At 69.2% G+C, this 228768-nt stretch carries 210 protein-coding genes, 3 tRNA genes and 2 pseudogenes (1 of these 215 only partly in view); 151 read left to right on the plus strand and 64 right to left on the minus strand.

Annotation, left to right across the window (positions count from 1 at the left end; all coding sequences use genetic code 11):
• Positions 1-35 precede the first annotated feature (35 nt).
• The 3 genes and pseudogenes from ACW9TB_RS16870 to ACW9TB_RS16880 all read left to right on the plus strand — a co-directional run.
• Positions 36-224: pseudogene (locus tag ACW9TB_RS16870) on the plus strand (DUF7507 domain-containing protein); the annotation flags it as partial.
• A gap of 108 nt (positions 225-332) precedes the next feature.
• Complete coding sequence (locus ACW9TB_RS16875) at positions 333-3917, plus strand: beta strand repeat-containing protein (RefSeq protein ID WP_472749149.1); 3585 nt, start codon at positions 333-335, stop codon at positions 3915-3917.
• 600 nt (positions 3918-4517) lie between these two features.
• A complete protein-coding gene (locus ACW9TB_RS16880) occupies positions 4518-4934 on the plus strand; it encodes a hypothetical protein (RefSeq protein WP_472748973.1) in 417 nt (138 codons plus the stop codon).
• A 112-nt stretch (positions 4935-5046) separates the two neighbouring features.
• On the opposite strand, the gene ACW9TB_RS16885 is transcribed toward ACW9TB_RS16880, so the two are convergent.
• Entirely contained in the window at positions 5047-6549 is a 1503-nt protein-coding gene (locus ACW9TB_RS16885) for a CehA/McbA family metallohydrolase domain-containing protein (RefSeq protein WP_472748974.1), read from the minus strand.
• 176 nt (positions 6550-6725) lie between these two features.
• On the opposite strand from ACW9TB_RS16885, the gene ACW9TB_RS16890 reads away from it, so the two are divergent.
• The 4 genes from ACW9TB_RS16890 (at position 6726) to ACW9TB_RS16905 (ending at position 9538) form a co-directional block, all read left to right on the plus strand.
• Complete coding sequence (locus ACW9TB_RS16890; RefSeq protein ID WP_472748975.1) at positions 6726-7700, plus strand: GlxA family transcriptional regulator; 975 nt, start codon at positions 6726-6728, stop codon at positions 7698-7700.
• Between the two features lie 163 nt (positions 7701-7863).
• Positions 7864-8277 carry a ribonuclease domain-containing protein gene (locus tag ACW9TB_RS16895; RefSeq protein ID WP_472748976.1) on the plus strand — a complete coding sequence of 138 codons (414 nt, stop codon included), beginning with the start codon at positions 7864-7866 and terminating at the stop codon, positions 8275-8277.
• 8 nt (positions 8278-8285) lie between these two features.
• Positions 8286-8666, plus strand: a complete 381-nt coding sequence (locus ACW9TB_RS16900; protein WP_472748977.1) for a barstar family protein — start codon at positions 8286-8288, stop codon at positions 8664-8666.
• 266 nt (positions 8667-8932) lie between these two features.
• Positions 8933-9538, plus strand: a complete 606-nt coding sequence (locus tag ACW9TB_RS16905) for a phospholipase (protein WP_472748978.1) — start codon at positions 8933-8935, stop codon at positions 9536-9538.
• Between the two features lie 224 nt (positions 9539-9762).
• Here the strand turns inward: ACW9TB_RS16905 and ACW9TB_RS16910 are convergent, their stop codons facing one another.
• The 3 genes from ACW9TB_RS16910 to ACW9TB_RS16920 all read right to left on the minus strand — a co-directional run bounded on the left by ACW9TB_RS16910 (position 9763) and on the right by ACW9TB_RS16920 (position 12629).
• Entirely contained in the window at positions 9763-10332 is a 570-nt protein-coding gene (locus ACW9TB_RS16910) for a hypothetical protein (RefSeq protein ID WP_472748979.1), read from the minus strand.
• Positions 10333-10497: 165 nt separating this feature from the next.
• Complete coding sequence (locus ACW9TB_RS16915) at positions 10498-11178, minus strand: NADPH-dependent F420 reductase (RefSeq protein WP_472748980.1); 681 nt, start codon at positions 11176-11178, stop codon at positions 10498-10500.
• A gap of 221 nt (positions 11179-11399) precedes the next feature.
• Positions 11400-12629, minus strand: a complete 1230-nt coding sequence (locus tag ACW9TB_RS16920; protein WP_472748981.1) for an ROK family transcriptional regulator — start codon at positions 12627-12629, stop codon at positions 11400-11402.
• Positions 12630-12725: 96 nt separating this feature from the next.
• Here ACW9TB_RS16920 and ACW9TB_RS16925 point away from each other — a divergent pair, with 96 nt between their 5' ends.
• The 6 genes from ACW9TB_RS16925 (at position 12726) to ACW9TB_RS16950 (ending at position 26279) form a co-directional block, all read left to right on the plus strand.
• Positions 12726-13598: a LacI family DNA-binding transcriptional regulator gene (locus ACW9TB_RS16925; protein ID WP_472748982.1), complete on the plus strand. Its 873-nt coding sequence runs from the start codon at positions 12726-12728 to the stop codon at positions 13596-13598.
• A 149-nt stretch (positions 13599-13747) separates the two neighbouring features.
• Complete coding sequence (locus ACW9TB_RS16930; protein ID WP_472748983.1) at positions 13748-15073, plus strand: ABC transporter substrate-binding protein; 1326 nt, start codon at positions 13748-13750, stop codon at positions 15071-15073.
• A 223-nt stretch (positions 15074-15296) separates the two neighbouring features.
• A complete protein-coding gene (locus ACW9TB_RS16935; protein WP_472748984.1) occupies positions 15297-16190 on the plus strand; it encodes a carbohydrate ABC transporter permease in 894 nt (297 codons plus the stop codon).
• Positions 16187-17017, plus strand: a complete 831-nt coding sequence (locus tag ACW9TB_RS16940; RefSeq protein ID WP_472748985.1) for a carbohydrate ABC transporter permease — start codon at positions 16187-16189, stop codon at positions 17015-17017. Before ACW9TB_RS16935 ends, ACW9TB_RS16940 begins: the two co-directional genes overlap by 4 nt.
• On the plus strand, positions 17014-19626 hold the full coding sequence (locus ACW9TB_RS16945) for a glycoside hydrolase family 2 protein (RefSeq protein ID WP_472748986.1): 2613 nt from the start codon (positions 17014-17016) through the stop codon (positions 19624-19626). Before ACW9TB_RS16940 ends, ACW9TB_RS16945 begins: the two co-directional genes overlap by 4 nt.
• Positions 19623-26279: a discoidin domain-containing protein gene (locus tag ACW9TB_RS16950; protein WP_472748987.1), complete on the plus strand. Its 6657-nt coding sequence runs from the start codon at positions 19623-19625 to the stop codon at positions 26277-26279. Before ACW9TB_RS16945 ends, ACW9TB_RS16950 begins: the two co-directional genes overlap by 4 nt.
• A gap of 272 nt (positions 26280-26551) precedes the next feature.
• Here the strand turns inward: ACW9TB_RS16950 and ACW9TB_RS16955 are convergent, their stop codons facing one another.
• Positions 26552-27130 (minus strand): DUF4386 family protein, encoded by a 579-nt coding sequence (locus ACW9TB_RS16955; RefSeq protein WP_472748988.1) that lies wholly within the window; start codon positions 27128-27130, stop codon positions 26552-26554.
• A gap of 216 nt (positions 27131-27346) precedes the next feature.
• Between ACW9TB_RS16955 and ACW9TB_RS16960 the strand changes: the two genes are divergently transcribed.
• The 6 genes from ACW9TB_RS16960 (at position 27347) to ACW9TB_RS16985 (ending at position 34977) form a co-directional block, all read left to right on the plus strand.
• Complete coding sequence (locus ACW9TB_RS16960; protein WP_472748989.1) at positions 27347-30151, plus strand: AfsR/SARP family transcriptional regulator; 2805 nt, start codon at positions 27347-27349, stop codon at positions 30149-30151.
• Between the two features lie 210 nt (positions 30152-30361).
• On the plus strand, positions 30362-30958 hold the full coding sequence (locus ACW9TB_RS16965; RefSeq protein WP_472748990.1) for a DUF6461 domain-containing protein: 597 nt from the start codon (positions 30362-30364) through the stop codon (positions 30956-30958).
• Positions 30959-31057: 99 nt separating this feature from the next.
• Positions 31058-31894, plus strand: a complete 837-nt coding sequence (locus ACW9TB_RS16970) for a hypothetical protein (protein ID WP_472748991.1) — start codon at positions 31058-31060, stop codon at positions 31892-31894.
• 854 nt (positions 31895-32748) lie between these two features.
• Positions 32749-32886 (plus strand): hypothetical protein, encoded by a 138-nt coding sequence (locus ACW9TB_RS16975; protein ID WP_472748992.1) that lies wholly within the window; start codon positions 32749-32751, stop codon positions 32884-32886.
• Positions 32887-33394: 508 nt separating this feature from the next.
• Positions 33395-33889 carry a SigE family RNA polymerase sigma factor gene (locus tag ACW9TB_RS16980; RefSeq protein ID WP_472748993.1) on the plus strand — a complete coding sequence of 165 codons (495 nt, stop codon included), beginning with the start codon at positions 33395-33397 and terminating at the stop codon, positions 33887-33889.
• On the plus strand, positions 33886-34977 hold the full coding sequence (locus tag ACW9TB_RS16985; RefSeq protein WP_472748994.1) for a WD40 repeat domain-containing protein: 1092 nt from the start codon (positions 33886-33888) through the stop codon (positions 34975-34977). The genes ACW9TB_RS16980 and ACW9TB_RS16985 overlap by 4 nt, the downstream gene beginning before the upstream one ends.
• A 311-nt stretch (positions 34978-35288) precedes the next feature.
• On the opposite strand, the gene ACW9TB_RS16990 is transcribed toward ACW9TB_RS16985, so the two are convergent.
• The 4 genes from ACW9TB_RS16990 to ACW9TB_RS17005 all read right to left on the minus strand — a co-directional run bounded on the left by ACW9TB_RS16990 (position 35289) and on the right by ACW9TB_RS17005 (position 38432).
• The gene (locus ACW9TB_RS16990; protein WP_472748995.1) at positions 35289-35951 is read right to left on the minus strand and encodes a DUF6000 family protein; all 663 of its coding nucleotides are present in this window, start codon (positions 35949-35951) and stop codon (positions 35289-35291) included.
• 198 nt (positions 35952-36149) lie between these two features.
• Complete coding sequence (locus ACW9TB_RS16995) at positions 36150-36374, minus strand: hypothetical protein (RefSeq protein WP_472748996.1); 225 nt, start codon at positions 36372-36374, stop codon at positions 36150-36152.
• 1027 nt (positions 36375-37401) lie between these two features.
• Complete coding sequence (locus ACW9TB_RS17000) at positions 37402-38151, minus strand: Imm10 family immunity protein (protein ID WP_472748997.1); 750 nt, start codon at positions 38149-38151, stop codon at positions 37402-37404.
• A 2-nt stretch (positions 38152-38153) separates the two neighbouring features.
• Positions 38154-38432, minus strand: a complete 279-nt coding sequence (locus tag ACW9TB_RS17005; protein ID WP_472748998.1) for a hypothetical protein — start codon at positions 38430-38432, stop codon at positions 38154-38156.
• A 605-nt stretch (positions 38433-39037) separates the two neighbouring features.
• Between ACW9TB_RS17005 and ACW9TB_RS17010 the strand changes: the two genes are divergently transcribed.
• The 6 genes from ACW9TB_RS17010 (at position 39038) to ACW9TB_RS17035 (ending at position 44077) form a co-directional block, all read left to right on the plus strand.
• Positions 39038-39697: an RNA polymerase sigma factor gene (locus tag ACW9TB_RS17010; protein WP_472748999.1), complete on the plus strand. Its 660-nt coding sequence runs from the start codon at positions 39038-39040 to the stop codon at positions 39695-39697.
• Positions 39698-39706: 9 nt separating this feature from the next.
• The gene (locus tag ACW9TB_RS17015) at positions 39707-40705 is read left to right on the plus strand and encodes a CU044_5270 family protein (protein ID WP_472749000.1); all 999 of its coding nucleotides are present in this window, start codon (positions 39707-39709) and stop codon (positions 40703-40705) included.
• A gap of 184 nt (positions 40706-40889) precedes the next feature.
• The gene (locus tag ACW9TB_RS17020) at positions 40890-41384 is read left to right on the plus strand and encodes a SigE family RNA polymerase sigma factor (RefSeq protein ID WP_472749001.1); all 495 of its coding nucleotides are present in this window, start codon (positions 40890-40892) and stop codon (positions 41382-41384) included.
• 2 nt (positions 41385-41386) lie between these two features.
• Complete coding sequence (locus ACW9TB_RS17025; protein WP_472749002.1) at positions 41387-42238, plus strand: hypothetical protein; 852 nt, start codon at positions 41387-41389, stop codon at positions 42236-42238.
• Positions 42239-42296: 58 nt separating this feature from the next.
• The gene (locus ACW9TB_RS17030; protein WP_472749003.1) at positions 42297-42488 is read left to right on the plus strand and encodes a hypothetical protein; all 192 of its coding nucleotides are present in this window, start codon (positions 42297-42299) and stop codon (positions 42486-42488) included.
• A gap of 449 nt (positions 42489-42937) precedes the next feature.
• Entirely contained in the window at positions 42938-44077 is a 1140-nt protein-coding gene (locus ACW9TB_RS17035; RefSeq protein ID WP_472749004.1) for an AlbA family DNA-binding domain-containing protein, read from the plus strand.
• Between the two features lie 656 nt (positions 44078-44733).
• Here ACW9TB_RS17035 and ACW9TB_RS17040 read toward each other — a convergent pair.
• The gene (locus tag ACW9TB_RS17040; RefSeq protein WP_472749005.1) at positions 44734-46050 is read right to left on the minus strand and encodes a hypothetical protein; all 1317 of its coding nucleotides are present in this window, start codon (positions 46048-46050) and stop codon (positions 44734-44736) included.
• Between the two features lie 182 nt (positions 46051-46232).
• Complete coding sequence (locus ACW9TB_RS17045; protein WP_472749006.1) at positions 46233-47534, minus strand: hypothetical protein; 1302 nt, start codon at positions 47532-47534, stop codon at positions 46233-46235.
• Between the two features lie 347 nt (positions 47535-47881).
• Between ACW9TB_RS17045 and ACW9TB_RS17050 the strand changes: the two genes are divergently transcribed.
• The 9 genes from ACW9TB_RS17050 (at position 47882) to ACW9TB_RS17090 (ending at position 54838) form a co-directional block, all read left to right on the plus strand.
• Complete coding sequence (locus ACW9TB_RS17050; protein WP_472749007.1) at positions 47882-48172, plus strand: hypothetical protein; 291 nt, start codon at positions 47882-47884, stop codon at positions 48170-48172.
• Positions 48173-48453: 281 nt separating this feature from the next.
• The gene (locus ACW9TB_RS17055) at positions 48454-49170 is read left to right on the plus strand and encodes a GntR family transcriptional regulator (RefSeq protein WP_472749008.1); all 717 of its coding nucleotides are present in this window, start codon (positions 48454-48456) and stop codon (positions 49168-49170) included.
• Positions 49171-49536: 366 nt separating this feature from the next.
• The gene (locus ACW9TB_RS17060) at positions 49537-49716 is read left to right on the plus strand and encodes a hypothetical protein (protein WP_472749009.1); all 180 of its coding nucleotides are present in this window, start codon (positions 49537-49539) and stop codon (positions 49714-49716) included.
• A complete protein-coding gene (locus tag ACW9TB_RS17065) occupies positions 49716-49994 on the plus strand; it encodes a hypothetical protein (RefSeq protein WP_472749010.1) in 279 nt (92 codons plus the stop codon). The genes ACW9TB_RS17060 and ACW9TB_RS17065 overlap by 1 nt, the downstream gene beginning before the upstream one ends.
• A gap of 147 nt (positions 49995-50141) precedes the next feature.
• Positions 50142-51515 carry an FtsK/SpoIIIE domain-containing protein gene (locus tag ACW9TB_RS17070; protein WP_472749011.1) on the plus strand — a complete coding sequence of 458 codons (1374 nt, stop codon included), beginning with the start codon at positions 50142-50144 and terminating at the stop codon, positions 51513-51515.
• A complete protein-coding gene (locus ACW9TB_RS17075; RefSeq protein WP_472749012.1) occupies positions 51515-51709 on the plus strand; it encodes a hypothetical protein in 195 nt (64 codons plus the stop codon). Before ACW9TB_RS17070 ends, ACW9TB_RS17075 begins: the two co-directional genes overlap by 1 nt.
• A complete protein-coding gene (locus tag ACW9TB_RS17080; protein WP_472749013.1) occupies positions 51706-53424 on the plus strand; it encodes a replication initiator in 1719 nt (572 codons plus the stop codon). The genes ACW9TB_RS17075 and ACW9TB_RS17080 overlap by 4 nt, the downstream gene beginning before the upstream one ends.
• Entirely contained in the window at positions 53421-53672 is a 252-nt protein-coding gene (locus ACW9TB_RS17085; RefSeq protein ID WP_472749014.1) for an excisionase family DNA-binding protein, read from the plus strand. The genes ACW9TB_RS17080 and ACW9TB_RS17085 overlap by 4 nt, the downstream gene beginning before the upstream one ends.
• A complete protein-coding gene (locus ACW9TB_RS17090; protein ID WP_472749015.1) occupies positions 53672-54838 on the plus strand; it encodes a tyrosine-type recombinase/integrase in 1167 nt (388 codons plus the stop codon). The genes ACW9TB_RS17085 and ACW9TB_RS17090 overlap by 1 nt, the downstream gene beginning before the upstream one ends.
• Positions 54839-54930: 92 nt before the next feature.
• Here ACW9TB_RS17090 and ACW9TB_RS17095 read toward each other — a convergent pair.
• A tRNA-Gly gene (locus ACW9TB_RS17095) sits at positions 54931-55004 on the minus strand.
• Between the two features lie 251 nt (positions 55005-55255).
• Between ACW9TB_RS17095 and dcd the strand changes: the two genes are divergently transcribed.
• The 3 genes from dcd to ACW9TB_RS17110 all read left to right on the plus strand — a co-directional run bounded on the left by dcd (position 55256) and on the right by ACW9TB_RS17110 (position 57937).
• Positions 55256-55831 (plus strand): dCTP deaminase, encoded by a 576-nt coding sequence (dcd, locus tag ACW9TB_RS17100; RefSeq protein ID WP_472749016.1) that lies wholly within the window; start codon positions 55256-55258, stop codon positions 55829-55831.
• A gap of 483 nt (positions 55832-56314) precedes the next feature.
• Positions 56315-56932 (plus strand): DUF47 domain-containing protein, encoded by a 618-nt coding sequence (locus tag ACW9TB_RS17105; RefSeq protein ID WP_030924556.1) that lies wholly within the window; start codon positions 56315-56317, stop codon positions 56930-56932.
• Positions 56933-57937: an inorganic phosphate transporter gene (locus ACW9TB_RS17110; RefSeq protein ID WP_472749017.1), complete on the plus strand. Its 1005-nt coding sequence runs from the start codon at positions 56933-56935 to the stop codon at positions 57935-57937.
• A 138-nt stretch (positions 57938-58075) separates the two neighbouring features.
• Here ACW9TB_RS17110 and mshD read toward each other — a convergent pair whose 3' ends face one another.
• A complete protein-coding gene (mshD, locus tag ACW9TB_RS17115) occupies positions 58076-59065 on the minus strand; it encodes a mycothiol synthase (RefSeq protein ID WP_472749018.1) in 990 nt (329 codons plus the stop codon).
• A 132-nt stretch (positions 59066-59197) separates the two neighbouring features.
• On the opposite strand from mshD, the gene ACW9TB_RS17120 reads away from it, so the two are divergent.
• The 3 genes from ACW9TB_RS17120 (at position 59198) to ACW9TB_RS17130 (ending at position 63328) form a co-directional block, all read left to right on the plus strand.
• Entirely contained in the window at positions 59198-61009 is a 1812-nt protein-coding gene (locus tag ACW9TB_RS17120) for a bifunctional metallophosphatase/5'-nucleotidase (RefSeq protein WP_472749019.1), read from the plus strand.
• A gap of 368 nt (positions 61010-61377) precedes the next feature.
• Positions 61378-62511, plus strand: a complete 1134-nt coding sequence (locus ACW9TB_RS17125) for a sensor histidine kinase (RefSeq protein ID WP_472749020.1) — start codon at positions 61378-61380, stop codon at positions 62509-62511.
• Between the two features lie 127 nt (positions 62512-62638).
• A complete protein-coding gene (locus ACW9TB_RS17130; protein WP_472749021.1) occupies positions 62639-63328 on the plus strand; it encodes a response regulator in 690 nt (229 codons plus the stop codon).
• 371 nt (positions 63329-63699) lie between these two features.
• Here the strand turns inward: ACW9TB_RS17130 and ACW9TB_RS17135 are convergent, their stop codons facing one another.
• Positions 63700-64413: a response regulator transcription factor gene (locus ACW9TB_RS17135; protein WP_435292216.1), complete on the minus strand. Its 714-nt coding sequence runs from the start codon at positions 64411-64413 to the stop codon at positions 63700-63702.
• A gap of 206 nt (positions 64414-64619) precedes the next feature.
• Between ACW9TB_RS17135 and ACW9TB_RS17140 the strand changes: the two genes are divergently transcribed.
• The 10 genes from ACW9TB_RS17140 (at position 64620) to ACW9TB_RS17185 (ending at position 70967) form a co-directional block, all read left to right on the plus strand.
• Entirely contained in the window at positions 64620-64871 is a 252-nt protein-coding gene (locus tag ACW9TB_RS17140) for a MoaD/ThiS family protein (RefSeq protein WP_472749022.1), read from the plus strand.
• A gap of 102 nt (positions 64872-64973) precedes the next feature.
• Positions 64974-65654: an LmeA family phospholipid-binding protein gene (locus ACW9TB_RS17145; RefSeq protein ID WP_472749023.1), complete on the plus strand. Its 681-nt coding sequence runs from the start codon at positions 64974-64976 to the stop codon at positions 65652-65654.
• A 57-nt stretch (positions 65655-65711) separates the two neighbouring features.
• Complete coding sequence (locus ACW9TB_RS17150; protein ID WP_472749024.1) at positions 65712-66224, plus strand: sigma-70 family RNA polymerase sigma factor; 513 nt, start codon at positions 65712-65714, stop codon at positions 66222-66224.
• Complete coding sequence (locus ACW9TB_RS17155) at positions 66221-67051, plus strand: anti-sigma factor family protein (protein ID WP_472749025.1); 831 nt, start codon at positions 66221-66223, stop codon at positions 67049-67051. Before ACW9TB_RS17150 ends, ACW9TB_RS17155 begins: the two co-directional genes overlap by 4 nt.
• A gap of 239 nt (positions 67052-67290) precedes the next feature.
• On the plus strand, positions 67291-67647 hold the full coding sequence (locus ACW9TB_RS17160; protein ID WP_472749150.1) for a TlpA family protein disulfide reductase: 357 nt from the start codon (positions 67291-67293) through the stop codon (positions 67645-67647).
• A 91-nt stretch (positions 67648-67738) separates the two neighbouring features.
• Complete coding sequence (locus ACW9TB_RS17165; RefSeq protein WP_350943563.1) at positions 67739-67822, plus strand: putative leader peptide; 84 nt, start codon at positions 67739-67741, stop codon at positions 67820-67822.
• A 62-nt stretch (positions 67823-67884) separates the two neighbouring features.
• Positions 67885-68283, plus strand: coding sequence for a DUF4395 domain-containing protein (locus ACW9TB_RS17170; RefSeq protein WP_472749026.1), 399 nt, complete (start codon positions 67885-67887; stop codon positions 68281-68283).
• A 15-nt stretch (positions 68284-68298) separates the two neighbouring features.
• Complete coding sequence (locus ACW9TB_RS17175) at positions 68299-69138, plus strand: sulfurtransferase (RefSeq protein WP_472749027.1); 840 nt, start codon at positions 68299-68301, stop codon at positions 69136-69138.
• The gene (locus ACW9TB_RS17180; protein WP_329089613.1) at positions 69138-69434 is read left to right on the plus strand and encodes a DUF1416 domain-containing protein; all 297 of its coding nucleotides are present in this window, start codon (positions 69138-69140) and stop codon (positions 69432-69434) included. Before ACW9TB_RS17175 ends, ACW9TB_RS17180 begins: the two co-directional genes overlap by 1 nt.
• Before the next feature lie 255 nt (positions 69435-69689).
• Positions 69690-70967 carry a hypothetical protein gene (locus tag ACW9TB_RS17185; RefSeq protein ID WP_472749028.1) on the plus strand — a complete coding sequence of 426 codons (1278 nt, stop codon included), beginning with the start codon at positions 69690-69692 and terminating at the stop codon, positions 70965-70967.
• Here the strand turns inward: ACW9TB_RS17185 and ACW9TB_RS17190 are convergent.
• From ACW9TB_RS17190 to ACW9TB_RS17200, 3 genes are all read right to left on the minus strand, one after another.
• Positions 70957-71769, minus strand: coding sequence for a hypothetical protein (locus ACW9TB_RS17190; RefSeq protein WP_472749029.1), 813 nt, complete (start codon positions 71767-71769; stop codon positions 70957-70959). The two genes, ACW9TB_RS17185 and ACW9TB_RS17190, sit on opposite strands and share 11 nt — an antisense overlap.
• A gap of 1016 nt (positions 71770-72785) precedes the next feature.
• The gene (locus tag ACW9TB_RS17195) at positions 72786-73355 is read right to left on the minus strand and encodes a hypothetical protein (RefSeq protein WP_472749030.1); all 570 of its coding nucleotides are present in this window, start codon (positions 73353-73355) and stop codon (positions 72786-72788) included.
• 341 nt (positions 73356-73696) lie between these two features.
• On the minus strand, positions 73697-74347 hold the full coding sequence (locus ACW9TB_RS17200; RefSeq protein ID WP_472749031.1) for a hypothetical protein: 651 nt from the start codon (positions 74345-74347) through the stop codon (positions 73697-73699).
• Positions 74348-74523: 176 nt separating this feature from the next.
• Here ACW9TB_RS17200 and ACW9TB_RS17205 point away from each other — a divergent pair, with 176 nt between their 5' ends.
• From ACW9TB_RS17205 to ACW9TB_RS17220, 4 genes are all read left to right on the plus strand, one after another.
• A complete protein-coding gene (locus ACW9TB_RS17205; RefSeq protein ID WP_472749032.1) occupies positions 74524-76461 on the plus strand; it encodes a hypothetical protein in 1938 nt (645 codons plus the stop codon).
• A gap of 352 nt (positions 76462-76813) precedes the next feature.
• Positions 76814-79786: an ATP-binding protein gene (locus tag ACW9TB_RS17210; protein WP_472749033.1), complete on the plus strand. Its 2973-nt coding sequence runs from the start codon at positions 76814-76816 to the stop codon at positions 79784-79786.
• A gap of 253 nt (positions 79787-80039) precedes the next feature.
• Positions 80040-81326: a DUF1727 domain-containing protein gene (locus ACW9TB_RS17215; protein WP_472749034.1), complete on the plus strand. Its 1287-nt coding sequence runs from the start codon at positions 80040-80042 to the stop codon at positions 81324-81326.
• On the plus strand, positions 81316-82032 hold the full coding sequence (locus ACW9TB_RS17220) for a type 1 glutamine amidotransferase (RefSeq protein WP_472749035.1): 717 nt from the start codon (positions 81316-81318) through the stop codon (positions 82030-82032). Before ACW9TB_RS17215 ends, ACW9TB_RS17220 begins: the two co-directional genes overlap by 11 nt.
• Before the next feature lie 166 nt (positions 82033-82198).
• Here ACW9TB_RS17220 and ACW9TB_RS17225 read toward each other — a convergent pair whose 3' ends face one another.
• Complete coding sequence (locus ACW9TB_RS17225) at positions 82199-82561, minus strand: DsrE family protein (RefSeq protein ID WP_472749036.1); 363 nt, start codon at positions 82559-82561, stop codon at positions 82199-82201.
• A 67-nt stretch (positions 82562-82628) separates the two neighbouring features.
• Between ACW9TB_RS17225 and ACW9TB_RS17230 the strand changes: the two genes are divergently transcribed.
• Positions 82629-83138, plus strand: a complete 510-nt coding sequence (locus ACW9TB_RS17230) for a heme-binding beta-barrel domain-containing protein (RefSeq protein WP_472749037.1) — start codon at positions 82629-82631, stop codon at positions 83136-83138.
• A gap of 147 nt (positions 83139-83285) precedes the next feature.
• The gene (locus ACW9TB_RS17235) at positions 83286-83591 is read left to right on the plus strand and encodes a DUF2470 domain-containing protein (RefSeq protein WP_472749038.1); all 306 of its coding nucleotides are present in this window, start codon (positions 83286-83288) and stop codon (positions 83589-83591) included.
• Between the two features lie 127 nt (positions 83592-83718).
• On the opposite strand, the gene ACW9TB_RS17240 is transcribed toward ACW9TB_RS17235, so the two are convergent.
• Complete coding sequence (locus ACW9TB_RS17240) at positions 83719-84375, minus strand: TetR/AcrR family transcriptional regulator (protein WP_472749039.1); 657 nt, start codon at positions 84373-84375, stop codon at positions 83719-83721.
• Positions 84376-84724: 349 nt separating this feature from the next.
• Between ACW9TB_RS17240 and ACW9TB_RS17245 the strand changes: the two genes are divergently transcribed.
• From ACW9TB_RS17245 to ACW9TB_RS17260, 4 genes are all read left to right on the plus strand, one after another.
• Complete coding sequence (locus ACW9TB_RS17245) at positions 84725-85549, plus strand: ABC transporter ATP-binding protein (protein WP_472749040.1); 825 nt, start codon at positions 84725-84727, stop codon at positions 85547-85549.
• Positions 85546-86883: an ABC transporter permease gene (locus ACW9TB_RS17250; RefSeq protein ID WP_472749041.1), complete on the plus strand. Its 1338-nt coding sequence runs from the start codon at positions 85546-85548 to the stop codon at positions 86881-86883. Before ACW9TB_RS17245 ends, ACW9TB_RS17250 begins: the two co-directional genes overlap by 4 nt.
• A gap of 141 nt (positions 86884-87024) precedes the next feature.
• The gene (locus ACW9TB_RS17255; RefSeq protein ID WP_472749042.1) at positions 87025-87960 is read left to right on the plus strand and encodes an NAD(P)-dependent oxidoreductase; all 936 of its coding nucleotides are present in this window, start codon (positions 87025-87027) and stop codon (positions 87958-87960) included.
• Between the two features lie 810 nt (positions 87961-88770).
• A complete protein-coding gene (locus ACW9TB_RS17260) occupies positions 88771-89187 on the plus strand; it encodes a Fur family transcriptional regulator (RefSeq protein WP_472749043.1) in 417 nt (138 codons plus the stop codon).
• A 292-nt stretch (positions 89188-89479) separates the two neighbouring features.
• On the opposite strand, the gene ACW9TB_RS17265 is transcribed toward ACW9TB_RS17260, so the two are convergent.
• Both ACW9TB_RS17265 and ACW9TB_RS17270 read right to left on the minus strand, forming a co-directional pair.
• Complete coding sequence (locus ACW9TB_RS17265; RefSeq protein ID WP_472749044.1) at positions 89480-92806, minus strand: poly(A) polymerase; 3327 nt, start codon at positions 92804-92806, stop codon at positions 89480-89482.
• A gap of 2 nt (positions 92807-92808) precedes the next feature.
• On the minus strand, positions 92809-94740 hold the full coding sequence (locus ACW9TB_RS17270) for an RNA ligase family protein (RefSeq protein ID WP_472749045.1): 1932 nt from the start codon (positions 94738-94740) through the stop codon (positions 92809-92811).
• Between the two features lie 418 nt (positions 94741-95158).
• On the opposite strand from ACW9TB_RS17270, the gene ygfZ reads away from it, so the two are divergent.
• The gene (ygfZ, locus tag ACW9TB_RS17275) at positions 95159-96142 is read left to right on the plus strand and encodes a CAF17-like 4Fe-4S cluster assembly/insertion protein YgfZ (RefSeq protein WP_472749046.1); all 984 of its coding nucleotides are present in this window, start codon (positions 95159-95161) and stop codon (positions 96140-96142) included.
• Positions 96143-96281: 139 nt separating this feature from the next.
• Here ygfZ and dtd read toward each other — a convergent pair whose 3' ends face one another.
• Positions 96282-96707, minus strand: coding sequence for a D-aminoacyl-tRNA deacylase (dtd, locus tag ACW9TB_RS17280; protein WP_344746920.1), 426 nt, complete (start codon positions 96705-96707; stop codon positions 96282-96284).
• 57 nt (positions 96708-96764) lie between these two features.
• Between dtd and ACW9TB_RS17285 the strand changes: the two genes are divergently transcribed.
• Positions 96765-97715 (plus strand): asparaginase, encoded by a 951-nt coding sequence (locus tag ACW9TB_RS17285; protein WP_472749047.1) that lies wholly within the window; start codon positions 96765-96767, stop codon positions 97713-97715.
• Positions 97716-97808: 93 nt separating this feature from the next.
• Here ACW9TB_RS17285 and ACW9TB_RS17290 read toward each other — a convergent pair whose 3' ends face one another.
• Positions 97809-99536, minus strand: coding sequence for a DUF2207 domain-containing protein (locus ACW9TB_RS17290; RefSeq protein ID WP_472749048.1), 1728 nt, complete (start codon positions 99534-99536; stop codon positions 97809-97811).
• Between the two features lie 311 nt (positions 99537-99847).
• Here ACW9TB_RS17290 and ACW9TB_RS17295 point away from each other — a divergent pair, with 311 nt between their 5' ends.
• The 3 genes from ACW9TB_RS17295 to ACW9TB_RS17305 all read left to right on the plus strand — a co-directional run bounded on the left by ACW9TB_RS17295 (position 99848) and on the right by ACW9TB_RS17305 (position 102273).
• Positions 99848-100876 carry a neutral zinc metallopeptidase gene (locus tag ACW9TB_RS17295; protein ID WP_472749049.1) on the plus strand — a complete coding sequence of 343 codons (1029 nt, stop codon included), beginning with the start codon at positions 99848-99850 and terminating at the stop codon, positions 100874-100876.
• 262 nt (positions 100877-101138) lie between these two features.
• A complete protein-coding gene (locus ACW9TB_RS17300) occupies positions 101139-101711 on the plus strand; it encodes an SGNH/GDSL hydrolase family protein (RefSeq protein WP_472749050.1) in 573 nt (190 codons plus the stop codon).
• 253 nt (positions 101712-101964) lie between these two features.
• Positions 101965-102273 (plus strand): hypothetical protein, encoded by a 309-nt coding sequence (locus ACW9TB_RS17305; protein ID WP_472749051.1) that lies wholly within the window; start codon positions 101965-101967, stop codon positions 102271-102273.
• 148 nt (positions 102274-102421) lie between these two features.
• On the opposite strand, the gene ACW9TB_RS17310 is transcribed toward ACW9TB_RS17305, so the two are convergent.
• From ACW9TB_RS17310 to ACW9TB_RS17340, 7 genes are all read right to left on the minus strand, one after another.
• Complete coding sequence (locus ACW9TB_RS17310; protein WP_472749052.1) at positions 102422-103981, minus strand: cellulase family glycosylhydrolase; 1560 nt, start codon at positions 103979-103981, stop codon at positions 102422-102424.
• 188 nt (positions 103982-104169) lie between these two features.
• Complete coding sequence (locus tag ACW9TB_RS17315; RefSeq protein ID WP_472749053.1) at positions 104170-106698, minus strand: glycoside hydrolase family 9 protein; 2529 nt, start codon at positions 106696-106698, stop codon at positions 104170-104172.
• A 122-nt stretch (positions 106699-106820) separates the two neighbouring features.
• Complete coding sequence (locus tag ACW9TB_RS17320) at positions 106821-109772, minus strand: glycoside hydrolase family 48 protein (RefSeq protein ID WP_472749054.1); 2952 nt, start codon at positions 109770-109772, stop codon at positions 106821-106823.
• Between the two features lie 316 nt (positions 109773-110088).
• On the minus strand, positions 110089-111465 hold the full coding sequence (locus ACW9TB_RS17325) for an ice-binding family protein (RefSeq protein WP_472749055.1): 1377 nt from the start codon (positions 111463-111465) through the stop codon (positions 110089-110091).
• Between the two features lie 322 nt (positions 111466-111787).
• On the minus strand, positions 111788-112990 hold the full coding sequence (locus tag ACW9TB_RS17330) for an ice-binding family protein (protein ID WP_472749056.1): 1203 nt from the start codon (positions 112988-112990) through the stop codon (positions 111788-111790).
• A gap of 197 nt (positions 112991-113187) precedes the next feature.
• Positions 113188-113445, minus strand: a complete 258-nt coding sequence (locus ACW9TB_RS17335; RefSeq protein ID WP_472749057.1) for a hypothetical protein — start codon at positions 113443-113445, stop codon at positions 113188-113190.
• A 5-nt stretch (positions 113446-113450) separates the two neighbouring features.
• Positions 113451-113921 carry an ATP-binding protein gene (locus ACW9TB_RS17340; protein ID WP_472749058.1) on the minus strand — a complete coding sequence of 157 codons (471 nt, stop codon included), beginning with the start codon at positions 113919-113921 and terminating at the stop codon, positions 113451-113453.
• A 220-nt stretch (positions 113922-114141) separates the two neighbouring features.
• Here ACW9TB_RS17340 and ACW9TB_RS17345 point away from each other — a divergent pair, with 220 nt between their 5' ends.
• The 3 genes from ACW9TB_RS17345 to ACW9TB_RS17355 are packed head-to-tail and all read left to right on the plus strand — an operon-like array spanning position 114142 to position 115418.
• On the plus strand, positions 114142-114975 hold the full coding sequence (locus tag ACW9TB_RS17345; protein ID WP_472749059.1) for a helix-turn-helix domain-containing protein: 834 nt from the start codon (positions 114142-114144) through the stop codon (positions 114973-114975).
• Positions 114966-115175 (plus strand): DUF397 domain-containing protein, encoded by a 210-nt coding sequence (locus tag ACW9TB_RS17350; protein ID WP_472749060.1) that lies wholly within the window; start codon positions 114966-114968, stop codon positions 115173-115175. The genes ACW9TB_RS17345 and ACW9TB_RS17350 overlap by 10 nt, the downstream gene beginning before the upstream one ends.
• Positions 115176-115208: 33 nt before the next feature.
• On the plus strand, positions 115209-115418 hold the full coding sequence (locus ACW9TB_RS17355) for a DUF397 domain-containing protein (protein ID WP_472749061.1): 210 nt from the start codon (positions 115209-115211) through the stop codon (positions 115416-115418).
• Positions 115419-115494: 76 nt separating this feature from the next.
• Here ACW9TB_RS17355 and ACW9TB_RS17360 read toward each other — a convergent pair.
• Together ACW9TB_RS17360 and sigJ are read right to left on the minus strand one after the other, a co-directional pair.
• Positions 115495-115620 (minus strand): annotated as a pseudogene (locus ACW9TB_RS17360) (IS5/IS1182 family transposase); the annotation flags it as partial.
• Positions 115621-115645: 25 nt separating this feature from the next.
• Positions 115646-116581 (minus strand): RNA polymerase sigma factor SigJ, encoded by a 936-nt coding sequence (gene sigJ / locus ACW9TB_RS17365; protein WP_472749062.1) that lies wholly within the window; start codon positions 116579-116581, stop codon positions 115646-115648.
• Between the two features lie 145 nt (positions 116582-116726).
• Here sigJ and wrbA point away from each other — a divergent pair, with 145 nt between their 5' ends.
• Complete coding sequence (gene wrbA, locus ACW9TB_RS17370) at positions 116727-117335, plus strand: NAD(P)H:quinone oxidoreductase (RefSeq protein ID WP_472749063.1); 609 nt, start codon at positions 116727-116729, stop codon at positions 117333-117335.
• A 76-nt stretch (positions 117336-117411) separates the two neighbouring features.
• Here wrbA and ACW9TB_RS17375 read toward each other — a convergent pair whose 3' ends face one another.
• From ACW9TB_RS17375 to ACW9TB_RS17425, 11 genes are all read right to left on the minus strand, one after another.
• The gene (locus tag ACW9TB_RS17375) at positions 117412-118794 is read right to left on the minus strand and encodes a serine/threonine-protein kinase (protein ID WP_472749064.1); all 1383 of its coding nucleotides are present in this window, start codon (positions 118792-118794) and stop codon (positions 117412-117414) included.
• Positions 118781-119842, minus strand: a complete 1062-nt coding sequence (locus ACW9TB_RS17380) for a LacI family DNA-binding transcriptional regulator (RefSeq protein WP_472749065.1) — start codon at positions 119840-119842, stop codon at positions 118781-118783. Before ACW9TB_RS17380 ends, ACW9TB_RS17375 begins: the two co-directional genes overlap by 14 nt.
• Positions 119843-119890: 48 nt before the next feature.
• Positions 119891-120445, minus strand: a complete 555-nt coding sequence (locus ACW9TB_RS17385; RefSeq protein ID WP_472749066.1) for a GNAT family N-acetyltransferase — start codon at positions 120443-120445, stop codon at positions 119891-119893.
• Positions 120446-120693: 248 nt separating this feature from the next.
• Positions 120694-121023, minus strand: coding sequence for a DUF2516 family protein (locus ACW9TB_RS17390; protein WP_329089733.1), 330 nt, complete (start codon positions 121021-121023; stop codon positions 120694-120696).
• A 168-nt stretch (positions 121024-121191) separates the two neighbouring features.
• Positions 121192-121668 carry a hypothetical protein gene (locus tag ACW9TB_RS17395; RefSeq protein ID WP_472749067.1) on the minus strand — a complete coding sequence of 159 codons (477 nt, stop codon included), beginning with the start codon at positions 121666-121668 and terminating at the stop codon, positions 121192-121194.
• A gap of 3 nt (positions 121669-121671) precedes the next feature.
• Positions 121672-122202 (minus strand): helix-turn-helix domain-containing protein, encoded by a 531-nt coding sequence (locus tag ACW9TB_RS17400; protein WP_472749068.1) that lies wholly within the window; start codon positions 122200-122202, stop codon positions 121672-121674.
• A gap of 148 nt (positions 122203-122350) precedes the next feature.
• Positions 122351-123274, minus strand: a complete 924-nt coding sequence (locus ACW9TB_RS17405) for a M56 family metallopeptidase (protein ID WP_472749069.1) — start codon at positions 123272-123274, stop codon at positions 122351-122353.
• The gene (locus tag ACW9TB_RS17410) at positions 123275-123643 is read right to left on the minus strand and encodes a BlaI/MecI/CopY family transcriptional regulator (RefSeq protein ID WP_472749070.1); all 369 of its coding nucleotides are present in this window, start codon (positions 123641-123643) and stop codon (positions 123275-123277) included.
• Positions 123644-123704: 61 nt separating this feature from the next.
• Complete coding sequence (locus ACW9TB_RS17415; RefSeq protein WP_472749071.1) at positions 123705-124235, minus strand: GNAT family N-acetyltransferase; 531 nt, start codon at positions 124233-124235, stop codon at positions 123705-123707.
• Positions 124236-124319: 84 nt separating this feature from the next.
• A complete protein-coding gene (locus ACW9TB_RS17420) occupies positions 124320-125195 on the minus strand; it encodes a class I SAM-dependent methyltransferase (RefSeq protein ID WP_472749072.1) in 876 nt (291 codons plus the stop codon).
• Between the two features lie 2 nt (positions 125196-125197).
• Complete coding sequence (locus ACW9TB_RS17425; RefSeq protein WP_472749073.1) at positions 125198-125935, minus strand: SDR family oxidoreductase; 738 nt, start codon at positions 125933-125935, stop codon at positions 125198-125200.
• Positions 125936-126043: 108 nt separating this feature from the next.
• Here ACW9TB_RS17425 and mshA point away from each other — a divergent pair, with 108 nt between their 5' ends.
• The 3 genes from mshA (at position 126044) to ACW9TB_RS17440 (ending at position 129098) form a co-directional block, all read left to right on the plus strand.
• Positions 126044-127327, plus strand: a complete 1284-nt coding sequence (gene mshA / locus ACW9TB_RS17430; RefSeq protein WP_472749074.1) for a D-inositol-3-phosphate glycosyltransferase — start codon at positions 126044-126046, stop codon at positions 127325-127327.
• A 363-nt stretch (positions 127328-127690) separates the two neighbouring features.
• A complete protein-coding gene (locus tag ACW9TB_RS17435; protein WP_472749075.1) occupies positions 127691-128170 on the plus strand; it encodes a type III secretion system chaperone family protein in 480 nt (159 codons plus the stop codon).
• 184 nt (positions 128171-128354) lie between these two features.
• Positions 128355-129098 (plus strand): phosphoglyceromutase, encoded by a 744-nt coding sequence (locus ACW9TB_RS17440; RefSeq protein ID WP_472749076.1) that lies wholly within the window; start codon positions 128355-128357, stop codon positions 129096-129098.
• 93 nt (positions 129099-129191) lie between these two features.
• On the opposite strand, the gene phoU is transcribed toward ACW9TB_RS17440, so the two are convergent.
• Positions 129192-129851 (minus strand): phosphate signaling complex protein PhoU, encoded by a 660-nt coding sequence (gene phoU / locus ACW9TB_RS17445; RefSeq protein ID WP_472749077.1) that lies wholly within the window; start codon positions 129849-129851, stop codon positions 129192-129194.
• A gap of 158 nt (positions 129852-130009) precedes the next feature.
• Here phoU and ACW9TB_RS17450 point away from each other — a divergent pair, with 158 nt between their 5' ends.
• Positions 130010-131191, plus strand: coding sequence for a sensor histidine kinase (locus ACW9TB_RS17450; RefSeq protein WP_472749151.1), 1182 nt, complete (start codon positions 130010-130012; stop codon positions 131189-131191).
• Positions 131188-131877 carry a response regulator transcription factor gene (locus ACW9TB_RS17455; RefSeq protein WP_344913998.1) on the plus strand — a complete coding sequence of 230 codons (690 nt, stop codon included), beginning with the start codon at positions 131188-131190 and terminating at the stop codon, positions 131875-131877. Before ACW9TB_RS17450 ends, ACW9TB_RS17455 begins: the two co-directional genes overlap by 4 nt.
• A gap of 257 nt (positions 131878-132134) precedes the next feature.
• Here the strand turns inward: ACW9TB_RS17455 and ACW9TB_RS17460 are convergent, their stop codons facing one another.
• Positions 132135-132719: a copper chaperone PCu(A)C gene (locus ACW9TB_RS17460; protein WP_472749078.1), complete on the minus strand. Its 585-nt coding sequence runs from the start codon at positions 132717-132719 to the stop codon at positions 132135-132137.
• A 284-nt stretch (positions 132720-133003) separates the two neighbouring features.
• Here ACW9TB_RS17460 and ACW9TB_RS17465 point away from each other — a divergent pair, with 284 nt between their 5' ends.
• From ACW9TB_RS17465 to ACW9TB_RS17480, 4 genes are all read left to right on the plus strand, one after another.
• Positions 133004-133486 (plus strand): CarD family transcriptional regulator, encoded by a 483-nt coding sequence (locus ACW9TB_RS17465; RefSeq protein ID WP_030924410.1) that lies wholly within the window; start codon positions 133004-133006, stop codon positions 133484-133486.
• 17 nt (positions 133487-133503) lie between these two features.
• Positions 133504-133962, plus strand: coding sequence for a 2-C-methyl-D-erythritol 2,4-cyclodiphosphate synthase (ispF, locus tag ACW9TB_RS17470; protein WP_472749079.1), 459 nt, complete (start codon positions 133504-133506; stop codon positions 133960-133962).
• A 246-nt stretch (positions 133963-134208) separates the two neighbouring features.
• Positions 134209-134475, plus strand: coding sequence for a GlsB/YeaQ/YmgE family stress response membrane protein (locus tag ACW9TB_RS17475; protein WP_472749080.1), 267 nt, complete (start codon positions 134209-134211; stop codon positions 134473-134475).
• A gap of 92 nt (positions 134476-134567) precedes the next feature.
• Positions 134568-134834, plus strand: coding sequence for a GlsB/YeaQ/YmgE family stress response membrane protein (locus ACW9TB_RS17480; RefSeq protein ID WP_329089768.1), 267 nt, complete (start codon positions 134568-134570; stop codon positions 134832-134834).
• 900 nt (positions 134835-135734) lie between these two features.
• Here ACW9TB_RS17480 and ACW9TB_RS17485 read toward each other — a convergent pair.
• Positions 135735-137285, minus strand: a complete 1551-nt coding sequence (locus ACW9TB_RS17485) for a DUF2637 domain-containing protein (protein WP_472749081.1) — start codon at positions 137283-137285, stop codon at positions 135735-135737.
• Positions 137286-137368: 83 nt separating this feature from the next.
• Between ACW9TB_RS17485 and ACW9TB_RS17490 the strand changes: the two genes are divergently transcribed.
• From ACW9TB_RS17490 to ACW9TB_RS17560, 15 genes are all read left to right on the plus strand, one after another.
• Positions 137369-137773, plus strand: coding sequence for a PPOX class F420-dependent oxidoreductase (locus tag ACW9TB_RS17490; protein ID WP_472749082.1), 405 nt, complete (start codon positions 137369-137371; stop codon positions 137771-137773).
• 103 nt (positions 137774-137876) lie between these two features.
• Entirely contained in the window at positions 137877-139274 is a 1398-nt protein-coding gene (cysS, locus tag ACW9TB_RS17495; protein ID WP_472749083.1) for a cysteine--tRNA ligase, read from the plus strand.
• A 23-nt stretch (positions 139275-139297) separates the two neighbouring features.
• On the plus strand, positions 139298-140266 hold the full coding sequence (gene rlmB / locus ACW9TB_RS17500) for a 23S rRNA (guanosine(2251)-2'-O)-methyltransferase RlmB (RefSeq protein ID WP_472749084.1): 969 nt from the start codon (positions 139298-139300) through the stop codon (positions 140264-140266).
• A 72-nt stretch (positions 140267-140338) separates the two neighbouring features.
• Positions 140339-140411 (plus strand) — tRNA-Thr (locus tag ACW9TB_RS17505).
• Positions 140412-140500: 89 nt separating this feature from the next.
• Positions 140501-141316 (plus strand): inositol monophosphatase family protein, encoded by an 816-nt coding sequence (locus ACW9TB_RS17510; protein ID WP_472749085.1) that lies wholly within the window; start codon positions 140501-140503, stop codon positions 141314-141316.
• A 1321-nt stretch (positions 141317-142637) separates the two neighbouring features.
• A complete protein-coding gene (locus ACW9TB_RS17515) occupies positions 142638-143009 on the plus strand; it encodes an SCO4225 family membrane protein (protein WP_472749086.1) in 372 nt (123 codons plus the stop codon).
• Positions 143010-143337: 328 nt separating this feature from the next.
• Complete coding sequence (locus ACW9TB_RS17520; RefSeq protein ID WP_472749087.1) at positions 143338-145290, plus strand: glycosyltransferase family 2 protein; 1953 nt, start codon at positions 143338-143340, stop codon at positions 145288-145290.
• A 69-nt stretch (positions 145291-145359) separates the two neighbouring features.
• Positions 145360-146412, plus strand: coding sequence for an energy-coupling factor ABC transporter permease (locus tag ACW9TB_RS17525; RefSeq protein WP_472749088.1), 1053 nt, complete (start codon positions 145360-145362; stop codon positions 146410-146412).
• Positions 146412-147176 (plus strand): cobalt ECF transporter T component CbiQ, encoded by a 765-nt coding sequence (gene cbiQ, locus ACW9TB_RS17530; protein WP_472749089.1) that lies wholly within the window; start codon positions 146412-146414, stop codon positions 147174-147176. Before ACW9TB_RS17525 ends, cbiQ begins: the two co-directional genes overlap by 1 nt.
• Before the next feature lie 62 nt (positions 147177-147238).
• Positions 147239-147952, plus strand: coding sequence for an energy-coupling factor ABC transporter ATP-binding protein (locus tag ACW9TB_RS17535; protein WP_472749090.1), 714 nt, complete (start codon positions 147239-147241; stop codon positions 147950-147952).
• Between the two features lie 140 nt (positions 147953-148092).
• Entirely contained in the window at positions 148093-148431 is a 339-nt protein-coding gene (locus tag ACW9TB_RS17540; protein ID WP_344750334.1) for an STAS domain-containing protein, read from the plus strand.
• Positions 148432-148496: 65 nt separating this feature from the next.
• Positions 148497-149270, plus strand: a complete 774-nt coding sequence (locus tag ACW9TB_RS17545) for an SDR family NAD(P)-dependent oxidoreductase (RefSeq protein WP_472749091.1) — start codon at positions 148497-148499, stop codon at positions 149268-149270.
• A gap of 11 nt (positions 149271-149281) precedes the next feature.
• Positions 149282-150046, plus strand: a complete 765-nt coding sequence (locus tag ACW9TB_RS17550) for a crotonase/enoyl-CoA hydratase family protein (RefSeq protein ID WP_472749092.1) — start codon at positions 149282-149284, stop codon at positions 150044-150046.
• 151 nt (positions 150047-150197) lie between these two features.
• Positions 150198-150848 (plus strand): rhomboid family intramembrane serine protease, encoded by a 651-nt coding sequence (locus ACW9TB_RS17555; protein WP_472749093.1) that lies wholly within the window; start codon positions 150198-150200, stop codon positions 150846-150848.
• A 516-nt stretch (positions 150849-151364) separates the two neighbouring features.
• Positions 151365-151772, plus strand: coding sequence for a BlaI/MecI/CopY family transcriptional regulator (locus tag ACW9TB_RS17560; RefSeq protein ID WP_472749094.1), 408 nt, complete (start codon positions 151365-151367; stop codon positions 151770-151772).
• Positions 151773-151888: 116 nt separating this feature from the next.
• Here ACW9TB_RS17560 and serC read toward each other — a convergent pair whose 3' ends face one another.
• Together serC and ACW9TB_RS17570 are read right to left on the minus strand one after the other, a co-directional pair.
• Positions 151889-152998, minus strand: a complete 1110-nt coding sequence (gene serC, locus ACW9TB_RS17565) for a phosphoserine transaminase (protein WP_472749095.1) — start codon at positions 152996-152998, stop codon at positions 151889-151891.
• Positions 152999-153232: 234 nt separating this feature from the next.
• On the minus strand, positions 153233-154339 hold the full coding sequence (locus tag ACW9TB_RS17570) for a citrate synthase 2 (RefSeq protein ID WP_472749096.1): 1107 nt from the start codon (positions 154337-154339) through the stop codon (positions 153233-153235).
• Positions 154340-154535: 196 nt separating this feature from the next.
• Here ACW9TB_RS17570 and pdxH point away from each other — a divergent pair, with 196 nt between their 5' ends.
• From pdxH to ACW9TB_RS17595, 5 genes are all read left to right on the plus strand, one after another.
• Positions 154536-155162 (plus strand): pyridoxamine 5'-phosphate oxidase, encoded by a 627-nt coding sequence (pdxH, locus tag ACW9TB_RS17575; protein WP_472749097.1) that lies wholly within the window; start codon positions 154536-154538, stop codon positions 155160-155162.
• 56 nt (positions 155163-155218) lie between these two features.
• Complete coding sequence (locus tag ACW9TB_RS17580; protein ID WP_472749098.1) at positions 155219-156466, plus strand: MFS transporter; 1248 nt, start codon at positions 155219-155221, stop codon at positions 156464-156466.
• 159 nt (positions 156467-156625) lie between these two features.
• A complete protein-coding gene (locus tag ACW9TB_RS17585) occupies positions 156626-157330 on the plus strand; it encodes a metal-dependent transcriptional regulator (RefSeq protein ID WP_472749099.1) in 705 nt (234 codons plus the stop codon).
• Between the two features lie 117 nt (positions 157331-157447).
• Positions 157448-159670, plus strand: coding sequence for an ATP-binding SpoIIE family protein phosphatase (locus ACW9TB_RS17590; RefSeq protein ID WP_472749100.1), 2223 nt, complete (start codon positions 157448-157450; stop codon positions 159668-159670).
• A gap of 53 nt (positions 159671-159723) precedes the next feature.
• Complete coding sequence (locus ACW9TB_RS17595; RefSeq protein WP_472749101.1) at positions 159724-160497, plus strand: alpha/beta fold hydrolase; 774 nt, start codon at positions 159724-159726, stop codon at positions 160495-160497.
• A gap of 60 nt (positions 160498-160557) precedes the next feature.
• Here ACW9TB_RS17595 and ACW9TB_RS17600 read toward each other — a convergent pair whose 3' ends face one another.
• Positions 160558-160719 carry a hypothetical protein gene (locus ACW9TB_RS17600; RefSeq protein WP_329089849.1) on the minus strand — a complete coding sequence of 54 codons (162 nt, stop codon included), beginning with the start codon at positions 160717-160719 and terminating at the stop codon, positions 160558-160560.
• Between the two features lie 350 nt (positions 160720-161069).
• On the opposite strand from ACW9TB_RS17600, the gene ACW9TB_RS17605 reads away from it, so the two are divergent.
• The gene (locus tag ACW9TB_RS17605; protein WP_472749102.1) at positions 161070-161363 is read left to right on the plus strand and encodes a hypothetical protein; all 294 of its coding nucleotides are present in this window, start codon (positions 161070-161072) and stop codon (positions 161361-161363) included.
• Positions 161364-161546: 183 nt separating this feature from the next.
• Here the strand turns inward: ACW9TB_RS17605 and ACW9TB_RS17610 are convergent, their stop codons facing one another.
• The gene (locus tag ACW9TB_RS17610; RefSeq protein WP_472749103.1) at positions 161547-162692 is read right to left on the minus strand and encodes an acyl-CoA dehydrogenase family protein; all 1146 of its coding nucleotides are present in this window, start codon (positions 162690-162692) and stop codon (positions 161547-161549) included.
• 444 nt (positions 162693-163136) lie between these two features.
• Between ACW9TB_RS17610 and ACW9TB_RS17615 the strand changes: the two genes are divergently transcribed.
• The 4 genes from ACW9TB_RS17615 to ACW9TB_RS17630 all read left to right on the plus strand — a co-directional run bounded on the left by ACW9TB_RS17615 (position 163137) and on the right by ACW9TB_RS17630 (position 168927).
• On the plus strand, positions 163137-164396 hold the full coding sequence (locus ACW9TB_RS17615) for a hypothetical protein (protein ID WP_472749104.1): 1260 nt from the start codon (positions 163137-163139) through the stop codon (positions 164394-164396).
• A 12-nt stretch (positions 164397-164408) separates the two neighbouring features.
• A complete protein-coding gene (locus tag ACW9TB_RS17620) occupies positions 164409-165245 on the plus strand; it encodes a class F sortase (protein ID WP_472749105.1) in 837 nt (278 codons plus the stop codon).
• Between the two features lie 1742 nt (positions 165246-166987).
• Entirely contained in the window at positions 166988-168049 is a 1062-nt protein-coding gene (locus ACW9TB_RS17625; protein WP_472749106.1) for a glycerophosphodiester phosphodiesterase family protein, read from the plus strand.
• Between the two features lie 92 nt (positions 168050-168141).
• On the plus strand, positions 168142-168927 hold the full coding sequence (locus ACW9TB_RS17630) for a class I SAM-dependent methyltransferase (protein ID WP_472749107.1): 786 nt from the start codon (positions 168142-168144) through the stop codon (positions 168925-168927).
• Positions 168928-169063: 136 nt separating this feature from the next.
• Here the strand turns inward: ACW9TB_RS17630 and ACW9TB_RS17635 are convergent, their stop codons facing one another.
• The 7 genes from ACW9TB_RS17635 to ACW9TB_RS17665 form a co-directional block, all read right to left on the minus strand.
• Entirely contained in the window at positions 169064-171181 is a 2118-nt protein-coding gene (locus ACW9TB_RS17635; RefSeq protein WP_472749108.1) for a xanthine dehydrogenase family protein molybdopterin-binding subunit, read from the minus strand.
• Positions 171178-172242 carry an FAD binding domain-containing protein gene (locus ACW9TB_RS17640; protein WP_472749109.1) on the minus strand — a complete coding sequence of 355 codons (1065 nt, stop codon included), beginning with the start codon at positions 172240-172242 and terminating at the stop codon, positions 171178-171180. The genes ACW9TB_RS17635 and ACW9TB_RS17640 overlap by 4 nt, the downstream gene beginning before the upstream one ends.
• A complete protein-coding gene (locus ACW9TB_RS17645; RefSeq protein ID WP_472749110.1) occupies positions 172239-172817 on the minus strand; it encodes a 2Fe-2S iron-sulfur cluster-binding protein in 579 nt (192 codons plus the stop codon). The genes ACW9TB_RS17640 and ACW9TB_RS17645 overlap by 4 nt, the downstream gene beginning before the upstream one ends.
• Before the next feature lie 133 nt (positions 172818-172950).
• Positions 172951-173925 carry a sugar-binding transcriptional regulator gene (locus ACW9TB_RS17650; RefSeq protein WP_472749111.1) on the minus strand — a complete coding sequence of 325 codons (975 nt, stop codon included), beginning with the start codon at positions 173923-173925 and terminating at the stop codon, positions 172951-172953.
• A 130-nt stretch (positions 173926-174055) separates the two neighbouring features.
• Positions 174056-175168, minus strand: a complete 1113-nt coding sequence (locus tag ACW9TB_RS17655; protein WP_472749112.1) for an ABC transporter permease — start codon at positions 175166-175168, stop codon at positions 174056-174058.
• Positions 175165-176730, minus strand: coding sequence for a sugar ABC transporter ATP-binding protein (locus tag ACW9TB_RS17660; RefSeq protein ID WP_472749113.1), 1566 nt, complete (start codon positions 176728-176730; stop codon positions 175165-175167). The genes ACW9TB_RS17655 and ACW9TB_RS17660 overlap by 4 nt, the downstream gene beginning before the upstream one ends.
• Positions 176727-177401 (minus strand): DUF2291 family protein, encoded by a 675-nt coding sequence (locus ACW9TB_RS17665; protein ID WP_472749114.1) that lies wholly within the window; start codon positions 177399-177401, stop codon positions 176727-176729. Before ACW9TB_RS17665 ends, ACW9TB_RS17660 begins: the two co-directional genes overlap by 4 nt.
• Positions 177402-177981: 580 nt before the next feature.
• Here ACW9TB_RS17665 and ACW9TB_RS17670 point away from each other — a divergent pair.
• The 3 genes from ACW9TB_RS17670 to ACW9TB_RS17680 all read left to right on the plus strand — a co-directional run bounded on the left by ACW9TB_RS17670 (position 177982) and on the right by ACW9TB_RS17680 (position 181102).
• Entirely contained in the window at positions 177982-178905 is a 924-nt protein-coding gene (locus tag ACW9TB_RS17670; protein WP_472749115.1) for a hypothetical protein, read from the plus strand.
• Positions 178906-178918: 13 nt separating this feature from the next.
• On the plus strand, positions 178919-179785 hold the full coding sequence (locus ACW9TB_RS17675) for a class F sortase (RefSeq protein ID WP_472749116.1): 867 nt from the start codon (positions 178919-178921) through the stop codon (positions 179783-179785).
• A 171-nt stretch (positions 179786-179956) separates the two neighbouring features.
• Positions 179957-181102, plus strand: a complete 1146-nt coding sequence (locus ACW9TB_RS17680; RefSeq protein ID WP_472749117.1) for an acetyl-CoA C-acetyltransferase — start codon at positions 179957-179959, stop codon at positions 181100-181102.
• A gap of 93 nt (positions 181103-181195) precedes the next feature.
• Here ACW9TB_RS17680 and ACW9TB_RS17685 read toward each other — a convergent pair whose 3' ends face one another.
• From ACW9TB_RS17685 to ACW9TB_RS17705, 5 genes are all read right to left on the minus strand, one after another.
• Positions 181196-181387 (minus strand): hypothetical protein, encoded by a 192-nt coding sequence (locus tag ACW9TB_RS17685; RefSeq protein WP_472749118.1) that lies wholly within the window; start codon positions 181385-181387, stop codon positions 181196-181198.
• Positions 181388-181736: 349 nt separating this feature from the next.
• Positions 181737-183146, minus strand: coding sequence for a sensor histidine kinase (locus ACW9TB_RS17690; protein WP_472749119.1), 1410 nt, complete (start codon positions 183144-183146; stop codon positions 181737-181739).
• Positions 183146-183832, minus strand: a complete 687-nt coding sequence (locus ACW9TB_RS17695) for a response regulator transcription factor (RefSeq protein ID WP_472749120.1) — start codon at positions 183830-183832, stop codon at positions 183146-183148. The genes ACW9TB_RS17690 and ACW9TB_RS17695 overlap by 1 nt, the downstream gene beginning before the upstream one ends.
• Before the next feature lie 153 nt (positions 183833-183985).
• Positions 183986-184492, minus strand: coding sequence for a hypothetical protein (locus tag ACW9TB_RS17700; RefSeq protein ID WP_472749121.1), 507 nt, complete (start codon positions 184490-184492; stop codon positions 183986-183988).
• 196 nt (positions 184493-184688) lie between these two features.
• Positions 184689-185399: a class I SAM-dependent methyltransferase gene (locus ACW9TB_RS17705; RefSeq protein ID WP_472749122.1), complete on the minus strand. Its 711-nt coding sequence runs from the start codon at positions 185397-185399 to the stop codon at positions 184689-184691.
• Positions 185400-185775: 376 nt separating this feature from the next.
• On the opposite strand from ACW9TB_RS17705, the gene ACW9TB_RS17710 reads away from it, so the two are divergent.
• The 3 genes from ACW9TB_RS17710 to ACW9TB_RS17720 all read left to right on the plus strand — a co-directional run bounded on the left by ACW9TB_RS17710 (position 185776) and on the right by ACW9TB_RS17720 (position 189478).
• Positions 185776-187806 (plus strand): ATP-binding protein, encoded by a 2031-nt coding sequence (locus ACW9TB_RS17710; RefSeq protein ID WP_472749123.1) that lies wholly within the window; start codon positions 185776-185778, stop codon positions 187804-187806.
• A gap of 306 nt (positions 187807-188112) precedes the next feature.
• Positions 188113-188685, plus strand: coding sequence for an RNA polymerase sigma factor (locus tag ACW9TB_RS17715; RefSeq protein ID WP_472749124.1), 573 nt, complete (start codon positions 188113-188115; stop codon positions 188683-188685).
• Positions 188672-189478: a hypothetical protein gene (locus ACW9TB_RS17720; protein ID WP_472749125.1), complete on the plus strand. Its 807-nt coding sequence runs from the start codon at positions 188672-188674 to the stop codon at positions 189476-189478. Before ACW9TB_RS17715 ends, ACW9TB_RS17720 begins: the two co-directional genes overlap by 14 nt.
• A gap of 82 nt (positions 189479-189560) precedes the next feature.
• Here the strand turns inward: ACW9TB_RS17720 and ACW9TB_RS17725 are convergent, their stop codons facing one another.
• Positions 189561-190580, minus strand: a complete 1020-nt coding sequence (locus ACW9TB_RS17725; protein WP_472749126.1) for an adenosine deaminase — start codon at positions 190578-190580, stop codon at positions 189561-189563.
• 109 nt (positions 190581-190689) lie between these two features.
• On the opposite strand from ACW9TB_RS17725, the gene ACW9TB_RS17730 reads away from it, so the two are divergent.
• The 4 genes from ACW9TB_RS17730 to ACW9TB_RS17745 all read left to right on the plus strand — a co-directional run bounded on the left by ACW9TB_RS17730 (position 190690) and on the right by ACW9TB_RS17745 (position 196719).
• Positions 190690-191190: a SigE family RNA polymerase sigma factor gene (locus tag ACW9TB_RS17730; protein WP_472749127.1), complete on the plus strand. Its 501-nt coding sequence runs from the start codon at positions 190690-190692 to the stop codon at positions 191188-191190.
• Complete coding sequence (locus ACW9TB_RS17735) at positions 191187-192131, plus strand: PASTA domain-containing protein (protein ID WP_472749128.1); 945 nt, start codon at positions 191187-191189, stop codon at positions 192129-192131. The genes ACW9TB_RS17730 and ACW9TB_RS17735 overlap by 4 nt, the downstream gene beginning before the upstream one ends.
• A gap of 434 nt (positions 192132-192565) precedes the next feature.
• Positions 192566-194683 carry an ATP-binding protein gene (locus ACW9TB_RS17740; protein WP_472749129.1) on the plus strand — a complete coding sequence of 706 codons (2118 nt, stop codon included), beginning with the start codon at positions 192566-192568 and terminating at the stop codon, positions 194681-194683.
• Between the two features lie 26 nt (positions 194684-194709).
• Positions 194710-196719 (plus strand): ATP-binding protein, encoded by a 2010-nt coding sequence (locus ACW9TB_RS17745; protein ID WP_472749130.1) that lies wholly within the window; start codon positions 194710-194712, stop codon positions 196717-196719.
• Positions 196720-196817: 98 nt separating this feature from the next.
• Here the strand turns inward: ACW9TB_RS17745 and ACW9TB_RS17750 are convergent, their stop codons facing one another.
• Positions 196818-198023, minus strand: coding sequence for a pyridoxal phosphate-dependent aminotransferase (locus ACW9TB_RS17750; protein WP_472749131.1), 1206 nt, complete (start codon positions 198021-198023; stop codon positions 196818-196820).
• A gap of 245 nt (positions 198024-198268) precedes the next feature.
• Here ACW9TB_RS17750 and ACW9TB_RS17755 point away from each other — a divergent pair.
• From ACW9TB_RS17755 to secY, 38 genes are all read left to right on the plus strand, one after another.
• Positions 198269-198341 (plus strand) — tRNA-Trp (locus ACW9TB_RS17755).
• A 75-nt stretch (positions 198342-198416) separates the two neighbouring features.
• Positions 198417-198665 (plus strand): preprotein translocase subunit SecE, encoded by a 249-nt coding sequence (gene secE, locus ACW9TB_RS17760; RefSeq protein WP_329089906.1) that lies wholly within the window; start codon positions 198417-198419, stop codon positions 198663-198665.
• A 76-nt stretch (positions 198666-198741) separates the two neighbouring features.
• Positions 198742-199530 carry a transcription termination/antitermination protein NusG gene (nusG, locus tag ACW9TB_RS17765; protein ID WP_472749132.1) on the plus strand — a complete coding sequence of 263 codons (789 nt, stop codon included), beginning with the start codon at positions 198742-198744 and terminating at the stop codon, positions 199528-199530.
• 146 nt (positions 199531-199676) lie between these two features.
• Positions 199677-200108 carry a 50S ribosomal protein L11 gene (rplK, locus tag ACW9TB_RS17770; protein WP_329089910.1) on the plus strand — a complete coding sequence of 144 codons (432 nt, stop codon included), beginning with the start codon at positions 199677-199679 and terminating at the stop codon, positions 200106-200108.
• A 171-nt stretch (positions 200109-200279) separates the two neighbouring features.
• On the plus strand, positions 200280-200993 hold the full coding sequence (gene rplA, locus ACW9TB_RS17775; protein WP_436761219.1) for a 50S ribosomal protein L1: 714 nt from the start codon (positions 200280-200282) through the stop codon (positions 200991-200993).
• A gap of 143 nt (positions 200994-201136) precedes the next feature.
• The gene (locus tag ACW9TB_RS17780; protein ID WP_472749133.1) at positions 201137-201967 is read left to right on the plus strand and encodes an SCO4651 family lipoprotein; all 831 of its coding nucleotides are present in this window, start codon (positions 201137-201139) and stop codon (positions 201965-201967) included.
• 424 nt (positions 201968-202391) lie between these two features.
• Positions 202392-202916 (plus strand): 50S ribosomal protein L10, encoded by a 525-nt coding sequence (gene rplJ / locus ACW9TB_RS17785; RefSeq protein WP_472749134.1) that lies wholly within the window; start codon positions 202392-202394, stop codon positions 202914-202916.
• 84 nt (positions 202917-203000) lie between these two features.
• A complete protein-coding gene (gene rplL / locus ACW9TB_RS17790) occupies positions 203001-203387 on the plus strand; it encodes a 50S ribosomal protein L7/L12 (RefSeq protein WP_350970963.1) in 387 nt (128 codons plus the stop codon).
• 438 nt (positions 203388-203825) lie between these two features.
• Entirely contained in the window at positions 203826-204353 is a 528-nt protein-coding gene (locus tag ACW9TB_RS17795; RefSeq protein WP_472749135.1) for a hypothetical protein, read from the plus strand.
• Positions 204350-204874, plus strand: a complete 525-nt coding sequence (locus tag ACW9TB_RS17800; RefSeq protein WP_472749136.1) for a hypothetical protein — start codon at positions 204350-204352, stop codon at positions 204872-204874. The genes ACW9TB_RS17795 and ACW9TB_RS17800 overlap by 4 nt, the downstream gene beginning before the upstream one ends.
• Positions 204875-205317: 443 nt before the next feature.
• A complete protein-coding gene (gene rpoB / locus ACW9TB_RS17805) occupies positions 205318-208785 on the plus strand; it encodes a DNA-directed RNA polymerase subunit beta (protein WP_472749137.1) in 3468 nt (1155 codons plus the stop codon).
• A gap of 27 nt (positions 208786-208812) precedes the next feature.
• Entirely contained in the window at positions 208813-212700 is a 3888-nt protein-coding gene (locus ACW9TB_RS17810; RefSeq protein ID WP_472749138.1) for a DNA-directed RNA polymerase subunit beta', read from the plus strand.
• 565 nt (positions 212701-213265) lie between these two features.
• The gene (gene rpsL / locus ACW9TB_RS17815; protein WP_012887826.1) at positions 213266-213637 is read left to right on the plus strand and encodes a 30S ribosomal protein S12; all 372 of its coding nucleotides are present in this window, start codon (positions 213266-213268) and stop codon (positions 213635-213637) included.
• Between the two features lie 2 nt (positions 213638-213639).
• Positions 213640-214110 (plus strand): 30S ribosomal protein S7, encoded by a 471-nt coding sequence (gene rpsG / locus ACW9TB_RS17820; protein ID WP_012887827.1) that lies wholly within the window; start codon positions 213640-213642, stop codon positions 214108-214110.
• A gap of 87 nt (positions 214111-214197) precedes the next feature.
• The gene (gene fusA / locus ACW9TB_RS17825) at positions 214198-216246 is read left to right on the plus strand and encodes an elongation factor G (RefSeq protein ID WP_472749152.1); all 2049 of its coding nucleotides are present in this window, start codon (positions 214198-214200) and stop codon (positions 216244-216246) included.
• Positions 216247-216618: 372 nt separating this feature from the next.
• Positions 216619-217812: an elongation factor Tu gene (tuf, locus tag ACW9TB_RS17830; protein WP_350970957.1), complete on the plus strand. Its 1194-nt coding sequence runs from the start codon at positions 216619-216621 to the stop codon at positions 217810-217812.
• Positions 217813-218143: 331 nt separating this feature from the next.
• Positions 218144-218452, plus strand: a complete 309-nt coding sequence (gene rpsJ, locus ACW9TB_RS17835) for a 30S ribosomal protein S10 (RefSeq protein WP_030912931.1) — start codon at positions 218144-218146, stop codon at positions 218450-218452.
• A 14-nt stretch (positions 218453-218466) separates the two neighbouring features.
• Positions 218467-219120: a 50S ribosomal protein L3 gene (gene rplC / locus ACW9TB_RS17840; RefSeq protein ID WP_329089937.1), complete on the plus strand. Its 654-nt coding sequence runs from the start codon at positions 218467-218469 to the stop codon at positions 219118-219120.
• A complete protein-coding gene (gene rplD, locus ACW9TB_RS17845) occupies positions 219117-219764 on the plus strand; it encodes a 50S ribosomal protein L4 (RefSeq protein ID WP_472749139.1) in 648 nt (215 codons plus the stop codon). Before rplC ends, rplD begins: the two co-directional genes overlap by 4 nt.
• A complete protein-coding gene (gene rplW / locus ACW9TB_RS17850; RefSeq protein WP_030912923.1) occupies positions 219764-220066 on the plus strand; it encodes a 50S ribosomal protein L23 in 303 nt (100 codons plus the stop codon). The genes rplD and rplW overlap by 1 nt, the downstream gene beginning before the upstream one ends.
• Before the next feature lie 91 nt (positions 220067-220157).
• Positions 220158-220994: a 50S ribosomal protein L2 gene (rplB, locus tag ACW9TB_RS17855; RefSeq protein ID WP_329089941.1), complete on the plus strand. Its 837-nt coding sequence runs from the start codon at positions 220158-220160 to the stop codon at positions 220992-220994.
• Positions 220995-221005: 11 nt separating this feature from the next.
• On the plus strand, positions 221006-221284 hold the full coding sequence (rpsS, locus tag ACW9TB_RS17860) for a 30S ribosomal protein S19 (protein WP_012887835.1): 279 nt from the start codon (positions 221006-221008) through the stop codon (positions 221282-221284).
• A gap of 76 nt (positions 221285-221360) precedes the next feature.
• On the plus strand, positions 221361-221714 hold the full coding sequence (rplV, locus tag ACW9TB_RS17865; protein WP_030912916.1) for a 50S ribosomal protein L22: 354 nt from the start codon (positions 221361-221363) through the stop codon (positions 221712-221714).
• On the plus strand, positions 221714-222595 hold the full coding sequence (gene rpsC, locus ACW9TB_RS17870) for a 30S ribosomal protein S3 (RefSeq protein ID WP_472749140.1): 882 nt from the start codon (positions 221714-221716) through the stop codon (positions 222593-222595). Before rplV ends, rpsC begins: the two co-directional genes overlap by 1 nt.
• Positions 222596-222597: 2 nt before the next feature.
• On the plus strand, positions 222598-223017 hold the full coding sequence (gene rplP / locus ACW9TB_RS17875) for a 50S ribosomal protein L16 (protein WP_030912912.1): 420 nt from the start codon (positions 222598-222600) through the stop codon (positions 223015-223017).
• Positions 223017-223253 (plus strand): 50S ribosomal protein L29, encoded by a 237-nt coding sequence (rpmC, locus tag ACW9TB_RS17880; RefSeq protein ID WP_030912909.1) that lies wholly within the window; start codon positions 223017-223019, stop codon positions 223251-223253. Before rplP ends, rpmC begins: the two co-directional genes overlap by 1 nt.
• Positions 223246-223527 (plus strand): 30S ribosomal protein S17, encoded by a 282-nt coding sequence (rpsQ, locus tag ACW9TB_RS17885; RefSeq protein ID WP_030912907.1) that lies wholly within the window; start codon positions 223246-223248, stop codon positions 223525-223527. The genes rpmC and rpsQ overlap by 8 nt, the downstream gene beginning before the upstream one ends.
• A gap of 180 nt (positions 223528-223707) precedes the next feature.
• On the plus strand, positions 223708-224076 hold the full coding sequence (gene rplN, locus ACW9TB_RS17890) for a 50S ribosomal protein L14 (RefSeq protein ID WP_012887841.1): 369 nt from the start codon (positions 223708-223710) through the stop codon (positions 224074-224076).
• Positions 224076-224396: a 50S ribosomal protein L24 gene (rplX, locus tag ACW9TB_RS17895; RefSeq protein ID WP_472749141.1), complete on the plus strand. Its 321-nt coding sequence runs from the start codon at positions 224076-224078 to the stop codon at positions 224394-224396. Before rplN ends, rplX begins: the two co-directional genes overlap by 1 nt.
• Positions 224396-224974 carry a 50S ribosomal protein L5 gene (rplE, locus tag ACW9TB_RS17900; RefSeq protein ID WP_329089947.1) on the plus strand — a complete coding sequence of 193 codons (579 nt, stop codon included), beginning with the start codon at positions 224396-224398 and terminating at the stop codon, positions 224972-224974. Before rplX ends, rplE begins: the two co-directional genes overlap by 1 nt.
• 2 nt (positions 224975-224976) lie before the next feature.
• Positions 224977-225162, plus strand: a complete 186-nt coding sequence (locus tag ACW9TB_RS17905) for a type Z 30S ribosomal protein S14 (protein ID WP_012887844.1) — start codon at positions 224977-224979, stop codon at positions 225160-225162.
• Between the two features lie 147 nt (positions 225163-225309).
• On the plus strand, positions 225310-225708 hold the full coding sequence (rpsH, locus tag ACW9TB_RS17910) for a 30S ribosomal protein S8 (RefSeq protein WP_329089949.1): 399 nt from the start codon (positions 225310-225312) through the stop codon (positions 225706-225708).
• 17 nt (positions 225709-225725) lie between these two features.
• On the plus strand, positions 225726-226268 hold the full coding sequence (rplF, locus tag ACW9TB_RS17915) for a 50S ribosomal protein L6 (protein WP_472749142.1): 543 nt from the start codon (positions 225726-225728) through the stop codon (positions 226266-226268).
• A 2-nt stretch (positions 226269-226270) separates the two neighbouring features.
• Positions 226271-226654, plus strand: coding sequence for a 50S ribosomal protein L18 (rplR, locus tag ACW9TB_RS17920; RefSeq protein WP_329089953.1), 384 nt, complete (start codon positions 226271-226273; stop codon positions 226652-226654).
• A 73-nt stretch (positions 226655-226727) separates the two neighbouring features.
• Complete coding sequence (gene rpsE / locus ACW9TB_RS17925; protein ID WP_329089955.1) at positions 226728-227360, plus strand: 30S ribosomal protein S5; 633 nt, start codon at positions 226728-226730, stop codon at positions 227358-227360.
• A 3-nt stretch (positions 227361-227363) separates the two neighbouring features.
• Positions 227364-227546 (plus strand): 50S ribosomal protein L30, encoded by a 183-nt coding sequence (gene rpmD / locus ACW9TB_RS17930; RefSeq protein WP_012887849.1) that lies wholly within the window; start codon positions 227364-227366, stop codon positions 227544-227546.
• 2 nt (positions 227547-227548) lie between these two features.
• The gene (rplO, locus tag ACW9TB_RS17935; protein WP_472749143.1) at positions 227549-228004 is read left to right on the plus strand and encodes a 50S ribosomal protein L15; all 456 of its coding nucleotides are present in this window, start codon (positions 227549-227551) and stop codon (positions 228002-228004) included.
• A gap of 179 nt (positions 228005-228183) precedes the next feature.
• On the plus strand, positions 228184-228768 hold the 5' end (the start) of the coding sequence (gene secY, locus ACW9TB_RS17940; RefSeq protein WP_435288890.1) for a preprotein translocase subunit SecY. It continues 735 nt past the right edge of the window; the window shows 585 of its 1320 coding nt (coding positions 1-585); it begins with the start codon at positions 228184-228186; its stop codon lies beyond the right edge, outside the window.

The following is a 228768-nucleotide window of genomic DNA, read 5'->3' on the forward strand; positions in this document are numbered from 1 at the left end:
CGTCGCCGACCACGGAGGCCGCGGCCGGTCAGACGATCACGTACTCGTACGCGGTCACCAACACCGGCAACACGACGCTGAACGCGCTGAGCGTGGTGGACACCGCGTTCTCCGGTTCGGGGACGCCTCCGGTGATCACCTGCCCGGTGACGACATTGGAGCCCCAGGACACCACGACCTGCACCAGCACGTACGTGACGACGCAGGCCGACGTGGACGCGGGTTCGATCGTGAACACCGCGACGGCGACGGGCACTCCGCCGACGGGTCCGGCGGTCACGTCGGCTCCGTCGACCGCGACGGTGACCATCGCGGACGCTCCCAGCCTGTCGTTGCTGAAGACCGTTTCTCCGTCGGTCATCACGACCGCCGGGCAGACGATCACCTACTCGTACGCGGTGGTCAACAACGGCAACGCGACGCTGACCGCGCTGAGCGTGACGGACACCGCGTTCTCGGGCACCGGGACACCTCCGGTGGTCACCTGCCCGGTGACGACGTTGGAGCCGCAGGACACCACGACCTGCACGGGGACGTACACGGTCACCCAGGCCGACATCGACGCGGGCTCGATCGTGAACACCGCGACCGGTTCGGCCACTCCGCCGACGGGGCCGCCGATCACGTCCCCGCCGTCGACGTCGACGGCGACCGTGACGGACGCGCCCAGCCTGTCGTTGCTGAAGACGGCGTCGCCGACCACGGAGGTGGCGGCCGGTCAGACGGTGACGTACTCCTACCTGGTCACCAACACCGGCAACACGACGTTGACCGCGCTGAGTGTGGTGGACACCGCGTTCTCCGGTTCGGGGACGCCTCCGGTGGTCACCTGCCCGGTGACGTCGCTGGAGCCCCAGGACAGCACGACCTGCACGGGCACCTACGTGACCATGCAGGCCGATGTGGACGCGGGCTCGGTGGTGAACACGGCGACGGCGACGGGCACTCCGCCGGAGGGCGCGGCGGTCACGTCGGCCGCGTCGACGGCGACGGTGACCATTACGGACGCGCCCAGTCTGGCGCTGCTGAAGACGGCGTCGCCGACCACGGAGGCCGCGGCCGGTCAGACGGTGACCTACTCCTACCTGGTCACCAACACCGGCAACACAACGCTGACCGCGCTGAGCGTGGTGGACACCGCATTCTCCGGCACCGGGACGCCTCCGGTGATCACCTGCCCGGTGACGACGCTGGAACCGCAGGGCACCACGACCTGCACGGGCACGTATGTGACCACGCAGGCGGATGTGGACGCGGGTTCGATCGTGAACACGGCGACGGCGACGGGTACTCCGCCGGAGGGTCCGGCGGTGACGTCGGTTCCGTCGACGGTGACGGTGACCATCGCGGACGCTCCCAGTCTGTCGGTGCTGAAGACGGCCTCGCCGTCCACCACGACGGCGGCCGGCCGGACGATCACCTACTCCTACCTGGTCACCAACACCGGTAACACGACGCTGAACGCGCTGAGTGTGGTGGACACCGCGTTCTCCGGCTCGGGGACGCCTCCGGTGGTCACCTGCCCGGTGACGACGCTGGAGCCCCAGGGCACCACGACCTGCACGGGCACGTATGTGACCACGCAGGCGGATGTGGACGCGGGTTCGATCGTGAACACGGCGACGGCGACGGGTACTCCGCCGGAGGGTCCGGCGGTGACGTCGGTTCCGTCGACGGTGACGATCACCATCGCGGACGCACCCAGCCTGACGCTGCTGAAGACGGCGTCGCCGACGACGTTGACGGCGGCCGGGCAGACGGTGACGTACTCGTACGCGATCGTCAACACCGGTAACGCGACGTTGACCGCGCTGAGTGTGGTGGACACCGCGTTCTCGGGTACCGGTACGCCTCCGGTGGTCACCTGTCCGGTGACGTCGCTGGAGCCGCAGGACACCACGACCTGCACCGGCACGTACGTAGTCACCCAGGCCGACATCAACGCCGGTTCGATCGTGAACACCGGGACGGGTTCGGCCACCCCGCCGACGGGGGAGCCGATCACGTCTCCGCCGTCGACGGCGACAACCACCGTCGCGGAGGCTCCCGGCCTGTCGCTGATGAAGACGGCGTCGCCGGTCACCGCGACGGCGGCGGGCCGGACGATCACCTACTCCTACCTGGTCGTCAACAACGGCAACGTCACGTTGACCGGTGTGGGCGTGGTGGACACGTCCTTCTCGGGCACCGGGGCACCTCCGGTGGTCACCTGCCCGGTGACGACCCTGGCGCCGCAGGCCACCACGACCTGCACGGGCACCTACGTGACCACGCAGGCCGATGTGGACGCCGGTTCTGTGGTGAACACGGCGACGGCGTCGGGCACTCCGCCGGAGGGTCCGGCGGTCACCTCGGCCCCGTCGACGGCGACGATCACCATCGCGGACGCACCCAGCCTGGCACTGCTGAAGACGGCGTCGCCGACGACGCTGACGGCGGCCGGGCAGACGGTGACGTACTCGTACGCGATCGTCAACACCGGTAACACGACGCTGAACGCGCTGAGTGTGGTGGACACCGCGTTCTCCGGCACCGGGACGCCTCCGGTAGTCACCTGCCCGGTGACGACGCTGGAGCCGCAGGGTACGACGACCTGCACCGGTACGTACACGGTCACCCAGGCCGACATCGACGCGGGTTCGGTCGTGAACACCGCGACGGCGTCGGGCATTCCGCCGGAGGGTCCGGCGGTCACGTCGGCCCCGTCGACGGCGACGGTGACCGCCGCACCGGCCTTCGCCCTGACGCTCGCCAAGACGGCGTCGCCGAGTTCGGTGACGGCGGCGGGCCAGACGGTGACCTACTCCTACCTGGTCACCAACACCGGCAACGTGACGCTGACCGGTGTGGGCGCGACGGACGTGACGTTCTCGGGCTCGGGGGTACCTCCGGAGGTCATCTGCCCGGTGACGACGCTGGCGCCGAGGGCCTCGACGACCTGCACGGGCACGTACGTGATCACGCAGGCCGACATCAACGCCGGTTCGGTCGTGAACACCGCGACGGCGACGGGCACTCCGCCGGAGGGTCCGGCGGCGACCTCCGCTCCGTCGACCGCGACGGTCACGGCCGCGGACGTCTCGTCGCTGACGCTCGCCAAGACGGCGTCGCCGACCACGGTGACGACGGCCGGTCAGACGGTGACCTACTCGTACCTGGTCACCAACAGCGGCAACGTCACGTTGACGGGGATCAGCGTGACGGACACCGCTCCTCCGGGGGTGGGGATTCCCGCGGTGGTCGCCTGCCCGGTGACGACGCTGGCGCCGCAGGCCACCACGACCTGCACGGGGACGTACACGGTCACCCAGGCGGGCATCGACGCGGGTTCGATCGTGAACACGGCGACGGCGTCGGGTACGCCGCCGACGGGTCCGGCGGTCACGTCTCCGCCGGCGACGGCGACGGTGACCGTTACGGCGGATCCCACCCTGACACTGTCGAAGACGGCGGCTCCCGGCAGGGTGTCGGCGGCGGGCCAGACGATCACCTACTCGTACCTGGTCACCAACGCCGGCGCCGTCACGTTGCGGGGGATCAGTGTGGCGGAAACGTCCTTCTCGGGTACCGGGACGCCTCCGGTGGTCACCTGCCCGGTGACGTCGCTGGCGCCGCAGGCCTCGACGATCTGCACGGGGACGTACACGGTCACGCGGGCCGACATCAACGCCGGTTCGATCGTGAACACGGCGACGGCGTCGGGCACTCCGCCGACGGGTCCGGTCGTCACCTCCGGCGGGTCGAGCGTGACGGTCACGGTCGCGGGAGGCACGGGGACCAGGCCGCAGGCCGTCGGTGTGGACCGCCAGGAGAACAAGATCCGCAACAACTCGTCGGACTCCACCAAGGTCAAGATCACCGACCGTAAGAACCGCCACCACCGGCACCACGGAGGTCACCACAAGAGGCGCCGCTGAGCGGGCCGGAACCCGCCCCGTCCGGGCGGGTGAAGGTCATCTGAACAACGGGAAGTGATCGGCCCGGCGCCCGTGACGGCGCCGCCCGATCACGGCGACCGGCGGGCCGGGAGAGGACTCACCCGGCCCGCCGACCGGACGGGATTCCGCGGTGGGTGCGACAGCACCCACCGCGGAACGCGTTTCTGGCGCGTGCTCATCGGCGCGGGACGAACCCGCCACGGCACCGAAATGGCCTTATCTGTCATACGAGACAGGAGAGGAGAATTCGCTCCCGATGAGCGTGAATATTACCTCAAAACGGGGTCAGCTTGGACAACGAAGAATGCCGGTCGCCGGGAGTGGTTGTATTCTCGTGGGTGATATGGCGTCCACCGCTCCATGGCAATCGTGAAGAAACGGCTTCGACGGTCGTTCCGCGCATTGAACACGCGGGCTCCGTGAGAATCCGGCGCATCCGGTGGATGCCCTTGGCCCGACGCTACGATTCCGTATCGGCCGAGGATCCGAATATCAGTATAAATCAACTGATGCTGCGGGAGTCATTCAGTGAATATACGATGTGCGTCACCTTCGGTGGTAAAAGCCCCGGTGCTGGTGATGCTGGCCTCAGTGCTGGCGGCCGGATGTTCTTCGAACGTGGACACCATGCGCAACGCCGCGGTGGTGTCGGAGAAGTCACCGGTCGTGGAGCCGACCGAGGCGGCCGCCGAGGCGAACCCGCTGCCGACGAAGATGGCCAATGACCCCGATATCCGCAAGAACATCGTCCAGACCAAGTGCGAGGCCATACCCGGCGGCTGGGGTGCCCAGGGAACGGCGAACAACCCCGGGAAGAAGCCCGTCACCTACAAACTCGTCGTTTACTTCACCACCACCAAGGCGACGACACTCGACTTCGCCCAGACCCTCGTGAAGGTGCCCCCCGGCGAGACGGTCACCTGGAGCGCGAAGAAGCAGTTCCCCGCGAAGAAGGAGATGCTCTGCCCCATGCCCGGGATCAGCGTCGTGTCCTGACGGCACCCACGGCTGCGACAGACGGCCCGGCCCCGGATATTTCGGATGTCAAAGACATGAGGACGCCCCGCCGGTTTTCGGGCCGGTGGGGCGTCCTCACGCGTTCGAGGTGCTAGCGGTACTGGACGAAGACCGGGTTCGAGTAGAACCACAGGTCGTCCCAGGGGCTCTCCTTGCCGTCGGCGAGCGGCTCGGCCTCGTCGGTGCTCGTGCCACGTACGCGGGCGTAGAAGTCGCCTTCCACGTTGCGCAGGGTGTGGCGGATGACGTACTCGCGTCCCGACCTGCGCCAGTCGCGCGGGCCGAAGCGCGCGACGACCTTCGTGGTGGGGTTGGTGTCGGCGTCGAGGTTGCTGCTCGGGCCGGTGACCCGGCCGGTGATCAGGTCGACGCGCCGGACCTCGGGGTGGTCGCCGTTGGCGTTTTTGCCCTCCAGCGGCCGGAACCTGATCTCGATGTCGACGTCGGTACGGTTGCGGCGGCTCACGGTGAGCGTCTCACCCGTGGTGGCCTCGCGGCCCTGGGTGCTCGCCGTGACGTCGAGGCTGGTGATCAGGTCGCCGGTGCCGACCCAGATCCGCCCGTTGCGCAGGCCGTCCATGATGTCGGCGTAGTCCTGCCTGGCCAGCACGTGGGTCTTGCTGTACTCGCCCGGCCAGAAGTCGGCGCCGCCGCGCGTCCAGTGCACGTGCGAGTCCGAGGTCGCCGTGATCCACCAGCGCCGGCCCTCGCCGAGCAGCGAGTCCCAGAGGCCGCCGACGCGGGCGGTCATCTGGTCGAAGCCGCCGTAGGTCGGGTGGTTGCCGTACCCTCCGCGCGCGCCACCGTTGAGCGGGCCCGCCTGGTGGCCGGGAGCGCCCTCGAAGCCGACGTAGATCTCCGGCGCGGCGTTGTTGCCGTTGCGGAACTCCCGGGGGGTGTCCTGCCCGTAGACGCCGAGGCCGGTCGCCGACCGCGCGGCGTGGTGGGCGATGACCAGCGGCTTCTGCCGCATGTCCTTCGCGGCCTTCAGGAACTCCACCATCTTGGCCTCGGTGTCGCGGCTGGGATCGGCGGGGAACGCGTCGTGCTTGGCGAAGCGGCTCTCCAGCTCGAACAGCTGCTGCGCCTCACCGGAGTGGTGGGGAATCATCAGCGTGTGGTGGTCCAGCGCCGGGGCGTCGAACTCCATCCCCCAGAACTGGAGGACCTCGGGGACGAGGACGCGCGAGCGCAGGAGGTCGGGGTACGCCTGCTCAAGGTTCACCTTCGAGTGCGTCGGCCCACCGTGGTCGGTGCACATCGCCCAGCTGAGGCCGAAGTACTTCGCCATGATCGCGTTGGTGACGATCGGGTAGACGGCGTCCGCGCCCTTGCTGAACTTGGGCGGGTTCGTCGACGTGTCGAACTCGCCGCTGTACTCCGAGTGCACGTGGTGGTCACCGGCGCGCCACACCCGGTTGCGGGAGTCACCGCGGCTCTCGCTCCAGCGCTCGGGGTCTCCCTCCGCCCACGCCGCGTTGCCGGTCGCCAGCGGGCTCGCGGCGACCAGCGTCGCCCCGAGGCCGGCGTACTTGACCAACCGGCGTCGCGAGATCGACGACTGCTCGGGGTCTTCGATGTTCTGGTCCTTCACAATAAAACCTTTCGGTCATCTGCAGCTTGGTCCCAATCTGCGAGTCTCGAAGGCCGCCCTGAACGCAGTGTGAACAGGGAACGGTACGGCCGAGAACAACGAGCTCAGGAGGCTGGGAATCACCTGTGTGGCACTCGCGTGCTCGCGCGGACGGGTCCGTCGGCCTACGTTGAACCATGGACGGACGCCAGATCGCCGTAGTCGGCTACGAGGACGCGGAACTGCTCGACATCGCCTGTGTCACCACCAGCCTGGCACTGGCGAACATGATCGGAAGGGTGCGCACCCCGTACCGGACGAGGGTCGTCAGCCCCGGAGGGCATCCGATCACCTGCGCGACGGGACTGACGCTGCAGAGCCAGCAGTCGCTCGAACGGCTCACCGGCCCGCTCGACACGCTGGTCGTCTCCGGCGGGTGGGGGCACGCGCGGGCCGCCGCCAACCCGCTGATCGTCCGACACGTCCGGCGGCTGGCACGGGAGAGCCGGAGGGTCGCGTCGGTGTGCACCGGGGCGAGTGTGCTGGCCGCCGCGGGCCTGCTCGACGGCAGGCGTGCCACCACCCACTGGCGGTTCGCGGGCGAGCTCGCCGCCCGCCATCCCGGCGTCACCGTGGACCCCGCCCCCATCTACATCCGTGACGGCGAGGTGGCCACGTCGGCGGGCGTCACCAGCGCCCTGGACCTGACGCTGGCCTTCGTCGAGGAGGACCACGGCGCCGAGCTCGCCCGGCTGGTCGCACGCGACCTGGTGACCTACCTCCAGCGGCCGGGCAACCAGGCGCAGATGAGCATGTTCATCGCCGCCCCACCCCCCGAGCACGACCTGGTCCGCCGGGTGGTCGACCACATCAGCGCGAACCCCGGCGGCGACCTCACCGCGGCCGCCCTGGCGGACGTGGCGGGCGTGAGCGTACGGCACCTCACCCGGCTGTTCCTCGAGCATCTGGGACAGGCGCCGGGCCACTTCGTCCGGCACGCCCGCACCGAGGCCGCCGCCCACCTGGTGGTCACCACGTCACTGCCGATGCCGGGCGTGGCGGCACGCTGCGGCTTCGGATCCGCCGAGACACTCCGCACCGCCTTCGTGAGCCGGTACGGGGTCCCGCCCTCCCGCTACCGGGCGATCCACACCCGCCGCCTGACCGGCTGACGAACGGCTCGCTCCAGCTCTGCCGGAGACGCCCCCGGGCGTCGGTTCGGATCCGCTAAGAGTTCACCGCACCTTTGGCGATCTTTGCCTTTACCTGACAGCCGCCGAGCGGCGATCCTGACGGATGTCGGTCACCACCGCACCCCCCTTGCAAGGAGACTTCGTGCACACCTCCCAGCGCCCCCGGCCCACCCGGCTGGCACAGCTCACCGTCATCCTCGCCGCCATCGTGTCCCTGACCGGCGTGGTCGGCATCACCCCCGCCAGCGCGTCGGTCTTCAACTCCTGCACCATCTCCCGGTGCTCCGACGCGCGCTCGGCCAACGCGACCTGGGCCTCCAAGGGCTACCCCACCACCAGCGGCTGGTACACCTGGTCGGGTGGCAAGTACAACTACACCGGCGGACGCCACTACAACCGGGAGGGCCAGCTCCCCGCCGGTGCCACCTACTACGAGTACGACGTCTACTCCCGTGCGCGGGGCGCCGCCCGTGACGCCTACCGGATCGTCGTCAACCGCAGCACCGGCGCGACCTGGTTCTCGCCGAACCACTACACCGACTTCTACCGCCTCTAGGACCTTCCATGACATTCGCCGCACGTCCGCTGCCGCCATGGCTGACGGTGTCCACCGGCCCGGCACCCGCGGTCGTTGACGGGCGCGCATGTCAGAACCGCGCCGCCTTCTTCGAGGAGGTGGCGCGGGTCCTACGGCTCCCCGGTTACTTCGGCCGCAACTGGGACGCGCTCACCGACTCCCTGCGCGACACGACCGGTACCGGGAACGTCACCCTGATCGTGGAGCACGCCGAGGAACTCCTCGCCGCCGAGCCCCCCGAACAGTTCGCCACCCTGCTCTCCGTCCTGGCCGATGCCGCCGGTGCCGGGCTGACCGTGACGTTGCACACCGATCCCGACCACGAAACCCCGCTCCGCCGGCGAATCGCCGACGCCCTGACCCGATAGGCCGTACGCGGGGGAGCGGGGAATCGCCGGAAGGTGTGTTCGTTCCGGCTACCCGGAGGCGCCGCGAGCGGAGCGCCCGTCCCCGTGTCCCAACCCGCGAAACACGTCTTACCCGACGTTGTAAATGCTGTAAAGAGCTGTCGTCGACGAATATCCGGGCCGATCTTCACGAAGATATGTTCCGGTGTCACAGGATGTTTCGTTTCATTGTTAGGCCGTGGCAGATTCCTGCCACGAGAGATGCCCCCCAGCCAAAGGCAGAGTCCATGGTGAAGCGCGCCCTCGCAACTGTCGCCCTCTCTCTCGTCGCATTGCTCGGATTAACGCTGCCCGCCTACGCGGTCACACTGCAGCAAAAGCTCGCCGCACTTTCCAGTTTCAGCCAGCCCACCGCGGCCAGCGCCTCCAGCTGGACCTCCGCCTGGCAGAACCAGGGCAGCTGGGCGGACTACGCCTTCGACTGGTCGACCGACCTGTGTTCGGCCAGCCCCGACCAGCCCCTCGGCTTCGACTTCAGAATGCCGTGCCGACGTCACGACTTCGGCTACCGCAACTACAAGGCGGTAAGCCAGTTCCCGGCGAACAAGCCGCGCATCGATGACGCGTTCTACTTCGACATGAAGCAGGTCTGCGCGGGATACTCCACCATCCCCAGGGGCACCTGCAACGGCCTCGCCTGGACCTACTACCAGGCGGTCAAGGAGTTCGGCACCCTCAACGTCACCAAGGCGCAGATCGAGCGGATCCGCCAGGCCGCCGAGCAGTCCGCCCTGACCGAGGAGCAGTCCAACCCGACGGCGGAGCAGCCCGTCCCGACCGCCGAGCAGGCCAACCCGACGGCGGAGCAGACCGCCCCGGCCGCCGGAATGTGACCCATCCCGCTTCCCGCAGGTGCGGGATCGCTCCCACCGCCTGACCCGTGGCGGGCCGGTTTCACACCGGCCCGCCACTCCGCGGTGATCGCGACAACGACCGGGTATGGCAGGTGCGGTGCGACCGTACCCCCGGAGCCGTTCCATGAGCGGACGGGCTGTTCACCGGGGCTGATCCGATCGCAGGGCGGTCCTCGGGAAGCAGGCGTTCGTGAATCGCGAGGTCAGTCGAAGTCGGTGCAGACGGTGTACCAGTGGCCGGTCATGTGGTCGATCGTGGACGCGTGGAAATTTTCCGTGCGCCCATCGCGAGTGTGGGCGAAACCGCATTTTTCGAGCATCCCGCCACTGCCCGAGATGGAGAGTTGGGTGACCCCTCTCCACCGTCGCGCGTCGTCGACCACGAACAGGCCGACGCGCCGCTCCGTCTGTGTCCACTTCTCTCCCTCGGGCAAGGAGTTCGCGTACTCGACGAGCGCGGGTTCCGAGATCAAGAAGGCTGCCCGCATCGGAATTCCCGAACCGGCGAGCAAAAGAGTAAGAGTGCCTACGAGAGGAGGAGTGAGAACCAGTATCACGTCACGCCTGAGTTCGGTGACGGAGACAACCGCCGCCCAGCAGCACAAAGTCAACAGCCATAAGAAGGCGACGGCCAGGGTCATCATGAAATCGCCGCCCGGGGAAATCGCGGCGAGAGTCGTCGTGACGGAGGTCAGAATTATCGGGCCCTGCCACCACCACCTTCTCCTGACCAGGTCTCTCCGCTGCGAGCTCGGTGCTGAGGGCGATGCCATACGAGGATCATATTTACGGTGAATGCGATGACGTGGTCATTCACCTGATCACGGATCGAGAGAGTCGCGGCGGTGTGCGGCAAGGGCATGGCGAGCCGTCATACGCCGCCCATGAGATTCCCGGGCGACGGCCTCGACGGGGGTGGAATCGGGCCGCCCGGGGTGTCAGCGCTGGGCGGCGGCCAGTTTCGCGCGGAGGGCCTCGGCGTCGGCGGGCACTCCCGGCGACTCCCAGAAGTTCTCGATGTTCCCCGCGTAGAGGAGGCCGTACGCGGGGGTTCCCGGCTGGAAGCGCCACCCGTCCGCGAGGGTTCCCACGTCGACGGTGTCGTAGCCGATCCGGTCGAGGAACGCGGTCGCCTCTCCCCGCGCGCCGGCGTCGTCGCCCGCGATCGCCAGGGCGCTGCGGTCCGCCGCGCCGGAGGGCCTGGCCAGTGCCCGCAGATGTTCGAAGTAGATGTTGTTGAAGACCTTGACGACCTTGGCCGTCGCCAGGTGTCGCTGCAGCAGCTCGCTGGACGTGGTGGATCCGGCGTCGAGCTCCGGGAAGGCCCCGTCCCGCTGGGTGTAGTAGTTGTTGGTGTCGAGGACGGTCTTGCCGGCGAGCGGCTCCACCGGGACGTCGCGATAGGCCCGGAGCGGAACGCTCACGACCACCAGGTCGCCGGTCGCGGCGGCCTCGGCGGAGGTCGCGGCGGTGGCCCTCGGCCCGAGCTGGTCGACCAGGTCCTTCAACGTCTGGGGGCCGCGCGAGTTGCTCAGCACCACGTCGTAGCCGGCCGCGATGGCGAGCCGGGCGACGGTGCCCCCGATGTTTCCGCTGCCGATGAATCCAACAGTTGTCATGACAACCATCAACCTCCGCGCCACACCCGGCATTCCCCGCCGTTTTTATGGGACGAGGGCGACGCGGTCGACAGGGCGCGAGAATCGGCCGGTACAGGGCTCCCGCGGGCACCGTACGACGTGTTCGACAGGGCGCGGTAACCCGCCGGTATCGGCCTCACGCCACCGGGCTCCCGCGGGCACCATAAACGATCATGATGTTCTGATCCCGTACGGCCGCGTCACGCCTGCGGTGCGGCGACCTGGGGTCCGTGGCCGGGGGCGACGGATCCCTGCAGCACGAGGGCCGCCCCGCCGATGGCCGCGGAGTCGCGGGGATTGCTCGACAGGTCGACCTGCACCGCGTGGACCTCGCGCGAGAACGCCCGCTCCGCGAGGCGGCGGCGGATCCCGCTGACGTAGAGCGAACCGGCGACGGCGAAGCCGGGCCCCGCGAGCACGAGCGTGTCGAGGTCCCAGAGGTTGGCGAGCGTCATGGCGCCGTCGGCGAGGAGCGAGGCCGACTCGTCGACCAGCGCGCGGGCCTGCCGGTCGCCGTAGATCGCCGCGCGGGCGAGGACGTCGAACGCCCGCGCGTCCAGGTCGCCGGGACGGATCCCCAGGCGGTCCGCCAGATTCGGGGTGGACCGGGCGCGGTGGACGAGCGCGGAGGGCGCGGCGTACAGCTCAAGGCAGCCCCGGTTGCCGCAGCGGCACCGCGCGCCGTCGCGGACCACCGAGACGTGACCGATCTCCCCCGCGTTGGAGCTGGCGCCGCGGTGGAGCGCGCCGTCGAGGACGACCCCGGAGCCGATTCCCGAGTTCATGTAGAGGCAGCCGAAGGTCCGCTCCCGCGAGACCTGCCGCCCCCAGAACTCGCCCACGGCCGCGGCGGCGGCGTCGCTGTCGACGAGCACCGGCACGCCCAGCCTGGCGGTCAGGGACCGGCCGAGGTCGAGGTCGACCCATCGCTCCAGGCCCGGGGGCGCGAGGAACCTGCCCCGCGCGACGTCGACGGGACCCGGGCCGACGACGGCCAGCCCCGCCACGCTCTGCGGTGTCAGGCCGAGGCCCTGCGTGACGTCGAGGTAGAGCGCGGCCAGCTGGGCCACGACGTCCTCAGGCTTCCCGGCGGGGGGCGCGGAGACGAGCTCGCGCCCGATCGTGCCGCCGCGCGTGTCCGTCACCACGCACGTGAGAGTGTCGGCGCCGACGCGGATCCCGACGCCGTATGCTGATCGGGAGTTGATCACGAGCAGGGTCCGTGGCTTGCCGCCGGTCGCGACCGTGGCACCGGTCTTGCGCACGACGCCGTCGTCGATCAGGCGGCGGACGATGTTGGAGATCGTCGGCTGGGTGAGCCCGGTCGCCTTGACGAGCTCCACCCGGCTGATCGGCCCCGAGGACCGGATGAGGTCGACGACGAGCGCACGGCTACCGGGCCCCGTGGCCGTGGACTCCCGTCGTGCCACGTTCGACCGCCTCTCGCCCCCGCCGTGTCCACGGCACGACTACGTTACGGGGAACGAGGTTAGTTCATGAAGTCAGGGCACGAGGGAGGGGCGCCGATGGGCGCGGCATCGACGGGTACGGCGGGCACGGAGACACGCCCGCGGGCGGGCACGCCGGTGGGTCTCGCCCTCGTACGCGACGCCGAGGTCCTCGGTGCCGAGCCGTTCTTCCACGAGTTCATCGCGGGCATGGAGCGGGTCCTCGTCCCGCTGGGGGTGCCCGTGCTCCTCCAGGTGGTCGCCACGATCCAGCAGGCGAGCGACCGGATGCGCGCGTGGGCGGCCCACGGGCAGGTGCAGGGGATGATCCTGATCGACCTGCTTCCCGGTGACGAGCGGGTCGCGCTCGTCGGCGAGCTGGGTGTGCCGGCCGTGGTCATCGGCGACCCGGTCACCGCCGGGGGGCTGCCGACGGTGTGGACGCAGGACGAGGTGGCCATGCGCGACGTCGTCGCCGCGCTGGTCGCGGGCGGGCACACGCATCTCGGCCATGTCGCGGGCCCGGCGGAGATGGCGCACACGATCATCCGCCGCCGTACGTTCGACGCCGTCGCGCTGGAGCACGGCGTGCGTACGACGACCTTCGACGGCGACTACTCCGAGGCGGCCGGGGTGCGCGCCGTCACCACCCTCATGGGGATCGACGACCGGCCGACGGCGCTGATCTTCGACAACGACGTCATGGCGCTCGGCGCACTCCACGAGGCGAGCCGCCTCGGCCTGGCGGTCCCGGCCGACCTCTCGCTCGTGGCCTGGGACGACTCGGCTCTGTGCCAGCTCGCGGAGCCCTCGCTCAGCGCCGTGAGCCACGACGTCCAGGCACTGGGCGAGCTGGTCGGGGACACCCTGGCCGGGGTCCTGTCGGGGGCTCCGCCGCGTGTGATCACGGCCGCGCCGGCGACGTTGGTCGTTCGCGGCTCCAGCATTTAATAAATTACTAATCTTTCTTATTGACTCCGGGGTGTCCCTTCCTGCACGCTGTGGTTCGTACGCCTCAGCAACGTCCTTGCAACTCCTGAGTAACCTCCGGGACACATGGATCCCGGCCACCCCCCGGAATGCGAAACAAAGGAAGCCCAATGCACCGCACCACGCCACGGGCCGTACGAGCCGTGGCCGCGTTCGCCGCCGGAGCCCTCGCCCTCTCCCTCACCACCGCCTGCGGCTCCGATGATCCGGCCGCGCCGGGCGGGGCGGCCGGAACGGAGAAGGGCGGCTCCATCGACGTCGTCACCCGCTGGACGTCGGGCAACTCGGCGGCTCCGGCCCAGAAGCGAGTCTTCGACGCGTTCACCGCGGAGACCGGCATAAAGATCAACTCCACCGAGGGCCTTGAGGCCATCGACGACCAGGTGGAGACCGCCGTGGCGGCGGGCAAGTCCCCCGACCTGGTGATCGTCAATCTGTTCGACAAGACGGTGGGCTGGCTGGACGCGGGCGTCACCGTCCCCGTCGACCAGTACGTCAAGGACTGGGGCCTCGCCGACAAGATGAAGCCGGAGGCCCTCGACGAGTGGCGGGTCGGCGGCGTGGCCGGTGGCGAGCTTCAGGGCCTGCCGTTCTCCGGGTTCAGCTGGCCGCTCTGGTACAACACCGACCTGCTGACCAAGGCCGGTGTCACGGCGGTGCCGAAGACGACCGACGAGCTCGTCGCCGCCGCCAAGAAGCTGCGCGCCGCGGGCGTCGGGCCCCTCACCGTCGGCGGCAACGACTGGAGCGGCCAGAAGCTCTTCTACCAGATCGCGCAGTCGTTCACCGACGCCGAGACGATGAAGAAGGTCATGAAGGGCGGCGGCTACTGCGCGACGCCGTCGGTCCTCAACGGGATCAAGCTCTTCACCGACCTGCGCGACGCCAAGGTCTTCGTCGACAACGTCGCCGGTCTCAGCTCCGACGACATGTACGCCTCCTTCTACTCCGGCAAGGCCGCGATCATGTCCGCGGGCTCGTGGGCGTACACGGAGTCGAAGGCCTCGGGCACCGGGATCGAGACGCGCACCACCCTCGGCGGCTTCCCCGCCCCGAGCGGCGCGGCCTACTCGAAGCCGACGGCCTACCAGGGCTTCACCGGCGTCGGATTCATGATCACGAAGCAGGGCGCCCAGCCCGACAGGATCGACAAGGTCCGTCAGCTGGTGACGAAGTTCTACGCGGAGGCGACCCTCGGCGACTTCGTCAAGGACGGCGGCATCCTGCCCCCGACCACCGGTGACTTCGCCTCGTACGCCACCGACCCGCTGCTCGCCAAGTCGCTCGGCCTCGACGCCGCCGTCGACTACGCGGTCCTGCCCGACGTCTGGATCGGCGCCGCGTCCGACCCGATCACCCAGGTCCTGACCGGGGCGTACGGCGAGTCGACCCCGCAGGAGATCTGCGGAGCCCTCGACACCGCCACCAAGGGCTGAGACCCGCCCGCCGAGGTGGGGCCGCCGCGTCCGGCGGACCTGCGTCGCCGCGCCCGGTGCGCCCGCGTCGCCGCGTACGGTGACCTGCGTCGCCGCGTGCGGTGGCCCCGAACCGCTACGCCCGGTGGCCCCACGCCGCCAGGCCCGGCAGCTCTCCGCCGCCGCTCCGACGGTCCCAAGCCGCCGCGTCCGGCGGCCCCACCCTGCCCGAAGGAAACCCACGATGTCATCGACCGGCACCCGGGTGCAGTCGCCCCGGGTCCTCTGGCTGACCGTCCCGTCTCTCGTGTGGTTCGCCGTCTTCTCGGTCGGGCCCCTCGCCGCCATGTTCGTCATCGCGACCCTGCGGTGGAAGGGGCTGCTGTACGAGCCGACGTACATCGGCCTGGAGAACGTCGGGCGCGTCCTCGCCGACCCGACGTTCCACGCCGCGGTGCTCAACAGCGCGATCCAGGTCGCCGTCGCGATCCCGGTGATGATCCCGCTGGCGTTCATGCTCGGCTACCACCTCAGCACCAAGCCCCGCGGCTACCGCGTCCTGTCGGTGCTCTACTTCTCGCCGGGCCTCATCTCGATCTCCATGACAGGGATGATCTTCTACGGGGTGCTGTCCCCCAACGGCGGGGTCAACGGCCTGCTGCGCTCCGTCGGCCTCGACTCCTGGGCCACCGCGTGGCTCGCCGACCCGGACACCGCGCTGGCGACCCTCATCGCCATCGACCTCTGGCGCGGCATCGGCTGGACCGCGGTGCTGTTCGCCGCCCGCCTGTCGAGCCTGCCGGCCGAGGTGATCGAGGCGGCCCAGATCGACGGCGCCGGGCGGCTGCGCACCATGTGGCGGATCGCCTTCCCGATGGTCAAGGACTACGTCCGCACGATGGCGATGCTGCAGTTCCTGTGGACGCTGTTCACGTCGGCGGCCCTGATCCTCCTGCTCACCAAGGGCGGCCCCGGCACCTCGTCGACCACGCTGTCCTACCTGGTCTACGCGAAGGCCTTCTCCCAGCGGGACCTCGGCTACAGCCAGGTGGTCGGCGTCGTGCTCCTCCTCCTCGGCATCGCCGGGATGCTCCTCATCCGCGCGCTGCTGCGCAGCCCCGCCGAGGACGCCCGATGAGCGCGCCGCGCCGCACCGGCGGCCTCCTGGCGAAGGTCCTCTCCTGGTCGTACGCGCTGGTGCTGGCGGTGCCGCTGTACTACCTCGCGGTCAGCGCGCTGAAGTCCAACATCGAGATCTTCACCCGGCCGTTCGCGCTGCCGGCGAAGTGGCTGTGGGACAACTTCGGCACCGCCTGGCGGACCGCCGACCTGGGCGGCGCCCTGCTCAACTCCGTTCTCGTCTCGGTCGTGGCCATCGTGCTGACGCTGTGCCTCGCCGTACCGGCGGCGTACGCGCTGGCACGGACGGACAGCCGCGCCGCCCGCGTGATCACCGGGATGTTCTCCGCGGGTTTCCTCATCCCGCCGTTCGCCGCGCTGATCCCCACGGTCGTCCTGGCGATCGAGATGGGGCTCTTCGGCACGCGCGAGTTCCAGATGCTCTTCCTGCCCGCGAGCGCGCTCCCGCTCTCCGTACTCCTCCTCACGCAGTTCATGCGTACCGTGCCACCGGCGCTGGTGGAGTCGGCCGCGCTCGACGGGGCCGGGCACTGGCGCCTGCTGGTCAGCGTCTTCGTGCCCATCGCGATGCCCGGCATCGTCAGCGTGACGATCCTCCAGTTGCTCACGTTCTGGAACGAGTACCTGTTCTCGCTGACCATCACGGGCACCGGGCCGGACGTGCGGACGGTCCAGGTCGCGCTGCCGACACTCGTCTCCGACGCGACCAACCTCGGCGTTCTCGCCGCGGGCACCGTGCTCACCGTCCTGCCGGTGTACGTCGCGTACTCGCTCATCAACCGTCGTATGCAGGAAGCACTCACCGCAGGGGCGATCAAGGGATGACACAGATCACCACACAGGTAACCACCTCCGCCGCCACCCGGCTCGACCTCGGTGGTGAGTGGGAGCTGACCTGGTCGGCGGGCCCGGACGACGTCCCGGAGGCCGTCCGCGCGGCGGCGATCCCCGCGCAGGTGCCCGGCGAGGTGCACACGGCCCTCCTCGCGGCCGGTCTCATCGCCGACCCCGACGTCGGGTGGGGCGAGCTGGCGCAGCGGTGGGTCGGCCACTCCCACTGGGTCTACCGGCGCCACCTCCGGTGGTCGCCGACGCCCGGGGCACGCACCGACCTCGTGGCCGACGGCCTCGACACGATCGCCGACGTGTACGTCAACGGCCACCGGGTCGGGGTCGCGCGCGACCAGCACCTGGCGTACCGGTGGCGGGTGGACGACGCGCTGGTACCGGGCGACAACCTCGTCGAGGTGCGCTTCGCCTCGGTCTGGGAGGCCGCCCGCGAGCACGAACGCGCGCACGGCCCCCTGCCGAGCCCGTACGACGAGCCCTACGCGCACGTGCGCAAGGCCGCGGCCAACTTCGGCTGGGACTGGGGGCCGCACTACGTCACCGCCGGTATCTGGCGCGACATCCGGCTGGAGACCTACACCGGCCGGATCGACCACGTCCGGCCGCTCGTCCACCTCGACCCCGGTCACACCGTCGCCCACGTGACGGCGCACGTGCGTGTGGACGCGCCCGAGGGTTCCGAGGTGCGCGTCGAGCTGACCGACCCGGCCGGTCGGCGGGCCGGGTCGGTCATCGGCACGGTCGGTGCAAACAGTACGGACGTCGGTGACGAGGTGGCGGTCGTCCTGCGCGTCGAGGACCCCGACCTCTGGTGGCCGATCGGCCTCGGCGCGCAGCCGATGTACCGCCTCCACGTGGAGCTCGGGCACGACGGCGTGGTGCTCGACTCCACCGCCGTCCGGGTGGGCCTGCGCAGCGTCGCGGTCGACGAGGCCCCGGACCCGCTCGGGACGCGCTGGGCGCTCGTCGTCAACGGCCGGGCCGTGCGGGTACGCGGCTACAACTGGATCCCCGACGACACCCTCGCGGGCCGCGTCACGCCGGAGCGGGTGGCGCGCCGGATCGACCAGGCCGTCGCGGGGAACGCCAACCTCCTGCGCGTCTGGGGCGGCGGCCACTTCGCGACCGAGGAGTTCCTCGACGCCTGTGATGAGCGCGGTGTCCTGGTATGGCACGATTTCCTCTTCGCGTGTGCCGCCTACAGCGAGGACGACGAGATGGTCGAGCTGGTGACCGCCGAGGCGGAACAGGCCGTCGCGCGGATGTCGGCCCACCCCAGCCTGGTGCTCTGGTGCGGCGGCAACGAGACCGTCCTCGGCTGGCACCACTGGGGATGGGCCGACCAGGTCGGCGTACGGGGGTGGGGCGCCCGCTACTACCTCGACGTGCTGCCCGGCGTGCTGGCCCGCCTCGACCCGACGCGGCCCTACGTGCCGAACTCGCCCTGGTCGGGTGCCCTCGACGTGGACCCGGCCGTCGACACGCACGGCCTGAGCCACCTGTGGGACGCCTGGAACGAGCGGGACTACGCCCACTACCGCTACCACGACCCGGCGTTCGTCGCGGAGATGGGCTGGTGCGGCCCTCCCGCGTGGACCACGCTCAAGGGCGTCGTCGAGGGTGAGACACCCGGGCCGGACTCGCCGCAGACGCGCCACCACCTGCGGGCGATCGACGGCATGCACAAGCTGACCCGGGGCCTCCAGCCGCACGTGCCCATGCCCCGCGACGAGGCCGACTGGCACTTCGCGACCCAGGTGGTCCAGGCCCGCGCCGTCTCGACCGGCGTCGAGTGGCTGCGCTCCCGCGAGCGCTGCGGCGGGGTCGTCGTCTGGCAGCTCAACGACTGCTGGCCGGTGATCAGCTGGTCGGCCGTCGACGGCGCGGGCGTCGAGAAGCCCCTCTGGCACGCCCTTCGCCACTCGTTCGCCCCCCGGCTGGTCACGATCCAGCCGGTGAGCCCCGGCCCGACCCACGACCCCACCGGCGACGAGGGTCTCGTGCTCGTGCTCGTGAACGACGCGGACGCCGACTGGCGTCCCGACGTCCTCGTACGGCGGGTCGGCCTGGACGGCCACGAGCACGCGCGAACGCGGGTGAAGGCCGTCTGCCCATCCGGCGGCCTCGTCCGGCTCGCCGTCGGCCCCGAGATCGGGACGCCCGCCGACCCGCGGGCCGAGATGCTCGTCGTCGACGCCGACGGGGTGCGGACCACCTGGGCCTACCGCCCGGAGCGGGAGCTGGCGGCCCCGTACCCCGAACAGGCCGTCGGCGTCACGGTCGTCGACGGCGCGCTGCACGTCACGGTCACCGCGACGACCCTGCTGCGCGACGTGTGCGTGTCCGCCGACCGGCTCGCGGAGCCGCTCGGCCTGGAGCCGCCCTCGCTCTCCGTGGACGACGCCCTCGTCACGCTCCTGCCCGGCGAGAGCCACGTGTTCAGAATCACCCGTCGAGACGGTGGCGCGATCCCCCCGGACCGCGCCGCCGCTCTCCCCAGTGCCCTGCTCGATCTGTCGGTCCGGTCCTTCGGCGAGGTCACCGGCCCCATTGGGAAGTCGATCCGCAACAGAGGAACCTCATGAGACACCGAAGGACCCTGAGAATCGCGCTCGGCGCGATACTGAGCGCCGTCATGGTCACGTCGGCGCTGCCGTCGATCGCGGCGGCGCAGTCGGCCCAGGCCGGGCGCGTCATCCACGTGGCCAAGGCCGGAAACGACACGAACGCCGGTACGGAGGCCGCGCCGTACAAGACGATCAACCGCGCGGCGCAGGAGGCGCAGCCGGGTGACAAGGTGGTCGTCCACGCCGGGTTGTACCGCGAGACGGTCAAACCGGCGCGCGGCGGCGACGCCGAGGCCAACCGCATCACCTACACCAACGCCGGTGACGGCGAGGTGGTCGTCAAGGGCTCGGAGGAGATCGACACCTGGGCCCGGCACAGCGGCGACGTGTGGAAGGTCACGCTGCCGGACAGCTTCTTCGGCGGCTACAACCCGTACGCCACCGGGCAGCCCCAGGGCGGCGAGGGCGGCTCCTTCCCGGGCTACACCGCCGGTGACGTCTACCTGAACGAGCAGGCCTACTACGAGAAGGCGTCGCTGGCCAGCGTGCAGTCCGCGGCAGGCACCTGGTTCACCCAGGTGTCCGGCGGTACCACCACCATCTACGCCAACTTCGACGGCGCCGACCCGAACGCCAAACTGGCGGAGATCAACGTGCGCCGCCAGGTGTTCGCGCCCGACGCGTGGGGCCTGGGCTACATCACCGTCAACGGGTTCACCGTCAAGCACGCGGCCGGTACCTACTCCGACTTCCCGAGCAGCCCCTCCCGGCGGCAGGCGGGCGCCATCAGCGTCAACGGCGGCCTGAAGTGGATCATCGAGAACAACACCGTCGTCAACGCGCGCACGATCGCCATCGACATCGGCCTCGGCTGTGACGAGTGGGCCGGAAACCGGCCGGGACAGACCCGGACGCACTTCCGCGACACCGCCAAGTACGGCTCGCACATCGTCCGCAACAACTACATCGGGAAGTCCGGCCAGTCCGGCATCGCGGGCGTCTTCTCCTGGAACTCCGAGATCCTGTACAACCTCATCGAGGACACGAACTACCGCGGCGAGTTCAGCGGCGCGGAGACGGCCCCGATCAAGGTTCACTACATGAACGAGGGGCTCATCAAGGGCAACTACCTCAAGAACTCCAAGGGCGGCAACTCCGCCGGTATCTGGACCGACTGGGGCAACCAGAACGTCCGCGTCACCGGCAACATCGTCCTGAACAGCCCGTGGGGCTACTACGCGGAGGCCGTCCACGGCCCGATCCTCGTGGACAACAACGTCTTCATCGGCAACAGCGACATCCGGATGCTGGACGCCACCGGCGTCGTGTACGCCAACAACATGTTCATCGACAACGGCCGCATCGCGGTGGACGGCGGCGGCCGGGACAACTACTACTTCCAGCCCGGCACGATGAACGAGACGAGCGCGCCCAACCCGGTCCAGAAGTTCTTCTGGTACAACAACCTGGTCCAGGGCTCGACGCTGCCGAACGACGCGGCGGGCAAGACGCACGTCAAGGAGGGCAACTCCACCGGGGTCCTGTCCGGCGTCCAGGTCACCGCGACCAACCGGGAGATGAAGCTCGGCTTCACCCTCGACGCCTCCGGCATCAACGGCCTGAAGCCCGCGACGAAGGCCAGGGTCGGGATCATCCCGCTCGCGGGCGAGAGCATCGCCGCCGACGTGACCACCGACTTCTTCGGCCAGCCGGTGAACGCCGCGAACGTCATGGCCGGGCCGTTCGCCGCCGCGAAGAACGGCGCCAACTCCTTCACGCTGTGGCCCCCGGCGGGCCAGACCGTGCCGGAGCCGCCCGCGCCGCCGACCGACACCCCGGTCAACCTGTCGCTCAACCCCGGCGCGAAGGCCGTCGCCTCCTACGAGGACGCCAACCTGCTCGCCGCGAACGCGATCGACGGCAACGGCTCCTCGCGCTGGTCGAGCGACCACAGCAACGACCCCAACGCCTGGATCCACGTCGACCTCGGCGACGAGTACGACGTGTCCAGGGCCGTCCTGTCATGGGAGGCCGCCTACGCGAAGTCGTACAAGATCCAGATCTCGGACGACGGTGAGCGGTGGTCCGACGCGTTCTCGACCACGACCGGCGCCGGTGGCGTCGAGACCGTGCAGATCCGCAAGAAGGCACGCTACGTCCGCATGCAGGGCGTCCTGCCGCAGACGCAGTACGGGTACTCCCTGTACGAGTTCGAGATCTACGGCACGCCCGTCACGCCGGAGGTCCCGGTCAACGTCGCGCTGAACCGGGCACCGTCGGCGTACACGGCGTCGTCGCAGTCCAACGACGGCAGCGGCGAGACCAACAGCCAGCCGCAGAACGACCGCTCCGCGTTCCGCGCGTTCGACGGCAACACCGCCACGCGCTGGGGCTCCAACCCCGGGGACACCACCTGGATCCAGGTCGACCTGGGCAAGACGTACGTCCTGGACAAGGTCGTGCTCAAGTGGGAGGCCGCCTACTCCTCGGCGTACAAGGTCCAGACGTCGCAGGACGGCGGCACCTGGAAGGACGTCCACGCCCACGACGACTCCACGCCCACCGGCGACCACGTCGACGAGATCACGCCCGGCACACCGGCGGAGGGACGTTACGTCCGCGTGCAGAGCACCAGGGCGGCGACCCAGTGGGGCCTGTCGCTCTGGGAGTTCGAGGTGTACGGCAAGGAGAAGGCGGCCGACACCGCCCCGGACTGGCCGATGACGGCGCAGCTCCAGCTGAGCGACGTGGCGGCCACCGGGGCGAAGGTCACCTGGCCCGCCGCGGCCGACAACCAGGCCGTCACCGGCTACAAGGTCTACCTCGGCCAGACGCTGAAGGCCACGCTCGCGGCGGACGCGCGCACCTACGCCGTGACGGGACTGGCCGCGGGCCGGACCTACAGCGTGAAGGTGACGGCGCTCGACGCCAACGGCAACGAGAGCCAGGGCCTGACGCGGACCCTCACGACGCCCGGCAACCCGGCGACGAAGGCGCTGTCCACCACCTACCCGGCCACCTACAACGACTGGGAGGAGGGCCTGCTCGCCGGTGACGGGAAGCAGGGCGTCATCGTCTTCGGCAACCCGCGTGACGAGACGGTCGTCTTCAACGACCGTGACTTCTTCATGGCGCGGTCGGAGAACCGCCCGCACCGCACGTTCAACACCGTCAGCCCGGCGAACATCAAGCGGATCAGGGACCTGCTGATCGCGGGCAGGTACCAGGAGGCCAACCAGCTCGCGGCCGACGTGCAGGGCTACCAGGGCGGCGGCGAGGGCAGCAAGCACCCGGGCTTCAAGATGACCCTCCAGAGCCCGGCCACGGGCGAGGTCGCCAACTACGTCCGGTCGACCGACTACTCGGCCGGTGTCGTCTCGGTGAACTGGACCGACGACAAGGGCGACTGGAAGCGCGACACCTTCGTGTCGCAGACCGACGGCGTCACCGTCCAGCACCTTCCGGCCCCGGCCGGGCAGAAGCTCGACGTCAAACTCGGCCTGTCCATCGACCCCGGGATGAACCTTCTCAACAAGGGCATGACGGCCGTCAACAACTCCACCGTCGACTACCTCAACCTGCGGGTGAAGTACCCGAACGGCAGCTACAACGCCGGGTACGAGGGCGTCACGCGGATCGTGACGGACGGCGTCAAGACGATGGCCGGCACCGACGTGCAGGTCACCGGCGCCACCTACGTGACGCTGCTGTCGCTGACCCAGCGCTACGACGGCACCTACGAGGGCGGCGTGCCCGCCGAGCAGGACTGGAACAAGCGGCTCCTGCAGACGAAGCTGGCGGCGCTCCCCGGCGACTACCCGACGCTCCTGGGCCGCCACGTGGCCAAGCACAGCGAGATCTTCGACCGGGTCTCCGTCGACTTCGGGGCCACCCCCGAGGACCGCTCGAAGTCCAACGAGGAACTCCTCGCCCAGCAGAAGACCGCGAACACCCCGAACCTGGCGCTGTTCGAGCGCCTGTTCGCCTCCGGCCGCTACCACCTGCTCGGTTCGAGCAGCGCGACGGCCCCGCCCGACCTGCTCGGCAACTGGACCGGTGACAGCAACGTCGGCTGGGACGGCTACTACCACCTGGACGCCAACCTCAACCTGCAGATCTCCGGCGGCAACATCGGCAACATGCCGGAGGTGATGGCGGGCTACTGGTGGATCAACAAGGCGTGGCAGAAGGACTTCAGGACCAACGCCCAGAAGCTGCTCGGCACGCGAGGCATGCTGACGGGCGGCAACACGCCCAACGGCGAGGGCCTCATCTCCAACATCAACTTCGACTACCCGTACCAGTACGTCACCGGCGGCGAGTCGTGGCTGCTCTACCCGTTCTGGGAGCACTACCAGATCACCGGCGACAGGACGTTCCTGGAGCAGCAGTACTACCCGCTGATCAGGGACATGGGTGACTTCTACGAGGACTTCCTCGTCGAGAAGGACGCCAACGGCAAGTACATCTTCTCCGGGTCCATCTCGCCGGAGAACCGCCCGGCGGGCGGCGTGCCGCTCTCGGTCAACTCGGTGTACGACATCGCCGGTGCCCGGTTCGCGCTCTCGACCCTGATCGAGACGAGCAAGACGCTCGGCAAGGACCAGAGCAAGATCGCGCTCTGGCAGGAGAAGCTCGACAACCTGCCGCCGTACCTGGTCAACAACGACGGCGCGCTCGCCGAGTGGGCCTGGCCCGACCTGGCGAACAAGAACGCCTACCAGCACCGGCACTCCAGCGGCCTGATGCCCGTCTGGCCGTACCGCGAGGTCACACCGGAGAAGAGCAAGGCGCTGTACGACGCGGCCAAGGTGTTCCTGCAGAAGAAGGACGGCGGCAGCTACGAGAACGCCGGTCACGGCCTGCTGCACGGCGCGCTGATCGCCGCGAACCTGAACAACGCCGACTCCGTCAACGCGAAGCTGATGCGATTCGCCAAGGACGACTACTACTACAGCAGCCTGTCGACGTCGCACTACAACAACAAGGGCGTGTTCGCCACCGACGTCGTCAACTCCGTACCGACGATCATGATGGAGATGCTGGCCACGACCGACCCCGGCACGCTGGAACTGCTTCCCGCGCTGCCCAAGGGCCTGAAGAAGGGCTCCATCTCCGGCATGCTGGGCAAGAGCCGGTTCACCATCGACGACCTCGACTGGGACATGGACACCCACAAGGTGAAGGTGACGCTGACCTCCGACGTCGACCAGAACCTCACCCTGATCCAGCGCGCGGGCATCGAGCAGATCACCGGCACCGGCGTCCAGATCCAGAACTCGCCGCTCGGCGACATCGCCCGCGTCCTTCCCCTGAAGAAGGACCAGACGGTCACGCTCGACCTGACCCTGAAGGACACCTCGCGGGTCAACCTGGCCCTGAACAAGACCGCGACCGCCTCCTCGCAGTCCGGCGCCGACCAGACGGCCGCCAAGGCGTTCGACGGCGACCCGGCCACCCGCTGGGCCGCGAACGAGAACGCCGACAACTGGCTCCAGGTGGACCTGGGCGGCGTCTACGCCCTGACCGAGGTCGGCCTGCGCTGGGAGGCCTCCTACGCCAAGCGCTACAAGCTTCAGGTGTCGATCGACGGCACGACCTGGAAGGACGTCCACACCCAGGCCAATTCACCCGGCGGCACCCAGAGGATCCCGGTGAACGCGCTGGGCCGCCACGTGCGGATGCAGGGCGCGGAGAAGTCCGGCCAGTGGGGCTACTCGATCTACGAGATGGAGGTCTACGGCCAGGAGGCGCCGAACATCGCCCTCGGCAAGACGGCCACCGCGTCGTCGGCGTCCAACGCCCAGCAGACGGCCGCCGCCGCCTTCGACGGCGACAACACCACCCGCTGGGGCGCGAGCGAGTCGGCCGCCAACTGGCTCCAGGTGGACTTGGGCGACACGTACACCGTCTACCAGGTCGCCATCGACTGGGAGGACTCCTACGCCAAGGGATACAAGGTGCAGACCTCTCCCAACGGCCAGACGTGGACCGACAGGTTCACCGAAACCGCCAGTAACGGCGGCACGGATCTCATCAACCTGAACGCCGACACCCGCTACATCCGGATGCAGGGCGTGGAGAAGTCCGGCCAGTGGGGCTACTCGATCTACGAGATGAAGGTCTACGGAGCCCTCCCGGACACCGCGACCACCATCCTGGTCTCCGGCGTCACGGAGGGCGCCGAGTACGGCGACGGCCAGGACCTCACCATCGGCTGGGAGGTCGTGGGCACCGGCGTCAGGACGGTGACCGGCACGCTGGACGGTCAGCCGTTCACGTCCGGCTCGGTCCAGCAGCTCTACCGGCTGCCGCTGGGCGAGCACACGCTCAATGTCACCATCGAGACCGAGTCCGGCGCCCGGGTCGAGCAGCCGGTGAGGTTCACGACGGTCACCTCGACCGACGAGATCTCCGTCCTGGTCGAACGCTTCAGGACCACCGGAGAACTCGGCGCCACCGGTGCCGCGAAACTGGAGGACAAGATCTCCAAGGTCATGGTGTCGGAGGACAAGGAGCGCGAGCGGGACAAGAAGAAGATCGTCAAGAAGCTCACCCGCTTCGTCGAGGCGGTCAACGACCCGAAGATCGTCCTGAACCCGGCCGTCAAGACGACGTTCCTGCGTGACGCCAACACCCTGATCACCCAGAACGGCGGCGAACCCGTCTAACCGGTTCCATCAGAAGGCCGGCTCCCCGGGGTGCCCCGTACGCTCTCGTACGGGGCACCCCTTCCGCGGTTCCGCGCCACCCGGCTCCCGCGGCCGTCCCACCTGGATCAATTCCTCTTCGCTTTCCCTCTCGCTTTCCCCAAAGCGCCGTTGTGTGCACCACCGGCGCGACGGCCACGCCCGGCAGCACCGGCGACAAGAGCGCCTCGGGCATGGTGATCGCGACGGCCCGTCCCTCAGGGGCGTTCCTGCGATCATCGGTGGAAAACCCGTCACTTGTTGAAGCCCTTGATGAGCAGCCACAACGCCAGCACCATCTCGCTGACCGACAGCGGCGCGATCAGCACGGCGTGCGCCGGCGCGGACACCTCGACCACCCCGAAGAGCACGAGCAGAGCGTCCACCGCGTACGGCACCACCGCGACCAGCGCCCACCCGGAGATCAGCCGCGGCACCAGCGCGCCCCGCCACAGCGCCACGTTGAGCAGCGCCACGGCCAGGCAGAAGAACAGGGAGCTGACCGGATACCCCCAGGTGCCGTACGTGTCGGACCAGGAGGCATCCACGCCGGACGCGGCGACGAGCGGCCCGAGCGCCGACGGGAGCAGCAGCACGACCTCCAGCGTGCGCGCCACGACGTACCCGACGGCCACCCCCTCGCCGTGTTCGCGCAGCACCGGGAAGATCGCCGCCGGGATCATCGCGATGGCGGCGGCCATCACCACCACCAGCAGCGCCCCGGCCCGTGACCGGTCACCTGCCAGCAGTACCGCGCTCAGCACACCCGCCACGGTCGCGATGATGAAGAGGCCCCCGACGATGCGGGCCGTCGTCCGTCTGCTCGTACTCATGCTCACTCCGAAACTCAGGAACTCAGGAACTTGGAAACTCAGGAACTCGGGAACTCGGGAACTTCAGGAACTTCGGGAACTTCGGGAACAACTGAAGACAACCGAAGACGATGAGGACCGCGATGTCCGCTATGGTCCGATCGATGCGGCACCCACCCTGGCCGGGGACGGTGTGCGAACGGTGTACCGGCGGTTGGCCGGGCGAGGGGGCGGCCCGTGGTCCGGATCCGGCTGCTGGGCGGCGTGACCGCCGAGACCGACGACGGCGACCCGATCGACGTGGGCGCGGCCAGGACGCGTACCCTGCTGGCGGCCCTGGCCCTGTCGCCCGGCGTGCCCGTGCCGGTCGCGCGGCTGATCGAGCAGGTGTGGGCCGACGCGCCACCCCGTACGGTGGCCAAGACCCTGCAGTGGCACGTCGCCCGGCTGCGCGCGGCGCTGGGTCACGCCGCGATCGGCAGGGCCGGTGCCGCCTACCGGCTTGACCTGCCGCCCGAGGCCGTCGACGTGGGCCGTTTCCGCGCGTACCTGCGCGACGGCGACGCGGAGGCGGCACTCGCCGAGTGGACCGGCGACCCGCTGGCCGGAGTGGACGCGCCGGGCCTGGCCGCGGCGGTGCACGGCCTGGTGGAGGAGCGGCTCGGCGCCCTGGAGTCGGCTCTGGAACACCAGGTGGACCGCGACCCGCACCGGGCCGCCGCCACCCTGACCGGCCTGGTCACCCGCCACCCGCTCCGGGAGGGCCTGTGGGCGCTGCTGATGACCGCGCTGACCCGGTCCGGACGGCGGGCCGACGCCCTGGCCACCTACCAGCGGGCCCGCCGCCACCTGGTCGCCGAGCTCGGCATCGAGCCCGGCCCCCGGCTGCGCGACCTGGAGGCGCGGATCCTGCGCGAGAAGGAGCCCCGGGAGGGCAACCTGCCGCCGAGGCTGGACCCGCTGATCGGCCGCGACGACGCCCTGGCGGCGGTGGCCGGTGCCCTCGCCGGGGCGCCGGTGGTCACCCTGGTCGGGCCCGGCGGCATCGGCAAGACGCGGCTGGCCCTGGCGGCGGCGCTGCGGACCGGTGGCGCCGCCTGGTTCCTGGACCTGTCGGAGATCGCCGACGCCGCCGACGTGCCCCGCGTCGCGGCCGGCACGCTCGGCGTCGCGCAGCGGCCCGGCCGAGGACTGACCGAGTCGGTCGTGGCCGCGCTGGCCTCCCGTACGGCGCTGCTGGTGGTGGACAACTGCGAGCACGTACCGGACGGCGCGGCCGGATTCGTCCAGGCGGTGGCCCGGGGGTGCCCGCACGTACGGGTACTGGCCACCTCACGGGAACGGCTGGCCGTGGACGGCGAGCAGGTGGTGGCCGTCGACCCGCTGGCGCCGGGGGCCGCCGCCGAGCTGTTCCACACCCGCGCGTCCGCCACCGACCTCGGCTACGACCGCCTCGCGCACGCCGCCGACGTGGCCGACCTGTGCCGCCACCTGGACGGCATCCCGCTCGCCATCGAACTGGCCGCCGCCCGCGTCCGCAGCCACCGCCCCCGCGACCTGCTGGCCCGCCCCGGCGTGGCGACCGGTGAGCGCAGGACCGGCGCCCCCAGGCACCGCAGCCTGTACGCCGCCCTGGCCTGGTCCCACGACCTGCTCACCGACGCCGAACGCGTGACGCTGCGCGACCTGTCGGTCTTCCGCGGCCCTTTCCCGCTGGCCGCGGCCACCGCCGTGACCGGGGACGACGCCCTCCTGGGCACCCTGGTCGAACGGTCGATGGTGGCGACCGTGCCCGGGACGCGGTTCCGGTTCCGGCTGCTGGAGCCGATCCGCCGGTTCGCCGCCGCCCAGGGCCCGACCGAAGAAGCCGAGGGACGGCACGCCCGCTGGTGCCTCGTCGAGGTCGCCGAGATCGGCGTGCTGCTGCGCGGTACCCGGGAGGAGGAGGGCGTGGCCCGGCTGCGCGAGCTGTGGCCGAACCTGCGCGCCGCGTTCGGGTGGGCGTGCGCGACCGGCGACGTGACGACGGCGGACGCGCTGGTCCGCCCGGTGGTGACGGAGCTGACGCTGCGCGGCACCCAGGAGATCGGCGACTGGGCCGAGCGCCTGCTGGCCCTGCTCCCGCCAGACCAGGCCGACCTTCTGCAGGACCAAGCCGACCTTCTGACGGACCATGCTGACCTTCTGCGGGACCATGCTGCTCTTTTGCGGGACCATGCTGACCTTCTGACGGATCAGGCCGACCGGCGCGCGTTCTGGCTGCTGTGGGCGGCCGAGCGGCTCACCCAGACCGCCGACCCGGACGCCTTCGCCGCCCTGGCCGCGCCGGACCACCCGCTGGCTCGCTACGCCGCCGCCTACGTGCGCGGCGACGGGCAGGCCCTGGCGGAACTGCTGCCGTCGGCGGCGGCCGGGCTGCGCGAGCGGGAGCCGTACCTGGCGGCGTTCCTGCGGCTGAACGCGGCCGGAACGCTGCTCGGCATCGGCCGCTTCGCGCAGGTGGACGAGGCGGTAACGGTACTGGCCGCCCGCTACCGCGCGGAGGGGCCGCCGACGCTCCACCACTGGGCGCTGCAGACCCTGGCCTACTCGGCCGCGTTCCAGCGCCGCCCCGGCGACGCCGAGCGGTTCTTCGACGAGGCGGCCACGATCGACCTGCCGGAGGGCTCGCTGTCGGCGGGAAAGGCCGTCCAGGCACGTACGGCGTTCCGGCGCGGCGACCACCCGCGCGCGTACCGGTTGCTGCGTGACTACATCGACGAGCTCGTGGCCACCGACAACGTGGTCGCGGCGAGCGTGGTCTGCATCGAGTTCGTCACCATGACGGCGGCGCTCGGCCTGCGGGAGGAGGCCGAGCGGATGCTGGCCTACCTGGAGTCGCGCAACGAGTTCGGCGCGATGGCCGCGCGCCTGCTGGTGCCGTACGCGATGAGCGGGCACACGACGGACCCGGGCCTGACCGACCGGCAGGCGCTCGACTACATGGGCGCGGTCCTGGACCGGCTGACAACCAACCGGGAACGAGGAAACACCGGACGGTAACCCCTCTCCACGGCGGTAAACCGGGTTTGATCCGGTTCGACGGACACGCTTGGCGTGACGGTCAGGCCAGACCAAGCCCAGGACGATGGTCATCCTGGAGCCGGAGCGCCCTCACCGGAGGTGAATGCCGTACATGGCCATAGGGGCGGCGTGGCTGTCGGATCCGATCGTTATCGTGGCGGCACATCCGGAACAGCTGGGAGCGTACACATGGAGATCGGTTATGCCGATGTCGCCTGGCTCGCCAGGGATTACGGACTGGGCGATCTGTGGTGCCTCACTTTTGTTCGTGGGCTGGATGAGGCCGAGGCGCTTCGGCGTGCGGGTGCCGAGGAAAGAAGCATCAGGCCACTCACCTATGAGGAGCTGGTTGACGAGGGGTTGTTCCCCGACACGCTCCTGGCGGGCCGTCTGGGTGATTGGGTCGTGCTCATCGAGGAGTTTGGTTGGGACGCGCTCGACGCCTTGGAAACGCTGTCGGCCGGGTCGGAGGCCGTGTCGGTTCTGCGGCATGACTATGCGACCGATCGCTTCGCGTACGCGGTTGACGGACAGGTGGTGACCTCGTTCAACCCGATGATTCCCGCATGGCGATATGGGAGCGATCCTGATCGGCTGGTGCGCTTGATGAGGGAGGTTGGCGTTGACCCTGCGTACGCGCCGGGAGATGGGGGCGGTGAGGAGAGAACCGCCGCACACCCGGGGGTGGGCGGGGTGCTGATGCTCATGGCGCGGTTGACCGGTGTCATGTTGACTCAGGAGGTCTTGAACGGGCCGCTGCTGGGAGGCGATGTCCGAGCTCGTTGATCATGGTCGCTCGGTATGGAGAAGGTGTCTCTTGTGTTGCTCCGTCAGGGGCAGGTATGCCACAAGCCCTGATCTTGACGCACGAACCGGCTGTACGGGATGGTCATCGACGTGTCCCTGCCGAGCGATGAACCAGCGGTTGAAGTGATTTCCAGCGCGGGTGTGTCCGAGCCGCGTTCACGGTCGTGGACAGTCGTGGTGGCCATGGCCGTGCTTCTCACCGTCGGTGGAGCAGGTGCTGTCTGGTTCTCCGGAACGCGCTCGCAGAGTGTCCTTCCCCCACCGGAAGGCCCCTGGCCTGAGCAGCGTGGGTTCATGGTTCTGCAGTGTTCGGCGGAAGGGCTGACGCCGGAGACTCAGCCGGTTGTCGAGAAGTTCCTTCGCACCTTGCCGGAGATCGAGAACCTCACGGCCTACAGCAAAGCGCAGATGGAGGGAGAGCCGCTGATGACGCGCAATGTCTGCGGCGTCCAGGCGCATTTCGTGGGAACCGTTCGTGATGTGAGTGACATTCCGAAGATCGCGAAAGAGGTGGCGAAGTCGCCGGTTTCCGTGGGTCTGGTGCGGTTGCCCATCAACTTCTGGGCAGGCAAGGCGGACGTACGGGTCATGCTGACCGGCCCGGGTTCCCCCGCTCTCCTGCTCGGCAGGGAAGGAGCTCGTGTGGCGGAGAAGAAGGATATAGAGGTCATTGTCGAGAAAATTCGTCAGACAGTGGACGCTGACAAGATCTATTACGAGGACAGTGCCTTCGCGACGAAGATCAGCGACTCCTACTGCCCTGACCGTCTGTGCGGTTTCACTCCAGGTCCGGTTGATCAGGAGGCCCTCTACGTCAAGACTGATGCTCCCAGCGCAGCCGAGACGCTGAAAAGTGCTCTTGATGACATGCCGGGCGTGGACTACGTCTATCCAGTCACCCCTGACGTGCTGTGACCACCCCTGGCGATGGAGCGGGTGACGAAAATCGAACCCGCGCTGTCAGCCTGGGAAGTGCATCGATCACGCCTCGCGGAGCGGCTGACCTGGATGTCCGGCCGGTCGTGAGCGACCGTGGTTGACCCCTCGACCCCCTGGTCATCCGGGGAACAGCCTGTGACCCGGTCTTCCTCTGGCGATGACGATCTGCCCTTCCCGGAGTCTGCCTGGCCTGTCGGGACTGACGGCGGACAGGGGGATCGGTCTCTATTCAGCCGCTACGATCTGAGCCGTAAGTCGCAGCCGCACGGCGGGCTCCTTGTGGCGGCACCGCACCACCAGTTTGGAAGACTTCGGTACGCGGCCCTGTGAGCTTCCGCGCTCCAGTCAGAGGCGTCTGTGAGTCCCCGTGATTCTCCCTTGGTCCCCGGCCTTACTGGCACGCGAGTGGCACGACCAAGACGCCCTCGACCGTCTGCGCGGGGCTGAGGCACGAAGCCCTGGACCGTCGATCGCACCCGACCCCTTATGGAGACCGGCCACAGCCCGGCGATCGTGAGAGCGGTTCCACTCCGAGGCATCTTGTCTGAGGTTCAGCCTGTGGCAGGATGCCACTATGTCGATCACACGAAAGGGCTATGGCGCGTAGACGTCCGGCTCAAGTTCGCGCTGATGGCCCGTGGCGTTCGCGGGCAACCGCCACCGAAGTTCCCGCAATCCCAGGCCTGTCTTACCGAGGCCGTATCGCAGTCGCTCGTCTGCAGTACGAGCGCTATTGGCCCGGGGCAGTGGAAGAGGCGTTACGCGCCTGGTCGCTGCTCTTACGGAACCCCTGGCATCGGCTTCTCGATCCGGCGCGATCCTGCGGAGAAATGCTGTGCTGTCCCGATCCTGTCGAGCTCCGTACGCTCCTGGACGCCGTGGTTCATGTCCTGCCCAAGAAGGACGCTCACGTGCTCCGGAAGAGGATCGGCGACTTCGACGGTCTCTGGTGGCTGCCCAAGACGTGAGCGCGCAGCCGATGCCAATCCGGAGTATCCGAATGAAGGTGAAGCCACGAGGGCGGCGAGTGCATCGGTTACGGCGAGCACGCGGTGTGGCCACGGCCCGAGTCGCCGCCGACCGGGACCGGCGCCCACGCCGCACGCCCGGTCGGCGGGCGGCAGAGGGCCGGGTACGGCGCGGCGCGCCGCCGTCTTGACCACGTGAGCCGCGCTGATCTATCTGCACACCGAGAACGGGCGGATCAGATGATCGCCGACGGCATGGGAAAGCTCACCGAGGCCGTTCTCAAGAAAGAAGATCCATCGGGATCGAGCACGTAGCGGGTACGGAAGATCGAAGAGGCTCCGGAAACAGCGTCACGACAGAAGAGTTCGGCGGGCTGGGGGCGCCTCTTTCCGCCTGTAGAGGCCCGCCTGTAGAAGCTCCTGACCGATGCCTGGTCCCGCCGCCGCGTTACCCGACCGATACGCTGACGTTCCAACCTGGAACCCTTCGGCAGAGTTGTTCTGATACATGGACCGTTACGAGGGGTTCCATGAGTTCGTACGCGTTCGTCAGCAATCGCTGATGCGGACGGCGTATCTGCTCACCGGGAACGCCCATCTCGCCGAGGATCTGCTGCAGACGGTCCTCACCCGTGTCGCCGTGCACTGGGTCAAGCTCGCAGACGGCGGTAACCCCGAGGCATACGCCCGCAAAGCTCTGGTGAACCAGACCATCTCGTTGCGTCGGCGCAAGCAGGTCGAGTTGCCCGGAGCCGAACTGCCCGAGCAGGCCGAGTCGGGACAGTTGCATGATGAGGCGACCGTGCGCCGTATCGCCCTGCACCACGCGCTGGCGCAGCTCACGCCGAAGCAGCGGGCCGTGATTGTGCTGCGCTTCTACGAAGATCGCACCGAGCACGAGACCGCGCAGCTCATGGGCGTCTCAATCGGCACTGTCAAGAGCCAGACCCACTATGCGCTGTCGAAACTGCGCGCGCTCGCCCCTCAGGAGGTGTATCGATGAAAACGCTACGTGAGGATCTGCGGACGCTGGCCGAGCAGGCGCCCACCGTCGATCTGGCGGCTCGGGCGGTTCAGGGCGCCCGTAGAAGGCGAGTGAACCGCCTGGTCATGGCCACGGCCGCCGTGCTGTGCGTGATCTCCGGTGGCGGCGTCGCGCTGCTCCAGCAGGTGTCCCCCGCACCTCAAATCCTGCTCACGCCTCTGGAGACCACAGTGCTCCCACTGCCGGGGAAGGGAGTCGGACCAGCCGAGCAGGCGTACCGGCCCAGGTGCCGAAGCAACGGCGGGCAGTGCGCCGGGGGAACCTGGCGGATCGTGACGCGTGAAGGCGACACCTACGAGCTGGCCGAGGCGGCGACGGGGCCGCTGGCAGTCACGGCGGACGGCCGCAGGATCGCGTACTACAGCTCGAAGCAGCGCGGGATCGTGGTACGTGACCTGGCGAGCGGCAGGATGTGGAAGTCACCGCTGAAGCAGCCCGAGGAGGACTTCGCGGTCGAATACGCGCTGCGACTGTCGCCCAGCGGGCTACGGTTCGTCGTGTCGGGGTGGGGCGGGCGTCGAGAGCCGAACAAGCTGGTGGACGTGGAGCGCAAGACCGTGACCGACCTCGCCCGGGGGTGGTGGCCGGTGAGCGTGTCGGACGAGTCCGGACCCGTCGTGCTGGCCAAGCCGTATGACATGACCAGCCGGGTGTGGGTGCTCGGCCACGATCCGATCACCATTCAGGACTTCACGTACCACTACAGCGCTCTCGCGCCCGACGGGCGGACGCTCGTCCGGCTGGGGCAGACCTTCGATCGGAATCGAAGGCCGATGGTGCGGGAGGACGGCTCGATCGTCATCTTCGACGCGATTCGTGGCGGCAGGGAGAGCCGTGTTCCGATATCCGGCCTTCCGGAGGGATTCGCTCCTTCAAAGCTCGGGAGTTGGCTGAACGAGACGGAACTGACCGTGCTCGCCGTACCTCAGGAGCCGAACGGGCCGGCGTCGGTGCTGTACGCGGTGGACGTGCGGACGGGCGAGAGCAGGGAGCTGTTCGCGTTGCGGGACGAGGGCTCGTACGTGGTGCCGGGACTCATCCGCTGACCGCGGCCGTATCCGCGCATCACCAGGTGCAGGGCGAGGTCGGCCCCAACGTGTCTGTCAGTTTCAGGGTTGTCATCCTGCCGGAGATCATTGCCGGTGACCTGGTCTGACATCTCCGGCGGTTCGGCGAGCCGGAGCATGACGGCCTGGTCTTCGTGAGGGAGAAGGGCGCCCAGCTCCGGCGCGGCAACTTCACGAAGGTGCTCAAGGATGCCGGGCTTCCGCAGATTCACGTTCACGACCTGGCGGGTCTCCCTTGATCCTCCTCCTGACGGGTACGCAACGGGTTCGCCGCCTGGACTGGGATCGCTCTAGCGTCCAACGTGGGCGATCGTGCCGTCACCTCCGCTCATGCAGTCATCGGCGAACTGGAGCAGGCGATCGATCCAGCGTTTCGGCTCGATGGGGTCGACGTTGAGCTCCTTTAGCCATGACTGTTCCCATAGACCGCCCGGGACCAAGAAATGAGCAGCGTGGTCGGTTCCCAGGCGTTCGTCCAAGTGAAGGAGTGCGCCCATCGCCCAGGACTGGTCGTAGCGGCACTCCGGACGAGGGAGGTAGCGGTCGAGGTAGAGCACTAGAGACTCTGCATCGCTTGCCTCACCGAAGCGAGCGAAGGCGAAACAGTAACCCCTTCCCGCGTAGGGGCTAGCACTTTCCAGGAGCAGTTCGCGGAGCTTGGGACGGAACAGGGTTCGGCGGTCAAGACCTATCAGGTAGGCGGCGACAAGACGGGGTCTCCAATCCAGATTCAGCAATACACCAAGTTCATCGTCCCTGATGTCTTGTGCGTCGTGCGCAAATGAACGGGCGAACACAGCAAGTTCGACCTCGGAGAGGGTACGGAGAAAGCTGCCGCCGAGTAGTTTCAGATAGCGCGGTAGGAGGGGATTTCCCTGTGGGGTGACGCTTTCTTGCGTCGTAACGAAGCGTTGAATAAGGGGCAGTATCTCGGCTTGGCCTTCGGAGTTCATGGAGACATTCTTTCTCATCATTAGGTGTGTTTCCCCCCGTTCCGGCTTGCGGCTCCTGTCAGCGGGCGAGCCCCGCAGCTCCACGCTCACCGGTTTGGAAGATTTCGGTACACGGCTCCCCGAACTGCTGCGGTGCAGGTGAGAGGAAGTTTTCCTTGTCCGTGAGTCCCTCGGCCGCACTGGCACGCGAGCGGCACGTCACCTACGACTCTTGATCGCTGCCTCGATACGTAATCCAATTCCGACGGTCGCGAAGATGAGCGCTCCAAGGAGGGCGTTAGTAGTGAGCTCTTCTTCGATAATGAAGCCGAGGATGGGAACTGCTGCGCTCAGGGCAAGAAGTGCGTTCCCCCACCCGTCCACTGGTTGGGTGTCGTCAGTTGCCTTCCCTTGACGTGCGGCAGGATCTTCTCGTTCAGTCATGGGCTGAGCATCCCATCGGTGTGTGAGGCCAGCAAAGAGATAGACCATGCCACGCACGCCCCCGCCCGCCGGATCTTCTCGTCTGCCCTGTCCCACCCCGGAGGGGGCAACAGCTGTCAAAGCCGTCTTCGCGTGTACGTCGGCCGGTAGGCGTTCCTCGGCCATGGGATGCCAACGGTCACAGACGGCCTTGATCCGGAGGAGCTGAGATATTGGGCTCGCCTGGGGTGTGGCAGGCGGGGAGATCAGGCTTCCACCTCAACCGCCTACGGTCCTCTTGGTGCAACGTCGATCATCCCGAAGCCGAGACCCCCGCCGGAGGCGTTAGCTCCGGAACAGGCGAACAAGCGCAACGGTGATCGCGATGAGGAGGGCACTCGCACCCGCCAGCACGAGAACGAGAAAGACGAGAGCGCCTGGGTGGTTGATGATGGCCCGCTCCTGTTCGACGGGCTGATCATATGCAGGAGTTGGAACCGCAGCGGTGGCGGGTCGGTGGTCGGCGAGTACGTTGGGTACGGCGGGTACGGCGGGTACGGCGGGTACGGCGGGTACGGCGGGTGCGCGGGTCGGTGGACGGCCCGGGTCGCCGCCTGTCGGGGTCGGCGTCCACGCCGCACGCCCGGTCGGCGGGCGGCGGAGAGCCGGGTACGGCGGCGCGGCACGCCGCCGTCTTGCACCACGTGGGCCGCGCTGATCTATCTGCACGCCGAGAACGGGCGGGATCAGATGATCGCCGACGGCATGGGGAGGTTCGCTGAGGCCGCTCTCAAGAAAGATGTTCCACCGCGATCGGGTACGTAACGGGCACAGAAGATCGAAAGCGCTCCGGAAACAACCAAGGCCCCGATCTGGATTCATGTCCTGAACTGGGCCTCTGTGAGTAGAGCGGGTGACGGGAATCGAACCCGCGCTGTCAGCTTGGGAAGTGCGTCGATCACGCCTTGTGGGGCGGCTGACCTGGGCGTTGGGCCGGTAATGAGTGACCGTGGTTGACCCCTCGTCACCCTGGTTAATGGCCCGGCGATCAGAGGTGCGTGCTGGGAGGGTGTTGGTCGTGACGGCCGGACAGCAGGATCTCTCGCAGGCTGCTTCTGAGCAGTTCGACGCTGTCGTCGTCGATCTGGAGATCGATCCGGACGACGGGCTCCACGTTCAGTTCCTTCGCGGCCTCCGCGGTGAAGTGGAGCGTCAGGCGGCCGGAGTCGAGCTCGCAGTGAGTCACGCCGCCGTAGGTGGTGCCCGCCTGGTCCTCCCGGACGATGCAGTACGTGTCCATGCCCAGCTCGATCTCCTGCTCGTTCGTTTCCTCGGTGGACATCATGAAGATCAGGGCGTTCCCGGTGCCGTCCTCGTGTTCGGCCATCCCGAAAACGATCGTCTCCGGCTCCTCCTCCCGGCCGACGGTCCGCGCGACCATGGTTCCCAGAGGAGGCCAAGCGGAGCCGGGCTCGCTGTCCGCCGGTGAGGCGGGGAGGGAGCCGCCCTCAGGCAGGGGCACACCTTCGGGCCAGGCGGCGCGCATCCACGGCGGGGTGAGATCCGGCCTGCGCGGGAACATGGTCAGTTCCTCCACGTAGGCCCGGGCGGGCACCTCGACGGCCTGGGCGAAAGGCAGCTCCATCCCGAAGGTGGGCGGCATCGCGGCGGTGTAGTCCTGGGAGAAAGGCGACTCCATGCCGAAGGTCTCCATCATGGAGTTGTACGACTTCCCGCGCAGGCTGTAGCCGAGCCGGCAGACGAACCACGTCCCCTCGTCCGGCTTGTACTCGGCCACTTTCAGCCGATGGAAAAGGTCACCGAGGTCTTTGCCGTGTCGAATTTCTGGGAACCGTCCGCCATCTGATAGGTGATAGCGGTTATGCCGAAGGTGCCGAGCTGACAGCGAAGGACATCGACCTCCTGCCATCCGTCCGGGGCACCATCTCGTACAGTCCGCCCGATTTTGATGCAGAGTTCGTGCGTGAGGTCGGATGACATACTCACCGTGCCTTTTCCATTGGGCGAACGATAACAGGAGTTTATCGGGCGTCTTTCCAGGCGGTTACGTCCGGTCATGGATGCGCTCAAGCACATGCTTCGCCCGCCGGATCTTCCCGTCTGCCTCGTCCCATCCCGGAGGGTCAAGGCCGTCTTCGCGCGTATCTCAGCTGGTAGACCTTCCCCGGCCATGGGATGCCAGAGGAGTCGAGCTGTTGGACTTGCCCGGGACGTGGCGATGGGAAAATACGGCTTCCACCTCAGCCGGCCCTTTGGCGGATCGGTCGCATCGGGCCAGGCGTGCCCGTTGCTATCGCGTCAAGCATCGAGCGGGTTGCGATATGTGGGACTAGTTACCTAATGCTCGTACATGGCGTAGTTGTAGCGACTGCCGGATGTGCGGGAAGTGTCATCGTTGATATTTGCGTCGAGCGTCCCAGTAGTTCGAATGGCAGAGTCGGCGTGTGCGGCCCCACCCGTGTGACCGCAGCGCCCAGTGAAGTCGAGTGATCGTCGCCACGGGGTCAGGTTTCACCGTCGTCGACAAACGCATCACCCGCTTTCGTCCAGGCATCCTGGGCCTTCGTCGAGGAAGACAAGGAAAAGGAAGACGAGGAGGCGGGTTTTCGTCCGAGGCGGCTTTCCGTCGGGAACCCTGACGAGTCCTTCGGATAAGTACCGTCGTGACAACCATCCATGAACGGGAGCTCGCCTTGGCGGATCCCCCGCATCCCATGGCGACGCGGTCGTCAGTACACGACAGTGCCTGGCGGGCGGATCAGCGAGACGACTCATCGATCATCGAGGCGTCGCTGCGCACGCCTGAGTGCTTCGCGGAACTCTTCGACCGGCACGCTGCCGTACTGCACCGCTACGTCGTCCGACGTCTCGGTCCCGAACACGCGGAAGACGTGGTGGCCGAGACGTTCACCCGGGCGTTCGAGAAGCGACACGGATACGACTTCGGCCGCTCGGAGGCGTTGCCCTGGCTGTACGGCATCACCACGAACGTCATCGGCAGTCACCGGCGGGCGGAGGTCCGGGGTTACCGGGCACTGGCCCGCACAGGTGAGGACCCCGTGGCGGTGGCATTCGACGAGCAGGTGGTCGCCCGGGTCGCCGCCGTGGCCACTCGGAAACGACTCGCTGCCGCGCTGGCGAAGCTGGGGCGTGGTGAGCGTGACGTACTGCTGCTGATCGCCTGGGGCGATCTCACCTATGAGGAGACGGCGCGGGCGCTGGATGTGCCCATCGGCACGGTGCGCTCGCGCCTGTCACGTGCTCGCCGCAAGATCGCCCATGCTCTGGGCGGCGTCAATCCGATCAGTATGAGTTATGAGTGAGGAGACCTCGTGAACGACCTTGATCTGGTCCAGGATCTGCGCTCGGAAGTACGGCAGAGCGATCTCCGTACTCTGCGCGGCGCGCGGGAGCGACTGCTCGCCGCGATGGTTACCGCGCAGCCTCCCCGTCGGCGGCCCCGGCCCATGGTGCCGCGCCTGCTGGGTGTCGGTGCCCTCGGCCTCTCGATCGTTGTCGGTGTCACGGCCCTGCAGGGTCTCGATGGCACCGATTCGAGAGAGGGAACTGTCAGCACTCCGGTCTGGGCTCCGGCGGCCAGCGTAAGAAGCCTGGCAGAACAGGCCTCCACGATGGCCGCGAAGGTGGTGGACGTCTACCCGCGTGCCGATCAGTGGCTCTACACCAAAGGGATCGGCTACCAGTCCGGACAGGAGGGCACGTCGAAGGCGGGCAAGAAATGGACTCACGAACGCTGGCAGCAAGGTAACGGCAAGGGGATGGCGAGCCGTTACAGCGAGGGGAACACCGGGAAGAACGCCCCCCTCGTCACCGGCACCATCAAGAGAAATTCCAATGCCCCCAGGTGGGACGTCGCCTACCTGCGTTCCCTGCCCCTGGACCCGGACGCCCTGTTGAAACGCTTGAGGAAAGACGGTGAGAACCCCTCCGATCACCCCGACCTGCCGGAGGCGTGGATGCTTTTCCAGGACATCCAGCTGATTCTTCAGGAGGGCTCCCCTCCGCCTCGCCTGCGTGCCGCCCTTTACACCGTCGTGTCCGAACTGGAGGGCATCGGGATCGAGGAGAAGATGAAGGACCTGGCAGGCCGTGAAGGCGTGGGAATCTACTTGGACAGGGGGGACGGGACGCGCCACGAAGTCATCGTCGACCCGAGGAGTTACGCGTATCTCGGGGGACGAGAGATCTTCGTCGGGGGCGGCACGCAGGCTCCTCCTTCCCCCAACGGTCAGTACGCCGAAGGTGATGTGATCATCGCGTGGGCCCAGGTGGCTCGTGGCATCGTCGACCACGCCGGTGATGTGCCGTAGCACGTGAGCCGCAAGCCGGAGACTCGCTCTCCGCGATGGTTCTTCCTGCCCGAAGCGGGTGACGTGACCCAACGGGGAACGGCGGTACCCGTCTTCCCGTCTCATCTTGATGCGTGACACCTGTCATCCGAACGTGTCCCCCGGACGGTAGTCATCGCCGGGAACAACGAAACGGAGATGATGGATGGATGACGGATTCGCCGAGTATGTGGCGCACCGGCGCTTACGGCTGTGCCGGATGGCATATCTCCTCACCCAGGATTGGGGCACAGCCGAGGATTTAGTGCAGACCGCACTGTCGAAGGCATGGCTTGCCTGGCGGCGGGTCGAGGGCAACCCCGACCCGTACGTCTATCGGATCATCGTGAACACCCACGCCTCATGGTGGCGAAGGCGCTGGCGCGGGGAGGTACCGGCCGCGAGTATCCCTGAGACGGCCGATCCACGCGACACGGCCGCCGAGGTGGACGATCAGGCCGTGCTGTGGAGCGCGATCGGCACGCTTTCCCCCCGCCAACGTGCGGTGATCGTTCTGCACTACTTCGAGGGACGGACGCTCGCCCAGGTCGCGGACATCGTTGGTTGCTCACCGGGGGCGGTGAAGCGCCAGCTCAGCCGGGCCCTCACCCGTCTTCGAGTCGATCCGGACATGCAGACCATGAAGCTGGAGAGGGTTTAGCGATGAGGCACACCGAGGGTGATCTGCGCAAGCTTCTGACCGAGCACGGCCAGGAACGGGCCCACCACGGACCATCCGTTCATCTCGACGCGATCGTCAAGCGGGGCCGCCGCACACGCCGTATTCGGCGGGCGGTGATGGCCGGGACCGCGGCGGCCTTCGCCGTTGCCGCCGTCGGACTGGTGAACGGCCCGCTGACCGGGCCATCCGGGGGGACCGAGACGACGGTCGCCCAACGTCCTGTGGACTCGGCCCAGGTGCATCCCGGACCGAAGCTCCCCGAAAAGTTTCCCGTGGTGCTGGGAGCCGATAAATTCGATCTCTCCCTCATCCACTCCCAGCGGTTCAAGACGGAGGGCGTCACCTGGACGGTGACCTTCACTCCGACCAGTTTCTTCACCGGCTACAAGGTGGTCTGCGACGATCCCCAGGCTTGGGTTGTCGTCTCACAGCAGCTCAAGAGCGGCGAACCGGGCGGTACGGCCGGACGGTGCAAGGGTTCGGTGGGCGGGCACCACGACAGGCTTTCCGCGCCCTCCGACTGGCTGAGGCGTCCGCAGTCCCTGCAGGTCTGGGTCTTTCCGGCGGACGCCCCGGTCAGGGAGGTGGCGAAAGCCGTCACGGGCTGCCAGTCGCTCGGGACGTCGTCGAAGGGGTGTGACGAGACGGCCCAGTCCCACGCGCTGACGCGCCCCAAGGTGCGCGAACGCCTGCTGGCCGAGATCGGCGAACAACCAGGCGGGTGGGCCGTCGGGGTCTACGACCGCCCCACCACAGCCGAGCCCGCACCGAACGGCGAACCTTCCACGGACGCTGAACCTCCAGCGGAAAGCGCGTCCCCGCCGGCCGGCTGACAAGGAGAGCTTCGGGTGACAAGCGCGCCCCCGATCCACGGGCGACACTCTGACGGCGATGACCGGGGCCTCGCCCAAGGAGCTGCGGATGGGGTATTCCGGCACGAAGGCCGCGATGATCTATCTGCACACCGCCGAGGATCAGGACCGGGCCATCGCCGACGCACTGGGGGAGATCGTCAAGAAAGGGTTCACGTCCAAGGATGACGACGGCGATGATCCGCCCCTCGTCGAGGTCAAGATCACCTGATCTGGCACGAATCTGGCATGTGAGTGAGAATCGGCTCTGAAAACAACGAAGGCTCCGGTCCGGATTCATATCCGGGCCGGGGCCTTTGTGAGTGGAGCGGGTGACGGGAATCGAACCCGCGCTGTCAGCTTGGGAATCATCTACTGACCTTGCCGCCTTGAGCTGGGAAAACAGGGGTGCAGGTCAGAGCGGGTCGAGTCCCCGTGATTCCCCGTGAGTGACCGTGGTTCCCCGCCTGTTCTGGCACGCATCTGGCACGCGATCTTGCGTGTTGCTCAACTCCTGCCTCAAGGTAGACATGGATCCTTCCCTTGGTGCTTACGCGGCAGGGGCGAGCAATCAGCCCTTGGCCACCATCTAAGGTCGGAGCCCTCGCTGGCCCTTCGCGGCCGGCCATGAGGTGGAGAAAACCCCGCATCAGGTCAAGATCCGAAGGCATGATGGCCTTCATGGACGCACTGGCGAAGTCTAAGACACTCATCGTCGATGGATACTCGATCACCGGGACCTCCCATCTGGACATAGAGTTAGAATTTAATGACCTAGGCTCTTGCCCTGCAAGAATAAGCGCCCTAGCGTCTCAGACAATTCTCAGAGCGCAAGAATTTTACCGTACACACCCTAGCTATGAAGCGAACAAGTCATCCACGCTACCACTTGATTCGGTTAGATTTGATGATGATAAAGGGAAGGCGCCATGGGATGAAAGTGCGGGAATCTATGTAGATTTCTACTCGGAGTCGCAAATTTTTGCTCTCTTCGTGTTATCTACACTGCCAGGAATGACGCACCGCAGCCTGAAAAGTATAGTCAATCCTGTGCTTATGCGTTATGGCCTCAGCCTTGTCGGTATCGCAAGCTTGGATGAAGAATTAACTTCGGATGAAAAGCTTCGCGATTTTGCAAGAAATTGGGAGATTCGTACTTCAGTCGAATCTCCTGCTGTCACTATAGCCGATATACATAGGGCACGCAGAGAAATGAGTTACGCTGCCTTTTTTACAGGAGAGGCACTTGCGGTGCCGGAAGTAGCTTTTCAGCTCGCCTCTTCGGGAAATATTGCAGAACTCTTAGGGCGCGACGAATCTCAAACGCTTGAAGTCAAGCGTTCAGCCTATGATCTGCAAGGAAAGCCTGAAGCGCAGTGGAAAATCGAGTTGGCTCAAGACGTCTCTAGCTTCGCTAATGCTGAAGTTGGTGGACTTATAGTGATCGGCATAGAGACTAAAAAGATCGGTGACGTGGAAACTCTGAAGAAAATTCATCCTCTGCCGACTGGCTCGGGACGAGCGAAGCGATATCGGGATGTAGTCAACGGCCGCGTCCATCCTCCTATCGATCGTCTTCGAATCGAATCGGTGGAAACGGAGAGAGGCGAGGTGCTCTGTATTCTAATTCCCACTCAGAAAGAGGAGGATAAGCCTTTTATCGTCGAAGGCGGGCTAGTTAGGGGAAAAGCTAAAGGCCGAGCTTTCCATATTGTTCGGCGTAGGGGCAGTGACACTATGTGGATTGGGGGCCGCGAGCTACATGCAATGATTCTCGCGGGCCGTGCTCTATTGCGTTATGGAAGAATTGCAGATCAATAGCAGCGAGTGGGCGTACACTTCAGTTACTATGCGGGTTCGGTGGGCCGGGACTGAGGAACGAAGTCCTGGACCTTCGATCGCCCCCAACCAGGAACGGGGCCCAGTCATAGTCAGGCGATCGTCGTGCTGCATTGGTATGGCGGCAGTGCGGTACCCCGGGTGGCGGGTGAGGCTCGGTGCGTCGGGCGCTTGGTGCGGCGAGCGGCCCTGAGTCCCGCCGCCGTTCGGGACCGGCGCCCACGCCGCACGCCCGGACGGCGGAGCGGGCGGCGGGCCGTGCGGCGGCGCGGAGCGCTGCCGCCTTGATACCTATGAGAACAATTCGGCAATGTCTAGTGGCGCAACAGGCCGATTGCCCGTTTCTAAATGGACCAATCCCACTGCTTGTCTGATGGAAATTTGTGATCATTTGTCAAATCCGACGACCACTCTCCAGCGCATGGCAGTTCCGAGATCATTCCAATCTGTATGAACCCCGATCATCATATCGGCGCATCACCACCGGGAGCGGTTTTCGGCAAGGTAAGGTTTGGGTGATTCCAACAAGGCGAATCAAGGGATAATCGGCCAGAGAAGTTGAAGTACGGTAAGACGGTAATGAAGTTATCGCAGGGCATTAGATTTTGGTCGACTGCTGTCTCGCCGGGAACCTCAGCTCATTCGCTACCACTTGCCATGAAGCCCCGATGGACAGGGTTGTCAGGCTGCAAGTGCTCGCTTGAGTCCTCATTCCAGTTTGAAAAAAACTCATTTGGAAGAGGTGCGAAATGCATTATTTCCCCTTCTGGGATATCGTCATCTTCTTCGATTGTTAAGTCTAGCGCTGGACCGCCGGTGTGAGAAATTTCAAAGAAGGTTTCTCCTTCAAGGTGTTTCTCGTATTCTGCAGGCAACTCAACAAGGCTTTTGTAGGCGTATTCTTGATCTTCTGATTCCGGATCGCTCTCAGCGCCATCCTTACGGGAAGGCATGTCAAGGCCATACCCGTCAGCTATTGGCCCGGCCACTTCCTTCGCCCGTCGCGCTAATTCCGATAGATCACGTATAATATGCTGCAGATAGCTTGATAAATAATCGAAATGTACGATATCGAAATAGCGGATGCGGTTCATCTCGCGGTAGTTATTTGAATCTACTGGGTCCATCCTGGCGCTTCTCACCCAGGGGAGGCTTAGTAGATGATTTTTGCCGCCAGAAAGAACAGTCCCAATCATTGGTGCCCGAATAACCGCAGCGCAAACGATGAAGTGTATTAAGTAGCTAATATGGCCACCGTGTGTTTTTTCGGTGCTTACCTTATACTGTAGCTTAAGATGGTCGGCCGCCTTCATTAAAGGCAACGTGATTGATCGATACGTCTCCTCGCCGGTAAGTTCGAGTTTTGCGCCTTTGCGGACGGCTTTAGCGAAGGAAACAGCAAAAAGCGTTGGTACGCCACAAAAACTAAGATCGAAGGACCCGAGGACATCATGAATAGGCATCATGAAGGAAAACTCGGTCATTTCCTCGGCTGAGGTGAATATGCGCAGCTTCTCGTGAGGAAGCCCAGCAATCTCCGGATGTCGTGCCCTGGGAACAAAGGTCCCGTTTCGGAGAAAGAAGACAAAAGGGTAGGTGCTTTGCTTGCATTCGATTAGCAAGTCGACCGCTACGCGAATTCGAGCATGCCCTGTTTCGCCTTCACTTTCTCGTTCCTTTTTTGGAGGAACAAACATTTGAGTGTAAATATCTAATGACCGCGAAGTTTTGCTATCCGAATCGATGTATGCCCACTCTTCTTGCAGGAAATTCTCCACACCTTCACGGGCAAGAACGGATGAGATGACGTCGGCTACCTCTGCTTGAAATGGGTAGCCAGACTTGCTGATTGCTTCGAGAAGTGCTTGGCCCGTTACTCCCTCCGAGAGGACCCCATAGGGAGGTATTTCGTCCTCGTTGTGTGCGTGCTCCGCAGGATGATCGCCATGTTCCATGGCAAGCATGTTAGTCCCTCAACGCACAAAAGGCACCCGGTTTACGTGTGATGCTTGATTTGTGAGCCTTTCAATTAACGCCCACTCGGCATCCGTCACATCAAAGCGCGCTACGTCCAAGTTCTATCAGCCACGACCAGCCCGCTACCGAGCCTCACCTAGATCCGAATCCCAAACAGCTCTTAAAACAGCCAATCAAGGAGTTCGGGACGGCGAGTGTTGAGGGCTCGGCGGGCGGCGACATAGCGTTCGTGGAACTCCTCGGCGAGAGCTTCACGACGATAGTGCTGTCGGATGACACGGTCCAGATCTGCGGCGCGGTTGACGAGATCGGTGAGAGATTTGCGGTCGATGTCGAATGCTGTCATTCCTTGCTTTACGGCAGCATCGAGATCGCCGCGTCGGGCATGAATGATGCCGAGGTCTATGTGAGCGTCGGCGACGCGCATGGGAGCGTTTGAAGTGCCGTCCGGTCGGGTGTGCATCTGAATGGTCTCCCGCGCATGTTCTTCAGCACGCTCGTTGTCTTCGAGCCAGGTGTATGCGGTGGCGGCGTAGAAAACCCACTTGGCGTGGTCGAACACAAAGTGATGGTCCGGGTTCCCGGGAAGTGGGAGCTTGGCAAGAGCGTCAGCTCCGCGGGTGAGAGCCTTATCCGCTTCGTGGCGGTCCCCGATTCGTGCTAGACCGCGGGCCTCTTGCAGGGTGAGCTGAACCTGGGCACTGGATTGGCCGGCGACGGCCTGGCCCATGCGGGCAGAGGTGACGACGTCCTCATAGCGGCCCTCGACCAGGGCGAACCACGCCGACATCTCATGTGCCCAGCCCATGAGTTCACCGTGTCCGACCTGGCGACCCATCTCGTAGGCGGCGCGGCGGGCGGTCTCGGCCTCCTCGCGCTCTCCCAGGTCGTAGTGAACACACCCGAGCAAAGCCGTCAGCCATCCGGTGATGACGAGGAGTTCCCGGTGCTGGGCAAGGGTGATCCGTCCGCCGAGTAGACCGTTGACCTGAGAGAGGCGCTTCTGGGTCCGGTCGCGCAATGTGGCGGCCGAAACGACGGGGTAGGCGCGGCAGAGCAGATCGACGGCCTCGGCGAGGGCTTCGAGGGTGCCGGTTCCGACGTCGGACGCCTGGAGCTGCTGGGCGAGTTCCATGGTGCCGTACAGGTCGGCCTCGGCCCGCAACGCGTCCATGGGGATGATGCTGGTGGCCTCAATGAGCTGGTCGGCCCCGCGTCTGTTCGGCCGGAATCCTAGGTCTTCGGGTTGAAGTCCGGTCAACTGGGTGATGGCGATCCGGTACGGAGAATGGGGCCACCTGACCTCTCCGGCCTCCCAGCGCCGAATGCGCTCCTCATCGCACGCCAGAGACTCCCTGATGCCGACCGGCGTTGCGTTGATCCGGTGGGCCAATTCGGCGCGCGTCAGACGGTGCTCGTTACGCCACGCTCGGAGCTGGACGTTGGGGATGTTGTCGGGCATCTAGGGCCTTCCTCCCGGCTGGGGGCTCAAGAGGGGGGATTCAGGGGGGCCGTTTGGGGGTCCTGTCGTTCTCGAATTGCCGGTGGACTTGCCATCAAGCAACACGGTACGTCAGCCCGCTTTCCGCCGCAGGGAACGCGGATCAAATTCGAGGAGATGGCGACGGTGACCCGGCCAGAGGAGACCAGCGAGACACGCCCCTGCCCCGCGTGCCGGGGACGTGGAACCAAGCTGCGCAGCTCGCGCCGTGCCCTTCTCGTCGGCGGGAGCAGTGGTGATCACGAGACGCAGGGAGAACAGGAATGTCTCGACTGCCTCGCAACCGGCCGGGTCGAAAGGAACGTGAGATGAATCCGATCATGCAGACCGCTGCGGCCTGCCTACAGCAGGAACGCCAGCAGAACGAGGCACATGCCCTCACCCGGCTGCGGAACGCGCTGCTGCGGCTCGGCGTACGGGCCGAACTACGCGACAACGACAGTGCGCTGATGATCCCCCGTCCACAGGTGGGACTGCCGGTGTGGGTGTTCATCGGCTATGGCGGTGCCTTCTACTCCTGGCAGTCGGCCGAGAAGCGCCACCCGATCAGCGACGTGGTGGGCGCTGCCCAGGTTCTGGCCGATTACGTCGGTCGATAGGCGGGCGCGGCGGGGTGGTGTCCTTTGGTGCGGAGGGCACCGAAGAGCGTTACCGCTGCCCCGTCGCGTCTGATCACGTCCCGGCAGGTAGCAGAGACGGCGTGCGCGGCCCCACCCGTATAACCGCAACGCCCTTCTTCCCTCTCTCTGCCTGCCGGGACTTTCTCTGTTCTCGTTCCCCTTGCCTTCCGGTGACGTGACAGGCGGGGGAAGCCAGGTTACGCTCTGACTTGGTCAAACAACCTGTCGGGTGATGGACGGTCGTAATGTCATTAGAGTCCGTGCCTCCGAAGTACGCCCAGCTTGTTCAGGCACTTCAACGGCGCATCGAGTCGGGGGACTACCCTCCGGGCTCACTCCTGCCCAGCGAGAACCAGCTCATCAACGAGTTTGGCGTCTCCCGGCCCACCGTCGTCGCAGCATTGCGCGTGCTACGCGAACAGGGCTGGATCGACTCCCAGCAGGGTAAGGGCCGCTTCGTGCGTGGTCGTCCGGCGATGACCTCGATGGAACAGCCCCGCCCCGGACAGGCGTACCTGACCGGTCCCGAAAGTGCCTCCGACGGTGAGGTGGTGGAGGCGGCGGCTCTGGCCGTACCCAATCGCATCGCGGCCCTGCTGGACATCGCCCCGAAGAGCAAGGCGTTCCTGCGACGTCGCCTGGTCAGCCGGAACGGCGAACCGACCGAGATCGTCTCGGTGTGGATGCCGTTGGAGCTGTCCGAGGGCACCGACCTAACTAGCGCTGACCTGTTGACCGAGGGGCTTCGCGAGCATCTCCAGTCGCGCAAGGGGGTGCGCTTCGATCACATCGTGGAACAGATCGTCGCGCGCATGCCCACCGCCGAGGAGGTCAAGCGGCTCGGCATGCCGAAGAACGTCCCGCTGCTGTGTGTCTACGCGGCGGTACGTGACGCGGCCGGCCATGCCCTCGTCGTGGCGGAAGTGCTTCTTCCGGCCGATCGGCATGAGCTGGAAGACGCCTATCCGATCGGTTAGCTCAGTCTCACCCCACGAGCCCGCTTAGGTACTTGACCTACCAAGCGGGCTCTCTTATTCTCAAAGCACTTAATAGGTTAAGTGCCTGTCAGTTGACAAGAGGAGTGCCATCATGGCCTTGCAAGGACCCATCCCCGTCACCTTCGCCCAGGTCTTCCCGCACGGCTGCTACGTCGTCGGGGAAGTCGAGGCGGTCAAGGACTTCGACGCCTCCACCAACGGCCGGTTCGTCCAGTCCCGCGACAAGACCACCGGAGAACTCGTCTGGCAGGTCGCGGTCATGGACGCCGACCCGACCGTCAAGCCCGGACAGAAGACCGTGGCCGTCAAGATCCTCTCTCCGGTCCAGCCCGTTCCGCCGGCCCCATGCCGAACCTGCCCTTCACCCCGGTCGAGTTCGACCACGTCACCGCCACCCCGTACGTCAACGGCGCCGGACGTCTCGCCTACTCCATCAAGGTCCGCGAGATGCGCGCCCCGCGCACCGGTCCCGTCGCCTCCGCTCCCGCCAAGCACACCTCCACCGCTGGAAAGGACGTCGCCTGATGACGCGTCGCAGGACTCACCGCATCAGCACCATCACCCTCAACACCGGCCGTGGCGCCCGCGCCACCAACCACCCCTACCCGGCTCGCCCCCCGGTCCTGGCGCTCGACTTCGGCGCCGTCTCGCTCCTGGTCACCACCTCGGCCGGTGACCTCGTGACGGCCTCCGACGTCGAGTTCGCCCGCCAGCTCGCCCACGAGGCCAACCAGTTCGCCCGCTCGGTCGAGAGCAAGTTCACCGTCCCGGCCAACGAGCCCGAGCAGGGCAAAGCGGCCTGACACGGAAGCGGGGCCGCTGGAACTGGCATTCCGGCGGCCCCTCGTCTCCCCAGACAGCGAATCAAGAGAGGGCTCAAGCTTATGTTCAAAAAACTGCCCGGTGACGAGGCATAACACCTCGTCACCACGACCCCCGACACGGCTGTGGTGTTCCGCCCGGCCGTCCTCAAGACTCCCGCTATCGTCACCATCGTCATCTTCACCTGGCGGCTGCTGGCCGGTGCCGTGCGGCTGCTGTGGCGCTATCCGATCGCCTCACCCGTCGCCGTCGCCCCCGGCGCGCTGAGCTGGCTGTACGGCTGGCAGTGGGGTGTCGCGCTTCTCGTCCTGGTGCCCGTCGCTCTCACCGCATGGCGGCTGGTCGATCGGGCCTCGTTCCTCCGCCTGGTGGGCTGGCGGCTGCTGGCCTGGTGGCGTCGGGTGTGGATCTACCGGCGGCACTGGCAACCGGTGATGATCGTCTCCGGTCTAGGCCGTCACCTGCGGGGCCGTGACTACCTGCCCCGCCTCGTCCGTGTCACCTGCACCTCGTGGGCAGACCTGGTCACGGTGAAGATGCTCGCCGGACAATCGGTCAAGGACTGGTCCGACCGTATCGAGAACCTGGCCCATGGCTTCGGCGCCACCTCGTGCCGGGTGACCGTCGCCCGATCGGGCCGTCTGCTGCTGGCCTTCCCTCGACGCGATCCGCTGGCCGTCCCCTTACCCGCTCTACCGATTCCCGCCGTGGCGTCGGTGGGGCCGGTCGAGATCGGCAAGCAGGAGGACGGCACCCCGTGGCGGCTCAAGGTCCACGTCACTCACGTCCTGGTCGCCGGGGCCACCGGGGCGGGCAAGGGCTCGATCATCTGGTCCACCATCCGGGGCCTGCTGCCTGCCGTCCGCGTGGGCCTGGTGCAGATCTGGGCGTTGGATCCCAAGCTGATGGAACTGTCCTTCGGCCGTGACCTGTTCGACCGCTACGCCGCCGACCCGGCCACGTGCGCCGATCTGCTGGAAGCAGCCGTGAAGATCATGCAGGAGAGGGCAGGCCGGTTCGCCGGAGTTCAGCGCAACCACGTTCCTACCGTCGATGACCCGTTCGTCCTGGTAGTGGTTGACGAGGTGGCGTTCCTGACCGCCTACCAGTCCGACAAGGGGCTCAAGCTCCGCATCTCGGCGGCGCTGGCAACCTTGACCACGCAGGGTCGTGCGGTGGGGGTCGGTGTCCTGGCGGCGTTGCAGGACCCGCGCAAGGACGTGCTGAGCATCCGCAACCTGTTCCCCGACAAGATCGCGCTGCGGCTGGACGAGTCCGAACAGGTGGACATGGTCCTCGGTGACGGCGCTCGGGATCGGGGCGCGCTGGCCGACCTGATCTCACCTCAGCCGGACCTCGGCGCGGGCATCGCCTACACCCGTCTGGAGACCTCACCCGAGCCGATGCGTGCCCGTGCCGGCTACGTCTCCGATGCCGACATCCGCGACATGGTCGCCGTGTTCACCGCTGACACGCTGCCGCTGACGGTCGAGGGGGCCTGATGAGAATCACCCTGCACGGCACCCCGGCCGAGATCGAGGGCCTGCCCTTCCGGCGGCTGCGGACATTCGACGGCTCCGACCTCGCCGAAGTGACGGTGATCGTCGATCTCGACACCGCCCGGCTCCGCAAAGACCCCTACAGCGACGCCTGCCGGATCACCGCTGACGTGGTCGACCGAGAGGAGGCCATGTGACCGACACCCCTCCTGCTCCACCATCCGCCACCCCGCCCGATGGCTCCGACCGCACCTTGCCCCGCCTCGTCCGTGACACTCTGCCGTTCGCGTTGGACGTCGCGATCGAGGTCGCCAAGAACAACGGCGTCTGTATCCGCCCGATCGAGCTGCGGCGCCTCGACACCCATACCGGCACTTCTGAGTCGTTCAACATCCCCTGCGGCGCCACGCAGGAGGCCAAGTGCCCGCCGTGTGCCAACCGCAACCGCCAGCTCCGCCGGGCACAGTGCCGGGAGGGCTGGCACCTCGACCACGAACCGGTCGCCGAACCCAACCCTTCCACCGAAGACCAGCGATGGCTGATCGAGTTCCGGGCCGACGTGCAGGCCAAGCGGGACGAGGTCGAGAGGGACGGGGACGACACCCTCGACTGGGATGAGGCTATCGCGGGCATTGACGCCGAGATCAACGCCGCTGGGATGCGGGGCAACATCCTGGGCGGTCGGTCGACTCCCAAGCGCTCACGCTCGACGAGGCGGCGCCAGGACGCCCCGGATCTGCCCAAGCGGGCCAAGCAGGACACGACCCTCGGGCGGACCTTCATCGCCTCTGACGGCAAGGTCTACCGGCCGTCCCTGTTCGTCACGCTGACGCTTCCCTCCTATGGACGCGTTCGCAACGGCGTCCCGGTCAACCCGAGCACGTACGACTACGCGGCGGCGGCTCGTGACGCCCTGCACTTCTCCAAGCTCGTCGATCGGTTCGTGCAGAACCTTCGCCGGGTGGCGGGCTATGACGTGCAGTACTTCGCCTCCGTCGAACCGCAGAAGCGGCTCGCCCCGCATCTGCACATGGCGATCCGCGGGACCATGCCGCGTGCGGAGGTCAAGGCCATCGCCGCCGCGACCTACCACCAGGTGTGGTGGCCGTCCGTCGATGAGATCCGATTCGACGGTGACCAGCTGCCGGTCTGGAGCGAGCGGGCCGAACGGGCTGAGCCCTACCCCGACGGGCAGGCCGGCGACTACCTCGACCCGGCCACCGGGAAACTCCTGCCCACGTGGAACGAGGTGCTCGACCAGCTCGGCACCGACGAGGCGGCCGAACCGCTGCACGTGGTCCGCTTCGGTGCTCAGGTCGACGTTCAGGGCGTGCTCGCCGGATCGCCGGACGCTGACCAGTGCATCGGCTACCTGTCGAAGTACCTGACCAAGAGCCTCGGCGACCCCCTCGACCCTGAGGACCCGGACCACCACGCCCGTCGTGACCACGCGACCCGGATGGTTGAGGCGCTGCGCTACGAACCGTGCTCGCCGACCTGCCCGAACTGGCTGCGGTACGGCGTGCAGCCCAAAGGGGCCAAGGCGGGCATGCTGCCGGGCCGGTGCAAGGGCAAGGCGCACAAGGCCGAACACCTGGGCTACGCGGGCCGTCGCGTCCTGGTCTCGCGTAAGTGGTCGAACAAGACCCTGCGGGAGCACAAGCAGGATCGGCGGGCCTGGGTGCTCGACATGCTCGGCCTGCCCGACGAGACGGTGACCGATCCACACCGCTACGTGTGGCGGCCGGTCTCGTCCAAGGATCCCAACCGGACCCCGCTGGCCAAACGGCTGCTGCGCGAGGTCGCCAACCGCCAGCGCACCCGCGCACGCCTGATCGAACTCCAGGCCAGAGCGGACGGCCTCCCCGTTCCAGACCTTTCGGCAACTCCGGGACTGGAGGTGGCGGCATGACCAGGAAGACCAGGCAAGAGCCCACCTCGCCTCTCCCGGAACTCGCTCAAGGCCGCTTGCTCACCGTTGAAGAGGCGGCCGAACGGCTGAACACCTCGGTCCGCTTCCCTCGTCGCCTGATCGAGGAACGCCGGATTGCCTTCATCCATGTCGGACGCAACGTCCGCATCCCCGAAGCGGCGCTTGAGGCGTTCATCGCTGCCGGGATCGTCGCACCGATCGCTCCAAGAAAGAGGAGGGCTGCCTGATGGGTGGCAACAACAAGGGACGTCGTCGCCGGTTCGGGGCCGTGCGCAAGCTGCCATCGGGACGTTTCCAGGCTCGCTACACGGGGCCTGACGACGTGGAGCGAACGGCACCGGAGACCTTCGCGAGCAAGACCGATGCGGATGTCTGGCTTGCTCGGAAAGAGGCTGAGATCCACGACCAAGAGTGGACCGATCCGGACGCGGGCAAGGTTTCTTTCCGCAATTACGCGGCCTCGTGGATGACGGAGAGGACGCTCCGTCCCAAGACAGCTCAGCTCTACGAGGGCCTGCTTCGGTTGCACATCATGCCGACCTTCGGCGAGAAGCTCCTGACGGAGATCACCTCACGTCACGTTCGGCAGTGGCACACCAAGCTCCTGGAGAGCGGCCCCGGCGCGTCCACCGTGGCCAAGGCGTACCGGCTGCTGCGGGGCGTCTTGAACACGGCTGTGGAGGATGACCTGATCAAGAAGAACCCGTGCCGGATCAAGAACGCCGGAGTGGAGCGTCCCGAGGAACGCCCCGTGCTGACCGTCTCGGAGGTCTTCGCGCTGGCCGATGTCGTGCCTCGCCGGTTCCGCGCCCTGGTGCTCCTGGCGACTTTCGGCAGTATGCGATGGGGCGAGATCGCTGCCCTCCGGCGTCACAACCTCGACCTCACGGCACGGACGGTGAAGATCGAGGCGTCGGTCTCGGAGATGAGGACGGGGGAGCTCGTCACCGGCCGGCCCAAGTCGGACGCGGGCGCCCGGGTTGTCACTCTGCCTGAGGTCATCGTCGGTGACCTGACCTGGCATCTCCAGCGGTTCAGCGAACCGGAGCATGACGGCCTGGTCTTCGTGGGGGAGAAGGGTGCCCAGCTCCGGCGCAGCAACTTCACGAAGGTCTGGGCGAAAGCGCTCAAGGACGCCGGGCTTTCGCAGATCCACGTTCACGACCTTCGGCACACGGGCAACACCCTGGCGGCGATGACCGGCGCCTCGCTCAAGGAACTGATGGCGCGGATGGGCCACTCCAGCACCAAGGCCGCGATGATCTATCTCCCCACGGCCAAGGATCGGGATCGAGCCATCGCCGACGCACTGGGGGAGATCGTCAAGAAAGGGTTCACGTCCAAGGATGACGACGGCGATGATCCGCCCCTCGTCGAGGTCAAGATCACCTGATCTGGCACGAATCTGGCACGCGAGTGAGAATCAGCTCCGGAAACAACGAAGGCCCCGGTCCGGATTTACGTCCTGACCTGGGCCTTTGTGTGTGGAGCGGGTGACGGGAATCGAACCCGCGCTGTCAGCTTGGGAAGCTGATGTTCTGCCATTGAACTACACCCGCGTGCGGCGTGCCGCGCATCAATACTCTAGCGGAAAGTTGAGCGGCTCTCGTCCCTCCAGGGAGCAAGATTCGTGCCTCCCCGCCGGGAGTGAGGTCCACGCCTCCCCGCCGGAGTCCGGGAGCACAGGAGTCCGGGAGCGCGGAAGAGCGGGAGTCCGGACGGGGGTGCGGCAGTCCGGGAGTGAGGAGTGGGGTTCTTGCGTTGCCTGGGGAGACGGGTTTCGTGGCTCCGGCGTTGGTAGGTTCCACACGTGCTGCTTTCCGATCGTGACATCGCCGCTGAGATCAAGGCCGGAAGGGTCAGGATCGATCCCTTCCAGCCGGAGATGATCCAGCCGTCCAGCGTTGACGTACGCCTGGACCGCTACTTCCGTGTCTTCGAGAACCACCGGTACCCCCACATCGATCCGGCGGTCGAGCAGCCCGATCTGACGCGGATGGTCGAGCCGGACAAGGGGGAGCCGTTCATCCTGCATCCGGGGGAGTTCGTGCTGGCGAGCACGTACGAGGTCGTCACGCTGCCGGACGACATCGCCTCGCGGCTGGAGGGCAAGAGCTCGCTGGGCAGGCTCGGGCTGCTGACGCACTCGACGGCCGGGTTCATCGATCCGGGGTTCAGCGGGCACGTCACGCTGGAACTCTCCAACGTCGCGACGCTGCCGATCAAGCTCTGGCCCGGTATGAAGATCGGCCAGCTCTGCATGTTCCGGCTCAGCTCTCCTGCGGAGTATCCCTACGGTTCGGAGAAGTACGGGTCGCGCTATCAGGGGCAGCGGGGGCCGACGCCGAGCCGTTCGTACCTCAACTTCCACCGGACGCCCATCTGATCTCCACGGCTCCTTGCGGGCCTCGGGAGGGACCGGGCCGAGGGACCCGGATGCCCATCTGATCTTCCCGGCCCCCTGTGAGCCTCGGGAGGGACCGGGCCGAGGGACCCGGACGCGGTTTGGTGGGGGCCGTGATGGAAATCACCCTGGTTTTTCGGGGAGTCGCCTGGTCTGTCCGATCTTGATGGGTATCGGAGAAACGTCGTGGAAGCGGGGACTGTGGAGAGGAGTGCGGGTGGCACGCCGGACGGCGATCCCGGGGAGAGAGTCCCATACGTGACCTGTCTTCGGCATAATGTGGCCGAAAACTAGCAAAAACGGTCACCGGAAAGATGCTCGCAAGACTGCCTCAAGCTGTGTGTCGCCGGGGACCCTCCGGGTAACGACATCACGAAGAGTGCGCGTCTAGCGGGTGAAGTTCGTATTTCCGCTGGTAACCCGTACCCTTCTCTGCGGACCATCCCCGCACATCTGGAGAACGACGTGCGCCTGCGTCTCACACCAAGTGAGGACAGCTACTACGACTTGTTCGCCGACTCGGCGAACAACCTCGTCACAGCGTCCCGTCTGCTGGTAGAGATCATCAGTGACGGATCGGACAGGGAAGCCCTGGCCGAGAAGATGCGCGCATGTGAGCACGCCGGTGACGAGCGCACTCACGCGATCATGAATCGGCTCAACGAGAGCTTCATCACGCCCTTCGACCGCGAGGACATCTACCGTCTCGCCTCGAACCTCGACGACGTGATGGACTACATGGAGGCCGCCGCCGACCTGATCGTCCTGTACCAGATCGACCACCTCCCCAAGGAGGTCGTCCGGCAGGTCGAGGTCCTGGAGCGCGCCGCGGAGCTCACCGCCGAGGCCATGCCCCGGCTGCGTTCGATGAAGAACCTCAACGAGTACTGGATCGAGATCAACCGGCTGGAGAACCAGGCCGACCAGGTCTACCGCCGCCTTCTCGCCAAGCTCTTCGGCGGGGAGTACGACGCGTTGACCGTCCTCAAGATGAAGGAGGTCATCGATCAGCTTGAGATGGCCGCCGACGCCTTCGAGCACGTGGCCAACACGATCGAGTCGATCGCGGTCAAGGAAAGCTAAGTGGATCTCACGCTCGCACTCGTCATCGGCGTGGTGGTCGTGGCGTTGGTGTTCGACTACACCAACGGTTTCCACGACGCCGCGAACGCGATCGCGACCTCCGTCTCGACGCGCGCGCTGACGCCGAGGGCCGCGCTGTTCATGGCCGCGGCCATGAACTTCCTGGGTGCGCATCTCGGTACGCAGGTGGCGGCGACCGTCGGCAAAGGCATCATCGACGCCCCGCAGGGAAGCCACGGCCTCGTCATCGTCGGCTCGGGTCTGATCGGCGCGATCACCTGGAACCTCGTCACCTGGTATTTCGGCCTTCCCTCCTCAAGCAGTCACGCGCTGATCGGCGGTCTGGTCGGCTCCGCGATCGCCTCGGCGAGCACCGTCCACTGGGACGGCGTGCTGGAGAAGGTCGTCATCCCGATGATCCTGTCTCCGCTGATCGGCTTCACCCTCGCCGGACTCATCATGATCGCGATTCTATGGGGGTTCCGGCGCTCCCAGCCCACGAAGACCAACCGGGGCTTCCGCCACGCGCAGACCGTGTCCGCGGCGGCGATGGCGCTGGGCCACGGTCTCCAGGACGCGCAGAAGACCATGGGGGTCATCTTCCTGGCCCTCGTGGTCGGCGGTTACCAGAACGACGGCGACCCGATTCCCCAGTGGGTCATCCTCGCCGCGGCCACGGCCATCTCGCTCGGCACGTACGCGGGCGGCTGGCGGATCATGCGGACGCTCGGGCGCCGGATCATCGCGCTCGACCCGCCGCAGGGGTTCGCCGCGGAGACGGCCGCGGCGACCGTGCTCTACACGGCGGCCATCGGCTTCGGCGCCCCCATCTCGACCACTCACACGATCACCAGCGCGATCATGGGCGTCGGCGCCACCAAGCGCCTGTCGGCCGTGCGCTGGGGCGTCGCGGGCAACATCGTGACCGCCTGGATCCTCACGATCCCGGCCGCCGCGCTCGTCGCCGCGCTGTCCTACTTCGCGCTCCACTGGATGGTCGAGTAGTTCCCGGGGTGACCGCGCCGGACCGGGAAACGAACCCGGTCCGGCGCGTCCTGCTTTCCGCATCCGGACAGATCCCTGCTTTCCGGTACGTCACGCGAGGGACGTCCCCGTTTTCGGGAGATCACGCGGGGGACGTTCCTACTTCCGGTACATCACGTCGACGTCCCAGCGGGTGAAGCCGAGCCTCTCGTACAGGCGGATCGCCGCGGGGTTGCTCTCGTCCACGTACAGCATCACCTGGCTCAGGCCCCGTGACCGCAGGTAGGCCAGGCCCGCGAGGGTGAGCGACCTGCCGAGGCCGCCTCCCCGTTCGGCGGGGTCGACGCCGACGACGTAGACCTCGCCGAGGGGTTCGTGCGCGTGGTCGCCGTCGCCGTGGATCTTGGTCCAGTGGAAACCCACCAGCCGGTCACCGTCGCCAGGGCCGTCCGGCCGTACGCGGTCACCATCACCGCCGTCACCGTCATCGCCGCTACCGGGGGCGCCCGGTCGTACGGCGAGGAAGAATCCGGCCGGGTCGAACCAGGGTTCCCGCTCGCGTCGTTCCAGGTCCTCGATCGTCCAGGCCCCCTGCTCGGGGTGCTGGGCGAAGGCCCTGGCGTTGAGTGCCACCCACGCCTCCCGGTCGGAGGTGCCGGGCTCGAACGTGCGCAGCCGCACCCCCTCCGGCAGGTCGAAGCCGGGGAGGTCGGGGGCGTCGGGGGCCAGGGAGCGGCGCATCCGCCACAGGGACCTGATCCTGTCGAACCCCGCCGACCGGGCGAGGGCCTCGGCGGCCGGGTGGCCGCCGTGCGCCCACAGGCGCAGATGCCCGCCGGTGTGGTCGAGCACGGCCTCCAGCAGTCGCCGCCCGTACCCCCTCCGGCGGAACGCGGGGTGGACGACCAGCTCTCCGCTGGGTCCCTCGACGGGATCGGTCGGGTCGACGTGGGCGTAGCCCGCGAGGTCGTCCCCGGCGTACAGCAGCACGGCTCCGGCCCGCTCGTCGCCGCCGTAGCGCAGGTGCAGCATGACATGTTCGTTGAGCGGCCTGACCCCGTCGGCCTCCGTGGCCGCCTCCACCACCGCGAGGACGCCGGACACCTCTTGTTCGCCGAGCGTCCCCCGGTACTCCACACGCACGTTCATGGTGTGGACTCTAAAGGGGGCAGATGTCTCCCGAGCGCACCGGGGACTGGCAAAAGGCGCCATGTGCCCGCCGGGTGAATCGTTACCTCTCGGTCATTCCTTGCACAGGTAGTCCCTTTAGTGTCGTGGTTCATGATGTCTCGTTCCTTCCAGCGGTTGGCCATGGCGAGCGTGCTCGCCGGGGCCAGTCTCGTGCTCGCGATTGGACCGGCCCAGGCGGGCAACAAGCCCGCCAAGCCTTCCAAGCCCGCCAAGACGGTGCCGGTCCGCCTGCTCTCCCTCAACGACTTCCACGGCAACCTTGAGCCGCCGACCGGTTCGTCCGGCCGTATGGTCGACGAGACCGGCGCCACGGTCGAAGCGGGTGGCGCCGTGTTCGCCGCCACCCACCTCAAGCAGCTCTCCAACAAGAACACGCTGAAGGTCGCCCAGGGCGACCTGATCGGCGCCAGCCCCCTGATCTCCGCGGCCTACCACGACGAGCCCGCGGTGGAGTTCCTCGGCAAGGTCGGCGTCACCGCCTCCGCCGTGGGCAACCACGAGTTCGACGAGGGCTACGCCGAGCTCAAGCGGATCATGAACGGCGGCTGCCACCCGGTGGACGGCTGCTCGCCCGCCGGTAAGTGGAAGGGCGCGAAGTACAGCTACCTCGGCGCGAACGTCATCTTCAAGCGTCCGGTGCGAGGCGCGGAGAAGCAGGCGCTGGAGGCCCTGGGCGGGTCGAACAGCAGCTCGCTGCGGAACCTGCTCAAGGACTACGGCATCCCCGCGCTGCCCCCGGTCGCGATCCGCTGGATGAACGGCGTGCCGATCGGCTTCATCGGCCTGGTCACCCAGACCACCCCGAACATCGTCACCTCCGAGGGCATCAAGGACCTTGAGTTCATCGACGAGGTGAAGGCCGCGAACGTCGCGTCCAAGCTCCTCAAGATCGTCGGTGTCAAGGCCCAGGTCGTGCTCGTGCACGAGGGCGACCAGGTCACCGCGGGCCAGTCGCCCGACGCGTGCGCCGCCCAGCCGGGCGCGGGCAACCGGATCGCCACGCAGGTCGACGCCGAGATCGACATGATCCTCAGCGGTCACTCCCACCAGGCGTACCTGTGCAAGGTGGCCGACCCCAAGGGCGGCACCCGCCTCTACAGCCAGGGCGGCTCCTTCGGCCGGGTCATCACCAAGGTCGACTTCCAGGTGGACGTCAAGACCCGCGACGTCGTGCGCTCGTCGGTCGTGGCCGACAACCAGGTCGTGACCAGGAACGTCACCCCCGACCCGGAGATCGACACGTTCGTCACGACGTGGAAGAACCGCGTCGCGACGGTGGCCAACAGGCCGATCGGCAGGATCACCGCGGACATCAGCTCCGGCCCCTCCGACGCGGAGTCGCCCCTGGGCAACCTCATCGCGGACGGCCAGCTCGCCGCGGCGAAGACCGGCGGCAACGCCCAGATCGCCCTGATGAACCCGGGCGGCGTGCGGGCACCCCTCAGCTACGCGGGCTCGCCCGCCCTTGAGGGCGACGGCGTGGTGACGTACGGCGAGGCGTTCACGGTCCAGCCGTTCAACAACCTCGTGCAGGTGGTCACGCTCACCGGCGCGCAGCTCAAGACCGTTCTGGAGCAGCAGTTCACCGGCGGTCCCAACGCGCAGGCGTTCACCAAGATCCTGCAGCCGTCGTCGAACTTCACCTACACCTACAGCGCGAGCGCGGCGTGGGGTTCGAAGGTCTCCAACATGAAGATCGACGGTGTCGCCGTGACGGGCACCCAGACGATCAGGGTCGCGGCCAACAACTTCCTCGTCGGCGGCGGCGACGCGTTCCTCGCCTTCAAGGACGGCACCGACCTGTGGAGCGGCCCGCTGGACATCGACGCCTTCGCCGCCTACTTCGCGGCGAACCCGTCGATCGCGCCCCCGGTGCCCAACCACATCACGGTCGTTCCGTAACGCGGGCGAAAGGCACGCCACGCCGCGGGAGTCGCGGTACGTCGTGAGAGTGTGACACGAGTGAGAGGCCCATCGGACACGTCCGGTGGGCCTCTCGTATGTCCCGCACGACGCGGGTCCCACTCCGTACCGGTGTCGCCGGGCGCACCACCACACGTCGCGGGCCTCGCGGTGTCGTCGTACGTCGCGAGGTGTCCGGTGACGTCTCGCCGTACGGTGCCGGGTGTTCCGGTCCGGCGCGTCGCCGTCGTCGTACGCCGGGAGTGGTATCCGCGGCCCGGTGAGGGCCGGTGTACGGCCGGGGATGTACGGGTGACCTCCTCCTCGCGGGGGTCGGCGTGGTGAGCGCGGTGACCTACCGTGTCAGGGTGAGGACCCGGAGAACCGACGCGCTGGTGGCGGCCGGTGCGCTGGCGGGGATCGTCGGGGGCACCTACGGCGGGCTGTCCAGCTCGGGGTCCCCCGAGCGCCCGATGGACACGCTCGGCCTGGTGCTGATCACGGTGGCTTCACTGGCGCTCGCCTTCCGGCGGAGCGCGCCGCCGCGGGCGGGAGTGATCACGGTGGCCTGCGCCGTGGCCTACTACGCCTTGGGGTATCCGGGGATCTTCGCCGCCGCGCCCGCCCTGACGTCGATCTACACGGCGGCGGCGCTCGGACGGCGTCGCCTGGCGGTCTGGCTGGCCGTCGCGATGAGCGTGGGGATCTACGGTCTCATCGCGCTGTCCGACGTCGACCCCGCCCCCGACGGAGGGTTCACGCTGCTCAGCGGCTGGCTGGTGGCGGTGGTGGTCCTCGGGGAGACGGCCAGGAACCGCCGCGCGTACCTGGGCGAGGTCGAGAGGCGGGCGGCCGAGGCCGAGCGCACCCGCGAGGAGGCGGCGCTGCGCCGGGCCGACGAGGAGCGGCTGTGGATCGCCCAGGAGCTGCACGACACCCTCACCCACAGCATCTCGGTCATCAACGTCCAGGCCTCCGTCGCGGCGCACCTGCTCGACAGCGACCCCGCGCTGTCCCGCGAGGCGCTGGCCGTGATCAAGGAGTCGGGACGGGAGGCGATGGGGGAGCTCCGCGCCACGCTGGGCGTGCTGAGACAGGCCGAGCCCGACGGCCCCGGGGCGGGCCTCGCCCGGCTGCCCCGGCTCATCGCCAGGGCGGAGGCGGTGGGGCTGCCGGTCAAGGTCCTCGTCGTCGGAGAACGCCGGGACCTTCCCCCGGACGTCGACCGGGCGGCCTACCGCATCGCGCAGGAGGCGTTCACCAACGTGCTCCGTCACGCCGGTCCCGCCTCGATCACGCTGACGACCGAGTACCGGCCTGAGACGATCGTGCTGCGCGTCGAGGACGACGGGGAGTCGTCCGCCGAGGTCACGAGATATGGGATGGGGCTGATCGGGATGCGTGAGCGCGCCGTCGCCACCGGAGGATCGCTCATCGCGGGCCCGCGTCCGCAGGGCGGGTTCACCGTCCGGGCCGAACTGCCCCTGGCGGGACGGCCGTGACCGGGGCGCTGCGGGCCCGTGGTCGGGTGTGGGTGGGTGCGACTGCGCGGGCCTGTGGTCATGCGTGGACGGGGACGACTGTGATCAGGGTCCTGCCGATCCGTGGTCGGGTGGGGGTGGGGCGACGGTGATCAGGGTGTTGCTCGCCGACGACCAGGCGCTGATCCGCGCGGGCTTCCGGGCGCTGCTCGACATGGCCGGTGACATCACCGTCGTCGGTGAGGCGGGCAACGGCGTCGAGGCCGTCGAGATGTCCCGCGCGCTGCGGCCGGACGTGGCGCTGCTGGACGTCAGGATGCCGCTGCTCGACGGGATCCAGGCCACCAGGAGGATCGGCGCCGACCCCGAGCTCGACGCGGTGCGCGTGGTGATCCTGACCAACTACGCCCTCGACGAGTACGTCTTCGCCGCGCTGCGTGCCGGGGCCGGGGGCTTCCTGCTCAAGGACATCGAACCGGCCGAGCTGTTGAGGTCGGTCCGGGTGGCCGCCGCCGGTGACGCGCTGCTCTCGCCCTCCGTGACCCGGCGGCTGATCGAGGAGTACGTGTTCACCCCGCCCAGGCCCGTCGCGGGACCAGGCCTGGAACGCCTCACCGGTCGCGAGCTGGAGATCCTGGCACTGGTCGCCACCGGAATGTCCAACGCGGAGATGGCCGGGCACCTGGCCATCAGCCACGCCACCGTCAAAACCCACGTCAGCCGGTCGATGACCAAGCTCGGGGCGCGCGACCGGGCGCAGCTCGTCGTCTTCGCCTACGAGTCGGGGCTGGTCACACCCGGGACGGCCGGAGCGCCTGGAGCGTCCGGGACGTCCTGAGCCCTCGGAGCCTTCTGAGCCTCCTGGTCGCCCGGCAGCGTTCGGAGAACTCGGAGCGCCCGGAGTATCTGGAGCATTCGGGACGCCTTGAGCGTCCAGGACCTTTTGAACGCTCAGGGACTCCTGGCCGTCCTGATCATCTGTGGGGACCCGGGGCGTGCGGCACCCGTACGCCCGGCTCGTCGTTCGGTGGGCGTGCCTGATGGCGCGTACGCCGTGCAGACCGCGCACGTATCCGCGTGGTACACCCGGGCGCGGAGAGGCCCGGTCCCGCCCTCGCGAGGACCACCGCGGGGGCGGGAACGTGCCACGACCGTTCCCGGTGTTCCCGGTGACCCCTGGAAGCTCCAGGAGCTCCCAGGAGAGGGACCCTAGTGGCGGACGGGCTCGCGCTCCTCGACGGGCTCGTTGCCGCGCTCGGGGACGAACCGGTACCCGACGTTGCGGACCGTGCCGATCAGCGCCTCGTACTCGGCGCCGAGCTTGGCGCGCAGCCGCCGGACGTGGACGTCCACGGTGCGGGTGCCACCGAAGTAGTCGTACCCCCAGACCTCCTGGAGGAGCTGGGCGCGTGTGAAGACCCTGCCCGGGTGCTGCGCCAGGTACTTCAGGAGCTCGAACTCCTTGAAGGTCAGATCCAGCGCCCGGCCGCGGAGCCTGGCGGTGTAGGTGGCCTCGTCGATCGACAGGTCACCGTTGCGGATCTCGTCCGGCACCTCCTCGGCGGCGGACAGGTTGAGCTTGCCCACGGCCATCCTGAGCCGCGCCTCGACCTCGGCGGGCCCGGCGGTGTCGAGGATGACGTCGTCGGCACCCCACTCCGCGGTCAGCCCGGCGAGACCGCCCTCTGTGACGATCACCACCAGGGGGCAGGCGACGCCCGTGGTGCGCAGCAGCCGGCACAGGCTTTTGGCCTGGACGAGCTCGCGGCGCGCGTCCACCAGAATCGCGTCGGCGGGCGGGGCGTCGAGCAGGGCGGATGCCTCCGCGGGCGCGACCCGTACCGAGTGCAGCAGTAGCCCCAGCGCCGGAAGCACCTCAGTTGAGGGCTCAAGGGCGTTGGTGAGCAGCAGGAGATTGCTCACGATGCCTCCTTCCCGCGTCATGCCGGCGATAGCCGTACAAACACGTAAGGACCCGGGGGCTACGTTGCCCAGGTCCCGTAGTAGGTGAGGATAACCCACAAGGCTTCAGCGTCCAGCGAACGTCCACCTGGTGAACACCCGTTCTCCATGTGAATTCGCCGTAATGGTGCGGTAACCCTACGTGTGCTTGGGGAGTTGATTCACTGATGGCGATGGTCATTGTCAGATATTGGGCCGCGGCGAAGGAAGCGGCGGGAATCGCGGAGGAGCGTTCCGAGGCCACGACCCTTGCCGAGTTGATGACGAAAATCACATCGGACCGTGAAGGGCTGGCTCGCGTGGTGGGCCTGTCGTCGTTCCTGGTGAACGGGGAGCCGGTGGGCAGGAGGGCCCACGAGACGATCATCCTGACCGACGGGGCGACGGTCGAGGTGCTCCCGCCCTTCGCGGGCGGCTGAGCCGGTGGACGCTACCACCGGCGTGGCGTTTCGGACAGGATTGCGAGGGGAGGTCACGCCAGTGGCCCTCCCTCTCGGGCCGGGGAACGAACAGGGAGTCGGATGCGCAAGCTGATCGGTTTTCTCCTCCTGCTTCTCGTTCTCGTCGTGATCCTCGACAGGGTCGCCGTCACGGGGGTCCAGCGCGAGATCGCCACGCAGGCGACGGCCAAGTACGACCTCACGACCCCGCCCGAGGTCACGATCGAGGGCGTCCCCTTCCTGACCCAGGCGATCGCCGGGCGCTACGAGGAGGTCAGGGTCGCGGCGGGCAGGATGACCGTCTCGGGTGTCCGGCTGTCGAGCGTCGACTTCACCCTGCACGGCGTCACGGCCCCGCTGGAGGACCTGGTGCTCCGTCCCCAGCAGGTGGACATGCGCGCCGAGCGCGTGGAGGGGACGGTGGTCGTCCCGATGGAGACGATCAACCAGAGGGCGCCCGGCGGGATCAAGGTCGCCGTCGCGGGTGACGCGCTCAACATCAGCGGGGAGATCACCGTGCTGGGACAGAAGGTGCCCGTGAAGGCGGATCTCAAGGTCGAGATCGTCAAGGGCGGCCTGCAGCTCGTCCCCGGGAAGGTGACCCTGGGCGAAGGCATTCCCGTGCCCGACCCCGAGCGGTTCATCAACTACCGCATCCCCATCGGGAAACTGCCGTACAACCTCAAGCTGACCGAGGTCAAGGTCGTTCCCGAGGGGCTGCGCATCTCGGGCGAGGCCTCCGACGTGCCTCTTCGAGGCTGAGGAGACTGAACGCGACCCGTGCCTGAACCGGATCGTCCCGCCGTACGTCGTGAGGATGTGAGCCAAGCCGGAACCGCCGACGAGCAACTCGTCAGGGCGCTCTTCGACGAGCACGGCGGGCCACTGTACGGCTACGTGCTGCGGCTGACGGGCGACTCGGGGAGAGCGGAGGATGTCGTGCAGGAAACACTGCTTCGGGCCTGGCGTCATCCCGACGCGTTCGCCGGCCGCTCCATCCGCGCGTGGCTGTTCACGGTGGCCCGCAACCTTGTCGTCGACCAGCACCGCGCGCGCAAGGCCCGTCCTCCGGAGACGGGCGACGAGGCGCTCGCCGTGGTGCCCGCCGACGACGAGCTGGAACGGGCCGTCGAGTCGTGGGCGGTCGCCGAGGCGCTGGCCGCGCTGCGGCCCGAGCACCGCGAGGTGCTGGCCGAGGTCTACTACCAGGGGAAATCCGTCAAGGAGGCCGCCGAGGCGCTCGGCATCCCCGCTGGAACGGTTAAATCGCGCACGTATTACGCGCTTCGGGCGCTCAAGCTGGCGCTGGAGGAGCGGGGGCTCGCGCCATGATGATGACCTGTGACGAAGTACGGATGTCGCTCGGGGTCTACACACTCGGTGCCCTGGAGCCGGACGAGCGCGTGCTCGTCGAGGCCCATCTCGCCGAGTGCGCCGAGTGCCGGGCCGAGCTGGAGGAGCTGGCCGGGGTGGCGACGTTCCTCGGCAGGGTGTCCGAGGGCGACGTGGCGCAGGTGGCGAGCCCGCCCACGGCGGTGCTCGACCGGCTGCTCAGCGCCAAGGTCAGGCGGCGCCGTACGAACCGCCTGATGCTCTCGCTGGCCGCCTCGGTCCTGGTGGTCGGGCTCGGCGGCGGGAGCCTGTGGGCCGTCACCCAGACCTCACGGGACGTCAACACGGCGTCGGCGCCCCAGCCGGCCGCCGGAGGGAACGGGGCGCGGACCGACGCCGATGCCCGTCAGGAGAGCTCCAAGTCCTTCGCGGACTCGGCCCCGACCGACACCTACGCCAAGGCCGCGCCCTCCCGGTCCTCGACGGCCGGTCCCGCCCCGGAGGTCCTGCTCGCCCCGAGCGAACTGCGGTTCACCGGGGTGGACGACACGGGTACGGTCCGGGCGGTGGTGACCGCGTCGGCCGGGGAGGGGACGACCACGGTCAAGGTCGTGCTCACCGGGGTTGCCAAGGGCACGCGCTGCCGCCTGGAGGTGATCGGGGAGGGCGGGCTCAGGGAGACGGCGGGCAACTGGGTCGTCAACCGGGCCGCCTACGACAGTTCGGGCGCCTTCACGGCCACCACGACGATCCCGCCGGAGCGGATCACGGCGTTCGAGATCACCACCGCCGGGGGACGGGTGCTGCTCACGATCCCCACCCGCTGAGACCGTCCGGTCGATCCGCCGGTCGGTTGGCCCGCTGCTCCGCTGAGCGCCGGTCGGCTGGTCACCGCTTCGCCGGTCCGCTGGAGCGCCGGATTCGCCCGCTGTCGCCGTAGGGCCGCTCGGGAAGCGGTGTGGGCGGTGCGGGAATGGTCCGGGGCGCGCGCCTGTTGTCGTGTTCCGTGACCGGTTTGACGGTGGTGATCGTCACCCTCGCCCTCGCCACGCTCGTGGGCGTGGCGATGCGGCGGCGGAACGGCGTGGCGCGAGAGGTGAGGGGCGACGTGGAGCGGCTCACATCCGGCGACATCCACGCGGAGCTGGGGGAGCGGGCCACGCTCGTGCAGTTCTCCACCTCCTTCTGCCAGCCGTGCCGGGCGACCCGGCGGATCCTCGGCGAGGTGGCCGGGATGGTGCCCGGCGTCGCGCACGTGGAGATCGACGCGGAGTCCCGCCTCGACCTGGTCCGATCGCTGAACATCCTGCGCACCCCCACCGTCCTCGTCCTCGACGCGTCCGGACGGGTCGCGAAGCGCGCCTCCGGCCAGCCCAGGAAAGCCGATGTCATCGGAGCCCTCGGTCTGGTGGTCGGCGAATGAGCGGGGCACCCTATCGGCCATTTAACGATCATGTCTCAGAAATTGGACAGGGATGTGACAGATGGCGGGACGCCGGGGTAATGTCGTGGACATGAACTCCACGACAGAGCTGCTCACGAAGCGGCGCGCGGTTGATTTCTGCCGCGTGACCACCGCTCTCTGTCGCATTTCCTAAGGGCGATCTCAAGCGGCCGTCGAGCCGCACCGATCTGCACGACCCTTCAGGAGCATCAGGCGATGCACGTTGATTCCCGAGCTCTCCGCTTCACCGCGGCCGTCACCACCGTCGTGCTCGCGCTCGTCCTCGTGACGGGCAGCGCATGGCTGCTGGCCGCGCAGGCCGCCGTCTTCGCACTGGGCGTTTTCGGCGCCTCGCCGTACGGGATGATTTTCAAAGGGATAGTGAAGAGCCCGCCAAAAGAACTGGAGGACGCCGCCCCGCCGCGCTTCGCGCAGGGGGTCGGACTCGCCTTCGCTCTGGTGGGCTTGGTCGGATACGTCGCACAGATCACGCCGTTGGCCCTCGGCGCCGTCGCGGCGGCACTTTTCGCCGCTTTTCTCAATGCCGCTTTTGGTTTCTGTCTTGGCTGCGAGATGTTTTTGATCATTCGCCGTTTACTACCCGCCGCACGATGATCCTGGAGGATCAAAATGAGCCGCTCCGCCGTCCTGGTCGACGCTGACTGGGTCGAGGCCAACCTCGACACTCCCGGTGTCGTCCTCGTTGAAGTGGACGAGGATGCCAGCGCATATGACAAGGGCCACATCCGTGGCGCCGTGAAGGTCGACTGGAAGCAGGACCTCCAGGACCCGGTCCGTCGTGACTTCGTCGACCGTGAGGGCTTCCAGGCGCTGCTGTCGGCCAGGGGCATCGCCAACGACGACACCGTGGTCCTCTACGGTGGCAACAACAACTGGTTCGCCGCCTACGCGTACTGGTACTTCAAGCTCTACGGCCACGAGAACATCAAGCTTCTCGACGGTGGCCGCAAGAAGTGGGAGCTCGACTCCCGCGAGCTGGTCAAGGACGTCACCGCGCGTCCCGGGACGAGCTACCAGGCCAAGGACCAGGACCTGTCCATCCGCGCCTTCCGTGACGACGTCGTCGCCGCGATCGGCAAGCTCAACCTGGTCGACGTCCGCTCCCCCGACGAGTTCACCGGCAAGCTGCTCGCGCCCGCCCACCTCCCGCAGGAGGCGGCACAGCGCGGCGGCCACGTCCCCACCGCCCGCAACATCCCGTGGTCGAAGACCGCCAACGACGACGGCACCTTCAAGACGGACGAGGACCTCAAGGCCCTCTACGAGGGTGAGGGCATCGACTTCGCCAAGGACACCATCGCCTACTGCCGCATCGGGGAGCGCTCGGCGCACTCGTGGTTCGTCCTCCACGAGATCCTCGACCAGGCCAGCGTGAAGAACTACGACGGATCGTGGACCGAGTACGGCTCGCTCGTCGGCGTGCCGATCGAACTGGGAGAGGCCCGATAATGACTCAGGGATGCGCTGCTCCGGAACAGACTGTTGCCCTTCCGGCCGGGATCGACCTTTCGAGCCAGGCCGTCATCCAGGGGGTGGTCTCGGGCGCGGGTACGGCATACGCCCGCCTGCTCGACCACGCGGGAGAGTTCACCGGCGAGGTGGTGGTGTCCGACGAGGGCATCTTCCGCTTCTTCGCCGCCCCCGGTGACTGGACCGTCCGCATCATCGCGGGCGGCGGGGTCACCAAGGACATCCCGGCCCAGGCCCGCCTGGGTGAGGTCACCCAGCTCGCCGTGGCCGTCTGACCCCTCGGGTCCGGCCTCGCCACGGCGAACCAGCACGAACAGCACGAATCAGCATGAACCAGCACGGTGATGGGACCGGCGCCCCCTCGGGAGCGCCGGTCCTTTCCGTTGCGCCGGACGCGCCGTGGCCTCCGAAGGCTCGCGGCGTCGTCGTGGCCGGGCTCCGGAGACGTGGGTGCTCCGTCGGCCTCGCGGGTCGGGCTGCGCTCCGTCAGGGGAGTCGTTAGCATGCGTCGGGTGCCCGAAACGCCTGTTATGCCCGCACAGTCGCCGGCAGTCGGCCGGAGGCCCGCCTCGCTCTCCGCGGCCTCGCTGCCCATGCACACGCTCAGGATCTTCGGCTCCTGCGCCCTGACGCTCATCCTGTGGTTCTCGGTGGGCAGGGTGGTCCGGGCGCTGCTGATGGTGGCCGCCAGCGAGGTCTCCCACGGTGACTACCGGCAGGTACGGCTCGTCATCACGATGTTCGTCTTCACGTTGATCGTGCTGAACGAGCTCGTGGTCATGGTCGGCATGCTGCACTCGGTGCGCGGGGCGCTCCGGGAGATCCAGGTGCGGCGGGAGGGTGGCGAGGCGGACGAGAGCATGTTCGGCGCGCTGAACCGTGCCACCCTGGTCTTCGCCACCATCTACCTCGCCTGGAGCTTCCAGAACGCGGACGCCAGGGAGTTCATCGCCGTCGACACCGCCAGGCGGGTCGGCCAGGACTTCGCGTCGGGTCTCGCGGGCAGCGAGATCGAGGGCGGCACCGGGCTCTCCACACTGGACGTGCGGGTCTCCATCGGGGTCGCCGTGGCCGCGTACCTGCTCAAGACGCTGTTCAGCTGGTGGCACGTGAACGGCAAGGTCAGGGGCAGCGGCGTGTTCGCGACCTTCTTCGAGCTGGCCTTCGCCTTCTACAGCCTCAACGCCCTGTTCGCCTTCGCCGAGGCGCGGACGGACTGGCTGGACCACCGGGCCGTCGTGACGACGGTCAAGGGCTGGGCCGAGGAGGCGGGCGAGGCCCTGCCGTGGTGGAAGTCCTTCTGGGACACGGCCGGGGACGTCTGGCCCCACGTGGTCGACGGCCTGATCGTCCCGCTCACCTGGCTGACGGTCGCCTCACTCGTCTACGGCGCCTTCGCCGAGGACACCCGGGCCGTCGTACGGGGGACCAGGCTCGACAACGTGGCCACCCGGATGGAGCGGACCCACAACCTCACCCAGAGCACGATGACCCGCGCCACGGCCGGGTTCCAGGAGCGCTGGGTCCCCCCGGCGAACGCCTTCCGGCTCGCCGCCCGGGGCGGCCCCGCGCTGTTCGGCCTCTTCTGCCTCGGCTACGTCGCGATCCGCGTGGTGACCGACTACGCGGACCGGGGCGTACGGATGCTGATCGGCAACGAGGACCCGTTCGTCTGGGTGGCGCTGAGCGGGCCGGTCGCCTTCGTCAGGGACCTGCTGGTGCTGACGCTGACCGTCTGCCTGCTGGCGGCCACGTTCGACATCGCGGCCACCCGCAGCCGTGAGGCGGGGGAGACGCTCACCGCCTGAAGCGCAGCACCTGGTCCCGGACGGAGTCCTCCTCCTTCGCGGCTCTCTTGAAGGTGTCCGTGAGGGACTCGTCCTCCACGACGGGGAACGTGGCGGGGCGGACGTGGACCTCGACCTGCCCGGCCAGTTTCCTGGGCACCACGCTGACCATGTTGTAGGAGTAGGCGGTACCGATCCTGTGGTCCTTGACCTCGTCAGGGAGGTCGTCGCTCTCGGGGAGGACCTTCCACGCGCGGCCGTCGGCATGCCTGACCTCGACCTCGGGATCCCCGCGCAGGCTGACGCCCTCGGCGTCCAGCGAGGTCCTCGTCACCTTGATCTTCAGCCACTGGCGGTCGGCAGGGAGGGGCTTCTGGCCGGGCAGGCTGTCCACCTGCTCGACCGAGGCCTTCCACGACACGTGCATCAGCGTCATGGCGCTCCCGGCGGCGACGGTGTGGATCCTGTCGTCGGGGTTGCCGGTCCTGTAGACGGTGTAGCCGCTCCACGCGGAGGCCGCGACGGCGAGCCCCACGGCCACGATCGCCCCGCCGACCCGCAGCGCCGTACGGCGACCCCGCTTCGGCGGGGTCCCCTCCGCGGCCGGTGGAGTCTCCGGCGCGGAACGTTCCCCGGCAGGCGCGTCGGCCGGTACGGCGGTGGGGGCGGCGTCCGGCACGGCCGCCGCCGTACCGGCTCCGGTGGCGGAGGGTCTGGGCAGCGGGGGGCCGGGAACGGAGGGGAACGGCTGGGTCGAGGCTCCCGGCGGTTCTTCCACGGCTGGCTTGGGGGGCCAGACCTGTTCGTCCGGGAACGTCCGCATAGGGCCGGGCGTCCACCGGTCGCCGCCCGGAGGCTGCCGACGCTGGGGCGGGGTGGGGCGGTTCCGGGCACGGGCGGGGCGCGCGGCGGGAAGGCCCGGGGACGGGGCGGGAGGCGTGTCGGGGAAACCCGTGGCCGGGATGGAAGGCACGGCGGGGGAGCCCGCGGCCGGGGCGGAGGGCACCGGTGGCGCGGCGGGACGCGGCCGGAGGGCGGGGGACGGCTGCGACGAGGGCGGGAACCCCTGCCCGGTACGGCGGTTTCCCGGCTCGGGCGGGTTCAGTCGCCGCGCCCGGGGGGGTGTGGGCCGTCCCGGATTCTGCCCGGTGCGCGGCTGGGCCGCGGGAGGCTCCGGGTGCTGCCCGGTATGCGGCTGGGCCGCAGGGGGCTGGTTCGGCCCGGTATGTGGCTGGGCCGCGAGGGGCTCCGGGTTCTGCCCGGTACGCGTCCGCTGGGCCGCGGGGGGTTCCGCGTGACGTCCACGAGGCTGCGTGGGCGCGTTGTCATCGAAACCGGGCGGTGCGGGGTGCCCGGTGGGGGTGCCGGGAGCGCCGGGAGCACCGGAAACGGTGGCGGACGGGATCGGGCCGGGCGGTGTCGGATGCTCGCCAGGGGCACCGAAGGCGCCGAAAGGCGAGGGGCCGGGTGGTGTCGAGTGCTCGCCGGAGGCACCGGGACCGGGAGTCCCGGGAACGTCGGGGGTGCCGAAAGGCGGGGGGCCGGGCGGTGGCTGGCCGGGGGCACCGGGGGGTACCGGCCAGGTGCCGAGGGTGGCGGGCCAGGGGCTGCCCCGGTAGGGATCGTGGGGCGGTGCGGGGGGATGACCCTCGGGGACGGGCCGATCCCGTCGTACGTGCGGGGTCTCCGTCGCGTGCGGGGTCTCCCGCACGGGCCTGTTCCCCTGTGCGGACCGGTCCTCTCGCGCGAGCCGCTCCTCGTGGGCGAGCCGCTCCTCCCGCGAGGCGAACCAGTCGCGGCCCTGCTCGTCCTCGGGGCCTCCCCGGCGTGGCGTCTCCATCAGGTCCTGCTCGCCAACTCGTAGACGTCCTTCGCGGCGGAGGTCAGCCGCCGCGCGGCGGCCTCGTCCAGGCCCAGGTCTATCTCGATCTCGGGTCCGTTCGGCTCGACGATGAAACCGGATGAGGGGGCGAGCAGGATCCGGGAGTCGGGGAGTTCGCCGGGCGGGATCTCGAAGACCGTCACGCCCTCGGTCCACCAGCCCGGCTGGATGTAGGGGGTGGTGATGGTCAACGCCTGGTCCACCCTGTCGGAGGCCACGTAACGGCGCCCGCTGTCCGCCAGCAGCCGGGGAGGGCCGAACTGCTGCGGTTCCCAGGTCGCCGTGGCGCTCACCTCGACGATGATGAAGATCCCCTTGGCGGTCACGCGTTCCTGCCTGCCTCCGGCCTTCGTGGTCGCGATGGCCTTGGCCGCGTGTACCGCCTTGACCCGCGCGGAGATCCGGGAGCCGGTGACCTCCTCGTTGATGCCACCGGTCGTGGTGAGGGGCGCGTCGTGGTTGGCGATCTCCGCGCCGAAGGCCTGCAGTCCCACGGCGGCGGCGGCCAGCGCGATCCCGACCAGCACGGCACCGGCGGCGCGCCACCGGCTCGGCCGCGCGGCGGCTCTGCGACGGGCGGGCGGCCCAGGCCGGGAGCGTGACTCGGACCGGGACTCGGATCGGGCTTCGGACCGGGGCTCCGATCGGGGCTCGGATCGAGGTTCGGGCCGGGGGTGGTCCTCGGGGTGGAGAGGACTCCCGGACCGGGAAGGCGTCTCGGATCGGGAACGGGTCTCGGATCGGGAACCACCCCCGGACCGGGGGACACTCTCAGGCTGGGGACCATCTCCGGGCCGGGGACGCGTCTCGGATCGAGAAGTGCTCGCGGACCGGGAACCGTCCCCGGACTGAGGGCGGGAGGAGACGTTCACGAGCGCACTCCCCCTTGCACGACGGGAAGCGTGACCTGGGCGACCACCACGGGCTTCTCCTTGCCCGCGTCGTTCTCCCCCACCACGAACCAGCCCGGCGCCAGGGTGACCCCGTCACGCCACTCGTACTTGCCGACGTCGATCGTGAGCTGCTTGGGAGGCCGCTGCCTGCCCTCCAGCTCGTACCTGACCACGACGCTGGTCGGCATGGCCGGATGCAGCTGGTTGCTCTCGCCCCCTCCGGTGGGGGTGAACACCGACGCGCCGTACTTGCCCTTGATCACCGGGGTCACCTTGAGCAGGGACGAGCCGAAGGACCCGCCGCCGGGGGGCCCGTTCTCATGGAGCAGTCCCGTACCGGCGGTCTCGTCGCCCTTGTTGACGACCCGGAACTCGATCTCCAGGAAACGCTTGGCCGGGCCGCCGAACGGGTCGGGCTCGCTCAGGGCGCGGGACCCGACGAACGTGGTCGTGAACTGTTCCTGGTCCACGGTCGAGCCCTGGCCCAGCCGTTTGGGAGGCCTGTCGGGGGCCGTGGCGAAGCCGCCGAGGGCGGCGGTGACTCCCAGTCCGGCGGCCGTCACCAGAGCGGCGAGCGGGACCGCGATGGGGCGCCGTCTGGTGGGACCCTCGGGAGGGGCAGTCATGAGAAACGATGTTAATCGCTGACGTCCGTCTCATCCGACCCATCTGTCCCTTAAGTACTGGTGAACCTGGGGAAAATACAGTGGATTGGCGGGAACGCTGCCCGAATAGGATGGCGAACTCTTACGCTGTCTCCGAGGCTTTCGATGAGCCCGATGGCGGAGGTTCCGTGGCGGACGTGCATCCCGAGCATGCGCAGCTCCAGGCGGACCGGATCTACCTGGGCTGGCAGTACGCCTTGTTGCACCCTGATCCGGGTCCGGCTCCCAAGCGACCCTCGCCCGTCGAGAACCCTCCCGAGCCGCTCGACCCCGAGTGGGTGCGCAGGGAACGCCTCAACGAGGACCTCCTGAACCGGCCGGTCAAGATCGTCCGCGCGTTCATGACGGCGCTCGCCACCCTGATCCTCGTCCTCGGCCTCACCGAGATGCTCAGCTGGTCGTTCGCCGCCGTCGGGGTGATCGCCGCCGGTGGCATCGCGGCGTTCTGCAGCTACGCGATCCACCAGGGCGACCGGGCGGTACGCCACCGCATCAGGGAGCGCGAGGTGGCCGGTGACCGGCTGCGGGAGGAACGTGACAGGGAGCTCTTCCTCGCCCAGGAGGAGCACGCCGCCCGCTACCGGGAGTGGGCGGACAAGAAGGAGCGCCACGACCGCCAGCTGACCTGGTACGCCGTGGCCGTGCCCGACGAGATCGACCGGATCGACGTGGCGGGCGGCACGCTCCCCGGCTGGTCGGCGCTGATCACCCTGCTCGGCGCGACCCGCCTCTACAGCGGCGGCCACCTGACCGTGCTCGACCTGTCCGAGGGCGCGATCGCCAAGGACCTGATCGAGCTGGCGCGCAGGGGCGGCGACGACCCGCTGGTCTGGGTGCTGCCGGTCGACCTGCCCCGGCTCGACCTGGGCGCCACGCTGGCCCCCGAGGCCTTCGCCGACGTCCTCGCCCACGTCGTGAGCGTCAGCGAGGAGCACCGTACGACCAGGGATCTGTCGTTCGACAACGCCATCCTGGAGCGGGTCCTGGAGGTGCTTGGCGAGAGCGCCACGATCAACCAGGTCACCGCCGCCCTGCGTGCCCTGGCCCAGGTCGGCGACCCCCGGGAGGACCTGAGGTTCGGCCTGATCACCGCCACTCAGCTGGAGCGGATCGGCACGCTGTTCGGCCGGGGCGTCAGCGACCGGGTGGTGATCGAGCGGGCGTGGGCGCTGGAGTCGCAGCTGCGCAAGCTGGAGACCCTCGGCTCGGAGGCGGTGCGCCTGCCGCCCGCCCGCCTGCGGGTCGTGTCGATGGACCGCCAGGCGGGCGTGTTCGGCAACCGCGTCCTCGGCACGTACGTGGCGACGGCCCTCACCCACATCCTGCGCCAGTCGCCCGCCTCCGAGCGGCCGTGGTACCACACGATCATCGTCGCGGGCGCGGACAAGCTCCGCGGCGACGTGCTCGACCGGTTGATGGACGCCTGCGAGACCTCCAGGACCGGCCTCGTGCTCACCTACCGCGCGCTGACCCCGACCGTACGGGAGCGGCTCGGGCGCGGGCACGCGGCGGTGACGTTCATGCGGCTCGGCAACGCCGAGGACGCCAGGGTCGCCAGCGAGCACGTCGGCACCGAGCATCGCCTGGAGCTCGCCCAGCTCACCGAGACGATCAGCGCCGCCGGGGCCGGGATGGACGGCGGCTACGTCTCCACGGTCGGCCAGGCCGAGGAGGGCGACGAAGAACGCGACATGAGCCACACGGACCTCAAGGAGGACATCACCGAGTCCACCGAGTGGGGCCGCCGCGCGACCAAGGCGATGGGGGAGACCGAGCGGGTTTTGCACCGCTCCAGGGAGTTTCTCGTCGAGCCGCACCAGCTCCAGCAGCTTCCCACCACCTCGGTGATCGTCACCGACGCCACCGCCGAGGGCCGCAGGGTCCGGCTCGCCGATGCCAACCCGGCCATACTGACCTTCCCCAAGACGACGCTGGGCGAGTTCGACGAGATCAGGGACGCCGAGCTGGACCACGTACAGGAGAAGAAGGCGGAGCCGCGGGCGTCGAGCGCGTTCGAGGACGCGCCGCCCAACCTCGGCCCGCCCCCGGCCAGGCTCGACTGGCGCCGTCGCTGATGGGAGCCCGGCCCACGCCGACGGGAGCCCGGACGACGAAGGCCCGGGTGGGCTCCTCGGCGGTGGGAATCCGGGCGGTGAGGGTTCCGGGCGGGGAGGCCGGGGAGGTTCGGCCGGTGGGGACTCGGGTGAGGATCGTGGGAGCGGTCACGTTTTCGCCGGGTGCGTCAACGAGGCGTCCGTATGTCGTAATGGGATGGTCAATGCCGGGGTGCGAGCCCCGAGTCAGGTTCGACCGTGGTCGCGGGGGTGACCTACCCTCGATCTCGATCATGCGTCGGCCGGTACGACGGAGCGATCCGTGAAGCGTCAACCCTCCGGCCTGGAGCCGGGTCCCCCGGGTGGAGACCAAATGCAGCCAAGTGTGTCCCGTCCGCCCAATGTCCTGACCGGTCCCTGGTACAGAATCCAGGCGATCACGGCACCCTCGCGCAGCTCCTCCGCCGAGTGGGACTTCGTCACCGTCCTGCCCGCCGTACTCTCCACGGCCCAGCGCAACCGCCCCTTCGTGGTCGGCTGGCTCTCGCGGGGGTCGGGTGCCCCGCTGGAGCTGATCACCAACGCGGGGCCGCTCACCCCGCCGCGTCCGCCCCGCAGGGCCGCCACCGAGGTCGAGCAGGCTCCCGGCGGTCCCGAGCCGCTGCTGTTCCCCAGCGGCGCCCGGGGCGTCCGGATCGGCGACGAGTGGCTTCGCGACCTGTCCGACCTCGCCTGGACCGTCTGCCCGGGGCGGCAGGCACCGCCGCTCGGCGGGCGTCGCGAGCCGGACGCCGACGAGATCAGGCGGCCCACGCTCTTCGAGTCGACGCTGGTCACGCTCATGTCCCGGCCGTTCGCCTGGCTGGTGGTGGCCGAGCAGACCGACCTGCTCGACGCCGAGGTCTCGCACCTGCGCACCCAGCTCAACGTGCTGCGGCAGTACGGTGACGCCTCCGAGCGCTCCCGCTACGACGCCGAGCGGGCCGAGCGGCGCATGCAGGAGCTGGACGCCTTCCGCGAGGCCGGGCTCTGGAACGTCCGGGTACTCGCCGGGGCCGCCGGTCCCGAGGAACTGCGCCAGATCGCCCCGGTGCTCGTCGGCTCCGCCGAGATGAGCCACCACCCCTATCGCCTGCGCAGCGCGCTGTCCGGTCCCGTGTACGGTTTCGCCGAGGCGCTGGCCACCACCCTCCAGGACCCGGCGGACGGCGCGGCCTCCCCGTTCGCGGCCACCGCCGGGGCGCTCGCCGCCCTCGCCGGGCTGCCGCACCGGGAGGTGCCGGGCGTACGGGTCCTCGACGCGGGCTTCTTCGACGTGACCAGCGAGGCGGACACCGTGCCCGGCGCGCTCACCGTCGAGCTCGGGTCCATCCTCGACGGCCAGGACAGGCCGGTCGGCTCGTTCAAGGTCCCGCTGGCCACTTTGAACCGGCACGCGTTCATCACCGGCGCCACCGGCTCCGGCAAGTCCCAGACCGTCAGGCACCTGCTGGAACAGCTCACCGGCGCGGGCATCCCGTGGCTGGCCATCGAGCCCGCCAAGTCCGAGTACGCCTCGATGGGCGGCCGGATCGAGCACCTCGCCCCGGTGACCGTGATCAACCCGTCGGCCCCGGAGAGCGTGCCGTTCAGCGTCAACCCGCTCGCCCCCGAGCCCGGCTACCCGGTCCAGGCCCACATCGACATGATCCGCGCGCTGTTCATGGCGGCCTTCGACGCCGAGGAGCCGTTCCCGCAGATCATGTCCCTCGCCCTGCAGCGGGTGTACGAGGCCAACGGCTGGGACGTGGTCACCGGCTGGGCCGCCCCGGGGGCCGCCGTCCGGCCCGCCGTGCCGACCCTCGAACAGCTCCAGCGGCACGCGATGGACGTGATCAAGGAGATCGGCTACGGCCGGGAGGTCCAGGCCGACGTGGAGGGCTTCATCTCCCTGCGGCTGCGGTCGCTGCGGGTGGGCTCCGCGGGCCGGTTCTTCGAGGGCGGGCACCCCGCCGACATCGGTGACCTGCTCCAGCGCAACGTGGTGCTCGCGATCGAGGACGTCGCCAACGACGAGGACAAGGCGTTCCTGATGGGCACCCTGATCATCCGGATCGTGGAGCACCTGCGGATGCGGGCCAGGAAGGAGCGCAGCAGCGGGCTCAAGCACGTCATCGTGATCGAGGAGGCGCACCGGCTGCTCCGCGACCGGGGCGCGGGGCGGGCCAGCACGCACGCCGTCGAGCTCCTGGCGGGCATGCTCGCCGAGATCCGCGCGTACGGCGAGGGCATCGTGGTCGCCGAGCAGATCCCCACGAAGCTGGTCTCCGACGTGGTGAAGAACACCGCGCTGAAGGTCATCCACCGGCTCCCCGCCGAGGACGACCGCCAGTTGGTCGGCGCGGCGACGAACCTGAGCGAGGAGCAGTCCCGGCAGGTCGTCTCGCTCCCGCCCGGCGTCGCCGCGGTCTTCGCCGACGGCATGGACCGGCCGCTGCGCATCCAGGTGCCGCTGGGCGAGGACCGCGAGCGTCCGGTCCCGGGCCACATGCCGCCCATCTGCGGACGCCGCTCGGCGGCCTGCGGGCAGGAGTGCCGCAACGGCCGGGCGTGCACGCTGGTCGAGCTGCGCGAGGCGGACCTGCTCGCCGGGGCGTCCGACTGGGCCTGGCTGCGGATCTGGACCGACACGCTGGTGCTGGCGTTCTGCACGAACCGGCCGCTGCCCGGGGTGCCCAGGGCGCTGGCCGACCTGTGGGCGGATCTCCCGCCGAGGCGCCGCGAGTGCCTGCTGGCCACGGCGGTGGAACGCTGCGTGGGCCGCCGCGCGTGGTCGCTGCGGACCGTGAGCGACCCGACCAAGCTGACCGAGCAGGTCGCCGCGATCGCGACCAGGCTGCTCGGCCCCGACCGCGACCCCGGCGAACGCCCCGGGCCCGCCTGGGTCATCCCGCAGGTGCGGTGGCTGCACGAGGTGGACAGGCTCTTCCCGCACGGCCAGCCCGCGCCCAACCCGCGCGGCTCCGCGCCGGTCATGGAGTACGCCCTGTTCAACCGCCCCGCGGGCGGTACCGAGCTGCTCGGCCACCGGGCCAAGGCGCTCCGCCACCACCCGCTCTCCATGGAGGTGGACAGGAACCGGGAGCTGGCCTGGCGGGTGATCCTCGGCGACGACGAGCGCGAGAGCGTGGAGCGCGACATCCTCACGGTCACCATCGGCATCGACCCGGCGGAGCGGCTCCGGCACGTGTCCCAGACCATGGGGGCGGGCTGGCTGGAGAGCGTGCTGTCGTGGCCGCTCCGGTTCGTGCTGCCCTTCGACGCCGACTCGCCGGAGCCCGCGGAGCTCGCCTTCGTCGAGCAGTGAGGGCGGGGACTTCCCGGTACTTTCGTACGGGTACGAGGGCTTTCGAACCAGGGGCCGGGGCTTCCGTACCTCACCGTCACCGGGGGGTACGTGTGACGTGCCGCCGGGGGTGACGGTGCCGAAGCAGGGCTAAGATCTGCGGCATGAACGATTCGGTGATTCCGGTCCCGAGGCCGGGACGGTCGGCCGCCGGGTCGTCCCGCGAAGGGTCGCCAAGCTCGTCTCGCGACGGGTCGCCAAGCGAGGAGACGGCATGACTCAGCTTCCGCTGCGGGCGCAGCTCGCCACCGCTCTCGGCCGGACGGCCGCGACCCTGTCCCGGGTCACCGGGCGCGGGGACGGATCGGTGATCGGGGGCCGGGTCAGCCTGGTCCTGGAGCCCGACCTGCTGCGCAAGCTCGCGCACGACCGCAAGCTCGCGCTGGTGAGCGCGACCAACGGCAAGACCACGACGACCCGCCTGATCACCTCCGCGCTGTCGGAGCTCGGAGACGTCGCCACCAACGCCTTCGGCGCCAACATGCCCGCCGGGCACGTCTCGGCGCTGTCGTCGGCCAAGCACGCCCCGTACGGAGTGCTGGAGGTCGACGAGAAGTACCTGCCCGAGGTGATCGACACCACCGGTGCCGGGGTCATCTGCCTGATGAACCTCAGCCGCGACCAGATGGACCGGGCGGGTGAGATCTGGCTGCTCGCCCAGAAGTGGCGGCGGGCGCTGGCGGGGAGGAACACCCACGTGATCGCCAACGCCGACGACCCGCTGGTGACCTGGGGCGCCTCCACCGCCGCCTCGGTCACCTGGGTGTCGGCGGGGCAGCCGTGGAAGGAAGACTCCTGGTGCTGCCCCGAGTGCGGCGGCCCCCTCGACCGCAAGGGCATGGAGTACGTCCCGCCCGGCAGCGTCGGCGCCGGTTCCTCCTCGAAGGCGGGGGAGAACGACTGGGCCTGCCGCGAGTGCACCTTCCGGCGGCCCGAGCCGTCCTGGATCCTCGACGACGACGCGGTGATCGACCCGCGCGGGCGGCGCTGGGTGCTCGACATCCAGCTTCCCGGCCGCGCCAACCGGGCCAACGCGGCGATCGCGCTGGCCACCGCCGAGGTGTTCGGCCTGCCGGTCGAGCGGGCGCTGCCCCGGCTGCGCGAGGTCAGGTCGGTCGCGGGCCGGTACACCACGGTGGAGCGCGACGGCCGGCACGCCCGGCTGCTGCTCGCCAAGAACCCGGCCGGATGGCTGGAGGCGTTCGACGTGCTCGACACCTCGCTTCCGGTGATCCTCTCGGTCAACGCCCAGGGGCCCGACGGGCGCGACACCTCGTGGCTGTGGGACGTCGACTACCGCGTGCTGCGCGGCAGGCCGGTCTTCGTGACCGGTGAGCGGCGGCTCGACCTCGCGCTCCGGCTGGACGTGGCCGACGTGCCGTTCCAGCTGGCGAACTCGTTCGAACAGGCGCTCGCCGCGCAACCGCCGGGCAAGGTCGACGTGATCGCCAACTACACCGCCTTCCAGCAGATCCGATCGGAGTTCGGTCGTGCAGTCTGACAGCGCCCTGCGCCTTGTCTGGATCTATCCGGACCTACTGAGCACGTACGGCGACCAGGGCAACGTCCTGGTCCTGGAGCAGCGCGCCAAGCGCCGGGGGATCCCGGTGGAGACCGTGCACGTACGCTCGGCCGACCCGGTTCCCGAGGGCGGCGACATCTACCTCATCGGCGGCGGTGAGGACCGGCCGCAGATCCTCGCCTCCGAACGGCTCCGGCGCGACGGCGGCCTGCACCGGGCCATCCAGCGGGGCGCGGCCCTGCTGGCCGTGTGCGCGGGCTACCAGATCATCGGCACCACGTTCGGCGGCGAGGAGGGCCAGCCGGTCGACGGCATCGGCCTGATCGACATCTCCAGCGGACGCGGCCAGGGCCGGGCCGTCGGCGAGCTGGCGGGGGAGGCGGATCCGACGCTCGGCATCTCGACGCTGACCGGCTTCGAGAACCACATGGGCGTCACCCGGCTCGGGGCCGGAGTCCGGCCTCTGGCACGTACGGCGGTCGGTACGGGCAACGGCGACGGCACCGAGGGCTGCTACATCGGCAAGATCGTCGGCACCTACCTGCACGGTCCCGCGCTCGCCCGCAACCCCGGCCTCGCCGACCTGCTGCTCACCTGGGCGGTGGGTGCCCAGCTTCCGCCGATCGACGACTCCTGGTTCGACCGCCTCCGCGAGGAGCGCCTGACCGCGGTGCTGCCCCACTGACGGAGGCGTCCCCGCAGGCACAGAGGCGTTTTTACCGGCCGGGGCGTCTCATGAGGCTTCTCACCGGTATGGGAAACCGGCTGCCCGGTCTCGCCGGGCGGCCGGTGGTTCGACGCCGAGGGCTCGGCGGGCAGCGTTCCGGGTGCCCCAGGTGCTCCGGTGGTTTTCAGTAGACGAGGGCCTGGACGTCCTTGTCCAGGATCTCCTCCACGAAGGTGGGGGCGCCCGCGATGCGGATGCCCTCGATCACGTCGTCGACCGTGATGCCCCGCCGGGTCGCGCACTGCGTGCACAGCGTCACCCTGCCGCCCCTGAGCACCGCGTCGAGCAGGTCGTCGAGCTGGGCCGCGTGCGGGAGGGTGAACTCCTTCGCCCGGCCGGGAAGGGCGAACCAGGCGGACTCGCCCGTCAGCCAGAGCGAGACGGGCACCCCGCTCGCCAATGCCGCCACGGCCACCGTGAACGCCTGATTGCAGCGCTCAGGTGAGTCTTCGCCTGCGGTAACCTTGATCACCAGTGATCGTGCCATGTTCGCAGCCTATGTGGCCCGGCGTCACCGGCGCGAACCATACCGGAGCGGCTCTAGGCTCGTTTTCATGGACGTTCCCGAACTGCATCCCGATCTTGAGCCGATCGCCTTCCTCGTGGGTCGATGGGAAGGCGCCGGGGTCGGGGGATATCCGACGATCGAGAGTTTCAACTTCGGCCAGGAGATCGTCTTCGGTCACAACGGCAAGCCGTTCCTGACGTACACCAGCCGCACCTGGCTGCTCGACGAGGCGGGTGGCAAGGTACGCCCGCTGGGCACCGAGACGGGTTTCTGGCGCCAGCTCCCCGGTCGCCAGCTTGAGGTGTGCCTGTCACACCCCACGGGCATCGTGGAGATCTACGTCGGCGAGGTGGTCTTCAACAAGATCGAGCTACAGACCGACGTGGTGGCCCGCACCGCGACCGCCAAGGAGTACACCGCGGGCCACCGCCTCTACGGCCTGGTCAACGGCAACCTGATGTGGGCGTACGACATGGCGGCCATGGGCCAGCAGCTCCAGTCCCACATCTCGGCCGAGCTCAAGCGGGTCGGTGACTTCGTACCCGACGTGGTGTGAGGTTCGCGCCTGGGGCCGGATGGGGTTGGCCGGGGCTCGCTTGATCGGGGTTCGTTGTGGAGCGGGGTTCGCTTCGACGCCGGGTGAGGCGGGGCTCCGCCCGGTGCCCGCGGCGAGGTGAGGTGGGGCGCTGGCTACCCTCTGAGCATGAGCACCCCCTTCACCCCCGACGTGGTCGAGGCCATCAAGCGCCACATGAACGACGACCACGCCGACGACGCGTTGCTGATCTGCAAGGGCCTGGGCGGGCAGCCCGAGGCCACCGCCGCGGAGACGACCGGCGTCGACGCCGAGGCGATCGAGTTCGCCGCCGTGGTCGGCGGGCGGGACGTCACGGTCCGGGTTCCCTGGAGCACCACCCTGACCGAACGCGCCCAGGTCCGTACGGAGGTCGTCCGCCTCTACCGTGACGCCTGCGCCGCCCTCGGGGTCCCCGCCCGCGGCGAGCACTGACCTGCGGGTTCCGGGCCCGGGAACCGATCGGCGGGTCCCGGGCTTCGTACCGCCCGATTGGTGGGTCCCCGGCCTCGTGCCACCCGGCCACCCCACCGGGTCACCCCGCCCGGTCAGCGCCGCCCGGTCAGCTCTGGTCGATCAGGGTGGCGATGCCGTCGAGCATGCGGTGGAGGCCGAACTCGAAGATGCTCTCCGGCTCGGACGCCTGGAACGCCTCGGCGCCGAACTCCGACACCATGGGAAGCCGTGCCGCGCGCAGGGTGCGGTGGAGCGTGTCCTGCCGGGCGTCCGCCCACTGCTGCCGGGTGTGGTGGGTGGTCCGCGCCGCCCGCGTCTCCTGGGCGAGGGGCATGGCCGCACTCTGCAGGTACGTACCTATCATGATCGCGATCTGGACCATGGTGGCGAAGTCCAGACGGTGGCCGTCCACGGCCCGCATGCGCCAGTCCGTGTACGCCATGAGCCTCGGGGCGATCGGTGGCCGGGTGGTGGCCGCGACGAGGTGTGACACCCAGGGGTGCTCCCGGTAGAGCGCCCACTCCTCACGCGCGGAGAGCTCCAGCTTGGGCCGCCAGCCGTCCGGGCCCGGCTCGGGCAGCGGCCGTTCCCCGAAAACGGTGTCCACCATCAGGTCGTTGAGCTCCTCACGGCTCACGACATAGCGGTACAGCGACATCACGCTCACCCCGAGCCTCACGGCGATGTGCCGCATGGACACCGCGGCGACGCCGTCGTGGTCGGCGAGCTCGATCGCGGTGCGCACGATGAGCGGCTGGTCCAAGGCTTTTTCCGAAATGCCCGCTCTGGTGCCCTTGGACATCCGCTGGACATCGACAGGGGCCTCTGGCCGGACGTCGACCGCGGAACGGTCCGCGACCCGCATCCGGTAGGCCCGCGCCCGGCACGCGCGCGAGCAGTATCGCGGCGGTCGCCCCCGCTCGGCGGGGCGCAACGTCCGTCCACACATCTCACACGTCGGCATTCCCGGCGGCTCTCCTTCGGTTTTCGTCACGAAACTCGGATCGTGTCGAAAGTATAGCGTCGAACGCTCAGGTGAATCAGCATAGCCTAATGAGCTGCGCTTTTAGTATCAAATCTCACCTCGCCCATGAATGATGTACGGTGTATTTATGACTCGTATAGCGTATTCAAGAACGGCACACACGACCTCGGACCACGCCCTCGAACTCCGTGAGGTGGTCAAGCGTCATGGGCAGGGCGACGCGGTCGTGACCGCGCTGGACAGGGTCACGATGCGCGTCCCGCGGGCCACCTTCACTGCGGTGATGGGTCCGTCGGGCTCGGGGAAGAGCACCCTGCTGCACTGTGCCGCCGGGCTCGACCGGCCGACATCCGGATCCGTGGTCCTGGACGGCCACGAGCTGAGCGACCTCGACGAAACGGCCCTGACCCGGCTGCGGCGCAGTCGTATGGGGTTCATCTTCCAGTCGTTCAACCTCGTGCCGACGCTGACGGTGGCGCAGAACGTGGCACTCCCCCTCGAATTCGCCGGTCGTGACGCCGACCAGCGGGTCGTACGGGCGCTGCTCGCGCGGCTGGGGCTCGCCGACCGGATCGACCATCGACCGGCGGAGCTGTCCGGCGGCCAGCAGCAGCGGGTGGCCATCGCCCGCGCGGTGCTCTCCCAGCCCGCCGTCGTCTTCGCGGACGAGCCCACCGGCGCGCTGGACACCCAGGCCGCGCGCGAAGTGCTCGGCATCCTGCGGGAGGCGGTGAGCCTGACCGGCCAGACGATCGTGATGGTGACCCACGATCCGGTCGCCGCGTCCTACGCCGATACGGTGGTGTTCTTCGCCGACGGGCGGATCGTGGACACCATGGCGCGGCCGAACCCCGGCGCGGTGGCCGCGCGAATGGCCCAGCTGTCCGCGACGGCGGACGCGGGGCAAAGGCAGGGGCAGGGGCAGGGCCGCCAGGACGGTGACGTCCGATGATGTGGAAACTGGCCCTCCTCACGGTCCGCGCCCACATCGGATCGCACCTCGCCTCGGCCGCCGTGATGACGGCCGGTACGGCACTGCTCACCGCGTTCGCGAGCCTGCTGGAGACCGGTCTGGAAACCGGTCACAGTTCCGGTTTCCTGGTCATGCTGCCCGCCATCCTGGGCGGGTGGACGGTGGCGATCGTGGCCTTCGGCGTGGTCTCCACCGTTTCCCTGACGATCCAGCACCGTGAGCAGGAGCTCGCGCTGTTACGGTCGATCGCCGCCACCCCCCGGCAGATCCGGCAGGGCGTCGTGCTGGAGACGGTGATCGTGGCGCTGCCGGCGGTCGCCGCGGGCCTGCTGCCCGGTATCGGGCTCGGTACGGTCATCCTCGGGCGGCTGGTCGACGCCGGTCTGGTCGGCGCCCCCACCGAGCTGACCGCGGGCGGGCTCTGCGTCGCGATCGGCGCGGGCACCTCCCTGCTCGCCGCGCTCGGCGCCGCCCTGATCTCCAGCGGGCGAGCCGCGTCCATTCCGCCCGTACGCGCGCTGAGCGAGGCGACGCCGTCGCCGACCCGGGCGCTCACCCGCGTCCGGACGATCAGCGGTACGGGGCTGCTGGTCGTCGGCCTGAGCCTGGCGGCGGCGACCCTCTTCATGGCGAACGGCCCGCTGCTCTCCAGCACCGCCGGCCCGGCGGGTGTCGCCGTCGCGGTCGGGCTCGCCCTGCTCAGCCCGGCGGCCGTGCGGCCCGTCAGGTGGTTCTGTGACGCCAGGATCGGAGCGACCGCCCGGCTGGCCGCCCGCAACACCCACACGCGGGCGAGGCACAGCGCCAACGTGGCATCCCCGCTGATACTCCTGGTCGGCATCGCGGCCGGAACCCTCTACATGCAGAGTACGGAGGACAGCACCCACCCGGGACCCGTCGCCGCGGGTGATGTCGGCGGGCAGCTCGCCCCGGTGAACTACCTGATCGTCATTATGATCATCGGATTCTCGGCGATCGTGGTGGTCAACACGCTGGTGGCGGCCACTCGCCGGAGACGCCGCGAGTTCGGCCTGCTGCGGTTGTCCGCCGCCACCCGCGGTCAGGTGCTGGGAATGGTCACGGTCGAGGCCGTCGCGACCGCCACCATCGCCGTCGTGCTGGGCACCGTGGCCGCCGCGGCCACGACGGTGCCGTACAGCCTGGTCAAAACCGGTTCGCCGATCGCGTCCGGCCCGGCGTGGATGTACCTCGCCATCGTCGGCGGCGCCTTCCTGCTGGTCATGCTGGCCACGGTGCCGACGGCCGTGGGAGCCCTGCGTACCCGGCCGGTCGACGCCCTCTCCGCCGCGTAGCCGCCTTCCACATCCACCCGCCACGTGCCGTCTTCCCCGTGGCGGGTGGGCTGGTTGGTGACGGTCCGATCACTGTCGAGACCGATCGTGGTGTTCGTGGAAAGCTCCCAGATACCAAAATTTCCTGAAAAAGGAGGCGCGGTGAAACCACGAGCACTCGTACTGGCGCCGATGCGAGGTCAGGAGTGGAACCGCCTGAGAGAGCTGATCGACGTCCACTACGATCCGGCCGACCACCATCCCCACCAGGCGGCCGAGCTCGCCCGGCAGCTCGCGGACACCGGCGCGCGCATCCTCATCACCGAGTCCGACGAGGTCGCGGGGCCGGTTCTCGATCTTCCCCTGCTGGTGGTGGGCTGCGCCCGCAGCGAGGCGGGGAACGTGGATCTCCCGGTCGCCACGGCGAAGGGCATCCCCGTCGTCTGCGCCCCGGGGCGCGACGCCGACGCGGTCGCCGAGCTCACCCTCGCCCTCATCCTCGCGGTGACCCGCCGGGTGGCGGTCGGGGACAGGGAGATCAGGCAGGGCATGGCCTCCTACCGGGGGCACCGCGCGTGGGAGCTCGCGGGCCGGACCGTCGGCCTGATCGGTTACGGGGCGGTCGGCCGCGCGGTGGCCTGGCGGATGAAGGGGCTGGGCATGCGCGTCATGGTCCACGACCCCGAGGCGGCGGAGAACCGGTACGGGCTCGACATCCTGCTGGCCCAGGCCGACGTCGTCTCCGTACACGCCCCCGCGTCGGCGGGGCGGCTGGTCGGCGCGGGGGAGTTCGCCGCGATGAAGCCGGGAGCGATCTTCGTCAACACCTCGGACGCGGCCCTGCACGACATGAACGCCCTCGTCGGAGCCTTGAAGGCGGGCCATCTCGGTGGCGCGGCCCTCGACCGGTTCGCCGGGGAGTGGCTCGACCCGGCCCACCCGCTCGCCGACATGGACAACGTGGTGCTGACCCCGCACCTGGGCTCCGGGACCTACGACACCGAGATCAACCACACCCGGATGATCTGCGAGGACATCGTCAGGATCCTCGGCGGCGAACGCCCGCTGCACTGCGCCAACCCCGACTTCCAGGAGTGACGGCCTTACAGCCCTACAAAGGGACGGCTTCCGGAGGGGGCTTCGCGGAAGCGGGGTGATGGAGAAGAAAAGCGCTGGAAAGGGAAGAACCCCGGGCCACTTCCCCCTGCCTGGCAGGGGGGCCGGTGGACTACAGGCGGGATCGCCCGCCTCCGGCGGCCCGGGGTTCCGGTGATTGTCGTGGATTCGCCGAACGTCGCCAGACGCCCGGACAGAGTCCGGTCGCGGCGCCCTAGCGGACAGCCACCTCGCTAGCCCAACTATGATCAACCATCGTTCGGACCACCTCCTTTCGGCGTGCCTGTACGTTATGAAACTTCGCGCCCCCGGGGCAAATGAATTTCCCCGGCCTGTCGCCCCCACCCGAAGACGGCCGTCTGACCAGCCATAAGGGCCGACGAGAACCACGTGGGAACAGGGCGCACCCGCCCCGTCTCCGTTGGCGGTCCCTGAACGAAGCCGACGCCGTCGGTCGCGTTCGGAGCGCCTGGTGCGACCGGCTCATGGGCCGGGGCCGGGCGGCAGTGGACGGTCAGCACGCCGTACACGCGGATGGCGTCGACTGTGGAGACGCGCGTTGCCGACGTACACCACATGACGGTCTTCGGCTCCGAGCCAGGTGCCCCGGTGATCCACGAATCGTGTGGTGGACGGTCGTCACGCACAGGGAACGCCCCCACCGTGCCGGTGAGGGCGTTGTACGCGCTGGAGCTAGACGGGCTCTTCGGGCTTCCGGCGCCGGGGTGGCGTTCTCCGGCCTCTCGGGCCGTAGGAGGGCGAGGAGAGCCCCGGTGCTCATAGACTCTGGATATGACCGAGACGTCGTGGCATGAGGAACTACGGGCGCGCGGTTACCGGGTCACTCCGCAACGCCAGCTGGTGCTTGAGGCGGTCAAGGCCTGCGAGCACGCCACTCCAGAGGAGATCTGCACCCGGGTGCGGGAGACCGCGCGCGGGGTGAACATATCAACCGTCTACCGGACCCTTGAGCTCCTTGAGGAGCTCGGCATGGTCACCCACTCCCACCTCGGGCACGGCGCTCCCACCTACCACCTGACGGCCGAGGCCGATCATGTGCACCTGGTCTGCCGTGGCTGCGGGGAGATCAGTGAGGTCAGCCCCGACCTGGTGGAGAACTTCGTCGCCAACCTCGACCAGAAGCTCGGGTTCCTCACCGACGTGCACCACCTGACGGTCTTCGGCCGCTGCCGCAACTGCCGCGACTGACGATCGTCCCGAGTGCCGCGACGCTCGGCGCGTACCGGTAGGGGCCGCCGAGCACCCGCTGAACGCGAGTGCCCCGGTGATTCCCGGAGCGTGAGGGTTCACCCCCGGCCGCGCCACTCGGGCGGGGGCGTGAGAGCGAGGGCCATCTCCGGCCGCGTTACCCGGGCGGGGATGTAAGGGCGAGGGCCATCTCCGGCTGTGCCAACCGGGGCGAGGGGTTATTTCTGGCCGTGCCGTCCGGGCGGGAGGGTGAGGGGTCACCTCCGGTCCCGCCAGCCGGGCGGGGGCGTGATCAGCGAAGTGTCGGCACCTCGCCGCCCTCCGTCCACTCGACGGCGACCCCGCGCAGGCCGGTCGCCCACGGGGCGGTGATCTCGGCGAGCCGGGCCGCGTCCGGTGGCGTGCGGCCGAGTCCCACGGCGTACCTGGCGACTCCCGGGCCGGTCTCGAACGGCCGGGGCCAGGCGTGCGCGTCCCGTACCCCCGCGCGCTCCAGGGTGGTGAGCAGCGCGCGCATCCGGCCCCGTACGCGGCCCAGCGTCACCTCGAACCCCTCGGACCGTCCCACCCGCACGGTCACCACCGCCCACGCGGCGTGCCGCCGGTGCGACGGCGGCGCCGACAGCAACTCGGGCCGGGGGTCCCGGCCGGTCTCCGCCGCCGCCTCCACGATCTCCCAGGCGTTGTAGAGCTCCTGGGTCAGTAGATCGCGCCCACCGGCGCCGACCTGCTCGCTGCACAGGCGGACCGGGGCCGTGGGAGTCATGATCGACACAGCCGCGTCAGGCTTTCCGTCCTGCGGTCCGTACGATCTGTCTGGTTCCTCCGCAGGTGGTTCGCCCGAGCCGGTCGGCGCGCTCTCCGTCCCCGGTACGGGAGCCTCCGGCCGGAGGACGATCGGCCGGTGCCAGTCCCATGCGGCCCAGGTGCCGAAGAAGTGGCTGAGCAGGTCGCCCGGCGGGAGATCCCCGGCCTCGCGTACCGTCCGCGCGGCGAGGACGGTCCAGGCCAGACCCGGCAGCCCCCCGAACGGAGCCGAATCGAGCCCGCGCGCCCTCGCCCACGCCTTCACCTCCCGGGCCAGCCCGACGAAGGCGGCACGGCGCTCGCCGACCGAGGCGAGCACCGCGTCGGCGTCACTGACCGCGCTCAGCGCGATCGCCGAAGCCTCGCCCAGCTCGGTACGGCGCGACACCGCCTCGGCGGGAGTGACGTCCGCAGCTTTTGCGACGTCCGTGGTCCCTGCGGTGTCCGTGGCCCTCGCGATGTCTGTGACCGCCGTGATGTCCATGGCCCCGGCCGTGTCCGTGGGCTCGGTGGTGTTCGTGGCTCCGGGGGTGTGCGCGGCTGTCGTGCCCTCTGTGTCCTCTGTGCTCTCTGTGTCCTTTGTGATGTCTGTGATTTTCGCGGTGTGCGTGACCTCCGTGACGCCCGTGACCGGTACGACGACCAGGTCGACGTCCAGGTCGCCGACCCGGAACCGGAGGCCGGGCACCCTGGCGCCGATCACGCGTCGCGACCCGGTCGCCTCCGGCAGGGCCGCCCTCACCCGCGCCTCGACGTCCGCGAGGCCGGTCGTCGAGGGCAGTGCCGCCACCAGGTCCAGGTCCGCGTCGGCCAGGGCGCAGCCCAGGCGCCGTGACCCGGCGACGTGGACGACCCCCTCGGGCAGCGAACACCGCAGCCGCTCCACGACCTCCCGGGCACGGGCCTCCCGGGAACCGTCCTCCGGGGTACGCGCCGGGTCCGGCGGGGAGCCGGGCGGGTGTGTCCCGTGGTCGAGCCAGCGCACCTCGCCCGTTCCGAGGGCGACGGTCGCCCGGGGCCGCATGGGCTCCTCGCCCCGGCGTGACAGCAGGACCAGTTCGCCGACCCGCGCCGTTTCCTCGCCCAGCCGTGTCTCCCAGGCGGCGGAGAACCGTCGGGGATCCCTGACCTTTCCCAAGGTCAGGTGCGGTGTGTAGCCGTCGGAGCGGCCCCGGCAGTGCGGGAAACCGCGCTCCAGCGCGGCGCGTAGCGCGGCCCAGGGTTCCGGCCCGCCCGATGCCGGGTCGAGCCAGACCGTGGAGCCGTCACGATGGGAGAAGGAGCGCACACCCCGCAGCCGGGCGGTGAACGCGGGGATCGCGGCCATGGCGGCGGCCAGGACGGGAGCCGCCCGCTCGAAGGAGGACTCAGGTACGAAACCAAACATCACCGTGACGTGCGGCGGCCACCGGTGACTCCGGGGGTCGTGTTCCCGGCGAATCTCCTGGATCACCGGCCAGAGTTCGGCCGGGGGGATCCAGACCACCGCCGTCCGCGCCGTCGGCCGCGCGTCGAGGACACCGGGGAGGCCGTGCGTACCTGAGGGACCGAAAACCTCCGGGAAGCCGTGCGTACCCGAGGGGTCGGGAACCTCCGAGGAGCCGTACATGCCCGAGGAGCCGGGGATTCCCAAAGAGCTGTGCGTACCCGAGGAGTCGGGGATCCCCGAGGCGCCGTGTGTCCTTGAAGAGTCGGAGGAGTCGTACCCGGTGGTGATGTCCACGACGACGCCGTAGTGGTCCGACACGAACAGCCCGTCGGCCGCCGGGGAGTCGCCCCGCAGAGCCGCGGCCGTGACCCGCAGGCCGTGGCCGCGCAGCAGTACGCGATCGAGCCGGGACGCGCGGCCGGAGAGCGAGGAGAGGGCCGCCAGCGGGTTGACCTGCGGATCGAAGGTGGCGGTCAGGTCGCCGGGGCCGTGGACCTCGGTCCAGGCGTCCCGCAGGCCCAGCACCTCGGCGGGCCCGCTCCCGCCGTCGTTGAGGTCGCCCGCCAGGATCACGTCCCCGTCCACACCGAGCAGCACCTCGGCGAGCCGGGCGAGTTCGGCTTTACGCCGGGCGGGACCGTTGTCGGAGTGGTCGCTGCTGAGATGCGTGACGGCCACCACGACCGGTCCGGCGGCGGACTCCACCGTGACGGCGGTGACGGCCTTGTGCGGGCCGAGGGCGTGCGTGCCCACCTCCAGTAGGGGCAGGCGGGTGAGCAGGAGGAGTCCGTCGTTGTCGACCTCCCGGCCCGCGGGGTCGGTGCTCAGCGTGTAGGCGGAACGGATCCACGGGGTCCGCAGCAGCATGCCGAGCAGTTCGGCCTCGACCTCCTGCAGCGCGATGACGTCCGCGTCCGCCCGCTCCAGTTCCTCCAGCAGCAGCGGACGGCGCCGCGCGGTGTCCAGCCGGTCGCTGTCGTAGCGGTCCCACAGGGTGTTCCAGGTCAGCACGCGCAGGCCCGTCGCGGCCGGAGCGTATCCAGCGGCGGGTACGGGAGGCGCGGGACGCCAGCCCGCGACCGGGTCCCAGGCGAACGGCGTCCTGGCCGTGAAGAAGGGCGCCCGGAGCCTGCGCGGATCGCGTACCCGTCCGGCCTGCGACGAGTCGATGAGGTCCAGCCCCGCCGACCGGTCCCAGACCATCTCACCGTCGGCCTCGACGAACAGGATCCGGTGCCACGGGATGTCGCCCCCGGGAACGAACGCGGGCAGCGGCAGGCGCTTGGGCGAGGCCCCGCGCACGCCGATCCCCAGGACGAACCGCGCCGGGTCGAACCGCGGATCCCATCGGATCCGGTGGAAGATCTCCTCGCTGGTCCGCATGCTCACACCTCGTCGCCGTCGAGGGCCCCGGCGACGTCGAGGACGGTCCCCTCCGGCCCGATGTACCAGGTACGGTGCGTCTCTCCCGCGTACGGCGGGGAGAAACGGCGAAGCTGGGCCGAGAGCACCTCCGGCGGCACCGGGTGCGCACGGCTCGCGTTGCGCCGGGCCAGCAGGTCGCCGGGGACCAGCATGACCGCCTGCGTCGTCAGCGCGTCGCGCCCCCGGGCCACGGTGTGCACCAGGGAGCGCTGGTGCCGGTTCAGGGCCGTGGCGTCCCACACGACGGTCCCGCCGGTGGCGAGGAGCGCGTCGAGCCGGTGCAGGCCCTCGCGGAGGATCGCCGGATTGGCCCGCTGGTCGGACCGGGATCCACGCGCCCGGCGCAGGTCGTCGAGCGCGACGACGGCACCGGTGTCCGTGAGGTTCGCGGCGAACGTGCTCTTCCCGCTGCCCGACGGGCCGACCATGACGACGAGCCGGGGAAACCCGCCGGACCGCCAGCGACGGCTCAGCGCCAGTCCTCCCTCGGCCGTGGTGATCCGGCCCAGCGCGTACGCCTCCCGGGTCTCGGCCCAGCACCGGTCCGCCACCTCGGGTTCGCGGTCGCCGAGCGCCTGGCGCAGGCCCAGACGCAGTGGTTCCAGCGGAGCCTCGCCGAGCAGGCCAGCCTCGTCGGCGTGCAGTTCCGACCACGCGACCTGCTCGCGCGCGCCGGTGGCGGCGCCGTCCGCGTTCCCGGTCAGCGCGGCGGCGGCGACCGCGTGCAGGACGCCCAGGTCGGCCGCGACGGTCAGCCGCACCAGGCCGGTCCTGCGCGCCTCGTCGGGGAAGTCGCGGTGCAGGCGGGGATGCAGCTCGACCAGGTCGGCGACCCGCCGCGCCAGGGGCATGCCGAGGGGGGCCACCAGGGCGGGCGCCAGCCAGGACCGGCGCATACCACGGAACAGGGCGGCCAGGACGCCCGCCAGCCGGGCGTCTCCCGTCCGGCCCAGCAGGTCGAGCCTGGCGGAGACGTCGGCCACGGCCGCCTCGGCGCGCTCGACGGCGGCCTCCGGCGGCGCGGGCTTCGCGGGGCCGCCGGTCGTCACTCCCGATCCAGGCGGCGCGGTGGGGGCGTGGGCACCGGCGGCCTTCGGCGGTGCGGGCTTCGCGGGGTCACCGGTCGTCACTCCCGACCCGGGCGGCGCGGTGGCCGCGTGGGCACCGGCGGTCGGTGTCGCGTATCTCGCCAGGTCGCCGGTCGTCACTCCCGTCGCGGTGAGGAGCGCCGGGACGTCCGGATCGGCTCCCGAACGCACGTCCCACAGTGCCGAGGCCGGGCCCAGGCCGTTCTCGACGACGGGCGCGAGCATCCAGTGCGCGGTCGTCTGGACATGGCGTGGACGCACCCACTTGGCGACGCGGTGGGGGAACTCCTCCCGGTGGAACCCGTCGGTGGTCCGCACGACGTACCCCTCCCGCCGCGCCGTGTCCAGGCGCAGGGCCCGCAGCGCCCGCTCGTCGAAGGTGCCGCGCCACAGCACCGGCGGGACCGGGACCCCCAGCCGCCCGGTCAGGCGCACCGTGCTGTCCCAGTCGAGGCAGTGGTCGCCGTCCCAGACGGAGAAGGCGTAGAACCAGCTCTCCAGGTCCCGGTACTCGATGGAGTGCCGGGCGTAGAGGTTCTCGCCGCACACCCGGCCGCCCGGCGGGATGAACCTGGCGATCCTGCCGTGCAGGGCCTTGATCCACGCGCGGGACGGGTGGTGCGCCGAATCCAGCGAACGGGCGTGTGTCCCGTCCGGGTACAGGGTGGTGTTCTCCCCGTCGAGCTTCTCGGTGACGACGACCTCCCGGCCCGCCAGCCCCGACAGGCCACCGGCACGTACGTCGTCCGAGGCGGCCCCCGGAGACCAGGGCAGGTGAGGAGTGCGGGGATAGGGCACTCGCATGATCTGCTCCCGATGACGAAGTCGCGCTGCGGCGACTGTATGGGAGGCGGCGGGACGGATCCACACAATAACCGCCCCGCTCGACCGCCCCCGCTCGGACCGCGTGACGACCGGGGCGGCCGGTTCCACCGCCAAGATGGGTGAACGGCCCCGTCGATCCTTTCGCCTCCGCTCCGGTCGTACGGCCGGTCGTTCTTTTCGCTCCCGCTCCGACCATGCGGCCCGTTGGTCTTTTCGCCCCCGCTCCGACCGTGGGGTTCGGCTCCGGTCGTGTGGCTGGGCCGGGCCCGTGTCCGGATCATGTGGCGACCGCCGGGGTGATCCTTTCGTTCCGAGCCGCCTGAACGAACGGGATCCGCCTCGTGAGCGGGACGGAGCCGCTGCCGTTCGCACCGGCGGGGCCTCGTAGGCTGTGGGTATGCGAAGCCCTCTGCTGGACACTCCCGGCGCGGTCGCGGCTGAGACCCCCGACGCCGACGTCGCCGGACACTACGGCGACCCGTTCGCCGAGCAGCGCGCGCTGCTCGCCGGAGAGGCGATGGTCGACCGGAGCAACCGCGAGGTCGTCCGGATCTCCGGTCCCGACCGTCTGAGCTGGCTCAACAGCCTCAGCTCGCAGAAACTCGACGACCTGAAACCCGGTCAGCCCACCGAGACGCTGCTGCTGGACGCCCAGGGCAGGGTGGAGCACCACCTCGTCCTCGTCGACGACGGCGAGGCGGTGTGGGCCCACGTGGAGCCGGGCACCGGCGCGGAGGTGGCCGCGTTCCTCGACAAGATGCGGTTCATGCTGAGGGTCGAGGTCGCCGATGTGACGGACCGTTACGCCGTGGTCTCCGTGGCGGGGGAGGCGCGTCCCGACCTGCCGGAGGGCGCCGTCGCCGTCGGCCGGGACATCCTGCTCCCGCGCGACCTGCTGGCCGGGCGGCTCGGGCTGGGACTCGCCGGGCTCTGGGCGTACGAGGCGCTGCGGATCGAGGGGCACCGTCCCCGGCTGGGCTTCGAGACCGACCACAAGACGATCCCGCACGAGGTGGGCTGGATCGGCTCGGCCCTCCACCTCAACAAGGGCTGCTACAAGGGCCAGGAGACCGTGGCCCGCGTCCACAACCTGGGCCACCCGCCCCGCCGCCTGGTCTTCCTGCACCTGGACGGCAGCGTCGACACCCTGCCCAAGCACGGTACCCCGGTGACCCTCGACGGCGCGGAGATCGGTTTCGTGGGAAGCTCCGCGCGCCACCACGAGCTGGGCCCGATCGCGCTGGCCGTGGTCAAGCGGACCGTGCCGGTGGACGCCACGCTGGAGGCCGGAGGGGTGGCCGCGTCCCAGGAGGTCATCGTGCCGCCGGACGCCGGGCGCAACGTCCAGATCGACCCGAGCCTGCGCCGCCGCATCCGCTGACGGCCGAGGGCGACCGGCTCGCGTCCCGGGCGGACTCCCACATCCTCGGGTGTCGCGTCACGGTCCCCGGCCGCTCCGGCATGCCCGGTTCGCGTACGCGGATGGCTTTGGCCGCTCTGGGTACGGCTCCGGGGACGGGTCAGATGTCCAGGACCAAAGTGATCGGGCCGTCGTTGGTCAGGCCGACTTTCATGTCGGCACCGAACACCCCGGTCTCCACCCGGGCGCCCAGCCCGCGAAGCTCGGCGCAGACCGCCTCCACCAGTGGTTCGGCGACCGGGCCGGGGGCGGCGGCCTGCCAGGTGGGACGGCGGCCCTTGCGGGTGTCGCCGTACAGGGTGAACTGGCTGACCACCAGCAGGGGCGCGCCGATGTCGGAGCAGGATTTCTCGCCGGAGAGGATCCGCAGGCCCCAGAGCTTGGCGGCGAGCCTGGCCGCCTCGGCGCGCGTGTCGGTGTGGGTCACGCCGACCAGGACCAGTAACCCCGGCTCGTCGATCGCCCCGACCGTCACGCCGTCCACCACCACCGACGCGGAACTCACCCGCTGCACGACCGCACGCATGCCCCCATCATCCCGCGCTCCCGGGCATCCCTAGACTTCGGGCGAAAGGAGACAAAGGTGTCTGCTGAGTCATTGTTCGTCGAGGTTGTCCGCTCGGGGTTCGTGGAGTCCACCCATCGGGCGCGGATGCTCGCGGTGGCCGCCGACGGGTCGCTGGTGAGGGTACACGGGGAGGTGGACGCCCTGGTGTCGCCGCGCTCTTCCATGAAGCCTCTGCAGGCGCTCGCCATGGTCCGCGCCGGGCTCCCCCTGGAGGGGGAGCTGCTCGCGCTGGCGTGCGCGAGTCACGCGGGGGAGCCGTTCCACGTGGACGGGGTACGGAGGATCCTGGCCGGGGCCGGTCTGGACGAGAGCGCGCTCGGCTGCACGGAGGACCTGCCGGAGGACGTCGCCTCCCGCGACGCGGTGCTGCGCTCCGGAGGGGACCGTGCCAGGGTCTACATGAACTGCTCGGGCAAGCACGCGGCGATGCTCGCCACCTGCGCGGTGAACGGCTGGCCCGTGGAGACCTACCTCGACCCGGCGCATCCGCTGCAGCGGGCCGTACGCGCCACGATCGAGGAGCTGACCGGTGAGCGCGTCGCCGCCGGTGGGGTGGACGGCTGTGGCGCCCCGCTGGTCTTCGTCTCGATGCTGGGCGTGACCCGGGCGTTCCGCGCCCTCGTCCGGGCCGACCCGGACAGCCCGGAGCGCCGCGTCGCCGACGCCTTCCGCGCGTATCCCGAGTGGACGTCGGGGACCACCCGCCCCGAGGCCCGGCTGATGCGGGCGGTTCCCGGGCTGCTGGTCAAGGCCGGGGCCGAGGCTTTCGACGCCTTCGTCTTCACCGACGGGCGCTCGGGAACCGTCAAGGTCGAGGACGGCGCCCGGCGTGCCCGGGTCCCGGTCACCGTCGAGGCCCTGACCGCCCTCGGCTTCGAGGCCCCCGAGCTCGACGAGCTCGCCACCGGGGTCCTGCTCGGCGGCGGGCGTCCCGTGGGCGAGATCCGCGTACGGCGACCGCTGTAGATCACCGTACGGTGACCTACATGGATCCGCGTGCGGCGGTCATCGGTCCCCGTACGGTCGGCGGTCCCCACGCGGTTTCTACGTACGTGCTTTCTACAGCGAGCGGAACTGGCGGGTGGTGGAGATCGCCCCCGAGGTGGTCATGGTGAAGGTCCGCATCGAGTCGGCGAACCTGGACAGGTCCCACTCGGCCGGGCCGTGATACCAGTACAGGTGGTCGGCCTGCTGGCCGTTGCCGGTGACCGAGGAGACCACGCGGGCCCAGCGGTCGACGCTGTCGAAGATCACGGCGTAGGGCAGGTAGCGGGAGAACAGCTCCACCCGCTGGGCCACCGGCACGTCCGCGCCGATGTCGGCGCCGGACAGATACTCCCTGAAGCCCAGGGTGTGGGCGAGGGCGCCCGCGCCCTTGGCGGTCTTGGCGGGCATGTACTGGCCGCCGACGGCCAGGGCGGCACCGGCGATGATCAGTGCCAGGCCGAGCACCCCGTACGTGGTGAACCAGGCCAGCCCGACGGTCGCGAGGACGCCGAGCCCGGTGAGGATCACGCCGATGGTCGTCCAGCGGGTGCGGACGGTGTCGGGGCGGCGGGCGAACCAGCCCTGCGTGACCACGTCACGGTAGAGCGCCTCGCGGACCTTGCCCAGCTTGGCCCCGAACGATCCCTGGAGCTCCGAGAGCAGCACCGTGTCACGGTTGTCGAAGATGGCGTCGTAGAGCTCCCGCTCGTAGGGCATCAGCGAGGCGACCTGGGCGGCGGGCATCCGTACGAGCCTCCAGTCGGGGGTCTCGTACGTCTGCCGGGGCTGCTCGTCGATCCTGAGGTAGCCCCGGACGGCCAGGTCGACGATCGTGGCGGTCACGTCGATCACGTCGGCCTGCTCGTCCATGAGCGTGCCGATCTGGCCGGGGCGGACGCCGTCCGGCGGGGCGAAGTGGCCGTTCTCGACACCGCTGAGCGAGCCCGACTCGTGGCCGACCACGCGGGCGTCGCGGCCCCGGGTCCAGTAGAGGAGGGCGAGGCCGCCGAGCATCAGGAGCAGCAGGGCGGCCAGCGCTCCGCCGGTGACGGCGTTCAGGGTGAAGGCGTTGGACAGCTCGAAGCGGCGCTCCAGGATCGGCGCGCCCTGGGTGGCGCCGGTGGGGTAGCCGACGACCACGGTGAGCACCTCACCGGCGCCGAGGCCCTGCTGCCCGAACTCGGCGGTGACGCCCGTGTGGTCCATGGAGGCCTCGGTGCAGGCGATCGCCGAGGTGAGGGGACCGGCGAAGCACGACAGGTTCTGCATCGTGGCCGGTCCGCTCACGGTGACCTTGGCCTGCTCGACGGGGACCGACCAGGCGCCCACCGCGTACCAGCGCAGCTCCTGGGCGTCGGCCAGCGGGGTGACGGCGCCCTGGACGTCGTACTCCAGGGTGGCGTTTCCGGCGCCCTTCAGGGTGATGGTCTCGCCGGTCAGCGTGGCGTCGCCCTTGAGGCCGGTGATCCGGTAGAGGCGGTCGCTGCTGTCGTCGTAGCGGGTCCGGTCGACGATGCCGCGCGACGGCGCGTCACCCTCGAAGGCGACCTCCTCCTTGACGTGGAGTACGCCGTCCTGCCGGAGTTCCAGCTGGACCGTCGTGCTCGTCACCTTTCCGGCCTGCGCGACCTGGGTGCCCCCCGTGGCCTGCGCGACCTGGGTCGCGGCCCGGGGGGACTCGGCGCCGGTCGGGCCGCTCGCCAGCGCGGGGGACGCGCCGAGTGTCAGCACGAGGATGGCCGTCGCGGCCAGACCCCCGCCCGCCCGGCGCGCGAGAGCCGCTCCCCTTGAGAGAGCCATCCCGCCTGAGAGAGCCGCTCCTCCTGAGAAACCTGAGAAAGCCGCCCGGCGCGCGAGAGCCGCTCCGCCTGAGAGAGCCGCTCCGCCTGGGAGAACTACTCCGTGCGCGAGGGCCGCCCGGCGTAAGAGGGCCGCTCGGTGCGCGAAAGCCGCTCGGTGCGAGAAAGATGCCGCCATGTGTCGGGAGCTTAGCGAGATCCACCGCCCCGTGATGGCCGACCCGCTATCCATTTTTTCCCACTCATAAACCCATATGTGGATACATCCGCTAGATTGCCGCCCGGAGATCAACTCTTTGGAGAGGCGGTCGCATGCGCCCACGGGGGTCGAACCCGCTGGCCTTCGGTGTGCTCGGTGTGCTCGCCATGGCGTTCGCCGCGGTCGTGGTGATCGCGGGCCTGGCGGGCGAGGAGGAGGCCGAGGTTCCCGCCGGTCCCGGGACCGCCCCGGTGGCGACGAGGAGCGCGGCCCCCCAGCCGACGGGCGACACCGAGATCACCACCCCGGACTTCGTCCCGCCGGAGAAGCTGAACCTCGGCACGCTGGGCGAGACCGAGATCACGCCGGTCGCCGCCGCGCGGAACATGGCCGTCGACCTCCGCTACATGCGGCGCGCGGACACCGCGGCCCGGCTCAAGCGCAACCCGCTGTACGGCACGGGCCTGATGCGTCCCACCTCGTGCCGCGCCCCTCGGCCCTCGACCCAGCCCCGCGACATGCTGTCCTACCTCAACGCGGTCACCGACTGCCTGGAGCGGGCGTGGTCGGCGAAGTTCTCCCAGGCGGGCGCGGTCTTCCTCCCGGCGCGCAAGGTCTACTGGTCCCGTCCGGGGCGCGGGCCCTGCGGCACCTACCCCCACACCAACGCCTCCGCCTACTACTGCCCGTCCAACCGGGGCATGTACATCGGCCTGAGTCACGTGATCGACCAGAGCGGCGACGTCGACCCCGCCAGGAACCACGTGCCCTACCTGACCGTGCTCGCCCACGAGTACGCGCACCACGTGCAGAGCATGGCGGGTATCGGCGGAGCCTGGTGGTGGGAGGTCTCCAGCAAGTCCCGTACCGCCCAGGACGCCCACTCCCGCCGCCACGAGCTTCAGGCGCAGTGCCTCTCCGGGGCCTTCGTCCGCACCGTACGGGTCCCGCTGGGTGTCACCGCGGCCCGCTGGCAGGAGGTCCTGCGGACGGAGTTCGGGCGCGGCGACGACCAGAACGGCAACCCCCGGCGCGACCACGGCAGCGGCGACCACTACGCCGCCTGGCTCCACCAGGGCTGGAAGTACGCCAGGATCGCCTACTGCAACACCTGGTCCGCCAGCCCCTCCGACGTGAGCTGACCCGCCCCGCCTGGCCGGGCCGGGCCCGTGGGGCGGAGTCTCCGCGATCACCGGCGGACATCTGCAATCATGTCGGGAGTCCGACGTTTCCCGAGGTGGTATGCGCGCGCCCGTACGTAGACGACCGTGGGCGTTCACGGCCGCATTTCTTGTGGCGTTTTCCACCCTTATTTCGGGATGTAGCCTCAGCGGTGGCGCGACCACGCCGATGGCCGCCGGTACGACGTCCCCGCCCGGCCGACCGTCACAGGCCCCGCTCGTCATGATCGTCGGTGACAGTTTCACAGTCGGGTCGGGTCCGGTACGGGCATGGGACGGCTACGCGGCCCGGGTCGCGCGGGAGCTGGGCTGGCAGCTGATCACCGCGGGGGCGGCCGGAACGGGCTTCGTCAACCCCGGCAGGGTGGGCCGGACCTTCCAGGACTCCTTCGTCAAGGAGCTCGCCTGGCGCCCCGAGCCCGACATGCTCATCATCTCCGGCGGGCGCAACGACCGCCGGATCGAGGCCGCCAGGATCGAGGACGCGGCCGTCCACCTGCTGGAGCTGGTCAGGCGGCGATGGCCGCACACCAGGATCGTGCTGGTCGGCCCGATCTGGATGACCAAGGCCCCCCGGTGGGCCTACGGCGTGCGGGAGGCCGTCTGGCTCGCCGCCGACCGGCAGGAGGTGCCCTTCCTCGACCCGTTCGAGCCGCTCGGCCCGCACGGCCGAGGCTGGGGGCGCGGAGCGGTCCTGCCCGACGGCGTCCACCCCACCCTCGTCGGCCACGTACGCCTCTCGCGCTGGATGGTCTCCACGCTGCACCGGCACGGCATCGACGCGCGTCCTTCCTGAGGGGCCTACGGCAGGGGGCCGCGACTCCTCGCGGAACATAAAGGACATTTCACCACAAAGTGATCTGTAAGAGTTTAATGACTGCCATAAGCGGACAACAGCAGTGCAAAAGCACTGAAGTGTCGTTTATGGGCAGACATGACAGGAAAGTATGACAAGCGGGGATGGGTCATATCTATCCACCTCTGGAGATTTCCGGCCGATACAGAAATGTCGGAAGTCGGGGTAATTGAACCTTTCGAGGGGAAAAGCAATGCCCAAGTTCAAGAGTGTCATCACAGGACTCGCCTTCAGCGTGGCGCTGACCGGCGGCGTTGTCGGTGTGGGCGCGGCGACCACCGTCGCGAGCGCCTCCGCGAAGACCGCGCTCACCGCCACGGCCTTCCCGACCTGGGGCGGCGGTGGCTGTGGCCGCGGCTGCGGCGGCGGCTGGGGAGGCTGGGGCGGAGGCCGGCACCACCACCGCCAGAACTTCAGGGTCCGTATCAATAACAACAACAACAACTACAACCGTCTGGAGAACAGGAACCGCAGCGGCGGTTTCTGGGGCGACGACGACTGACCCGATCTCCCGAACGCCGGACCACGCCCGCGCTCCGATCCGGGCGCGGTACGGGAAGGCCCCGTGACCGGTGCGAACCGGTCGCGGGGCCGCGGTGGGAGCGCCGGTGACGGCGCTCCCACCGTCCGGCGTACAAAAACAGGTACGGCTAGGAGATGGTCGGGACGGGCGGGGTGCCGGTGCCCGACCAGCTGCCGATGAAGCCGAAGGTGGTGGATCCTCCCGCGGGGATGGCCCCGTTCCAGGCGGCGTTGGTGAAGGTGAAGACCGGGGGAGCCGCGGAGAGGGTGGAGCTCCACGCCTGGCCGACGCTCACCCCGGAGGGGTAGGTGAGGACGGCTCGCCAGGTGGTGACGGCCGAGGTGCAGCGGATGGTGACCTCGCCCTGGAAGCCGCCCTGCCAGGAGTTGGTCGTCCGGTATGTCGGGGTGCAGCCGCTGGGCGGGGTCGCGGTGGTCGTGAAGGTCGTCGCCGCAGAGGCGGTGGAGGTGTTCCCCGCCGCGTCGCGGGCGACGACGGTAACGGTGTAGGCGGTCTGCGGCGTGAGCCCGGTCAGGGTGATGGAGTTGGTCGCCGACGAGCCGAGCCTGGTGGTTCCCCGCAGGACGTCGTAGCCGGTGACCGCGCGGTTGTCGGTGGAGGCGGTCCAGGACAGCCGGGCGCCGGTGGCGGTGACGTCGGCGGCGGCGGGCGTGCCGGGCCTGGTCGGCGCCTGGGTGTCGGGTGTGCCGGTGCCACCGTAGATCGTGGCCTCGACGGAGGTCTGCGCGATGCCGTTCGCCCCGTTGAACAGGCGCTGTCCCCAGGGGGTGAGGCTGGCGACGTTGAAGTTGGTCACCTGGTCGAGATACTCGACGCCGCCGCCGTTGCCGCTCCACGACCAGCCGAGGTAGCCGACGCCCCTCGCCTGCGCCTGGGCCATGATCGTGTCCTCGTCCGGGTTGCCGTCGGAGTGGTCGAAGCCGAACTCGCCGACCACCAGCGGCAGTCCCGAGGTCTGGAACGCCTGGAGGTAGGAGGTGACCTCGGCGGCCGTGTCGAACACCCCGTACATGTGGACGGAGAAGACCGTGTTGCGCTGCGGGTCGGCGGCGGCGACCGTGGCCGCGTTGTCGCGCATGGTGAAGTTCCAGTCCTGGCCCCAGTTGGGCGCGTCCACCATGATCAGATGCTGGAACCCGTTGCTCCGCAGCCGGGTGATCGCGGCCGAGGTGGCCTGGGTCCAGCCCGGGGTGGTCGCGTTGTTGCCGAACGGCTCGTTGCCGACGTTGAGGACGACGTAGTCCTCCTGGCCGACGATCGCGCTCTTGACGCTGATCCAGTAGTCCACGGCCTGGTCGAGGGTGTACGCGCCGCTCTGCTCGCCGTACCCGGTGGTGTCATGATTTTCCAGGACACAGATGAGCTTGTTCTGCTTGCAGAGCGAGACGACGTTCGCCACGTCGGAGGCGCCGTTGGCGGCCCACCGGCCGCCGCTGAGCACCACCCGGACGGTGTTCGCGCCGAGCGACTTGATGTTCGCGAACGAGCTGGTCTGGGTCGGGTACCAGGTGTGCGCGTGGCTGGTGCCCCGCATGACGAACGGGGTGCCGTTCGCCTCAAGGATCCGCGTACCGCTCACGCGGAGGCCGACGGCGGCGTGGGCGGGCGGCACGGAGACGAGGAACGGGAGAAGGAGCGCCAGGAGCAGCGCCAGTCTGGTTCGCATGACCTACCTCGGTTCGGGGGGGTGCCCGGCCGGGCGGAGGGGTCGTCGCGCCCGGCCGGGGTGGTGAGGCGCCCGGCAGGAGGACCGGGCGCCCGAACAGGGGGCGGGGTGCCGGTCCCTGGTGGCGCGCGCCACCAGGGAGTCAGCCGATGGCGCGCGCGACCAAAGGATCACGCGTCACCAGGAGATCAGCCGGTGGTGCAGTTCACCGGGGTGGGGACGCCGTTGGCGCCGTTCTGGCTCGCGGTGAACCCGAAGGACGTCGAGGCGTTCGGGGCGAGGGCGCCGTTCCAGGCCACGTTCCTGACCGACACGTCCGCTCCCGTCTGGGTGTGCGTGCCGCTCCAGAGCTGGCTGATCGTCTGGCCGTTGGGGAACCTCCAGGTCACCGTCCAGCCGGTGATCGCCGAGGTGCCCGCGTTCGTGACGGTGACGTTCCCCTGGAAGGCGCCCTGCCAGCTGTTGCCGACCGTGTACGTGGCCGTGCAGCCGCCCGCCGGGGCCGTCGTCGTGGTGAACGCGGTGCTCTCCGACGCGGTGGAGGAGTTGCCCGCCGCGTCCCTGGCCACCACGGACACGGTGTACGCCGTCGCCGGGGTCAGCCCGGTGAGGGTGTACGAGGTACCCGTGGCGGTGGCGACCTTTGTCGTCCCCCGGTAGACGTCGTAGCCGCTGACGCCCACGTTGTCGGTCGAGGCCGTCCAGGTCAGGGTGGCACCGCTCCCGGTGATCGCGGAGACGGCGGGCTTGCCCGGCCGGGACGGCGCCACGGTGTCGTCCCCCGGCTCCTCGGGCTCGTCGCCGGGCGGGTTGCCCCAGATCTTCGTCGTCCCCGCGTAGAGCGTCATGTTCTGCACCCGCACCGGGGTCGCTCCCGGCGTGGTGGCGACGCCGGTGTACGACCAGTCGTTGGACGGGTCCCACGTCCCGGTGCTCGCCAGGCGGAACTGCACCTCGCGCCGGTGCTGCGACTGCCCCGCCGGGGCGATGGAGGTGTTCGAGCAGTCGATGGTGACGTAGTAGGTCTTCCCGGACAGCAGGGTCGGCCCGGTCGGCGCCTTGCACTGGTTGTAGGCGGACGTCACGGAGACCTGGCTCGCGGTCGTGGTGCCGTCGAGGGTGAAGTAGTAGCGGAACGAGCCGTTGGCGAGCGGGCGCGCGGGCCAGGCCGACTGGTTCCGCACGATGGCCTTGATCTCGGTGAACGTCGAGCCCGAGGCGTTCACCCCGGCCTCCAGGAAGATCTCCGGGCCGTCGGGGGTCTCGGCGGCGGGGAAGTTCGCGGCCGGGGCGCCGCCGTACTCGCGGTAGAGGCGGGCGAGGGCGCTGGTGAAGCCCGCGTTGTAGTCGGTGGCGACCTCGTTCATCACGTAGTCGTCGCGCCGGTCGGTGTAGGCGTCGTTGGGGTCGGGCGGGCCGCCGACGAGGGCGCCGTACAGGGTGTGGCGGGTCTCGACCGGGTTGGTCATCTGGTCGGTCCACGAGCCGTGCGCGGTGCGGTGGTGCGGGTTCTTCGGCGGGTTCGCGCCGAAGCCGATCATGTACGAGGAGTTGCGCGGGTTGTCGCCGAGCGCGTAGTTGATCTGCCTGACCGCGAAGTCGTGGTATCTCGTCTTCCGCGTCGCGTCGGCGATCGTGTCGGCGTGGACCAGCGCGACGAACGAGGTGTTGGCCGCGTAGCGCAGCGATCCCCACCGGTCGAGCACGGCCTGGCCGCCGGGGGAGTGGGCGACCCGCTGCCCGTTGACCCCGACCGTCCAGAAGTCGAGCCAGCGGTTGGCGTCGTCGAGGTACTTCTGCTTGCCGGTGAGCTTGTTCAGCAGCACGTAGGCGCCGTAGGACTTGTCGTCCCAGGCGATCGTCCACTTGTAGGACTTGACGGCCGACTGCGGCTCGGTGCCGAGGTTGTCGTAGTACGACTCCGCCTTGGCCAGGTAGGAGGTGTCCTGGGTGGCCCGGTGCAGCCAGATCGCGCCCCAGACCAGCTCGTCGTTGTAGCCGCTCCACGACTGGTAGTAGCCCGCCGCGTCGGTGATGCAGTCGCTGTACTTCTTCCGCACGGTGTCGGCGAAGGTGTAGAGCTGCTTCGCGTGCGTCACCAGCGTGTCGGCATAAGTCGGATTTGTCGGGCGGAAGACGATCGACGAGGCCGCCATCGCCGCCGCCGTCTCCCCGGCCAGGTCCGACCCTCCACACGAGGCGTCGATCTTGTACGCGGGCCGCTCCATCTGCATCGCCTCGGCCGGGCCCCACCAGGCGTGGTCCCTGCCGCCGTTGCCGACCTGCCCGTACAGCACGTTCGCCGACGGGTGGGCCTTGATGAAGTAGTCGTTGACGAACTTGAGGTTGTTCAGCAGGTGGGTGAGCTGCCCGGAGGAGGCGTACGCGTCGCGGTACTCCACCGCGCCCCAGGCCAGCATCGTCGCGCTCGCCGCCATCGGCAGGCCGAACTTGACGTGGTCGCCCGCGTCGTACCAGCCGCCGGTCAGGTCGAGCCCGGCGTCCTGGCCGTCGCCGAGCGCGGAGGGGCCGCGCCAGCCGACGCGGTTCCAGCTCGGCAGCGTCCCCGACTGCTGGGCCTCGTAGAACCAGAGGGACTTCTGCAGGGCCTCGCCGTACGCGAAGGCGGCCGCCTCGGCCTGGGCGCCGGTGGCGGGCACCGTCACCGGCACGGCCGCCATCGCCAGCAGCGCGAGCGCCGCGAGGGTTCTTCTCATGGGGGGTACGCCTCTCGGAGGTGGTGCTCGGGGCGTGACGGCAGGTCAGGGGTGCCGTCACGCCCCGAGGTCTCAGGGGGTCGGGACCCGGCCCATGAGAGGGCCGGGTCCAAGAAGGGGAATCAGGGGAAGAGGCGGCCGTACTCGGCGAGGGCGACGGCGACGTCCACCTGTGCCCAGAACCGGTGGTAGTTGAAGGACGGCGCGGGGCCGGTGCCCTTCAGGTAGGCGTCCACCTTCGGCCAGTCCGGGTCGTTCTTGTAGAAGGACCGGATGGACATGAAGGTCGAGCTGGAGTTGATCGTGTCGCCGTTGGGCATCTTGCCGGTCCAGCCCGGGGGCACGTAGACCGGGTCGTTGAGGCGCCGGTAGTCGGCCTTGGTCTCGGTGACCGACACGCCCCTCGCGTCCTGGTTGTTGCGCCACATGCCGTCGAGCAGGCCCTTGGCGACGGTCCTGGCCGTGGTGTTGCCGGACTTGGCCGCGTAGTAGGTCAGCACCTTGGCGTACGAGCCCGCCACGCCCACGTCGGTCGTGTAGTCCCTGATGCTCACGTGCAGGCCGGAGTTGGTGCCCGGGTTGGTGGGGTTCCAGGTGTCGGGCTGGCCGGTCCACACCAGCGTCGAGGGGATCTGGTAGGTCCCGTCGGCGTTGATCGTGGTGTTGTCGGTGGCCCACTTGACCCACTTGTCCAGCACGAGCTTGGCGTCGGCGTTGCCGGTCGCGTAGTACAGCTCCGCGACCCGCTCCATCGACCACGCCTGGAAGCCGAACCACTGGTTGGACGGCGGGTCGTGGTAGACCGGCTGCCAGTCGTACGCCATCCCGTAGAAGGTGGGCAGCGTCGACGGCGGGGCCGCGTAGTGGCCCTGCCAGCTGTTGGTGGCGCCGCCCGCGATCGCGCCCTCGGTCGACTGGAGCCAGCGGTAGAACTCCATCTGCCGCTTGGTGCTGGTGGTCCAGTCCTGCACGGCGGTCGCGCCCTTGGGCTTGAGCACGTCCACGCTGGACAGCGCCCACGCGGCCATCGGGTTCTGGTAGCCGGAGTGGTTGTGGCTGGAGCCGATCCGCCAGGCCCACCCTGCGGAGCTGTCGTTGGCGCCGCCCCACGCGTAGTACCAGCTCAGCAGGTACGCCGAGCTGTCCTTGCCGGTCCCGGCCGCACACGAGGTGCTGGTGCAGCCCTGCTTCTTGAAGTACTTGTCGTACATCGCGTAGCGCAGGTAGTCGCCCATCTTCGCGGCCTTGGCGACCGTGGCCGAGACCTGCGCGGCCTTGCCCTGCTCGGTGGCCCAGGTGTGCGCCCAGTAGGCGACCTGGACGGCGCGGGCGTCGGCGTCGGGGGCGTTGGTGTACTTCCACTGCTTGGCGTAGGAGCTGTCGCCGGTGAACAGGTCGAGGAACCCGTTCGGGCCGCCGTGCTTGAAGGTGTCGCAGGACGGCTGCGGGATCGTCTCGAAGACCGACTCCTCCGGGCCGCGCTGGTAGGTGTTGATGTACGCGGGCTTGGTGGTCCCGTCACCGCAGCGGCCGAAGCCGTAGGTGTTGTCCACGTCCAGCAGCCAGTGCATGCCGTAGACGTCGCTGGTGCCGTACGCCGTCTTCAGCTCGTTCGCGATCGGGTCGGTGCCGACGCTCACGCCGCTGTCCAGCCTGGACGGGTACTGCTTGATGTCGTCCCACTCACCGGCGTACGTGGCGGGCTTGGCCGGGTTGTAGAAGGAGTTGGTCGGCTGGTCGGCGGTGGCCGGGATGATGTACCTCTCCATCGACGCCCAGGCGTCGTTGAACCGGGTCCAGTCGCCGGTCACCTTGCCGTACGCCGCCTCCAGCCACAGGTAGTAGCTGTAGGCCTCGGAGGTGGTCTCGTGCCCGTGGTCCGGCGCCTCGACCATGAAGGTCTCGACGGAGTGGTAGGGCACGCCCTGCGGCGAGAAGTAGCCGTTCGCCGGGTCCTTGATCTTGTTGTACATCGTGGTGAAGCGCTGGATGTACTCGTTGTTCCCGCCGCCCGAGTCGTTGTCCACCTCGGTCGCGGTCGCCCTGGCCGAGGTGTGGCCGGTGGCGCTGGAGGTGAACTCGGCGCTGCCGGAGGTCTGGTCGGTGTCCTCGGCCGCCGCGACCCGTACGGTCTGGGTCGTGTTCCAGTTGGCGGTGGTGAAGGTCAGCGACGCGCCGGAGGCGACCGTCAGGTCGGTGTCGCCGCTCGTCCTCGCGGTCGCCACGGTGACGTTCGCGGACGGGGCCCGGGAGAGCCTGACCGCGAGGTTGGCCGAGCCGCCCTCGGGGACGGCGACCGTGGACGGGGTGACGACCACGGCGGGGGCCGAGTCGGCGGTGACGGTGATCCCCACCGGGGTGGAGGTGGTGGCCGCGCCCTTGTCGTCGGTCGCCCTCGTGGTGAGGGAGTAGCTCCCGGCGGCGACGTTCGTCCAGCTGTAGGCGTACGGCGCGGTGGTGTCGGTGCCCAGCAGCGTGCTGCCGTTGAAGAAGTCGACCTTGGAGACGGTGCCGTCGCTGTCGGCCGCGTTCGCGGCGATCGCCACCGTCGCGGGCGCGGCGAAGGTGGCCCCGGCCGCCGGGCTGGTGATGCTCACCGTGGGCGGCTGGTTGACGGGGGCGGTCCCCCCGCAGGTGGTGCCGTTGATCGTGAAGGCGGTCGGCTTGGGGTTGGAGCCCGACCACGTGCCGTTGAAGCCGATGCTGGTCGAGGCGCCGGTGGCCAGGTTGCCGTTCCAGGCGAGGTTCTGGGCGGTGACGTTCTGGCCGCTCTGCGCCCAGGTGGCGCTCCAGCCCTGGCTGAGCCGCTGGGTGGTCGTCGGGAAGGCGAACCCGAGGGTCCAGCCGGTCAGCGGATCGCCCAGGTTCTTCACGGACACGCTGGCGGTGAAGCCGCCCTGCCAGTCGTTGCTGGTGTACGTCACCTCACAGGCGACGGCCGCGAGGGCGGGGGAGGCTGCCAGTGCGGTGGTCGTCCCGGCCGTCAGGCCGAGCAGCGCCAGCGCGGCGACCCGTCTGCGGCAGCGTCTCCAGAGCTGTGGGAGCGCTCCCGCTTTGATGGGGAACAGATGCATAAATGGGCCTCCGTGAGTGGGGATCGATGCGAACTCGCTGGTGGTGGCACCGCATCGGATCAAGCAGGGGAGAGAGGGGGTGGGAGCGCTCCCATAAGGGATTCTGGAGACGGTGAACGGGATGTCAATGGCATGTGCCTCCGGTTACGCCGATGTTTCGCGGCCCACGCCGCCAGGCTGCTGCGATCCGGGCGGCCTTTTTCGCGGGCCGTGAAAGTTTCAGGGCGTCCGGCCTTCCCGGCCGAATGCTTGCTTGTGACCGCGAAGGAGCCCCCGGAGACTGCGGAGTCTCCAGGGGCACCAGGGGTTTCCGGCTTCAGCGCGAGTGGCGGTGGTTCCTGGGCCGCTGCTGGTGGTGGTGGCGGCCTCGGTCACGGTTCTTCCCCTTGAACGCCTTTCTCCTGGGCGGCCACGTCAGTGTGCTCCGGTTGCTCTTCGGTTTGCTACCGGCCTTGTCGCCGGCGTTGTCACCGGCGGCGGCGTCGCTCGCGGGGGCCGGGCCTCCCGGTGGTGCCGGGCAGACCCCCTCGGGGCCGACGGCCACGGTCAGCACCTGCGAGGCGCTGGGATCGAGCCGGTTCGTGCCCTCGAAGGCCGCGACGAACTCGTGGGTTCGTGACGGGACGTCGGAGACGATCAGTTTCGCGTGACCGGCGGCGTCCGTCTCGAAGTGGTCCTGACGCACCCCGTTGGCGAAGAACTCGACCGGCCCGGTCGGGGGGACCGAGGACCCCGGAGCCGTGACGGTCGCGACGAGGCTGAGCTGACCCGGCGCCTCCGGGTCGCAGAACGCGGCCAGTTTGGTGGCGGTCCTCCGCTGCGGCATGACCGTGCAGGTGGATCGCGTGACGGTGGTGGTGTCCAGGTTGACGGTGCCCTCGCGGGCCAGCAGGCGGCCGTTCACGGTCGTGCCGCTGGCCGAGGTGATCGAGGTCAGCGCGAGGACGCTCCCGACGAAGCTGGAGCCCGCTCCCAGGGTGGCCGAGCCGCCGACCTGCCAGAAGACGTTGCACGCCTGGGCGCCGTTGACGAGCCTCACCGTGCTCGCGGGAGCGGTGACCAGGCTGGAGGCCCTGAACACGAAGACGGCGTTCGGGTTCCCCCGCCCGTCGAGGGTCAGCTCTCCGGTGATCTGGAAGCCGCCCGAGATGGAGTTGTAGGCGCCCGGTGTCACGGTGGTCCCGCCGAGGTACGCCGGGAGGGAGGCGGTGCCGGGCTGCCTCACGGCGTTGTCGTAGGCGGTGGCCAGGTCGATCTGGGCCTGCGAGGCGACGGCCTCGGCCGTGTAGATGGCACCGGCCACGACGCCGGGCGGGAAGCCGGTGGCCGCGGAGCCCGGGCTCACCCCCAGCTCGCCGGTGACGACGGCGGAGCCGGTGCCGGAGACCGTCGTACCCGCCAGCACCGCGAAGTTCGCGGCCGTGCCGAGCGGCACCGGCGACGGCGTCGCCGCACTCGCGCCGTACGGGGTCCCCGCACCCGCGCCGTGCGATGTCACCGCGCTCGCGCCGTGCGGTGACGCGGCGCTCGTGCCGTACGAGGTCGCCGTGGTCGTGCCGTACGGGGTCGCGGCGCTCGCGTTGTGCGGGGTCGCGGCGACGCAGCCCAGCGCGACCGCGACGGTCAGGACCCCCGCCAGCCGGGAACGGACGGTATTTCGCGGGACGATATGGGAGTGACCAATGCCTGTCACGGTTTTATCCTTTTCTTTTGGTATTTCGCCGTCCAGGCGCATTGCCGATGATGCGCGTTTTCTCGACCTTACTGACCGTCGGCGTCACAGGCGTTGTACGACATGCGAGTTGTTTTATCGCGTTCCTGCGGGCGGATACCGTATAAATACGCTTATATGGATATCTAATGGGATGCCGCAGGTCGGTGGCGTCCGTTCCCACCACGAGAGGGCGTGCCGCCGGGCGGCACGCCCTCGATGGTCCCGGGGTACGGGAAGGCCGGACGCGTACGGAGCGAGGGGACGGCGCACGATTCACCGGGTGAATTCCCGGTGCGGGGCATTAGCGCGGGCGGCAGCACCTGACCCGCGAGTGGTGATGGTTACGGTGGTGCCTGCGGTCTTTTAGCCTGATCACATCGTCGCTGCGCTGTTTGTTGCTGATGCTTTGACGATCCTTGTTCCTCCGGTTCACCTCCTGTGCCGGGGTCACCGGGCAGAGGCCGTTCTGGCCGACGACCAGGGGCAGTGGCGTCGAGGCGCTGGGATTCAGATTCGCGTTGCCGGGGAAGGTGGCCACGAGCGCGTGGGTTCCCGGTGAGAGGCCGGTCACGGCCAGGGTCGCGCTGCCGTTCGCGGCGATCGGGGCCGTGCCCAGGCTCATTCCGTCGGAGAAGAACTCGACCGATCCCGTGGGTGGGGTCGGTCCGAAGGCCGTGACGGTCGCGGTGAGGGTGAGCTGGCCCGGCACCCCCGGTGTGCACGTCGCGGTCAGCGTGGTGCTGGTCTCCCTTGGCGGCACGACCGCGCAGTTGGCCGTCGTGACGAGGTTGGTGTCCAGGGTGACGGCGCCGTTGCGGGCCAGCAGGCGGCCGTTGACGTTCACGCCGGTGGTCGCGGTGATCGAGGTCAGCGCGAGGATGTTCCCGGCGAAGCTGGATCCGGTCCCCAGGGTGGCCGAGCTGCCGACCTGCCAGAAGACGTTGCACGCCTGGGCGCCGTTGATGAGGTTCACCGTGCTGGCGGACGCGGTGATCAGGGTGGAGGCCGTCTTGAAGATGAAGACGGCGTTCGGGTCGCCCTGACCGTCGAGCGTCAGCTGTCCGGTGATTCCGAAGGTGCCCGCGGCGGAGTCGTAGACACCCGGTGTCCGGGTGGTCCCGCCCAGCTCCGTCGGGATCGTCGCGGTGACGGGCTGCCCCGCCGCGTTGTTGTAGGCGCCGGTCAGGTCGACCTGGGCCTGCGCGGCGGTGGCGTCGGCCGCGTGGATGGTACCGACCACGACGCCGGGCGGGAAGCCGGTGACCGCCGACCCGGGGCTCACCCCGAGATCCCCGGTGATCACGCTGGGACCGGTGTTGGTGACCGTCGTTCCCGCCAGGACCGCGAAGTTCGCGGCCGTGTTGAGCGGTGGTGCCGTCGCCGCGCTCGCGCCGTGCGGGGTCGCGACGACGCAGCCCAGCGCGATCGCGACGGTCAGGGCCCTCGCCAGCCAGGAACGAACGGTATTTCGCGGAACGATACGCGAGTGACCAATTCTTGTCACAGTGCTTTCCTTTTCTTTTAGTATTTCTCCGTTCAGGCGCATTGCCGATGATGCGCCATTTTTTGCTGACCCTACTGATCGGCGGTGTCGTACTCGTCATACGACATGCGGGATGTTTTATTGCGTAGTTATCGAGGTGTATGTAAGAGATGGTGTTTTTGTGTGGATTGTCGGCGTGCCCCGGTTCCGCTCGCCTGTCACCGGGGGGCGGGGGGTTTCCCGGCCCGTCGAGGAGGGTCGCGGTGTTCGGCGGCGTGCTGACGCTGGAGCCGGGCTATCGCGGCGTCCACGAGCCTGCCCATCTCCCTCAGGTCGCGGGCCTGCCGCGCCCGTTCCGCGGCCTCCCAGCTCTCGATGGCCGCCTGGATGCTGGGGAAGTCTCCGGCCGTGATGCTGACGTCCCGTCCGTTGACCATTCGCGTCGCCATGTCGCCGACGATGTACCAGCCGTCCATCGCGGTTATCCCGGCTGGGCGGTGGGCAGGACGGGCGCGGTCGTGGGCGGCTCGTCGGCGTTCGGCGGGGTGACGGGAATCGCGCACCACACCGTCCGGCCACCGGCCCCGAAATCGCGGACTCCCCATTTTCCGGCCGAGATCTCGTCAACGATGAACAACCCCCGGCCGCTCTCCGCGTCCAGGGAGGCGCATTCTTTGATGTGCGGCTTTCTGGACGCGGAACCGGGGTCGGTCACCTCGATGAACACGAAGTCGTCGACCGCCTTCAGGACGACCATCATCAGATCCCCCACGGGGCCCGATTCGGAATGTTCGACGGCGTTCGTCGTGATCTCGGAGACGGCCAGCCGCACCTGCTCGTAGGCCGGATGGTTCACACCGAGGAGATCGCGAACCATCTCGCGGGCCTGGGAAACCGATTCGGGTCTTCTCCGTAGGACGATCTCGCCTAGTTTTCTGGGTTTTTGCGGCATGGTGTCCCTTCGTGCAATTCGTGCTGCTGCTTCCCTGCCCTATTGACCGAGGTCTCGACGTCTGTCTGACTAGGTGCCTCCACAGTCCCAAACGGCACATGAGGTTGGCAGCACAATGGGGTTCACATAAATTCACAACCGCCTGGAATGGGTGCGCCGGGGCACGAAGACGGAGAGTATTGATGCCAAGACGCCACGAGGTGACGAAAGGTAGGCCGCGATGACCGAGATTCTCCCCCCCGACCTGACGGTGACTCCTCGCCACTATTTCGGGCAGGAGGTTCGCAGGCTTCGCGCGGCGGCGGGGTTGAGCCAGAGACAGCTGGCGCAGCAGGTCCCCGTCTCCATCAGCCACCTCAGCATGATCGAGACAGGCTCCCGACCGGCGAGTTACCACACGGCCACGAAACTCGACGCCGCCCTGGGCTCAGGGACGGCCCTGTTCGACCTGTTCGACGCCCTGGAGAAGGCCAACTCCCCGGTTCCCCGCTGGTTCCGCCCGTGGGTGGAAATCGAGCGAGAAGCGGAGGAGCTCCACATCTGGGCGCTGAGCGTCTTCCCCGGCCTGCTTCAGACGGAGGACTACGCGCGTGCCCTGCACACGCGAGAGGTCGGCGTGGATCACGACCAGATAGACGGGCTTGTCGACGCCCGGATGCACCGGAAGACCATCCTCGACCGCAGCAGGCCCCCGACGCTCTGGGCCGTGATCGACGAGGCGGTTTTGCACCGGCCCGTGGGTAGCCGGGAAATCATGTTCGCCCAGTTCAACCACCTGCTGGAGATGGGCGAGCGGTTCAACGTTTCACTTCAGATTCTCCCCTACAGCGCTTACAGTGTTGTTGGGGTGCTCGGTGCGTTCACCGTCGTCACACTGCCTCGCGGTGCCTCTCCCATGGCGTACGTCGAATCCCAGCCAGCGGGCGACTGGATAACCGAGCGTCCGGCCGAGGTCAAAGGACTAACATTCAGGCACAGTGTGATTCGCGCGGACGCGTTGTCCCGTCGCGAGTCACTGAAGATGATCAAGGAGAAGGCCGAGCAATGGAAATGACCAACGAACTCGCCAGCGCCACATGGCGTAAGTCCTCACTGTCCGGTGGAAATGGCGGCGATTGCGTTGAGGTCGCCAATCTGTCCGGGGGCCGCACGGCGGTCAGGGACAGTAAGGACCCGTCCGGTCCGGCGTTGGTCTTCACCCGTGGCGAATGGGCGGCCTTCGTTGGCGGCGTAAGGCACGGCGAGTTCGACTAACTCCCTATACCTGACCAAGGAAAGGGCCCAGCGATGGACAAGAGCGACGAGCTTGCCAATGCCAAATGGCGTAAATCCTCGCTTTCCGGTAGCAATGGCGGCAATTGTGTTGAAGTCGCCGGTTTGTCCGGGGGCCGCATTGCGGTCAGGGACAGCAAGGACCCGTCCGGTCCGGCGCTGGTCTTCGCCCGGGGCGAGTGGGCGGCCTTCGTCGGTGGCGTGAGAAACGGTGCGTTCGACTAACCCCGACGGCCAAAACCCAAGCCCCCTCCACCTTGTGATTCGAGAGGGCTCAGAGCGGTCGCCGGTAGGCGGACGGTTACCGGAGTCGGCGTGATGCGAGCCGGGCGTCCCAGCGGTGGCGGGGTCTTGCTCGGCGGATGAGCGCGCGGACGGTGACGAACGCGGCGGCCAGGTAGTCGACAACCTGGCCGTCGCGTTCGAAGCGGCCGATGGTGCGGAGGCGCGTGTCAGCCCGTCGTCCAAGGCCGGAGCTTGTCGGGGTTGAGTACTGCCCAGATACGCCTGATGTGGTCGCCCGCGACGTCGAACGCCAGCACCGACACGGTGACACCGTCCAGCTGGGCCACCAGACCAGGCTGACCGTTGACCGTACACTCCAGGATCGTCATGTTGGGTACGGTGCCGGTCCGATCGGCGAAGAAGCGCGCGACCTGCTCGGCGCCTTCGACCGGGTGGGGCGCGGCTGTGACGAGTCCACCACCGTCGCCGGTCGCCGTGGCGTCGGGGTCGAGGAGGCCGACGAGGGCGTCGATGTCCTTGGCCTCCCACGCCTGCTTGAAGGCTCTGACGACGTCGGCGCGTTGGGCCGCCGGGGTCGCGGAGTCCTGCGAGGCGCGGATGCGGCGGCGGGCCGAGGTGGCCAGCTGGCGGCAGGCCGCAGGCGTGCGGCCGACGATCTCGGCTACCTCGGTGAAGGGATAGCGGAAGACGTCGTGCAGGATGAACGCGACGCGCTCGGCCGGGGTCATCGCGTCGAGCACGACGAGGAAGGCCATGTTGACCGACTCGTCCAGGGTGACCCGGTCGGCCGGGTCGGCCGTGACGCCACCCGGCCGCCCGCTGATCCACTCGGTACGGTCGGGCAGGGGCTCGGGGATCCACGCGCCTATGTAGCGTTCCCGTCGGGCACGGGCCGAGCCGAGCAGGTCGAGGCAGACGCGGCTGGCGACGGTCGTCAGCCAGGCACCGGGGGATTCGACGGCCTCCTGTTGCCGCCGGGACATGGCGTACCAGCGGGCGTAGGTCTCCTGCACGACGTCCTCGGCGTCGGCCAGGGAACCGAGGAGCCGGTAGGAGAGATTGATCAGCTGACGCCGCTTGCTCATGATCGCGCTCAGGCCCGGATCGGGCCGGTCGCGTCCCGGCCCGGATGGGTTGGTCACGGTGTCGCCAGCTCCCTTGGTCGCATCTGCCCTCACCCGGTTCGACGAGACATCGCACCGAACTGTGAGGTTGGCGCGTCGCCTCACATTCCGAGGAGTTGTGTCGTCCTACTGCTGGGACGAACGCTAAGGAAGGAAACCGATCATGGAATCCGTGAACGTCGCGATCATTTACTACAGTGCCACAGGTACCCTGCACGCCCTGGCGCAGGCCGCCGCCGAGGGCGCGGAGAAGGCGGGCGCGCACGTGCGGCTGCGCAAGGTCGCCGAACTGGCCTCACCGGAGGCGATCAGCGCCAAGCCCGCCTGGGCCCAACACCTCCAGGACACCGCCGACGTCGCCGAGGCCGACCTCGACGACCTGGCCTGGGCCGACGCGGTGCTGTTCGGTACCCCCACCCGCTTCGGCAACCCGGCCAGCCAGCTCAGGGCGTTCATCGAAACCACCTCCGCCCTGTGGTTTCACGGCAAGCTCGCGAACAAGGTGTACTCGGCCTTCACCGCCTCCAACACCGCCCACGGCGGGCAGGAATCCACCCTCCTGGCGCTGGGGAACACGTTCTACCACTGGGGTGGCATTATCGTGCCCCCCGGCTACACCGACCCCATCCAGTTCCAGTCAGGCAATCCCTACGGCACCTCCCACGTGGTCGGCGACGGCCCGCCCGGTGACGTGACCCTGCAGGCGGCCCGTTACCAGGCCCGCCGCGTCGTCGACGTCGCGGGCCTGCTCAAGGCCGGCCGCGCCGCCTGATCCGGCACGGAACACCAACGGGGTTGGTACGGCACAGGACGGCCGGCCGCTCTTGGTCGTATGTTTCATGACCCTTCTAACCGGTCAGTGCGATCGACACATGCAGGAGCTGGGCCTCCAAGGCGTGGCGGAAGTCGTCGGGCAGCGAGCCCTCCCGGTTGCGGGAGGCGATCTGTCCTCGGATCCGGGTGAGGTCGCGGGAGTCCCAGACGCTGCTGGCCATCACCTGCCGCAGGTCCAGGGCCACGTCCGAACGGATCCTGCCCTCGTCCTCCCCCTTCGCGAGCACGGCGTTGAAGCGCCGTACGCTCTGGTTGAGGTTCGGGTCGTAGGAGCGGATCGCCTCCGCCCTGGGCGCCCGTTCCGCCGTGTGCCCACCCCGTTCGCGGGGGGCGGTGACGGTGACGGTGACCGAGGGGGAGGAGCTCGGTTCGGGATGGGCGGTGGCGGGGTCGAGGAGCGTGGGCGGTGCCGTCCCGCGCCCCTGCGGACCGGCCAGCCGGTCGTCGTCGGGACCGGAGATCAGGCTCCACACCAGGAGCCCCGCGAGCAGCGCCGTCACCGCCGCGACCAGTGTCCAGCGCGCCAGCTCGTTCCCGTCTTTCGAGGGGACCGGTGCCCTGAGGGCCGCCGTCAGGCCCTCGGCCACCTCCTGCGCCTTGGGCCTGGCCTCGGGCCGGTGTGACAGGCAGACCTGGCAGAGCGCGCTGATCCGCGCGGGCATCCCCGGCACCTCCGCCACCGGCGGCGGCCCCTCCCTGCGGACGTTCTCGATCTCCTCCCAGGTCCGTTCCGGATACGGGGGATCTCCGGTGAGCATCTCGAACAGCAGCACGCCCAGCGCGTACACATCGCTCGCCGGGTCCGCGACCGTACCGGTCAGCCGCTCGGGCGCCACGTAGGGAGGCGTCCCGTAGTCGGAGGCCCGGTCGTCGCCGTCCTCGCCGATGAAGGCCGCGATGCCGAAGTCGAGCAGCTTGGCGCCGGTCGAGGTCAGCAACACGTTCTCGGCGGTGACGTCCCGGTGCACGATGCCCCGCTCGTGGGCGGCGGCCAGCACGGTGGCCACCCTGGCGGCGATCGCCGCCGCCTCCGCCCACGGCAGCGGGCCCTCGGTGACCCGGTCCGCCAGCGGCCGCCCCTCCAGCAGGCGCATCACCACGTACGCGGCCAGGCGACCGTGCGAGGTCACGGTCTCCCCGTAGTCGTAGACCTCGATCGAGTCGGGGTGGATGAGGCGCGCGGTGGCACGCGCCTCCCTGCGGATCAGCTCGCGCTCCCCCCGGTCGACGCCCAGCTCGCCGTCCAGCAGCTTGACGGCGACCATCCGCTGGAGCGACTGGTCGAAGGCACGCCAGATGACACTCATGCCACCCCACGCGATCCGCTCAAGCAACAGGTACCTGCGGGTGAGCACATCTCCCGCGCGAAGCCCGACGTACTGGTCAGGCCGACTCACGGACCACCAGCTCAGTGGGGAGGACGGGATTGTCGCGGGGAGCACCGGCCGAGCTCATCGAGAGCAGCAGCAGCCGGGTGGCGAGCGCGGCGAACTCCTCCACCGGCTGACGGACGGTGGTGAGCGTGGGAGAGGTCCGCCGGGAGGCGGGGGCGTCGTCGAACCCGATGACGGCCACGTCCTCCGGCACCCGCCGCCCGGCCCGGCGCAGGGTCTGCAGCGCGGCGGCGGCCATCACGTCGGAGGCGGCGAAGACCGCGTCGACGTGTGGCATCCTGCGCAACAGCCACTGCATGCCGTGCACGCCCGACGCGTGGCTGAAGTCGCCGTACGCGACCGGCACGCCCGTCATCCCGGCCAGGGCGAGGGTCTGCAGGAACCCGTCCAGCCGGTCGCGGGCGGCCGGGAGGGCGGGTGGGCCCGCGATGACGCCGATGGACCTCCGGCCGCCGAGCAGCAGGTGTTCCGCCGCCTGCCGCCCTCCGTCGCGGTTGTCCATGTCGACGTGGGGGAGGTCGATGCCGTCCGGGGGACGGCCCGCACTCCGTACCGGAATGCCCGAGGCGGCGAGGGTCACCACGAGCGGATGCCGGTCGCGCGCCGCGATCAGCAGGACGCCGTCGATGCCTCCGGCGACGAGCGGCGGCGTGGCGATGGTGGAGGTGGCCGCCGTGGCGGTCATCACGGCGAGGGGGACGCCGTGCCCGGTGAGGACCTCCTCCGCGGCCGTGATCATCCGCGCGTAGAACGGCTCGGTGAACAGCCGGTGCGCGGGTTCGCAGACCACGATGGCCACGACCTGGTCGGATCGGCGGCCGGAGCCGCCACGGGGAGCGCGATGCCTTACGTAACCGAGACGCGATATTGCGTCATGCACCTGCCTACGAGTCGATGTGCTGACTCTGACTGAACCGGTGAGTACCCGGGACGCGGTGGCGGGGGATACCCCTGCCTCTGCTGCGACCTGGGCAAGTGTGGGTAGATCGGCCATAACTTCCTCCACACCAAGATGCCGCACAGGTGGGAGCGCTCCCACTGAACCTAGCATTGTTTCGGGAGTGTCAAAAGATGTTTCCGAAAAATCACCATATGTATGTCAAATTTCCCTGACAACCCAGTCAGGGGCAAGTATCGACATGATTACGGAGTCATACCATTCCCCGTTTACGCGCAGCGCGTCCCGGAGGACGCCCTCCTGGACGAAGCCGATCTTGCGGTAGACGTGCGCGGCCCGCTCGTTGAAGGCGTAGACCTCCAGGCCCACCCGGTGCAGCGGCGTGGTGCGGAAGACGTGGTCGAGGGTGAGCCGGATCGCCTCGGTGCCGTAGCCCTTCCCGTACGCCCGGGGGCCGATCAGCGCGATGCGCAGGTTGCAGGAGAGATTGTCGGCGTCGAGCTGGTTGAGCACGATCTCGCCCACGTAGGCGTCGTCACCGGCGGTGCAGATCGCCAGGTCCAGCCGGTCGCGGAGGTCGCCCCGCGAGCCGTACCAGACCTTGACCCCCTCGTAGTCGGGCTTGCCGTGCGAACCGGTCAGCCGGACGGTCTCGGGGTCGTTGACGAGCTCCCAGAGGCCGTCCACGTGCTCGGGGCCGACCGGCCGGAGCGTCACGTGCTCTCCGGGGAGCGTGGGCTTGCGCGCGAACATCATCCGGCGTGTCTACCGGCCGGGACCCCGCCAGGCAAGCCGACCGCCCCGGGACCGGGTCACCGGGGTCCGTGTGGACTCCGGTCGCCTCGGTGGCGGGTCACCGGGGTCCGTGCGGACCCCGGCCGTCCTGGGAGTGGGTCACCGGGATCTGTGCTTGATCGTCTCGGCGCCGGGTCACCGGGGTTCGTGCGGACCTCGACCGTCCGGGGGGCACAGGGGGGTCTGTGCCCGATCGCCTCGGAGCCGGGTTACCAGGGTCCGTACGGCCCCTGGTTGCCGCCGCCCTTGCCGATCTCCCGCACGGCGGGACGCACGTCGGCGAGGTAGATGCCCGAGGCGATGACGGACGCGATCGTGAAGATGCTCAGCACGCTGAGGTACTGCACCGCGGCGGCGAAGCCGAACAGCGCCGCCAGCCCGAGGATGACCAGCCACAGATTCTTGGTCTGCTTGCCGGTGACCGCGAACGCCCGTGCCGGGGTCTTCACCGCGTGGACGAGCGCCCAGCCCGACAGCGCGAACACTCCGACGGCCAGGATCCAGAAGACCAGGTCCAGGGCACCGTGGATTTCGATCATCGTCTCTCCAGAACGTTCGCCTCGCCGGTCTCCCTCAGCCTAATGCCGAAAGCCCGGTTCGCGGTGTCCTCGGCCCGTACCGGCCGGGGTTGACGGCCTGCCCCCGGACGCAGGAAGGCCCGCCCCCGGAGGGGCGGGCCGTGGAACCGGGGTCCGCGAGGACCTCGCTCAGCTCCTGGTGGTGCCGGACCTGGTGGTGCCGGACCGCGTGGTGCTGGACCTGGTGGTGGCGGGCTTCGTGGTGCGGGTGCTCTTCCTGGGCGTCCGGGCGGCGATCGCGGGCTCGGCGGCCTCGGAGACCTCCTCCAGCTCCAGGGCGATCTCGCCGCTGGTCTTGGAGACGACCTTGCGGCCCCGGTTGGCGAACTCGTCGTACAGCTCGTTGGCCCGGCCCGCGATGTGGTCGGCGTAGTCGCGCGCCTTCACGGGGAAGTCCTTGGCGTAGTCTTCGGCCTTCCCGGCGAGCTGCCTGGCCCTCTCCGGGAGGTCCTTCGCGGCCTCGCGGATCTCCTCGCGGCGGCCCTGCAGCTTCTGGATCTGCTCGGGAAGCTCAAGGAGCTTCTCGACGGCGAAGTCTCCGGCCCCCGCGACGGCGTAGAACGGCTTGGACTCCGCCAGCTTCTTGACTTCGGAGGTGATGGGCATGGGTTAACCTTCCTTGGTTTCCTTGGTGATGTGGCCGTTGCTCTGGGGGGCCGCGTAGGGCTTCAACGCGGTGAGGTATTCCCCGGGGAGCGGCACCTCGTCGTCAGACGGGGAGTCCGCGTCACCCCGCCGGGGCTCCGGTGCGAGGGGCGCATTCTGGGAGGTCTGCGCGTCGTCGTCCGGGGCCTCGGCCTGGTGGTTCTCCTTGCGGAACGACTCGTAGATGTCGATCAGCACCTGGCGCTGGCGCTCGGTGATGAGGTGGTCGGCCCTGATCGCGGTCAGCACGTCGCTGTCCGGCTCGCGCTCCTCGATGAGGCCCGCCTGGACGTAGAGCGCCTGCGACGAGATGTGCAGGCCCTTGGCGATCTGGTTCAGGATCTCGGCGCTGGGCTTGCGCAGCCCGCGCTCGATCTGGCTCAGGTAGGGGTTGGAGACCCCCGCCGCCGCGGCGAGCTGTCGCATGGAGATCTTCGCGTGCGTGCGCTGCTCGCGGATGTACTCACCGATGGAGCCGACCTTGGGTAGTGCCATGTTTCGAGTCTGCCGCACCGTGCTTGCTATTGCAAACACGTTGGCTAACACTTGCAAGCACTTTGGGGTGATTTTGGCCATAGCTGGACGAAACCGGCCAGATCTCCAGGGCGAGACCCTGATTCGGCATACGGACCGTTAAGGCGGGTCAGTACGGGACGAGCCAGAGCAGCGGCGCCGACGACGTCAGCACGACGGAGAAGGCGACGATGGCGTAGCGGACCCCGCGCGGCAGGACCGGGACCGGGTTCACCAGGCGCTCGACCCTGGCCATCACGGCGGCGGCGGAGTTGGCGGCGCCCAGCGCGCCGTGCGGGGCCGGGACCGCGCCAGCCGTGCCGAAGCGCAGCAGCGCGGTCGCCAGACGGCGCGCGGAGCAGCCCCGGCGGGCGACGTCGTCGGCGGCCATCTCCACCAGCAGCCCGACCTCGCCCTGGGCGTCCCTGACCACGCGCGACCAGGGCAGCGCCCTGCGCAGCGCGGCGAAGGGCAGCAGCACCAGGTCGTGCCGTTCGCGCACGTGGGCGGCCTCGTGGGCGAGCACCGCGCTCAGCTCGGCGGACGAGAGCAGCTTCAGCGCCCCCTCGCTGACCACCACCTGGGAGCGCAGGCCGGGCACGCAGTAGGCGGTGGCGCCCGGGTGGTCGAGCACCCGCACGCCGGGGACCACCGGGTCCTCCCTGGCGACCAGGGCGAGCAGGGTGCGGTGGCGGTGACGGGCGCGGAAGGTCTGCGCGCCCGCGGCGAGGAGCACCAGGATCAGCACGGCCAGCGCGGTCAGCCCCGCGACGAGCGCGAGGATCCTCGGCATGTCGTACGGCCTCGGGAGCCCCTGCCCGCCACCGAACGCGGAGATCGCGAACTCGTGCAGGCCGTGCAGCACGCCCTCGCCGTAGGGCTCCAGGGCGTATCCCAGCAGGGCGCCGGTCCCGGCCAGGCCCCAGGTGACCCCGAGCGCCTGCCACAGGACGATCGCCACGTGCGGGGCGCGGTAGGTCCATCGCGCCCGGGTGAACCGCCAGGCACCGACCGCGCAGGCCAGGGCGAGGGTCGCCAGGGCTGCCGCGGTCATCTACTCGTCCTCCAGCTCCTCCTCAAGGTCCGTCAGGGCCCTGCGCAGGATGTCGGCTTCGGTGCCGGTGACGGCCTGGGCGAACCGGGTGAGGGCCGCGGACCGGTCACCGGTCAAATCCAGCGCCTCCAGCATAAGCTCCGCGACGTAGGCGTCGCGGCTCTCCGCCGGTGCGTACCGCCACGCGCGCCCGTCGCGGGTGCGGAGCAGGAAGCCCTTGCGGGTGAGCCGGTCGAGCACGGTCATCACGGTGGTGGGCGCCAGGTCGCGGTCGGCGATGAGACGCCCGACCTCCCGCGCCGTCACAGGGGATGGCTGTGCCCAGATGATGTCCATGATGCTGCGTTCAAGCTCGCCGAGACCCTTCACGCATCCAAGCCTAACTCCCGCACCACGAGGGGTAGTACTACGGGTTGTCGAGTGACGTGTGTCACAGGTGTCTGACCATGTAGATCTCGTCCCGGTCGTCGCCGGGGGCGAGGCGGATCGCCCGGGGGATCCGGCCCACCTCCACGTACCCCAGACGGCTGTAGAAGCCCTCGGTCCCGGTGCCGCCTCGGACCGTCAGGTGCAGCGCCTCCACGCCCAGGTCGCGGGCGGCGTCGTCGGCGGCGCGCATGAGCAGCGTCCCGTAGCCCCGGCCCTGGTGCTTGGGGTCGACCATCACGCGCCACACCCAGCGCCAGTGGGCCCGCAGCCACGAGTTCCCGTCGCCCAGGACCAGCCAGCAGGCCACCCGGCCCTCCGCGTCGAACCCGGCGAGCAGGTGGTCGGGGTTGTCGCGGGCGGGGTCGCAGGCGGCGAAGGTGGCCGCCGCCGTCTCCGCGATGTCGCCGGAGGTGACCGGGGGGACGAAGCCGACCGACCCTCCGGCGTTGACCACCTCTGTCCAGCACTCGATGAGTTCCCCGGTGAGCGCGGGGGTGAGTTCGGGGTCCACCACGAACCGCAGTTCTGACATGTGCCGACTTTACCAAATATATGGAGACAACTTAGGGTTGCCTTACCAAAGTCTCCGGGTCGTCCCGGGCCCACCACGGAGCGATCACCTTGGGGCGACCGCGTCCCAGGGAAGGGTGATCTCGCCGAGCCGCCAGCGCGACCGCCCGCCCAGCGGGGGCCGCTCGGCCAGCGGCCAGGTCCCGGCCAGCGTCTCGGCCGAGGCGATCCAGCGCTGCCGGGAGCCGTACGGGCTCAGCGGGGCGTTGACCGCCCAGGCGCGATCGAAGTCGCTCAGGAACGCGTGGATGGGCTCGCCGGGGACGTTGCGATGGATGAGTGTCTTGGGCAGCCGGTCGGCCAGGTCCGAGGGGCGCTCGAAGGAGTCGAAGCGGGCCGAGAGGGTGAGCGTCCTGGGCCCCGAGCGGTCGAGCCCGGCCCAGACCGCGCGGTGCCCCACCTCCGAGCAGGTGCCCTCGACGATCATCCCGCCCGGCGCGAGCCGCTCGGAGAGCATCGCCCAGTACTCCCACGCCCGCGCCTCCCCGTACTGCCGCAGCACGTTGAACGCCCTGATCAGCAGGGGTGGCCGCGCCACCGGCAGCTCGAAGCCGCCCAGCGTGAAGGACAGGCCCGGCCGCTCGTACGGCTTGGCCGCCGCCACCCTGGCCGGGTCGATCTCGACGCCGACGACCTCGACCGAGGGGCAGATCACGCGCAGCCGCAGGAACATCTCCAGGGTCGTGGTGTGCGAGGCCCCGTACCCGAGGTCGACCACCAGCGGGCGGACGGCGGAGCGCAGCGGGCGGCCGTGCGCGGCGGCGATCCAGCGGTCGGCCCGGCGCAGGCGGTTGTGCCCCGTGGTCCCCCTGGTGATCTCCCCTACCGGTTTCCCCGCCGGGTTCGCCGTCGGTCTCCTGGTCGGCTTCCCCGTCGGGTTTTCCGCTGGGCTCCCTGTCGATCTCCCCGTTGGCTTCGGCACGGTCAGACGCGGTGGACCTTGTGCTGGGCGGCCTGGGCCCGGGGGCGGATGACGAGGCGGTCGATGTTCACGTGGGCCGGGCGGGTCACGCACCAGGCGATGGCGTCGGCCACGTCGTCGGCGGAGAGCGGGTCGGGCACGCCCTCGTAGACCCGTCCGGCGGCGGCGGAGTCGCCGCGGAAGCGGTTCAGCGAGAACTCCTCGGTGTGGACCATCCCCGGGGCCACCTCGACGATCCTGACCGGCTGCCCGACCAGCTCCAGCCTGAGCACCTCGGTCATCGAGGTCTGCGCGTGCTTGGCCGCGTTGTAACCGCCGCCACCCTCGTACGAGACGAGCCCGGCCACCGAGGTCAGCATCAGCAGCACGCCGTCGCCCGACGCGACCAGTTTGGGCAGCAGCGCCTGGGTGACGCGGAGCGTGCCGAGCACGTTGACGTCGTACATCCGCTGCCAGTCGGCGACCTTCCCGCTCGCCACCGGCTCCAGGCCGATCGCGCCCCCGGCGTTGTTGACCAGCACGTCGCAGCGGTCGAGCGAGGCGGCCAGCTCGTCCACCGACTCCTGCGACGTCACGTCCAGGGTGACCGGGCGGACACCGGGCACCTCGGCGGCCAGCTCGTCGAGCCGCTCCCTGCGCCGCGCCGCGGCCACCACCTCGAAGCCCTCGGCGGCGAGCCTGCGGGCCGTCGCCTCGCCGATCCCGCTACTGGCCCCTGTCACCACAGCTGTCCTCTTCATGAGCCCCCATCCTGCCAGGAGCCGCCGGAACCGCCCCGCCCGGACCTGAAGCGGGCTGTGTGTCGGGAATGTTGCGGATTATCCGTTGGTTGAGCCCTCTCGGAGGTGGTGTCGGTGAGGCGCCGACGGGTCAACCGAGTCGCGACGATCAGCATGCACACGTCCCCCCTGGACCAACCGGGGACCGGGGACGCGGGCGGGATGAACGTCTATATCGTCGAGGTGGCGAAACGTCTGGCCGAACTCGGGGTGGAGGTGGAGATCTTCACCCGGCAGACATCCCGGGATCTTCCACCGGTCGCGGAGATCGTCCCGGGCGTCTCGGTCCGACACGTCACCGCCGGGCCGTACGAGGAGCTCGACAAGGGCGACCTGCCCAGCCAGCTCTGCGCCTTCCTGTCGGGCGTGCTGCGCACCGAGGCCATGTACGAGCCGGGCCGCTACGACGTCATCCACTCCCACTACTGGCTCTCCGGCCAGGTCGGCTGGCTGGCCAAGGAGCGCTGGGGCCTGCCGCTGGTGCACACGATGCACACCATGGCCAAGGTGAAGAACCTCCTGCTCGCCGCCGACGACAGGCCGGAACCGGCCGCCCGCGTACTGGGCGAGCAGCAGGTCGTGGACGTCGCCGACCGCCTGGTGGCCAACACCCCGACCGAGGCCAGGGAGCTCGTCGAGCTGTACGGAGCCGTCCCGGCCCGCGTCGAGGTCGTGAATCCCGGCGTGAGCCTCAGGGTCTTCCAGCCCGCCTCCCAGGGCGCGGCCCGCCACCGGCTCGGGCTGCCGCAGGACGCCCACGTGCTGCTGTTCGTGGGCCGGGTGCAACCGCTGAAGGCCCCGGACGTGCTGCTGCGCGCCGCGGCCAGGATGCTCATCGACGACCCCTCGCTCAGGTCGAGGCTGGTCGTCGCCTGCGTCGGAGGCCCCAGCGGCAACGGCCTGGCCAGGCCCTCCTACCTCACCGACGTGGCCGCCTCGCTGGGGATCTCCGACGTGGTCAGGATCGTTCCCCCCGCGCCCCAGCACGAGCTGGTCGACTGGTACCGCGCGTCCGACGTGACCGTCGTCCCCTCCCACAGCGAGTCGTTCGGCCTGGTGGCCCTGGAGTCCCAGGCCTGCGGCACCCCGGTCGCCGCCGCGTCCGTGGGCGGGCTGCGCACCGCCGTACGCGACGGCGTGTCCGGGGTGCTCGTCGAGGGGCACGACGCGCACGACTGGGCGCGGGTACTCCGCCGGTTCGTCTACGAGCCCGCCTGGCGGGAGACGCTGTCGGCGGGCGCGGTGGCCCACGCGGCGGCCTTCGGCTGGTCGGCCACCGCGGCCCGGCTCGCGGACGTCTACGCCGGGGCGATGGCGAACCTGCACCGGGTCCCGATCGCGGTCAACTCATGAAATATGCGTGTCCGGTCGGTGAGGCACTCATGAAACGCACGTGGACGGCCGGTGAGACCCGCCCGTGAAATGTGAGTGTCCGGTTGGTGAGGCATTCATGAAATGCGCGTGGACGGCCGGTGAGACCCGTCCGTGAAGTGTGCTTCGCCTGACGGGATCCGCCCCGTGAGGCGCCCGTGAAATGTGCGTGTCCGGTTGGTGGGGCATTCGTGAAACGCACGTGGCCGCCCGGCGGGGCCCGCCCGTGAAGCGTGAAGTGTGCGTCGCCTGACGGGAGCCACCCCGTGAGGCGCTCGTGAAATGCGCGTGAGCGCCCGTGAAGCGGGGCGGGCCGTTCGTGAGGCCCGCTCGTAAGCTGGGCCCATGCGCGAAGTGATCGAGGCGGCGCTGAAGAGCGCGGACGCCTCCTACGAGCAGCCCCGGCCGGGCGCCTTCCTGGTGAGGCTCCCCGGCCAGCACAAGCTCGCCACCATGACCTGGCTGATCGTCGGCGACCAGGCCCTGCACGTGGAGGCGTTCTTCTGCCGACGGCCCGACGAGAACCACGCCGAGTTCTACCGCTGGCTCCTCACCAAGAACGGCTCCATGTACGGGGTGCACTTCGCCCTCGACCCGATCGGCGACGTCTACCTCGTGGGCCGCGTCCCGCTGGACGCGGTCACCGACGAGGAGATCGACCGCCTCCTCGGGTGCGTGCTCACCTACTCGGACGAGAGCTTCGACCGCGCCCTGGAGCTGGGCTTCGCCTCCTCGATCCGGCGCGAGTGGGAGTGGCGCGCCAAGCGCGGCGAGTCGCTCGCCAACCTCCAGGCCTTCGCCCGCTTCGCCGACCCCGAGCGCTGAGGACGCCGCTTCGGGCGCTGGGGGTCGGTTCTGAGGTGCCGGGACCGGTCCTGATACGGCCGGGGGCCGGTTCTAATACGGCCGGGGGCCGTTCTGATACGGCCGGGGCGGTCACCTCGCCGGGCGGTCCCGCGACGGGCGGAGCGCAGGAGACGTCAAGCAAGCGCCCACTAAGCTTGTCGGCATGTCGACTTTGGTGCTGCTTCGGCACGGTGAGAGTGAGTGGAACGCAAAGGGTCTGTTCACCGGATGGGTGGACGCGGGGCTCTCGGCCAAGGGCGAGGAGGAGGCGCGGCGCGGCGGGCGGCTGCTGCTCGACGCGGGGGTGCGCCCCGACGTGGTGCACACCTCCCTGCTGACCAGGGCGATCCAGACGGCCAACCTCGCGCTGGGCGCCGCGGACCTGCTCTGGCTCCCGGTCTCCCGGTCCTGGCGGCTCAACGAGCGCCACTACGGCGCCCTCCAGGGCAAGGACAAGGCGCAGACGCGGGCCGAGTTCGGTGACGAGCAGTTCATGCTCTGGCGCCGCTCCTACGACGTCCCGCCGCCCCCGATCGCCGACGACGACGAGTTCTCCCAGGCCGGTGACGCCCGCTACGCGCTCCTGCCGGGCGAGCTGATGCCGAGGACCGAGTGCCTCAAGGACGTCGTCGAGCGCATGCTGCCGTACTGGTACGACCAGATCGTGCCCGATCTCGCGGCCGGGAGGAGCGTGCTGGTCGTCGCGCACGGCAACTCGCTCCGGGCACTGGTCAAGCACCTGGACGGGATCGGCGACGACGAGATCGCCGGGCTCAACATCCCCACCGGCATCCCGCTCCGCTACGAGCTGGACGCCGACTTCCACCCGGTCACCAAGGGCGGTCAGTATCTCGACCCCACCGCCGCCGAGGCCGCCATCGAGGCCGTCGCCAACCAGGGCAAGTAGCCCCCCGGTTCGCCGGAACGCACGGAACGTACGAGAAAAGAGGGAGGGCCCGCCGGATCCGGCGGGCCCTCCCTTTCGCTTTCGTGAGGGGGCTCAGAGCGCGGAGGTGTCCTGGGGCCGGGAGCCCGTCACCAGGTAGACCACGTCGTGCGCGACGCGGACCGCGTGGTCGGCGTAGCGCTCGTAGTAGCGGCCGATCAGCGTCACGTCGATGGCCGGCTCGACACCGTACTTCCAGTCGGGGGCCATCAGGACCTTGAACAGCCTCCGGTGCAGCTTGTCCATGGCGTCGTCGTCGGACTCCAGCTCCAGGGCCGACTCCACGTCGCGCGAGGCGATGCAGCTGCCGGTCTTGGTGACCAGGCGCTCGGCGATCTGGCCCATCTCCAGGATGGTGGAGCGGACCTCCGGCGGGATCGCGGAGTCGGGATGACGCAGCCTGGCGATCTTGGCCACGTGCTCGGCGAGGTCGCCCATGCGCTCCAGGTCGGTGCCCATCCGCAGGGCCGCGATGATCATTCTGAGGTCCACGGCCACGGGCTGCTGCCTGGCCATCAGGTCGAAGATCGAGGCCTCGATCTCCGAGAAGATCCGGTTGACCTCCTCGTCCTGGGAGATGACACTCTCGGCGAGGTGGACGTCGGCGTCGAGGAGGGCGGTGGTGGCCCGCGATATCGCCGACCTCACGAGGCGGGTCATCTCGACCAGCCGCTCGGTGAGGGCGTCGAGTTCTTCGTGATAGGCGTCGCGCATGAGAATCACCGTAGGGCGGTAACGGTGAACGAACCTCGACCGTAAAGTGAACTTTATGGGAAAGGCCATGGTCATGCCTGCCTAGCCGTCCTCAATGGGAAAAGCCCGACCTACCATCGAGGGCGTGAAGCCTACGGGAGGACCACGTGAGTGAGCTGATGGCGAGTCTGGCCGCACTGGCCGGTTTCGTCGTGGGAGCGCTGGCTGTGATGGTCGTCCGCCACAACCAGGGACAGCGGAGTGAGATGACACCGGTGGACGGTGTCGAGCCCGGCGCGCTGCCACAGGGGGTCGCCTCGGTGCTGGCCGTGCTGCCGTCCTCGGCGGTCGTGCTCGACAAGGAGGATCGCGTGCTGCGGGCCAGCTCGGCGGCGCGTGCGTTCGGCCTGGTCAAGGGAGATCATCTGATGGCGGCCGAGTTGCTCGCGCTGGCCAGGAAGGTGCGCAGGGACGGCGAGATCCGCGAGAGCGAGATCGAGGTGGCCGGGCACAAGTTCGGCCAGGAGTCGACCAACTTCGCGGTGCGGGTCGCCCCGCTCGGCTCCCACGGCCAGGTGCTCGTCCTCGCCGAGGACCAGACCGAGCACCGCCGCGTCGAGGCGGTGCGCCGCGACTTCGTGGCCAACGTGAGCCACGAGCTCAAGACGCCGGTGGGCGCGCTGTCGCTGCTGGCCGAGACCATCCAGGACGCCGCGGACGACCCCGAGGCGGTCACCCGCTTCGCCGGGCGCATGCAGCACGAGGCCGCCCGGCTCACCTACCTCGTCCAGGACCTCATCACCCTCTCCCGCATCCAGGGCGCCGAGCCCATCCCCACCCCGGGCCCGGTCCTGATCGACGAGGCGGTGCACGAGGCCATCGACCGCTGCAACACCACCGCGGCGGCCAAGGACATCACCCTCGTCGCCGGTGGGGTCGAGGGCCTGCGGATATGGGGGGACGACGAGCTTCTCGTCACCGCCCTGCGCAACCTCATCGACAACGCGGTCGCCTACAGCCCCGAGCACACCCGGGTCGTGGTCAGCGCCCGAGCGGCGGGCCCCAACACGGAATCCGTCGAGATCAGCGTGAGCGACCAGGGGATCGGCATCCCCGAGAGCGCCCAGGAGCGGATCTTCGAGCGGTTCTTCCGCGTCGACGCGGCACGCTCGCGGGCGACCGGTGGCACGGGCCTCGGCCTGGCCATCGTCAAGCACGTGGCCGCCTCCCACAACGGGGGGGTCACGGTGTGGAGCAAGGAAGGTTCCGGTTCCACATTCACCCTTCGCCTGCCCGCCTTCGGCGGTATGGCCGTCACGGAACCAGCTACAACCACGATCCCCCTGGAGGCCGCGCAGTGACTCGCGTGCTCGTAGTCGAGGACGAGGAATCGTTCTCCGACGCTCTGTCATACATGCTGCGCAAGGAAGGCTTCGAGGTGGCCGTGGCCGCCACCGGGCCGGAGGCGCTGGAAACCTTTGACCGCAACGGCGCCGACCTGGTGCTGCTCGACCTGATGCTCCCCGGCCTGCCCGGCACCGAGGTCTGCCGCTCGCTCCGCCAGCGCTCCAACGTGCCCGTCATCATGCTCACCGCCAAGGACAGCGAGATCGACAAGGTCGTCGGGCTGGAGCTCGGCGCCGACGACTACGTCACCAAGCCCTTCTCCTCCCGGGAGCTGGTGGCCCGCATCCGCGCGGTGCTGCGCCGCCAGGGCGACGTGGAGGAGCTGGAGTCGGCCGTGCTGGCCGCCGGTCCGGTCCGGATGGACGTCGACCGCCACATCGTCGCCGTACGCGGCGAGGCGGTGCAGCTGCCCCTGAAGGAGTTCGAGCTGCTGGAGGTGCTGCTGCGCAACGCCGGGCGGGTGCTCACCCGGGGCCAGCTCATCGACCGGGTCTGGGGCGCCGACTACGTGGGCGACACCAAGACCCTGGACGTGCACGTCAAGAGGCTGCGGGCCAAGGTCGAGTCCGACCCGTCCAACCCGCGCTGCATCCTCACCGTCCGGGGCCTGGGCTACAAGTTCGACCCCGCGGAGGTCTGAGCCTCCCGGCTCGTCTTCCGGCCTCCAGGCGATCGCCCGTTTTTGGGACGACGCCCGCTCCGGCATGCCCATTTCGGGGTGATCACTTGACTCCGGTGCGACCCCGCTCGCGGGGGGGGATCACGGGGTGATCCGGTCCCGCGCCATGCCCGCTCGCGGAGGATCCGCTCGTCTCCGGACGATCCGAGGGGCCGTACGGCGTGCCCGCGCCGTACGGCCCCTCGGCGTGTCCGGAGGCCGTCACCGGCCCCCGGCGGTCAATGTCCGGCGGAGTGCTCGTCCCCGGTGGTGGCGGAGGGGGTGGGCGACGGCGTGGGGGCCGCGGAGGCGCCGGGAGCCTCCGGGTAGGCGGTGAACTCGCGGCTGCGGGTGATCACCGGGATCGTGAGCTGCACGACCCCGGCGTTGGCGAACTGCAGCTGCACCTTGATGCCCTCGCCGCCCCTGAGCGGCTTCTTCAGCCCCTCGACCAGGATGCCGGGGGTCGGCTTGCCGATGCTCACCCGCTGGTTCTGGGGGAGCGTCACGGGCGCGCTCACCTTCGCCGTACCGAGGGCGGGGTCGACGCCGAGGCCGACGAGCTGGTCGGAGCCCGCGTTGGTGTTGACCAACGACAGGTAGAGCGGGGTCGCCGCCCCCGTCGACAGCGTCGCGCCGGAGTCGGGGCCCAGGAAGAAGGCCTGGGAGATGTCGATGCCCTTCTCCTTGACCGAGAGGGCCTCGGTCGGCGAGTAGGGCTTGTTGGTGATCGCGTCGGATCCGGCACCGCAGCCGGCCAGGGCCGGAGCGGCTGCGAGGAACGCCGCGGCGACGATCGCCCGGTGGCGGATGTTGCGGGTCACGGTGCGAGTTCTCCTTGTCACGCGTGAGATAGGGCAAGGGCAACCCTATCGGCGACGTTTACCGGGTTTCCCGCCGACCCGCCCCGTCCTTTCGCGCCCGCTCGCCTCGTCATCCGAAGGCGGGGAACGCAGGTCATAAGTGCTTTTTGCCCCTCTGATTCACACACTTGGTCACTTGTCAAGTCATAAGATGCGGCTTTGACCTGCAGTTATGGTGATTTCACTGTTCCGGGAGGCTGTGGATACGTGGTACTCTTGAGTACAGCGGAAGGGGTACTTGTCACATGACTTTCCAGGTCGGCGACACTGTCGTCTACCCCCACCACGGGGCTGCTCGGATCGAGGCGATCACGACCCGAACCATCAAGGGTGAGGAAAGGACCTACCTGGTTCTTAAGGTCGACAAGGGCGACCTTACCGTCCAGGTGCCGGCAGACAACGCAGAGCTCGTTGGTGTTCGCGATGTCGTCGGACAAGAGGGCCTTGAGCGCGTTTTCGACGTGCTTCGAATGCCTCACACCGAAGAGCCCACGAACTGGTCCCGACGCTACAAGGCGAACCTTGAGAAGCTGGCGTCCGGCGACGTCAACAAGGTTGCCGAGGTCGTTCGCGACCTGTGGCGGCGAGACAGGGAGCGCGGACTCTCCGCAGGAGAGAAGCGAATGCTGGCGAAGGCCAGGCAGATCCTCGTCAGCGAGCTCGCGCTCGCGGAGAAGACCAACGAGGATAAGGCCGAGGCCCTGCTGGACGAGGTTCTCAACTCCTGAACAAGACATTTCCACGGGTGGGCGTCGGAGTCGACGTCCACCCGTTCGCTTCTGGTCGCGAGCTTCACCTCGCGGGCCTGCACTGGCCGGGCGAGACCGGCCTGGCCGGTCACTCCGACGGTGACGCCGCGGCCCACGCCGCCTGTGACGCGCTGCTGTCCGCGGCGGGTCTCGGTGACCTCGGCGGCCTGTTCGGCACGTCCGACCCCCGGTGGGCCGGTGCCTCGGGTGTCGCCCTGCTGGAGGAGACCGCCCGCAAGGTGCGCGCCGCGGGCTTCGAGATCGGCAACGTGGCCGTCCAGGTGATCGGCAACCGTCCCAAGCTCTCCCCCCGGCGTGCCGAGGCCGAGAAGGCCCTCAGCGCCGCCGTGGGGGCTCCCGTGAGCGTCAGCGCCACCACGACCGACGGGCTGGGCCTCACGGGCCGTGGCGAGGGTGTGGCCGCCGTCGCGACCGCGATCGTGGTGAGCCTCTGAATCGGCCGTGCTCCTGCCGAATCTGTGGTAGCGGCCGGGATCGCGGGTGAACCTGCTGAGGGTGTCGGACGTCTTCTATACGGAACGTGGAAAACGTTCCGGCGGGCGGCGCGGAATGCTCGTCGATCCATATCGAGGCGGTGGCCCGTTTCCTGGCGCGGTACGGGCCACCCCTTTTTTAGCGTGATCAATGAATGCGCTGGGTAACCCCTTGGTGACCGTGTCTCGTAACAGGGGGAGCCGGACATGATCGTCTCGATTGTCTCCGCAATCATCATCGGCGCCATCATCGGCGCCCTGGCGCGACTCATTCTTCCCGGGCGCCAGAACATCAGCATCGGCCTGACGCTCATCGTGGGCATCGTCGCCGCGCTCATCGGCACTCTCATCGCCGGGGCGCTCGGTCTGACCCACACGCGAGGGATCAACTGGTGGGAGCACATCATCCAGCTGGTGCTCGCGGTGCTGGGGGTGCTCCTCATCGTCCAGATGCAGGCGAGAAAGACGCACTGAAGGATTTTTTGCCGCCCGTAGGAATATCCGTGACCTAGGGGGTAGCCACCTCCCTGTGAGGGTGAAGGTCTCACGCTCACTGGGAGGTTGAAATGACTATCGCGTCCATTCTCGGGGCAATCGTTATCGGCGCGGTCATCGGCGCCCTCGGCCGTCTCCTGCTTCCCGGCAAGCAGGCGATCGGTCTCATCCTCACCGTTGTCGTCGGCATCGTCGCCGCGCTCATCGGTACCGCCATCGCTCAGGTTCTCGGCGTCGCCACGACGGACGGCATCGACTGGATCGAACTCGTCATGCAGGTCGGCCTGGCCATCGTCGGTGTCGGCCTGGTCGCCGGTCTCAAGCGCTCCAGGGTCTAGCGAACGCCGGGGTGAACCATCCCGGTGACCTTGCAGAGGCTCAACTGGACCCCCTCCGGTCCGGAGGCACTCGCGGTGACGGCGCACGCCGTCACCGCGCTCCAGGAGAAGACCCGCTCGGTTCCATCTGGCATGCCGAGCGGGTCTCGGCCGTTCCCGGTCGGTTCGGGCAGTACGCCGAACCGGCTTCCGGCCGATCCTGACACGGGCCCGGAGGTGAGCAATCGCCGGTCCGCAGCGGGGCGCCGCTCACACATGTGTGAGCGAATAGCTGCGGGCCGGTCCAACAGCGGGTGGCGAACGGCGGCTCCGGCGGGAGACCGCCGTCCGGATCCACCCGGACGGTGAGGTTCGGGCCCGGCCGCCCTCTCCACGCGGCCGGGCGACGAGCCTGAACGGGCGGTGGCGTCCGGGTCGGCTCCTGCGAAGCGGGCGGAACCGCTTCCGTTTCCGCGAGGCGGTGGATCGCTTCCCGCGAGGTGGTGAACCGCTTCCCGCGAGGCGGTGGGCCGCCGGGGAACGGCCCGAGGGGTGCGCCCTCCCGGGCGATGACGTCCCGGCCCCCGGTTTCCTCACCACCCTATGAAGACGTGGTTCTCAATCGCCTGGTTCTCCAGCGCGTACGGCGGGGCCGAAGGGACGCCGACCACGCGGACCACGCAGCCGGGCTCAGCGATCTCAGCGACCTCCGCGAGAGATCCGGCTGAGCCGACGGCCCGAAGACCGGGTCAGCTCCTCCCAGGCCCCGGAGCTGACCCGACGGGCGTACCCCATCTCGCCCGGGCGTCTCTCACCTGCCCGGTTTCGGCTCTCGCCCAGGCGTTTCTTAGCTGCCCGGTCCCGGGTCTCGCCCGCTCGTCTTTCACCTGCCCGGTTCCGGCTTTTGCCCGGTCTCCTCTTTCACTCGCCCGGGGGTACGGGCGTACTGCGCATCCGCCCGGAGGGCGGTGCCGCGGTGCCGTCCTCGTCGTCGTACGACCGTGCCGTGGCCTCCTCGCCGGTCTCGGCGGCCTCGGCGCCGTGCGCGGGGTCGGGTGACCCCCCGGCCTTCCTGCCCGCGGTGCGTGCCCCTCGCGCCGCCACGGGCGCCTCCGTGGCCGTTTCCACGGCCGTCTCCTTCGCCGCCGCCCCCTTGGCGGTCCTCGTGGTCCTCGCGGTCCTCTCCGCGGTCTTCCTCGCGGGCTTCTCCGTGGCGGTCCCGGGCGGGGCCGCCGCCGGGCGGTCCTTCACGGCGAGGATCGGCTGGGTGTCGGCGTCGCGCTCGCCCACCTCGTCCACCTTGCCCGCGTCGGGTCCGGCCGTCGCCGCGCTTTCGGCCTCCTTCGTGCTCCTGGCCTTCGCCGTGCTCCTGGCCGTGCCGCGCCGGGCCGTGGCGCGCGGGCTCGTGGGCGTACCGGACTCACCCACCTCGCCCGTCTCGGCCGTCCGCTCCTGCGGGAGGTCGGCGTCGCTCTCCCAGGTCTCCACCCGCTCACTGACCCTGCCACCGCTCTCCGGCTCGGGCTCCTCGTGCGGTGCCCGTACGCCGGGGCGGGGCGGGTGGACGAGCAGGTCACCCTGGCGGGGCCTGACCAGGTCGCCCCAGCGCATCGGCTTGCCCGGCAGGGGAGCCGCGGGTCCCGGCGGGGGCGGCGGATCCCGTGGGATGTCGGTGACCTCGGGCGTCTCCGGTGCGGCGGTGGGGCCGATCACCGGCTCGCTCGCCGGGAGGTCGTGGTGCGGGGCGGCCTCCAGGGGAGGCGCGGCGTGCGGGTCGAGCATGATCTCGGCCGCGGGGTGGTGCACCAGCTGCCCCGGGTGGCCGGAGTGGCCGGGGTGGGGCGGCGGGGCCTGTCCCCGCCACCGCTCTTCGGGGTCGGGTGCGCCGGGACGCTCCGTGGCAGCCCGGCTCGCCTCGGGGAACGGCACGATGTCGCGCCCGGACGACGACGAGGCCGCGTCGGTCGCGGCCCTCCGGGCGGCGGCGTGCTTGATCAACAGGAGCCAGAGCCACAGGGCCAGGATCAGTGTCACCCAGGGGACGAGGGCGACCACGACGGCCGCGCGCTCCTCGTCCACCGTCATCCGCATGGCGGTGGACACCTCGGCGGCGGCGGCCCCGGCGAACAGCAGCGTCAGGATCACGCCCGCCTGCAGCCGTACCGGCCACCAGCCGCCCCTCAGCAGCAGTACGCCGATCATCGCGATGACGAGCAGGGCGTCGAAGGCGGCGGGGTAGAGATACGCGAGGCCGGCGGGCGCCCTGCCCGTCACGGCGAGGGCGCGCAGGTCCTCGAAGGAGAGCACGCAGGCCGCGGCGGTGAGGGCGGCCACGCCGACTCCGGTGACGGCGATCCCGGCGAGGCGCAGGGCGACGGCCACCCGGCTCGGCTCGGGGGCGGCGATGGTCAGTGGCGGGGGCGGGGACGGGCGGGAGAACGAGCCTGCCGCCCCGGGGGATTTGACGTCCATGGCCCTTTGAGCCTACAGAATCGACATCTAGCATGATCGGGGAAGTTTTTTTCGGGAGCGCAGAGAACGATCGAGGCGAAGACATGGCAGAACTGTCCGATCCCGTACGCGAGATGTTCGACGCCGCGAACTTCGCCACCGTGACGAGTCTCAACGCCGACGGGAGCCCGCAGTCGAGCGTCGTCTGGGCGAAGACGGACGGGAACGACATCGTGTTCTCGACGATCAGGGGAAGGCGCAAGAGCGACAACTTCGCGCGCGACCCGCGTACGGCCATCGTGGTGTTCGATCCCGCCGACCCTTACCGCTACGTCGAGGTGCGGGGGACGGTCACCCTGACCGACGATCCCGGCGGGGCGCTCATCCAGGAGATGTCGTACAAATACCGAGGGGAGGGCTGGGTCGAGGAGAATCCCCAGGTGGAGAGGTTGATCGTCAGGATCACTCCCGGCCGCGTGGTCTATCACGGAGCCGTTTCGTCGGACTAGTTGGGCGACATTCGACGCTAATGGTCATAAAACACTCTGCTGAGTGTCTTCAACGTCCCGCAACTCGGTTTGTGAGGCGAGGTGAGGCATTAGCCTTGCCTTCGTGAGCCTGCAGCTATACGACACCAGCGTACGCACCGTCCGCGAATTCGTCCCGGTCGAACCCGGCCGGGCCTCGATCTACCTGTGTGGTGCCACCGTGCAGGCTCCCCCGCACATCGGGCACATCCGCTCGGGCGTCAACTTCGACGTGCTCCGCCGCTGGATGATCAGGTCTGGCTACGAGGTGACCTTCTGCCGCAACGTCACCGACATCGACGACAAGATCATCAGGGTCGCCGCAGCCGAGAACGTGCCGTGGTTCGCCGTCGCCGAGCGCAACCAGAGGGCCTTCACCTGGGCCTACGAGGTGCTGGGCTGCCTGCCTCCCACCGTCGAGCCGCGCGCCACCGGCCACGTGCCCGAGATGATCGAGCTGATGGACCGGCTGATCGCCGCCGGACACGCCTACGCCGCCGAGGGCGACGTCTATTTCGACGTCATGTCCTACGCCGACCGCTACGGCTCGCTGTCCAACCAGAAGCTCCAGAACATGCGGGCCGCGGGTGACACCGAGACCGACTCCTGCAAGCGCGACCCGCGCGACTTCGCGCTCTGGAAGGGCGAGAAGCCCGGCGAGCCGACCTGGCCGACCCCGTGGGGCCGGGGCCGCCCCGGCTGGCACCTGGAGTGCTCCGCCATGGCGACCAAGTATCTCGGGGCCACCTTCGACATCCACGGCGGCGGCGTCGACCTGATCTTCCCGCACCACGAGAATGAGCTGACCCAGTCCCAGGCGGCGGGCGACGGCTTCGCCCGCTACTGGATGCACAACGGCATGCTCAAGATCGGCGCGGAGAAGATGAGCAAGTCGCTCGGCAACTCCCTGCTGGTCCCCGAGGTCACCAAGAAGGTCCGCCCGGTCGAGCTCCGCTACTACCTGGCGGCCCCGCACTACCGCTCCGCGATCGAATACTCGGAGGAGGCGCTGTTCGAGGCCGCCTCCGCGTACCAGCGCATCGAGGGCTTCGTCACCCGCGCGGCCGAGGTCATCCACGACGTCGACGCCCACGCTCCGCTTCCCCAGGCCTTCTCCGACGCCCTCGACGACGACCTGGGCACCCCCCAGGCGCTCGCCGTGGTGCACGAGGTGGTCCGCGAGGGCAACGTCGCGCTGGCCCAGGGCAACAAGGAGCAGGTCGCCAGGCTGCTCGCCGAGACGCAGAACATGCTCGACGTCCTCGGCCTCGACCCGCGTTCGGAGCAGTGGCGCTCCTCGGGCGGCGAGACCGGCATGCGGGCGACCGTCGACGCGCTGGTCGCCGTCGCGCTGGAACAGCGGCAGGCGGCGCGGGCGCGCAAGGACTTCTCGGCGGCCGACGGCATCCGTGACCAGCTTTCCCACGCGGGCATCCACGTCGAGGACACCCCCCAGGGGCCACGCTGGGAACTCTCGCGGTGAAACCAGGCCGTACGCTATAGACCATGGCTGGTGGGGGTAAAGGGTCCGGGCGACCCGCGAAGAAGAAGAGTCCGACCAAGGGCACGGGCGGCAACGTCCGTCGTGGCCTGGAGGGCAGGGGGGCCACCCCGCCGGCGCATCTGCGGCACTGGCACAAGGACAAGTCGCGCACCGAGCGGATCGAGCGCGAGGAGAAGACCGGCAGGTCCCCCTCCCCGCGCACCCCGGTCCGCACCCGGCGGAGTGAGGACGCGCCCGAGCACATCGGCGGGCGCAACCCCGTCGTCGAGGCGCTGCGGGCCGGGGTTCCGGCCAGCACGCTCTACGTGGCCCTGCGTATCGACAACGACGACCGGGTCAAGGAGTCGGTCCGCATCGCCGCCGACCGGGGCATCGCGATGCTGGAGGTCGGCAGGGAGAAGCTCGACCGCCTCACCGAGGGCGGGATCCACCAGGGCATCGCCCTGCAGATCCCGGCGTACGACTACGCCCACCCCGACGACCTGGTCCGCATCGCCCAGGAAGCCGCGGAGGTCCCGCTGATCGTCGCTCTCGACAGCGTCACCGACCCCCGTAACCTGGGCGCCATCGCCCGTTCGGCCACCGCCTTCGGCGCCCACGGCCTGGTCATCCCCTCCCGGCGCTCGGCCGGGGTCACGGGCGGGGCCTGGAAGACCTCGGCGGGCACGCTGGCCAACCTTCCGGTCGCCCGTGCCGCCAATCTCACCGCCACCCTGCGGGAGTACCGCGAGGCGGGCCTGTTCGTGATCGGCCTGGACGGCGAGGGCACGGTCGACATCGGTGAGGCCAACCTCCTCGACGGCCCGCTCGTCGTCATCGTGGGCTCGGAGGGCAAGGGCCTGTCCCGCCTGGTCCGCGAGTCGTGTGACCTGGTCGTCCGCATTCCGATGCACGCCGCCGCCGAGTCCCTCAACGCCGGGGTCGCCGCGGGCATCGCCCTCTACGAGGTCGCCCGCCACCGCCGTTCCTAACGGTTCGCAATCGGCAGGGCATACCTCGGTGACGTGCTGGGAGTAAGCCGACTACACTCGTCTGGCGACCGTGCCGACGTAGCTCAATCGGCAGAGCAACAGTCTTGTAAACTGTAGGTCAGGGGTTCGATTCCCCTCGTCGGCTCGCAGGTGAAAGGCCAGGTCAACCGAATACCGGTTGACCTGGCCTTTCGATCAGGTGTTCACCTCGATGGGGGAGCGGAGCAGCCCCGTATGACCGTCGACGCCCACGCACTCCTGCCGATCGCCGAGCAGGCCGTCACCGTCGCCAGCGAGATCGTGAGGACCCGCCTCCCCGGAGCCGTCACAGCCAAGGGCGATCGCGACATGGCCACCGAGGTGGACTACGCCGTGGAGCACGCGGTCCGTGACTTCCTGAGCCGCGAGACACCCGAGATCGGGTTCGTCGGTGAGGAGGAAGGGGCCACGGCCGCTGCCGGAAGCGGCCTCAAATGGGTGCTCGACCCGGTCGACGGAACCGTCAACTTCCTGCACGGCCTTCCGCTGTGCGGTGTCTCCCTCGGCCTGGTCGACCAGGACCTGCCAACCCTCGGCGTGATCGACCTGCCGTTCCTCAGCTCCCGCTACAGCGCGGCCCAGGGGCATGGAGCCCGGGTCAACGGACAAGAGATCCACGCGAGCGAGACCGGAGACCTTCACGCCGCCGTGGTCGCCATGGGCGATTACGCCGTGGGCAGCGACGCGCGAACGAAAAACCGTCTCCGCCTGGCACTCACCCACGAACTCGTCGCCCGCGTACAACGTATCCGGATGTTCGGAGCGGCCTCGATCGATCTCGCCTGGGTGGCGGAAGGCAAGGTCGACGCCCTCGTCATGATGAGCAACAAACCGTGGGACACCGCCGCGGGCGTACTCATCGCCCGCGAGGCCGGAGCCACCGTCGTCGACCTGGACGGCAGCCCGCACACCATGAACTCCGCGGCCACCATAGCGGCGACCCCCAAGATCCTCGCCGACCTCGTCGAACTCATCACCGAAGCACGCAAGGCCGCCGAACGTGGCGAATAGCTTGCCGAATTGTTCTTATGAGTATCAAGCGGCGGCGCTGCGCCGCACGGCCCTCCACCTGCCCGCCGTTCGGGCGTGCGGCGTGGGCGCCGGTCCCGAACGACGGTGGGAATCGGCCCGCCCGCCGCACCGGCCGCGCGGCGCACTCGCCCATCGCCCGCCGAAGTGGGGCCGCACCGCCGTCCACGGGCGAGAGCTTCGACTGACCGGCCCAACCTCTTCGAGGCCCTTCACATTGCGTCGGCTGCTCGCTCTCTCAGGTCTGGAATCTCGCTCGACCCCGAGATCCGGGTATCGCCCTATGATCGCCCGACTACGGCTGATCTTTTCGCATGGCCGGGGGCCGATCGAAGGTTCGGGAAAGGCGAGGCCATCCTGACCTGGAGCGCAGCAGGTGACAGAGGGAGACTGAGGTCTGGTCGCCTCTGCGATCACTGAGGGGGGCTGAGGAAGATAAATCATAAACGCACAACGCGGAAAAGTGTGGGACGCGCGGGCTCGGCGTGTCGGCGCGCTTTTTGCCTGCGTCGCCCGGAAGATGGGGCTCAGTAAGGAGTGCGGCCGTATCGCTTCAAAAGCGAGCGGCCCCTCTGTGTCAGCAGAGGAGCCGCCCTTACGTCGGATCCAGCATCAATCGGAAGGACGTAGGCGTGAGTCTATTTGGACGATCGAAAGTGCAGGTTGTTGACACGCCGCAGCCTGGACCCGCGCGTTTGCCCCTGCGCTGGGCTCTCATCCTGGCAGTTGGTTCGGGTACAGGGATCTTGGTGGGACTCAAGTCCGCCAACCTTCCTGCTGGAATCGCTTCAGGCATAGCCCTGATCGGACTCCTTCATGCCATCGTCGATTAACAAACCCTTACGCCCCCGAGCTATTGCCCCTCCGGGGTGGGCTGAGGCAGATGGGAAGATCCGGTGAGCGGGGTGTGTGCGTCCGCACGGGGTTCTCAGACCGTGCCATTCGCGTGCCAGTAAGGCCAGGGAACAAGGGGGAATAACGGGGACTCACGGATAGGGTGAGATCGCCTCTGACCAGCGCCGCAGCAGCTCACGGGGGGTCGCGTACCGAGATCCTGTGAACTGTGGGTCAGGGGTTCGATTTTCTCGTTGGCTCGTGGGGGAAAGAAAGGTCAGGACGACCGAGGTCGGTTGGCCTGGCTTTTCGCTGTTCGGGCGAGCTTTGTGATTTTTCGTGTCCTGATTCTGCTCGTGGGCGGGGCCGGTGAGGGCGCGCTCGTTCTCCACTGCCGTCCCGGAAGTGATCACTCACTTGAGTATTCGTACTCAGGCCCGCACCCCCCGGATGTCGCAGACTCCGGATCATGCGACCAATGCGAGCCGTGAGCCGCCATGTCTCCCGATACGACCGGGGCACCTTCGCCCTGGGGATCGCCGGTTCCTACGCGTTGCTTGTCATCGCCGTGACCGTCTACGTCATGATCAGCATTCACCGGCCGGGCAGCCAGGGCCTGGAGACGCTGGCGCTGTTCGCGGTCACCGCTCCGGCCTCGTTGCTCCTGATCTTTCTGCCGATCACCTCGCTCGACCCGGCGATCTTTCTTCTGATGTACACCCTCGCCGGGTTACTTCAGGCGTGGGTCCTCTGGCTCATCGCGCGCGGGCGCAGGAAGAGCGTGCCTCCGGCGGGGGCGTCCGGCTCCGGGACGGTCGGCGCTCCGACGCGAGAGCCGTAGGTGGGGCGATTCCGATGACCGTCGTGCTCCGAGAGTCATCGGCGGGCGGCCCCCGGGGTTGACCGGGCGGTTGACGGTCTCCCCGCAGTCTCCTCGCGCGGTTTCCCGCGCGGTCTCCCCACGACCGGCCTGGGAAGAGCGTGAGGTCCCGTCAGGGGGGCGTGGAGATATGGCACTAGGCGTACGAAACGGGTGTTTCGCTCCCCGCGTGGTCTTCCGTACCGGCAGATAGGGGAGGGCAACCCTGCGGATTCGCCCCGTACGGGTGGCCCTTCGTCACATACTGAGACGCTAGATAAGCGGAAAGTGACCGACGAGGGGCGCGGCGGTGACAGTAACGATCCTCCAGCGAGTCCGCACGGGGCGGGGCGGCTGCGATATCACGAGCACGGAGCGGGGCGGCCGCGACATCACGAGTGAGGAGGCGATCCGGTCCGACGTCGACGTCACCGTGATCGTCCCCCTCCACAACTGCGGGCCCTATCTCGACAGGTGCCTGACCTCGCTGCTGATCCAGCGCGTCGCCCTGGAGGTGGTGGTCGTCGACGACGGTTCCACCGACGGTGGTGCCGCGCTGCTCGACCTGTACGCCTCCTGCCACCGCGGCGTGATCCGCGTCGTCAGGCAGGAGGCGTCCGGTGGCGCGGGACGCCCGCGTAACGTCGGGCTCTCCCACGCGCGCGGCAGATACGTCTTCTTCTGCGACGCGGACGACTATCTCGGTCCCCAGGCGCTGGAGCGGATGCTCGCGATGGCCGACCGCAACGGCTCGGACATCGTGCTCGGGAAGATCGTCGGGCATGACCGCAAGGTGCCGATCTCGATGTTCAAGGAGAACGCCGAGCGGGTGCCGCTCGGCGACAGCGCGGTCTACAACAGCCTGAGCTGCTTCAAGCTGTTCCGCAGGGAGATGCTGGAGCGGCACGCCATCCGTTTCGACGAGACGCTCCTGGTGGGGGAGGACGTCGTCTTCACCACCCACGCCTACTGCCACGCGGACGTGATCTCGGTGGTCGCCGACTACGACTGCTACCACCTGGTCGCCCGGCCCGACGGCACCAGCATCATGCAGCGGCAGGGGAGCCGCGACCCGGTCTCCTGGCTACGGATGATCAAGCGGCCGATCGAGCTGATGCTCGCCCACGTGCGTCCTGGGGACCTCCGCGACCACCTCCTGCGGCGCCACTTCCGGATGGACGCCTTCGGCAACCTCGGCAGGCCCTTCCTGGACGCCGGTGAGGTCCAGCGCAAGGAGATCGCCGCCGAGGTGGCCGACATGTGCGAGCGGTGGCTGACCGACGGGGTCCGCGAGCGGCTCCCCGCGATCGACCGGAGCCGGATCGCCGCCCTCCAGGACATCGACCGCCTGGTGCGGCTGGCGCACATCGAGTCGGCCTCGGTCCGCCGGGAGCTCACCGCGCTGCGCTGGGAACGGGAGCGAGATCGGGGACAGGAGAGGGAGGGGCGGCTGGCGATCACGGGCAAGGTGGCGCTGAGCACGCTGGAGCGCTACGACCGCCCGGAGATCACCGGCGGGGACCTCGCCCTGGTGCTGCGGCGCCGGCACGCGGACCCCGGTCCCTCCGACGAGGTCGTGGTCCCGGTGACCGGCGACTGTACGGAGTTCACCGGCATCGTCGACGTCACCACCCTGTCCTCCGGGATCTGGGACGTCCACGTGAGCGTCGCCTTCGAGGGGGTCCCCCGGCTCGCGCGCCTGGGCGCCGACGGGGAGGGGCTGATCGCGCCGCCCGCGCCGCGCGTGGTCGGCGACGTCGTCGCCCTCCCGTACTTCACCCACCCGTACGGCAATCTCAGCCTCGACATCGGCGGGTACGTGGTCGCGGTGCCGGGGGGTGCCAGGCTGGTGCGCGCCCGGTGGGCGGCCGGGCACCGGCTGGTGCTCAACGGCGAGGTCAGCGTGGGTGCGGCGGCCCCGGCGGCCGACGCGGTGCGCTACCTGGTCTGGCGGGAGCGCGAGTCGAGCCGGGAGCGGCGCGAGCCGGTCACGGTCGGCGAGGGCGGCACGTTCACGGCCTCCCAGGCGATGGGACGGCTGGGTCCCGGCACCTGGGACGCCTACCTGGAGCTCGACCTGGGCGGGCCACCCGCGCGCTTCAGGATCGAGGCGGTGCCCGAGGTGATCGAGCAGCCGCGCACGTGGTGGCGCGGCGCGATCCGGTGGAGCGTCAGGCCCTACGCCACGGCGGGGAAGGGACGGCTCAGCACGGTGGTCCGCACCCTGGGCCCCAGAACTTTCATCAGACGTATCGTTCGTTAATGCCACATTCTTGCAACTACAAGCCCATGGCCTAAAGTTAGGGGCAAATCCGCATCTCGGAGGCTTGTTGTGCACGTACCCGATGGCTTTTTCAACGCCGCCGTCTCGGTGTCGGCGGGAGTGGTGGCCGCCGCCGGCGTGGCCGTCTGCCTGCGCGGCGCCCGCCGCGAGCTCGACGACCGCACCGCTCCCATGGCCGGTCTGGTCGCCGCCTTCATCTTCGCGGTCCAGATGCTCAACTTCCCGGTCGCCGCGGGTACCAGCGGCCACCTCCTCGGTGGTGCGCTCGCCGCGATACTCGTCGGCCCGTACACAGCGGTGTTGTGCGTGGCCGTGGTCCTCCTGGTGCAGGCGTTCTTCTTCGCCGACGGCGGGCTGACCGCGCTGGGCGTCAACATCACGCTGATGGGCCTCGTCGCCGTGCTGGTCGGGTGGGGCGTCTTCCGCCTGATCACCCGGAGCGTGCGGAACCGGGGCGCCGTGGTGGCGGCCGCGTTCGTCGCGGCGCTGGTCTCGGTGCCCGCCTCGGCGCTCGCGTTCACCCTGCTGTTCTGGGCCGGAGGCACCGCGCCCATCGAGATCGGCACGGTCGCCGCGGCGATGGGCGGCGTGCACCTGCTCATCGGCGTGGGGGAGGGGCTGATCACCGCGGTCACCGTCAGCACCGTGCTGGCGATCCGCCCCGACCTGGTCTACGGCGCCCGCGAGCTCGTCGCGCCGCTGGTCCTGCGTGGCGCGGACGGCGACGTGACCGTCACTCCCGGGACCCCGGGGTCTCCCGCACCGGCCGCCGTCCGCCGTCCCGGCTGGTTCCTGCCCGCCGGGATCGCGGTGGCGGCGCTGCTGGCGGGCGTCGTCAGCTTCTACGCCTCCTCCTCGCCCGACGGCCTGGAGTCGGTCGCCGAGGACAAGGGGTTCAGCGACCAGGCGACCGACCACTCCCTGGGTGAGCAGCCGCTCGCCGACTACGGGGACGTGGGCGGCATCCCGGTCGGCGTGGCCGGGGTGATCGGCGTCGGGGTGACCCTCGCCGTCGGGGGCGGGGTGTTCTACGCCGTGCGCCGCCGCGACGACGGTGACGGCACCGGCAGGGACGACAGCGACGAGAAGGTCTCCGTCTAGTGGGATCGGGCCACCACCACCAGCTCCACCGGCCGGGCGACACGCTCGTGCACCGGCTGCCGCCCCAGTGCAAGCTGGTGGCGGTGGCCGGGTTCGCCCTGGTGGTGGTCGCCACCCCGCGCGAGTGGTTCTGGGCCTTCGGGCTGTACGCGGTGCTCCTGGCCGCGGTGGCGGTCCTCGCCCATGTCCCGGCGGGGTTCGTGCTGCGGCGGATGGTGGTCGAGGTCCCGTTCGTGGTGTTCGCGCTGGCCATCCCGTTCATCGGGTTCGGCGAGAGGGTGACCTTCATGGGGCTCTCGCTCAGCGTCGCGGGGCTGTGGGCCGCCTGGAACATCCTGGCCAAGGCGACGCTGGGCGTGGTCGCGAGCGTGCTGCTCGCGGCCACCACCGAGCCCCGGCTGATCCTGCTGGGCGCCCAGCGCCTGAGGCTGCCGCCGCTGCTGGTGCAGATCGCGATGTTCATGCTCCGCTACATGGACGTGATCCTGGACGAGATGCGCCGGATGCGGGTGGCGAGGGAGTCGCGCGGGTTCGTGGCCAGGGACGTGCGGCACATCCCGGTGGTCGCCAGGTCGGCGGGGGCGCTGTTCATCCGCTCGTACGAGCGGGGTGAGCGGGTGCACCTGGCGATGCTCAGCCGGGGCTACACCGGTTCGATGCCGGTCATCCAGGACCTCTCCGCCGCTTCGCGGCAGTGGCTCGCCGCCGGTATGTTGCCGGGTGCGGCACTCGCCGTGCTGCTCGGGAGCTGGGGGTTCGCGTGACGGTGCCGTCCTCGCCATCGGTTCCGGCCTCGTCCCCGCCGCCTCCGCCGCCCTCGCTTGAGGTGAGCCGCCTGGCGTACGCGTACCCGGACGGCACGCAGGCGCTGTTCGGGGTGGACCTGCGGGTGGAGCGCGGCGAGCGGGTCGCGCTGCTCGGGCCGAACGGCGCGGGCAAGACCACGCTGGTGATGCACCTCAACGGCATCCTGACCGCCGGGCACGGCACGGTGGCCGTGGCGGGGCTGCCGGTCGGCAAGGGGTCGCTCAAGGAGATCCGCAGGCGGGTCGGGCTCGTCTTCCAGGACCCCGACGACCAGCTCTTCATGCCGACCGTCCGCGAGGACGTGGCCTTCGGCCCGGCCAACATGGGGGTCGCGGGCGAGGAGCTGGAGCGGCGGGTCAAGGACGCGCTGGAGCGCGTGGGCATGCTGGAGACGATCGACCGGCCGCCGCACCACCTGTCCTTCGGCCAGCGCCGCCGGGTCGCGGTGGCGACGGTGCTGGCGATGGAGCCGGAGATCCTGGTGCTCGACGAGCCCTCCTCCAACCTGGACCCGGCCTCCCGGCGCGAGCTGGCCGAGATCCTGCGGGGGCTCGACGTGACCGTCCTGATGGTCACCCACGACCTGCCGTACGCGCTGGAGCTGTGCGAACGCTCGCTCATCCTCTCCGGGGGCGTCATCGCCGCCGACGGGCCGACCCGCGAGATCCTCACCGACGCGAGTCTTCTCGCCGCCCACCGGCTCGAACTGCCGTACGGTTTCGCCGCCCCCTGACTCCTGGACCCCCGCCTCCGGGCGCTGAGACGGGCTCCGGGACGGGCTTGGCACGAACTTGCTGTGAACAATCGCGCATGACCTCGCGCGGAGTGACGGCAAAGTAAAGTGGGTCTGCCCTTCGGGCGCGAGGAGGACTGATGAAGCTACGGCTGGCTCGCCGCGCCGTCGGGGACGCCGTGGTGGTGGCTGTCGAGGGTGAGCTCGACCTGTTCACCGCTCCCTTCCTGCGAGACGAGGTCCGCGACGCGATCAAGCTGGACGGCGCGCGGCTGGTCCTCGATCTCACCGCCCTGTCCTTCATGGACTCCAGCGGCCTTTCCGTGCTGATCGAGGCGTGGCGGCTGGCCACGAGCGAGGGCGGCGGGGTCTCCCTGGCGGCGCCCCAGGCGCCGGTGGCCAGGATCCTCCGCACGACGGGGCTCGACCGGCGGATCAAGGTCTATCCCGACGTGAGCAGCGCCGTCGGGGAGATCTAGCGTCGGCGAGGTTTTTACCCCACCCCGAGTAGAACTTCATTCGGTCCGCGCGTTACAGTCCGCTCATGGACCTGAACGGAGCAGCAGCAATCATCTCGGGCGGCGCCAGCGGCCTCGGCGAGGCCACGGCCCGTGACCTCGCCGCGCACGGCGCCACCGTCGTCATCGCCGACCTCAACGAGGAGCGCGGCAAGTCACTGGCCGACGAGCTCGGCGGCGTCTTCGCCAAGGCCGACGTGTCGGACGAGGATCAGGTGCAGGCGGCCGTGGACGCGGCCGTGGCGACCGGCAGGCCGCTGCGCGTCGTGGTGAACAGCGCGGGCATCGGCTGGGCCAGCCGGACCGTGGGCCGTGACGGCTCGCCCCACGACCTGGCCTCGTACCGCAAGGTCATCGAGGTCAACCTGATCGGCACCTTCAACCTCATGCGCGTCGGCGCCGCCGCGATCGCGAAGACGGAGCCGGTCGACGAGGACGGTCAGCGGGGCGTGGTGATCAACACCGCCTCGGTGGCGGCGCTGGAGGGACAGACCGGTCAGGTCGCCTACTCGGCCTCCAAGGGCGGCATCGTCGGCATGACCGTCCCGGCCGCCCGCGACCTCGCCGCCATCGGCGTGCGCGTCAACACCATCTGCCCCGGCATCATCGACACCCCGATCTACGGTTTCTCGGACAACGCCGCGGAGTTCAAGGCCAAGCTCGTGGCCCCGGTGGTCTTCCCCAAGCGCATGGGACTGGCCTCCGAGTTCGCGCACCTGGTCCGCTCGCTGATCGAGAACGACTACATGAACGCCGAGACGATCCGTTTCGACGGCGGCATCCGCTTCCAGCCCAAGTAGGGAGTCACCCGGTGTCTGACGAGGTTCTGGTCGACGTCGACGGCGGCGTGGCCGTCATCACGATCAACCGCCCCAAGGCCAGGAACGCCGTCAACGGCGCGGTCGCCCGGGGTGTCGCCGCCGCGCTGGACGAGCTGGAGGAGCGTAAGGACGTGGCGGCCTACGTCCTCACCGGCGCGGGCGGCACGTTCTGTTCCGGCATGGACCTGAAGGGGTTCCTGACCGGGGACTTCCCGGTCGTCGAGGGCAGGGGGTTCGGCGGTGTCGCCGAGGCGCCGCCGAAGAAGCCGCTCATCGCCGCCGTCGAGGGCTACGCCCTGGCCGGAGGCTGCGAGCTGGCGCTGGCCTGCGACATCATCATCGCCTCCGAGAACGCCGTGTTCGGGCTCCCCGAGCCCAAGCGGGGGCTGGTCGCGGGGGCGGGCGGCGTGATGCGGCTGCCTCGGCGCATCCCGTACCACATCGCCATGGAGATCGCCCTGACCGGCGACCACTTCCCCGCCTCCCGGCTGTACGAGCTCGGCCTGGTCAACCACGTCACGCCCGCGGGCGAGGCGCTGGCCACGGCCGTCGAGCTCGCGAAGCGGATCGCGGCCAACGCCCCGCTGGCGCTCGCCGCGACCAAGCGTGTGATCGTCGAGTCGGCGGACTGGAACCGCGACGAGATGTTCACGAGGCAGGGAGAGATCATCAGCCCGGTGTTCGCCTCCAAGGACGCCATGGAGGGGGCGGCGGCCTTCGCCGAGAAGCGCGCCCCCCAATGGAAGGGCGAGTAGCCCCCGGGGTCGGAGAGAACTCGCGCGCCGGGTGTGATCCCACGGGTCGCGCCCGGCGCGTTCCCGGCAATGAGTGCGTACGGTAAAGGTGTGGACAAGTGCGGCGAGGGCACTTGATATTCACGCCGACGCTCCAAGGCCAGGAGAGTGCATGAACGACCACGCGACCGGGATGACCCCCACCGGCCGATCCTCCGGCGATCTTCTGAAGCGCAGGGCGGGAAATCTGGCCGCGGGCGCGCTGGGCGCCGCGATCATCAACGTTCTCATGGTCGGCGTCATGTGGGTGATCGAGGTCGCCGACTACGTCCTGCCGGGAGAGTTCGACGTCTACGGCATCCGGGCCTGGGATCCCGAGGGGCTGGGCGGCATCTTCCTCGCCCCCTTCCTGCACGCCGGATTCGGTCACCTGATGGCCAACTCGCTGCCCTTGCTGATCCTCGGCTTCCTCGCCGCGCTGCGCGGGATCGGCAGGTTCCTGGCGGCCAGCCTGATCATCGTCCTGGTCAGCGGCCTGGGCGTCTGGTTCACCAGCTCGCCGACGGCCATCACGGTCGGCGCCAGCGGCCTGGTCTTCGGCTACTTCGGCTTCGTCGTCGCCCGGGGCCTGTTCGACCGCCGGGCCCTCGACATCGTGATCGGCGTCGGCGTGGCGATCGCCTACTACTCGATCATCTGGGGCGTGCTTCCCGGCGAGGCGGGCATCTCCTGGCAGGGCCACCTGTTCGGCCTGGTCGGCGGCGTCATCGCGGCCTGGGTGGTGCGCCGCAGGCGCCGCCGGGCCGTCGCCCCCGCCTACTGAGCCGCGAGACCCCGGGGCCTCGCCCGCCGAACGTCACCCGCTAAGCCGAGTTCGCCCGTAATTCCGCGTGTCGAGCCGGACCCGCCGGGCTCCGCCGCTTGCCGGTACGGCGTCTCTCCCGCCCGCCGGAGGCGGGTCGTCGGGCTTCGCCCGGAGATTAGGTGCTGTACGGGGCTGTGAGCGCTATATGGCGCTTCGTGGCGTCTTGGGAATCCTCGGCGTCGCGCCGGGTGGCTCGTCGTCCCCAGGGGCGAATCAGGCCGATCCGGGGTGCCGTCCATCGGACGCGGGGACGGCCGGGCCCGGCGTCGGCGGGCTCTCGCCGAGCCGTATTCCGGGGGAGTTTCTTCCAGCACGATGCAACAGAAGATTCTGCCGGAATTCCTTAGCTATGGATGCATCGGTTGATTTAAGTGACAATGTGACAAAATTTCATGTGTGAACCTGCCTGGCTGCGTGCCCGTACATGTTCCAGGGCCATCACAGCCGGGCGCGACCCTCGAAAGGTGGCCGCGGGTGAACCTGGGATCCCTGGAACGCGCGATCATGGACGTGCTGTGGGGCTGTAAGCAGCCACTGCTGGTCCGCCAGGTGCAGGACATGCTGAATCAGGACGCCGAACGGAGCCTGGCGTACACCACGGTGCAGACCGTCGCCGAGCGCCTCGTCAGGAAGGGCCTGCTGGAGAGGGCACCCGTACGCAACGCCTTTCGCTACACCGCCAGCCGCTCGCGGGACGAGCACGTGGCCGGGCTGATGCTCGCGGCCCTGGAGGGGAGCCCCGACCGGGCTCCGGTGCTCTCGCGGTTCGCGGAGGGGGTGGACCCCGACGACGCCCTGCGCCTGCTGCACGAGCTGGCACGGCGTGCCGGGGAACGGGCGCACACCCCGGAGACGAGCGGGACCCCGAGCCCGCTGCCCTAGGTTCCCGCCCGGGAGCCGGGAGTCCGGCTTCCGGGACGGGACCGGGGAGCACCGGGGAGCACGGTCGTCGTCGCCGGTCCGGCGAGAACGGGTCCGGGCTCCCGGGGAGCGCGGGACTACAGGCGCTCGACGACGTAGTCGACGCAGGTGGTCAGGGCCTCGACGTCGTCGGGGTCGATGGAGGGGAACATCGCGACCCGCAGCTGGTTGCGGCCGAGCTTGCGGTAGGGCTCGGTGTCGACGATGCCGTTGGCCCGCAGGACCTTGGCGATCGCGGAGGCGTCGACGCCGTCGGAGAAGTCGATCGTGCCGACCACGTTGGAGCGGAACTCCGGAGCCGCGAACGGCGTGGTGTAGGAGGTCTTCTCCGCCCAGGTGTAGAGGCGCTGGGCCGAGTCGGCCGTGCGGGCGGTCGTCCAGGCCAGGCCGCCGTTGCCGTTCATCCACTCGATCTGCTCGGCGAGCAGGAAGAGCGTGGCGACCGACGGGGTGTTGTACGTCTGGTCCTTGGAGGAGTTGTCGATCGCCACCGGGAGGCTGAAGAACTCGGGGACGTAGCGCCCGCTGGAGGCGATCTCGTCGACCCTGGCCAGCGCGGCCGGGGACATCAGGGAGATCCAGAGGCCGCCGTCGGAGGCGAAGCTCTTCTGCGGCGCGAAGTAGTAGACGTCGAACTCGCTCGCCTCGACGGGCAGGCCCCCGGCGCCGGAGGTGGCGTCGACCAGCACGAGCGAGCCCTCCTCGCCCACGCGCCTGATCGGCATCGCGACGCCGGTCGAGGTCTCGTTGTGGGTGAGCGCGTAGACGTCGACGCCCTCCTCCAGCCGGGCCTCGGGGTGGCTGCCGACCTCCGACTTGATCACGGTCGGGTCGCCCAGCCACGGGGCCTTGGCCGCCACGGAGGCGAACTTCGAGGAGAACTCACCGAAGTGCAGGTGCTGGGACCGCTCGCGGATCAGCCCGAAGGCGGCGATGTCCCAGAACGCGGTGGTGCCGCCGTTGCCGAGGACGACCTCGTACCCCTCCGGGAGGGAGAACAGCTCGGAGAGCCCCGCGCGAACGCGCCCGACCAGCGACTTGACCGGCTTCTGGCGGTGAGAGGTGCCCAGGACACTGGACCCGGAGGCCGCGAGAGCCGAGAGCTGCTCGGGGCGCACCTTCGAGGGCCCGCAGCCGAAACGGCCGTCGGCGGGCTTGATGTCAGAGGGAATCACGATGTCAGCCACCTGACCAGCCTACTGAGCCCGGGCGTCGATCCAGGACAGGGTCCGGATTCTGAGACGAGCCGTGGCGCGGTTTTGGGCGGGGCGGGGTGATCGCGGGAGGCCGTGCGGGGTGCCCCGGAGCACTTCAGGGCGCTTCGGGGTACTTCAGGACGCTTCTGAGCGTTTCGGGGGACCCCGGAACCGGCGACGGCTGCCGCGCGAGACGTCGCGCGACAGCCGTACGGGAGGGGGACTTCAGAGGGAGTGAACGACCTCGGTGGCTCCGGGGACGTCCTGGACCGAGCGCTGGGAGGGACCCACGTAGTCGGCGCTGGGGCGGACGAGCCTGCCCGTGCGCTTCTGCTCCAGGATGTGGGCGGCCCAGCCCGCGGTGCGGGCGCAGGTGAACATCGAGGTGAACATGGAGGAGGGCACCTTGGCGAAGTCCAGGATGACCGCCGCCCAGTACTCGACGTTGGTGGCGAGCACCCGGTCGGGCTTGCGGGCGTGCAGCTCTTCCAGCGCGGCCTTCTCCAGCGCCGCGGCGACCTCGTAACGCGGTGCGTCGAGCTCCTTGGCGGTACGGCGGAGCACGCGTGCCCGGGGGTCCTCGGCACGGTAGACGCGGTGACCGAAGCCCATGAGGCGCTGCCCCTTGTCGAGCTCCGACTGGACGTACTTCCTGGCGTCGCCGAGCTGCTCGACGCCCTCGATCATGTGCAGCACGCGCGCGGGCGCGCCGCCGTGGAGCGGCCCGGACATGGCGCCGACCGCACCGCTCAGCGCCGCGGCGACGTCGGCTCCGGTGGAGGCGATGACCCTGGCGGTGAAGGTGGAGGCGTTCATGCCGTGCTCGGCGGCGGACGTCCAGTAGGCGTCGATGGCCTTGACGTGCTTGGGGTCGGGCTCGCCCTGCCAGCGGATCATGAACCGCTCGACGATGCTCCCGCCCTTGTCGACCTCGCTCTGGGGGACCATCGGCTTCCCCAGGCCGCGCGAGGACTGCGCGACGAAACTCAGGGCGGTCACACTGGCCTGGGCCAGGTCGGCGCGGGCCTGCGCGTCGTCGATGTCGTGCAGCGGCCTGAAGCCGTACGCGGGGGCCAGCATGGCCAGCGCGCTCTGCACGTCGACGCGGATGTCACCGGAATGGACAGGAATGGGGTAGGGCTCGGCCGGGGCCAGGCCCGGCTGGAACTTGTTGTCGACGAGCAGGCCCCACACGTGTCCGAAAGAGACGCGGCCGACCAGCTCTTCAATGTCGACGCCCCGGTAACGAAGGGCGCCCCCTTCTTTGTCCGGTTCCGCGATCTCCGTCTCGAAAGCTACAACGCCTTCGAGCCCGGGTTTGAAGTCGGACATTCTCGGCTGCCTCCCTTTCTTGAAGTCAAAGCCTTGATGTCGAGATACCGGCGGGTCATATTCAACCCCCTGGGCCGAGGCGGTGTGCCGCCGGACCCGCCGGAACGCGATCGCCCCAGGTGGGGGGCGCCGCGCGGGCTTCCTGCTCGGCACGCGAGAATACCTTCCCGTGGACGCCACATCGCGACCGCCTTCGATGGCGGGCCTTCGTCGCACGTACCAGGGACTGCCCCTGATCGAGGCAGACCTCGCATCCGACCCCTTCTCACAGTTCGCCCTCTGGTTCGGCGACGCCGTGGACGCCGGGCTTCCCGAGCCGAACGCGACCGTCCTGGCCACCGCCTCGGCGGGCGGGCGGCCGACGGCCAGGACCGTTCTCCTCAAGGGCTACGACGAGAACGGGTTCGTCTTCTACACCAACTACGAGTCGCGCAAGGGCCGGGACCTCGCGGAGAACCCGCGGGCCGCCCTGCTGTTCCCCTGGCACTCCATCCGCCGCCAGGTGCGGGTGGAGGGCAGGGTGGTGCGGTTGCCGCGCGAGGAGTCGGCCGCCTACTTCAGGTCCCGGCCCTACGGGTCGCGGATCGGCGCGTGGGCGTCGCGGCAGTCGGCGGTCGTGCACTCCAGGGACGAGCTGGACGCCCGCTACGAGGAGCTGGCCGAGCGCTGGCCGGAGGATCCGCCGATCCCCGACTTCTGGGGCGGGCTGCGCGTGGTGCCGTCCGAGGTGGAGTTCTGGCAGGGGCGCACCGACCGCATGCATGACCGCCTCCGTTACCGGCGCTCCGGCGCCACCTGGGTCGTCGAACGTCTGGCTCCCTGACACCCTGCCCCCTCTTTACTGATATATCCATGTATGTCAGGTAGAGAGGTAACAGGGTGGGTTTCGGGGATTTCGTCCGTAGGCACGCGGCTGACGCGCGCCCGCTCGCCATACCCGCCTACCGGCGGCTCTGGGCCGGTCAGGGCGTGTCGTTCATCGGCTTCCAGCTCACCTCGGTGGCCGTCAGCGCCCAGATCTACGACATCACGAAATCATCCTTCTGGGTCGGCATGCTCGGCCCGGCCAACCTGATCCCCCTGATCGTCTTCGGGCTCTGGGGAGGCGCGATCGCCGACGCGGTCGACCGGCGCAGGCTCCTGCTGGTCGGCGCGCTGATCGCCTGGGCGGGGACGCTCGCGCTCCTCGTCCAGGCGGCCCTGGGCTCGACGAGCGTCGGCCTGCTGCTGGCCACCGTGGCCGTACACGCCACCGGATTCGCCATCACCGGGCCGACCAGGGGCGCGATCATCCCCAGGCTGGTCCCCGCCGACCTGATCCCCGCGGCCAACACGCTCAACTTCCTGGTGGGCGGCCTCGGCACCGTCATCGGGCCCCTGCTCGGCGGGGTCGTGCTCGCCCAGAGCGGCTTCGCCGCCGCCTACCTGATCGACGCGCTGCTGTTCGGCGCCGGTTTCTACGCCGCGGTGCGGCTGCCGAGGCTCGACCCGGTCGGCGAGGTGACCCGCCCGGGGCTGCGGTCGGTCGTGGACGGCCTGCGCTACGTCTCCGGGCACCCGGTCGTGCTGATGTCGTTCGTCGTCGACCTGATCGCGATGGCGTTCGCGCTGCCCAGGGCGCTGTTCCCGGAGATCGTGGACGAACGCTTCGGCGGCTCCCTGGTCGCGTTCGGCTGGCTGTCGGCCAGCATCGCCATCGGCTCGGTGCTCGGCGGCCTGCTGTCGGGCTGGGTGGGCCGGGTCCGGCGCCAGGGGCTGGCGCTCACGTACGTGATCGCCGCGTGGGGGCTCACCGTCGCCGCGGCCGGGCTCGCCGACCAGTTGTGGCTGATGGTCGCGCTGCTCGCGTTCGGCGGGGCCGCCGACCTGGTCTCCGCGGTGTGGCGGCAGACGATCCTGCAGACCCACGCGCCCGACGACATGCGCGGGAGGATGCAGGGGGTCTTCATGGTGGTGGTCGCGGGAGGTCCCCGGCTGGGGGATCTGCGGGCCGGGGGCACCGCCTCGTGGTTCGGCGCCACCTGGGCCTGGGTGGGCGGCGGCGTCGCCTGCGCGGTGGCCGTGGTCGCGGTGGGGCTGGCCGTCCCGGCCTTCAGAAAATATCGCCCTCTCGCGCGTAGCGTTTGAGCAGCTAGGGAAGGATTTGGCGCCCTCCGGCGTTGCCGTCCTTTGTCATCGTGGGCTGTTCTCCCAATAGGGTCGTCTTCTCAGACTTCAGAGGTCCCGCGTCGCCCTCCCGGGAACACCGCGCGATGGACGTAGCATCGAGAGAGGACGGGAGGAACCTTGACCGCACACGGCCTGATCGACACGACGGAGATGTACCTTCGTACGATCTTCGAACTGGAGGAGGAGGGCATCGTCCCTCTGCGCGCGCGCATCGCCGAGCGCCTCCAGCAGAGCGGTCCCACCGTCAGCCAGACGGTCGCCCGGATGGAGCGCGACGGCCTGGTCCGCGTCGAGGGTGACCGCCACCTGACCATGACCGACCTGGGACGCACGCTCGCGACCCGCGTCATGCGCAAGCACCGCCTCGCCGAGTGCCTGCTCACCCAGGTGATCGGCCTGCCCTGGGAAGAGGTGCACATCGAGGCGTGCCGCTGGGAGCACGTCATGTCCGAGTCCGTGGAGGCCAGGCTCGTCAGCCTGCTCAACAATCCCACGGAGGATCCGCACGGCAATCCGATCCCCGGTCTTGAGGAACTCGGCGTCATCGGCCTCTCCGCCGGGAAACTGGAGTCGCTGCCGTCGATGGCCGCGATGGCCGGACCCAGAGATATACCCGTTGTCGTGCGCCGAATTAGCGAACAAGTGCAAAGCGATCCGGCTGTGATGCTTAAACTCAAGCAAGTTGGGATACAACCCGGACGCGAGGTGACGCTCGCGGCGAGCGACGACGGTGTGCGGGTGACAGGTGACGACGAGGCCGACAATTTTCTTGCGGATCTTCCGCGGGAGATTGCCGCGCACGTTTTCGTCTCCACACGCTGACCGAGGCCCCTTAGCTCGGTTGGATCCCGTTCGGGAGTCCCTCCGCTCCCAGGCCGAGACTGCAGGAGCAACCGTGGTTCGCTTTGCACACACCCGCCCACGAGGGGCGGTCACCGGATGAAGCGGTGGGGGGATGTTTCCCAGGACGCCGCTGATCACCTTACGGCCGGTTCCGTCCTGGATCACGCCGAGATGGCGGTGGTGGTCACCGACAGGTTCAGCAACCTTCTCTACTGGAACCCTTTCGCGGAAAGGCTGTTCGGGCGCCCCGGCACCTCGGGGCCCCGTGACCAGTCCCTCTCCCTGGGCATCATGGAGAAGGATCACCCGCTCGCCGTCGAGCTCTCCAAGCACGTCCTCAAGGGCGGCGTCTGGGAGGGCACGTTCGACGTCAGGCGCGGGGACGGGACGATCATCTACGTACGGGCGCAGGCCGTGCCGCTGCGGCATCCCTCGGGAGCGGTGACGGGCATCGTCATCACCGCCCGCGAGGCGATGCGCAGCAACGAGCGGGAGAAGGACCGCTTCGGCCTGCTGGAGCGGATCGGCGAGCGCCTCGCCGGGTCGCTCTACGTCGAGGAGACGCTCAAGCGCGTCGCCGAGATGCTCGTCCCGCAGTTCGCCGACCACTGCTTCATCGAGCTGATGGAGGAGGGGCGGCTCACCCGCAGGGTCTCCACCCACGTCCAGGGCTGGAGCCCGCCGCCCAACACCTGGGCGCCGCTCGGGGCGGAGATCCGCTACCCGGTGGGGCACTACGCCGAGATCGCGCTGCGCCGTCAGGAGACGATCCTCGTCGAGGACTTCTCCCAGACCAACTATCCCAGCCCGGGTGAGGCCAACACCCGCCTCGCCGCCGAGATCGGCATGACCTCGGCCATCGTCGCGCCGCTGTGCGTGCGCGGCGAGACCCTTGGGCTGATGTACCTGGGGCTGTCCAACCTGACCGACCGGCGCAGCCCGCACTACGACGCCTTCGACCGCGACTTCGTGGGGGCCATCGCCACCAGGGTCGCCCTCGCCGTCGACAACGCCCTGCTGTTCGAGGAGGAGCGGCACACCGCGGAGTCCTTCCAGAAGCACCTGCTGCCCCGCGCGCTGCCGCAGCTCGACGGGCTGGAGATCGCGGTCCGCTACTTCCCGGCCGCGCCCCTGGCCAGCCACGGCCAGGGCATCCAGACCCAGGTCGGCGGCGACTGGTACGACGTCATCCCGCTGTCGGCGGGCCGGGTCGGCATCGTCATCGGCGACGTCGAGGGCAGGGGCGCCAAGGCCGCGGCGGTGATGGGGCAGCTGCGGGCGGCCCTGCGGGCCTTCGCCCAGGACGACAAACCGCCCGCGGAGATCCTCGCCAGGCTCGACGAGTGGACGCGCATCATCGCCACCCCCGAGCAGGACGAGAGCGGCACCGACATCAGCGTCCCGCCCATCGTCACCTGCCAGTACCTGGTGTACGACGCCTGGTCGCGGCAGCTGTCGTTCGCCAACGCCGGTCACGCCCCTCCGCTGCTGCTGATCGGCAACACCTGCACCGAGCTGGACATCCGCGAGGTCGGCCAGCCGCTGGGGGTGCGGGCCAAGGGCATGCACGCCGACCTCGTCTACAAGGAGGAGACGCGGACGCTGCCCCCCGGGGCCGCGCTGCTCCTCTACACCGACGGGCTCGTCGACCGCCGCCCCATCCGCGACGCCGACGGCAGGCCGCCCAACGTCGAGGAGACGCTGGCGCAGCTCTGCGGCAAGCTCATCGAGATCAGTGACGCCTCCGTCGAGCGCATCGCCGACGCCGCCACCGTCGCGGTGCCCGGTGAGATCGACGACGACATGGCCATCCTCGTGCTCAGGTCCGCCTCCGAGGACCTGGCCGTCGAGGAGCGCACCTTCCCCGCCCAGCCGATCATGGTCGGGGAGGCGCGGCGGATGGCCTCGGAGGCGTTCGTCGGCTGGAACGTCCCCGAGGAGCGGGCCGAGCTCGCCTGCCTGCTGGTCTCCGAGGTCGTCACCAACGTCGTGCTGCACGCCGCCAGCGCCAGCATCCCGCGCAGGGAGCTGACGATGGACGGCCCTCCGCTGTTCGACGAGTCCTGGGACGTCCCCGGCTTCGAGGACGAGATCGTCAACGAGAAGGAGTTCACGCTCAGGCTTCGCCGGGGCGGGGAGTCCGTCTGGGTCGAGGTCTTCGACCAGGATCTCCGGCTGCCGCGCATCCGCAGCGCGGGGGAGAACGACGAGGGCGGACGGGGTCTCTACCTCGTCGACCAGCTCGCCAAGCGCTGGGGTTCCCGCCCGACCAAGGAGGGCAAGGCCGTCTGGTTCGAGATCCCCACCAGGTCGCGCTGAGTCACACCCGGCGGAGCTGGAACACGTCCCCGATCGGTGGTTGACTCGGGGGCATGGAGCTGGCGTTCGAACGGCGCGGGACAGGTCCTCCCCTGGTCCTGCTGCACGGGATCGGGCATCACTGGCAGGCATGGCTGCCAGTGCTTGACCGGCTCGCCGCCGAACGGGACGTGATCGCCGTCGACTTTCCCGGTTTCGGTGTCTCGCCGCCGCTGCCGTCCGGTACGCCGTACACGGCGGAGAGCCTGACGGACGCGATCGGGGCGTTCTTCGCGGTGCTCGGCCTGCGCGACCCTCACGTGGCGGGCAGCTCCCTGGGCGGTTACGTCGCCCTCGAACTCGCCTCGCGCGGGGTGGTCCGCTCGGCCACCGCGCTCTCTCCCGCCGGTTTCTGGAACCGCAGCGAGCTCGCGTACGCGCGAGCCGTCCTCCGCGCCACCAGGGCCTCCGCCCGCCGCCTTCCTCCCGGACGGGTCGCCGCCCTCGCCGAAGACCCGCTGGGCCGTGCCCTCTGCGCCGGTGTCATGGTCGCCCGGCCGGGAAACCTCCCTCCCGAGGTGCTGCTCGCCGCCCTCCAGGCGCTCGGGGACGCCTCCGGTTTCGACGAGACCCTCGCCTCGTTCGCGGGGCTGATGCCTCCCGCGCCGCCGAAGGCGCCGGTCACGATCGCCTGGGGTGAGCACGACCGGCTGCTCCCGCGACGGCAGGCCATCCGCGCGGCCAGATGGTCGGGGCAGCGGGTGAAGCTGCTCAAGGGCTGCGGGCACCTGCCGATGACCGACGACCCCGAGCTGGTCGCGAGCGTGCTGCTGGAGGCGTCCCGGTAGGCGGGGTGGCGTACGGCTTCTCGGGGGGCTTTCTCCGGGGTTTTTGGTTTTTGGGGCCTGTCAGCGGACGGTCTGTCCCCAGATGGCGAGCATCGCGATGACGAACACGACCATGACGCCGACGTACGCGACCGGGCCGAGCCGGAAGGCGCGGCGCACCCGGTTCAGGCCCCAGGCGAACAGGAACGCCAGGAAGATCAGCAGAATCAGTCCGCTGTCCATCGTCACCACCTCGGGGGAGTCTCCGCTGACCAGTATGCGTCGGCTGGGCCGCCCGTGCGGCTGGTAAAGGCATTCTCCAACCCATGGGATCGTTACCTTTCGTGAACAGGACATCGAAGGTAACGCGTGCCCTGCTGGTGGCAGCTCTGGCCGCAGGTCTCTCCGCATGTTCGGGCGGGAGCGGTACGCCCGGGGCGACCGCCACGGCCACCGTCACGGTGACGGCCTCCGCGACCCCGTCCCCCGTGGCCTCCGCCACACCCTCCCCATCCCCTTCCCCATCCCCGTCTCCTACGGCCTCCCCGTCCGCGTCGCCGGACATCGACGCCCTCGCCTCGGCGTCGCCGACCGTGAGCATTCCCGGGAGCCGGGACGTCGACGCCACGATAATCGGGCAGATCGCCCTGCGCGGGGTGGACGGGATCACCGTGACCTCCGAGAGCGACCGGGAGGTGAAGGCCCTCCTGCTGCCGTACACGGTCGTGCGCGACGCGCGGGGGCTGGTCTGCGAGGAGGGGACGGCCCCGTACAGCTGCTCGGTGGAGCAGTTGCAGGCGGCGATCAAGAAGAGCGGCGTCCTCATCGCCAAGGTGACGATCAGGGACGGGGTGGCCGTCCAGGTCGAGGACATCACCGAGAAGTGACGGCCCCGGCCTGGCGGCCTCGGTTCGGGGTCCCGGGTTCGGCGGTTTCGATGGGACGGTCGCGGGGAGTCGCTGTTTCGCGGTGGTGCGGGCGGCGGTTCCCCGTGAGGTGTCCCATGGGCGCTTCTCGGGTGGCTGATCTTGGAGATCGGTCTCAGGAGTCCGGTTTGCGGGAGGCCGGTCTCAGAAGCCGAAGGAGCGGCCGATGATCTCCTTCATGATCTCGGTGGTGCCGCCGTAGATGGTCTGGACGCGGCTGTCGACCCAGGCCTTGGCCACGGGGTACTCCATCATGTAGCCGTAGCCGCCGTGCAGCTGGAGGCAGCGGTCGATGACCTTGGTCTGCAGCTCCGTGGTCCACCACTTCGCCTTGGCGGCGTCCACGGCGGTGAGCTCCTTGGCGTTGAGGGCCAGGATGCACTTGTCCACGTAGAGGCGGGCGATGTCCACCTCGGTGTCCATCTCGGCCAGGACGAACCGGGTGTTCTGGAAGCTGCCGATGTTCCGGCCGAAGGCCGTGCGGCTCCTGCAGTACTCGATGGTCGTCCGCAGGACCGTCTCCGCCGCCGCCACCGCCATCACCGCGATCGACAGGCGTTCCTGCGGCAGGTTGGCCATGAGCTGGAAGAAGCCCTGTCCCTCCTGCGGGCCCAGCAGGTTGGCCGAGGGGACCCGGACGTTGTCGAAGAACAGCTCCGCCGTGTCCTGGGCGTGCATGCCGATCTTCTCCAGGTTGCGGCCCCGGCTGAAGCCCTCCATGCCCCGTTCGACGACGAGCAGTGAGATCCCCCGGGCGCCCGCGGCCGGGTCGGTCTTGGCGACCACGACGACCAGGTCCGAGTTGATGCCGTTGGTGATGAAGGTCTTCTGGCCGTTGATCACGTAGTGGTCGCCGTCGCGTACGGCGGTGGTCCTGATGCCCTGCAGATCGCTGCCCGCGCCGGGCTCGCTCATCGCGACCGCCGTGATCAGCTCGCCGGAGACGAACCCGGGCAGCCAGCGGGCCTTCTGCTCGTTGTTGGTGAGGTCCACGAAGTACGGCGCCATCACGTCGTTGTGCAGCGAGTAGCCCAGGCCGGTCGCGCCGATCGCCATGACCTCCTCGACGATCACCGCGTTGTAGCGGAAGTCGGTGATCCCGGCCCCGCCGAACTCCTCGGGCACCCCGAAGCCGAACATCCCGATCTCTCCGGCCTTTTTCCACACCTCGCGGGGGACGATGCCGTCCTTCTCCCACCGGTCGTGGTGGGGCGCCACCTCGCGGGCCAGGAACTCGCGCACGGTCTCGCGGAAGAGCCGGTGCTCCTCCTCGAAGAGGTCTCGCTGCATGGTGTGCCTCCCAGGGACTCGCGACGGCTCATGATGACTTGTGGCGGCTCATGATGACTCGTGACACAGAATACGATTCTGTTACTACCAGGTACAGCCCGATCTCATGCTGTTCGCATGGCGTGCGGAGGTATGTGGAGGTACATCCAGATCACAAGTGCGCCACGGTCTGTGGATCCACCCGCGATCTCGCTGCGCCGAAGATGGTGGAAACCGTACGATCTACCCTCGGTGTGCTATGGGTATGCCTGCTGACGGCAGCCTTCGTGATCGGAGTGTGTGGTGGTTCGGTGGCGATCTGGGCTCCGTAGGTCTCTCGCGGTTTCGGCCCTGTGCCTTTTCGGCGGCGCGCTGGTCGCGCTGCCCACCGGTGCGTCCGGTGCCAGCAATGCCGAACTCGTGGTCGACTACAGCTGTACCGGGGGGATCGCCCTGGGAACCAGCGTGGTGAACCTCCGGACGAAGGTGTCGATTCCCACGGCGCTCACGGTCGGGCAGCCGCTCAACATCGGCTGGGCCCTCAACTACAAGAACGGCGACCCGGCCAGGTTCGGCTCGCCGGGCTACTTCGGCCCCGGCGGCAAGGTCCTGGTCACCGGGAACGTACAGCTCTCCGGGACCTGGACCGGTGTCCTGCAGCCGAAGGGCGCCGTCGACCAGCCGGGCAAGCTGCAGCCGGGGAAGGTCCTGAAGCTCCCCGACGGGATCTCCGACTTCGCCCACACCACCCAGGCGGGCACGGTCAACGTCAGCCCTCGGAAGCTGTTCGTGGACTTCATGCCCCCGGCCGGTGAGGTCGTGGTCAACAACGACGACCCCCAGGTGACCTACCACGCGGCGGGCGACTGGTACGAGCTGAACGACGAGGCGCTGAGCATCGGCGACCACGGCCGTGACCTGCACCGCACCGACAAGGTGAACTCGTTCGCCACCTTCAAGTTCACCGGCACCGGGATCGAGTACATCGCCCGGCGCAGCAATGAGGCGGGGCAGGTCGGGTTCAAGATCGACGGCCAGGACGCCACGCCGTCCTCCATCGACGCCTCGAAGGACCCCGACGGCACGCCGACGAACGCCGCGCACAAGGGCGGGCTCACGCTGTGGAGGTTCAACGGCCTCAAGTACGGCGAGCACACCCTCCAGGTCACGAACCTGGAGGCCGGAAAGTTCGCGCAGGTCGACGCCTTCCGGGTGATCACGAGGGAGCTGGCGAACCCTCCGGCCGACTACCGGGCCACGTGCTCGCTCGTCAGCGCGCCGGTCTCGGTGAACGTCACCATCTCCGAGCCGGGTGGGTCTCCTCCGCCCACCACCACGGCCACCCCCACGTTCCCTCCCACCACCCCCACGATCACCCCCACGCCGACGATCACCCCCACGCCGACGATCACCCCGAGCGCGAGCGGCAGCCAGAACGGCAACCAGACGATCGGGACGAACAGCACCACCACCAGCACGACCACATCGACGCCCAGGCCGACCCTGACCGTGACCGCCACCGTCACCCCCACCAGGCCCACCCCCTCCACCCCGCAGGTGCTCATCACGCCCAGCGGCGGGGCGCAGACGGGTGAGGCCCCGGGGGAGGGCTCCGGGCTGGGGCTTCTCGGCGCGGGCACGGTGATGGTGACGGGAAGCGCGCTGGGCGGTGTGGCCTTGATGAGGCGGCGGGCGGCACACGCACGCGGTCAGAGGGACAGCTGAAGGAGGCGCCGGATGTATCAAGGACCCGAGCAGGGCGGTCCGGACCCCTACCACGGCCGGGGTCCGGCTCCCAAGCCCAAGGGGAGCATGCTGATGGCCGGGCTCCTCGTGGCCGGGTCACTCGGCGGGGTGGCCGCGATCATGGCCGGGCTGCTCGCGTACCTGGCCCCGGCGGCGGAGGACGCGCCGTACGGACCGCCCGTGCCGCAGGCGGCGGGCAACGAGCTGCAGATCCAGGAGGTCCCGGTCGCGGGCCAGCAGCCCGCGGGGGTGACACCGTCCTCGGCGGTGGGACCCGGCGGGCTGGACGCCCCGCTGACGGCCGCCGCGCCCACGGCGCCGCCGCCGCTGCCGGTGACCATGCCTCCGGAGCCGTTGAAGAGTGACGGTGTGACGCCCCGGCGGCTGGCCATCCCGAAGATCGGCGTGCTCGCCCCGCTGATGGCGCTCGGTGTCGACTCCAAGCGGGAGATCCAGACGCCTCCGCTGAGCAGGCCCAACCAGGCGGGCTGGTACAAGCACGGCCCGATTCCCGGGCAGCAGGGGCCCTCGGTGGTCCTCGGGCACGTGAACACCAAGGGCGGGGCCGCGGTCTTCAGCAGGCTGAAGGAGATCAGGCGCGGCGACAAGATCAAGGTCTCCCGGTCCGACGGAAGCCTCGCGGAGTTCACGGTCGACGGTGTGGAGCAGGTCAGCAAGGCGGCCTTCCCGTCCAAGCGGGTCTACGGCAACACCGGCGAGGCGACCCTGCGGCTGATCACCTGCGGCGGTGTCTACAACAGCAAGACCCGTCACTACACCGACAACATCATCGTCTACGCGACCCTGTCGAAGACCCGTCGCGCCTGAGCGCGGTGCGCCGTACCCCGGGACCGGGTACGGCGCCCGGCGAATCGGCAGGTCACGGCCCCTTCGTCGGCTGTTTTCCGATCGTTAGCCTCCCCGGCAATCCGGGTAGGAGGTTTCACAAGAGACATCCCCCCGAATGATCAGAAGGCGGGGGTGTGCCCAGGTGAGCATCGTGCGGGCCGGGGTGGTAGCCGTACTCATAGGAGTGGCCGCTCTCGGCGCGGTCCAGCATCCGAAATCGGGACACGAACGATCCACGGGCTGGGGCGCCAAGCGCCCCGCGCACTCGACGCACAAGCAGGCCGGGGGCTGGACGACCAAGAACTGGGGCAACGGGGGGCGGACGGCCGAGCGCTCGAAGACGACCGTCAAGGGCGGCGGAAACTGGGGACCCAGGCGGGTGAGGCACTCGGACGGCGGGCGCCACAGGGCGCGGGATGCCGGTCGGCGCTATCCGGGGTGGGGGCACGGAAACCACGGGTACCACGGGAGTCGCGGGTTCTGGCGGCGTGATCCGGGGAGCGAGCGCGGCCGGGGGTGGGGTTTCGGACGCCCCGGGGACCGGGGATTCGGGCGGCCGGACTCGGACACCGAGAGCGATGACGACTGGGACTATGAACGGCCGGACGATCCGGCGTTCGAGCGGTACGGGGAGGACGGGCCCGGAGGGCGCGGTGGCGGGTGGGGGCTCGGGCGTCCGGAGGAGCCCGGTTTCGGACGCTATGGGTCTGACCGGTACGGGTCCGGGCGCTACGGGGAGGCGTACGGGGCCGGGCGGGGAGGTCCGGGTGGCGGGCGTGGTGAGAGGTGGGGTTTCGGACGCCACGGGGACCGGGAGTTCGGGCGGAGAGGTCCGGAGGCCGGGTGGCGCGGGGACCACGGGTTCGGCCGCCACGGACCGGGTGCCCGGCGGCACGGGGACCGGGAGCTGGGGCGCCCGGCCTGGGCCGGGAACGGCATGCGACACCATCGGCACAAGCACGGACACCGGCACGGACAGGGCCGGAGAGGCGGGCGCGAGCGGTGATCCGGCGACGTAGGTGACATCGGTGGCATCGGCGATGTCTATGGCATTAATGACACCGATTCGGCGCCGGGAGCCGGTGCGGTGTCGATCCGGCGCGTGACCCCGCTGCTTCGTCGTCCGAGGTGGGTGCGGTGCCGAGGGGCGCGAGGTGCCGGGCCGTCGGCTGGAGCCCGCGCGGCGGCCCGAGGACGGGAAACGCCTTGAGGTAAGCGCCGGTTCGGTGTCCGGGGTGGGTGTCGGCCTGTTGTTCGGGGCCGTGCGGCGGCTTGGGGCCGACGCCGGGGGTGGGGAACCCCGGCCGTCAATTGACCCGTGTTTTCCCGCTCTTCGCCGAGGAGCGAGTGATTAATCGCTCGCTCTTTTTTTGTGCCCTGCAACATCGGGATACATCTAGGGAAATGCCCTAGGAGACGGTCATGTGGCGTTATCTCAGCGAGAATCGCTTCTGATCGTTAATCGCATGTCCGGTACGGGTATAGCCGTTTATGCGAATGTGTCTCCCCCGCTGAACCGGAGCGAGGGGTGTACGCAGGTGAGCAAGGCGCGGGCCGGTGTGCTGGCCGTATTCATAGGGATGGCCGCCGTCGGTGCCCTGCACCACGCCGATTCGACGGGCACGCGATCCGTGAGCCCCGCGCACGAGCGATCCGGTGATTCCACGGCCCAGCGGTCCACGGGTTCCGCAGGTTCCGCGGGTTCCGCGGCGGAGCGGTCCGTGACCTCCGCGGCCGGGCGTCCGGCGAACCCCGAGGCCAGGCATTTCGGCCGCCACGAGGTCGCGCCGATCGTCATCGCGCATCGCGGAGCCAGTGCCTTCCGGCCCGAGCACACGCTTCTCGCCTACACGGTCGCCATCTCGATGGGCGCCGACTACATCGAGCCCGACCTCGTCTCCACCAAGGACCACGTACTGGTCGCGCGGCACGAGAACGAGCTCTCGGCGACCACGGACATCGCCAGACATCCCGAGTTCGCCGACCGCATGACGTCCAAGGTCATCAACGGCGTCCGGCACACGGGCTGGTTCACCGAGGATTTCACCCTGGAGGAGCTGCGTACCCTCCGCGCCAGGGAACGCTTCCCCAGGGAACGGCGGGACAACACCGCGTACGACGGGATAGAGCGCATCCCGACGCTCGACGAGGTGATCCAGCTCGCGCAGAAACACGGGGTGGGCGTCTACGCCGAGACCAAGTTCCCCACCTACTTCGCCTCGATCGGGCTGCCGCTGGAGGAGCCGCTGCTGGAGACCCTCGCGCGGTACGGCTGGGACGACGAGCGGGACCCGGCGTTCATCCAGTCCTTCGAGGCCGGGAACCTCAGGCGGCTGCGCCCCCTCACGCGGCTGCGGCTCATCCAGTTCGTCGGCGCGACCGGCGCCCCGTACGACCTCGCGAGCACGGGTGACCCGCTCACCTACGACGACATGGTCACCCCGGAGGGGTTGCGGGAGGTCGCCAAGTACGTCGACGGCATCGGCCTGGTCACCAAGCGGATCGGTCCCGGCGATCCCGGGGGTCTCGACGGGAGATCGGTGTCGCCCGCCGAGCTCGTCAGGAACGCCCAGCGGGAGGGGCTCCTCGTCCACGCCACGACGGTTCGCAGGCTCGCCGCGCGGCTCCGGGCGAACCTCGGGGGCGACGCCTCCGGCGGGCGTGCCACCGAAGCGGTGAAGAGGTGGCTGAAGCGCCTGTACAGGCTCAATGTGGACGGAGTCATCGCCGACGACCCCGGTCTGGCGTGCGCCCTGCGGGACCGGCTGCGCGGCGGAGGCTGAGCGCCACCCCGGATGTCACCGGGACCGGCGCCGTGTCGCGCGGACGGTCACCCGGTCCCGGCGGCCCGGCGCCCCGGGGCTACCGTGGATCTGTGAACGGTTCATCTCCTTTCCGGGACGTCGATCCCGAGGTTCTCGCGATGCGGGCCTCCTCGTTCGGCAGCGAGGCGGAGGCGTACGCGCGGGAGCGGCCCGACTACCCCGACGACGCCGTGCTGTGGGCGCTGGAGCCGGTACGCGGGCGCGAGCCGCTGCGCGTCCTCGACCTGGCGGCGGGGACCGGGAAGCTGACCACCGTGCTGCTGCGCTACGTCGCCGACGTCGTCGCGGTGGAACCCGACCCGGCCATGCTCGGCGAGCTCCGCCGCCTGCTGCCCGGCGCCCGGACGATGGCGGGTACGGCGGAGGAGATCCCGCTGCCGGACGGGTCGGTCGACGCGGTCTTCGTCGGACAGGCACTGCACTGGTTCGACCTCGATCGGGCACTGCCCGAGATGGTGCGGGTGCTGGCCCCCGGCGGGGTGCTGGCGGGCCTGTGGAACCTCGACGACGACGAGGTTCCCTGGGTGAACGGCCTGAAGGAGGTCTCACGGAGCCCGGTGTCGTTCCGCCGGTGGCGGCCCGAGTCGATCCTCAGGGAGGGGCCGCTCTTCCCGGTGATCGAGTACGCCCGGTTCCCGCACAGCCAGCGCCGTACCGTGGAGTCGATGGTGGCGACGATCCGTACGCACTCGCACGTGCTGACCCTCTCCGAGGCCGAGCGGACCGTCCTCACGGACCGGGTCGCCGGTTACCTGCGCTCCACCCCCGAGACCGCGGGCGGCGAGTTCGATCTCCCGATCACGACCGCCACGGTCCGCGCCATCCGCCCGGCCTGAGGCGGTTCACGTGGAGCCGGTCTGAGCGAAACGGCCCGCGTGGGACCGGCTTGAGCTGAACGGGCCCGAGAAGAGCCGGTCCACGTGGGACCGGCCCGAGGGGGACCGGCCCGTGTGGAGGCGTCCCGCCAACCCGTCAACCGGCGCGCATGGCCGCCCGTACCCGGTCGAGGGTGATCGGCAGGTCGCGCTGCCGGAAACCGGTCGCGTGGAAGACGGCGTTGGCGATCGCCGCGGCGGTGCCGACGATCCCCACCTCGCCGATGCCCTTGACCCCGACCGGGTTGAGTTCGTCGTCCTGCTCGTCGATCCAGTGGGCCTCGATCCCGCGGACGTCGGCGTTCGCCGCGATGTGGTACCCGGCCAGGTCGTGGTTGACGAAGTCGCCGAACCGGGGATCCACCTCCAGGGCCTCGTGCAGGGCCATGGAGATCCCCATCGTCATGCCGCCGAGGAACTGCGAGCGCGCCGTCCTGGCGTTGACGATCCGTCCGGCCGCGAAGACCCCCAGCAGCCGCTCGACACGGACCTGCCCGGTGTCGACGTCCACCGTGACCTCGGCGAACTGCGCCCCGAACGAGTGGCGTGAGAGGCGCCTCCAGGCGGCGAGGTCCTCGGTGGTGTCCGCCCGCACCCCCAGCCCCTCCGGGGGGACCACCCCGGACCGCTCGTCGAGCTCCTTGACCAGCGCGCGGCACGCCTTGCTCACCGCCCAGCTCCACGAGGAGGTGCCCATGGAACCCCCGGCGAACGGCGCGGGACCGAAGACGCTGCGGCCCACCCTGACCGTGACCCGGTCCATCGGCACGCCGAGCTCGTCGGCGGCCACCTGGGTCAGCGCGGTGCGGGCCCCGGTGCCGATGTCGACCGCGGCGATCTCGACCACGAACCGGCCCGCGGGCTCGGCGTAGGCGGTCGCGGTGGAGGCCATGCTGAAGACGGGGTAGGTCGACGACGCGACACCGGTCCCGACGAGCCGGTGGCCGTCCTCGCGGACACCCGGCGTGGGGTCGCGCCCGGCCCAGCCGAAGCGCGCCGCCCCCTCGCGCAGGCAGGCGACCAGGTTGCGGCTGCTGAACGGGAGACCAGACTCGGGGTCGGCCGGAGGCTCGTTCACGATCCGCAGCTCGACGGGATCCATCCCGAGGGCGTACGCCAGCTCGTCCATCGCCGACTCCAGGGCGAACATCCCCGGGGCCTCGCCGGGGGCGCGCATCCACGAGGGGGTCGGCACGTCCAGCCGCAGCAGCCGGTGGGCGGTGTGGCTGTTGGGCGTCGCGTACATCATGCGGCTGGCCGCGACCGTCTGCTCGGTGTACTCGACGAGCTTGGAGCTCTGCTGGACCGCGTCGTGCCACACCGAGGTCAGCCTGCCGTCCCGCCCGGCCCCCAGGCGTACGCGCTGCACGGTGGGCGTCCGGTAGCTGACGAGCGCGAACATCTGCTGCCGGGTCATCGCCACCTTGACCGGCCGCCTGACGGCCCGGGCGGCGAGCGCGGCCAGCACGGTCGGCGGGCGCGGCACGGCCTTCGACCCGAAACCGCCGCCGACGTGGTCCGCGACGACGCTCACCGCGTTCTCGGGAAGGCCGAACAGCTCGGCGATCGCGGTCGCCGACATCCACGGCGCCTGGTCGGCGTTGTAGAGCGTCAGGTTCTCGCCCTCCCAGAACGCGATCGTGGCGTGCGGCTCCATCGGGCTGGCGTGCTGGGTCGAGGTCGTGTACACGGCGTCCACGCCGACCTGCGCCGACGTGAGGGCGCTCTCTGCGTCCCCCCAGTCGACCGTCCCCGCGAAGCCCGCGTTGGCCTTCCGTGGCGAGAAGACCCGAGGGTCGCCGGGATCCAGCACGACGTCGTGCTCCTCCCGCCCCCCGTCCTCCACCTCGTATTCCACGCGGACCGCCGACGCCGCCTCGCAGGCCGCCTCCAGGGTGCTCGCGACCACGGCGGCGACGATCTGCCCCCGGTAGGCGACGTCGGCCGACTGCAGGACGGCCAGCTCGGCGTCCTGCACGGGGCGCAGCCGGTAGACGTTGCCGCTGTCCAGCACGGCGATCACCCCCGGCATGGCCAGCGCGGCGGCGGCGTGGACGGCGCGCACCCGTCCCCTGACGATCGTGGACTGCACCGGCCAGGCGTAGACGGCTTCCGGTACGGGGTACTCGTACGCGTAGCGGGCCGCGCCGGTGACCTTGTCGCGTCCCTCGATCCTGGCCGGTGCCCCGCCCACCACCTTGTCGAGCGTGGTCATCCCCGCTCCTCCCGTGTGAAGTTCCCCGTGGACCCCGTGGACCCCGTGGACCCCGTGGACCCCGTGGGTCCCGTCGGTTTCGTGAGGTCGCGTACGCTCGCCGCGATCAGGTCCCCGGCGAGCCCGATCTTGAACTCGTTCCGAGGGAGGGGGCGCGCCGCCACGAACTCCGCCTCCGAGGCCGCCAGCAGCAGCGCCCTGGTCGGCCTGTGCCCGGCCAGCATCCCCTCGGCCTCCCGGGCCCGCCACGGCACGGGGGCCACCCCGCCCAGCGCCAGCCGGATCTCCCGCAGCGAACCGCCGGGCTCCGTCGCGACCACCGCCGCGACCGAGACCACCGCGAACGCGTAGGACCAGCGGTCGCGGATCTTGCGGTACAGCATGGCCGCGCCGTCCGGGGGCGGGGGCAGCTCGACCCCGGTGATCAGGTCGCCGGGCTCCAGCACCGTCTCCCGGTCCGGGGTGTCGCCGGGCAGCAGGTAGAAGCGGGAGAGCGGCACCGCCCGCTCGTCGCCTCCCGCGAGCCTGATGTGCACCACGGCGTCGAGGGCGGCCATCGCCACCGCCATGTCGGAGGGGTGGGTGGCCACGCACGCGGCGGAGGTGCCGATCACCCCCAGGTCGCGGTGGGCGCCGCCGATCGCCGAGCAGCCGGTACCCGGATCGCGCTTGTTGCACGGCTTGGTGACGTCCTGGAAGTACGGGCAGCGCGTGCGCTGCAGCAGGTTCCCGCCGGTGGTGGCCATCGACCGCAGCTGTCCCGAGGCCCCGGCCAGCACCGCCTGGGAGATCGCGGGGAAACGCTCCCTGATGCCCCGGTCGCCGGACAGGTCGCTGTTGCGGACCATCGCGCCGATGAGCACGCTCCCGTCGGCCCGGTGCTCGATCCGGTCGTACGGCAGCCGCGTGACGTCCACCAGCTTCGCCGGCCTGGCCACGCCGAGCTTCATCAGGTCCACGAGGTTGGTGCCGCCGGCCAGGAACATCGCGTCGGTGCCGTCGAGGAGGGCGGTGGCGGCGGCACCGGGGTCGGTGGCGCGCTCGTAGGTGAAGGGCCTCATCGCGTACCCCTGGGACCCCGCCCGGCGAGAACCGGCTCCTGGCCTTCCCCACCGGCCGCGTCGAGGACGGCTTCGACGATTCCGGCGTACGCCCCGCAGCGGCAGAGGTTGCCGCTCATCCGCTCGCGGACCTCCTCGGCGTCCAGGGTGACGCCCGAGGCGACGTCCTCGGTGACGTGGCTCGGCCAGCCCCGTCCCGCCTCGTCGAGCGCGCCGATGGCCGAGCAGATCTGGCCCGGTGTGCAGTAGCCGCACTGGAGGCCGTCGTGATCGAGGAACGCCCGCTGCACGGGGTGCAGGTCGTCCGTGCGGGTCAGGCCAGCCACCCCCTCGATGGTGACGATCTCCTGCCCGGCGGCCGTGACGGCGAGCGTCAGGCAACTGTTCACCCGGCGGCCGTCCAGCAGGACCGTGCACGCGCCGCACTGCCCGTGGTCGCACCCCTTCTTCGTCCCGGTGAGCCCGAGATGCTCCCGTAGCGCGTCCAGGAGGGTCACCCGGTTGTCCAGGGAGACGGAGTGGTCGGCACCGTTGATGCGCAGCGTGATATCGCTGCTGAACGCTTCGACTGCCATGTGTTTATCCTGTCAATTCCCTCATGAGGGGTGGATTTCCTCTTAATCTGAAAATCCAAAAGAAGCGGCAATCCTGCGGCTTCGAGAATCACGAGGGTGTTAAAGAGGCGCCAAGACCGGCCGGGGGCCGGGATCAGGGGGCTTCGGCGAGCAGGCGCCGCGCGGCGTCCAGGTCGGTGATCAGCACGTTGACCCACCCGCCCCGCAGGGCGGCCCTGATCGCGGGGTGTTTCCGCTCGCCACCGGCGACGGCCACCCGGTGCCCGACGGCGCGGAAGGCGTCGGCGCCTATCCCGACGACCCGCCGGTCGAAGGCCGAGCCGACCGGGTCGCCCCCGGCGTCGAAGAAGCGCAGGCACACGTCGCCGACGGCGCCCAGGGAGCGGAGCTCCTCCCGGTCGGCGCGGCCGAGCGGGGACGACTCCAGGCCTCCGATGCCGACCAGCACGACGGTCAGCTCCCGCCACTGCGCCGTCACCTCCGCGACGGCCGGGTCCCGCAGCAGCGCGTCGCGGGCCCCCGGCGTGGCGGCGACCCCGGGGGAGGGGACGAGGACGGGCCTGGCGCGGGTGACCTCGGCGAGACGGCCGATCAGCCGGGTGGCGTGGATCCGCGCCTCGGGGCCGTCCGGCCCTCCGGCGACCTGCACGACGCGGTCGGCGACCCGGGTGCTCCGGGGACGCATGAGGTCGACGGCCGCCAGCAGGGTCTCGCTCCAGGGGGAGACGCCGATGACGTCCCCGCCCCTGAAGGTGGTGTCGAAGTAGGAGGCGGCGGCCGGGGCCAGGGCGGGCACCACGTCGTCGCGGGCCCCGCGGGCGTCGACCACCACGGCGTCCCGCAGGGAGTAGCGGCGCTGGAGCTCCTCTTCGAGCTCGACGTGCACCCCCTCGGGGAGGACCACGAGGGTGCGGACGATGCCCCGGATGGCGGCCTCCTTGAGCAGGCGGGAGACGCGCGGCTGCGAGACGCGGAGAGCCTCGGCGATCTCGGGCTGCCGCATGCCCCGCTCGTGGTACATCCGGGCCACCTGTGCCAGCAGGCGCAGATGGTCGGTGGCCGCCGCGCGGCCGGAGCCCCGGACCCGTCCAGGCTCGGGGACGACCATGCACCGCCTCCTCGTCAGACACCCGCCATCCACCGCGACCGGGCGAAGCCTCACCCGTGGCCGGACACCGAGCGTACCGGCCCGGATCCCCTCCGTACCGGCGAGCGGGAACATGGGCGTCCGGCCGGGGTCAGCCGGGCCGCCTGCCCGCGGCCATCGCCGACACGGTGGCCCCGCGCCGCTGGAACCGCCGCTGCCCCTGGTCCAGCATCACGGCGAGCACGAGCACGGCCCCCTTGACGATGACCTGCCAGAACGTCGACACGCCCATGAGCATCAGGCCGTCGGAGAGGAAGCCGACGAAGAAGGCCCCGATGAGGGTGCCCCGTACCGTGCCGCGTCCCCCGCTCAGCGCGGCGCCGCCGAGGATCACCGCGGTGATCGCGTTGAGCTCGTACATCTCACCGGCCAGCGGGGTCGCCGAGGTCAGCTCGGAGGCGATGACGAGACCGGCGACCGCGGCGCAGGCACCGGAGATCACGTACACGGCCGTCTTGACGCGCTCGACCGGGACCCCGGAGAGCTCCGCGGCCCGCTCGTTGCCGCCCGCGGCGTACAGCCACCGCCCGAACGGCGTCCTGGTGAGCACCAGCGTGACGGCGACGGCGAGGAAGATCATGATCCAGATGGCCGTCGGGACGCCGAGCGGGCGCCCGTTGCCGAGGAGCTCGAAGCCGGTGTTGCCGAGCTCGGGGCTGCCGTTCAGGTTGGGGTAGGTCGAGCCGCCGGAGATCAGCAGCGCGACCCCCCGCGCCACGTACAGCATGCCGAACGTCGCGATGAACGGCGCCACGTTGAAGCGGGTGATGACGATGCCGTTCACCAGGCCGACGAGCATGCCGGCCGCGACGCAGAGCACGATCACGCCCCACACGGGCGGGTAGGCGACCGCGTCGGCGAACCCGAGGTCGAGACCCTCAAGTAACTCGCCCGCGACGACCCCGGAGAGCCCGATGATCGAGCCCACCGACAGGTCGATGCCGCCCTTGAGGATGACCAGCAGCATGCCGAGCGCGATCACCGCGTTGATCGCGACGTGCTTGGTCATCGTGACGAGGTTCGGCGGGGTGAGGAAGGTCTCCGACAGCAGGCCGAAGACCACGACCACGGCCGCGAGCGCGATGAGCGCCCGCAGCTCGAACAGGCTGTTCACCAGCGACAAGCGGCGTGCCTCGGCCACGGCCCCCTCCGGCGGGGAGTGGCCGGGCGACGCCGGTGCGGGGGACGTTTCCCGAGGTATCACCCCACCTCCTCCTCGCCGGTGCCGTCGGTGCCGTTGGTGTCGTCGGCGGTGCCGTCCGACACCCTCATCAGTTCCTCCCGGGTTATCGCGCCACGCCGGAACTCGCCGGCGAGGATCCCGTGGGTGAGCACCAGCAGCCGGTCGGGGACGCGCAGGGCCTCCTCGGCGTCCGACGTGGTGAAGACCACGGCCAGGCCGCGCTCCGCCCGGGCCGCCACGAGCTCGAAGATGTCCGCCCTGGCGCCGGTGCCGACGCCGCGCGAGGGCTCGTCCAGCAGGAGGACGCGGGGGGTGGTCAGCAGCGCCCTGCCGATGACCACCTTCTGCTGGTCGCCCTCGCTCAGTGACGCGACGGGCGCCTCCGTGCCGTCCCTCCCTACGGTGATGCCGGTGATCATCTGGTTGACGGCGTCCCGCTCGCGGCCTCGGGAGAGCAGCAGCCGCCGGACGAAGGCGCCCAGCCCGGCCAGGGAGAGGTTCTCCCCGACCGACATCGTCTGGACGAGGCCGTCGCGCCGCCGGTTCGCGGGGACCAGGACCAAGCCCCGGCCGATGCGGTCGCGGATCCCCGCGTGCCCCAGCGGGGTGCCGGAGAGCAGGATCTCGCCCGACTGCGCGGGGATCCGGCCGGCGAGCGCCTCCAGCAGCTCGGTGCGTCCCGAGCCCGTCAGGCCGTAGATCCCCACGATCTCGCCCTCCCTGACGGTCAGGGAGAGGTCGTCGATCGCGAGACGGCCGGGGTTGGCCGGGTCGGCCACCACGAGGCCGCGCAGGGCCAGCACCTCCTCCCCGGTGACCGGGACGTGGCGCGGGAACAGGTCGTCCTGGTCGCGGTCGGTCATCCGCTCCACGATCCACCGGACGCCGACGTCCCCGGCGTCCGCCGTGGCGACCAGCCGCCCGTCACGCAGGACGACGACGTCGTCGGCGATCCTCAGCGCCTCCTCCAGGTGCGCGGAGACGTAGACGACCGCCACCCCGTTCGCGGTCAGCTCCTTGAGGACCCGGAACAGGACCTCGATCTCCGGGGCGGTGAGCGCCGAGGTGGGCTCGTCCATGATCAGCACCCGGGCCTCCTGGAGGAGTGCCCGCGAGATCTCGACGATCTGCTGCTCGCCCGGCGTCAGGTCACCGACCAGCAGGTTGGGATCGAGATATTCCTCCAGGCTGTGCAGGATCGCCGCGGTGGTGGCCCGCTGGGACGAGCGGTCGATCACCCAGGGGCCGCCGCAGATCTCCCTGGCCAGGAACAGGTTGTCCTGGATGCTCAGGTTGGGGCAGAGGCTGAGCCCCTGGTGGACGATCGAGACCCCCCGGTCGGCGGCGTCGCGGGGCGACACGAACCTGACGGGCTCGCCGTCGAGCTCGACATGGCCGGTGGTGGGGTGCTCGATCCCGGAGAGGATCCTCATCAGGGCCGACTTTCCGGCTCCGTTCTCACCGAACAGCGCGGTCACCCGTCCGGCGGCGACGTCGAAGTCGACCCCCCTGAGGGCGGGGGTGTCCCCGTACACCTTGGTGACGTCGCGGGCGCTCAGGACGTTGACGGCCGGGTTCTTCACGAAATCTCCTTGATCGAGACCGGGGTGATGGTCACGACGGAGGGGGTGAGGAAGCTGAAGGCCCCGACGAAGGAGATCTTCTTGCCCCTCAGCCTCGGCGCGTCCAGGTGCTTGAGCAGCTTCTCCCGCATCTGGTCGTTCAGCGCGGTGGCGGCGTCGGCGTACTCCACCTGGTCGAGGAACTGCTCAAAGGTGATGAACCCCACCGAGTCCCGCAGTGCCGTGCCGTTGATGACCGGGCCGACCTGCAGCGACACCCGGGTGCCGGGGGGCAGCCAGGGCGCGGTCACGGGCATCAGCCCCGACCTCACCGCCCCGGCCGTTCCGGTGCCCTTGACCGCGAAGGCGTAGGGGCCGTTGCCCTGCCGGATGCCGTACTGCTTCCCGGCCCCCTCCATGTCGGCGTTCATGGCCTTCACCAGTACGGGCAGCTCGACGGCCTTCCTCTCGATCGCGGGCACGACCTTGTCCTGGTACGTCCGCGCCCCGTACGCGGCCGGGTCGAACCGCCGGGGACCCGACGCCGCGACCGACTCCGCCGAGCGGTACCGGGTGCTGAGCCCGATGGCCGCCAGGAGGGCCACCGCGAGGGCGACGGCGATCCATCTCGCCGGGATCCGCCGGCGGGGCACCTGCCCGCCACGCGCCTGCGATGTGACCGGCGTGCTCATCTCAATCCTTCCGGTGGGGAAATCTCGGGGGAGACCGCCGGTCCGTCCGCGGGGAGAGAGTCCCGGGAGGGGCTCGCGGCCGGACGGGGCGAGGGCGTGCGGGCCGATGATCACCATGTCCGTATCGACGAAATATTTCAGCAACCCATGTGGATATTCGGAGCGTCCGAATTGGACCCACCGAGGTTCCAGCCTGCCCGATGGGACTCCATGGATGGTGATCTTCAGACCCGTTATCACCAGTCTTGACCTGGTTTTTTCTCTATATCCAGGCTCTGATTGCCGATACCCGATCACCGGTTCGCCGGTCGGCCGGGGGCGCGGCGGGCCCTCCGATCCGGCCCCGGGAGGCCGGTCCGTCCCGTCCGGCGTCCGGCTGGAGCCCACCCGACCTCCCCACCGGGCGCTTTACCGATGTACGGTGTCGTTTGCTGTGGGATAGATGGGAATTTGTGTCCGTTTAGCCGACTCGCTCGCGTGTCCCGGTCTCTGTTCGTAGGATCTATGCCGAACCTTGACCACAATCTGTAAGCCTCGGCGGCCGGTGTGCCGATCGATCAACCCGGAACGAGGAGAAACTGTGCTGAAGTCCAAGACGCGGCTGCGCGTCGCGGTCAAGACAGCCGTGATCGCTACGGCGGGCGCAGGCATCTTCGGTGCGTTCCCCGCGATCGCCTCCATTTACGCCGCTCCCAAGCCGGTCGCCTACACCTGCACGCTCGCCGGCGCGGTGTCGCCGTCGGCGACGTACACGTTCCAGATGGACCTCACCGGCCCGACGGCGGGGGTGACGAACTCCCCCCTCGTGGCGACCTGGAAGATCGGCGCGCCGGTCGCCTCTCCCACGCTTCCCTCCCTCACCCCGTCCGCGTCCGTCGCGGCGAGCGCGAGCCTCGTCGCCGACGCGGAACTGCAGATCAACGCGAGTCCTTCGAGCGTCCTGGCGAGCCCCAGCGCGCTCCACCAGGTCCTGATCACCGCCGCCCCCCCGATCGCCGGGCAGCCGATCACCGCGCCTCCCCTGGTCGTCACGGTGACCCCCCTCGCGACCGGGGTCGTCGCCTTCCAGCCCGACGCGTTCACCCTGCTCCTGGCGACCGGCGCGGGGACGGGCGCCGCGGGCGAGTCCGAACTCCTCGACTGCACCCTTCCCGACCCCGCCCAGGCCTCCGCCGCCGCGCTGCGGGTGACCGTGGGAACGGGCACGCCCAGCCAGTCGAACAGCCCGTCGCCGTCGGCCTCGCCCTCGGCGACCCCGACCGACTCGGCCACCACGACCCCCACGCCGACCCTCACCGTCACCCGGACCAAGACCGCCCCCTCGACGCCCGACCCCAACCCCGACGAGCAGATCGACGAGACCCCCAAGGGCGCGGCCTCCACGGGTGGCGGCGGTGACGCCGGGCCCGACGCTCGGATGATCATGTTCAGCGGTGCGCTGATGGTGGCGCTCGCCGGGATCGGCGGGCTCATGCTGCGGCGTCGCACCGCCGGTCGCGGCTGATCGGGGTGGCCGGATGACCACCCCACCCCCGGGCGGCTGGCCGCCTCCCGGGCCTCCCCAGGGGCCGGTGCCCCACTACCGGCCGGTCCCGGTCCAGCCGCCGTACCCGCAGCAGGGCCACCACCAGCAGCCGTACGGCGGGCCGTACGAGCAGCAGTGGCCGCCGGGGCAGGAGCCTCTCGGCGGCGGCCGGATGATGCGGTCGGTGCTCATCCTGGCGGGGATCGCCGGGGTGGTCACGGTGCTGGTGGGCCTGCTCTACATGCTGGCCGCGCCCGAGGAGTACGGCCTGGCCGACCAGCGCACCACGCTGCCGCCCCGGGACCTGGCGGCCGCGGCACCGGCGAACCCCTACTTCCAGGCACCCCCGACCGTGCCGCCGCCGCTGCCCAGCCTGCCCGCGGCCCCGGCCATGCAGCCCTCGTCCCCGGTACGCCTGGTCATCCCGAGGCTCGGGGTCAGCGCGCCGGTCAGGTCCGTCGGGCTCGACAGGAAGGGCGCCATCGAGGTGCCGCCGGTCGGCAACCCGAACCTGGTCGGCTGGTACCGCTCGGGACCCACCCCCGGCGAGGCGGGCCCCGCGATCATGCTCGGGCACAAGGACACCCGCTCGGGGACCGCGGTGTTCAGCCGCCTCGACGAGATCCGCAACGGCGACGTCATCGAGGTGCACCGCAAGGACGGGATCATCGCCGTCTACACCGTCGGCGGGCTGGAGCAGGCGGACAAGTCGGTCTTCCCAACCCAGCGGGTGTACGGCAGGTCGCCGACCCCGCAGCTGCACCTGATCACGTGCGGCGGCGTCTACAACCGCGCGACCGGCCACTACACCGACAACGTCATCGCCTACGCGACCATGACGAGCACCAAGAAGGCCTGAGCGGCACCGCTTTTCCACGATTTTTCGCGATTTTTCGTGAAAAGCGCGATCATCCTCGCCGTCGCGCGGGCGGCTCCCTCCAGGGCGCGGACAAAGGTTCTGTTGTAACCTCCTACTAACCGAACATTGCTCGGTTTCGCAGGCAGCTCGGTTCCGCAAGCAGGAGGCACTGTGGCAGAGGCGTACATCGTCGGGGCGGTCCGCACCCCCGTCGGCAAGAAGAAGGGCGGTCTGTCCACCGTCCACCCCACCGACCTGGCCGCGCACACCCTCGGCGCGCTCATCGAGCGTACGGGCGTCGACCCGGCCGCGGTCGAAGACGTGATCATGGGCTGTGTCATGCAGTTCGGCCCGCAGAGCATGGACATCGCGCGCAACGCGTGGCTGTCGGCGGGCCTCCCGGAGAACGTCGCCGGGGTGACCATCGACCGCCAGTGCGGCTCCTCCCAGCAGTCGATCCACTTCGCGGCCCAGGGCGTGCTCTCCGGCACCCAGGACCTCGTCGTGGCCGCCGGAGTGGAATCCATGAGCATCGTCCCCATGGGGTCGAGCATCACCACCGCCCTGGAGAAGGGCATGCCCTTCCCCTTCGGGGAGAAGTGGGTGGAACGGTACGGAAAGCAGGAGATCTCCCAGTTCCGCGGCGCGGAACTCATGTGCCAGAAGTGGGGCCTCAAGCGCGAGGAGCTGGAGCTGTTCGCGTACGAGAGCCACCAGCGGGCCTCGAAGGCCGTCGCGAACGGCTACTTCAGGGACCAGATCGCCCCGATCAACGGTGTCGAGGACGACGAGGGCCCGCGCCCGGACACCACGCTGGAGAAGATGGCGTCGCTGAAGACGCTGAAGGAGGACGGCATGATCACAGCCGCCACCTCCTCGCAGATCTCCGACGGCTCGGGAGCGCTCCTGATCGCCTCCGAGCAGGCCGTCCGCGACCACAACCTGACCCCCAGGGCGCGCGTCGTCACCCTGGCGCTCACCGGCGACGACCCGGTCTACATGCTGACCGCGCCGATCCCGGCGACGCGGAAGGCCCTGAAGAGGGCGGGCCTGTCCATCGAGGACATCGACGTCACCGAGATCAACGAGGCGTTCGCCCCCGTCCCGCTGGCCTGGATCAACGACCTGGGCGCCGACCCGGCCAAGGTCAACCCGAACGGCGGCGCGATCGCCCTGGGCCACCCGCTGGGCGGCACCGGCGCGATCCTGATGACCAAGCTCCTGCACGAGCTGGAGCGGACCGGCGGGCGGTACGGGCTGCAGACGATGTGCGAGGGCGGCGGCCAGGCCAACGTCACGATCATCGAGCGTCTGTGACACCGGTGGCCTGAGGTGTTCACGGGGGTGGAAAACCCCGGGCCCCGAGCCCCGGCCCTGGACTTCCAGGGCCGGGGCTTTCGCTGAGGCGGGTCAGCGACCGCCCTTGCCGGGGATCCGGCGCGGCTGCTGGGTCGGCCTCATCGGCATCGGGGGCATCGGCACGTGCCGGGGCGCGGCGGGCACGACGTGCTCGGGAAGCGGGGTGCGGGGCTTGGCGGGCTTGGCCGTCGTGGACTTCCCGCCACGCTTCTGAGCGGACTTCTGGGCAATGTGAATTCGCATATGGGACTCCTTGAGGAATGTGACGACGCGGCGCGATCCCGGGTCGGAAAACTCAGCTGCCGCGTCAGACGAACGGGGCCAGAGGGCTGAGTGCGGGCGGATCAGCGAGGGCTGATCGACGCCGGCTCTTAGGAGTTAATCCACATGTGGACGAACCTACGGCGCCCCCGCGACGGCGCGCAACCCATTTATCCGCCACCGCCACCGGCCCCCGTCGGCCCGCCGAGCCCGGTGCTGACCACCTGGCGAAACAGCCGATCCCATCCGGACCCGGGCGGTGAACGGGCTCGGGTGGGTGAGCAGGCTCAGGTGGTGAAGGGGTCCAGAAGGACTTCAGACGGCGAAGGGCTCAGGCGGCGAAACCGGCCGGTCCCGCCGGGGCCGGACGCTCGGGGAGCTCGACGTGCACGCGGGTGCCCTCCCCGGGAACCGAGGTGATCCAGCAGCCGCCGCCGTGCGCGTCGGTGATCGCCTTGACGATCGACAGCCCCAGCCCGGCGCCGTCGGGCAGCCGTTCCCCGCCCCGGTGGAAGCGGTCGAAGGCCCTGTCCACCTGCTCGGCGGACATCCCCGGGCCGTCGTCGGAGACCTCGATCAGCGCGCCGCCGTGTGGCCGCCGCGTGACCCGTACGGTGGCCGTGGTCCCGGCGGGCGTGTGCGCCCGTACGTTCGCCAGGAGGTTGACCAGGACCTGCCGGATCCTGGCCTCGTCGGCGACGACGGTCAGCGACTCCGGGGCGTCGACGACGATCAGCGAGTCCGGTTCGATGGCCGTGCAGTCCGCGCTCACGTCGCGCGCCACCGAGGCCAGGTCGGTCTCCGCGGGCTGGAGCCCGGCGTTCCTGTCCAGGCGGGCGAGGTCGAGCATCTGGCTGACGAGATCACCCATCCGGGTGGCCTCGTCCTCGATCCTGCCCATGATCCTGGGCAGGTCCTCGGCGCGCAGCGCCCCGGTCCGGTAGAGCTCGGCGTACCCCCGGATGGTGGACAGCGGGGTCCGCAGCTCGTGCGAGGCGTCCGCGGCGAAGCGGCGGACGCGTTCCTCCGACGCCCACCGGTCCCTGAAGGCGCCCGCGATCCGGTCGAGCAGCAGGTTTATGGCCGTGCCGATCCGCCCGACCTCCGAGGGCCCCTCGGGCATGCGGACCGACAGGTCGCCCTCCCCGGCCATGTGGTACGCCGCCCCGGCGATCCTGGCCAGCGGCGACAGGCCCCTGGTGATCAGGGCGCGGCCCGCGAGCGCCAGCACCAGGATCAGCGCGCCGCCGGTGAGCAGCTCGGCGATGACGAGCTGCCGGATCGGGGCCTCGACGGACTCCAGCGGGACGGCGACGACCACCAGCCGGTTGCCCTGCCTCGCCTCGGCCACCCGCGCGATCATGCTCTGGTCGCCCTCCGCGTCGAGGGAGAACGCCTCCCCGCTCTCGGCCTGGGCCCTCAGCCGGGCGACACCGAGCCCCTCCACCAGCCCCGGTACGGTCGTGGCGGCGGGCGCGTCCCCGTTGACGAGCCTGGCCCGGCCCGTGTTGAGGTTCAGCACGGCGACGGCGTAGGTGGACCCGGTCAGGGTCTGCGCGAGCTGGCCGCCGGGGGCGGCGACGATCCGCTTGGCGGCGGTCGTGGTGGCCGCCCGCAGCTGCCCGTCGAGCCTCTCCATCAGGTGCCCGCGCAGGACGAGGACGCTCACGATGGACAGCATCACCAGCAGGACCGTGCTCACCGCGAGCAGGCCCGCGAGCAGCCGTGCCCTGAGCGACATCAGGTGCCCTGGGGCGGGCGCAGCGCGTAACCGACCCCGCGCTGGGTGTGGATCAGCGGCGGGCCGAGCGGGTCGAGCTTGCGGCGCAGGTAGGAGATGTACGTCTCGACGACCTGTGACGAACCCCCGTAGCCCCAGACGTGTTCCAGCAGCTGGCGCTTCGTCAGGACCAGGCCGGGGTGTTCCATCAGGAAGGCGAGCAGCCGGAACTCGGTGGGGGAGAGGTCCAGCGCGACCCCGGCCCGCCGCGCCTCCCAGCGTGACTCGTCCAGCTCCAGGTCCGCGACCCGTAGCGTCCCGCCCGGGGCGTCGGAGACGGCCGTCCTGCGGAGCACCGCCCGCACGCGGGCGACGAGGGCCTCGACGGAGAAGGGCTTGGTGACGTAGTCGTCGCCGCCCAGGGTGAGGCCGCGCACGGTGTCGGTGGAGGTGTCCCTGGCCGTCAGGAAGATCACCGGGGTGTGCAGGCCCGCGCCCCTGATCCTGCGGCACACCTCGAAACCGTCGACGTCGGGGAGCATCACGTCGAGCACGATCAGCGCGGGGGGATCGCCCTCCACCGCGGCGAGGGCCTCCCCGCCGGTCGCCACGCCCGTCACCCCGAAGCCGTGGAAGCGCAGGGCGACCTCGACGATGTCACGGATGTTGGGGTCGTCCTCGACGACGAGGATGGTGCGCTCATTCATGGAGGCCCCATTCTTGCCTACTAATCCGTGCTTCGTACCAGTTCGTAGCTGTTAATCCTTAATGGGAGGCCGCCGCGAAGCGGTGGAATTCCGGCGCATCTCGGTGATCCCACCGCTTCACGGTCAGCTTCCGCCGGGCCTCCGGGTGGCCGGTCAGCTCCCCGGGGTGGTGGCCGGCGGGTCCAGGAGGGCGCGGTTACGCGGTACGAACACCGCGGCGGCCGTCGGGTCGGTCGAGGTGGGGACGCCGATCACGAACACCCCGTCGCCGACGACCAGCTTGGTGAGGTCGGCGCGGACGCCGAGCCTGCGGATCCTCGTGGAGGTGTCGAGGTTCCAGTTCCAGACGAGACCGTCCTTGCTCTTGACGGTCAGCTTGTTCTCGCCCTTGGCGGTGATCACACCCCGCTGCCAGGTGTAGTCGATGAACGACTTCTTGTCCCTGACGGTGGCCCGTCCGTGGACGCCGACCACCCACAGGCTGTAGTGGGAGCGCAGCCTCGGCCCGTGAAGCGTGGAGTCGGCCTTGAGCAGCTGGTCGGCGATGGCGGTCACGCCGGTCGGCACCGGGGCGGTCGTGTCGGTCGCCCAGGCGGTGGAACCGGTCAGCATGATCGACGCCGTAATGGCCGCGGCGCCGAGTGCCAGTTTCCTCTTCATGGTGGTCCTTCCGGGAACGCCTCCCGAGGGGGAGACGTCGATCAGGCAATCGTCCCGGCCTGTGATCTTTTGAGGAGGATCCTGGGAATTCCATGAGAGCACCGAAGAAACACGGGGAGAGCACGGAAAAGCCGCGCGCGGTGCCGCTCCCGGAAGGCCGGGAACGACACCGCGCGGAGGTTTTTCTCGGGGCGGGCTACTTGGGCACGCGGGCGACGCAGAAGACGGTCTGCCCGAACGGCGGGCGGACGAAGCGCTCGATGAGGCGGGTCAGCGGCACCACCGTACGGTCGTAGATCTTGACCAGGCGGGGGTCGGGGTAGCCGACGCCCCCGCGGCGGACGGCGGCCCACCAGGCGATGCCGCCCAGGAAGTTGATCGGCTTGAGCACGTCGATGTCCAGGCCCGCCTTGGAGACCGTGCTGCGCAGGGTGGCGGGGGTGTAGCGGGTGACGTGGCCGACCTTGCGGTCGAAGTCTCCGTACAGCTGCATGTAGCCGGGCACCCAGATGACGATCCGGCCGCCGGGGAGGGTGACCCTGGCGAGCGAGCGCAGGGCCTCGACGTCGTCCTCGATGTGCTCCAGGACGTTCATCATCACGACGGTGTCGACCTTCTCACCGATCGGGATCTCGGTCGGCAGGCCGAACTGGAGCACGTCGATGTCGTCGCGCCCCTCGAAGCGCTTCTCCAGCTGCTCCACGCAGTAGGGGTCGAAGTCGCTGACCACCAGCCGGTCGAGACGGGGCAGGAAGGACTCGGCGAAGTGGCCGAGCCCGGAGCCGATCTCCAGCATGGACCGGCCCACGTGCGGGGCGACCATGTCGAGCTCGTACTGCCGGTAGTTCTTGGCCTCGTCCCCACCAAGGTGGTTCTCCAGGGCCTCGTCACCGGCCGCGGGTTGCACTACGCGGTCATACCCAGACATGCGGTTCCGTCCAGCTCGCTTACGGAAAGGCCGGGGCGAGGCCACGGCCAGGGACAGCCAGAGTCTAGTGGCGCTTCCCTCGCGGCGGCCCCTCAAACGCCCCACGGCCGGTGTCTTCGCCCCGCGACGGGCACGGGCGGCCCCCGCGCCGGACCCCGATTACCGGCTCCGCCGAATCAGCCATAAAGCACCAGCATTTCCACGCCTCACGCCGTATGGAGGAAGTTCGACCTCGACCCGGCGGTGAGATTTGCACCGGAGGACAAGGAAACCCCCCTGGGGAATGGCGGTCCGGCCGGTTCGTGATTTGGAAAGGGTGCGATTCCCGGGGAGTGGAGAAAAGGAGCACGAATCGATGGAACAGACCCGATGGTGGCGCGGGAACCTCCCCGCGGAGACGAACGGCTTCATCGGCAGGGAGGGCGAGGTACGGCGGCTGCTGAAGCTCCTGGCCGACACACCGCTGACCACGGTCACCGGTGTCGGCGGCATCGGCAAGTCACGAATCGCGGTCAAAGCCGCACGGAACTGGCAGGAGCGCTACCCGGACGGCACCTGGCTGGTGGAGCTCTCCGGCGAGCGCGACGGCGAGCTGCTCGCCCACACGGTCGCGGCCGTCCTCGGCCTCACCGAGCGGTCCGCGCGGTCGCAGACGGAGACGCTCGTCGAGTTCCTCGCGAGCAGGAGGCTCCTGCTGATCCTCGACGCCTGCGAGCACCTCCTGCCCGCCTGCCGGGGCCTCGTCGCGGAGATCCTGGCGGCGGCACCCGGCGTACGGATCATCGCGACCTCCCGCCGGCCGCTCGGCCTGCCGCAGGAGGCGCTGCTCCCCGTCGAGCCCTTCGAGACACCCCGGTGGGCGGAGAGCCCGGGGGAGGACGACGCGCTGCGGCTCTTCCTCGACCGGGCCGGGATCGCAGTGCCCGGCCCGGAGACGACCGAGGCCGGTATGGCGGCCTCGGCCAGGATCTGCCGGAGGCTGGACGGCGTACCCCTCGCCGTCGAGCTGGCCGCCGGATGGCTGGGCTCCCTGCCGGTGGAACGGCTCGCCGACCACCTGGAGAAACACTTCGAGGTGCCCCGCGGCCTGGTGCCGATCCCCCGCCACCGGATCGTGCGCGCCGCGATCAGCTGGAGCCACGCGCTGTGCGACCCGGGGGAACGCCTGCTCTGGGCCAGGCTCTCGGTTTTCGCGGGGGGCTTCGACACGGCCGCCGCCGAGTGGGTGTGCGGCGACGACCGGCTGGACGACGTGCCGGGCCTGCTGGAGAGCCTGGCGAAGCGGTTCCTGCTGGTCCGGGTGCCCGGCGGCTACCGGCAGCCCGCCACGGTCAGGGAGTACGGCAGGGAGCGGCTCGCCCTGCTCGGCGACGAGGCCAGGCTGGCGCAGCGGCACCGCTACCACTACCTCGACCTGGCACGCAGGGCCGAGGCCGACTGGTACGGCCCCGGGCAGGAGGAGTGGGCGGCCAGGCTCGCCTTCTCCATGACCGACCTCCGCCTCGCCCTCGACCCCGCCTCCCCGACGTCCGTCGAACTCGCCGGAACGCTCTGGATCCTCTGGTTCTGCCTGGGCCGGCTGAACGAGGGCCGCCACCACATGGGGCGGGCGATCGAGGCGGCCCCCGTCACCGACCCCGGGCTGCCCCGGCTCCTGTGGGCCGACGGCTGCGTGGCCATCGCCCAGGGAGAGCTGGAGGTGGGCCGCCGCCGGGCGGAGGAGGCGCTGTCCGCGGCCCTCGACTGGGGCGACTACGCGGCGGCCGGGCACGCCCAGCTCCGGCTGGCCAGCAGCTCCCTGTGCTCCGGCGCCCTGGAGGACGTCGAACCCCGCGTCGAGCGCGTCCGCGAGTACTTCCGCCGCGCCGAGGCCGCCACCGTCAGCGAGCCCCTCGCTCTGGTGACCGCGGCCATGGCGGTCACCTGGCGCGGCGAGTTCGACCGGGCCGTCTCCGTGCTCAAGGAGGTGCAGCGGCTCTGCGACGCGCGCGGCGAGCGCTGGGCCCGCGCCTGCGGCGACTACGTCCTGTCCATCGCCCAGCTGGGCCTCGGCCGGGTGGCCGAGGCCGCGGAGGCCGCCCGCCAGTCGCTCGACGTCAAGTGGCGCCTGCGCGACGCCACCGGCGTCGCGCAGGCGGTCGACCAGCTCGCGGTGATCGCCGCGGTCGAGGGCGACGGCCGCCGCACGGCCAGGCTCCAGGGGGCGGGGGTACGGCTGTGGGCCACCTTCGGGCTCCAGGGCTGCCGCTCGGAGGGCATGTCCGAGCCGAGGACCGTCGCCGAACGGACGGCCAGGCAACTGCTCGGCGACGAGACCTACGACGCGGCGTTCGCAGAGGGCTACGAGGCCGACCCGGACGCGGCGGTCGCCTACGCCCTCCACTGAGCCTTCGGCTCCTACGGAAGGCCCCCAACCCCCATCGAAGGTATTCGCCCTGGCCCTCACTGAAAGCCCCCGGCTCTCACCGAAGCACTCGCTGCTGAAGGCACCCGCCCCGGCGCCCACCAAGGGTGCCCATCCCCGGCTCTCGCCCGAGTCCCTCACTCGGGCATCCCGCCCGCCTCCCTCTTCCTTCCGGGCTCCACGTCTTCCGGACTCCGGACCACGCGTCCGCATCCCCTGACGGGGACACACCGGTGAGAATCCCGGTCACGCTCGCGGACGAGGGCTTCCGCAAAAGGCTCGTATGCGGTGGAATCTCTCACGACATCCGCGAAGGAGCCCCCAACGGACGACGAGGAGGCGATCACCCGATCGCTCGCCGGTGACCTGGACGCCTATGAGGTGCTGGTCGCCCGCTACAGCGTGCTCGCGCACCGCACCGCGGCCATGCTCGGGGCCGCCGACGAGGCCGAGGACGTGGTCCAGGAGGCGTTCGTCAAGGCGTACCGCCACCTGGCCTCCTTCCGCAGGGACGCGCACTTCCGCCCCTGGCTGCTGCGGATCGTGGCCAACGAGACGCACAACCTGACCCGCTCCCGTGGACGCCGGGACAGGCTGACCATGCGGCTCACCGAGGCCGTTCCCACGCCGGGCGAGGGGCCCGAGGAGGCGGCGGTCGCGACCGACCAGAGGGCGCGGCTCCTCGACGCGGTGCGTACGCTTCCCGAACGGGAACGCGAGACCGTGGTCTGCCGGTACTTCCTGCAACTGTCGGAGGCCGAGACCGCCCAGGTGCTCGACCTTCCCGTCGGCACCGTCAAGTCGCGGACCTCCCGCGGCCTGGCCCGTCTGCGCGAGGAGGTGGCCCGTGACCGCACCTGACGACCTCGAAGCCCGGCTCCTCGCCCTCGGCGAATCCCTCGACGTCCCGTCCCCGCCTCCCGCCGACGTCGCGCGGGCCGTACGGGCCCGTCTCGAACCACAACCCGCCCCCGAAAGTCCCGCGCCCGGGACGCGCGCCCCCGAGGCGCCCGCCGTCCCCGGCGGTCCCGGAGCGCTCCGGCGCGCGTGGGAGGCGCTGCGGGACGGCGGGCGGGCACGACGGCGGGCGGTGGTCGCCGCCGTCGCGATCCTCGTCGCCCTGTTCCTGGGGGCGACACCCGCGGGAAGGGCGGCGGTCGCGGAGATCCTGCGCTTCGCGGGGGTCGAGCTCAGGATCGGCGCCCCCGGACCGCTGCCGTCGGGGGTGCCCCGGCCGCTGCCCGGCGAGCGGCGCGTCACCCTGGAACAGGCACGGGAACAGGTGGCGTTCCCGATCTCCGTCCCGGCCGCGCTCGGTGATCCCACCGAGGTCAGGGTGAGCGACGGCGGCAGGGTGGTGTCGCTGTTCTGGCCCGGTCTCAGGCTGGACGAGTACGACGGCAGCCTTCAGCTCGTCTTCCGCAAGGACCTGGGCCCGCCCTGGCCGGACGAGACCGCCGTGGGCGCCGCGAAGGCGCAGTGGATCCCGGTCCATCATGGTCTGACCTACCTGCCCAGGGGCGGCGGCGAGGCCGCGGTACGCCCCCGCCCGGCCGGGCCCACCCTCATCTGGCAGCGGGGACAGGTCGGCCTGCGCCTGGAGGGCCTCGGCGAGCTCAGCCGCGCCCTGGAGATCGCCCGCTCGGTCCGCTGACACCGGCCGGGCCCGGTGACGGCCGGGCCATCGCACGGAGTGCCGGACCGGGAGTCGGAACCCGGACCCGGTCCCGGAGTCTCTAGTCCGCCGACGCCAGCCAGTCGTCGATCCCCCGGAGGAGCTTCTTGCGCACGTCCTCCGGGGCCGCCGACGCCCGTACCGACTGGCGGGCCAGCTCGGCCAGCTCCGGGTCGGAGAAGCCGTACACCTGCCTGGCGAGCTCGTACTGGGGCAGCAGCCTGGCGCCGAACAGCAGCGGGTCGTCGGCGCCCAGCGCGATCGGCACCCCGGCCTCGAACAGGCGCCGCAGCGGTACGTCCTCGGCGCGCTCGGCCACCCCGAGGCCGACGTTGGACGTCGGGCAGATCTCGCACGTGATCCCCCGCGCCGCGAGGCGCTCCATGAGCCTCGGCGACTCGGCCGCCCGCACCCCGTGCCCGACCCGGTCGGCGTCCAGCACGTCGACGCACTCGGCCACGCTGGCCGCGCCCAGCAGTTCCCCGCCGTGCGGCACGGCCAGCAGCCCGGCACGCTTGGCCAGCCGGAAGGCCCCGTCGAAGTCGCGGGCCCGGCCGCGCCGCTCGTCGTTGGAGAGCCCGAACCCGACCACCCCCTGGTCCATGTAGTGCGTGGCGAGGCGGGCGAGGGTCTTGGCGTCGAGAGGGTGGCGGGTACGGTTGGCGGCCACCACGACGGCGATCCCTATCCCCGCGTGGTCCGCCGCCCTGCGCGTCGCGTCGAGCATCAGCTCCATGGCCGAGGTGAGCCCGCCGAACTTCGACGCGTACCCGGACGGGTCGATCTGGATCTCCAGCCAGCCCGATCCCTCGGCGGCCTCGTCCTCGGCAGCCTCGCGCAGCAGCCGGTAGACGTCGCTCTCCCGCTGCAGCACCGAGCGCGCGATGTCGTACAGCCGCTGGAAGCGGAACCAGCCCCGCTCGTCGGTCGCGCGCAGCTGGGGCGGCCAGTCTTCCTCAAGCGCGTCGGGAAGGTGTGACCCGTGCTCGCGGGCGAGCTCGACGAGGGTCGAGTGCCGCATGGAGCCGGTGAAGTGCAGGTGCAGGTGAGCCTTGGGCAGTTCGCTGAGGGGACGTGGCATTTCAATATGGTGCCGTACCTTCGGTGGCGCCGATCGACGGCCCCGGTGTTTTTGGTCTCAACCTGACGGTCCGTTCGCGCGTTGGGGAGGGCGAAAGGGGACCTCGCTGATGACGGAAGAAGACGAGGCGGCCTTCGACGAGTTCCTGGCCGCACGGAGTACGGCGTTGCTGCGCACCGCGATCCTGGTCTGCGGCGCGTCGTCGCACGACGCCGAGGACCTGGTCCAGAACGCCCTGGAGAAGATCTATCGGCACTGGAGCCGTGTCCGGCACGACAACCCCGGGTCCTACGCCCGCAGGATCGTGGTCAACGCCGCGATCAGCGCCTCCCGGCGCCGCAGGGTGATCAGGGAGATCACCTTCGCCCGCCTTCCCGACACCCCGGCCGACGGGCCGGACGTGGAACTGCGGGACACGCTGCTGGCGGAACTGCGCAGGCTGCCCGCGCGGATGCGCGCGGTGCTGGTGCTGCGCTACTGGGAGGACCTGTCGGAGACCGAGACCGCCGCGCTGATGGGCTGCTCGGCGGGGACCGTGAAGAGCCAGGCCGCGCGGGGGCTGGCCAGGATCCGCGAGCGAATGGGCACACTGGAAGGAGTGCTGGGATGAGGCTGGAACAGGAACTGTCCGAGGCCATGGAGGGGTACGTCGAGAGCGTGCGGGCCCCCTCCACGATGGGCGCGGCGATCCGCCGCCGCCACCGCGTCCGGCGGCTCCGGGTCCGTACCGCGGGCGCCGCCCTGGTCACCGCCGCCGTCGCCGCGGCCGTGCCCTCGTACGTGGCGTTGAACGCGGGCCCGCCCGTGCAGGGCCCGGCGGCCTCGGCGGCGCGGCAGGGCTCCGACGCCAGGGCCGGGGTCCTCCCGAGGGTGAAGGTGCCGCCCGTCCTCAAGCTGACCGTGGCCGAGGCCAGGGCGGTCCTGGAGGAGGCGCGGTTCGCGGTGACCGTCGAGGGGGGCACGGAGGGCGAGAGCCTGGTGGTCGAGCAGGTTCCGGGGCCGGGGGAGAGCGCCGCCCAGGGATCCGCGGTGAGGCTGGTGGCGACCGGCATGTCCGCCTCGCCCGGAGAAGGGCTGTCGTGGGCCCCCGTACCGCAGGAGCTCGGTGACCTGGGAGACGGGCGCGCGTTCGGCGGTGTCAGGTTCGGCTACCTGCCCGAGGGGCTCGTATGGGGGAAATGGTCGCTGAAGAATCGTTTCGGCACGCCCAGCTACTCCACCTCGTGGCAGCGGTCCGGCTCGCCCAGGGGCTACGGCTACGACATCCAGGTCATCGTCTTCAGGGGCGACGCCGCCGCGCAGAGGGCCAAGCGGATGAAGGACTACGGCAGCCAGGGCGCCGAGTCGTTCAAGGTCGGCGGCCGGAACGCCTATCTCGCCCGGATGGAGGCCGGCCAGATCAAGGGGGGACGCATACTCACGCTCGTCTGGGCGGAGCGCAAGGATCTCGTCATCGAGCTCATGATGAGCCCGGTCTACGAGAAGGAGCTCGGTGACAGGGTCGAGCCCGAGCTCAGGAAGGTCGCCGAGGGAGTTTCCCCGACCGGATGAGACCGGATGAGACCGGATGAGACCGGAGGCGCCCTGCCCGCCCACCTCCACCGGACGTGGCAGCGGAGGAAGTTTTCCTACCAACGGGAAGGTTTCCCTACCAAACAGGAAGAGAGAGTCTCTCCATCAGGGTGAGACCGGGGGCGCCGCTCGCCGGGATGCGGAAGAGTGTGCTCGTCGAGGCGTGGGGGAGCGGGGAGTCTCGCTGTCCGACCCGGACTCTGCTCATCCTTCCCGGCGTTTCCCACGACTTTCCCCAATTGGTTATTTAGTAGGTTTTCGGGTGTTATTTCGGGCGGGTGTCTCCGGGCCCAGGGCACACCCGCCCATATCCCATCCCCCGTTATATCGAGGAAATTTAGGAAACGGGCTTTCAGAGGACCATGCCTCCGTGCGACCGTGGAGGCACACGTTGTCAGGACGCTGGGGCTGCCATGGAAGCGGACGTCTTCGTCGGCAGGGAAACAGAACTCGCCGACGTCTCCGCGCTGCTCGAAAGGGTCCGGCACGTCACGCTGACCGGCCCCGCAGGGGTCGGGAAGACCTGTCTCGCCCTGAGACTGGCCCGCACCCTCGAACCCGCCTTCCCGGGCGGCGTCCACGTCGTGGAGCTGTCGGAGGCACCCGCCGACCTCGACTCCCTGGCCGAGACGCTCGCCGACGCGATCGGCGTCCACTATCGGCCGGGCACTCCCGCGCTCCGGGCCCTGGTGGACGAGTTCCTCCCGCACCGGACCCTCCTCGTCCTCGACACCTGCGACCGCGTCGTCGGCGCCGCGGGCATCCTGGTCGGCCTGCTGCTGCGCTCGGTCGAGGGACTGCGCGTCCTGGCCACCAGCAGGCAGCGGCTGGGCCTGCCCGGCGAACACCTCTACCCCGTCGGCGGCCTGCCCGACGCCGACGCCGTCCACCTGATCACCGCCCTCGCCGGTGACAGGTTCGGCGGCACCGATCCGGCCGAGCTCTGCAAACGCCTCGACAACCTGCCGCTCGCGATCCGGCTCGCCGTGGCCGACGGCACCCCCGGCGGCTCCGGCACCCTCGACGGGCTCGCCGCCGCCCTCGACGGCCGCCCGATCTCCACCGCCGGACTCGCCGCCTTCGACGGCCACGTGACCTCGCCCGACGAGCTCGTCGCGGCCCTCGAAGGCCGTACGATCCCCGCGGCCGAACGCGAGATCCACGCCGAGCGAACCGGCGTCACCCCGCGCGGGCAGGCCGCCGCTCCCCGGCGGCACAGCTCCATGCGCGTCGCCCTCGGCTGGAGCCACGAACTCTGCACCCCGCAGGAACGCCTCCTGTGGGCACGGGCCTCGGTCTTCGCCGGCACCTTCGACATCGAGGCCGCGGAAGAGGTCTGCGCGGGCGGCGCCCTCGCCGTCAAGGACGTCCTCGACGGGCTGCTCGGCCTGCTCGACAAATCCGTCCTCGTCCGCGAGGAGGGCGAGGGCGGGGTCCGCTACCGCCTGCTCAACACCGTCCGCGAGTTCGGCGTGGTCTGGCTCGACCGGCTCGGCGAGACCGACGAGATCCAGCGCCGCCACCGCGACCACTTCCTCGCCCTGTCCGCCCGCGCCGAGATGAGCTGGCAGGGCCGCCAGCTTGAGTGGTACCGCAGGCTCGTCCTCGAATGCGGCAACATGCGCGGCGCCATCGAATACTGCTACTCCCGGCCACAGGAATACCGCAAGGGCCTCGACCTGGTCGGCAACCTGTGGTTCCTGTGGGCGTGCTGCGGCATGCAGGCACCCGGCGACGACCTCCTCCAGCGCGGCCTCGACCTCGACCACACACCCAGCCCCGAACGGGTCAAGGCCCTGTGGGTGCACGCCTGGGTCTCGATCCAGCGCGGCGACCTCGAACGCGCCGAACGCATCCTCACCGAATGCGCCGCGGAGGACGCCGACGGCTACGCCACGGCCTACGTCAGCCAGTTCCAGGCCCATCTCGCCGTCGTCAGGGGCGACGTCGTCGAGGCCCTGCGGCTCATCAAGCACGCCCGGGTGCGCCACCGCTCCATGGGCAACGTCTTCCCCGGCTTCCTGCCCACCTACACCGTGGTCGCCACCGCCATGATGCTCGCCGACCACCATGACCAGGCCGTCTCCGTCCTGCGCGAGGGACGCGACCTCTGCGAGTCCTGCGGCGACTACTGGACCCTGATCCGCCTCGACCTCCTCCTGGCCCAGGCCGAACACTCCCTCGGCAACACCGCCTCCGCCATCGAGTCCGCCTGCGGCTCCCTGCGCGGAGCCCGCCTCTTCGGCGACAGCATCTCCCTCATGGAGGCGCTGGAGGTGTTCGTCGTGATCGCCGAGGCGTGCGCCGACGACACCTTCGCCGCCACCATGTTCGGAGCGTCCGGCGCCGCCTGGAAGAACGCCGGAGTCCCGCCCAGCCGCTCACCCATGATCGCGATCCAGCTCCACACGGCCGAACTGAGGCTGCGCGGGCGGATGGGCAGGGCGGAGTTCGACCGGCTGGAGGCACGGGGAGGTTCGATCAGCCTGCGCGACGCCGTGGAATACGCACTTCAGGGAGAGGTTTCTTGACGCGCTGCGGCAACCTGCCGGCCGAGATGAACAGCTTTGTCGGCCGCACCACCGAGCTCGACGAGATCACGAAACTCCTCACCCGGGCACGCCTGCTCACCCTGCGCGGCCCCGGAGGCGTCGGCAAGACGCGCCTGGCCCTGCGAGCCGCACGAAACGTCCGCGACGACTACCCCGACGGCGTCTGGGTGGCCGAACTCTCCGCGGAGACCGACGGCGGCCTGCTCATCCACGGCGTCGCCGGAGTGTTCGGCCTGCACACCCCCGCCGAACGCCCCGCCCTGGAGTCCCTCGTCGAGCACCTCGCCGACCGGCGGCTCCTCATCGTCCTCGACACCTGCGAACACCTGGTCGACTCCTGCGCCGCCATGGTCGTGGCCGTCCTCACCGGCGCACCCGACGTCCAGATCATCGTGACCAGCCGCCAGGAGCTCGGCCTGCCGCTGGAGGTCGTCATGGTCGTCGACCCCTTCCCCGTCCCCCCGCCCGAGGCCGCCGACCTCGCCGACCACGACGCGCCGAGCCTCTTCCTCGCCCGCGCCAGGGCCGTGGCCCCCGGCCTCCGCACGGACGAACGGGCCATGATGGCCGTCGCCAGGCTCTGCCGCAGGCTCGACGGCATGCCACTCGCCATCGAACTGGCCGCCAGCCAGATGCGCGGCCTGTCGGCGACCCAGCTCGCCGACCAGCTCGACGTCCACTTCAAGCCGCTGGCCGACGGCGAAGGACTCCCCGTCCGCCACCACACGCTCCGCACCGCCGCCGGTTGGAGCCACGAACTGTGCACCCCCGCCGAACGCCTGCTCTGGGCCCGCCTGTCGGTCTTCCCCGCCGCCTTCGACACCGAGGCCGCGCGCGGCGTGTGCGAGGACGAACGCCTGCCCGACGTCCCCGGCGTCCTCGCCGCGCTCGCGGCCAAATCCGTCGTCGCCCGCGTGGGCGACCGCTACCGCCTGCTCGACACCATCAGGGACTACGGGCGTGACTGGCTCGACGAGCTGGGCGAGACCGGCCTGGTGATCCGCAGGCAACGCGACCACTACCTGTCCACCGCCCGGCGCATGGGCGCCGAATGGCACGGCCCCCACCAGCTCGAATGGGCCTGCTGGGCACGCAGGGAGCTCCCCACCGTCCGCGCGGTCCTCGACCGCTGCCTCACCTCGGGCGACCACCGCGGCGCCCTGGAACTGGCCGGAGCCCTGTGGGTGCTCTGGTGCCATCTGGGGCTCGTCCGCGAAGGCCGCCACTACCTCGACCGCGCCCTGGCCGCCGCCCCCGCCCACGACCGGGCCAGATCCAGGCCGCTCTGGGTCGCCGCCCACCTCGCGCTCATCCAGGGAGACATGCCCCTGGCACGCAGCCGCGCCGAGGAGGCCGTCGAGAGCGCCCAGCGGCACGGCGACGCCGACGCCGAGGCACACGCCCTCCTCGCCCTCGCCGAAGCCCGGCTGTTCACCGGCGACCTCGACCCGAAGGGCGCGCGGGCGTACGCGCTGCGCGTGGCCGCCGGGCTGGACCCCACCTCGCCGGGAACGTTCTTCCTGCCCTCCTTCCTCGCCCTGGCCGCCACGTTCGGCGGTGACTTCGACGAGGCCGTGCGGATCCTGCGCGAGGCGCGTCCGGGCCACGAGGCGCGAGGGGAGCTGTCACAGCGCGCCATGGACGACTACGTCCTCTCCCTGGCCCTTTTCGGCCGGGGCGACCTCGCGGAGGCCTCCACGGCGGCCAGGGCGGCACTGGAGGTCAAACGACGGCTGCGCGACACACTCGGCGGCGTCCTCGCCCTCGACCAGCTCGCCAGGATCGCCGCCGCCGAGGGCGACGGCCACCGCGCCGCCTGGCTCCTGGGCGCCGCGCAGCGCGTCTGGACCACCTTCGGGCCGCCCGCCACCGAGACCGACACCATGGCCGCGCTCCGCGAGACCGTCGGGGCCCGCGCCGCGTGCCTCATCGGCGAGACCGCCTACGCGCGGGCCTTCAACGAGGGCTCGGCCTCCCACTTCGAGGCCGCCGTCACCTACGCCCTGCGGGACTGAGCCCCACCCGGCCCGTACGGAGACCAGCCTGTACGACCGAGCCCCGCCCGTCGCGTACGGAGGCGAGACCGCGCCCGGCCGGCCGGGAGACGGCGTGCTCAGTCGGCCTGGCCGAGGAACTTGGCGAGACGGCCCACACCCTCGGCGAGATCGTCGTCGCCGAGCGCGTAGGACAGGCGGAAGTAGCCCGGGGTGCCGAAGGCCTCACCGGGGACGACCGCAACCTCGGCCTCCTCCAGGATGATCTCGGCCAGCTCGGCGGAGGTCGCCGGGCGCCTGCCACCGAACTCCTTGCCCAGCAGCGCCTTGACCGACGGGTAGGCGTAGAACGCGCCCAGCGGCTCGGGGCAGACCACACCCGGGATCTCGTTCAGCATCCGGACCATGGTCCGGCGACGCCGGTCGAAGGCGGCGCGCATCTCCGCCACGGCCGACAGGTCGCCGGTGACGGCGGCCAGCGCGGCGGCCTGGGCGACGTTGGAGACGTTGGAGGTGGCGTGCGACTGCAGGTTGGCCGCGGCCTTGACGACGTCCTTGGGACCGATCAGCCAGCCCACGCGCCAGCCGGTCATCGCGTAGGTCTTGGCCACACCGTTCAGGATCACCACCTTGTCGCCCAGCTCGGGCGTCACGGTGGCGATGCTCGCGAACGTCGCGTCGCCGTACGTGAGGTGCTCGTAGATCTCGTCCGTGACGACCCACAGGTCGTGCTCGGCGGCCCAGCGGCCGATCTCCGCGACCTGCTCGGGGGTGTACACCGCGCCGGTCGGGTTGGACGGGGAGACGAAGAGCAGGACCTTGGTGCGGTCGGTGCGCGCCGCCTCCAGCTGCTCCACGCTCGCCAGGTAGCCGGTGGTCTCGTCGGTCACCACGTCGACCTGGACACCGCCGGCGAGCTTGATCGCCTCGGGGTAGGTCGTCCAGTACGGGGCGACGACCAGGACCTCGTCACCCGGGTCGAGCAGCGTGGCGAACGCCTGGTAGACGGCCTGCTTGCCACCGTTGGTGATCAGGACCTGGGCCGCGTCCACCCGGTAGCCGGAGTCGCGGAGCGTCTTGTCGGCGACGGCCTGCTTCAGCTCGGGAAGGCCGCCGGCCGGGGTGTACTTGTGGAACCTGGGGTTCCCGCACGCCTCGACGGCCGCCTCGACGATGTAGCCGGGAGTCGCGAAGTCCGGCTCACCGGCGCCGAAGCCGATGACCGGGCGGCCCGCCGCCTTCATCGCCTTGGCCTTGGCGTCGACGGCGAGCGTGGCGGACTCGGAGATCGCGGAGATGCGCGCTGAGATGCGAGGACGGGTCATACCTCCATGGTTACAGACCGGTGCCGATGTTTCCGCCGGGTATCCACCATCCGGACGCCACCCCCGCAAGCCCGGCGAACACCGGGAAAACACCTCTGAGCTGGACGATCGTCAACCGGTTCGACGTGGTGGCCATTCACACGTAGACTCCGGCATGTTCTTTCCGCCGCATGCGTGAACCGGCGGTCAAGACCGTGAGCCACGGACAAACTTCGGTCCAACCGATGTATGGTGGTTCATGTCTTAGGGCACTAGCGCAATTGGTAGCGCACCGGTCTCCAAAACCGGCGGTTGGGGGTTCGAGTCCCTCGTGCCCTGCTAGGAGCGGTCCGCGCATCAGGCGTCCAGCGCGCCGCTTATGTGCGTTGGACTCGATGGATTCAGGTGAGGACTGTGGCGATCGACACGCGCGGCGAAACCGCAGACAAGCCGAGCGGTGAGAAGAAGACTAAGCGCACTTCTCCCGCCCTTTTCTACAGGCAAGTGGTCGCAGAGCTGCGTAAGGTCATCTGGCCTACGCGCAAAGACCTCATTTCGTACACCATCATCGTCCTGGTCTTCGTTCTGATCATGGTCGGGATCGTGTCGGCTTTGGACGCGCTGTTCACCGAGGGCGTGCTGAGAATCTTCGGCGGAGCCTGAGCCGCGGTCTCTCTCCAGCGGGCGAGCAGCCCCGCGGACGAGTCCACAAGCCATCGACGAAAAGAGAAAGAGCACCGTGTCCGAGTCTGCACAGTCGGCCGGCGAGTCCCGCGAAGAGCGCGAGGACGAGCTGGAGAAGGCCGTCGACGTCACCGAGGATTCGCTTGACGAGTCCGACGGGCAGGACGTCGACGCCGAGACCGACGCCGACGCCGAAACCGAGGCCGCGCAGGCCCCGGCCGGCGCCGTCGACGAGGACGGTGACGTCCTTCCCGACGTCGACCCGGTCGAGGAGTTCAAGCGGCACCTGCGGAGCCTGTTCGGCGAGTGGTACGTCATCCACTCCTACGCCGGTTACGAGAACCGCGTGAAGTCGAACATCGAGACCCGCACGCAGTCCCTCAACATGGAGGACTACATCTTCCAGGTCGAGGTGCCCACCCACCACGTGACCGAGATCAAGAGCGGCAAGCGCCAGCTGGTCAAGGAGCGGGTGCTGCCCGGCTACGTGCTGGTCCGGATGGAGCTCACCGACGAGTCCTGGTCCGCGGTGCGTAACACGCCCGGTGTGACCGGCTTCGTGGGCCTTTCCAACAAGCCGAGCCCGCTGAGCCTCGAAGAGGTCGCCAAGCTGCTCGCGCCTGAGCCCTCGGAAGAGGTCAAGAAGTCCACCGCGAAGGCCTCCGCCGCGACGGTCGACTTCGAGGTCGGCGAGTCCGTCACCGTCATGGACGGCCCGTTCGCCACGCTGCCCGCGACGGTCAGCGAGATCAGCGCCGAGTCGCAGAAGCTCAAGGTGCTCGTGTCGATCTTCGGTCGCGAGACCCCGGTCGAGCTCTCGTTCAACCAGGTCTCGAAAATCTAAACCGGTCGCGTAGACTTCATCAGTCTGCCCCGCGGTCGCGGGGATGGTTCCAAATTCTCGGCGTTGGTCAACGTACAACCGCCGTGGGCCCCGCGGTCGCGGGGATCTGGAACATCGTTCAGAGAAGCAAGGACCCGGAGAGAAGCATGCCTCCTAAGAAGAAATTCGCTGCCCTGGTCAAGGTCCAGCTGCCCGCTGGCCAGGCCACGCCCGCGCCGCCGGTCGGTACCGCCCTCGGTCCGCACGGCGTCAACATCATGGAATTCGTGAAGCAGTACAACGCTGCCACCGAGGCCCAGCGCGGCAACATCATCCCCGTTGAGATCACCATCTACGAGGACCGCACCTTCACCTTCGTCACGAAGACGCCCCCGGCGCCTGAGCTGATCAAGAAGGCCGCCGGTGTCGCCAAGGGTTCGGCCGTCCCGCAGAAGGACAAGGTGGGCAAGCTCACCAAGGAGCAGCTGCGCCAGATCGCCGAGACCAAGATGCAGGACCTCAACGCCAACGACGTCGCGGCGGCCGAGAAGATCATCGCCGGCACCGCCCGGTCGATGGGCATCACGATCGTCGACTAGCCGAATCGGCTGACCTGGCCCGTAGGCACGAGCGCGAGACATGATCCGCGTGACCGCCAAAGGGCCGCAACGAACGGGGTCGAGCGACCTCGGTCAAAGGACAATTTCGAAGTATGTGGAGGGGCCAGGCGCTGGCCCGCACCACGAACACTCGGATCCAGGAGTGATCACATGAAGCGCAGCAAGGGATACCGCGCCGCGACGGCGCAGGTCGACCGCGAGACCCTGTACAGCCCGGCCCAGGCGGCCAAGCTGGCCAAGGACACCAACGTCGCCAAGTTCGACGCCACCGTCGAGGTGGCCCTGCGGCTGGGCGTCGACCCCCGCAAGGCCGACCAGATGGTCCGCGGCACCGTCAACCTCCCGCACGGCACCGGCAAGACCGCCCGGGTCCTGGTCTTCGCGACCGGTGACCGCGCCGAGGAGGCCCGCGCCGCGGGTGCCGACATCGTCGGTGCCGACGAGCTGATCGACGAGGTCGCCAAGGGCCGCCTCGACTTCGACGCCGTCGTCGCCACCCCGGACCTCATGGGCAAGGTCGGTCGTCTGGGCCGCGTGCTCGGCCCCCGTGGCCTGATGCCGAACCCCAAGACCGGCACCGTGACCCCGGCCGTCGGCAAGGCCGTCACCGACATCAAGGGTGGCAAGATCGAGTTCCGTGTCGACCGGCACGCGAACCTGCACTTCATCATCGGCAAGGTGTCCTTCGGTGAGCGTCAGCTCATCGAGAACTACGCCGCCGCCCTCGACGAGGTGCTGCGTCTCAAGCCGTCCGCGGCCAAGGGGCGTTACGTCAAGAAGGTCGTCTTCTCCACGTCCATGGGCCCCGGCATCCAGGTCGACCCCAACCAGACGCGGGCGCTGACCGCCGAGCTTGACGCCTGATACCAGACGTCCTCTGAGGAGGGCCTCAACCGAATGGCCATTCGGTTGAGGCCCTTCTTCGTTCTCCCGGACGACGCGCGCGGCTTTGCCGACGCGTACTGTCGTAGTCAGGATCATCGGGGGAACGAAAGGGTGAAGACTAAATGCGCAGATTGGCTCCCGTAGTCGCACTGGGAGCGGCCGCGCTCGTCGCGGTCGCGGGATGCGGTGCGCAGGGCACCGCGTCCCTCGGAAACGTCAAGCTCGCCGCGGCGGACGCGGTGCAGCAGAGCGCTCAGAAGGCCGAGGAGGTCACCTCCTACTCCGCGGACCTGGTTCTCGACGCCTCCGGTGGCGAGAAGGGCGCGGGCAAGGTCCAGGGCAGCGTGCTCTACCAGAGCAAGCCCCAGCTGGCGACGGACATCAGGCTCGACACGATCACCTTCGGCGGACAGAACGTGCCCGGTGGGGCGCGGGCCATCCTGTCGGGTGACACGGTCTACGTGAAGTCCGAGCTCATCAACAGGTTCGCCGGCACCGCCAAGCCGTGGACCAAGGTGTCGCTCACTGAGCTCGACGCCAAGGGGCAGTCCGAGATCAGGAAGTTCATGGACCAGGTCCAGCAGTTCGACCTGGCGGGCACCGTCAAGCTGCTGACCGCGTCGAAGGACGTCAAGGCGGTCGGCACCGAGACGGTCGGCGGGGTCGACACGACCCACTACAGCGGGACCTTCCCGGTCGCCGAGGCCGCCCAGCTGATCGACCCGGCCAAGCGTGAGAAGCTCCAGGAGCAGCTCTCGCAGGCCAAGAACGTGAAGTTCGACCTTTGGGCCGACGCCCAGAGTTTGCCCCGCAAGGTTACGCTCAGCGGCTCCGAGAAGGACGCGACGTTCAACCTGACGGCGCTCTTCAAGGGTTTCAACGAGCCCGTGGAGATCACCGCTCCGCCCGCCGACCAGGTGGGTGACCTGCCCGAGCACCGTGGCGGAAACTGACGTTTCCCCGAGATCCGCGCCCCCGGCCCACCGGCCGGGGGCGCGAGCCCTTTTCCGGGAGGTTTTACCTGTGTGTCGGCGGCGGTCGTGCATCCGGGCCGGGATCCGTGGTGAGGGCCGCTGGTCGGTCGGGCATCTGGACCGGGGGCCGGGGCGGCGGTCCTGGACCCGTACCGACGAGTCGGGGCGGTGTCCGAGTTGGCATTCGTGGCGGCAGCACGTATGCTGTCAACGCCGAAGACCGCCGGTCGTCGTCAAGCCGCATGGCCTGACGACTTAAGGATCCACGTCAGTGGACGGCCCGCGTAGGTTGTGATGTGAGTTTTCATCTGGACTAACCTCCTTATGTGAGCCCCGTGCGCCTGCGCCGGGGCTTGTTCGCTTTTCTGGGCCTTGCCCCGGCGGCACATCTGGAAGGAGGCCCATGGCGAAGGCAGAAAAGGCAACGGCTGTCGCTGAGCTGAAGAGCAGCTTCGACGGATCCAATGCTGCCGTTCTGACCGAATACCGCGGTCTCACCGTCGCTCAGCTCAAGCAGCTGCGCGTTTCGCTCGGTGAGAATGCGAAGTTCGCCGTGGTGAAGAACACGCTGACCAAGATCGCGGCCACCGAGGCCGGGTTCAACCAGCTCAACGACCTGCTCGCGGGTCCGTCGGCGATCGCGTTCGTCAACGGCGACGTGGTCGAGGCTGCCAAGAGTCTGCGTGACTTCGCCAAGGCCAATCCCCTCCTGGTCATCAAGGGCGGTGTCGTCGACGGCAGGTCGATGACGTCGGACGAGATCAGCAAGCTTGCCGACCTTGAGTCGCGTGAGGTTCTCCTCGCGAAGCTGGCCGGTGCCATGAAGGCGAAGCAGGGCCACGCGGCCGCCGTCTTCAACGCGCTGCCCACCAACATGGCTCAGCTGGCCGAGGCCCTGCGCGCCAAGCGCGAAGGCGCCGGCGAGTAGGTCCGCGCAGGCGGTCACAGGGGATTAACGCAAACCGCGGTCCCGACTTTCTTTAGTAGTTCAGATCCGTATGGAGGAACCATCATGGCGAAGCTCAGCACCGACGAGCTGCTCGACGCTTTCAAGGAGATGACTCTTCTTGAGCTGTCCGACTTCGTGAAGCTCTTCGAGGAGACCTTCGACGTCAAGGCCGCTGCCCCCGTCGCCGTCGCCGCCGCCGCCCCCGGTGCGGCCGCTGTCGAAGAGGTCGAGGAGCAGGACGAGTTCGAGGTCATCCTCGAGGGTGCCGGCGAGAAGAAGATCCAGGTCATCAAGGAGATCCGCGCCCTGACGAGCCTGGGCCTCAAGGAGGCCAAGGACCTCGTTGACGGCGCTCCCAAGTCCGTCTTCGACGGCAAGGTCAACAAGGAGCAGGCCGAGAAGGCCAAGGCCGCCCTTGAGGGCGCCGGCGCTTCGGTGACCGTCAAGTAGTTCGTTTCACCGGAAAGAGCGGGTCCACCTGGTGCCGGTGGCCCGCTCTTTTTGTGTTTCCGCGGTCCGGCCGGTTCGTACGAAGGTGAGGGCGGCTCGTACAAAGGCGAAATCGGTTCGTACGAAGGCGGGATTGGCCCGTATACGGGTGAGACCGGCTCATATTCGCGGGGGAAAAGGCGGGAAGCGGCTGGTCGAGGTGTGTGCCGGTGGCGTGGGGTGATCGCGGTTACGGGGCCGGGTGTCTCGCCGTTTCCCAAACGGGGTGAGGAGCCGGGGGAAATGGCCCGGCACATGTGCGCGAAGGCCGTTATGCGGATCTGCGTGGCGGGTTATGATCCGGCGATCGGGGAGCATGCCGTCCCGCGCGGCGAGGTGCGGCGAGGAGGCCGTGCTCGTCGGCCCGCGTTCCGCAGATCGTGCGATGGGAGAGAACGCATGGCAGTGCACGCCACTCGTCCCCGTCGCTCACGTCGCTCCCGTCGCCCGCTCAGGGTCGCGGGGCCGGTGCTGGGGGTGCTGATCGTGCTGCTGCTGGCCGCCGCCTTCTGGGTCGGTGCCACCCTGAGCGAGGCTCAGACGGCCGCTGACGACCGGCAGGCCGCGTTGCGGGCGGCGGGGGCGCACGCCGTGTATCTGCTCTCCGTCGGCCACAGGAGCGTCGACGACGACATCGGGCGCATTCTCGGCACCTCCACGGGCGCGGCCAGGGCGGAGTACGCCAGGACCGCTCCGGAGCTCAAGAGGAGCACGGTCAGGGACAAGATCCTCCAGACGGGCGCGCTGCGGGCCTCGGGGCTGGTCTCGCTGCGGGGGAGCATGGCCCAGGTGATGGTGGTGGGTGACGCGGTGATCCGGCGGGAGGGGAGTAAGGACGCCCCGCGGGAGCGGTTCTACCGGTGGAACATGGAAGTGACCAAGGTGGGGGGAGCCTGGCTCGTGTCCAAGGCGGAGCTGGTGCTGTGAAACGTGCCTCCCGGTTGGCGATCGGGCTCATGGTCGCCGTCGCGCTCGCGCTCGCGGCGGCTGTCTGGATCATGTTCACCGACCTGAGCCGGTTGCGCGCGGACGAGACGGCGGGCCGGGAGGCGCTCGCCGCGGCCCGTTCGGTCGCCCCCGACATGCTGTCGTATGACTATCGTACGATCGAACAGGATTTCGCAAGAGCGGGTGGATACACCACCGGGGCGCTCAGCCTGCACTACCGGCAGCTGGCCAGGAGCATGGCTCCGCAGGCCAGGAGGCAGAAGACGGTGCAGCAGGCCACGGTGACCGGGGCCGGGGTCGAGTCGGTGGAGTCCGGGGATTCCGGCCGGGTCGAGGTGCTGCTGTTCATGAGCATGAGCACGGTCAGGACCCCCGACGGGGAGAAGGAGCCCCGCCGGGTCGTCAGCCAGAACCGGGCCAGGTTCATCATGGTCAAGAAGGATTCCCGCTGGCTGGTCTCGGAGCTCTCCACGCTGCTCGGGGACCCCCCGCCGCCGTGACCGGCGCGTCGCTTTATCTAATTGTTAGTAAAGCCTCGGTTTAGGTTGGGTTCGCGGTTGGGTACATCGGCCATGGCAGCGTCGATCGTCAGTCGATCCCTCGGCTAGCGTTCGATCCGCCGTGTGACTCAGCGTCAGCCGCAGCAGGTGGAGCATCGTCTCCGGGCTTGTGGTGTACGCAGGTCACCCGGTGGGAAAACTCCCAGGGTCTCGGCTATTTCCCGGCCGAAATGTCAGCTCCCGGGCTTGACGTTTCGGCTCTGACGGGCGATGCTGCGACCAACGTGGAGCTTGCAGCGAGACTGAAGTGGACAGGTGTATGCCGTTCGGCTACACTGCCCCTTTGCGCTGCCCTTTGACGACCCGCTTCTTTTGGTGCTCTGATGCATGGTCGTCTGGCGTGCGTGTAGTCAGTCCGCCGCGAGCCCTCGGAAGGACATCTGTTGGCAGCCTCGCGCAACGCCTTCGCCGTACCCGCCGGTCCCCGTCGTGTGTCTTTCGCACGAATTCAGGAGCCGCTAGAAGTTCCTGACCTTCTCGCTCTTCAGACCGAGTCCTTCGACTGGTTGCTCGGCAACGAGAAGTGGAAGGGGCGGGTCGAGGCGGCTCGCCAGGCCGGGCGCAAGGACGTTCCGGCCCAGTCGGGCCTCGAAGAGATCTTTGAGGAGATCAGTCCCATCGAGGACTTCTCCGGGACTATGTCCCTGTCGTTCCGCGATCACCGGTTCGAGCCGCCTAAGTACTCAGTCGATGAGTGCAAAGACAAGGACATGACCTACTCCGCCCCGATGTTCGTCACGGCGGAGTTCATCAATAACACCACTGGTGAGATCAAGAGCCAGACCGTGTTCATGGGCGACTTCCCGCTCATGACCGGCAAGGGCACATTCATCATCAACGGCACCGAGCGTGTCGTCGTCTCCCAGCTGGTCCGGTCCCCGGGGGTTTACTTCGACCGCAGCGTCGACAAGACCTCCGACAAGGACCTCTACGGATGCAAGGTGATCCCCTCCAGGGGCGCCTGGCTAGAGTTCGAGATCGACAAGCGTGACAGCGTCGGTGTCCGCATCGACCGCAAGCGCAAGCAGGCCGTCACCGTGCTGCTCAAGGCGCTCGGCTGGACCAGCGAGCAGATCCTTGAGCGTTTCGGTCAGTACGAGTCCATGCGCGCCACCCTGGAGAAGGACCACACGGCCGGCCAGGACGACGCTCTGCTCGACATCTACCGCAAGCTGCGTCCGGGCGAGCCGCCGACCAAGGAGTCGGCGCAGACGCTGCTGGAGAACCTGTACTTCAACTCCAAGCGCTACGACCTCGCCAAGGTCGGCCGATACAAGATCAACAAGAAGCTCGGGGTCGACAGCGAGATCACCCAGGGCACGCTCACCGAGGACGACATCGTCGCCACCATCGAGTACATCGTCCGGCTCCACGCCGGCGAGGTCGAGATGCCCGGCGCCAACGGTGAGATCGTCGTCGAGACCGACGACATCGACCACTTCGGCAACCGCCGTCTCCGTACGGTGGGCGAGCTCATCCAGAACCAGGTCCGCCTGGGCCTGGCCCGCATGGAGCGCGTCGTCCGCGAGCGGATGACGACCCAGGACGTCGAGGCGATCACGCCGCAGACCCTGATCAACATCCGCCCGGTCGTGGCGTCGATCAAGGAGTTCTTCGGCACCTCCCAGCTGTCGCAGTTCATGGACCAGACCAACCCCCTGGCCGGCCTGACGCACAAGCGTCGTCTGTCCGCGCTGGGCCCCGGTGGTCTGTCCCGTGAGCGGGCCGGCTTCGAGGTCCGTGACGTCCACCCGTCGCACTACGGCCGCATGTGCCCGATCGAGACGCCGGAAGGACCGAACATCGGTCTGATCGGCTCGCTGGCCTCCTTCGGCCGGGTCAACTCCTTCGGGTTCGTCGAGACCCCCTACCGCAAGGTCGTCGAGGGCCGGGTCACCGACCAGGTCGACTACCTGACCGCGGACGAGGAGGACCGGCACGTCATCGCCCAGGCGAACACGCCGATCGGTCCCGACGGAACGTTCCTCGAACCGCGCGTGCTCGTCCGCAGGAAGGGCGGGGAGTTCGAGTCCCTGCGCGCCAACGAGGTCGACTACATGGACGTCTCGGCACGCCAGATGGTGTCCGTGGCGACCGCGATGATCCCGTTCCTGGAGCACGACGACGCCAACCGCGCGCTCATGGGCTCCAACATGCAGCGCCAGTCGGTGCCGCTGCTCAAGAGCGAGGCGCCGCTGGTCGGCACCGGCATGGAGTACCGCGCCGCGACCGACGCCGGTGACGTCATCACCGCCGACAAGGCCGGCGTGGTCGAGGAGGTCTCCGCCGACTACGTCACGGTGATGAACGACGACGGCACCCGTACGACCTACCGGGTCGCCAAGTTCAAGCGCTCCAACCAGGGCACCTGCTTCAACCAGAAGCCGATCGTCAAGGAAGGCGACCGGATCGAGGTCAACCAGGTCGTCGCCGACGGTCCCTGCACCGACGACGGCGAGATGGCCCTGGGCAAGAACCTCCTCGTGGCGTTCATGCCGTGGGAGGGCCACAACTACGAGGACGCGATCATCCTCTCCCAGCGCCTGGTGCAGGACGACGTCCTCTCCTCGATCCACATCGAGGAGCACGAGGTCGACGCCCGCGACACCAAGCTGGGCCCCGAGGAGATCACCCGGGACATCCCGAACGTCTCCGAGGAGGTCCTGGCCGACCTCGACGAGCGAGGCATCATCCGCATCGGCGCCGAGGTCGTCCCCGGTGACATCCTCGTCGGCAAGGTCACGCCCAAGGGTGAGACCGAGCTGACCCCCGAGGAGCGCCTGCTTCGCGCGATCTTCGGTGAGAAGGCCCGCGAGGTCCGTGACACCTCCCTGAAGGTGCCGCACGGCGAGCAGGGCAAGGTCATCGGCGTCCGCGTGTTCAGCCGCGAGGAGGGCGACGAGCTCCCCCCCGGCGTCAACGAGCTGGTCCGCGTCTACGTGGCCCAGAAGCGTAAGATCACCGACGGCGACAAGCTGGCCGGTCGTCACGGCAACAAGGGCGTCATCTCCAAGATCCTCCCGGTCGAGGACATGCCGTTCCTTGAGGACGGCACGGCCGTCGACATCATCCTCAACCCCCTGGGCGTGCCCGGCCGAATGAACGTCGGCCAGGTCCTGGAGACCCACCTCGGGTGGATCGCCGCCAGGGGCTGGGACATCACCGGCATCCAGGAGGCCTGGGCCGAGCGGCTGCGCGACAAGGGCTTCGCCGAGGTCGACCCGCGCACCAACATGGCCACGCCGGTGTTCGACGGTGCCAACGAGGAAGAGATCATCGGTCTGCTCGACAACACCCTGCTCAACAGGGACGGCGGGCGCATGGTCGGCGCGAACGGAAAGGCCCAGCTGTTCGACGGCCGTTCCGGGGAGCCGTTCCCGCACCCGATCTCCGTCGGCTACATCTACATCCTGAAGCTGCTCCACCTGGTCGACGACAAGATCCACGCGCGTTCGACCGGCCCGTACTCCATGATCACCCAGCAGCCGCTCGGCGGTAAGGCCCAGTTCGGTGGCCAGCGCTTCGGTGAGATGGAGGTCTGGGCCCTGGAGGCGTACGGCGCCGCCTACGCCCTGCAGGAGCTGCTCACCATCAAGTCCGACGACGTCCTCGGCCGCGTGAAGGTCTACGAGGCGATCGTCAAGGGCGAGAACATTCCCGAGCCGGGCATCCCGGAGTCGTTCAAGGTCCTCATCAAGGAAATGCAGTCGCTGTGCCTGAACGTCGAGGTGCTCTCCAGCGACGGCATGTCCATCGAGATGCGCGACACCGACGAAGACGTCTTCCGCGCCGCGGAAGAACTCGGCATCGACCTGTCCCGGCGTGAGCCGAGCAGTGTCGAAGAGGTCTGATCTAGAAGCTGAGGAGGGGATTACATAGTGCTCGACGTCAACTTCTTCGACGAGCTTCGGATCGGCCTCGCGACCGCCGACGACATCCGCCAGTGGTCGCACGGCGAGGTGAAGAAGCCGGAGACCATCAACTACCGGACGCTCAAGCCCGAGAAGGACGGACTCTTCTGCGAGAAGATCTTCGGCCCGACTCGCGACTGGGAGTGCTACTGCGGTAAGTACAAGCGCGTCCGCTTCAAGGGCATCATCTGTGAGCGCTGTGGCGTCGAGGTGACCCGCGCCAAGGTGCGTCGTGAGCGGATGGGTCACATCGAGCTGGCCGCGCCCGTCACGCACATCTGGTACTTCAAGGGTGTCCCGTCCCGCCTGGGATACCTGCTCGACCTGGCCCCGAAGGACCTGGAGAAGGTCATCTACTTCGCGGCCTACATGATCACGCACGTCGACAAGGAAATGCGCGAGCGTGACCTGCCGTCGCTGGAGGCGAAGATCTCCGTCGAGCGGCAGCACATCGAGCAGCGTCGTGACGCCGACATCGAGGCTCGCCAGCGCAAGCTGGAGACCGACCTGGCCGAGCTTGAGGCCGCGGGCGCCAAGGGCGACCAGCGCCGCAAGGTCCGCGAGGGCGCCGAGCGTGAGATGCGGCAGCTGCGCGACCGGGCCCAGCGCGAGCTGGACCGGCTGGACGAGGTCTGGAGCCGCTTCAAGAACCTCAAGGTCCAGGACCTTGAGGGCGACGAGCTGCTCTACCGCGAGATGCGCGACCGTTTCGGCCGCTACTTCCGCGGTGGCATGGGCGCCCAGGCCATCCAGGAGCGTCTGACCAACTTCGACCTCGCTCTCGAGGCCGAGAACCTGCGCGAGACGATCCGCAGCGGCAAGGGCCAGAAGAAGGCCCGCGCGCTCAAGCGTCTCAAGGTCGTGTCGGCGTTCCTGAACACCCGTAACTCGCCCAACGGGATGGTCCTCGACTGCATCCCGGTCATCCCGCCGGACCTGCGCCCGATGGTGCAGCTCGACGGTGGCCGGTTCGCGACCTCGGACCTGAACGACCTGTACCGCCGGGTGATCAACCGGAACAACCGCCTCAAGCGGCTTCTCGACCTCGGCGCCCCCGAGATCATCGTGAACAACGAGAAGCGGATGCTCCAGGAGGCCGTCGACGCGCTGTTCGACAACGGCCGCCGCGGCCGTCCGGTCACCGGTCCCGGCAACCGTCCCCTGAAGTCCCTCAGCGACATGCTGAAGGGCAAGCAGGGCCGGTTCCGCCAGAACCTGCTGGGCAAGCGAGTCGACTACTCCGGCCGTTCGGTCATCGTCGTCGGCCCGCAGCTGAAGCTGCACCAGTGCGGTCTGCCCAAGCAGATGGCGCTGGAGCTCTTCAAGCCGTTCGTGATGAAGCGCCTGGTCGACCTGAACCACGCGCAGAACATCAAGTCGGCCAAGCGGATGGTCGAGCGTGCCCGGCCGGTCGTGTGGGACGTCCTCGAAGAGGTCATCACCGAGCACCCCGTGCTGCTCAACCGCGCGCCGACCCTGCACCGCCTGGGCATCCAGGCCTTCGAGCCGCAGCTGGTCGAGGGCAAGGCCATCCAGATCCACCCGCTCGTCTGCACCGCGTTCAACGCGGACTTCGACGGTGACCAGATGGCCGTGCACCTGCCGCTGTCGGCCGAGGCGCAGGCCGAGGCCCGCATCCTGATGCTGTCGACGAACAACATCCTCAAGCCGGCCGACGGCAAGCCCGTGACCATGCCCACCCAGGACATGATCATCGGTCTGTACTCGCTGACCACGCTCAAGGACGAGGACGAGAACGGTGTCGGCAGGGGCCGGGTCTTCGGCTCGGTGTCGGAGGCGCTCATGGCCTTCGACCGCCGCGAGCTGGACATCCAGTCGCTGATCCAGATCCGGATGAAGGGTGACGTCCCGCCGCCCCGCGGCTGGGCCGGTCCCGAGGGCTGGGAGGCGGGTGACAGCTACCGCCTGGAGACCACCCTGGGCCGCTGCCTGTTCAACCAGACCCTGCCGGCGAACTACCCGTACGTGAACTCGCAGGTCGGCAAGAAGCAGCTGTCGGTCATCGTCAACGAGCTCGCCGAGAAGTACCCCAAGGTCGAGGTCGCCGCGGCGCTCGACGCCCTCAAGGACGCCGGTTTCTACTGGGCGACCAGGGCCGGTGTGACGATCTCCATCGAGGACGTCATCGCGCCGCCGAACAAGGCCGAGATCATGGGGACGTACGAGCGCAGGGCCGACAAGGTCCAGCGTGAGTACGAGCGCGGTCTGATCACGGACGAGGAGCGCCGTCAGGAGCTCATCGAGATCTGGACGCACGCGACCAGTGACGTGACCGACGACATGCAGAAGGCGTTCCCGAAGACCAACCCGGTCTGGATGATGGTCCAGTCGGGCGCCCGAGGAAACCTGATGCAGGTCCGGCAGATCTCCGGCATCCGCGGTCTGGTGTCCAACACCAAGGGTGAGACGATCCCGCGTCCGATCAAGGCCTCGTTCCGCGAGGGCCTGTCGGTGCTGGAGTACTTCATCTCCACCCACGGCCAGCGGAAGGGTCTGGCGGACACCGCGCTGCGGACCGCCGACTCGGGTTACCTGACCCGTCGTCTGGTGGACGTGGCGCAGGACGTCATCGTCCGCGAGATCGACTGCGGCACCGACCGCGCCGTCCCGCTGCACGTCGGCGAGCGCGACGCCCAGGGCAACCTGGTCAAGGCGGAGAACGCCGAGAGCAACGTGCACGGCCGCATCCTCGCCGAGGACGTGGAGGTGGACGGCAAGATCATCGTGCCGGTGGGCGTCGACATCAACGACATCCACGTCACCGCGCTGGTCGAGGCCGGGGTGGAGACCGTCAGGACCCGCAGCGCCCTCGTCTGCGAGGCCAAGATCGGTGTCTGCGCCACCTGCTACGGCCGTTCGCTCGCGACCGGCAAGCTCGTGGACGTCGGCGAGGCGGTCGGCATCATCGCCGCCCAGTCGATCGGCGAGCCCGGCACCCAGCTGACGATGCGGACCTTCCACACCGGTGGTGTGGCGGGCGCCGACATCACCCACGGTCTGCCCCGTGTGCAGGAGCTCTTCGAGGCGCGCGTCCCCAAGGGTGTCGCCCCGATCAGCGAGGCCGAGGGCCGGGTCCGCATCGACGAGACCGACAAGACGCGGAAGATCGTGATCGTCCCGGACGACGGTTCCGAGGAGGTCGCGTACCCGGTGTCGATGCGGTCGCGCATGCTCGTCTCCGACGGGCAGCGTTCGACGGTCGGCATGCAGCTGATCGCCGGTGCGGTCAACCCCAACGAGGTGCTGCGCATCCTCGGCCCCCGGGCCGTGCAGCTGCACCTCGTGGCGGAGGTCCAGCAGGTCTACCGCTCGCAGGGTGTGTCGATCCACGACAAGCACATCGAGATCATCGTGCGGCAGATGCTCAAGCGCGTGAACGTGCTGGAGTCCGGCGACGCCGACATGCTGCCCGGTGAGCTCGTCGAGCGGCCCCGCTTCGAGCGGATCAACCGCGAGTGTGTGGCGGAGGGCGGCACGCCGGCCTCCGGGCGCCCGGTGCTGATGGGCATCACCAAGGCCTCGCTCGCCACCGAGTCCTGGCTGTCCGCGGCGTCCTTCCAGGAGACGACCCGAGTGCTCACCGACGCGGCGATCCACGCCAAGTCGGACTCGCTGCTCGGCCTCAAGGAGAACGTCATCATCGGAAAGCTCATCCCGGCCGGTACGGGCATGCCCCAGTACCGCAACATCCGGGTCGAGCCCACCGAGGAGGCCAAGGCCGCCATGTACACCGTCGGCGGCTACGACGGCTCCGCGGCCGACTACACCTTCGGCTCGGGCTCCGGTGAGGCCGTGCCGCTGGAGGAGTACGACTTCGGTCAGTACAACCGCTAGACGGTCGCAGACGGCTGAGTGGTCAAGAACCGCTGAGTGGTCGTGAACGGCGCCCGGTCCCCGGAAGGGGGCCGGGCGCCGTCGTCTTGTCCTTCCCGCGGTTCCGGTACCTGGGGATGTGGACCTTTCTTGACCGGAATGTTGCGGCGAAAGACGTACGTTAATGCGGAGAACGGCCGGAGAAGTGCTTCGCGGCGGGTAAACTCGACACGGACCCAGAAGCGGTCGGTCGGAAACCGATCGCGGGAGTCATGACACGAACGCCGGCGCCTGGCGGGCGCAACCGTTTTGACGTGTTGCGTTGGGCTGGGTAGTCTTTTCCTTCGTGCCCATGTCTTCATGGGCCTTCATGCGTGCGCGTCGACAGGTTTCCCATTGGGGAGTCGGCAGAGGCGCCGCGTGGCCTCCTCCACCGGACCGGCCTTAACCGGGATGTGGCGCGGAACGTGCGCGACACGCCCGACCGCGTGGGTCGGAGGGGATGAAAGAACCGCAGGTCATGACACCGGCAGTACCTGCAAAATGCACCACATTCGAATTACCGGCTAGCACGAACGGAGACGCGGTGCCCACGATTCAGCAGCTGGTCCGCAAGGGCCGCCAGGACAAGGTCACCAAGACCAAGACCCCGGCGCTCAAGGCCAGCCCTCAGCGACGCGGCACCTGCATGCGCGTTTACACCACGACCCCGAAGAAGCCGAACTCCGCCCTCCGCAAGGTCGCGCGTGTCCGGCTCACCAACGGCATCGAGGTCACGGCCTACATCCCCGGTGTCGGCCACAACCTCCAGGAGCACTCCATCGTGCTCGTCCGTGGTGGTCGTGTGAAGGACCTGCCGGGTGTTCGCTACAAGATCATCCGCGGCTCGCTCGACACCCAGGGTGTCCGTAACCGCAAGCAGGCTCGTAGCCGTTACGGCGCGAAGAAGGAGAAGTAGGAATGCCTCGCAAGGGTTCTCCTGGCCGTCGTCAGCTCATGGCTGACCCGGTTCACAACTCGCCCCTGGTCACCGCCCTCATCAACAAGGTGCTCCTGGACGGCAAGCGATCCATCGCCCAGTCCATCGTGTACGGCGCTCTCGAAGGCGCCAAGGAGAAGACCGGCAACGACCCGGTCGTCACCCTGAAGCGCGCGCTGGACAACGTCAAGCCCACCCTTGAGGTCCGCAGCCGCCGTGTCGGTGGCGCGACCTACCAGGTCCCGGTCGAGGTGCGCGCGGCGCGCAGCACCACCCTGGCCCTGCGCTGGCTGGTGCAGTACTCCCGCGCCCGCCGCGAGAAGACCATGACCGAGCGCCTCATGAACGAACTGCTCGACGCCAGCAACGGCCTCGGCGCAAGCGTCAAGAAGCGCGAGGACACCCACAAGATGGCCGAGTCCAACAAGGCCTTCGCCCACTACCGCTGGTAACAGCGGGTTCGACGAGACGACGAGGACGCGAGAGAAGTGGCCACCACGACCGCTCTTGACCTGGCCAAGGTCCGTAACATCGGGATCATGGCCCACATCGACGCGGGCAAGACCACGACGACCGAGCGCATCCTGTTCTACACCGGTATCAACTACAAGATCGGTGAGGTCCACGAGGGCGCAGCCACGATGGACTGGATGGAGCAGGAGCAGGAGCGTGGTATCACCATCACCTCCGCTGCCACGACCTGCGAATGGCTCGGCCACACGATCAACATCATCGACACGCCGGGCCACGTGGACTTCACGATCGAGGTGGAGCGCTCGCTCCGCGTCCTCGACGGTGCCGTCGCCGTGTTCGACGGCGTCGCCGGTGTCGAGCCGCAGTCCGAGACGGTCTGGCGTCAGGCCGACCGTTACGAAGTGCCCAGGATCTGCTTCGTCAACAAGATGGACCGGGTCGGCGCGGAGTTCCACCGCTGCGTCGACATGATGATCAGCCGCTTGAACGCGACTCCCGCCGTCATCCAGCTTCCCTGGGGCGTCGAGGCCGACTTCAAGGGCGTCATCGACCTGGTCAAGATGAAGGGCCTGCTCTGGAGCGCCGAGGCGGCCAAGGGCGAGATGTACGAGACCGTCGACATCCCGGCCGAGCACGCCGAGGTCGCTCGCGAGTGGCGTGACAAGCTCGTCGAGACGGTCTCCGAGAACGACGACGAGCTGATGGAGCTCTTCCTCGAGGGCGTCGAGCCCACCGAGGAGCAGCTGGTCGCGGCGATCCGCCGCGCCACGCTGGCCAGCTCCATCAACCCGGTCCTGACCGGCACCGCGTTCAAGAACAAGGGCGTTCAGCCCCTGCTCGACGCGATCGTCGCCTACCTCCCCGCCCCGATCGACATCCCGGCCTTCAAGGGACACGCGGTCGGCAAGGAGGAGGAGGTCATCGAGCGTCACGCGGACGTGACCGAGCCCTTCTCCGCGCTCGCCTTCAAGATCATGAGCGACCAGCACCTGGGCCGTCTCACCTACATCCGCATCTACTCGGGCACGCTCGAGACCGGCACCGCCGTGGTCAACTCGGTGAAGGGCCGCAAGGAGCGGATCGGCAAGATCTACCAGATGCACGCCAACAAGCGCGAAGAGCGCCCGTCGGCTGTCGCCGGTCAGATCGTCGCCGTCATGGGCCTGAAGGACACCACCACCGGTGACACCCTGTCGGACCCGGCTCACCCCGTGGTCCTGGAGTCGATGAACTTCCCGGCGCCGGTCATCAGCGTCGCCATCGAGCCCAAGACCAAGGGCGACCAGGAGAAGCTGGGCACCGCGATCCAGCGTCTGGCCGAGGAGGACCCGTCCTTCCAGGTCCGTCGTGACGACGAGACCGGGCAGACGGTCATCTGGGGTATGGGCGAGCTCCACCTGGAAATCCTCGTCGACCGGATGCGCCGCGAGTTCAAGGTCGAGGCCAACATCGGCCGGCCTCAGGTGGCCTACCGGGAGACCATCCGCCGCAAGGTGGAGAAGGTCGACTACGTCCACAAGAAGCAGACCGGTGGTTCCGGCCAGTTCGCCAAGGTCATCATTGACATTGAGCCGCTGGGCGAGGGCAACGACGGTTACGAGTTCTCGAACAAGGTCTCCGGTGGTCGCATCCCGAGGGAGTACATCCCCTCGGTCGACGCGGGCGCCCAGGAGGCGGCCGAGTTCGGTGTTCTCGCCGGATACCCCATGGTCGGGGTCAAGGTCACCCTGCAGGACGGCGCCTACCACGAGGTGGACTCGTCCGAAATGGCCTTCAAGATCGCTGGCTCGATGGCCTTCAAGGAGGCCGCGCGCAAGGCGGACGCCGTAATCCTGGAGCCGATGATGGCCGTCGAGGTCACCACGCCCGAGGACTACATGGGTGACGTCATCGGTGACCTCAACGGTCGCCGCGGGCAGATCCAGGCGATGGACGAGCGCTCCGGCGCCCGGATCATCAAGGCGCTCGTGCCGCTCTCTGAGATGTTCGGCTACGTGGGAGACCTCCGTAGCAAGACGCAGGGACGCGCGAGCTACAGCATGCAGTTCGACTCCTACGCGGAAGTGCCTGCGCACATCGCCAAGGAGATCGTCGCGAAGGTGCGGGGCGAGTAAGTCCGGCACCGTTCCGAGTGCGGGAGGCGAGGAGATCGTCGCCCCGCTACCGGAGGGGTGCGGGGCGAGTAAGTCCGGCACCGTTCCGAGCGCGGGAGGCGAGGAGATCGTCGCCCCGCTACCGGAGGGGTGCGGGGCAAGCAAGTCCAGCACCGTTCCGAGCGCGGGAGACGAGAGATCGTCACCCGCCACCGGAGGGGTGCGGGACGAGCAGTCCAGCACCGCTCCGGATGCGGGGAGACGAGAGATCGTCGCCCGCCACGGAGGGGTGCGGGGCGAGAGCTTTCTCGTCGGTCGGTTCCGAGAGGGACCGGCCTCCCCAAGCCCGAATATGAAGACGCAAGTCACGTCAGAATCTCTAAGGAGAGAGCAGTGGCCAAGGCCAAGTTCGAGCGGACCAAGCCGCACGTAAACATCGGCACCATTGGGCACATCGACCACGGCAAGACCACTCTGACCGCGGCGATCACCAAGGTGCTCCACGAGCGTTTCCCGAACCTCAACGAGGCGACCCCGTTCGACAAGATCGACAAGGCGCCCGAGGAGAAGGCTCGTGGTATCACGATCTCCATCGCGCACGTCGAGTACCAGACCGAGAAGCGCCACTACGCCCACGTGGACTGCCCCGGTCACGCCGACTACGTGAAGAACATGATCACCGGTGCGGCTCAGATGGACGGTGCGATCCTCGTGGTCGCCGCCACCGACGGTCCGATGCCGCAGACGAAGGAGCACGTCCTCCTGGCCCGCCAGGTCGGCGTCCCCTACATCGTCGTGGCGCTCAACAAGTCCGACATGGTGGACGACGAGGAGATCCTGGAGCTCGTCGAGCTCGAGGTCCGCGAGCTTCTCTCGGCCCAGGAGTTCCCCGGCGACGACCTGCCGGTCGTCCGCGTCTCGGCGCTGAAGGCGCTCGAGGGCGACGCCAAGTGGGGCGACTCGATCATCGAGCTCATGACCGCCGTGGACGAGAACGTCCCCGAGCCGACCCGTGAGACCGAGAAGCCGTTCCTGATGCCGATCGAGGACGTCTTCTCGATCACCGGTCGCGGTACGGTCGTCACCGGCCGTATCGAGCGCGGTGTCGTCAAGGTCAACGAGACCGTCGACATCATCGGCATCAAGGAGACCAAGACCACCACCACGGTCACCGGTGTCGAGATGTTCCGCAAGCTCCTCGACGAGGGCCAGGCGGGCGACAACGTCGGCCTGCTCCTGCGCGGCATCAAGCGCGAGGATGTCGAGCGCGGCCAGTGCATCATCAAGCCGGGCACGACCACCCCGCACACCGAGTTCGAGGCCCAGGTCTACATCCTGAGCAAGGACGAGGGTGGCCGCCACACCCCGTTCTTCAACAACTACCGCCCGCAGTTCTACTTCCGTACGACCGACGTGACCGGCGTGGTGAACCTCCCCGAGGGCACCGAGATGGTCATGCCCGGCGACAACACGGAGATGAACGTCGCGCTGATCCAGCCCATCGCGATGGAGGACGGTCTCAAGTTCGCCATCCGTGAGGGTGGCCGCACCGTCGGTGCGGGTCGAGTGACCAAGATCATCAAGTAGTACGATCGCGGAGTGGCGGTCGGCCCTCGAAGCAGGGCCGGCCGCCTCCCCACGAGGGGGCCGCGCCGCAGGGCGCGGACCCCGGCAGGACCCCACGAACCGTGATCTCGCAGTTGGTTCGGCCGAACGCTGACCGAACTAACTGCCAGATCACGGAAGAAAGCGCGGACTCACAGCGTCTGCTACGTGGGGCATGTGCGGAGAACGCCGCCCCCGGGCGAGACGTGCTCCGGCACGACGTGGCGGGCCGTCCAGACGGCCCGGCCATGACACAGCGGCAACAGGCCGCACGTAACTTTTTCAGACGACAGTGAAGGACACCGAGGCCATTATGGCGGGACAGAAGATCCGCATTCGGCTCAAGGCCTATGACCACGAGGTCATCGACGTCTCGGCCAAGAAGATCGTCGAGACGGTGACAAGGACTGGCGCCAAGGTCGCGGGCCCGGTGCCGCTGCCGACCGAGAAGAACGTGTACTGCGTCATCCGCTCGCCGCACAAGTACAAGGACAGCCGCGAGCACTTTGAGATGCGCACGCACAAGCGGCTGATTGACATCATCGACCCGACGCCGAAGACGGTCGACTCGCTCATGCGACTCGACCTTCCCGCCGGCGTTGACATCTCGATCAAGCTCTGAGGGAACGCACTGACATGGCTAACAAGATCAAGGGCGTCCTGGGCAAGAAGCTCGGCATGACCCAGGTCTTCGACGCGGACAACCGGATGGTCCCGGTGACCGTCGTCGAGGCTGGCCCGTGCGTCGTGACCCGCGTCCGCACCGCCGAGAAGGACGGCTACACCGCCGTCCAGCTGGGCTTCGGCCAGGTCGACCCGCGGAAGGTCAACAAGCCGCTCGGCGACTACCTGCGCAAGCACGACATCACCCCGCGCCGTTACTTCGCGGAGATCCGCACCGACGACGCGAGCGACTACACCCTGGGCCAGGAGCTCCTCGCCGACACCTTCGAGGCCGGCCAGTTCGTCGACGTGACGGGCAAGAGCAAGGGCAAGGGTTTCGCGGGTGTCATGAAGCGCCACGGCTTCAAGGGCCTCGGCGCCTCGCACGGTACGCAGCGCAAGCACCGCTCGCCCGGTTCCATCGGTGGCTGCGCCACCCCCGGCCGCGTCTTCAAGGGCGTGCGCATGGCGGGCCGGATGGGCAACGTCCGCACGACCGTCCAGAGCCTCAAGGTTCACGCCGTGGACGCCGAGAAGGGCCTCATCCTGATCAAGGGTGCGATCCCCGGCGCCAACGGCAGCCTGGTCCTGGTCCGCACCGCCGCCAAGAAGGGGGCTGCCAAGTGAGCACCATTGACGTCCTCGACGTGAAGGGCGAGAAGGCCGGGACCGTCGACCTGCCGGAGGACATCTTCGGGGCGAAGGTCAACATCCCGCTGATCCACCAGGTCGTCGTGGCACAGCTCGCCGCTCGCCGGCAGGGCACCCACAAGGCGAAGACCCGCGGTGAGGTCCGAGGCGGCGGCAAGAAGCCGTACCGCCAGAAGGGCACCGGCCGCGCCCGCCAGGGTTCGACCCGCGCCCCGCAGTTCACCGGCGGTGGCACCGTCCACGGCCCGGTTCCGCGGGACTACTCGCAGAAGACTCCCAAGAAGATGAAGGCCGCCGCCCTGCGCGGGGCCCTGTCCGACCGGGCGACCGGCGGCCGCGTTCACGTGGTCAGCGGTCTGGTCGAGGGGGAGACCCCGAAGACCAAGGCGGCTCTCGAGTCGCTTCGCAGGCTCACCAAGGCCCGCAGCGTCCTGGTCGTCGTCGACGAGGGTGACGAGCTCAGCTGGATGAGCCTACGCAACGCTCCCGAGGTCCACCTGCTGGACGCCGGGCAGCTCAACACCTATGACGTGCTCTGCTACGACGACGTCGTCTTCACTCAGGACGCGTACGACCAGATCGTGGCGCGTCTGAGCAAGAGCGGGAAGGAAGACGCCTGATGGAGAAGATCGCCGACCCGCGCGACATCATCATCAAGCCGGTTGTCTCCGAGAAGAGCTACGGCCTGATCGACGAGCACAACAAGTACACGTTCCTGGTGCGGAAGACGGCCAACAAGACGCAGGTCAAGATCGCCGTTGAGAAGATCTTCGGTGTCAAGGTCGCCAGCGTCAACACCATCAACCGCCAGGGCAAGCGGAAGCGGACCAGGTTCGGCTACGGCCAGCGCCCGGCCACCAAGCGAGCCATCGTCAGCCTGGTCGAGGGCGACCGGATTGACATCTTCGGCCAGATCGGCTGACGCGCTCGCTCAGTAAGTACAGGGAGAACGCCCCTCACCGCCTGGTGAGGGGCATTCGACCGGATTAACCGACGAAGGATGAACGAAAAAGATGGGCATCCGTAAACTCAAGCCGACGACCCCCGGTCGCCGCGGCGCCAGCGTCTCGGACTTTGCCGAGATCACGCGCAGCACGCCCGAGAAGTCGCTGCTTGCACCCCTGCACAGCAAGGGTGGCCGTAACGTCCACGGCCGAGTCACCACCCGTCACCAGGGCGGTGGCCACAAGCGCGCCTACCGGATCATCGATTTCCGGCGTCACGACAAGGACGGGATCCCGGCCAAGGTCGCTCACATCGAGTACGACCCGAACCGCACGTCCCGCATCGCGCTGCTGCACTACGCCGACGGGGAGAAGCGCTACATCCTCTGCCCCACCGGCCTGAAGCAGGGCGACAACATCGAGAACGGCCCCACGGCCGACATCAAGCCGGGTAACTGCCTCCCGCTGCGCAACATCCCGACCGGTACCTTCATCCACGCGGTGGAGCTCCGTCCGGGCGGTGGCGCCAAGCTGGGCCGGTCCGCCGGCGCGCAGATCCAGCTCCTCGCCAAGGAGGGCCAGTACGCCACGCTGCGTATGCCCTCCGGCGAGATGCGCCAGGTCGATGTTCGCTGCCGGGCCTCGATCGGCCAGGTCGGCAACGCCGAGCAGGCCAACATCAACTGGGGCAAGGCCGGCCGTATGCGATGGAAGGGCAAGCGCCCCACCGTCCGCGGTGTCGCGATGAACCCGGTCGACCACCCGCACGGTGGTGGTGAGGGTAAGACCTCCGGCGGTCGTCACCCCGTCAACCCCAAGGGCAAGCCCGAGGGTCGTACTCGTGCGGCGAACAAGGCCAGCGACCGGCTGATCATCCGCCGTCGTACCAAGCGGAAGAAGCGGTAGGAGCAGCCAAAATGCCACGTAGCCTTAAGAAGGGTCCCTTCGTGGACGACCACCTTCAGAAGAAGGTGGATGTCCAGAACGAGAAGGGCACCAAAAACGTCATCAAGACGTGGTCGCGGCGCTCCATGATCGTGCCCGACATGCTTGGTCACACGATCGCCGTTCACGACGGCCGTAAGCACGTCCCGGTGTTCGTCACCGAGTCGATGATCGGCCACAAGCTCGGTGAGTTCGCTCCCACGCGAACCTTCCGCAGCCACGTCAAGGAAGACCGCCGCAGCCGGCGATAAGCGCCTCAGGAAGAGGACGCCGAGCCCCACGGGGCGAGACGGACTCGACCAAAACGAAGGGTAAGAGGAGTAAGCGATGGAAGCCAGGGCTCAGGCGCGGTTCGCGCGCCACACGCCCATGAAGGCCCGCCGTGTGGTGGACCTCATTCGCGGGCTGCCCGCTTCGGAGGCGCAGGCCGTGCTGCAGTTCGCTCCCCAGTCGGCGAGCGAGACCGTGTACAAGGTGCTTTCGAGCGCCATTGCCAACGCGGAGCACAACTTCAAGCTCGACCGTGACACGCTCTTCGTGAGCCGTGCCTGGGTCGACGAGGGCCCGACGCTGAAGCGGTTTCGTCCCCGTGCACAGGGTCGCGCCTATCGGATCAACAAGCGGACCAGCCACATCACCGTGATCGTGGAGTCCCGCGAGCCGAAGGGGAGGACCCGCTAGTGGGTCAGAAGGTTAACCCGCACGGGTTCCGCCTCGGCATCACGACCGACTTCAAGAGCCGGTGGTATGCCGACAAGCTCTACAAGTCGTACGTTGCCGAGGATGTGGCGATCCGCCGCATGCTCAAGAAGGGCATGGAGCGGGCCGGCATCTCCAAGGTGGAGATCGAGCGGACCACCGACCGGGTACAGGTCGACATTCACACCGCCCGTCCGGGCATCGTCATCGGCCGCCGCGGCGCCGAGGCGGACCGGATCCGCGGTGACCTCGAGAAGCTGACCAAGAAGCAGGTCCAGCTGAACATCCTCGAGGTCAAGAACCCTGAGATCGACGCTCAGCTCGTCGCCCAGGGTGTGGCCGAGCAGCTGTCCAGCCGTGTCTCGTTCCGCCGTGCCATGCGCAAGGCGATGCAGTCGGCGATGAAGAGCGGCGCCAAGGGCATCCGGGTGCAGTGCTCCGGCCGTCTCGGCGGCGCCGAGATGTCCCGTTCGGAGTTCTACCGCGAGGGCCGCGTGCCCCTGCACACCCTCCGCGCGGACATCGACTACGGCCTGTACGAGGCCCGCACCACCTTCGGCCGTATCGGCGTGAAGGTGTGGATCTACAAGGGTGAGGCTCCGAGCAGCCGCGCCGAGCGCGAGGCGGCCGCCGCCGGTGCTCGCGCCGGCCAGCGTCGTGACCGCGACGACCGTCGTGGCCCCGGTGCCGGTGGCGGCGACCGTCCCCGTCGTGGCGGCGGCGCCGGTGGCGCCCGTCGTGGCGCCGGTGCCGGCCGTGGCGACCGCGCCTCGGGTGGCTCCGCCGCCCCCAGGAACGAGGCGGCCTCGCAGGCCGCCCCCGAGACCGGCCCGGCTGCGCAGCCGGGTGCTGAAGGGAGCTGACCATGCTGATCCCGCGCAGGGTCAAGCACCGCAAGCAGCACCGGCCCGACCGTCACGGCGCCGCCAAGGGCGGCACCAGGGTCGTGTTCGGCGAGTTCGGCATTCAGGCGATTGAGCACTCCTACGTGACCAACCGCCAGATCGAGTCGGCTCGTATCGCGATGACCCGTCACATCAAGCGTGGCGGAAAGGTCTGGATCAACATCTATCCGGACCGCCCCCTCACGAAGAAGCCCGCCGAGACCCGCATGGGTTCCGGTAAGGGTTCGCCGGAGTGGTGGATCGCCAACGTCAAGCCCGGCCGCATCATGTTCGAGCTGTCGGGTGTCGCCGAGCCGGTGGCTCGCGAAGCCCTGCGTCGTGCGATGCACAAGCTGCCGATGAAGTGCCGGTTCGTCAAGCGTGAAGTGGGTGAGGCGTGATGGCTAAGGGCCTGACCGCCGGTGAGCTGCGGGTGGAAGACCAGGACACCCTGGTCACGAAGCTGAAGGAAGCCAAGGAGGAGCTGTTCAACCTCCGCTTCCAGGCAGCGACCGGCCAGTTGGAGAGCCACGGGCGGTTGCGTGCCGTCCGCCGCGAGATCGCCCGTATCTACACCGTGATGCGCGAGCGGGAGCTCGGAATCGTCACGGTAGAGAAGGAGTCGATCGATGGCTGAGGCCACGGAAACCACGACCGAGACGCGGAACTACCGCAAGACCCGTGAGGGTCTGGTCGTCAGCGACAAGATGGACAAGACTGTCGTGGTCGCTGTCGAGGACCGCGTGAAGCACCCCCTGTACGGCAAGGTCATCCGCAGGACGACCAAGTACAAGGCGCACGACGAGGCCAACAGCTGCGGTGTCGGCGACCGTGTCCTCCTGATGGAGACCCGGCCGCTGTCCGCCAGCAAGCGCTGGCGGGTCATCGAGATCCTCGAAAAGGCCAAGTAGGCAACGCGCCTCGTGGGGGGTGACACCGTCACCCCCCATGACGGCGTCCAAGGGGGCGAAGCGATCTTCGCCCCGCCTGTGGCGGCGGTCCCGAGAGGGGCTGTCGCCGGAGGAAAAAGACCATCAGGTTCCGCAAGGCTCACCCGAGGGTGAGAACCGGCGAGACAAACAGGAGTTCAAGTGATCCAGCAGGAGTCGCGGCTCAAGGTCGCCGACAACACCGGTGCGAAGGAAGTCCTTTGCATCCGTGTTCTCGGTGGCTCGGGCCGCCGTTACGCGGGAATCGGTGACATCATCGTCGCCACGGTCAAGGACGCCATCCCCGGCGGCACCGTGAAGAAGGGCGATGTGGTCAAGGCCGTCATCGTCCGCACCGTCAAGGAGCGCCGCCGTCCCGACGGTTCCTACATCCGCTTCGACGAGAACGCCGCCGTCATCATCAAGGACAGCGGCGACCCCCGAGGCACCCGCATCTTCGGTCCCGTCGGACGTGAGCTGCGTGACAAGAAGTTCATGCGGATCATCTCGCTCGCGCCGGAGGTGTTGTAATGCCGAAGCTTCACGTGAAGAAGGGTGACCTCGTCCTGGTCATCGCCGGCAAGGACAAGGGTGCCAAGGGTCGTGTGATCGCCGCCCACCCGCGCGACGAGCGTGTGGTGGTCGAGGGCGTCAACCTGGTCAAGAAGCACTCCAAGGAGACCAACCAGGGTCCGCGCGGCGCCAAGGCCGGTGGCGTGCAGACCATGGAGGCTCCCATCCACGTGAGCAACGTCAAGAAGCTCAAGGATGAGAAGCCCGCCAAGGACGACAAGCCCGCCAAGAAGGAATCGGCCAAGGCCGACTCCGAGGAGACGGGTGAGGACAACTGATGACCGCGAACACCACCGAGACCGGACAGCGGGCCCTCCCGCGCCTCAAGCAGCGTTACCGCGAAGAGATCATCGCGAAGCTGAACGAGCAGTTCGAGTTCGAGAACATCATGCTGGTGCCCACCATCACCAAGATCAAGGTGAACATGGGCGTCGGCGAGGCTGCGCGCGACTCGAAGCTCATCGAAGGCGCCGTCCGCGACCTCACCGTGATCACCGGCCAGAAGCCGGCGGTCGTCCGCGCCCGCAAGTCCATCGCCCAGTTCAAGCTGCGCGAGGGCATGCCGATCGGCGCGCACGTCACGCTGCGCGGTGACCGCATGTGGGAGTTCCTCGACCGGCTGCTCTCGCTGGCGCTGCCCCGTATCCGTGACTTCCGCGGTCTGTCGCCCAAGCAGTTCGACGGCAACGGGAACTACACCTTCGGTCTCACCGAGCAGGTCATGTTCCACGAGATCGACCAGGACAAGGTCGATCGCCAGCGTGGTATGGACATCACGGTCGTGACCACCGCTAAGACCGACGACCAGGGCCGGGCGCTGCTGAAGCAGCTCGGATTCCCGTTCAAGGAGGCCTGATCATGGCGAAGACGTCGCTCAAGGTCAAGGCTGCTCGCAAGGCCAAGTTCGAGGTCCGGGCGTACACTCGGTGCTCGCGCTGTGGTCGTCCCCGCGCCGTCTACAGGAAGTTCGGCCTGTGCCGCATCTGCTTCCGTGAGATGGCGCACCGGGGCGAGCTGCCCGGCATCACCAAGTCGAGCTGGTAGCCCTCCGCGCGGCCCTGTGAGCGATCACGGGCCCGCGCGAGGCCGCCGGCCGCACATAGAAGTCGTATTCACCGGGCGCCGCCTACAGGCGCCCATGACCGCACCGTAGGTCCCCTGTGGAAACCGCGGTGAGGAAGGCCACCGGCCATGACGATGACGGACCCGATCGCAGACATGCTGACGCGTCTGCGAAACGCGAACTCGGCGTACCACGACAGTGTGGCGATGCCGTACTCGAAGATCAAGGCGCACATCGCCGAGATCCTCCAGCAGGAGGGTTACATCCAGTCCTGGAGCGTCGAAGACGCCAAGGTCGGAAAGAACCTCGTGGTGGAGCTGAAGTTCGGGCCGACCCGTGAGCGGTCCCTCGCGGGCCTGCGCCGGGTTTCCAAGCCCGGCCTGCGGGTTTATGCAAAGAAGGACAACCTGCCCCGAGTCCTGGGCGGACTGGGCGTCGCGATCATCTCGACGTCCGGCGGTCTCATGACGGACAAGCAGGCCGGCAAGCGTGGAGTGGGCGGGGAAGTCCTCGCCTTCGTTTGGTAGAGGGGAGAACGAACAGCATGTCAAGAATCGGACGGCTGCCCATCCCCGTACCGAACGGAGTGGACGTCGCCATCGACGGCCGGGACGTCACGGTCAAGGGTCCCAAGGGCACGCTTTCACACAAGATCGCGGAACCTATCGAGATCGCCAAGGGTGACGACGGCAAACTGTCCGTCACCCGTCCCAACGACGAGAACAAGGTCCGTGCGCTGCACGGCCTGTCCCGCACCCTGGTCGCCAACATGGTGACCGGTGTGACCCAGGGTTACTCGAAGACCCTGGAGATCGTGGGCGTCGGTTACCGCGTGCAGGCCAAGAGCCCGACTCAGCTTGAGTTCGCTCTCGGCTTCAGCCACCCGGTGATCGTCGACGCCCCCGAGGGTGTCACCTTCCGCGTCGAGCGGCCGACGCTGTTCCACGTGGACGGCATCGACAAGCAGAAGGTCGGCGAGATCGCCGCGAACATCCGCAAGTTGCGCAAGCCCGACCCGTACAAGGGCAAGGGCGTGCGCTACCAGGGTGAAGTTATCCGCCGCAAGGTCGGAAAGGCTGGTAAGTAGGCATGGCTGGCAAGACTGCGTTCGGCAAGCACACGGCCGCCCGCGCCGTCTCGCGGGCCCGCCGCCACGGCCGAGTCCGCAAGAAGGTGGCCGGTACGGCCACGCGTCCTCGCCTGGTCGTCAACCGCTCCACGAGGCACCTCTTCGTGCAGATCGTCGACGACACCCAGGGCCACACGCTGGTGAGCGCGTCCACCATGGACGCCTCCCTGCGTACGGCGGAGGGCGCCAAGACCGACAAGGCCAAGCAGGTCGGCGAGCTTCTCGCTCAGCGGGCCAAGGCAGCCGGGATCACCGCGGTCGTGTTCGACCGGGGTGGCAACCGCTACGCGGGCCGCATCGCGGCGCTGGCAGACAGCGCACGCGAAGGCGGACTGGAGTTCTGATGACTCCGTCCCAGGATCGCAATCCAGGATCGCAACCGATGGCCCGTCTTACGAATGAGAAGAGGAACCACTAATGGCTGGAGCTCCGCGTCGCGGTGGCGCCGCCGGTGGCGAGCGGCGTGACGGTCGTCGTGACGATCGCCGCGGTGGAAACGCTGACAAGGGCGTCTCGTACATCGAGCGCGTTGTGAAGATCAACCGAGTGGCCAAGGTCGTGAAGGGTGGTCGTCGCTTCAGCTTCACCGCCCTCGTCATCGTCGGTGACGGCAACGGCATGGTCGGCGTCGGCTACGGCAAGGCCAAGGAAGTGCCCGCGGCGATCGCCAAGGGTGTCGAAGAGGCCAAGAAGCACTTCTTCAAGGTGCCCCGCATCCAGGGCACCATCCCGCACATCGTGCAGGGCGAAGAGGCCGCGGGCGTCGTCTTCCTGCGTCCGGCCTCGCCCGGTACCGGCGTCATCGCCGGTGGCCCGGTGCGCGCCGTGCTGGAGTGCGCCGGTATCCACGACGTGCTGTCCAAGTCGCTCGGCTCGGACAACCCGATCAACATCGTGCATGCCACCGTGGCGGCCCTGAAGGGCCTCAGCCGCCCCGAGGAGATCGCGGCCCGCCGTGGCCTCCCGATCGAGGACGTCGCCCCCAAGAGGATGCTCAAGGCTCGCGCCGAGGGCCTCGCGGAGGCCGCGGCCGCGAAGGCGGTGAGCTAACTCATGGCACGCCTGAAGATTACCCAGGTCCGTTCCAAGATCGGTGGCAAGCAGAACCAGCGTGACTCGCTGCGCTCGCTCGGTCTGAAGCGAATCGGGGATGTCGTCGTCAAGGAGGACCGCCCGGAGATCCGCGGCATGGTCACCGTGGTGACGCACCTCGTCACCGTGGAAGAGGTCGACTAGACATGGCAGAGAACACTCCGCTCCGCATCCACCACCTGCGTCCGGCCCCCGGCGCCAACAAGTCGAAGGTCCGCAAGGGCCGCGGCGAGGCGTCCAAGGGCAAGACCTCGGGTCGTGGCACCAAGGGCACGAGGGCCAGGAACAAGGTCCCTCTCGGTTTCGAGGGTGGCCAGGTTCCGCTGCAGCGGCGCCTGCCCAAGTTCAAGGGCTTCTCCAACGCCCTGTTCAAGACGACCTACCAGGTCGTCAACCTTGACAGGCTCGGCGAGCTGTTCCCCGACGGCGGCGACGTCACCGTCGACACGCTCGTCGCCAAGGGCGCGGTTCGCAAGAACCAGCTCGTCAAGGTTCTGGGAACCGGTGAGATCTCCGTGGCGTTGAACGTGGAGGCGCACGCCTTCTCGGCGAGCGCCAAGGACAAGATCGCCGCTGCCGGGGGCTCCGTCTCCGAGCTGTAGGCGTTATCATCACGCGGCGCGGGGGCTCGTAATGGGCTCCCGCGCCCGTAGTGCGTTAGAGTTCGCTGGACAGTGGGCCTCGACTCATTTCCTTGGGCTCATTGACTGGATATGGCAAAGATGGAACACCCCCGCACCATCGCTGACCGACCTCGCCTTTCAGGCGCGCAGGAGGGACCGTGCTGACCGCATTTACCCGAGCGTTCCGTACGCCGGACCTGCGTAAGAAGCTGCTCTTCACTTTGGGCATCATCGCGCTGTTCCGACTTGGGTCGGTCCTGCCGACTCCGGGTGTGCATACCGAGAACATCAGCCGTTGTCTCACCCAGGCGCAGGCGGGGGACGCGGGCAACATCTACGGAATGGTGCAGCTGTTCAGCGGCGGCGCCCTTCTGAAACTCTCAGTCTTCGCTCTCGGCATCATGCCGTACATCACCGCGAGCATCATTCTTCAGCTGCTCGTCGTGGTCATCCCGCGCCTGGAGGCCCTCAAGAAGGAGGGGCAGGCCGGGCAGACGAAGATCACGCAGTACACCCGTTATCTGACGGTCGGCCTGGCGGTCCTGCAGTCGACCGCCTTCGTGGCCCTGGCCCGCAGCGGCCAGCTGTTCCCGCAGTGCCGCGAGGAGATCCTCCTCGACAAGGACAACGTCTTCGCCATCGTCACGATGGTGCTGACCATGACCGCCGGCACCGCCGTCGTCATGTGGCTGGGCGAGCTCGTCACCGATCGCGGCATCGGCAACGGCATGTCCATCCTGATC

The sequence above is a fragment of the Streptosporangium sp. H13245 genome, from assembly GCF_055690525.1.

Coding starts and splice junctions, on each gene's coding strand:
- ACW9TB_RS16880 (WP_472748973.1), top strand. CDS start 4,518: ATGCTGGCCTCAGTGCTGGCGGCCGGATGTTCTTCGAACGTGGACACC.
- ACW9TB_RS16890 (WP_472748975.1), top strand. CDS start 6,726: ATGGACGGACGCCAGATCGCCGTAGTCGGCTACGAGGACGCGGAACTG.
- ACW9TB_RS16900 (WP_472748977.1), top strand. CDS start 8,286: ATGACATTCGCCGCACGTCCGCTGCCGCCATGGCTGACGGTGTCCACC.
- ACW9TB_RS16905 (WP_472748978.1), top strand. CDS start 8,933: ATGGTGAAGCGCGCCCTCGCAACTGTCGCCCTCTCTCTCGTCGCATTG.
- ACW9TB_RS16910 (WP_472748979.1), bottom strand. CDS start 10,332: ATGGCATCGCCCTCAGCACCGAGCTCGCAGCGGAGAGACCTGGTCAGG.
- ACW9TB_RS16915 (WP_472748980.1), bottom strand. CDS start 11,178: ATGACAACTGTTGGATTCATCGGCAGCGGAAACATCGGGGGCACCGTC.
- ACW9TB_RS16925 (WP_472748982.1), top strand. CDS start 12,726: ATGGGCGCGGCATCGACGGGTACGGCGGGCACGGAGACACGCCCGCGG.
- ACW9TB_RS16930 (WP_472748983.1), top strand. CDS start 13,748: ATGCACCGCACCACGCCACGGGCCGTACGAGCCGTGGCCGCGTTCGCC.
- ACW9TB_RS16935 (WP_472748984.1), top strand. CDS start 15,297: ATGTCATCGACCGGCACCCGGGTGCAGTCGCCCCGGGTCCTCTGGCTG.
- ACW9TB_RS16940 (WP_472748985.1), top strand. CDS start 16,187: ATGAGCGCGCCGCGCCGCACCGGCGGCCTCCTGGCGAAGGTCCTCTCC.
- ACW9TB_RS16945 (WP_472748986.1), top strand. CDS start 17,014: ATGACACAGATCACCACACAGGTAACCACCTCCGCCGCCACCCGGCTC.
- ACW9TB_RS16950 (WP_472748987.1), top strand. CDS start 19,623: ATGAGACACCGAAGGACCCTGAGAATCGCGCTCGGCGCGATACTGAGC.
- ACW9TB_RS16955 (WP_472748988.1), bottom strand. CDS start 27,130: ATGAGTACGAGCAGACGGACGACGGCCCGCATCGTCGGGGGCCTCTTC.
- ACW9TB_RS16965 (WP_472748990.1), top strand. CDS start 30,362: ATGGAGATCGGTTATGCCGATGTCGCCTGGCTCGCCAGGGATTACGGA.
- ACW9TB_RS16970 (WP_472748991.1), top strand. CDS start 31,058: ATGGTCATCGACGTGTCCCTGCCGAGCGATGAACCAGCGGTTGAAGTG.
- ACW9TB_RS16975 (WP_472748992.1), top strand. CDS start 32,749: ATGCTGTGCTGTCCCGATCCTGTCGAGCTCCGTACGCTCCTGGACGCC.
- ACW9TB_RS16980 (WP_472748993.1), top strand. CDS start 33,395: ATGGACCGTTACGAGGGGTTCCATGAGTTCGTACGCGTTCGTCAGCAA.
- ACW9TB_RS16985 (WP_472748994.1), top strand. CDS start 33,886: ATGAAAACGCTACGTGAGGATCTGCGGACGCTGGCCGAGCAGGCGCCC.
- ACW9TB_RS16990 (WP_472748995.1), bottom strand. CDS start 35,951: ATGAACTCCGAAGGCCAAGCCGAGATACTGCCCCTTATTCAACGCTTC.
- ACW9TB_RS16995 (WP_472748996.1), bottom strand. CDS start 36,374: ATGACTGAACGAGAAGATCCTGCCGCACGTCAAGGGAAGGCAACTGAC.
- ACW9TB_RS17005 (WP_472748998.1), bottom strand. CDS start 38,432: ATGACCGGACGTAACCGCCTGGAAAGACGCCCGATAAACTCCTGTTAT.
- ACW9TB_RS17020 (WP_472749001.1), top strand. CDS start 40,890: ATGGATGACGGATTCGCCGAGTATGTGGCGCACCGGCGCTTACGGCTG.
- ACW9TB_RS17025 (WP_472749002.1), top strand. CDS start 41,387: ATGAGGCACACCGAGGGTGATCTGCGCAAGCTTCTGACCGAGCACGGC.
- ACW9TB_RS17030 (WP_472749003.1), top strand. CDS start 42,297: ATGACCGGGGCCTCGCCCAAGGAGCTGCGGATGGGGTATTCCGGCACG.
- ACW9TB_RS17035 (WP_472749004.1), top strand. CDS start 42,938: ATGGACGCACTGGCGAAGTCTAAGACACTCATCGTCGATGGATACTCG.
- ACW9TB_RS17040 (WP_472749005.1), bottom strand. CDS start 46,050: ATGGAACATGGCGATCATCCTGCGGAGCACGCACACAACGAGGACGAA.
- ACW9TB_RS17045 (WP_472749006.1), bottom strand. CDS start 47,534: ATGCCCGACAACATCCCCAACGTCCAGCTCCGAGCGTGGCGTAACGAG.
- ACW9TB_RS17050 (WP_472749007.1), top strand. CDS start 47,882: ATGAATCCGATCATGCAGACCGCTGCGGCCTGCCTACAGCAGGAACGC.
- ACW9TB_RS17060 (WP_472749009.1), top strand. CDS start 49,537: ATGCCGAACCTGCCCTTCACCCCGGTCGAGTTCGACCACGTCACCGCC.
- ACW9TB_RS17065 (WP_472749010.1), top strand. CDS start 49,716: ATGACGCGTCGCAGGACTCACCGCATCAGCACCATCACCCTCAACACC.
- ACW9TB_RS17075 (WP_472749012.1), top strand. CDS start 51,515: ATGAGAATCACCCTGCACGGCACCCCGGCCGAGATCGAGGGCCTGCCC.
- ACW9TB_RS17085 (WP_472749014.1), top strand. CDS start 53,421: ATGACCAGGAAGACCAGGCAAGAGCCCACCTCGCCTCTCCCGGAACTC.
- ACW9TB_RS17090 (WP_472749015.1), top strand. CDS start 53,672: ATGGGTGGCAACAACAAGGGACGTCGTCGCCGGTTCGGGGCCGTGCGC.
- mshD (WP_472749018.1), bottom strand. CDS start 59,065: ATGAACGTGCGTGTGGAGTACCGGGGGACGCTCGGCGAACAAGAGGTG.
- ACW9TB_RS17120 (WP_472749019.1), top strand. CDS start 59,198: ATGATGTCTCGTTCCTTCCAGCGGTTGGCCATGGCGAGCGTGCTCGCC.
- ACW9TB_RS17140 (WP_472749022.1), top strand. CDS start 64,620: ATGGCGATGGTCATTGTCAGATATTGGGCCGCGGCGAAGGAAGCGGCG.
- ACW9TB_RS17145 (WP_472749023.1), top strand. CDS start 64,974: ATGCGCAAGCTGATCGGTTTTCTCCTCCTGCTTCTCGTTCTCGTCGTG.
- ACW9TB_RS17155 (WP_472749025.1), top strand. CDS start 66,221: ATGATGATGACCTGTGACGAAGTACGGATGTCGCTCGGGGTCTACACA.
- ACW9TB_RS17160 (WP_472749150.1), top strand. CDS start 67,291: ATGCGGCGGCGGAACGGCGTGGCGCGAGAGGTGAGGGGCGACGTGGAG.
- ACW9TB_RS17165 (WP_350943563.1), top strand. CDS start 67,739: ATGAACTCCACGACAGAGCTGCTCACGAAGCGGCGCGCGGTTGATTTC.
- ACW9TB_RS17170 (WP_472749026.1), top strand. CDS start 67,885: ATGCACGTTGATTCCCGAGCTCTCCGCTTCACCGCGGCCGTCACCACC.
- ACW9TB_RS17175 (WP_472749027.1), top strand. CDS start 68,299: ATGAGCCGCTCCGCCGTCCTGGTCGACGCTGACTGGGTCGAGGCCAAC.
- ACW9TB_RS17180 (WP_329089613.1), top strand. CDS start 69,138: ATGACTCAGGGATGCGCTGCTCCGGAACAGACTGTTGCCCTTCCGGCC.
- ACW9TB_RS17185 (WP_472749028.1), top strand. CDS start 69,690: ATGCCCGCACAGTCGCCGGCAGTCGGCCGGAGGCCCGCCTCGCTCTCC.
- ACW9TB_RS17190 (WP_472749029.1), bottom strand. CDS start 71,769: ATGCGGACGTTCCCGGACGAACAGGTCTGGCCCCCCAAGCCAGCCGTG.
- ACW9TB_RS17200 (WP_472749031.1), bottom strand. CDS start 74,347: ATGACTGCCCCTCCCGAGGGTCCCACCAGACGGCGCCCCATCGCGGTC.
- ACW9TB_RS17210 (WP_472749033.1), top strand. CDS start 76,814: ATGCAGCCAAGTGTGTCCCGTCCGCCCAATGTCCTGACCGGTCCCTGG.
- ACW9TB_RS17215 (WP_472749034.1), top strand. CDS start 80,040: ATGACTCAGCTTCCGCTGCGGGCGCAGCTCGCCACCGCTCTCGGCCGG.
- ACW9TB_RS17225 (WP_472749036.1), bottom strand. CDS start 82,561: ATGGCACGATCACTGGTGATCAAGGTTACCGCAGGCGAAGACTCACCT.
- ACW9TB_RS17230 (WP_472749037.1), top strand. CDS start 82,629: ATGGACGTTCCCGAACTGCATCCCGATCTTGAGCCGATCGCCTTCCTC.
- ACW9TB_RS17235 (WP_472749038.1), top strand. CDS start 83,286: ATGAGCACCCCCTTCACCCCCGACGTGGTCGAGGCCATCAAGCGCCAC.
- ACW9TB_RS17245 (WP_472749040.1), top strand. CDS start 84,725: ATGACTCGTATAGCGTATTCAAGAACGGCACACACGACCTCGGACCAC.
- ACW9TB_RS17250 (WP_472749041.1), top strand. CDS start 85,546: ATGATGTGGAAACTGGCCCTCCTCACGGTCCGCGCCCACATCGGATCG.
- ACW9TB_RS17260 (WP_472749043.1), top strand. CDS start 88,771: ATGACCGAGACGTCGTGGCATGAGGAACTACGGGCGCGCGGTTACCGG.
- ACW9TB_RS17265 (WP_472749044.1), bottom strand. CDS start 92,806: ATGCGGACCAGCGAGGAGATCTTCCACCGGATCCGATGGGATCCGCGG.
- ACW9TB_RS17270 (WP_472749045.1), bottom strand. CDS start 94,740: ATGCGAGTGCCCTATCCCCGCACTCCTCACCTGCCCTGGTCTCCGGGG.
- ygfZ (WP_472749046.1), top strand. CDS start 95,159: ATGCGAAGCCCTCTGCTGGACACTCCCGGCGCGGTCGCGGCTGAGACC.
- dtd (WP_344746920.1), bottom strand. CDS start 96,707: ATGCGTGCGGTCGTGCAGCGGGTGAGTTCCGCGTCGGTGGTGGTGGAC.
- ACW9TB_RS17290 (WP_472749048.1), bottom strand. CDS start 99,536: ATGGCTCTCTCAAGGGGAGCGGCTCTCGCGCGCCGGGCGGGCGGGGGT.
- ACW9TB_RS17295 (WP_472749049.1), top strand. CDS start 99,848: ATGCGCCCACGGGGGTCGAACCCGCTGGCCTTCGGTGTGCTCGGTGTG.
- ACW9TB_RS17300 (WP_472749050.1), top strand. CDS start 101,139: ATGATCGTCGGTGACAGTTTCACAGTCGGGTCGGGTCCGGTACGGGCA.
- ACW9TB_RS17305 (WP_472749051.1), top strand. CDS start 101,965: ATGCCCAAGTTCAAGAGTGTCATCACAGGACTCGCCTTCAGCGTGGCG.
- ACW9TB_RS17310 (WP_472749052.1), bottom strand. CDS start 103,981: ATGCGAACCAGACTGGCGCTGCTCCTGGCGCTCCTTCTCCCGTTCCTC.
- ACW9TB_RS17315 (WP_472749053.1), bottom strand. CDS start 106,698: ATGAGAAGAACCCTCGCGGCGCTCGCGCTGCTGGCGATGGCGGCCGTG.
- ACW9TB_RS17320 (WP_472749054.1), bottom strand. CDS start 109,772: ATGCATCTGTTCCCCATCAAAGCGGGAGCGCTCCCACAGCTCTGGAGA.
- ACW9TB_RS17335 (WP_472749057.1), bottom strand. CDS start 113,445: ATGGACGGCTGGTACATCGTCGGCGACATGGCGACGCGAATGGTCAAC.
- ACW9TB_RS17340 (WP_472749058.1), bottom strand. CDS start 113,921: ATGCCGCAAAAACCCAGAAAACTAGGCGAGATCGTCCTACGGAGAAGA.
- ACW9TB_RS17345 (WP_472749059.1), top strand. CDS start 114,142: ATGACCGAGATTCTCCCCCCCGACCTGACGGTGACTCCTCGCCACTAT.
- ACW9TB_RS17350 (WP_472749060.1), top strand. CDS start 114,966: ATGGAAATGACCAACGAACTCGCCAGCGCCACATGGCGTAAGTCCTCA.
- ACW9TB_RS17355 (WP_472749061.1), top strand. CDS start 115,209: ATGGACAAGAGCGACGAGCTTGCCAATGCCAAATGGCGTAAATCCTCG.
- wrbA (WP_472749063.1), top strand. CDS start 116,727: ATGGAATCCGTGAACGTCGCGATCATTTACTACAGTGCCACAGGTACC.
- ACW9TB_RS17380 (WP_472749065.1), bottom strand. CDS start 119,842: ATGCTAGGTTCAGTGGGAGCGCTCCCACCTGTGCGGCATCTTGGTGTG.
- ACW9TB_RS17385 (WP_472749066.1), bottom strand. CDS start 120,445: ATGATGTTCGCGCGCAAGCCCACGCTCCCCGGAGAGCACGTGACGCTC.
- ACW9TB_RS17390 (WP_329089733.1), bottom strand. CDS start 121,023: ATGATCGAAATCCACGGTGCCCTGGACCTGGTCTTCTGGATCCTGGCC.
- ACW9TB_RS17395 (WP_472749067.1), bottom strand. CDS start 121,668: ATGCCCATCACCTCCGAAGTCAAGAAGCTGGCGGAGTCCAAGCCGTTC.
- ACW9TB_RS17400 (WP_472749068.1), bottom strand. CDS start 122,202: ATGGCACTACCCAAGGTCGGCTCCATCGGTGAGTACATCCGCGAGCAG.
- ACW9TB_RS17405 (WP_472749069.1), bottom strand. CDS start 123,274: ATGACCGCGGCAGCCCTGGCGACCCTCGCCCTGGCCTGCGCGGTCGGT.
- ACW9TB_RS17415 (WP_472749071.1), bottom strand. CDS start 124,235: ATGTCAGAACTGCGGTTCGTGGTGGACCCCGAACTCACCCCCGCGCTC.
- ACW9TB_RS17425 (WP_472749073.1), bottom strand. CDS start 125,935: ATGAAGAGGACAGCTGTGGTGACAGGGGCCAGTAGCGGGATCGGCGAG.
- ACW9TB_RS17435 (WP_472749075.1), top strand. CDS start 127,691: ATGCGCGAAGTGATCGAGGCGGCGCTGAAGAGCGCGGACGCCTCCTAC.
- ACW9TB_RS17440 (WP_472749076.1), top strand. CDS start 128,355: ATGTCGACTTTGGTGCTGCTTCGGCACGGTGAGAGTGAGTGGAACGCA.
- phoU (WP_472749077.1), bottom strand. CDS start 129,851: ATGCGCGACGCCTATCACGAAGAACTCGACGCCCTCACCGAGCGGCTG.
- ACW9TB_RS17450 (WP_472749151.1), top strand. CDS start 130,010: ATGGCGAGTCTGGCCGCACTGGCCGGTTTCGTCGTGGGAGCGCTGGCT.
- ACW9TB_RS17465 (WP_030924410.1), top strand. CDS start 133,004: ATGACTTTCCAGGTCGGCGACACTGTCGTCTACCCCCACCACGGGGCT.
- ACW9TB_RS17475 (WP_472749080.1), top strand. CDS start 134,209: ATGATCGTCTCGATTGTCTCCGCAATCATCATCGGCGCCATCATCGGC.
- ACW9TB_RS17480 (WP_329089768.1), top strand. CDS start 134,568: ATGACTATCGCGTCCATTCTCGGGGCAATCGTTATCGGCGCGGTCATC.
- ACW9TB_RS17485 (WP_472749081.1), bottom strand. CDS start 137,285: ATGGACGTCAAATCCCCCGGGGCGGCAGGCTCGTTCTCCCGCCCGTCC.
- ACW9TB_RS17490 (WP_472749082.1), top strand. CDS start 137,369: ATGGCAGAACTGTCCGATCCCGTACGCGAGATGTTCGACGCCGCGAAC.
- rlmB (WP_472749084.1), top strand. CDS start 139,298: ATGGCTGGTGGGGGTAAAGGGTCCGGGCGACCCGCGAAGAAGAAGAGT.
- ACW9TB_RS17510 (WP_472749085.1), top strand. CDS start 140,501: ATGACCGTCGACGCCCACGCACTCCTGCCGATCGCCGAGCAGGCCGTC.
- ACW9TB_RS17515 (WP_472749086.1), top strand. CDS start 142,638: ATGCGACCAATGCGAGCCGTGAGCCGCCATGTCTCCCGATACGACCGG.
- ACW9TB_RS17540 (WP_344750334.1), top strand. CDS start 148,093: ATGAAGCTACGGCTGGCTCGCCGCGCCGTCGGGGACGCCGTGGTGGTG.
- ACW9TB_RS17545 (WP_472749091.1), top strand. CDS start 148,497: ATGGACCTGAACGGAGCAGCAGCAATCATCTCGGGCGGCGCCAGCGGC.
- ACW9TB_RS17555 (WP_472749093.1), top strand. CDS start 150,198: ATGAACGACCACGCGACCGGGATGACCCCCACCGGCCGATCCTCCGGC.
- ACW9TB_RS17570 (WP_472749096.1), bottom strand. CDS start 154,339: ATGTCCGACTTCAAACCCGGGCTCGAAGGCGTTGTAGCTTTCGAGACG.
- pdxH (WP_472749097.1), top strand. CDS start 154,536: ATGGCGGGCCTTCGTCGCACGTACCAGGGACTGCCCCTGATCGAGGCA.
- ACW9TB_RS17590 (WP_472749100.1), top strand. CDS start 157,448: ATGAAGCGGTGGGGGGATGTTTCCCAGGACGCCGCTGATCACCTTACG.
- ACW9TB_RS17595 (WP_472749101.1), top strand. CDS start 159,724: ATGGAGCTGGCGTTCGAACGGCGCGGGACAGGTCCTCCCCTGGTCCTG.
- ACW9TB_RS17600 (WP_329089849.1), bottom strand. CDS start 160,719: ATGGACAGCGGACTGATTCTGCTGATCTTCCTGGCGTTCCTGTTCGCC.
- ACW9TB_RS17610 (WP_472749103.1), bottom strand. CDS start 162,692: ATGCAGCGAGACCTCTTCGAGGAGGAGCACCGGCTCTTCCGCGAGACC.
- ACW9TB_RS17620 (WP_472749105.1), top strand. CDS start 164,409: ATGTATCAAGGACCCGAGCAGGGCGGTCCGGACCCCTACCACGGCCGG.
- ACW9TB_RS17635 (WP_472749108.1), bottom strand. CDS start 171,181: ATGACCACGCTCGACAAGGTGGTGGGCGGGGCACCGGCCAGGATCGAG.
- ACW9TB_RS17640 (WP_472749109.1), bottom strand. CDS start 172,242: ATGAGGCCCTTCACCTACGAGCGCGCCACCGACCCCGGTGCCGCCGCC.
- ACW9TB_RS17645 (WP_472749110.1), bottom strand. CDS start 172,817: ATGGCAGTCGAAGCGTTCAGCAGCGATATCACGCTGCGCATCAACGGT.
- ACW9TB_RS17650 (WP_472749111.1), bottom strand. CDS start 173,925: ATGGTCGTCCCCGAGCCTGGACGGGTCCGGGGCTCCGGCCGCGCGGCG.
- ACW9TB_RS17665 (WP_472749114.1), bottom strand. CDS start 177,401: ATGAGCACGCCGGTCACATCGCAGGCGCGTGGCGGGCAGGTGCCCCGC.
- ACW9TB_RS17675 (WP_472749116.1), top strand. CDS start 178,919: ATGACCACCCCACCCCCGGGCGGCTGGCCGCCTCCCGGGCCTCCCCAG.
- ACW9TB_RS17685 (WP_472749118.1), bottom strand. CDS start 181,387: ATGCGAATTCACATTGCCCAGAAGTCCGCTCAGAAGCGTGGCGGGAAG.
- ACW9TB_RS17690 (WP_472749119.1), bottom strand. CDS start 183,146: ATGTCGCTCAGGGCACGGCTGCTCGCGGGCCTGCTCGCGGTGAGCACG.
- ACW9TB_RS17695 (WP_472749120.1), bottom strand. CDS start 183,832: ATGAATGAGCGCACCATCCTCGTCGTCGAGGACGACCCCAACATCCGT.
- ACW9TB_RS17700 (WP_472749121.1), bottom strand. CDS start 184,492: ATGAAGAGGAAACTGGCACTCGGCGCCGCGGCCATTACGGCGTCGATC.
- ACW9TB_RS17710 (WP_472749123.1), top strand. CDS start 185,776: ATGGAACAGACCCGATGGTGGCGCGGGAACCTCCCCGCGGAGACGAAC.
- ACW9TB_RS17725 (WP_472749126.1), bottom strand. CDS start 190,580: ATGCCACGTCCCCTCAGCGAACTGCCCAAGGCTCACCTGCACCTGCAC.
- ACW9TB_RS17730 (WP_472749127.1), top strand. CDS start 190,690: ATGACGGAAGAAGACGAGGCGGCCTTCGACGAGTTCCTGGCCGCACGG.
- ACW9TB_RS17735 (WP_472749128.1), top strand. CDS start 191,187: ATGAGGCTGGAACAGGAACTGTCCGAGGCCATGGAGGGGTACGTCGAG.
- ACW9TB_RS17740 (WP_472749129.1), top strand. CDS start 192,566: ATGGAAGCGGACGTCTTCGTCGGCAGGGAAACAGAACTCGCCGACGTC.
- ACW9TB_RS17745 (WP_472749130.1), top strand. CDS start 194,710: ATGAACAGCTTTGTCGGCCGCACCACCGAGCTCGACGAGATCACGAAA.
- ACW9TB_RS17750 (WP_472749131.1), bottom strand. CDS start 198,023: ATGACCCGTCCTCGCATCTCAGCGCGCATCTCCGCGATCTCCGAGTCC.
- rplK (WP_329089910.1), top strand. CDS start 199,677: ATGCCTCCTAAGAAGAAATTCGCTGCCCTGGTCAAGGTCCAGCTGCCC.
- rplA (WP_436761219.1), top strand. CDS start 200,280: ATGAAGCGCAGCAAGGGATACCGCGCCGCGACGGCGCAGGTCGACCGC.
- ACW9TB_RS17780 (WP_472749133.1), top strand. CDS start 201,137: ATGCGCAGATTGGCTCCCGTAGTCGCACTGGGAGCGGCCGCGCTCGTC.
- rplJ (WP_472749134.1), top strand. CDS start 202,392: ATGGCGAAGGCAGAAAAGGCAACGGCTGTCGCTGAGCTGAAGAGCAGC.
- rplL (WP_350970963.1), top strand. CDS start 203,001: ATGGCGAAGCTCAGCACCGACGAGCTGCTCGACGCTTTCAAGGAGATG.
- ACW9TB_RS17795 (WP_472749135.1), top strand. CDS start 203,826: ATGGCAGTGCACGCCACTCGTCCCCGTCGCTCACGTCGCTCCCGTCGC.
- rpsG (WP_012887827.1), top strand. CDS start 213,640: ATGCCTCGCAAGGGTTCTCCTGGCCGTCGTCAGCTCATGGCTGACCCG.
- fusA (WP_472749152.1), top strand. CDS start 214,198: ATGGCCCACATCGACGCGGGCAAGACCACGACGACCGAGCGCATCCTG.
- rpsJ (WP_030912931.1), top strand. CDS start 218,144: ATGGCGGGACAGAAGATCCGCATTCGGCTCAAGGCCTATGACCACGAG.
- rplC (WP_329089937.1), top strand. CDS start 218,467: ATGGCTAACAAGATCAAGGGCGTCCTGGGCAAGAAGCTCGGCATGACC.
- rplW (WP_030912923.1), top strand. CDS start 219,764: ATGGAGAAGATCGCCGACCCGCGCGACATCATCATCAAGCCGGTTGTC.
- rplB (WP_329089941.1), top strand. CDS start 220,158: ATGGGCATCCGTAAACTCAAGCCGACGACCCCCGGTCGCCGCGGCGCC.
- rpsS (WP_012887835.1), top strand. CDS start 221,006: ATGCCACGTAGCCTTAAGAAGGGTCCCTTCGTGGACGACCACCTTCAG.
- rplV (WP_030912916.1), top strand. CDS start 221,361: ATGGAAGCCAGGGCTCAGGCGCGGTTCGCGCGCCACACGCCCATGAAG.
- rplP (WP_030912912.1), top strand. CDS start 222,598: ATGCTGATCCCGCGCAGGGTCAAGCACCGCAAGCAGCACCGGCCCGAC.
- rpmC (WP_030912909.1), top strand. CDS start 223,017: ATGGCTAAGGGCCTGACCGCCGGTGAGCTGCGGGTGGAAGACCAGGAC.
- rpsQ (WP_030912907.1), top strand. CDS start 223,246: ATGGCTGAGGCCACGGAAACCACGACCGAGACGCGGAACTACCGCAAG.
- rplX (WP_472749141.1), top strand. CDS start 224,076: ATGCCGAAGCTTCACGTGAAGAAGGGTGACCTCGTCCTGGTCATCGCC.
- rplE (WP_329089947.1), top strand. CDS start 224,396: ATGACCGCGAACACCACCGAGACCGGACAGCGGGCCCTCCCGCGCCTC.
- ACW9TB_RS17905 (WP_012887844.1), top strand. CDS start 224,977: ATGGCGAAGACGTCGCTCAAGGTCAAGGCTGCTCGCAAGGCCAAGTTC.
- rpsH (WP_329089949.1), top strand. CDS start 225,310: ATGACGATGACGGACCCGATCGCAGACATGCTGACGCGTCTGCGAAAC.
- rplF (WP_472749142.1), top strand. CDS start 225,726: ATGTCAAGAATCGGACGGCTGCCCATCCCCGTACCGAACGGAGTGGAC.
- rplR (WP_329089953.1), top strand. CDS start 226,271: ATGGCTGGCAAGACTGCGTTCGGCAAGCACACGGCCGCCCGCGCCGTC.
- rpsE (WP_329089955.1), top strand. CDS start 226,728: ATGGCTGGAGCTCCGCGTCGCGGTGGCGCCGCCGGTGGCGAGCGGCGT.
- rpmD (WP_012887849.1), top strand. CDS start 227,364: ATGGCACGCCTGAAGATTACCCAGGTCCGTTCCAAGATCGGTGGCAAG.
- rplO (WP_472749143.1), top strand. CDS start 227,549: ATGGCAGAGAACACTCCGCTCCGCATCCACCACCTGCGTCCGGCCCCC.